This is a genomic window from Chryseobacterium pennipullorum, assembly GCF_003384725.1.
Lineage (GTDB): Bacteria > Bacteroidota > Bacteroidia > Flavobacteriales > Weeksellaceae > Chryseobacterium > Chryseobacterium pennipullorum.
In genome coordinates, this window is the sequence record NZ_QNVV01000002.1 from 1 (window position 1) to 230,686 (window position 230,686).

A 230,686-nucleotide genomic window follows, 5' to 3' on the forward strand; every position below is an offset into this window, starting at 1 on the left:
TCTTTAATATTTTTTTAATCAGTGGCCTTGAATGGACAGAAAAATGACATCCGAAATAAGCGTTTAGGAAGATATTATTTTATGGGTAGCATTTACCTTTCAGCGACTGATATTTTATCAGAAGACGAATGAATAATTTGAAAATCATTTAGGTTTTGGCTGAAGCCAATTGAATGTAATTTTATAATGAGAGCGGGCTGAAGCCCGCTCCTATTGAATTATTACTATATGTATGGATAGAAAATAAGGGTAAGATTAGAAATCAGAACGGATTGCCAGGTCATACGCATACACATCGGTTACCGTTCTGTCTTTAATATTTTTTTAATCAGTGGCCTTGAATGGACAGAAAAATGACATCCGAAATAAGCGTTTAGGAAGATATTATTTTATGGGTAGCATTTACCTTCCAGCAACTGATATTTTATCAGAAGACGAATGAATAATTTGAAAATCATTTAGGTTTTGGCTGAAGCCAATTGAATGTAATTTATAATGAGAGCGGGCTGAAGCCCGCTCCTATTGAATTTATTACTATATGTACGGATATATAACGGCCGGTTAATAGATATAAGTAAAGGGTGGCTACAAAACAAACAAGCCTCCGGAAACTCCGGAGGCTTGTCATTATCTCTTAGTGCATGGCTTCACTCAAATCAATTTTTTCTTTGCTTTTCCGCTCTTTTACGAATAAGATAAATGGTATGCAAATTAAGAAAGCTAATCCTAAATAAAGGAAAACATCCATATAAGATAATACCGTTGCCTGTTTTGTTACCGACAAATCAAGCATTTTATAGGCCGCATTCATAGCGGCATCAGGAGTCATTCCCTTGGCCATAAAACTGGCTTTAAGTGCACTCAGCCTCTGCTGTACCTCAAAACTGTTTTCATCCAGGTGAGAAATCAGGTTATTCCTGTATTTTTGTCCTGCATTGGCAATGAATGTGGTAATCGCAGCAATACCAAATGATCCTCCAAGCTGTCTCATCATCCCCGTAAAAGCGGCTCCCTGGCCAATCTCCTGACCTTTCAGCGTACTTAGTGATAAGGAGGTAATCGGAATAAACAGCAACCCGAGACCCGCTCCCCTCACAATCAGCATCCAGAAGAAGGCATCTTTACTGGTATCCGGAGTCAGAATTTTATACCCCCAGAAACTATAGATAAAGAAAATAAAGAGGCCCAGTGAAACCAGGATCTGCTGTTTTGCTCCTTTTGAAAGTAATCTACCAATAATAGGCATCATGAAAGCCGTCGTTAATGCAGCCGGAATCATTAAAGCCCCTGACTGTAAAGCGGTCCATCCTAAAATACTCTGTGTGTACAGGGGAACAATAAAAGTGGAACCATATAAACCAAATCCCAATACAAAGGACATGACTGTTCCGATTCTTAAATTACTGTTCTTCAAAACCCGCAATTCCACAATAGGATATTTACAGGTAAGTTCCCTCCAGAGAAATAATATAAATCCTAATACTGCTGATATTGTGAAGGTTACAATCATCCCACTGGCAAACCAGTCTTCTTCATGTCCTCTTTCCAAAATAAACTGTAACGATCCAACGGTAATGGCTAATAAAGCAATTCCGAGCCAGTCAACATCAGAAGCCTTTCTCTTTTCAGCATATCTCGGACTTTTTACAAATTGTAATGTCATCAATGTAGCTGCAATACCAATCGGAATATTAATATAGAAAATATATGGCCAGCTAAAATTATCAACAATATATCCTCCAAGTGGTGGACCTAATGTTGGACCAATAATCACCCCCAAGCCATAAATTGCCTGGGCCATACTTCTTTTTTCAATCGGATAAGATTCCGTAATGATCGTTTGTGAAGTTACCAATAAGGCTCCCCCACCAATTCCCTGCATCAATCTGAAAAATACCAGTTCCCAGATATTGGTTGCATTTCCACATAAAAATGAAAATATGGTAAATATGATGATGGATGCCGCAAAGTAATTTCTACGTCCAAACTGCTGGGAAAGCCAGCTCGTCATCGGAACAATGATAACGTTACCGATAGCATAAGCCGTGATGACCCATCCCACTTCTGAAAGCGTAGCTCCAAGATTCCCCTTCATTTCGTTCAAGGCAACATTTACAATCGTGGAGTCTACAATTTCAAGAAGGGCACAAAGGATAGCTGTGATCGTAATGATCACTCTCCGCGCTCCATATTCTACTAATGAATCTTGCATAAGTTTTTTACGATGTAAAAATCAATTGTTAATTTTGTTTCGCAAGTGAATCGTGAATCTGGAAACAGCCACTTTACATGGACTGCAAAGCTGATTCACTATTGACAACGAGGTTAATTGACTTTTAACAATTTTAAATATTATTTCAAAGAAACCTCTGCTTTCACATTCATTCCTGTTCTTAATCTTTTCGCAATATTTTTATCAAGATTTACGAAATCTATTTTTATAGGAAGTCTCTGAACTACTTTTACGAAGTTCCCGCTTGCGTTGTCCGGGGGAAGAATAGAGAAGGTAGCACCGGTAGCTGGAGAGAATGAGCTTACCACACCCTCGAATTCTTTATCAGGGAAAGCATCAATTTCAATTTTCACTTTTTGTCCCTCTACCATTTTGTCTACCTGAGTTTCCTTGAAGTTGGCAACCACCCACTTCTGGTCATTCTTCACTAAAGCAAAAAGCTGTGCTCCGGCTTGCAGGAACTGGCCCGCCTGAGTAGGCACTTTTCCTACATATCCATCTTCGGGGGCTACAATTACTGTATAGGATAAATTTAATCTAGCATTTTCCACATCTACCTCTCTTTGTTTCGCAACCGAATTCGCAACACTGATTTGTTGTGAGCTTGCTGCGGTCTGAGAAGAAGCGATAGTCGTCTGCTGTGCAATTTGATTTCTCTGATCTACCAATACCTGAAGCTGTTTATCTGCAGACTGCTTAGCAGCCAATGCCTGCTCATACTGCTGTTCTGTAATTGAGTGGTCTTTTACCAGATTGGCATATCTTTTTAAATCCTGGGAAGTTTTCCATACATTTACTTTAGCGGCTTCAATCTGTGCATTTGCTGTAGCAACAGCAGCCTGTGAACTGCTGATGTTTTTGGAGGTAGCTGTTGTTGTCGCTTCTGCCGTTGAAATATTGCTTTTCGCTGTTGTCAAAGCAGCCTGTGATTGTTCAAGAGCCATTTTCTGGTCTCTGTTGTCCAAAATCACCAGAGTATCGCCTTTTTTTACGAATTGATTATCTTTTACTTTTACTTCAGCAACATACCCGGAGATTTTGGAAATTACCGGTGACATATTGGAAGAAATCTGGGCATCATCAGTCTCTTCATGGTACTGCCCGTAAGAATAGGCTCTGTAACCATAGATTCCTCCTCCGATGATAACAGCTGCTAAAATGATAGGAAAAACTAAACTTTTTTTCTTTTTAGGTTCAGCTGACGGTGTATTATTATTTTCCATGTTGGGTTCGATCTGATTATTTAATTGTTAAAGTTCCTGTTGTCTGTAATAGTTTTCTATAGGCCAGTGCCGCATCTGCTTTTGCATTGATTACGCCCACGTTGGCACCGATCTGGGCAGCGTCTGCATCCAATAGTTCCGTCATGGTTGCAAGTCCGTTGTCATATTTATTTTTTGTAATTCTGTAATTTTCATTAGCCTGTTCAGCAGATTTTTCGAAAACCGCAATTCTCTTTTTGGAAAAATCCGTGTTTTGATATTCCCTGTTGACTTCAAGCTTAATGTTGTCATTCAATAGCTCATCCGTAGCGGCAAGCTGCTTTTCTCTGGCCTGGGACTGTTTCAGGGAAGAGTTTTCCTTCCAGATATTAGAGAGGTTGTACGATATTCCCACCCCTACGTTGACGGCATTATAAATGGTAAGAAATTTCGGAATGTCGGCCGCTACGTATCCTCCTGTAAATGCTATTGACGGAAGGTTTTCGGCTTTTGCTGCTTTCGTTCCCAGCTCTGCTGCTTTTCTCTGTTGGGCAAGAGCCTGAAGGTCCTTACGGTTTTCGTGCGCTTCGTTTACATAGAAACCAACAGGTTTTACCTCTGAACCTTCTTCTATATAATTGGGATCTACTTCCAGCTCAGTCGTTTCAGGAAGCCCTAATAATAAGTCCATATTGATGTTGGCAATATTGTAATTATTTTTAGCTTCCAGCAGCTGCAGTTCAATATTGGAAGTCTGGAGGTTGGCCTTCAACCTGTCATTTCTTGCTATTACCCCATTGTTTTCCATTTTAAGAAAAGTTTCATCTCTCTTTTGGGAAGCGGTAAGATTTTCTTCAAAGACTTTAATAGACTGATTGGCTTTAAACAGGTTATTATACGCCTGTGCAACATTGTAAGCAATCGCGATTTTATCATTTTCCGTGCTTAGTTTGGATGCTTCCACCAGATATTTTGCAGATTGGATACCATACTTGATTCTGCCTCCGCTGTAAATCGGAACACTCAGGTTGGCTGAACCGTACAGAACCTGATGTACCTCAGGTCCTCCCGCTCCTCCTGAAACACCCGGAAGTTTCAGATCAATGGTAGGCTTTATCGGAAGATACATATAGCTTCCCGAAACTTTTAGTTCCGGAAGCTGTCTGTTCTTAGCTTCTAAAAGATCTGCTGTAGCCTCTTCAATTTTGGCCGCGTCGATCTTCAGATTCTTGCTGTTCTGGATTCCCAGCTGCACAGCTTCGTCAAGAGAAAGTGTTTTTTTCTCCTGAGCATTTGCATTTGCCATTCCTACGAAGAGTGACAATGCAATCACTGAGTTATTTATTCTCTTCATAACCTAAAAGGTCTTTTAGTAAATATTTTATATGTTTATTAAGTTCTGTGTAGTATTTTTCATCAAAAACATTCTCATCTTCTGTATCGTTAAGGAACTCTTTGTACATTTCTTTAGCATTGAATGCATAAAACAATGTTCCGCTTACCGTGGAATGAAGCAGGTAAATAGGCGGATTTTTGGTAAAAACTCCATTTTTAAGACCACTTTCCAGGATCTGGGAATATGTGGAAATAAAACCCATTTTAGTTTGCTTCAGAAACTCTACAATCTGTGGATTCTTCGTGTGAAGCTGTTCCCGCTGCATAATCCTGTAAAAACATTTCTGAGTCCGGATTCTGTTGGAAAACTGATCTATTATTTTCTCAATCTTCTGCCAGTCGTTGATATCGGTTCTCCCCAAAAGATCTTTTGAAAAAAACTGCCCTTCATTCATCCTGTATTCTACCAATTTCTCATAAAGCTTCTCTTTGGAGCCAAAATAATATGAGATCATCGATATGTTTACCTGGGCAGCCTTAGCAATTTCCCGAGTGGAAGTTCCTTCAAAACCCTTTTCAGCAAAGAGCTTTTCAGCTGCGAATAATATATTTTCTTCTTTTGAAATCATGTGATGTGTCCTTTTTCAGGGCGCAAATTTACATAAGTTTTTGAACAAATCAAACGATTGATTGATTTTTTTAATAAAGATTTAATTTATATTTACAAAAACTAAATGTATGGGCTTATTTGACTTTCTTTTTAAGAAGAAGAAAAAAAATCAAACAAATGAAGTAATTTTTACGAATGATTTTCAGGAGGAAACGACAGCTGCTGCACTAACGGAAGAATTGCCTGTTGCTCCTATTATACCTGAAGAAAAACCGGTGATCTCCAGTGAAGAAGGAGATCGCTTTGACAGGGAAATTCTTGAGGCGTTCAAAAGATTTCATTCTGATCCAGGTCTAGACATCGATATTCATATGGAAGATGAAAAAGGTAATAGGCTTTCTCCTCACCATGCATATGAAAATCTTTTTAAAGAGTGGCTGAACATCCAGTCGAAATGGGACCGTATGTCATTACTCTATCAGTTCTGGGATTCATCTCAATTTGAAAAACTTGAGCCATGGCAAGTGATTGAACGGTTTGTAAAAGATCGTTATCCTAAAAAAGCACTTCTTTATTTTGAGAAAAACATGTCGGACAGACGAAACTTCACCAAAGAAGAACTAGTTTCGCTTTCAAAACTTCACCGGGTGTTGCTGGATAATACCACGGCAAGGGAATACATTGAAACAGCCTATCGAAACCACCCTGATGATGATTCTGTAAAAGTGGAATATGCCACGGTTCTTCATATTGTAGGAAATCATTCTGAAAAGGAACTTTCTCATCAATTGTTTCATGAAGTATCAGACAAAAAGATCCAACAGAATCATACGGAATCTGCTTTCGATTGCTTCAGATTTTCTGAAGGGTATATGGATTCCTCCATTTTTGCGATGCTTTATCTGATGAATGCAGAGGCTGACAATGAGGCATGGGACTCTATTGCAGATGAATACTACTATTGCCCGGTATTCAGGTATGAGCACGCTGTGCAGTTGTCACAAACCGAAAACCCATTGAGAGCATTAGCCAAGCTTACCTCTTTAAGCCAGGAATTTCCATGGTTCAGAACGGCGTTGGAAAGTACCATCGGTACGATTAAATCCTTGCGCAAACAGCTTAACAATCCCGATTTTATGGAAAAGGAACTCCAGGAATTTCAAACTTCATTAAAAAATTCGTAGGAGGTAAAAATAGTGCACATAGCAAGTCCCCATACTCCAACTCCCGCCAGAAATTAATTCAGTTTCAGCGAGATGTGCAAAAAACTCCGGAAGATTCCGGAGTTTTATACTATATACTTTTATGGATATATCTTGATAACTTGATCCCAAGGTCCGTCCATACGATTTTAGGATTTCCGTTCCGGGTAAGATGAAGATCTGCAGTATTGATTTCTTCCAGAATACTTTCAATGTTAGCCCCGCTGATGAATTTTGAAAACCCTGCCCAATTGAATCCGTTGACATTGATCTTTTTGTAGACCAGATTTTCAGACTGATAGTTCTGAAGCAGAGCCAGTCTGAAAATTTCTGAACAGTAGTTGAGGAAGTTCTTTTGTTTTTCCCTGTTCCATCCTGCAATTTCTCTTGCCCAGAAAATAATGCTTCTAAGGTACTCTGGCTTCTTTTTAACCATAAATGCATCCCGTACCCACTGCACAAAAAGCTTTTCAAATTCGTTACTTTTATCTCCGGCATTCAGCAGCTTCATGGCATCATTGAGATTTCCCTGCGCCTCGTGAACAATTTCCCGCATTTTTTCGTCCGAAACAGTAAAGTTCTTTTTAAAATAGGTCTCGAGATCCTCATCATGAATTCTCGGGACTTCTACCACCTGTGTCCTTGAAAGAATAGTAGGAAGAATATCATTGGTACTTTCTGCAGTGAGGAGAATCACCGTTTTGGCCGGTGGCTCTTCCAGAAATTTCAAAAATTTGTTGGCAGCAGCCACATTCATTTTATCCGCTCTCCAGACCACAAGAATTTTGGTACCGCCCTCGAAACTTTTTAATGAGAATTTCTGATTCTGATCATCAATCTCGTCAGCAGAAATAAAAAGCTGCTTGTTTTCGGATTCAAGAAAGGCGGTCCAGTCATCATAACTGGCATAAGGAGAACCAAGGATCATTTCCCTGAATCCATCAAACTTATTCTTACTGAGTGAGTTTTTATTATCCGTAAAGACCGGAAAGCTGAAATGCAGATCGAGGTGATTGAGGTGCTCTACCTTCGCAGCCGCATGCTCATTTTCCCTGCTTAAAATTTCTTTTGCATAGGCCAGTACCATAGGCAATGTCCCGTATCCTTCTTTTCCTACAAAAAGCTGGGCATGACTTACTCTGTTTTCGGCAATGCTTTCTCTGAGAAGTTTTTTCAGATTTTCCTGTCCGGCGATATTCTCCCAATTCATGTTTCAAAGATAAAAAATCTTATTTCAATATATAAAATTCAGTCTGCTTAAAATAGATAAAAACAGCAGATCATTTCCTGATAAAGAAGGTATACTCCTTTTAATGATAGGAATTATCAATAATCTTATTAGAATAAATTTTAAAAATAAATTGTTCGCAATATAATTTTACAAAATATATTTGCAGAATAAAAATTAATAATTTCAATTCACCAAATTTTCAATACATACACATCAACCAATGGATAAAGAACTGGAACAAAAAATAAAAAGAATATTTAATCAGCAGAAGGCCTTCTTTAAAACTCATCAAACTAAGGATATTGAATTCAGAAAAGCGCAATTGCGGAAATTCCGTGACGTCTTTTTACAGCATACGGATGCTCTTTGTGAAGCCTTATCTGTTGATCTGGGAAAAAGCCGCAAAGAGGCGGAATATGTAGAGATTCAGATCGTCATCAGTGAGCTTGATTATTTTCTGGAGCATATCGATGAATGGGCAAAGCCTGTATTTGTACCGTCAAAACCGCATCCATCAGGAGCGGAAGTGGTAAGTAAGGTTATTCATGAACCCTATGGCGTCACGTATATCATCGGACCTTTCAACTATCCTGTTCAGCTGACATTCAGCCCGCTTATCGGTGCTTTGATCGCCGGGAATACCGCGATCATAAAACCGTCAGAAAACACGCCGAATGTCGCTAGAGTTCTTGAAGATATTGTAAAGGAATCTTTTGATGAATCTTATGTATCAGTAATTCAGGGAGCTATTGAGGAAAACACGCTTCTCTTAAGCCTGCCTTTCGATTATATCTTCTTTACCGGAAGCCCGAACGTTGGAAAAATTGTCATGAAAGCCGCTGCTGAGCAACTTATTCCGCTGGCTTTGGAGCTTGGAGGTAAATCTCCTACAATTGTCCATCAGGATGCAGATCTCGATAAGGCCGTTTCAAGAATATCTTATGGTAAATGGATCAACTGCGGACAAACGTGTGTAGCTCCTGATTATATCTACATACATGAATCTGTAAAGGATGCTTTTATTGAAAAATTTAAAGCTCATCTAGATACTGTTTACAGCGGTGAATCTTTGGGTAAAATAGGAAAAATTATCAGTCAGAATCAGATCAGGAATCTTGCAGGCTACCTGGAAGCAGCTCCGGACAAAGTGATCTATGGCGGACGGTATGATCTTGACACCCGTCATTTCGAAGCTACTTTGATGGATAATGTCACCTGGGAAGACCAGATCATGCAGCAGGAAATTTTCGGTCCTATCCTTCCTGTAATGACCTACCGCGATATTGATGAGGCCTTGGAGGAGATTAACAGCCGGCCGAAACCGCTTGCACTGTATGTTTTCACAGAAAATCAGGATTTTGCAGACCGGGTTTTAGACCATACAACCAGTGGAGACGCAGAGATCAACAGTACGATTATTCATGTAGGCTCTCATTATCTTCCATTTGGCGGGGTAGGAACTTCGGGAATGGGAAAATATCACGGAAAGTTCAGCTTTGAAAGTTTCAGCCACAGCCGTTCCGTACTTCAGGTAAAATAATAAACCTGTTTCCTATATATTACAGGCTGCTCCATCACCAGAGCAGTCTTTTTTGTGTTTAACAGAATTCATATTCTTTTCATGAAAATTGCATTTTTTGTTTAAAGAAGGGCCCTTAACAAACTTTAACCACATATAATTTTTACAATTCATTAATATTTAAGATATTTGCGCATTGTTTTAAAAATAAAGAATGAAAAAAATCTTTGTAGTATCATTCATATCAGTTGGATATTTTCTAAATGCACAGAGTCTAAGTAACTCACCTTATGCAACATATGGAATTGGAGATGTAAAATATGATAATACGATCGAAACTGTTTCTATGGGGGGGATATCCACTGCTTTTATCAGTGATTTTACCAGCAATTTTAATTTTGCGAACCCTGCAAACAACGCCAATTTCGAACTTACAAGTATAAGGCTGGAAGCTACCAACGAAAACAATTATTTCAAATCGAATTTTAACGATATGAAATCTACAAAGCATTCAACGTACCTTTCTAATATTGCTTTGGCATTTCCCCTGTCTCCAAAAATGAAAATGGGGATCTCTTATCAGCCATACAGTTCTAAAAGTTATGATATTGTAACAACAGAGACCATGGGTAATGGAAGTATTACTCAGAATTCTTTTAAAGGAAGCGGTACATTAAATACAGCACAGGTGGCTCTATCCTATAAGATCAATCAGGAATTCTCCGTAGGAGCCAGAGCGAACCTTTATTTCGGAGATCTTTCAGACCTTAATGAGCTGCGTGTATCAGCGGCAGAATTCGTTAACGGGTATGAAATGAAAAACCGAATCAGAAACTTTAACTTTACCCTTGGTACCAGCTATCAGACGCTAAATACGCGTACGGATAAAAAATTAACCATCGGAGCTACGGCAACTTTTGGTAATGTAGGTAAAACCACGACCGAATACGTCAACAGTACATACAGATACGCTGATGCTGCAGGTACAAAAATGAACGAAAGCATCATAGACCAGCAAATCACAAAATCTAAAAACCTTATCCCTGTACAGGCTTCCGTCGGAGTAGGATATGGTAGTGATAATCACTGGTTCCTATCTGGGCAGGTTGATTATAAAAAGGGAGAAGATATTTCTTATTTTGGGAAGACTTTCGATTTCCAGGATACATACAGAATTTCTGCCGGGGGTTGGTACCTGCCTAATTATAACAACTTCAGAAATTATTTCTCAAGGGTAGTTTACCGATATGGAGCTTTCTATGAAAGAGGAAATCTTAAACTGGAAGGGAACAGCATCAACAAATACGGTATTTCAGCCGGTGTAATGCTTCCGTTCAAAAACAGCAGTATTACGAGAATGAGTGGTCTTGAGATAGGAGTAGAACTTGGAAAGAGAGGAACTCTTAATAACAACCTCATCAACCAGAATTTCATCAACCTGAAAGTCGGCTTCAATTTTGCTGACAAGTGGTTCAGAAAGACTCTTTATAACTAAGAATGAATTTCTCAGAAAAAATAATATTTAAAAATATAGCATGCCTTTTTAGTTGTGCTATATTTTTTATATTGACATCCTGTGAGGAGGACCTTACCAAAAGGAATGGCAGTCAAAGTAAAAATTTCCCTTCACAGATTATTAATAATGCCAATATCATACAGCGCGACTCCGGCTTTGTTACTTTAAAGGCCAAAGCCCCTATCATTGAAAAATATGAGCTTATCGACAGTCCTTATGTAGTGGCAAGGAAAGGGATCAATATCGAGTTTTTTGATAAAAAGAAACCGAAGATTCCCGGAAAAATCACGGCCAAATATGCCCGTATCTTTGAATACAAAAAATTCTATGAAGCGAAGGGAGATGTGAGGATCACCACCAATGAAGGACAAAAATTTGCCATGCAGACGATTTACTGGGATCAGAAAAAAAACAGGATATACACAAAGGATACGGTCTATGTGACCATGGAGGACGGTTCCACGCTGGTGGGCGCCAATGGGATGACCGCGAAGGATGATTTTTCTGAATATACTTTTTATAACAATTCCGGAGATTTCAGTTCAAAAAGAATTTCCGAAAATAAAAAATAAATGGTACGATGAAAGCTCTAGCTATAGGACTTATGTCCGGCACAAGTCTGGACGGTCTGGATATCTGCCTTGCTGAATTCGAAAAGACAGACCAATGGACTTTTAAGATCCTCAAAGCAGAGACCCTACCCTATTCCGGAGATTGGGAAAACAAGCTCAGACATTCTATTCACCTCTCTGCAGAAGATCTTTTGGAGCTGCACACCAATTACGGTTTTTATCTGGGAAGCCAGGTAAAGGATTTTGTGGAAAAACATCATCTTGAAAATATCAGTCTTGTGGCGTCACATGGACATACGGTTTTTCATCAGCCCAAGAAAAGATTTACCCTTCAAATTGGAGATGGCAGAGCGATCAGGCTTGAGACAGGTTTACCGGTAGTTTATGATTTCAGAAGCCAGGATGTACTGATGAACGGGAATGGAGCACCACTTGTTCCTATAGGAGATGAACTGCTTTTCTCAGAATACTCAGCTTGTCTTAATCTGGGTGGTTTTTCGAATATTTCCTTGCAGTCCAATGGAAGAAGAATTGCGTTTGATATTGTTCCAGTGAATATTGTACTGAACACATTGGCCCAGAAGCTGCATAAAGGTTTTGATGAGAATGGAGACCTCGCAAGGATAGGCAATATCGATGAAACCCTGCTGCAATGCCTCAATTCCCTTGACTTTTATAAAAAAAAGCACCCGAAATCACTCGGTATTGAATGGTGCAATGAGCATATATTTCCACTGCTTCAGGATACAGATCCTTTAGACGCGCTGGCTACCTTTACAGAACATATTGCCACGCAAATTTCAAACGTCATGAACGAAAATGAAATCAAAGATATACTCTTTACCGGCGGAGGTGCTTACAATACATTTTTAACTGAAAAAATAAGGACAAAAACATCGTCTGAACTTATAATCCCTGAAAAGGAAATCATTGATTTTAAAGAAGCTCTGATCTTCGCTTTTATGGGAGTCTTAAAAATGAATAATGAAGTGAATGTTTTGGCTTCTGCAACAGGAAGCAAAACCGATCATTGCTCCGGAGTTATTGCGTAAAAAATATTAAAAAAAACCTTCAGTTCTGAAGGTTTTTTTCTATTTGTAAGCTTCGATCTTATCAGTAAGCGTATTGATAAAGTTCTGCAATGGTTTTTCTACCATCATTTTGATAAAAGGATTGAACTTCCCTTCAAAAAGCATCTGAACTTCAGTCTGGTTCTCGCTTATAGGATTTATGGTCGCCGTTAATGAGAAATCCAAACTTGAGCTTGCCGATTTCAAAACAGCTTTCTGATCGTTCACTTCATCTATTTTTAAGGCAATTTCAGGCATTCCCTGAAGGCCAAACTTAAAACCGTTATCTTTTGTTTCAAACTTCTGAAGGCCATCCGGCATAAAATCCTTGTAATTTTCAGGAGTCTTCAGTAATTCTGTAAGCTCTTTAGATGATTTATTGACAATAATCTTTCGTCCTTCTAAATTCATTTTTTATTTTTGTATTTAAATTCTTAATTCTTACAAATGTATAAAGTTTTTGTGAACGAAAAAAAATTATTGATATCTAAGCATCCTGAGGAACTTGAAAAAAACCTTGGGTATGAAAGTTTCACGACTTTTGAGATTGCATTGGATCTTTTGGAGAATACTTCTGTGAAAGAACTGAATGTGTATGGTGAGAATATAGAAGAGATCTGGCAGGAATTCCAGAAGCTTTTCAGAATCATTGAAGCGGCGGGAGGACTTGTCATTAATCCGGAGGGCGAAATTCTATTCATCAAAAGGCTGGGAAAATGGGATCTTCCGAAAGGTAAAATGGAAAAAGGTGAATCCAGAGAAGAATCGGCGGTAAGGGAAATTGAAGAAGAAACCGGATTAAGAGATGTAGAGCTTGCAGAATTTATCAATACCACCTATCACATTTATGTGGAAAGAAACGGTGAGAAGATATTGAAGTGTACGCATTGGTTTGAAATGCACTTCAGTGGGGAAGATACTTCAACCCCACAGATTGAGGAAGGAATAACCGAAGTTGCATGGAAAAACACCCTGCAGATCAAAGAAGAAGTATTCCCTGGCACATTTAAAAATATTAAACTTATTGTCAAAGAATTCTGGAGCTTAAAGAACTAGCTGCAATACAGGGTATGGCAGCAGTGGTATCAATTTTCAGTAGATATGACTGGAAAAGTAAGCTCAGAAAGACGGGTAATGGTCTGCACTACCCTCTTCCTATTACTTACTAGATAAAATCGATAATCTTTTCAAGAGCCACTCCCCTTGATCCTTTTAGGAGGATATTTTCGGAGTGAATGCTGTGCTGTTGCAGGTATTCTGTCAACGCAGCTGTATTTTCAAAGGCAAGTCCTGAAGGATGTACAGATCTGAAATGGTTTCCTACCGTGATAATTTCATCAAAATGAAGCTCCTGAGCCAAGCTCAGGATATTCTTATGTTCAATCTCACTTTCTTCACCCAGCTCAAGCATGTCACCGATAATGATGGTTTTGCTTCCCTCAAAAGTGATGAAGTTTTTCAGGGATGCAGCCATTGAACTGGGGTTGGCATTGTAGGTATCCAGCACCAGGGTTCTGTTTCCTTTCTTTACTACCTGTGAACGCATATTGGTTGGGGTATACTGTTCCACAGCATGCTTTATTCTTTCGATGTCGATTCCAAAGTGAAGCCCCAGACTTGCTGCTGCACAAAGGTTGGTAAAATTGTATTCACCTGTCAGCTTTGAAACTGCTTTTACCCCTTGATAAGTTAATCCAACAAAATGTTCTTCTGAAAAAGATTCAAAGCTATAGTCGGACTGCAATTTTCCGAATGTAATTTTGGGAGAATAACCTTCTGTTTTTTCAACCTGAACAGGATCATTCTCATTAACGATGATGGTCTTATGATTACTTTTTAGGTAATCATACAATTCAGATTTCCCTTTGATAACACCTTCAAAACCTCCAAAACCTTCAAGGTGAGCCTTTCCGAAATTGGTAATATAGCCAAAATCGGGTTTTGAAAGAGCACACAGGAATTCAATTTCTTTCTGATGATTGGCCCCCATCTCAATGACGGCCATTTCATGATCTTTGGTAATAGAAAGAATCGTGAGGGGAACTCCGATATGATTGTTCAGATTTCCTGAAGTATACTGAACACTGAATTTTTCGGAAAGTACAGCGTGGATCAGCTCTTTTGTCGTCGTCTTTCCATTACTCCCGGTAAGGCCGATGAAAGGAATACTGAGCCTGCTTCTGTGATGAATCGCCAGCTGTTGTAAAAACTCAAGGGTAGACGGCACATAGAATATATTTTTATCTCTGTTTTCAAATTCTTGCTGCTCTACAATAACTGCCAAAGCACCATCATCTATTGCTTTTTCAGCTAACGTTGCCGCATTGAAATTATCACCGGAGAAGGCAAAGAAAATATCACCGGCTGCAATCTTTCTGTTGTCTATGGTTACTTTACCTGCCTGCAGAAATAATGGATAAAATTGTTCTATATTCATGTGGAAATGTATATTTTTAAAGAAATCACTCCTATGCAATTGCCAAATTCACTCAGGTATTTTAGAGTTTTTAGCCCACTCGATTTCATGGTTCAAAAATAAAAAAACCTTCCGGAAATCCGGAAGGTTTTTTATAAGTATTTTTTGATAAATATTATCTTCTAGTTCTACTCTTATCGTTGGTTCTGGCATCCTGTGCAACACGGAAACCAATCCATCCATAAGCTTTACCTTGATTTTTGTATCTTCTTTGTCCCGGATCAAGCCAATATGCTGTATCCTGCCAAGAACCTCCTTTTACCACTCTTACATCATTGGAAATCCCTGATGTTCTGTCTCTGGTATCTTTCTGCATTTTCACTCTTCCTTGTGCATCTACTACGAAGCTTTTACGTGGAGAATTATACATATCAAATCCTGAAGCAGAATCCGAAGCTCTGTAATATTCTAAAGAAGATTGTCTGTCTCCATCCCTGTAGTTTCTGTAATCAGCAACAGTCTCTCTTTCGAACTGACCAGGAAGTCCTTTGTACACTAATCTTCCGTCTGCCAGCGTATCGTACTTGATTGTCCCTTCATCAATCATTTTGTAGGTACCATCACCGTTTCTTACAATCGCCTGAGGCATATTTCCTCTATAGTAATTGAAATCGTTGAAATCTTCATCGATAATAGGTCTGTAAACATCGGCCGTCCATTCAGAAACGTTTCCATACATTCCATAGATTCCTAAATCGTTGGATGGATACTGTCTTACATCCGCAGTCTGTGCAGCCCCGTCATTTTTCCATCCTGCAATACCAGAGTAATCTCCTCTACCCATTTTGAAGTTTTCAAGGAACATTCCTCTATCTCTTCCTTTGGTTCCTCTCAATCTTTCGATTTCTGGTTTTTTACCTAAGTATTGGTTATATTCTCTGTTTTTAGCCAACCCTAATGCAGCATATTCCCATTCAACTTCAGTAGGAAGTCTGAACTTCTGAACCATTGCAGCATTTGGAGCTCTGTTGGCAGCTAATAATCTCTGGTTGGTTGTTTTCATCCCGGATTTTTGCTGCATTCTTTTTTCGTTGATGTACCCTTGCATTTCAGGATCATTCGCTTTGAATTTATCCATATTGAATGCGGTACCTCCCTGGTTATTGGATTCGTTGATATATAAATCTTTAGCAATAACCCCTGCCTGCATCAAAGCCTTTTCGTTTGCTCTGTCTGTAAGCCATTCACAGTATCTGTTTGCCTGAGTCCACGAAACTCCTACTACCGGGTAGTAATCGAATTCCGGAGAACGCAGATAAGTTTCTTGATAATCGTTTCTTGCTAATTTGTTGTCCCATAATAAGGTATCCGGTAAAGCACCGTTGTAGATTTCCTTAAAGCTAGGATCACTTGGAGGGAATACATACTTCAACCATGTCAGGTATTCGCGGTATTCATAGTTAGTAATTTCTGTTTCTCCGATAAAGAATGAACTTACCTGCATTCTGCGCGGCGTGTTATTCCAATCGTGCATAACATCATCTTTCACTAATCCCATTGTAAAAGTTCCACCTTCTACATATACCATTCCCGGCCAACCTTTTTGCTTCTGTTGCTTTCCTGCAAAAAACCAACCCTGTTTTTCGTTTGGTTTCCAACCTGTTTTACTGACAAATTTTTTGGTACCGCCACCTTTGCTGGTCCCTGATCCGCCACAGCTGGTTAATGCAAGTGTAGAACTTAATGCTATTAATGAAAATAACTTTAGTTTTTTCATAGTCGATATAAATATTTTCAAGAGTACAAAGAAAAAATAAATTATTCAATAAATCAAATAAAGATTTGATTTTTTTGAAAAACGTTAACAAATTAATTTTATTGTATCACAATTTAATTCTAAATTTTTCATTTATTTTGTAATTTAGCAATTTCAATAATAAACATGAGACGAAAAATCACACTTTTATCCTTAATCGCCTTTGCATCAACACTTTACGCCCAAAGAAACACCATAGAATGGAATGGCTCTAAAATTCAGGACTTTGGTGATACAAAATTAAATCTTCCCAATTTTAAAAATGAGGGTTTTTCTTTCAGCCAAAATAATGTTTTTATTGTAACGAAGCAAAAAGTAGGAGAAAGACAGCTAAAGATTTCAGACCTTGCCTGGGAAAATGTTTCCAATCAGGATTTATTCGAACTGGATAAAGGAGCGCTTCCCGATCATGATATTGCAGATGTTACCTATTATAATATAGAAGGAGAAAGCTACGCCAGTGTAAGCATTGCTTTATTCAAAAATATAAAAGGTCGGGTTCAGAGATTATCGTCATTCAATGTTTCGGAAAGTGGTGCTTCTCTCAACAGGATAGGCGGTGTGAACAAAATAGGTACAACAGGAAATCCGCTGTCCAGTGGTAATTTCTACAAAATAAAAGTAGACAAATCAGGAATCTTTAAAATTACCAGTCAGTTCTTAAGAGACAACGGGATCAATCCTGCTTCTGTAAATCCCAAAAATTTCAGAATCTACGGAAACGGGGGAATTATGCTTCCTGAATTCAATCAGGATCCAAGGTATGATGCCTTACAGGAAAATTCGATCCAGGTAGTCGGTGAAGAGGACGGCGTATGGAATGATAACGATTATGCTCTTTTCTATGCCCAGGGTCCAAACGGATACAACCTCTATGATACCAGCAACGGAAATGGTTTTAAAAGAAGAGATACAAGATCCGACACCAGTAATAATGTCAAAAATGTATATGAAGACTTCGCCTATTATTATATCAACTTTGACAAAGGAGCAGGAAAAAGAGTACCTACTGTTGACGAAACGCTGCCCAATCAGCTGATTACCCGATACGACAGCTATCAGGTGATCAATAATGATCAGAAAAACCTTCTGAAAGTAGGAAGGACCTGGGTAGAAGACTCTCCTTTCAATGCCGAAAAAACAATAACCCTTACCACCAATTCTCCTATACAGGCCAATGATATCATAAGATACAGAACGCAGGTGATTGGGTACAGAGCGCAGCAGAATGCTCTTGATATCAAAATCAACAACTCAAATCCGCATCTGCCACAAAGTGTTCCAACCGATACCTCATCGTATCAGTATAATTTCTACCCTTTAAGGTTTTCAGGAACGCTCACCAACCAGACCGGAAACCAGGTGACTTTCGTGTACAACCCGGACATTGCTAAAAATCCTAACGGAACCTTCTATTTTGACTATGTAGAGGTACAATATAAAGAAAATCTTGCGTTCAACGGTTCGCAGATGAATTTCAGGGACTATTCTATTGCAAGCGGAAGCAATACGACCTATGGGTTCAGCATTTCCAATTCTTCAGCGATAGAACAGGTATGGGATGTCACTGATATTACGAATGCCAACAGAAGGGTTAATAAGGCCGGAGCAGGTGCTTTTAACTTTGCTTATACGGCTGCCGATCAGAATTTCAACAATGAGTTTGTAGCTTTCCGTGCTGATGCAGCTTTCAACCCGCAGTTTGTGGGAAGAATCTCCAATCAGAACCTTTCTGCGCTTCAGAACATAGACTACCTGATCCTTACGGTACCTGAACTGATGGGGCAGGCACAACGGCTGGCCAATTATCATCAAACCAAGAACAATTATAAGGTAGAGATCGTAGATGTCAATAAGGTCTATGAAGAATTCGGAAGCGGAAGCAAGGACCTTACCGCGGTAAGAGACTTTGTGACCAGATTAAATACCCAGGCAGGAAGACTGAAATATGTATTCATCCTAGGAGATACTTCTTATGATTTCAAAAACAGGGTTCCTAATAATACCAATGTTGTTGCCAGTTACCAAAGTGAGCACTCTTCAGATTATGTCGCTTCTTTTGTGACGGATGACTATATTGTAATGACGCAGCCTCAGACGGCTTCTTTCATTGAAAATAATTTACCGAATATTCCTGTGGGGAGAATTCCGGCGGCCAACATGACGGAAGCAGCCAATATGATCGATAAAACCCTGGCTTATTATAACTCCCTTCCGGGACAATCCAGTCCGTTTGGAGAATGGCGGATGAGACTTGATTTTGTGGTGGATGATAATGCTGAAAACGGAGGTCCTTTTCATAATGTAATGAACAATACTCTGGCAAGCCTGTTCGAACAGCCGGGAGTGCAGACCCTGAAAGAATACAACGTCAAAAAATCATATCTTGATGCTTTCACTGTTCAGAGTACATCAGGAGGCCCAAGGTACCCGCAGGTAAACCAGGCCATCTCCAACAGTATAGGAAACAGCTTATATCTTTTCTATTTCGGACATGGAGGGATCAATGGCTGGGCACAGGAAAGAGTGCTCACGAGCACCGAGATTCAAAACTCAAACAATTTCTCTAATGTATACAGCAGGTTTCCATTCGTATCGACTATTACCTGTGAGTTTACATTATGGGATGAACCGTCTACCAATTCTGCCGGAGAACAGTTTATCAAACTAAAACAGGGAGGAGCTGCTGCAATGATTACCTCCAGCCGTGCGATTGGAGTGGACTATGGACGCGACTTTACGGATATCTTTACGAAGAATATTTTCAAATTAACCAGCGACGATTTTGAATCTCTCGGATATGCTCATTTAAATGCAAAAAAACAAAAAGGCCCCAACAGCAATCACTTAAAAGTAAATGTTCTGGCTGACCCTGCTATGAAATTAAGCAGACCACAGAGACTTTTGGTGATCGATAATATTGAAACGCCTGTTCCAGGACTGATCAGAGGGTTGGATTTCGTTAAAATCAAAGGACACATCAATAATCCAAACGGTACACTGAACAATACATTTAACGGAAAAGTTTCCATCAATATCTTTGATAAAAGGTTAAACAAAAAAACACTGAATAACAACGGTGCACTGGCACCCGTACTGGAATATACCGAAGAAGGAAGTCCTATTGTAAAAGCGGCAGGAACTGCTGTAAACGGGGTATTCACTTCAGAGTTTTACGTTCCCAAAGATATCAATTATGCGGTGGGAGAAGGAAGGATCCTTGGCTATGCCGACAATAAGGTCAATGATGTTTTCAATAATCAGAGTGTTCAGGTAGGTGATATCAACCCCAACGGAATCAATGATAACCAACCTCCTAAGGTAAAACTGTATATGAACAATACCAACTTTGCAGACGGAGGTATTACCAATCAGAACCCGATGCTTTTAGCATGTCTTACGGATGACACGGGAATCAACTCTACAGGATCTGGAGTAGGCCATGATATAACAGTATATTTGGACGGCCAGGTAGTGAACACAGTTGTTTTGAATGATTTTTACGTTGCCGGAGAAGGAAATGGATGTTTAAACCCAAGCCTTGCCGACTATCAAAAGGGGAATGTGACCTACCCTTTCAGGAATTTAGCGATCGGGCAGCATCAATTGTCATTTAAAGTTTGGGATATAAACAATAATTCGACAACTGCTACGTTAAATTTTGAAGTTAAGGATGAATCTGACCAGCATCTGACCATCAACCGCCCGTTGAACTGGCCAAACCCTTTCACCAATAAGACGTACATCCAGTTTGAACACAACTGCGATGATATTCTGGATGTGAATGTACAGATTTATACCATTACCGGAAGATTGGTAAAAACTTTATCGCAGCCAGTGGTTGCAGAACCGTTCCTGCAGGGCTTCAGAACACCTCGCCAGGCAATAGAATGGGATGGTAGAGATGATTTTGGGGCTACCGTAGCAAAAGGTACATATATTTTTAAGATATTTGCAAAAAGTCAAAATCAAGAAAAATGCAAAGGAAGTGCTACAGCTGTAGAAAAAATGGTACTTTTGAAATAATTTTGATAATACATAGACAATAATATTAATAAAAAACTGATAATATATAAAAGACAACATATGAATTTAACTACTAAACTGCTTTTAGGATTTGGGTTAAGTGCTGGTTTTCTAGGCTATTCGCAAGATTTGGGTAAAATAAACCCAGTACTTACCGGAGCTCCTTTCCTACGAATTGCACCGGATGCAAGATCAGGAGGTATGGGAGATCAGGGGGTGGTGACCTCCCCGGATGCATTTTCACAATTCTGGAATGCGGCAAAATATCCTTTCAGCAGAACAAGTTCTTCCATTGGTCTGAACTACACACCTTATATGGGAAAACTTACCAATGATGTATTCTTATTATATGGGGCATTCCACAAGTTCCTGGGCCAGGATGAAAGATCTACGATTTCTGCAAGTATCTACTATTTCAACATGGGACAGGTAGACCTTACTCAGTTGGTAGGTACGGAAATTGCTTCCATGGGTACATCAAAACCGAACGAATTCTCTATTGACGTTGCCTATGGTCTGAAGCTTTCTGATTCTTATTCAATGGCTGTAACCGGGAGATTTATACGTTCAGACTTAGCCGGAGGATTCAACACAGATACTACTCTTAAAGCAGCTAATTCTTTCGCTGTAGATATTTCAGGATACTATACTTCACCGAGATTCTCAAGTTTCGGAGGATATGACGGTAAGCTAAATGCCGGTTTCGCGGTTCAGAACCTGGGTCCCAAACTGGATTATACCGGAAACGAAGAGTCCAGATCTTATCTGCCTACGATGGCCAGATTGGGGGTTGGATATGATATGTATCTGGATGATATGAACAGAGTCGGACTGAGTGTAGAAGGTTCCAAGCTTCTGGTACCTGGATCTGAGTACGCAGGAATTGATCCGAATACAAGACAGCCAAGATATGAGATCCCAAATGTAGGACCCATGGCTGGTATCGGAAAATCCTTTAAAAACAAAAACAGCATCATGTACAGTGGTGCCCTTGAATATTCATATGACAATGCTTTTTCTGTAAGAGGAGGTTACTTCCATGAAAGCGAAGAGCAGGGAGCAAGACAGTTTGCGACAGCAGGTATTGGACTAAAGTACCGTTCATTCGGACTGGATCTTTCTTACCTGATCAATATGTCTAAAGTAAACAGTGCCTTAGATAACACCCTTCGTTTCGGTCTTACCTGGAACATCGGTGATGAAACATCTAACTACGACCGCTAATAGAGCATCGCCCATTATACAAAGCCTCATCAATATGTATGAGGCTTTTTTATGACAGGCCATATCCTTAGAAAAAATTCTGTTTACTTCTCATTTTTGAACCAGTAATTAACCGGAGAATCAGGAAGAACAGAAATCCACTACTTTTTAAAGAGATTGATCGTATAATCCAGCAATTTTCTATCTCCGTACTCCCCATGCCCAGGAACCACGATTTTAACATCTGGGTATTTTTTTTTAACTTTCTCAACAGTATCCGGCCAGGAAGAAACATTGGCATCTCCAAGATATCCTTTACCCGCCTCCAGCTCTTTTAGCAGACACCCGCCAAACAAGATCTGATCTTTAGGAAAATAACCTACCGTATTATCCTTCGTATGACCTTCTCCAAAAAACCCGACAAGCGCCTTTTCGTCACCAACTTTTAAGACCAGAGAATCCACAAAACTGTTTACAGGAACGGCAAAGTTGTCTTGCTTCCCGAGTTCCAGTGTTCTGATGTAGCCATATGAAGGAATCTTGTGACCGTTAAAAGCCTGTATTCCTCCCATACTGTCATCATGAAAATGAGTCGCTACCACCGCATTGATTTTTGAGTGCAGGTTTCCATTGATCCATCGTATGAGCTCTTCTGAACTCTCATCAGTAACAGGAGTATCGAAAACAATGGTTTCATTATGATCTTTTACAACGAGTCCGTTACAGGGAACATTTCCAAAATCATTGGTTTGCTTGTAAGACGTATGGATAAAAGAATGCTCTGAGATCTGAGTAATGATCAAATGATCAGATTTATAAATTTCTTTTGCTTTAAAAGTATCTTTCTTTTGAGAGCTGCAACTTACAACAGTAAGAGAAAAAAGAATAAAGAATAGGTATCTCATTTTGATTGTGGTCTATGTGATTGTTTTCGTGTTGAGCTAAATTAGGAATTTAGACTATAAGATGATCAATCATATTAAAAAAATAACGGTTTACTCAGTCTTTGTTTCATATGCTACGTCTCTCGGGCTTCTCTCTCACTTCCTTATAAAATTTACCTGAAAATTCAAAAATCCGGGGATTAAAAAAATATAATATTTAAGTTTATAAAAGTCTCTTTTTTATGGGGCATTTTTTGTTTTCAATAGCTATTTTTGTAGTATGAACTATTCAGCAGAACTCAAAAAATTTGTAACCAGTCAGTATGTCTATTCTGCCATCAGAATAACATTGGCTACTGTTCTGCCCTGTTTAGTTCTCGCGCATTTTGGGATTCTGAAAGAATACTTCCTTTTTCCCCTGGGAACCAGCTTCGTAGCTCTTACCGACCAGCCCGGACCTTTCATCCGGAGAAGGAATGCCCTTACCTTTGCCATTTTCTGCTTTGTTTTTGTAGCCCTGATCGCAAGTCTGGTGATGAATATTAAGGCACTGGTACTTCTGGAAATTATTGTATTCGGTATGTTCTTCTCACTGATCGGCGTATACGGACAGAGGTTAGCTGCTGTAGGCTCGCTTTCCCTGGTGGTGCTGGCGATCTTTATCGACGGACACCTGACGGGGAGCGATATACTGAAAAGCTTACTGATTTTCGCCAGTGGCTGCATATGGTTTTTGCTGATATTCCTTGTAGTAACTACTATTCGCCCTTATAAGCTGGCGGGTCAGATGATCGGAGAAAACTATCTTCAGCTGGCAGAATTTCTCAAGATCAAAGCCAATTACTATCAGAAAAATCCGGATTTTAACAGACTGACCACTCAGGTTATTGCCAAGCAGATCGAGATAAAAAATCTTCAGGAAGAAACCCGGGAAACGGTTTTCAAAACGAGAACCATCGTTAATGAATCCACAACAACCAGCCGCTTACTGATGCTGATGTTCCTGAATTCCATGGACCTTCATGAGAAGCTGATGACCTCTGAAAGTGATTATCAGAAGCTACAGCAAAGCTTTGAAGAAAGCATGATTCTGGTCAATATCCACGATTATCTCAATCTTCTGGCCGAAGAGATTACCAACATTGGAATCGCCCTTCAGAGTGGAACCCGCGCCAGACCTATGTCTGATATGGAACTTGAGCTTAAAAACCTCAACTATAATTATTTTGAGCTCAGAAATAAACAACTGTCTTCTGAGAATCTGGAAAATTTTATGATCCTTCGTCAGATCCTGATGCGCATCAATGAAATTACCAAAGAGATCAATGAGATTTACAAAGTGTTCTCCCAGAATGTAAAACTGGCCAAGAGCTTATCCACCGGATTGGATCTTAAAAAATTCATGCCAAATGAGCCCAAGCTTAATGCCCGGGTGTTAAGGAATAATATTTCACTATCATCTTCCCACTTCCGTCATGCCATCAGAATTACCACAGCATTGCTGGTAGGATATATTTTTTCCATGTTTGATTTTCTGGGCCTGGGACACACGTACTGGATATTAATTACCATTACGGCTATTTTGAAGCCGGCCTACTCCATCACCAAGAAAAGAAACCTTCTCCGTTTGTATGGAACCGTGACAGGCGCCACAATTGCGTATATTATTCTTCATTTCATCCATATCAACGGCCTTTTATTTGCCATTCTGCTGATCAGTATGATCATGTGTTTCAGCTTCTTAAAAGGACGGTATTTCTGGGCGGTATTATTCATGACGATTTACGTCTTTTTAAGTTTCAATTTCCTGAATCCAGGGAAAGTCAATATTATTTTTAAAGACAGGGTTGTGGATACAGCCATTGCCGGAATTATTGCTTTTGCGGTATCTTATATTGTCCTGCCGGTTTGGGAACATACCCAAAATCTGGATCTGATGAAAAAATCTGCAGCAGACAACCTCATCTATTTCCAAAGTGTGATATCCAAATTTCTGAATGGTGATTTTGACATTGAAGATTATAAGGTAAAAAGAAAGAATGCCATCATATCCCTGGCCAACCTTTCGGATAATTTCCAGAGAATGATTTCTGATCCTAAAAATCAACAGAAAAAACTGGAAGTTGTCCATCAGTTTGTCGCCACCTCCCACCTGATCACAGCCTACACCGCTTCACTATCCCAATACTCCAAAAGTAAAGAACAGTATCCCGAAATAGATGCAGAAAGCTGGAGCAGGAAAATAGAAGCAGAAATGCAGCAAACCTCTACCCTGCTGAATGGCGAAGACATCAGCGAAACCCTTAAAATGGAAAGCCGTCTGGAGCCAGAGGATTCTTCCATTGAGGACCTGCTGATGAAAAGAAAAACAGAGATCGAGGAAAATGATATTATTGACAGAAGAGATCCTGATAAAATCTCCCATCTTACAGAGCTTAAAAATATCCAGGATATCCTGGAGTTGATCTATGACGTCGCCAAGGAACAGCGAAAGGTCATAGAAAAATACCGGAACGAAAAGCACGCGGCTACGCCTCAACAATCGTAAAGCAATAGTCGTCAAAAAATTCTACCCGGGCCTTAAATTCATCCGAAAACTGCTCGTCGTATACCCGGCAGCTGATCTTATGAAGGTGCTTCAGCTCGAATGGTTTCACTTCATAATTTTTTTTCAGAGACCAATATTTGGAATGATGAATTTTATACATGCTTTCCTTCACGCTCCAGATAATGGTGTAAAAGGTATCGGCCCTATCTTCAGGGATAAAGCCCCGTTCATTTTCATAAGTAAACTTATCAATAACCCTTAGAATTTTTGGATTAAACTTTTCTACATCAATACCAATCTTATTTTTAGAAATAGCAATGGCTGCAAAGGGAAAAGAATGGGTAATGGAAATTTCTGCGTCCTTCGGAGAAAGAAAGGGCTCCCTTTCTCTGTACAGAATTTTGGCATGAGGCTTCAGTCCTTTAAGCAGTTTACGGACCATCAGTACCTCCAATAACTTTTTAGGATGATAATCTTTTACCTTTTCTGCATTTTCGGGCTCCAGAAGTTCATTGATGTCAAGCTCTTCACTTTCATCATATTTCCAAACAAGGATCGTGGCATTATCATCAGAAAAATCTCGGTAAAGGGGCATCGTTTTTTTATTCGATAAAAGTAGTAAAAAGAAGTGGAAAGATAAAATGAGAGATATCGTGAAAGAAACCTTAAATATCCCGAATCATCCATTGTGGGTAGTCCAGAAAAAATGAATGGTAACAAAATAGATTCCCACCACTAAAAAGCAGTAAATTTGTTGTGATTGTAAAACTATAACATTGGAAAAAATCGCTGTTATCGGAGGACTCGGCACATTGGCTGGAGGGGACCTGTTTTTTAAACTGCTAAAGCATCAAGAGGTACTAAAAAACCAATTGAAGTATCATTTTCTATTTGAGCAGCAGCCTTATAGCCAGATGAATCTGCCTTTATACCAGGAGGAAGATATTAAATCACGTAAATTTTACACCTATACGATCTGTAAAAACTTTGAAGACAAATCTGTAACAAAGGTAATGCTCCCCTGCTTTGCCAGCCATTCATTTTTAGAAGAGCTTCAAAAAGAAATATCCATTCCGGTCGTTAATATTTTTAAGGCACTGGCGCATTATATCCATTTACGTTTTAAACCAGGAATAAAGATCGGTGTCCTCACGTCAGATTATGTAAAAGAAGGGCATATGCTGAATGCCTATCTGCGAGATTACGATCTGGTATTCCCATCTGATCAGCGGAAATTGATGGATGCTATATATGGAGATCAGGGAATTAAAAACGGTTATTTTGACGGGCTTTCTCTGGAATATATCTACGAAGCCTGTACCGAACTTTACGGCAAAGGCTGCGATATCATCCTGCCCGGAATCACAGAGCTGTCTCTGGTGGTGGAGCCATTATGGAAACGAGGGGTTCATATTCTCGATGTGAACCAGATCTATGCTGATTATGCCCTGGAACAAGATAACGACCGCACAGCGAAACAATTCAAACTTGGAATTTTGGGCGGTGTAGGACCTTCAGCTACCGTAGACTTCATGAATAAGATCATCAGAAATACACCTGCTCAGAAAGACCAGGACCACATCAAAATGGTAGTGGAACAGAATCCTCAGATCCCCGACAGAACCGCCCACCTTATTCATCAGGAAACAGACCCGAGTATTGCCCTGTTTTCTACCTGCAAGCGGTTGCAGGCTGAAGGCGCAGATGCGATTGCGATCCCTTGCAATACCGCCCATGCCTTTGTAGAGGAAATTCAGAAACATCTGAATATTCCCATTATCAATATGCTGACCACCACTGCGGAATACATCAGTAAAAACTTTGGACAATCTGTAAAAGCCGGGTTATTGGCGACCAGCGGAACCATTGAAAGCAAAGTATATCATGACATTCTTGAAAAATATGGTCTTGAGGTCATTATTCCCGATGAGAAGCACCAGGGATATGTTATGGAAAGCATTTATGGGGAATATGGAGCAAAAGCAGGGTTTACCGATGGGGCTTGTAAAGAATACCTTCTGATGGCAGCAGAGTTCGTTATCAGCAATGGAGCGGATGTTATTATATTAGGCTGTACAGAACTTCCTCTCCTATTTCCGGAGGAAACTGAAATTACTAAAAATGAAAAAAATACTCCATTGATTGATCCCACCTTACTTCTTGCCAGAAAAATAGTAACCGTTGCAAAAAGCTGATAATTTATTAAGGATGACATAAAAAAAACAGCTGCAATGATCGTAGCAGCTGTTGTATAAATCTTGTATGCTTTTCTATTTAGACTGATGATTAGCATCGTTTCTATGCTCTACGATCTCTAAATTCTGATCTACAAAATACGCACTTCCAAATCCGTTTACATAAGATCCTTTTACCGGCTTCAAAGCAATTAAAATAAAATCTCCCATCCCGGAAATTACATCCACCACTTTTCCGTGAGTTTCCTTAAGCCTGGCCACTACAGTATTCCATACCTCAGAATCTCTTTCAATCTGTGTAGGTACCGCTTCAATGGTCAGACGTTCGCGGGCATAGATCTGTTTGGTAGCAGATTCATCTTCAATGAACATAAGGGATGCCTTTCTTCCGTCAGCAAGGTTCTTTGTGTGTCTGGCCATGAAAGATACCAGAATGTAAAATGTCTGGTCCATCTGTACAAAAGGGGCATAGCTGGAATTGGGAACTCCTTCGGCATCTGTTGTCGCCAGGATTACACTTTGGGAAGCATTGATCAGCTCTTTTACTTTGGGGGCAACAGGTTTAGCTTTTTTCTCTGTATGGGTTTGATTCATAGTATATTTTTTATCGGTTAAAAATAGCTATTTAGATTAAGACTAAATAATTTTAAATCATGCATAATATCATAAAACTGAAAATGAGCTGCCGTTTTTTTATCTTAATTATAAATTGTAATTTTGCCTTTCGTTATCACTTGAATTTAAAATTATTCATTACATATGAGTACTACAACACAATACGTTCCTTATAAAGTTAAGGACATTTCCCTTGCAGAATGGGGAAGAAAAGAAATCACTCTTGCAGAGGCAGAAATGCCAGGTTTGATGGCTATCCGTGAAGAATACGGACCGTCTCAGCCGCTAAAGGGTGCCAGAATCGCCGGATGTCTTCACATGACCATCCAAACTGCTGTGCTTATCGAGACATTGGTGGCTTTGGGAGCTGAAGTGACCTGGTCTTCTTGTAATATCTTCTCTACTCAGGATCACGCTGCTGCGGCTATCGCTGCTGCCGGAATTCCGGTATATGCATGGAAAGGTCTGAATGAGGAAGAGTTTGACTGGTGTATTGAGCAGACTTTATTCTTCGGGGAAGACAGAAAACCACTGAACATGATCCTGGATGATGGAGGTGATTTAACCAACATGGTATTTGATAAATATCCTGAATTCACAAAAGATATTAAGGGACTTTCTGAAGAAACGACTACAGGAGTACACCGATTATACGAAAGAATGAAGAACGGAACTTTGGTAATGCCGGCTATCAACGTAAACGATTCTGTAACCAAGTCTAAATTCGACAACAAATACGGATGTAAAGAATCTGCAGTGGATGCTGTAAGAAGAGCTACTGACGTTATGCTTGCAGGAAAAAGAGTGGTAGTTTGCGGATACGGAGATGTAGGTAAAGGAACGGCCGCTTCTTTCAGAGGAGCAGGTTCTATTGTTACCGTTACGGAAATCGATCCGATCTGTGCCCTTCAGGCTGCCATGGACGGATATGAAGTAAAAAGACTGGATACGGTAGTAGACAATGCAGATATCATCATTACAACCACCGGTAACTTCAATATTGTAAGAGGAGAACACTTCCTTAAAATGAAAGACAAAGCGATCGTTTGTAACATCGGTCACTTTGATAATGAAATCGATATGGCATGGTTAAACAAAAACTATGGTCAAACGAAATCTGAAGTGAAACCTCAGGTAGATATCTATACCATCGAAGGAAAAGAGGTCATCATCCTTGCAGAAGGTAGATTGGTAAACCTGGGATGTGCAACAGGACACCCAAGTTTTGTAATGTCCAATTCTTTCTCCAACCAGACTTTGGCTCAGATCGAACTTTGGAACAATTCTGCTGCTTACAAAAACGAAGTATACATGCTTCCTAAGCATTTGGATGAAAAAGTAGCTGCTTTGCACCTTAAGAAATTAAGCGTAGAGCTGGAAACTCTTTCTCCTGAGCAGGCAGAATATATCGGGGTAGAAGTACAGGGACCATTTAAGCCTGAATACTACAGATACTAAGATTACAAATATCTGATATACTCCCACTATTTTAAAATAGTGGGATTTTTTGTGTAAACCTGCCAGACATTTTATATTTTTGCCCAAAAAAAAACAAATCAGATGAAAAAACACTTAGTTCTGGGACTGATGACTTCAGCCATTTTGTTCAGTAGCTGCAGTACCGATAACAATGAGCCGGAAAAAAAATTATTACTAAGCAAAGTCACTACTATTTATTATGATAACCCATCTGCACCTGAAACGGTGGTAGAAACATTGGAATATGACAGTCAGGGACAGCTCGTGAAAATGCAGTCTAAAGGCAGATCCAGCATTTTTGAGTATAACAATGGAAAGCCTGTGAAGACCACCTATTACAATGATAAGCAGGTAATGGAGTATTATCTTAATTTTTATTACCAGGGAGATCGATTGACGGCCAATAAAGCGGTCTACACAAATTCGGGCTTTTCCAGAACCTATTCGTATGCCTATAATGCAAGCGGGCAGCTTACCTCTTCTACCCTTTGTCAGTCGGAAGACTGCTCAGATCCGCGTGTTTCTTCCTTTACCTATAGCGGAGGCAATGTTTCAGTGGAAACCGATGTTACATCAGGAACATACGGCTTAGCTTTTAAAAGCGAATTTTCTTATGATAATAAACAAAGTCCCTATTCTAATGTCAACAAATATCTTAGGATCATGATGGGAAGGGCTGCTACCTTAAGTACAAACAATTACTTAATCGATAAAAGCAGTTCCAGAGTTCAAAACGGAAGCTGGAGTCCAGGTGAAACCACCACCTACACGATACAATATAATAACACAGGACTTCCTGTCCAGGCAATAGGGAAAGGATCTGACGGTAATCTTTCTGTTCAGTACATTTACGAATACATCTCTCAATAATAGTCAGCCCTCAACCTGGAGACCTTTCATGACTTAATATTTTCGCCATCACCTAGGCTTAATTTTATAATGAATATAGTAGTTCTCCTTTAAAATAAAAACATTAGTGTATGAAAACACAATTATGTATCGGGTTGATGAGTTCATTTTTATTATTCAACTGTAGTACCAATACTGAAGAAAATAATGACCCCAATACTTCCGAACCTCAAATATTATTAAGTAAGACTACGACTGTTTATCATGCAAATTCTACAAATCCCTCAACAGATGTTGTAAAACTCGATTATAATAGCCAAAAGCAGCTCGTCAAAATGTCGTCAGAAAATAGGATTGCCGTTTTGGAATATGATCTTACTGGTAAACCTTTAAAAGTAAATTATGAGAAACCAGATGGTACAGGAGTATATTATAAAACCTGTCACTACAACGGCGATCAGCTTACTATGGTCAAAACAATATATCCCACCAGTACCTTTAATACAACAATAACATATAGCAACGCTAAGGTGAGCAGCATATCTATTTGTAAATCTTCGAATTGCACAAATCCATTTACCAAGTCATTTTTATATATCGGGGATAATGTTTCGGAAGAAAATTCACAAGGTGACGGCATTGGCAGTCCTTACCATTTAAAAAGAGAATTTTCCTATGATAGCAATGTCAATCCTTATTCTTTGATTAATAAATATGTAAGAGTTTTTATAGGGGGCCCGGAGTTTTTAAGCCAAAATCTCTCTACTACAGAAAAAATAAGCACGAAATATACTTCGGGGAACTGGACTCAAATTCAAAATATCACTTACCAAGTAGAATACAATAATTCTCAGTTACCCACTCTGGTCGTAGGAAAAGATGACAATGGCAATGAGTTTGTAAGGCGTACTTACGAATATATTATTCAATAATACTAAGCTCTCCAATTCGGAGAGCTTTTATTTTATGAGCTGATTTCCACAATCCGTATTTTTCCCATATTTCGCTTTTATATAGAGCCTTGTTTCTAAAAAATGAATATATTTAACGCCTTAAATAAAACATTAATACATGAAAAAACAAAGAGTATCGAATGCATTTGTCGCTGCATCATGGGTTGCATTAGGGGCTGGAATGATTGGTTATATTGTAGGGCTTGCAAGGGCTGAAATGCAGCTTAACGAAAAAGGCTATTACTTTACCATTCTTCTATATGGCTTATTTGCTGTTGTTTCACTTCAGAAAGCTGTTCGGGACCGATTAGAAAACATCCAGGTAACCGATATTTATTACGGAATATGCTGGTTCGCGACCTTATCTTCTATCGTACTGCTAGCCATAGGACTTTGGAATGCCACCATCCTTCCAAGTGAGAAAGGATTCTATGCATTTGCATTTCTTCTGGCACTTTTTGGAGCTATTGCTGTTCAGAAAAATACAAGAGATAATATGATCGAATAATAAAAAACTCTCCGGAAAACCGGAGAGTTTTTGTATGTTTTACTTACAACTATATATCGAAATGATTAGGGTGCTGATTTTTAATATCATCCACCGTCCCCAATACTTTGTCTTTTAAAGAATCCTGATATTTCTGAAGGTTTTCGGCCACTTTTTCATCAGCACTACCCAAAATTTTAGCTGCCAGGATCCCTGCATTTAAAGCTCCGTTCAAAGCAACAGTTGCTACAGGTATTCCACCGGGCATCTGAAGAATAGATAATACAGAATCCCATCCGTCGATAGAATTACTGGATAAAATCGGAACCCCAATTACCGGAAGTGTCGTGCAACTTGCCACCATTCCCGGAAGATGCGCAGCCCCTCCGGCTCCAGCAACAATTACTTTCAAGCCTCTCTCTTTTGCCGTTTTTGCGTAGTCGAACATTCTTTCAGGTGTTCTGTGAGCTGATACTACGGTTAATTCATACGGGATATCCAGGCTTTTCAGAAAATTTGCTGCCTGTTCCATGATCGGCAGATCACTCTGACTGCCCATAATAATTCCTACCATCTTCAATTTGATTAGATTGTCAAAGATAAAAAATTAAATTGAAGACCGGAAGATGAAGTGCAGCGGCCTCCTGCTTTATCTTCCATCATCATTTGCGGCCAATTCATTTTTAATCTTTAAAATAATCAATTTGGCTTAAATTTTTCATCTGTATTCGTATAAATAGCAGCATCTGTACCCATCTGACGTTTTGCCAAATGGATATATTTGTACTAATACCCTATTGAAATTTTGAAAGATTATAAGCTTACCCTGGCCATACTTACAGTGGCAGTTGTCTGGGGAACCACATTTTTATCCATCCGCATCGCCGTGGAAACGATTCCTGCGTGGTTTGTGGCAGGGATACGCCAATCTCTGGCCTCTGTGATTATGCTTTTCATTCTTCTATATCGCAAAGAGTTCAGATGGATTGGCTGGAACAGTCTAAAATATCAGATTATTTTCTCCGTGTTGATGCTTGTCATTGCCAACGGAATGACGACTGTAGCAGAAGAAGAGGTGACGAGCAGCCTTACCTCGCTCATCAGTGCCTGCTCCCCTATCCTCGTATTTTTTGGAAGCATGGCGCTGGGGCTTCAGAAATTCAGCTGGCGGGCCTTCGCCGGAGTTCTGCTGTGCTTCAGTGGCATTCTGTTTATTTTCTGGGACGGTATTAACGATCTTAAAAACCCCGATTATGCCCTTGGAATTCTGTTTTTATTTATTGCCATTGCGGGCTGGGCTTCAGGGACTATTTTCACAAAAAAATTAAATATACAGAGCGGCAATATTTCATTAAATCTTTTTTATCAGTTTGCTTTTGCAGGGATTATTCAGGTTATTTTTGCTTTCCTGTTTTCAGAAAATTATAATTTTGGAAACTGGACGATGCGGAGTATTTCTGCCATGCTCTATTTATCAATTTTTGGTTCTGTAGCTGCATTCTTTGCTTTCCATTATGCTTTAACCAAAGTTTCACCCGTCCAGGTATCCATACTCGCTTATATCAATACGGTCATCTCCATCTTTTTGAGCTGGCTGATCCTGGATGAGAAAATCACAGCGAAGTTTATCATTGCTGCTGTCCTTATTATCTGTGGTGTGTTTATCATTAATTATAATCCGGCCATGTTCAAAAAACAGAGGTTGGAGCAGTAAGTACTGTTTTATTTTCAGTGAGCCAGGGTAAGATCAAGAATGATGGGCTTTTTATCATTACCGGCCTTTCGGTGTTTGTAACAATTCAGCTTTTTTAAACCAACCCATTCCACTGTATTGCAGATTATTACAAACAATTCAATTGAAATAGGTTTGAGGTAAGGTTTTATATTTCCATCATTTTTCCTATATTGTATACTCAACCCTACAACATGCTGAAAAATACATTTATTTTATTAGTGGCAGCTTCTTTTCTTCTGGTAAGCTGCAATTACAAAGAGAAAGAGAAAAACCTTACCGACCGGGAAAAGCAATTGCTGGAAAAAGAAAAAATATTCGCTAAGAAAGAATCCGAATATCAGGCTCTGCTTATGATGAGAGACAGCATATTTGCCAAAAAAGATTCGGTGGTAATAGCAGCTACCTGGCCGGATGAAATTTCAGGTCCATGGAATGGCAAAGTAATCTGTATAGAATCTAATTGCAGCGACTATGCCATCGGAGATCAGCGTACAGATATCTGGGAATTCGATAATGATCCTACACAACCTGTTACCAAAATTATCAACAACAATAATCTGGTAAGGCTGTATACCGGAAAGTTTGAAAACAATGAGATTAAACTTTCTTATAAAACAGATTCTACTGCTAAAAAAAATGTAGAAATGAACGTCCTTCTTAACGACATTTCTGATAACAAGATCAAGGGAACAAGAACCATTGTATCTGATGGCTGTACCGCCAAATTCTCTGTTGAATTAGTCCGTTCCACAAAATAAAACACCTATGATTTTACTGAGTATACACAATCTGAGTCTTCCTATAGAAGATCCGGTACTGAAGTTCCTGTTGGTACTGGTCATCATCCTTGCAGCGCCATTGCTGCTTAATAAAATAAAAGTTCCCCACCTGCTGGGACTCATTATTGCCGGAGCTATTATTGGTCCCAACGGCTTCAATGTGCTTTCCCGCGACAGCAGTATTGTAGTCACCGGAACGACAGGCCTTCTCTACATTATGTTTCTGGCCGGGCTGGAAATTGATATGGGTGATTTTAAAAAGAACAAATGGAAAAGCTTAGGATATGGAGGATATGCATTTATCTTTCCTTTTATTTTAGGATACCTTGGAGCTTACTACCTGCTGGGATTTTCAGTGCTGACTTCTGTTTTGTTTGCCAGCCTGTTTTCTTCTCAGACTCTTATTACTTATCCATTGATCAGCAAACTTGGAATTGCTAAAAATCAGGCAGTGAATATCACTGTGGGCGGAACGATGATCACAGATATTGCGACATTATTGGTATTGGCAGTAGTTGTTGGGATGGTACAAGGAGATGTAGGCACCTCATTCTGGGTCAAATTATCGGTATCTTTTATCCTTTTTGCACTTATTGTCCTGATTGTTTTTCCTATTATAGGCCGGTGGTTCTTTAAAAAGGTCGATGATAAAATTTCACAATACATTTTTGTACTGGTCATGATTTATCTGGCCGCTATGCTTGCCGAGCTTGCCGGCGTAGAAGCCATTATCGGGGCATTCTTTGCCGGATTGGCATTAAACAGATTGATCCCACATACATCTCCATTGATGAACAGGGTGGAGTTTGTTGGAAACGCGATATTCATCCCCTTCTTTCTGATCAGTGTAGGAATGCTGATTGATTTTACCGTATTCTTCAAAAGTTTTGAGACGCTGAAAGTAGCAGCGATTATGCTGGTGGCCTCCATTGGTGGTAAATATATATCAGCCATCATTACCGAAAAAACATTTAAATTTACGAAAGAAGAGGGAAAACTTATTTTCGGACTCAGTTCTGCCTCAGCTGCAGCCACTTTAGCTACGGTAATGGTAGGTTATAATATTATCATTTCCGAAACCGAAACCGGAGAACCGATCAGGTTACTGAATGAGCACGTCCTGAACGGTAGTATTTTACTGATCTTGATTTCGTGTACGATTTCATCATTCGTATCAATGTCCAGTGCTCAAAAAATTGCACAAACAGACAATGAAGATACTGTTTCCGGAAATAGCCATGAAGAAGAAAATATTCTGCTGGCCATCAATCACGAGGAAACCGTGGAAAGAATGGTCAATCTGGGAATTCTTATAAAAGCCCATTCCAATACGGAGGATCTGTTTGCTTTAAATGTCATCAATGAAGATAAAAATGAGTCTTCCGTAAAAAATGCGGAAAAACTTCTTCACCAGGCAGCCGATGCAGCAGCAGCGGCTGATGTCAAGCTACAGTCTCTCAAAAGGTATGATAATGATGTGATCAATGGTGTCAATAACGTGATCAAAGAGCAGAAAATAACCGATCTTATTATAGGCTTAGAGGATGAAAAGGGATTCTCTCCATCTTTTGTGTATAATCTTTACAATGGATATCTTCAGAATGATGATGTGAATGTCTTGGTATATCATGCGGCGCAACCCCTTTCCACCATCAAAAGGTATGCAGTGATGGTTCCTGAAAACGCCCACAAAGAAGCCGGATTCTTCCACGCCCTGCTAAGAGTATGGAATATTGCGAGAAACTCAGGGGCTACAGTTGTTTTTTACGCTCCTGAAAACATCCTTAATATTCTTCAAAAAATCATTAAGAAAGCCAATATAGAAGCTGAATTTATTATTATGAGCACATGGCAGGATGGTGAAAAAACAGCAGCACAGCTAAAAGATGACGAAGCCTTGATTATCTTTATGGCAAAACGCGGTATGAAATCTTACATTCCGAGAATGAGACTTATCCCTGAAATGCTGAACAAATACCTGAATGATAATAATTACCTTCTGATCTTCCCGTTTTCAGAGTATGACAGAACCAGCCCTGAAATACGTTCTGTTGGAAATCATGGTGACTTTGTGGAAATCGGAAATGCAATTCAGAAGATATTTAAATAATAAAAAACTGTAACAGGTGAAAATTAAAGTTCTCATCATCCCGCTCATGGCCTGTCTTTTATTTTCGTGTAAAGAAGAAAAAAAAGAAAAGGTCCTCCATCATGTTACCTCAACTTCTGTGAGGGATACTGCGGCCGCAGAACCTGCCGTCGAACTGAAAACACATACAGCCGGTGTACAGGCGCCTGAAAGTGCAATTTCCGAACAGCCGGAAAAAGACCAGGATACTGCGGATTTTGCTTTTGATCAATTTTCTTCCCCTGGTTATACGTTTACAAAAAAAGCAAAACTGGATTTTGCCAGTGATGAAGGTGCCTTTCTGTTCAGGACAAGAATCAGAGAAGCTTATGCATCCGGAACTCCTAATTTTGCGAGCTATTATATCACGGTTATTTTCGGATGCGGAACAAGCTGCATCATGGGAATGATGATGGACGTACGTGACGGAAAGATTTATGGTCTTCCGCTGGGAGAAGAAACGTCCTGCCTTTTTGCGGATGAACGGGCGATTTTCAACCCTAAGAGCAGACTGTTTATTGCCAGCATCTGCAGAGAGTCGGCTGAAGCCGAAAGTGTATATTACCACGCTTTTGTATGGAATGAGCAGAAAAAAATCTTTGAAAAAGCTGATGAAAAAGACATTAGGTCTTTATAATTTAAAAAAAATATAGACGGCCATACGTTTTAATTTATACTTGGGAGCGGGCTGAAGCCCGCTCCTATTCATGTATTGCGACATGAACTATAATAAACTGTTAAATCTATTGGAAATAAATCATGCTGGTACATACTGATTAATTCCTTATTTTCACAAAAAAACATGAAACACATTTTTACGCTTCTTTTGCTCTTTATCACAATGATTATCTCCGCACAGGAAATTAAATATTCCGATCAGGAACTTCAACAGAAACTAGACTCCATCAAAGCGGAAGGAAATCTTTTGTTCTCTTATGAAAATTCGTCATGGATATCAGGTGACCTGATCCGTAAATATAAAAAAATACATGAAGGTGTTGGCAGCTATTTGACATACAAAACATCTGATACCGTAAAAACAGTTTTTTTTAATAAAAATCAGAATCTTGTTTTGGCAGAATATTCTTTTCTGGGTACTCAGAGCAAGCCGGTAAAGAAAGCTTTTGAACAAAGGCTGCTTACTGAAACTGAAAACGCTCTAAAAAACCTCCGCACTGCAATTATTCAGCAGTTGTCAGATCCAAAATATGAGGTAAGTGCCCCTGAAGGCTACAGCCTGAATATGGCGATCATTCCATTTAATGAAAATTATAAAATTTATCTAATTCCAGGTACGTCTCAGAGCAGAGTAATCCCATTTGGAAATGATTACCTTTTTATTTCAGATAAGCAAGGTAAGATTACTTCCAGTCAAAGGTTTCATTCCAGATTAATTCCGGCTTTTGATTTGGGAGAGCAAGGTAGTATTACTTCTTCCACCCATAGTCATTTAAAGACAAGCCCGTTCATATCTGCAACAGATATCTGTACTTTTAAATTGTATGCCCCTATGACAAAGCTGGAGGAATTCTCCATCTATTCAACTGCCCTGAAAACATATATGAAATACAACTATAAAAAAGATAGTATAGCAATTACTAAAAAACCATAAAAAATAGCTGTAGGTAAAACTGCAGCTATTTTTTTTACTTAGTGTTTATGAGTCAGCAATGACTCTCACCATTCCCTTCACCATCACAAGCTTTTCCATCAGCTCTTCTCTGGAATCGGCCAGCACATTGATATGCCCCATTTTTCTACCGGGCTTGGTTTCCGTTTTTCCATAGAGATGGATATAGGTTTCAGGGAGTCTCAGCACCTCTTCCATGCCTTCGTAGATCACCTTTCCTGCGTAGCCTTCAGCTCCCACAAGGTTCAGCATTCCGCTGTAGGTAATCGCGTCCGTATCTGCCAAAGGAAGGTTTTTCACAACACGGTACATCTGCTCAAACTGTGAATTGGTATTGCCCTCCTGACTCTGATGTCCGGAATTATGAAGCCTTGGAGCCGTCTCATTAACCCATACTTTTCCTTCTTTATCCAGGAATAATTCTATCGCAAACAATCCTGGGGAATTGACAGCTGCCAGAAACTTTTCTGTGATCAAATAGATCTGGCGCTGAACATCTTCTGTCAGAAGGACCGGACATACATTGAAATCCAACAGATTCAGCTTTGGATCTGCTACCATTTCAGTGACCGGAAATGTATTGGTTTCGCCATTTTCATTCCTGGCTACGATAACGGAAAGTTCCTTATCGATGTCTACAAGATGTTCAATCACTGAAGCCTCCTTCCACAGATGTTGATAATCATCTTCATTTTTAATGACCTGCACCCCTTTTCCATCGTAACCTCCCGTATTCATTTTCTGAACAAACGGTAAGGACATGATAATCCTGTCATCACTGTTCCATATCACCTGAAATTCAGGGCTTGGAATGTCATGAGCCTTATAAAATTCTTTTTGAAGAATCTTCTGCTGAATCGTTCTGATGATACTGGCATTGGGAACCACTTTTATACCCTGTTTTTCAAGCTCAGCCAATGCATCGGCATTCACATGTTCTATTTCAATGGTTACGACATCTTTATCTTTTCCAAAATTTAAAACGGTTTCGTAATCATTGAAATTTCCCTGCGTAAAATATGATATATTGTGGCATGGTGCATCTGAAGCGGGATCCAGAGTATAAAACTCGTCATCATACTTCAGCGCGCTCTGTATCAACATTCTTCCCAGCTGTCCGCCTCCCAGAATTCCTATTTTCATTTTTTATTTTTATTAGATTTACTTTTACTGAATCTTATCAATTTTTAAATACCCGAGTCCCATCGGGTTTTCCTGATTTTCTGCATCCGATTCTTTAAGAATGATGGAATATTTTTCTTTCATAGTCTCAGGAAGAATATCATTCACATTAAAGATATCGTCAATATCCACCCCATGTTTATCATCAATATGGCTTACTGCGCCTTCAAATCCCATCGTTTGGTAAAATTCAGTCCCTTTTGCTCTTTTCACGATCTCTCCCATAGACTCTCCCACCATTAAATGCTGCTCATGAAATTCTTCAAAGAAGCCCGGTTTATACCCTCCCAGATTAAGGAAGTACAACTGTTTCTCTGATGATTTTTCCCCCTTCTCTACAATAGCCACTTCATATCCGTCAGCAAATTTCACTTCCTGGTAACAATCTAGATGAATCTTTCCTTCTGCTTCCTTCCAAAAGTCCTTCATATCCGGAACAAGGTCCTTCAGGCTCTCTGCAATTCCGAAAAACACATCGTGCTGTTCGATGTTTCTTCCCTTGGGTGTTGCACCTAGGATTACATAAAATAATTTCATATCCATTTTTATGCATACAAAAATACGTTAAATTTATCTTTTTCAAATGTTTGGCAGACTACCGCAATAATTTTATATTTGTAACATTATTTGTAGTATGTCAGAAATTATCATACTCTTCCTGGGTGCTATTTCCGCCGGTCTTTTAGGTTCACTTACGGGTTTAGGAGGAGGAGTCATTATTATTCCTTTATTAACATTAGGTTTTGGGGTTCCGATGCATTATGCTATCGGCGCTTCGCTTATCTCTGTAATCGGTACCTCTTCCGGTGCCGCTGTGGCTTTTGTTAAAGAAGGCTTTACCAATATGAGAATAGGAATGTTCCTTGAGATTGCCACTACTGCGGGAGCTATTATGGGGGCCCTTGTTTCGGGAATGCTAAATCCGAATACCATAGGAATTATCTTTGCCAGCATCCTTCTTCTTACTGTTATATTAAACCTTAAAGGAAAACCTGATCATCAGGAACCCTTAGTAAAAGGAAGTCTTGAAGAAAAGTTAAAACTTTACGGAACATTTCCTGACAAAGGAATTTTGAAAAGCTATTCGGCAAGAAATACGGTTCCGGGATTTCTAATGATGATGTTTGCAGGTACCATGTCCGGATTGCTGGGTATAGGTTCTGGCGCTCTGAAGGTTTTAGCCATGGACAATATGATGAAGCTGCCTTTCAAAGTATCTACCACGACAAGTAATTTTATGATCGGAGTAACAGCAGTGGCCAGCGCCCTGATCTATTTTCAACGGGGTGAGATCATCCCGGTAATTGTCGCTCCGGTACTGATTGGAGTTGTCGTTGGAAGCTTTATCGGCTCCAAAACGCTGATGGTTTCTAAAACCAAAAAATTAAAAGTGTTTTTTGCCATCGTGATCACCATTCTGTCGGTCTATATGATGTATAACGGTATCAACAAAAGCTTCAGATAATGAAAAAGAATTTTACAGATGTAGATCTGAACCGTTCGGTAGGAAATCTTCTGAGGCTAGGGGTTATTTTGTCTGTAGCGACTTCGCTGATCGGATTTATCAAACTGTTTACTGAAGGCTTTGAAATGCCTAAAAAATATTCCAGCTTAGTTGTGGGAACTTCTTCTGAAAAAGTATGGAGCCACTTTTGGACCTCCCTCTGCAAAGGAGAAGGAATGGCCATTATTCAGCTGGGAATTCTCCTGCTCATCTTTACACCTCTGATGAGAATTATCTTTGCCTTAATAGGTTACTTAAAAGAAAAAGACTACGTATATGTAGTCATTTCTTCGATTGTTTTAGCGATTATGGCGGTGAGCTTCTTTGCGGGCTACGCGCACTAGCTTTATATTTCATAGAACTCCAGCGGCAGCTGATCGGGATCCTGGGTAAAGAAAAATTCTTTTCCGGTGAACTCGTCGATGCGGATCTCTTCACAAATCAGTCCTTTCGATATCAACTCGTTCCGTTTTATGGTGACATTTTCAACCGAAAAGGCAAGATGTCTCAGGCCACAGGCTTCGGGTCTTGATGGGCGCTGAGGCGGATCCGGAAAGGAGAACAGTTCAATCACATAGTGATCCCCGATAGCGAGATCCAGTTTATAAGACTTTCTTTCTTCGCGGTAAGCCTCCCGAATGATATTCAGACCAATAATTTCTGTATAAAATCTTTTTGAAGCCACATAATCTGAACAGATGATGGCAATATGATGAATTTTCATTTTTATATTTTCTTAGGATTGTTGACCCCAATAAACACCTGATTAAAATATCAGATTTTTATTTCCTATTGTATTTCCTTACAATTATCTTTTCTCCGGGTATCAATAATATACTGGATCTTCCATTCGTTATTTTGTTTTACCAGCTGAAAGCTGTTAGCGCCACAGTGGGAAAACTTACCTTTTAAATAAAAAGAATAAGGCGTAAAAACACTTGCCAGATTACCATCGGTATGGATTGCTTCTATCCTGATCTTTTCTTCGAGATCTCCTTTTGAGAACTTTGAAACCGATGTTATAAAATCTTCAATATTTTCATTTTTTACCGTTCCGTCTTTGGTAATAGTCTGAAGAACTGCATTTTCAGCAAAAGCAGATTTCATCAGCACCGGATCTGTATTTTTCATCGCCAGAAACAAGTTGTGGATCAGTTTTTCTATGTCCTGGTTCTGTTGGCCGAAACAGGAAACACTGATCAGAAGCAGAACGCCAGCTATTTTATTCATAGGATAGATTTAGAAAATAAAAGTAGGAAAAATAAAATGTAACTGATTAACAAATTTTAAAATTCATTATACCTGAATTGTTACAAAAAAAAATTATTTTAGCCAAAGATTTGTCATATGTGGATTATTTATCTGATTCTTGCCCTACTTTTACTGGTCTTAACTGTACTTCCTAAAATACAGAACCCGCACTGGATATTTAGAGTTCCTGAATTTGCCAAAATACAGGTTACTTACCTTATAGCAATCACTTTCATGCTGGGTTTTTTCGTAGATGCTACAGATCACCTGTGGTATTATCAGGGTCTGTTGATTGTCCTGTTTATTCATCACAGCCATATCCTCATCCGGTATACTCCGATTTACCCCGTAAAAAAGCATACACAACGCTATAAGTCTTCGGAAAAACTGCATTTTGTCTCTGCAAACGTCTATCAGTTCAATAAAGAATACAGCAGGTTTTCAGCCCTTATTGACAAATACAATCCTGATTTTTTTATGACGATGGAAAGCAATGGTGACTGGGAACAGGCATTGAGGGTTATGGAGAAAGAATATCCCTACCAGCATAAGGTAACACTTGAAAATACGTACGGAATGCATTTCTACTCCAGAATAAAGATCATAGAGGCCAGAACGCATTATTTTGTAGCGGATGACATCCCCAGTATTGAAGTACATATGAAAACCGAAGATGGTTTTCCCTTTGTCTTCTTCGGCGTGCACCCCCCGCCACCAAGTCCTACGGAGGAAGAGACTTCAAAAGAAAGAGATGGTGATCTGCTAAGTACGGCCAAAAGAGTAAAGGATATCAAAAAACCTGTCATTGTCGTTGGAGATTTCAATAATGTTGCATGGTCAAAATCGTCCATTCTTTTCAGAAAAACCAGCCATCTGATCGATCCGAGAATCGGACATTCTTTTGTGTCTACCTTTCATGCCCGATACCGTCTTTTAAGATTTCCTATCGACCTGATGTTTCACAGTGAGGATATTTTTATTAAACAGCTGAAAACATTGGAAAATTTTGGATCAGACCACCTTCCGGTATACTGTGAGTTTTTCATAGACCACCATAATGATGAGCAGGAGGATCTGGTAGAAACCGCCACATCTGAAGAAAAAGCCGAAGCCGAAAAAATTATCGAGGAAGGAAAAGAGGAAGATGGCGGCCGCGATGCCGTAGTCACTGAAGATTAAAAAAAGTGGGCCACAGCCCACTTGTATACTATTTTTTGTTACGTATCGAATTTCGGAATCAGTTGCCGGTTTAAAACTCCATCACATCCTTCACTACTCCATTCTTCTGAGTGTGCTGTAATAATTCCGTTTCTATAAAGTCTTTAATCTGTTCTTCAGACCCATTGCTTGGGAAAAGAAGGTGTACATTAGCTCCCGCGTCCAGAGTAAAGAACAAAGGCAATCCGGTTTTCTGTCTGAAGTCCCAGATTGTATTGATCACCGCCAGTGTTCCGGTTTTCATAAGAATAAACGCAGGATCGCTCATCATCATCATCGCATGAAGAGTGAGCGCTTCGTGTTCTACCAGTTTGATAAAGCCTTCCATATCTCCACTTCTCAGGATCTCCTTCATCGGGATAAAGTTTTCTCTAGCCTCCTGGAACCTTCTCTCCGCATACGGGTTCGTATTCATCAGACCATGCCCTACCGTGGAAGAAACACTCTTCTGCCCCTCATGGATCAACAAAACCCAATCGTTAAAACGCTTGAAAACTTCATGAATTTCAGCATCGGGATAGGGTACGGCAAACAGATCAGAACTTCCCTGAACTTCTTCTGTTTGTCCCCAGACAATCAATCCGTTGTATAAGCTTCTGCAGGCACTTCCGCTTCCCAGTCTGGCTAAAAAAGAAGCTTTTCTTAAAGATTTTTCTTCCGAAATCTTACCTGCAAACATTTCATCAAGTTTCATCAGACATTTGGCAATGGCACCAAATCCCGATGCGGAACTCGCAATTCCCGAACTATGCGGGAAGGTATTTTCTGTTCTGATGATGTATCTTCCTTTTAAGATCCATGGAAGATACTGCTCTATATTTCTGAAATATTTTTCTATTTTTTCGGCAAATTTCACTTCTTCACTGCCTGCCAGGAATGTCTGTACAGAAAAAGATTCGTCCGCAACGAATTCCATTGAAGTATTGGTCTTACAATGATTTAATGTATAGCTGATACTCGGATTGGCAGGAATCTGATCTTTGTATTTTCCCCAGTATTTAATCAGGGCAATATTAGACGGACAGCTTTCTGAAACCGTTTGCGTATGAATGTTAAAATTTTCTTTTCCTATAAATTCTTGTGTCGTCATTGTTTTATTTAAGTGATTGATACTTTTTTAACCAGCCATCATAGATTCTTTGTATTTCGCTCCTTCCCGAAGTATCCTTGAGAAGCAAAGATTTTATGAAATTAGGTTTTAAAAAACTTTTTTTGACTTGAGTGGTGATCGTCAATTAATACATCTTTTCTATAATATCCGCATATTTTTTCATGACCACATTTCTTTTGACTTTCAGGGTCGGAGTGATTTCTCCGGTATTGATATCAAATTCTGCCGGCATCAGAGTGAATTTCTTCACTTTCTCATAATCAGCAAGGTGGTTTTGCAGTTCTTTAATTTTTTCTTTGTAAAGACTGATCACGGTTTCATTTTTTACAGCCTCTTCCCAGGTAGTGAAAGGAATATTATTTTTCTTCAAATAATCCTGCAAAAACTCAAAGTTGGGAACGATCAGCGCAGAAACAAACTGCCGCCCTTCCGCAATCAACATGATCTGCTGAATAAAATTATTATTGGTCAGAAGGTTTTCGATCTGCTGGGGAGCAATGTATTTTCCGTTGGAGGTTTTCATCAGGTCTTTGATACGGTCTGTGATGATCAGGTTTCCTTTGTCATCAAACTTTCCGGCATCTCCTGTTTTGAACCAGCCGTCTTCTGTAAATACCTTCTCTGTTTCTTCCGGTCGGTTGTAATACCCCTTCATGATCCCGTTGCCTCTTGCCTGGATCTCGTCCCCGTCTCCGATGCGCATCTCTACTCCCGGCAATGGCTTGCCGCTTGTACCATGCTCAAAATGGGTTAATGGGAAGAGGGTAAGTGTTGCAGTAGTTTCCGTTAGTCCATAACCAACGGTCACATGAATTCCAACGGATTCAAAAAATTTAGTGACTTCAGGTGATAAAGAAGCGCCTCCACAAGGTAAAAACCAAAGTCTTCCTCCCATTTTGTTCTTAATCTTACTAAAAACCAGCATATCTGCAACCGATTCCCTTAGTTTCAGTCCGAAAGGAATAGCTTTTTCATTTCTTCTCAGTTCCGCAGTTTCCCATCCGGTTTTAAGTGCCCAGTCAAAGATTTTTTTCTTCAATGAGGAACCTTCTTCCGCTTTTTCAAGCACTCCGGCATAAACTTTCTGGAAAAATCTGGGCACGGCACACATGGTGGTAGGCTTTACCTCTTCCAATGCCTTTGCCACATTCTTCGGATCTTCAAGAAAATAAACCCTTGCTCCACCGTACAGACAAAGCAGGCTCCAGCTTCTTTCAAAGACATGGCTTAGGGGTAAAAAGGCTAGTGACAGCTCTTCTTCAAAGTTTTTGAACTTAAAGAATTCGAAATGGGAATCAAAAGCCCTGATAAAGTTTCCATGCGTAAGCATCACTCCCTTTGGTGTTCCGGTGGTTCCGGAAGTATAGATCAGCGTTGCTGTATCATCATCTTCTTTTTTACAGATGTCCAGTTTGGAAGATGCTTTGGCAATAAAATCTTCCAGATAAAAGCTGCTGAATTCTTTTTTGATCCAAACGGCCTTCTTTGATACGACAATGGTCTGAAGACTGTTTTCCTCCTTCTGCAACAATTCAAGACAGGCGTTGTACTGAACCTGATTACCTGCCAGGACAACTTTCGCTCCGGAATCGTTGATGATATATTCTGCCTGTTCGGCATTATTTGTAGAATAAATAGGAACCGTAACGGCACCGATAGACATGGAAGCCAGGTCAAAAATCATCCATTCTGATGAGTTGTCCGAATAAATGGCAACTCTGTCATTTTCCTGAACACCCGCTTCCTTCAAAGCATTGGCTGTTTTAAAAACAATTTCACTGAATTTTTTCCAGCTCAGCTCTTTCCATCCGGCCTCTTTCTTTTTAAAGCCAATGGCCGCTTTGATGGGATGTTTTTCTACATTTTTAAGGATAATTGCCTCTGCAAGATTCATTTCTTCAGCTTTTTGTCGTTAATATAATTGTTCAGGTGAAAGTCTATACTTTCTTTTACGGGAATAAACTGATAATTCAATTTTTCTTTGACTTTTTGATTGGAAATAGTATGGAATGAAGAAATTGCTTCAATATTTGATTTGGTCACCATTCTCAGCTTAGGAATCAGCCATCCAAAAAGGATATTGGCCCATCTTCCTGCATTGAGCTGAAATGGGGTCAGAATTCTGGCTTCTTTAAGACCGAGGCGGGTTCTGATCTGTTGAGCCAGGTCAGCATATCTGTTATTTTCAGCAACAATAATAAAACGTTCTCCAAAATGGTTATGTTCCATCAGTTCGATGGCTGTAGCGGCTACATCTCTCACGTCTACGTAGGCAGAACCACCGGCAAACGTAAAGCTGTTGTCTTCAAAAGTAGAAAAAAGTTCACCGCTGCTTTGATTCCAGTTGCCGCTTCCCACAATCATTCCCGGATTAATGATGATCGTATTCAACCCTTCTGCTGATGCTCTCCATACCTCCATTTCGGATAAATGTTTGGAAATAGCATAGGCAGAATGTTCAATTTTCGGATTAAATTCAGAGTCCTCATCCAGTTCTCCTTTTTCATTGAAATTGTCCAAAACGGCCACAGAACTTACATGAAGAAATTTTTTAACTCCGGATCCTTCACAGGCAAACAGCAAATTTTCTGTCCCTTTTATATTGGTATGGTACATTTCTTTTTCATCGCTGGGATGAAAACTTACTTTTGCGGCACAGTGATAGACCTCATCCACTCCTTTCAGTGTATCCTGAAGAGACTCCAGATCATCGAAATCCACGTCTACCCATTCTATTTTACTGAAAAATTCATCAGGATTTTCGGTATAAAAGCTATATGAATGCCTTACTTCGTTTAAATTGCTGCCCGGTCTTTTGGAAGCCCGTACGTGCTTACCTCTTTTAAGAAGTTCCAGCACGATGAGTCTTCCCAGGATTCCGGTTGCACCCGTTACAAAAACCATTAATTATTTTACTTGATTGCTGACTAAAATATGACAATATTTTCTATCCGGCAATTCTTCAGGTTCCTGCAAAAGTTCCACCGAAAAACTGCTTTTGCAAATTTGCGATTTTTAAAGCATAATTCAAGTTAATTTAACCAATATTATCATTCTGAAAACTTCAAATGACAAAAATTCCAATGGCAGAGGCCCTATGATATTTTAATGATGAAGATGTGAAAACGTACAGATCTGCCCGAGATGAAAAAAGGTCCTGAAAAGATTAAAAAATAAAAAATTCTCAGGACCTCTGTGTTGTAATATCACTTACTGCTAAGCCATCACCATATTATTTCTTCTTGGAGCTTTATCGCATAGAACATCTGCAATACTTTTGGAAATAAGATTCCCCTCTGTAAGGTTATCCAGCCAGAAGAACTCTCCAGCTGCGTTGATCTCTATAAAATAGTAATCGTCTTCAGGAGAAACGATCATGTCTATCGCACCATAATCGACATTGTATACATCCAGAAGCTCAAGCAGCTTGGCCTCCACATCTGACGGAAGTTCTGTTCTGCTCCATTTATCAATCAGATTGATCCCGTCTTTTCTCCAGTCTACTTTTGCATCCTCGAACTGCTGGGAATCGATTTCAAATGCATAAACATCCCTGCCTACAATCGTAATGCGCAGTTCTTTTTTCTTTTGAATCATTTTCTGAAACTGCATAGGGCAGTATAAAAGTGAATCCAGCTCCTCAAGCTTATCTTCACTCACAACGTTGGTAAAAACCACATTTTCCACCCCATCTTCATAAATTGCAAAACCGGTCTGCATTTTAGCAATCACATTCTGATGTTTTACAATAAATTTTCTTGCTTCTTCAGGATTGTTGGTAAGGCAGGTTGCCGGGATGGTTAATCCCAGTTTATCTGCTATTTTCAATTGCTCTTCCTTACTGTCAAGTCTTCTGTAAACTCCCGGTTTTCCAAGCGAATAGGCATCCACCGATTCAAAAAATCCGAACAGCGTATTGCGGATCTCCCCCATTGCGGCTCCGTAGAACTTCGTATCAATTTCTTCTTTCAGACCTTTTCCGATGTTGTAGGCTCTCCGGTACCAAATTGCTGAAATATCATCCAACCGGTGTTTCGCCTCAGGAGTTTCAAGGATACTTATCCATTCTCCATCTTGGAAAACCGTAGATAGCTTATTTTGCAGGGGATATGAATCTACATCAAAGCGAATGACCTCACAGTCATTTTTTTCAATGTATTCAGTTACTTTTTCAATAGAGAAATTATCTGCAGTATGTGTTATAATTAAAATTTTATTCATGGATGTTAATTCTTTTGATAAGATTGTCGGCAATTCTTTCTGCGATGGGAAACCCCAATTCTTTCTGCAGCATTCCCCATTCTCCCTGGGGATTTACTTCCAGAAAATAGTATTTCCCGTCGGTTCCCCTGATCATATCGATCGCTCCTGTATACAGTCCCATTTCTTTCATCATGGCAGTCAGGTTGAGTCTGATATCTTCAGGCAGATCATAAGCAGACCAGAAATAATCAGCATTTGCTACCCTCCAGTCAGCATTCTCACTGTTGTTAATCTTCCCTGTAAAAAATTCGCCGTCTATATAGACAATCCGCAATTCGTACGCCTTGTCTATATAAGGCTGAAAGATCATTGGACAATAGGCAATGTCCGAAAGATGTTCCAAAGAATCTTCCTCAATGATCATGGTGGAAATCATATGGTCACCGCTCATTGTTTTTGCTGCTACCCCGTGCAGTTTGGCAATTGCCTTTCCATGGCAGTATTGGTAAAAGAAAGTGACGACTTCTTCATTGTCATTAGAGAAAATAGTTTTGGGAGTTATTAAATTATTTCTCCCCGCTATTTTAAGCTGGAACATTTTATTTCCATCTACTTTTTTTTCATTCTCGTAGGGATTGATCCAGGGAACATTTTCTAAAACAGTCAACAGGTTATATCTGAGACTTCCATATTCATTCTGGAATATTTTTTCATAGTCTTCGTCCAGCTCTTCGGGTACGCTTATCTTCCAGGCCTTTCTGTGCCATACCCCTTTGATCTGTTCAGAGCGAATGGCGTGACCGTTTTCATCAGTTAATGCAAATGAGCTATCCGTCACACTGATCTTCTGAAAGTGGTTCAGGCGGTCCGAATTCAGTCTGAAATACGGAATATTTTTGGAGGAAAGGTATGCAAAAAACAGGTCGATATTATAAAAATCCTGTGAATGGGTGATACAGAGAATCATTTGCCGGTTTTATTAAAAAGGGAAACTTAAATTTTAAGTTTCCCATATTATATGACTAATATACGATCTGATTTTACAACGGTACAGTCTGTGTATCATCATCACCATCAGAAGGATATTTCAGCGTGTGCATCATATCATCTTTAGGAGATGTCACAACGTCGATGGCCGGTTTTGTAATCACATCTCTCTCCGGAATTGACATGTCTGTTCCTCCTTTTACAGTTTCCGGATCTTTAATTTGCTTTTCTAAAAATGAGGCAAAAAAAGGCTTCTTTTTTGAATTCTTGTTTTCCATAATGTTAAAGTTTTTGATTTGATATAAATAGTTAGGGTTAATTTTGCTGAATGCCTTAAACATCTAAAACATCTTCATCACCATCGGATGGATATTTCATCGTTACATTGTCATTGGCATGAGTAGTAACACTGTCTTCCAGTGCAGTAGTGGTGATGTGATCTTTGATAACAGAAGTTGCAGTGTCACGAACCAGTGACGTTACAGTCCCTCCTTTCACAGCTTCAGGTTCTTTAACCTGTTTTTCTAAGAATGTCGCAAAAAACGGCTTCTTTTTTGAATTTTTGTTTTCCATAAGTTAATAATTTTATTTTTTTTGATTAACCAAAGTACAAATTTTTCAACTCATGGAGAAATAAATTCTATTTTTAATAAAACTTTAACATTAAACTCATAATACGTGTATAAAATTAACCTAAATCAAGAAATTGCTTAACTACAATAGCGAAATCCACAGGATTTTCAGCTTGAACCCAATGCCCTGCATTTTTTATGGTAACCACTTTAGCGTTGGGAAACTGCTGCCTGATTCCAAACTCATCCTGAGGCAGAATATAATTCGATTTTTCTCCTGCAATAAACAGAGTATCGCCTTCAAAAACACCGAATTTTACAGCATTGGATACAAACTCGTTATATTTTTCTGATAAGGTCTTAAGATTGAACCTCCAGTTCAGCTTTTTATTTTCATCCCAATACAGGTTCTTTGTCAAAAACTGAATGGTCGATTTTTCGGGAATATACTGACTTAACACCGCTTCCACCTCATTTCTGGACCCAACCGTATTGAAATCCACGCTTTCCAGTGCTTTGATAATTCCCTGGTGATGGGGAGGATACGCTTTGGGCGTAATATCTACCACAATTAATTTGTCAACTTTTTCAGAATATTTAATGGCAAACTGCATGACTGCTTTGCCTCCCAGCGAATGCCCTAAAACATGGGCTTTTTGAATTCCGTAATGGTCCATATAACGGAAAATATCATCGGCAAGGTCATCGTGAGACATGCCTTCTGAATGAAAGCTTCTTCCATGGTTTCTGAGATCGATCAGATGTACGGGAAGATATTCTCCAAGATCTTTTCCAAAGCTTCCCCAGTTATCAAGCATTCCAAACAGTCCGTGAAATACCAGAAGCGGTGTGGCTTCCAGGCCTTCACCGAATATTTTTGAATTTAAAATTTCCATTTTTATAGAAGTTAGAGGTGAGAAATTAGAAGTTAGATCATATGAATGAACAGAGACAAAGTTTTACTAACTTGGAGCATCTGGCTTCTAACTTCTCTCTATTTATTACCATTTTGCCAATCTTTTCAAATACGCCTGAACTGTATTTTCCAATCCCATATACAATGCTTCAGAAACCAAAGCATGCCCGATAGAAACTTCCAGCAGATTGGGGATGGTGTCTGCAAAATATTTCAGATTATCCAGACTCAGGTCATGGCCGGCATTGATTCCCAGTCCTACATCACCAGCTGCTACCGCTGTATCGTAATAAGGCTGTATCGCTTTTTCTTTATTGCTCAGATAATTTTTTGCATAGGCTTCTGTGTACAGCTCGATACGATCTGCACCTGTTTTTGCAGCATATTCCACCAACTCAGGCAGCGGATCTAAAAAGATGGAAGTACGGATTCCTGCATTTTTGAATTCTGTAATAATTTCCGTAAGGTATTCCAGATGCTTTTTGGTGTCCCAGCCGGCATTTGAAGTAATCGCATCATCAGCGTCCGGAACCAGCGTCACCTGCTCAGGCTTTACTTCCAGAACCATATCAATAAAGGACGGATGTGGATTTCCTTCAATATTAAATTCAGTGGTTACCAGTGGCTTCAGCTCATAGACATCCTTTCTGGTAATATGTCTTTCGTCAGGTCTTGGGTGTATGGTAATTCCCTGTCCCCCAAATTCCAGAATCTTTACAGCAGCTTCTGTAACACTGGGTGTTTCCCCTCCTCTTGCATTTCTTAACGTCGCAATTTTATTGATGTTTACGCTTAGTTTTGTCATTTTTATTTAGATGTTAGATATAAGATGTCAGAAGCTGGAAGCATGGGCTGGAATTACATCCAGACTTTGTATTCCTAGTGGTCTTCCACATTTATGATCATTTAAAAGTTTAATTTAAAATTTGTTTAAAAGGTGCTGAAACTTCCAACTTCCCTATTCTGCCTTCCAGCTTTTCTACACTTTGACGCTGACCTGCATGACCTGCAGTTCAAATTCTTTTGAAGCAACCAGCAAATGGTCAAAAATATCTGCCTGAATCTGCTCAAATCGCTCCCATTTGGAATCATTGGCAAAGCAGTAAATTTCCAGAGGTAATCCCTGAGGGGTAATTTCCAGCTGTCGAACCATCCGGACTCCGTTTTTATCAATATCAGGGTCATTCTCTATATATTTCTGGGCATAATACCTGAAAACCCCGATATTGGTAAGCTGCCTGCCATTTACAATTTTATCACCGTGCTGAAGATTTTCTTTTTCTTTTTTGAGCTCCTGCCCTTTTTCATCCAAGTAATCTGCAATAAGGTTAATTTCCTTAAGCCTTTCAATATCCTCATCAGTAAGGTATTTGAAGGAATTGATATTAAAATAGATGGATTTTTTTATTCTTCTTGTATTGGACTCTGACATGACCTGGAGGTTTTTGATCTCTGTCGTCAGCAGATCATAGGTAGGAATAGTAGAAACGGTTTTATCAAAATTGGTGATTTTTGTAGTCAGAAGATTGATCTCTGTAATATTTCCTTCAATACTGTATTTGGGAATGCTGATCCAATCGCCCACTTTCATATTCTTGGAAGTCGCTACGTGAAGCCCTGTCACAAATCCTAAAATGGTATCTCTGAAAACAAGGACCAAAACGGCGGTAATAGCTCCCAAACTTCCTAAAATGGTTCCACCTTTGATTCCGAAAACAATGCAGATTCCAATGACGGAAAGTACGAAGATCCCAAAAATCTTTACGGTTTCGGAAATGGCATTCAGGGTCATAATTTTGTAATAATCCTGTTTGATGACAAAATAATTCCTGAAAGCAGTCATTGCCCTGAAAAGCATGCCGGCAATAACAAAGATAATGGCTACACTGATAATAAGCTCCAGCAGTGCAAAACTTTTCGGATGTCTGTAGAATACGGAAAGCAAGGCATACCCTCCAAAATTCAACGCCCCCAAGTGTACTACCGAATTGGTAATTCTTGAATCATAAATTGATTTTAAAACCGGATATTTTTCTTTATCAAAAAAGAATTTGAAGATCGTATTGACAATAAATTTAAAAACAAAATCCAGAATATAGATGAAACCTGCCAGAAAAATAAATTTCAGGAGGATCTGAATAGGCAGCGCCAGATCAGGATGTACATGATCTCTCACAAAATAATGAATCTGATCACTGACATTCTGCAGAAAATCCCGGGTATCTTGTATTTCGTTTTTCATTACAGCAAATTTATAAAATTAAGAATGACGATTTTACATATTCACAATCAATTTTCATCCCAATTCTTAAAAACGCCTGATCAATTTTCAGTTTCCATGGTTCCCGCGTATTTGTTTCTGTCCTGTAATTTTCATTGTTATGACTCATTGCCGAATCAGGAAGGTTTTATATCTTCGTTTTTATATTAAAATTAAAATGGATAATACAATCATTAATATTCTCTGCCTAATTTTACTTTTTGTAGGGATATTGGGAACATTCCTTCCTGTTTTGCCAGGTCTCCTGCTCAGTATCTGTGGTCTTCTGATCTATAAATTCGGAACAGATGCTGATCTTCCAATGATCTATATATGGGCTTTCGGGATTCTTACGGCAGCCTCTGTGGTCTTAAGCTATGTCATACCGGCAAAGACCAACAGGAAATACGGTGGCACCCGCTGGGGAAGTATCGGCTCTGTTGTGGGGACTATTGTCGGCATCTTCATCCCTATTCCTTTGGGTTTTCTGATCGGAATGTTTGCAGGTGTATTTATTGGAGAGCTGCTTCATGACAGTAAGGATATGAATAAGGCGCTGCAATCTACGAAAGGGGCGCTGATCGGATTTATATACGGAACCGGATTCAGCTTTGTGGTAGGAGTGGCAATGTTTTTGGTAGTACTTCTTAATATGTTCGATATTATTTAACCAACACAAAATAAAAAAACTATGTTCCACAAAGCCGTCCTATTGAGTCTGGGAATATTCGCATTAACAGGATGTGATGCCCAAAAGAAAGCCAAAAGTGATACAAAAACTTCTGAAATGAGTTCTACCAATACAAAAGCTTCAGACCAGAATGGACATATCATCTACTTTAGTGAAGGAGAAAACAGATTCCTAAAAGATTACAAACTGAATGTGACCTTTAAGGGGGTTTCTGAAGACAGCCGCTGTCCGGAAGGGGTAAACTGCATCTGGGCCGGTGTGGCAGTAGCTCAGGTTGAAGTCATGGGAACCTACAGCAGACCGGTAGTCTTAGATCTTGCCAGCATGAACCATGAGGCCAGGAATTATCACCAGTCTGCCGAAGTAAACGGATATACCATTACCCTGGAGAACATCGCCCCACATCCAAAAGCAGACAGTGGAGCAAAGGCATTAGCCGGAAAATATAAAATAGGGATCAGCATCAAAAAAAAGGACAGCCGATCGGAAGAATCTACCAGGAAATAGGTTTTTTCCCTTTAGAAATGAGATATTCATTAATTTTTGAAAAAGGTTTGCTTCCGAAAAACCCTCTGTAAACAGAAAATGGTGAAGGATGGGCCGATTTCAGGATAAAATGCTTAGCCGGATCAATGAGTTCGGCTTTTTTCTGCGCAAAAGCACCCCATAATACAAAAACGACATTTTCTTTTTTATCCGAGATCTCTTTAATAATAAAATTGGTGAATTTTTCCCATCCGAGGTCTTTATGGGAATTGGGAGAATGGGCCCGAACCGTAAGGGTAGCATTAAGAAGCAGCACTCCCTGCCTTCCCCAATCGTCCAGTTCTTTGGAAGTTCTTACCACTCCAAGGTCGTCTTTCAGTTCTATAAAAATATTTTTAAGTGAGGGCGGTGCTGTCACCTGTTCTGAAACAGAAAAGCAAAGTCCGTTCGCCTGGTAATCGTTATGGTAAGGATCCTGGCCGATAATCACCACTTCCACCTCTTCAAAGGGTGTAAGTTCCAGCGCTCTGAATATCTGATTTTTCGGGGGGAAAACTTTTGTTGAAGCATATTCATTCTTTACTTTTTCCCAAAGGGTCTTAAAGTATTCCGTACTCTTAATCGGGGCTAAAATTTCTGTCCAGGTCATAATCTAATTTGAAAGTTTAAAGATGGGTAACATTTAAAAATGAAGTAGTTTTCATACATAAACTCATCTTTTTTTTAAGCTAAAAATTTCAATTTTAAGGTTTTCTTCGTCTTTTCTTCCTTCTTCCAACACAAAACCTTGTTTTAGAAGTAATGCCCGAGAAGACTCATTAAGCCTATGCGTAAATGCCAAAATTTTGTGTAAATGTAAGTGATTAAATCCATAATCTAAAACGGCTTCCAAAGCTTCAGACATAATTCCCTGTCTGTGATAATCAGGCAGCAGTTCATACCCTACTTCCGCAGTTTTCCGGTCCTCAGAAAAATTCCATAAGCAAATTGTTCCGATAAGATTCGTCTGATCTTTTAAAGAAATCCCCAGATAAAGAGTCTGATTATTACGGGTATTTTCTTTAATGGTGAGGATAAACTGAAGGGCATCATAATTACTCTTCGGAGATTTCCTTTGTACAAACCGGTTGATGAATTCATTACTACGGATCCGAAGAATGTCTTCCACGTGGTTTTCATTGATTTCTTTTAATAATAACCGTCCTGTTTCGATCATAAATTTTGTAAATATCTCAAATATACGTAATAATCACATTTTCTCACTAAATTTGCATTGTGTATATAGATAAAGAAGATTTAGACGAATTAGAATTTCCGCAATTGCTCGCGGAAATTTCCCCATTTGCGTATTCTCCGAAAACGAGAGAAAAAATTCTTCAACTTCGTCCCATGGAAATAGACGAGGCGGAACTTTCGTTGAAAAAAACGTCAGAATATCTGTCGAGTTTTGAAAGTTCAAATGCGATTCCGTTTGATGAGTATGAAGATATTGAAAGTGAACTGAAACTGATGCTGATTGAGAATTACCGTCTGGAAAACAATGCTTTCATCAAAATAAAAACCATCACGGAACAGATCGGAAGACTCCAGAAGTTTTTCCCTACTATGCCTGAGACCTTCCCTACCCTGATGGATGAAGCTTCCGTACTGGAATTCAGGAAAGAAATTATTGATAAGGTAGATAAAGTTTTCAACCGTTTTGGTGAAGTAAAAAGTGAAGCTTCTCCTGCCTTGAAAGGGTTGAGAACAGAAATCCAGCATGCCAAAAAAGCGATTCAGGAAAATTTCAATCGGGCGCTGACCACGTATGGCCAGAGCGACTTTCTGGATGACATTCGGGAAACAATTATTGATGATCAAAGGGTTTTAGCGGTAAAATCAGGATTTAAAAAAAGAGTTCCGGGAAGAACCCTTGGAATTTCGAAGACAGGATCCATTACTTACATTCAGCCGGACAGTGTTGTAAAGCATTACTTCAAGCTCCGTGAAAGTGAAGAAGAAGAGAAAAAAGAGATCGATAAGGTTCTCAGAAAGCTGACCGCAGAACTCGCAGAATTCCAGCCTCAGCTGTGGAGATATCAGATTTATATTTTTGACCTTGATCTTACCAGAGCTAAAGCAAAGTTTGCCGACCTGATCAATGGGGTACTTCCCAAGATTAACCGTCATAAAACGCTGAGATTAAGAGAAGCTTATCATCCCCTGCTGTGGCTGAGGAATAAGATAGAAAATAAAACAATCCACTCACAAACTCTGAGCCTTACGGAACATAACAGGATTATCTGTATTTCCGGACCGAACGCCGGAGGGAAGTCGATTACGCTGAAAACCGTTGGATTGTTACAATTAATGATCCAGAGTGGTATTCTCGTACCCGTTCATCCCAAATCCGAAATGTTTTTCTTTGAAAAGATCATGACCGACATTGGTGATAATCAATCAATTGAAAATCATCTTTCTACTTATTCATCGAGACTGAAGAAAATGTCAGGAATCATTCGCGAGGCGGATGCGAATACACTTTTACTGATTGATGAGTTTGGGACCGGTTCTGATCCGGAGCTTGGAGGAGCCCTGGCAGAAAGCTTTATGGAATACTTCTACGACAAAAAAAGCTTTGCGATCATTACGACTCACTATACCAATATAAAACTAGTAGTGGAACAGCTTCCCAATGCTCAGAATGCTGCTATGCTGTTCAATGAAGAGACCCTGGAACCGATGTATAAACTGGAAGTAGGCCAGGCTGGTAGTTCATTTACTTTTGAAGTGGCAGAAAAGAACAGGATTCCAAGATTTATCATTCATTCTGCAAAGAAAAAAGTGGAACATGACATTGTCAATCTTGACAAAACCATTGTCAAGCTTCAGCAGGAAAAATTTGAAGTTGAAAAACTGAAATCCGATCTTGCTGAAAGAAAAGAATCTGTAGAAGACAAGCGGGACAATCTTCAGAAACTGAATGACCAGCTTCAGCAGAAACTGTTCAATTTTCAGAAACTGTATGAAGAAGAGCACCGTAAACTTCAGTTCGGAAACAAGATTGAAGCTTTCATCGACAGCTATACCAAAGGGAAATCAAGGAAGGATGTAGTCAAGGATTTTGTGAAGCTGCTGGAGCAGGAAAAATTCAGAAAGCTTGGCAGTGACAAAGATGAAACAAAACGCCTTCAGGTGGTGAAAAGAAAGATCACTCAACAGCTTAAAAAAGACGATGTGATTGAAAAGATCGCTGAAACGAATGAGAAGCTGGAGGAAAAGCGTAAAAGTGACCGGGCGCTATGGATGAAGGAAGGACAGCGCGTACGTATTACGGGAAGTACGAGTGTGGGAACAATCGAAAAGATCTCACGAAATAAGGTAATTGTCAATTATGGCACCTTCAAAACCACAATTGATGCAGATGAACTGGAGAGAATTTAATGTGAAAATGCGTTAATTTGAGAATTTGAAAATTAGCGTTACACTGATTATAATGAGAGGGTACTGTGGTGCTCTCTCTTTTTTGATACGTTATGCGATATTTTTTCTATTTTCAGCAAAAAAGTAATAATTATGAAGTGGTTAAAGACAGTCTCCGATTTTATTCCAATACCTGGCTATACGGTTATTATTTTATGTTTTTTCTTTCCTTTTTTTCTTGTAAAATGTGGTGACACCACCCTGATGTCTATCAAAGGTACGGATCTTATAACGGGAGTTTCCAGACAGACAATGAATGAGAGGATGAAAGAACATGTAAAAAAAAGTTCGCCTTTTGCTGCTGCATTCGGAAATGATATAGACCGTTTATATTCGGACACAGACAATAATCGTTCACCGCTGAGTGATTCCCGGGATAAAAAAGACAATGAAAATATTCCACCAAACCCACCCGTCATTGTTGCATTTTTAGCTGCCATTGCCGGAATCATCATTTCATTGATAAAAAGTATAAAGAAGAAACACACTTACCAGGTCCTCTGCTCGCTCGTCGGATTTGTATCTCTTCTTGTTTTTTACCTGATATTTCAAAACAAAATGGAAGGATTCGGAGATAACAAAATGGGATTGGGATTAGGTGGAGGCGTAAGCATCACGTATGGTTTTGGAACTGCATTTTATCTTTGTGGTGGTCTATTCCTGATAATCATGATCTGCTCTCTTGTATTCCCTTACTTCCTTAGAATGCGGCTGGCTCTTCGATCATAGACCAGAATCTTAAAGGATAAGGGTACGGGTTAAGATTGTTTTTGTCATGTTGATGTATCAAATTAAAAGATGGTGCATATACTTATGAAAAGTATTTAATTTATATATTTGGGGATCAAAAATGTATTAAGATGATTTCCATAAGCAAAGCATTCTATCTATCCGCTTTCAGTGTTTTTTCTGCAGCATTCGTCAAAGGTCAGAACAAAGTTCCGTTTGGCGTGGTAAAAGCCGAAGAGGGATATGCCAACGTACGGGTACATAAGGACAACTACAGAAAAATTGTAGATAAGATCCGTATGCGTAAAGGGGATGTATTTGTTTATGTAAAACCTGCTCCTGGAGAAACCGAATGGATATGGATCAAATATCCTGAGAAACAGGATGATGATAAGCCGTTTGTTCGGTATGAAACACTCGACAAAGAAGGAATGGTAAATAAAGAACGTATTGCCTATATCGATCAGCTGCCTGCCTATACCCCTTCGAAATCCAAGAACGGAAGATCTCTTATTTTTACCGATAATTCTGATCCTAAAGTTCCCACTGCCCAAAGGAGCAAAGTAGTAATTGACATCTACCCTTCCAACGCCGGCTACCGTAAAAAAGAAAAAGATGCCGATGGAAAACTTTTAACGATAGACAAAGTAAAACCATGGGGAATCGGGAACGAACTTCCGGAGGGAATGACGGAAATCAAGTCTATCAGAGTACAGCAGCCGGGAAGAGGCTCTGTTTTTGTACGAGAAGCGATCAAGAATATGTTCCAGCCTACGATGGATTTTGAAAACATAGGAGTTACCTCGCTGGACAATGACAATATTTTTCTTTATATGATAAATGGTTCCGGAGAATACAGATATACAACGTTGTGGACCATCAAGAAAGGGAGAGTGATCAGCCAGATTATTTACCATAATCCGGAATAATTTCATTATTTTTGCACCTGAAAAGTTTAACGCTTATTCATCACAGAAACTGGTTCTGCATAACCGCAGATTAAAAGGGAACCGTGTGAAAATCACGGACTGTCGCGCAACTGTAAGTAACTGAAATCTTTATCAAAGATCCACTGTGCGAGGCATGGGAAGGAGATACAAGATGTTACAAGTCAGGAGACCTGCCTTTTTCTTAAACAAGAAACTTTCGCGATCTGAAGTTTTATTGATCTGATGGACTGTTTCAGGGATTTCCGGAATTCCTGTCATTATTCTGTTGTTTTGATACGATTTCATTTCGCTTTAATTAATAATGAAATATGACTACAGAAGAAAGAATTGAAGCATCCGAAACCAGAATTTTCAAAGCGGTTTTTCCAAACACCACCAATCATTACGACACACTTTTCGGAGGTACGGCGATGCAACTGATGGATGAAGTGGCCTTTATTACCGCTACGCGTTTTGCAAGAAAAAGAGTGGTAACGGTAAGCAGTGATAAAATAGATTTTAAAAAGCCTATTCCTGCAGGAACCATTGTAGAACTGATCGGAAAAGTTTCTCATGTGGGAAAAACAAGTATGAAAGTAAGTGTTGAGATCTACACAGAGCAAATGTATTCCTACGAAAGAGAAAAAGCCATTGTAGGTGATTTTACTTTTGTAGCGATCGACGAGTTCAAAAAACCCATTCAAATCCTATAAAAAAAGTTTCGGGCGGCCAAAGGCCGCCCGAAACTTTTTTTTATTCTTTATGTATCTACTTGAATTTTGGATAACTACTGGTGTTGTATCCGACCGGAAACCTATGATGAAAAAACTTCCAACTTCAAGCTTCTAATTTCCTAACCCGATTCAGGTTACTTCACCACCTTTTCCGTTTCCAGGCTTCTGATCAACAGCAGCTCAAAAGCTTCCCCCATTTCGTCTGAAGCTCTGCTGATGGCATTTTCCAGCATATTTCTGATCTGTCTTTCCGTAACACCAGCTTCAGTCCAGCTTTTTCCAGAGGTATGGGAATTCAAAATGAACGGCATAATTCTATCGATGGCACAGGCAAAAATAGCATCCGGCGTTTTTTCCTCTTCGAATTCCAGCCATAAATTAAAAAACTCTGTGCGTAAAGGCTCATCCAGGATTCCGAATATTTTTTGAGCAGAGGCCTTTTCTCTTTCAAACTTTCCTACCATAGCCACTTCATCAAACAGAAAAGTATCACCGGCCTCAATTTCCACAAGATCATGAATGGAAAGCATTCTTATGACTCTCAGCAAATCAATATCTGCACGGTTTTTAGCGTACGGATAAAGGATCTGTGCCAGGATAATGATTTGCCATGAATGTTCTGCGGTATTCTCTCTTCTGGAATCATCAGCATTATAATTTCTTCTCTGTACGTTTTTCAAAGCATCAACTGCCAGGATAAAATCGATCTCTTTCTGGATTTTCATTGTATTCTTATCTGTTATATTGTTCTGAAGGATACACCTTTGTTTTGGTTCTCCATTTATCATTTATTTTCTCTCTCGTAGTCACTTTTACACGACCTTCTTCGCTGCTGTCTTCTTCTTTTTCTAAGACTTTATCCAGACCCTTATTCGGAATGACGGCATATTCGGTTGTAAACATATTGCAGCATCCGGATTTACCATAAGAGATAAGGCGTTTACGTTTGGCATCAACATCAAAAATATCAAGTGAATTGGAGGCAAGATCTGTAAGCTCCTTACTCTTCACAAACCCCATTCTGGTACTATTGAATACGTATACATCGTATGATGCAGCCATGTAGTTTCCCATATTGCCGTTTCTTATGGCTATATCTTCCGTACCGTCAAAGTTAAAATCATCAATGATAACAGGGCTTTGCTGCTGCGTCAGCTGGATCATCTTTCCCAATCCCGGTTTTTGATTCTGATTCAATTCCAGTACCAGACCTTCGGAAGTAAATGTCTGTACCTTGGCATTTTTCCGGTCAAACAGCTCTACGGTTCCCTTACCATCACACCGGTCATTATTGCAATGATCTACGTGAATGATAGCGTCATAACTCCTGGATGCATTTTTTACCTCAAACTGATATTGTCCAAAACATAAAGGACCCAGTAAAACAATCGCGGACAAGCTCTTGCATGTATTTAAAATTTTCATAGTAATAGTAGAAATGAGTTGATGTGTTTAATTAGTATTAGACAAAAATACAAATCATACTACCGACCACAAAATACTTTTCTTATTATGTATCAGAATCGGAGATCATTTCCCCTGTGAACGGACGCTTTGTTCTTTTCAATCAGAAGAATCAGATTGATCAGGAAAATCTTATTCCGGGTTTGATATAAAGTCCAAAAATTGATCATAGGACATGTATTTTAACTTAATTTTTGTCAGGTAAAAAAATCAATTAAAATTTATATAACTGATTATTAACGTTTTAAACATTTTATTTTAAAAATTTCACTACTTTGTATTGCATAATACCATTTTAATTACATATCTTTGTAATGTAAAATTAGAATAGGCTCAGCTAGCTAGGAGCATTTTTCTAAGAATATAACTAATTAACAAAACTTATCAAAGATGAATACCGAAAATACCAAAGCGCAAATGCGAAAAGGAATTCTGGAATTCTGTATTCTAAGTCTCATCAATAATCGCGAAATGTATGTTTCTGATCTTATTGACGAACTGAAAAAAGGAAAACTGGATGTAGTGGAAGGGACCCTCTACCCTCTTCTTACAAGACTTAAAAACGGAGAGTTTCTCTCTTACAGATGGGAAGAATCTACCGGAGGGCCGCCCAGAAAATATTATCAGATCACAGAAAAAGGAAAACTTTTCCTGGATGAACTTCAAAATACATGGAATGAGCTGACAGCCTCAGTCAATCAAATCACCCAACAACATTAAAAACAAAGCTATGAACAAGACACTCTCAATAGGACTCGCAGGTTTTTCTTTTACCATAGAAGAACACGCATATATAAAGCTCAGCGACTACCTGAACGCACTGAGAAGCTCACTGGATGCTTCTGAAGCGGATGAGGTAATGCATGACATAGAAATAAGAATGGTAGAGATCTTCAGAGATTCTCTGGGAAAACGTGAAGTGATCAACGATACGGATGTAGAAAAAGTAATCGCACAGATCGGAACTCCGGAAAAAATTGAAGAACAGGAAGAGGCTTATTTTTCTGAAAAAAATACAACTAAAAATACAAATACAGGGACGAACTTCACGGACAAAAAACAACTGTTCCGTGATCCGGAAAAACAAAAAGTGGCCGGGGTATGTGCTGGTTTAGCCCAATATGTTGGGATGGACATCACGACCATGAGAGCGATCTGGCTGGGAATTTTTGTCTTAGGAATTTTCACCGCTGCTATCTCCTCTTCATTGATTGGTCTATTATATGTAATCCTTTGGATCGTACTTCCAAAAGCCGAAACAGCGGCAGATTTCCTGAAAATGCAGGGAAAGCCTATGAACTTCGACAATCTTAAGAATGAGTCTAACAAATTGGTACAGTTTGCCAATGAATCTACTCAGAGGGTCGGAGAAATCTACACCGAAAACAAGCCTTACATCAACAATGCCGGAAGCGGGGTATGGAATGTGTTCAAGTATATTATAGGCGGAATTTTTGTACTGATGGCAGTAGGAAGCATCGTGGGAGTATTTGTACTATTCGGACTATTCGGAATGGATACGGATTTTCCAGGAGCCAACCAGATCAGATTTTACATGGATGACAATGGCCTAGACAAAGTACTTGCAGCTATCATGATAATCGGAAGTTTAATTCCTGCCATTGTCTTCAGTTTACTAAGTATCAAAATATTCTCTCCGAAAACAAAACTTAGAAATATCGGATGGGTAATAGGAGGACTGTTCCTTCTTCTGATCGGCCTCGGAACCTACTTTGGAATCAGTATGGCTAAGAAAAACCTGATTTACAGAGGAAGTAAGGAAGATACTGAAAATGTAGCGATCAATACTACTTCAGATACTGTGTATGTGGATATAAAGCAGATAAGCATCCCGCAAAACTTTATCGCCTATGATGATGATATCTATTCCGATAAGAGATCAGTTTACGAAGAGGATTATATTTCTGTGGAAGTAACCAGAAAATCTGACATCAAGACTCCTTATCTGGTGATCAAAAAAGAAGGAAACGGATACAACTATCCGATTCAGCTGAACGTACCAGTAGAGGTAGTGGATAACAAGGTAATGCTTCCTAATTACGTTAAATATCCGTACGATCAAAGGTTCAGAGATTACAGAGTAGAATATGAACTTGTTGTTCCTCAAAAAGCAGTCGTTATTCCATTGAAAAAAGACCGTATCCATTTTGATGGAGATCTGGACGGAGACGGAATGAATGATGATGATCAGTATAAAGATGAGAATCACAACGGGATCAGAATAGAAAAAAATAAGATCACGGTAAACGGTTCGAGCATTGAATACAACTCTGATGACAAAGACAGCATCATCATCAATGGTAAAAAAGTACCCAACAACCAGGCTAAGAAAGTAATTGATTCTGTAGCGTCCGATATCAAAAAAATAAACAAAGATGTGGACATCAAAATCAAAGACGGAAAAAACGAAATTTCCATACAAACTAAATAATTAACTTCAGAGAGTGGTAGAAGGTGTGAATGGATAGCAACCGTTTGAAATTCACATCCTTCTTATCTCATAAAAGAGAAAAAAAGACAGTATTTAGTTCGCTATGTAAAAAAAATGTTTTAATTTCGTACTGTTAAAAATTTAATAACCAACTTAACACAAACACATTATTGTTATGATCCAATTTGCACTAGAATTCGTAATGAAAATCGTAGATTTAATTAACGGTTTATTTTAAGAGCGATAATATTTCAATATATTTGTAAAGTATAACCAACATTTGGTTATACTTTTTTGTTTTTAATTCAAAATTTATGAAAAAGCTGATAGGCAAACTGATGTTAAAATTATTAGGGTGGAAAGTTGTTCTGCAGGGCGATGTCAACAACCTGAACAGGTGCATCCTCGTGGTGGCGCCACATACCCATAATATGGAATACATTTTGGGAAATTTCTCCTATTGGTCTCTTGGAAAACCTTTAAAAATAATTATTAAAGATGCGCATACCAAAGCCTGGTACGGAGGTATTGTAAAAGGACTGGGAGGCATCGGTATCGACAGAAGCCAGAAAAATGACCTGGTGAATTTTGTAGCCCAACAGTTTTCCAAAGAAGACTTCAGCCTTGTCATCACCCCGGAAGGAACCAGAAGCTGGGTTCCTAAATGGAGAAAAGGATTCTACCATATGGCTTTGGCTGCAAAAGTTCCTATCGTACTTGCTGCAGGTGATTTTAAACGGAATATTGTGTATCTGGGGTATACGATTCCCTACGAAAGAATCGCTTCGGTACCTTTTGCAGAGATCATGCAGGAGATTCAGGACTATTACGTAAAAAATGACATCGTGCCTAAAGTCCCTACCAACTGGAATCCCGATATTATGGGAGCAGGAGAATAATCTTATATCAGCCGGCAGCAATATCTATTAGTAATCATCATTTATCCATTATACAAATGAAAGATCAGACCAAAGAAGAAATCCTTATGTTTTTAAACAACTGGGGAGAAGGAGTAACATTAGCCAAAACACTTGAAATACAATTCACCGATATAGACCTGGAAAACGAGACGCTGACTGCCACCATGCCGGTACAGCCAAAAGTTCACCAGCCATTCGGAATTCTGCACGGAGGTGCCAGCTGCGTACTCGCAGAAACCCTGGGATCAAGCCTGTCTAATTTCTTTATCGACGGTGAGAAATATTATGGTGTAGGAACAAACATCAACTCCAATCACCTGAGAAGTAAAAAAGACGGAATCGTAACGGCTACCGCCCGTTTTATCAGAAAAGGAAAAAGCATGCACGTATCCGAAATGGAAATCCGTGATGAGAAAGGAGTTCTCATTAATCATACGACGATGACCAATACAATTATCCGTAAATAACCCTTACGCTTTTCTATCAATTATAAGCTCAAATTTTTTGAGCTTTTTTTATGGGCTGTTCTTAAAAAAGTAGCATTTAATTTTGACATTTTTCAGACTAATAATACCTTTGCAGAAAGAAACCAACCGGGAAATATTCTTTGGGTTTCGTGCCGGTCATTTTTTCCAAAACCTATTCATCGCTCATGATCTATTTCAAACTTCCTTTCGACGAAAAACTCTATTCCACAGATCAAAACAGCAATAAGAATGCTGTACGCTTTTATTCCTATGACGGGCTTGATGTGATCAATTTTGCAGGCAATATTGCTGAAGTGGATCCTGATGAATTTGACAATACCCCGATCATCAGCACATCATTACTGAATGATACAACAGGCTTTACAGTAGAGGGCCAGGAAGAATATTGTGATACTCTGGAGCAGGTTATCGAAGTCATCAGAACGCATAAGCTTCCTAAGCTTGTCTATTCAAGAAGAAAAATTTTCACAGACTTTACAGCAATAGATTACAGGGAAAGTTTCAAAAATCTGTGCAGTTCTTATCCCAATGCATTCAGATATCTCTTTAATGACGGGCAAAATGCCTGGATGGGGGCTTTTTCTGAAGTTCTTGGCAAATACAATAAAAATACCCATGAGTTCGAAACCATGGCCCTGGCAGGGACGCTACCTGTCTCTGAAGGCTGGTCGGAAAAAGAAATTGAGGAACAGAAACCTGTAACGTCTTATATTGAGCATATTCTTGAAAACTATTCGGATCAGGTTCAGAAATCCGCAACCTATGATCATATTTCAGGAAATATAAAGCATCTCCGCACTGATTTTAAAACCATCATCCAGCCGGATGACCTGGACAAACTGATCCAGGATCTGCACCCTACGCCGGCGGTATGCGGAATTCCAAAAGATTTCTGTAATGAGAATATCAGGAAATTTGAAAAGTATCCCCGTGAATTCTACGCCGGCTACAGTAAGATAGAAACGGAAGACTCTGTTCAGTACTTTGTAAATCTTAGATGTGCAAGGCTTTATAAAGATTCTGTACATATTTTTGCCGGAGGAGGGATCACTGCCCAAAGCAATCCTAGCAAAGAATGGATTGAAACGGAACTAAAGTCTGAGGCTATTCTGAAAAACCTGGTCATTTCCTAAGATTGGGAAACCTTCCGCATAGCCCACAACGCCTATTTCCAGATCACGCCAATACTATAAAAATAACCTGCTGATTGTGCAGAAAAAAAACCTCTTTCATACAAAAGAGGTTTGATATTTATATACTAAAATATTTAATTATTTCTTTGCTCCGATCCTGCTCCAGGTATCCATTACAAAAAGCAAAAGAAGACCGATTGCAGCTGCTGCTGCTGAGAATACAAACTTAAGGTTGTCTTCATCACCCAGGATATCCGTCTGCCAGTTGATAGCATAAAGGTTGATGGCAATAAAAACAATAAATACGACTAGAAATACTTTATAAAACTTCTGCATGATATTTAAAAATTAATATAATTCTGCACCAATTGAGCAAAATTTGCGGTGAATAATTTAATTGAAATCGCTAAAAGGATAATTCCGAAAACTTTCTGAAGGATCATCAAAGTAGCATCCCCTATTTTTCTTTCCAGCCATTTCGCTGATTTCAGCACCAAATATACGAAAATTGTATTTAAGATGATTCCGCAAATGATATTAATATCGTGAAATTCAGCACGCAGAGATAGTGCGGTAGTCAGGGTTCCCGCCCCGGCAACCAATGGAAATGCGATGGGTACGATGGATGCAGCTTTTGCTTCGGTGGTTTTATTGATCTCAATTCCTAATATCATTTCCAGCGCTATGACAAAAATCACAAAAGCCCCGGCAATGGCGAAGGAGTTGACATCTACTCCGATCAGTTTAAGAATCTTATTTCCTACAAAAAGGAAAACAATCATAATTGCCCCGGCAGTTACTGCCGCTTTTCCGGCTTCAATCTGTCCGAACTTCTGCTGAAGGCTTACGATCACGGGAACTGAGCCAATGATATCGATAACGGCGAAAAGAACCATAAAGCTGGTCACAATCTCTTTAATAGAGAAACCATCAAAAATTTCCATCTCTTTGTAATTAAAAATTTCGCAAAAATATGAAAATAAACTGACTATTTGCTAATTTGTGAATATAAATTAACAATTGTTTTCAAAAGTTCTTCAAGACCTTCCTGTGATTTCACAGGAGAATATTTCTCTATCTGAACTTTCTGCTGCAACATACCATACTCTTCAGCAAGTGCTGAACCTTTGTGTTTTTCAAGAAAAGTCTTAAACTCTGCAACAGAGCCTTTGAAATACTGATTTCTCACTTCCTGATCCAAGTCTTCCAATGTGGCAAAGAACTTTTCATATTCGCTGTGATCTTTGAGATTCTCAAGATAACCGAAATAATCATTGATATCCGTCTTCATCAGCTCACGAATCTCTTTTTCCGTTTCTGCCACTGAACCTAAAGGTTTTGACGGTACGGTTTCCCTAACTAATGCACGTTTTTTTTGCCAAGTCCTAAATAACAGATAAACAACGAATAACCCTAAAAGAATAGCAATATTCACCAATAGGATGTTCCAGTGAAATTTGCTTTTCTCCTTTACTTTTAACGACGTCGTTTTTAAAACCGGTGTATTTACGGTTTCAAGAAGATTATTGGTGTATTCATTTACTTTTTCAACCGTAGTGCGCGCTTCCAGCACCTGATCATGAGAAAGAGCATCCAGGGCCAGAACTTTCTGCCCAAGGTCTACATACTCCCTGCTTTCGGGATCAAAGAAAGCAAACTGTTCTGTTTTGATGGAGATGGTCCCTGATTTTTTAGGGATCACCACATAGTTGGCCAGAATTTCACCCTTCATTCCTGAAGTTCCGGGAGAAACTTTAGTAGTAATCTTTGGAGCAAAAACCTCATAATCCGGGGAGGCCGCAATTTTTGGGAGCTCCATATCCGGCAGGTTCCCTTCTCCGGAAACTTTTACCACTACATTCAGCGGCTTTTTGGCTTCAGCTTTTTCCTTGGCTGCATGATAAACACTTACGGTAAAATTTCCAACTGCATTTTTAAAACAGTCGGGAGCTCCTTCCGGAAGTCTTTTAACGTTGAGTTTTATTTTATTGGAACTGATCTTATTTTTATTCGAGTACGAGTTGACAGACGCCGAAACTGCCGGAACTTCTACATAGCCTGCCTCATTCGGAAATATCATAAACATCGCCAATATTTGTGACGGCATATTGCCATACCCTGAAGGATCAATCTCTGATTTGTTGAAATTGATAGGGTGAACATTGATATTATTCTGCTGGGGAAGACGGATATTCTTTACTTTCCGAAGATTATCCATATTTCTGGAATAGACTTTCAGGATAGCGATTGTAGGCTGGTCCTGATAGATCTCCCGGTCTTCAATCTCCATATTCAGATAGACCTCATTGGAATTATTAGCTGCCAATGATCTTTTTTCGATAATCTCCCTGATGTTGACATCAAAAGGTTCTGTTTTGTAAATTTTGTTGTTGACCGTAACCAGTACGGAACCAATTTTTATTTTACCTTTTTTCTTCGGTTCCAGGGCTATTCTGGATACTTTCTGCGTAATCAGAGTATTGGTAGCCGGGTCAATGACAGTATTGGTCACAGATCCGCTGCCAATGATGTTGAATTTTGAAAGGTCAGGAAGCTGAAAGCCTGTCTGTTGAACAAGATCACTACCGTTAAGTTCGAGAACAATGGTAAGATTGACAATATCTTTTCCTGCGTATTCTGTTTTATCGGCATCCAGAGAAAGATTTACCTGTCCGTAAGCAATTACGGATGCGAATGTAAGCAATATGTAAATCAGTCTATCTTTCATCACCAATCTTTCTCGTTGCTTTGAGGCATCGAATAAGAATTTTTGTTTAAAATTCTTCTGGCGGTTTCTTTTTCTTTTTCGTTTATTTTATCTAAGATCGCATTTTCGAGGTTCTTAGGCATTCTGCCTTCATTATTCTGATCCTGCTGAGGATTGTTCCCCTGATCACTTTTACCTTCATTTTGCTGGCCATTTCCCTGATCCTGTTTTTGGTCTTTGTCGCCTTTCTGATCTTCTCCTTTGTTCTGATCATTACCGCCGCCGCCTTTTCCGGAGTTATTCTTCTCGTTTTTCTGTTGTTCTTTTTCTTTTTCTTTCAGCTTGGCAATTTCATAGTTCTTTCTGGTTGCTTCACTGTAGGGATCCTGCTTCAGCGATTTTTTATAATAATCTGCAGCTTTTTCCGGCTGGTTCATCTGCATATAGGTATTCCCTAAATTATGAAGGGCTGCCGCCTTATCCGGAAGAGTCTGGGAAAGCTGCTGTGCTTTTTCAAACTCCGCCTTTGCCTCTTCATACTTTTTACTTTTGTACAAAGCATTCCCCATATTGTAATGGGCCATAAAATCTTTATCATTTGATTTCACCGCTTCCATATATTTTGAAGACGCTCCGTCATAGTCTTTACCATCAAATTTCTGGTTGCCTTCATGAACTAAAGTTCTGTAGTTTTCCTGCCCAAACATAATGCCTGAGAACGAGAAAGCAACTATTAACGATAAAAATATGATTTTAGTATTCATTACCTGCAAAATTATTCCTTTATATGTTAAGAAACAGGGGTTTATTTGTTAAAATTGGGTTAAAGTAGCGCTGCCAGCAAGAAACTTATAGATTAAAATCATTTTTAGGATTAAAAATATAAATTAAGGCGAAAAACAATAAGGACACCCCCAGAAAATACTGATAATAGTGATTGGCATTCTGTGACTTCACCATTGTTGCAGCACCCGAAGATTTTTTGTTGACTGCATCTATGATTCTGTCCGGAGCTTCATTGATATTATTTCCGTCGATATAAGCTCCACCCGTTGATTCAGCGATCTTCTTCAATGCTTCGGTTTGCCTTTTCGAAATGACGGTTCCCCCGTTTACATCTGTTTTGTATCCCATCAGCTGGCCAAAAACATATTCCGGAACCGGTGCACCTTCATCAGAACCGATGCCTACTGAGGTGACGCTGATCCCCTCTTTATTGGCTAGTCTTATTGCGGCATTATCATTTCCTTCATTATCCTCACCATCACTTAGTAATATTATTTTTCTGGAGCCTTTGCTTACATTTTTAAATTTTTCCGCAGCGGCCTGCATTCCTTTTAAAAAATCAGTTCCCTGAACCTGCATAGAGTTTGTTTCAATACCGCTGATATACGTTTCTGCAGAGTTGTAGTCTGTTGTCAAAGGCATGATAGACATTGCCTGACCCGCAAAAATCACAATTCCTACTTTGTCATTTTTCATCTTCTGCATGGTGCCGATCATCAGATTTTTTGCTTCTGTCAAACGGCTCGGGTCAATATCTTCAGCATTCATAGAATTCGAAACATCCAGCATAAAGACAACATTATTCAGTTTCTGATTGCTTTTCACCTCTTCAGAGCCATTCAGAAGGTCTATGATAGAGAATATCAGAAACAGCGTTCCCAACAGATATAGTGCAGGGAAAAACTTTGTAAATCCCGATCTCTTTTCAAATAAATCTTCGTGAAACTGACCCGCAGCAAAAATTTCCCTTTTTGTATTCCTCCATCGTAAAAAACGGACCAGGAAAGAAGCCAACAGGGGCAGAAGCAACAGTAAGAGTAAATACCAATAATTTCCTAAAGACCAACTCATCAGCTTAAAATTTTATAAAACACCCATCTCAAAAGTCCATCCAGAACCAGCATTCCTAAAGCGATCCACAGGAAGATCTTAAAATACTCTTCATAATTGTACAGCTTGGAAACTTTTACATCTGATTTCTCCAGCTGATTGATTTCATCATACACTTCCTCAAGACTGCTATTGGATGTTGCCCTGAAATACTTTCCGCCTGTAGTCTGTGCTACTTTTCTCAATGTATTTTCATCAATCGTAACCTCCGTTTCTGTAAAGATAAGATCTCCAAAGATGTCCTGGGAAGTGGGCATTAATGCATATCCATTGGTCCCGATTCCGATTGCATACACTTTGATTTTATTGTTCTGCGCCAGTTCAGCAGCAACCTGAGGGGGGATGGCATTCTGGATATTACTCACCCCATCAGTCATCAGGATGACCACTTTACTTTTGGCTTTACTTTTAATTAAATGATTAACGGCTACAGAGAGCCCTTCTCCAATAGCTGTTCCCGGTTCAAGACCTGCAGAATTAAGATTTTTGATCTCGTCCACCACTACCTGATGATCGGAAGTCACAGGAACTTTTGTAAAAGCTTCTGCAGCATAGGCCACCACCCCTATCCTGTCATTCGGACGTTTCTGGACAAACTTTACGGCAATATCTTTCAATGCGGTAATACGGTCCGGATTCAGGTCCTTTGCCAGCATACTGAGAGAAACGTCAATGGCCAGCATAATATCAACTCCCTTGGTATCGTCCCGGTCCTGTGACACTGTAAACGTTCTCGGCCTGGCCATTGCAATGATCAGTGCGGTAAGGATAATGTACTTTGATATTTTCAATATAAAAAGCACTCCCTGGATTTTACCGCTTCCTTCCATATTTTTTACGGTAGGCACTTTTATACCTTTCTTTTTCTGTCTACCGGCATCTTTTATAAAAAGCGGGATAAACAGCAGAAAAAGCAATAGGAACCACGGGCTGTAAAATTCAAAATTAAACATCCTTTCTTAAGTTTTCGAATTCTAAATCTTTGGATGATCTCTTCACAAATTCCCGGATGTCTGCAAAATCTTTCTCCATTGTTTTCTCGTCAGGAAATGTTTTGGCAAACTTCACCAGGTCTCCGCGCAGAAAAACGTCCTCTATTATTTTTTCGTTATCCAGCGAAATCGTATTGTTCTTTTTCATAGTGTCAATAAGATCATCAGTAAGAAGGACGTCTGCCGGAAGATGATACTGTCTGGTAATAAACTTCCTTGAAATATCAATCAGTTCTACATAGAAAGAACGGAAATTACCGCCTTCGATATATTTTTTCTTTTTAAGAGAGTCTAATTCCTTTAAAGTCTGATTGGTAGCTACCACTGGGGAGTTTTTTGCTTTTCTGCCCCATCTCACAATCATGATGATGGCTATAATCAAAGCGATCGCTGCCAGCGCTGCCAGAATGTAGAACTTATAAAGCTCCCAGTAGTCTTTTGCAGCAAGTTGTACTTCTTTATTCTTCATAATGTCGTTAATCTGGTCCGCTTTCTGAGCAGTATTAATGACATCTATTTCGTAAGGAATTGTTTTAAGTACTTTATCTCCCACTTTAAATTCGAGTTCGGGAATGGTAAACTTACCTTCCTCGAATACAGCGAATTCTATTTTCCTTTCATAGGAGCCGGCATTCTGTCCGATACTGTCTTTTGTTTCCTCAAAATGGAAAGGAAGCAGCTCGTTTTTTGGTGCGGAGATCACCTGCTGGTCACTGAGGTTATCAATTTTTATAACCAAATGATTCAACTCACCAAGGGCAATGGTCTTCTTCTCCACATTGGAGGACAATATCTGTGAAAAAGCATTTACACAGACTGATAAGGATAATATTAATAGTAGTTTCTTCAATGTAAACAATAAAGGCCTGAGCCTGATATTTTAATTATATTATAGTAAGGACATAAGCCCAATTTATTTCTTGCTAAAATAGTTATACAGCATCTTCGAGTAGTCTGCACCGGTGCCTATATTCATAAAACTGGCAGAGCTGCTGGCAAAATCCTCCTCCAATGCTCTTAATTTCTGTTTTTGCGCTTCAGCAAAAGTATACCTCCATCTCGCACTGGAAGTGTTGGCCCAGATCTGCTTTCCGGTTTCTGAGTCATGCAGAAGCGCATAGCCTACATCAGGAATTTCATTATCTTTTTCATCATAAATCCTCATCCCAAGCAGCTGATGCTTTTTGGAAGCTACCCGCAGCATTTTTGAATCATACTCATCTTCAAAATCCGAAAAGAGGAATACGAGTGATTTTCTTTTAAAAATGCCCATCATATATTCCATCGCTTTGTCTATTCTGGATTCTCCAGGAATATAATCTGCAGTAAGGATAGTGCTGATAATAGAGAGAATATGCTTTCTCCCCTTCTGAGGCGGTATCACCTTGTAGACTTTATCAGCAAACAGAATGAGTCCGACTTTATCATTATTTCCTGCGGCTGAAAATCCCAGGCTTGCTGCAATCTCCGCAACATATTCCCTTTTAAGCTGAACTTTTGTTCCGTAATCCATTGAAGCGGAAATGTCTACCAGAAGCATCATCGTCAGTTCCCTTTCTTCTTCCATCACTTTCACAAACGGCTCCCGGAAACGGGCGGTCTTGTTCCAGTCGATTCTTCTGATCTCATCCCCGAACTGGTAGGGACGGACTTCTGAAAAAGTCATCCCCTGCCCTTTAAAGGCGCTGTGATATTGCCCCATCAAAGCAGCTTCCGTCTTTTTTCTTGTACGGATTTCTATCTGCTTTACTTTTTTTACAATATCTTTTATTTCCATCGATTGCTGTAAGGTTTTAGGTTCAATGTTTAAAGTCCCGGAGTGTGGCTATATTTAAAAATCTGTCTCCAGCTTCTATGTGTCACAATATTCAGCTTTAGCCTTTAAATTCTATGGATACATTCAACCATTCGTTATCAAATTTCGGACTGTATTTTTTGTAGAAATTGATAGCCGGCTCATTCCAGTGCAATACCTGGAAGACCATGCCACTGTAATTTTTTGATTTTCCATATTCCAGTGTTGCATCAAAAAGTTGTTTTCCGATCTGCTTTCCTCTCATTCTTTCAGTCACTACCAGATCTTCAAGATACAATCTTCTTCCTTTCCAGGTAGAATATCGGTCATAGTACAGCGAAATCCCTACAATCTCACCGTTATATTCTGCAACAAACGCTCCCCATACCGGTGACGGACCAAATCCGTCATTGGTAAAATCTTCCAGAGTAACGGTCACCTCATGCAAAGCTTTTTCGTACTCAGCAAGCTCTCTGATAAGCTCCAGCATGGGAGCACAGTCTTCAAGAACAGCTTTTCTGATGATTGTTTCACTCATTACGGGGCCTGGATTTTTGCTAAAATTCTGTTGATAATTTCTTCTGTTGAGATCTCTTCTGCCTCTGCTTCAAAAGTCAGCCCCATTCTATGTCTCAGAACATCCTTTGCCAGTGCTTTCACATCTTCAGGGATAACAAATGCCCTTCCTTTCAGAAATGCATAGGCTCTGGACGCAATAGCAAGATTGATGGATGCCCTTGGAGAAGCACCGAAGCTTATATAATTTTTCAGTTCAGAAAGTCCATAATTTTCAGGATAGCGGGTAGCGAATACCATATCCAGAATGTATTTTTCAATTTTCTCGTCCAGATAAATCTGGTTGATCAGTTCTTTTGCATCCACAATATCCTGAAGGGAAATTACCGGATTTACCGTTGGCTGATGGGAAGTGGATACCATTCTCATCACCTGTCTTTCATCTTCAAAAGCCGGATAATCAATGGTGCACTTCAGCATAAAACGGTCGCTTTGTGCTTCCGGAAGCAGATACGTTCCTTCCTGATCAATTGGGTTTTGGGTAGCCAGCACCAGAAACGGTTTGGGAAGTTTCATGGTTTCATCCCCGATCGTCACCTGCTTTTCCTGCATCACCTCAAGGAGGGCCGACTGTACTTTTGCAGGAGCACGGTTGATCTCATCTGCGAGCACAAAATTGGCAAACACAGGTCCTTTTTTTATAGAAAAATCATTGTCCTTGATATTGAAAATCATTGTTCCCACTACGTCTGCAGGTAGCAGATCCGGTGTAAACTGAATTCTTGAGAACGCACCATGAACAGCATCAGCCAAAGTTTTTATCGCTAAGGTTTTAGCCAGACCCGGCACCCCTTCCAGAAGAACGTGACCGTTTCCTAAAAGTCCTACCAAAAGTCGGTCTATCATGTATTCCTGCCCAATAATAACTTTATTGATTTCCTGTCTCAGAAGAGAAAATAAGTAGTTTTTTTCTTTTACTTTTTCCGTCAATTGGCGGATATCTTCAGCTTGATATATATCTGACATAGCTTGATTTAAAATAAGTGGTAAATTTCTGATAAATACTTGCATTAATCAACACAATCAATGCCATCTTTAAGTTAAAGTTTGTTAAAAATTCTGGTATCAATAAAGCATTTCGATGGAAAAAGCCTGATTATCTTATACATAAAATCGATCCACCCGCTATTATAGCTACCTATTTTTATTTTTTTCAGACGCGTGAAATCATCCCTGGAGTAGACCGCCCATAAGCTTTATCACATCCCATAAATCACCATAAAAAATGCTGTGATAAAAAGTAGCACAGCATTTTGTATTATTTCAGCTTGGTTAAATCGGGTTGATTGTTATTGTAAATGCATCTTCCGGCATATCCACATTATCTTCATACGAGCCTACATTTATAAAATATTCGGTTCCTGCGGTAGTGGTGAGAGTCATTGTTTCTGAAGAGCCACCACCTCCGTTATCCCGTGTACCTACGCAGGTAAGACTGCCACACGTTCCGGTGAATACCCCAATTTTAGGATCAAAGGAAATAGCTGAAGGAGATACTTTAATGGAATACTTGCTGCCATCTCCGATCAGTTTAAACCAAAGACCATCATTCATCCCATCATTGGCACACGCCAAAACGAATCCCCCATTATTGGTGGAAGACATTCCATCACTCTGTACATAGGTATACGGAATACTTACTGATAATGCCCCGGCACACGTATCATTGGCCGGTATAGGAGGAATTGTTTTAAAAGTATTTTCGGCACAACCTGCCGATTCTCCATTGGCCGAAACCGCAGTGACTTTTAAATGATATACGGTATCACGGTTGAGAATAACGGAAGGAGAAAGATTAAAAGTGGTACCGTTTACCACCTGTTGATTAATAACATCGGTAGCTCCAGCGCTTGTCCCCAGAGAAACCTTGTAGGAGCTGGCTCCTAAAACCGCCTGCCAGCTTAAAGCAGGAGATAAAGGAATATATTGGGCATTATTTGAAGGATAGAGTACGAAAGGGCATCCGGGAGTTACATGAGCTGTTAACCCCGCAATCGTGATTGCTGATTTATAGCCAACCCTTAATCCGCCCGGAGGAGAAGCCGGATCAATCAATTCACGGTCACCTTTATAGTAAAGTGTTGAATTTGGAATGTATGGATAGACACGGAACACTTCATCAAAGTTATTAATATCGATACTAGGAGCATTTTCCTTTGCTGCGATTACCAGATTATCCGTGTTATTATAGGCAAAAGGTGTGGCAAGAACAACTTCAACTTTACCATTACTTTTAGTGACATTTCCTGCAAATACCTGGGTAAGCTGTGAAACAGGGATCCAATCTGTACCTGAAGTAAAAGCCGCTTTGGGAGTATGCCCCAGATACAGTGTCCAGGCAGAGGAATCAGCAATCGTTGCCGATGGATCCACATAAAATGTAAGCCCGGTAATGTTTCCGGCAGCATTTGAATTTATTTCATGTTTGAGATAGATCTGCTGAACATACGAATAGGAAAAAAAGCTGCTTACAGGAGCGCTTCCTACGTTTGTACTTCCTATATTGAGATTGATCTGCGCGTCAAATGCACAAGACATCAGTACGAGAAGCAACAGTAAAATTCTTTTCATAATAGATTAATATTAATATCTGATTTTATGCTAAAATAGCAATAAAATTCAAAAATTATATAAAAACCATAAAATTATTCAACAAATAGTGAAAATCAATGCATAATTTGATATATTTACAACAAATACCAAGTAATATGCACAAAAAAATATTTTTTTTAAGTCTGTTCTTTGCAGGTCTTATGCAATCACAGGTCACCACGATGACCAATATTATTTCACAGGCAGTTTATTATGATGGGTATGCCCCAACGGTATCTCAACCTGTTCCTACCGGATTGACCAGGTTAAATAATGCAAGATATACCAGAAAGCTTACAGATATTGAACTCAATTCTTTTAAAACAACCATTGCGATGAGAGTCACTATAGGTGCTTTATGTGATAATTATGACCGTCTGGGAGAAGTTTTCCTAGCCTTAGTACCTAAAAACCAAGCCACATATACACTCACCGACCCGAATGTCAAAAGAATTGAAGTAGGCAGGTATATTACTCCCTTTATGAATAAAAATAAAACACCTGTGGAGGTTCCTTATACTTATAATGTGAGTAATTTATACAGCGTATTTCATGACACGGAATTACGCAGCACTTATGATATGTATATGGAACTTGACGTTTTTGGAGTTCCCTATGCTGCGAATACTGAGGTTCCAGGATGTGCCGGCAGAAACGATGTATTTACCGGAACACTGACGTTTTTTTCAAACGATTCTGGAAGTGCTACTGATTATAATACTCTGGTTCCTTTACTTACCTACAATGAACTTAATAAGTACAACAGCACGGATGTTCCCGGCGAAACAGTACGAATTGTAAGTTTCAATTTGCCAAAAGCCGTTACAAATGCCAACTTTGTTGTCATCTCTACTCCACATGGCGCGAATGCCGGTGGTGAAGAATACGTGAGAAGACAAAACTATACTTATATTGATGATGTACAGATGCTGACTTATACTCCGGGAGGTATTTCATGTGAGCCGTTTCGGGTATACAATACACAAGGGAACGGAATCTATGGGGCGGTTCCTAAATCCGAAGCCGACTGGACTTCCTGGAATAACTGGTGTCCCGGTAATTCTGTTCCGATCCGTGGATTTACCATCCCCAACATGACCGCCGGAAATCACACCCTGAAACATACGATCCCGACAGCAGTATTTAATCAGAACCAGGGCAATGTATACCTTTCAGTATATATGCAGGGAAAAAGTGATGTCACGTTGAACGTAAAAGATATAAGAACTGTGGACGTCAATATATATCCTAATCCCACTGCCGATTTTGTCAACATACAATCAAAAGTAGAGGTAGCTTCCATAAGTGTTTTCAATACGGAAGGTAGAAAACTGGCTGAAACATACCGGGAAAATAAGATTGACCTCTCAGCTTATAGTACAGGCGTCTACTTTTTGAATATTGTATTAAAAGATGGAACTTCTTTCAAACATAAAATCATCAGAAAGTAAAAACGGGCAACAAGACCAGATCGAATATATTCTTAAGCACTACAATACAGCCTTCCTGAAAAATTCAGGGAGGTTTTTTTTTAAGATGATGACTGACCCTATCCTATTATGCATAGAATATAGATCAACAAATCAGAACATCAGGCTTTAAAATTGGAGGTGTAAAACACAGGTAAAGATAGGTGTAGCCCTGCCTTTTAATAAAGCGTTAAAAAACTTTAACTTTAATCCTTTACCCAAAAAAATTGTCATTTCCAGTTTATTAAACTATTTTTGGAGATTAAAAATCCTGCAAAATGAATTATCATTTTCAAGCGCACAGACAAGTAAGAAGGAACCTTTTGGATATTTTACAGAACACTTCCCATGAAGATCTTCTGTTTATTCCTGATGGGTTTAACAACAATATTTACTGGAATATTGCCCATACGGTAGCTACCCAGCAGCTTCTGCATTATTACCTGAGCGGAAATCCTTTCCGTATCGATAAATACTGGATTGAAACCTATAAAAAAGGAACATTACCTAACCTGAATGTGCAAAAATCTGAAGTGGAAGACCTGGAGTTTTTACTTACAGAAACTTCAAAAATTCTCATGAAAGATTATGACAGTGATTTCTTTTCAGATTATACTCCATACACCACAAGTTTCGGAATGGATCTGAAAAGTATACAGGACGCTATTATCTTCAACAATATGCATGAAAGCCTGCATTACGGGTATGTAATGGCACAGAAAAGGGCTATTCTAGGGGAAAAATATTAGGAGGAAGCCGGAGGAAGGGGAGCTGGAATTTAGAAGTGGGACAATCTCCACGGATCACCAACCCCGAATCCCAATAACCTTAAACATAAAATTTTATACAAATCAATGAAAGACGATTTTATTTTCGGGCTGCGTCCCGTAATTGAAGCAATTGAAGCCGGAAAAACGATTGACAAGGTCTTTGTGCAGAACGCACTTCAGGGACCTATTTATGCTGAGCTAAAAGCAATTTTAGCAAAAAATAAAATCCGTCCCAATTATGTTCCGATTGAAAAGCTGAACCGTTTTACGAGAAAAAACCACCAGGGAGTGGTGGCTTTTATTTCAGATGTTCCGTTTCATAAAGTCGAGGATATTGTTCCACAATTATTTGAAGAAGGGAAAATACCTTTCTTACTGATTTTGGACAGGCTTACTGATGTAAGAAACTTCGGTGCCATCTGCAGAACAGCAGAATGTGTGGGAGTAGATGCTGTTATTATCCCTGAAAAAGGTGCTGCTCCAATTAATTCTGACGCCATAAAAACTTCCGCAGGAGGAATTTACAATATTAAAATCTGCAAAGAGAATAATCTTGCCCATACCGTAGATTTTCTTCAGCAAAGCGGAATTTCTGTATATGCAGCCAGCGAAAAGGCTGAGAAACTGATTTATGATGTAGACCTTACAGAGCCATGCGCCATTGTCATGGGAAATGAAGAAACCGGAATTTCTAAAGAAGTCCTGCATCATGCGGACGAAAAAATAAAACTTCCTATTGAAGGAAAAACACAGTCTCTGAATGTTTCAGTAGCCTGTGGCGCAATTTTGTATGAAGCGGTAAGACAAAAAATGTCTGCGACACCTACCACGAACTAATACCTGTATATCTGGTAAACCAACAGAGTGGTGGAAGCCTCAGTAATGATTTTCTGACCTATGCAATACACTATTGCACACCAAATAAAGAAAGAAATAGTAGTAAGAATTAAAATTTAAAAAAATCAAATGAAGAACATTGCAGCGCTTGCGCTTATATCATCAATAGCTCTTGTTTCTTGTAAAAAAGAAACGGCAAAAATAACGAAAGTAGATCCTAAAACCGGAAAAACAGTTACTGTAGAGGTGCCTGCTGATTCTGTAGCAAAAGTGGCAGAAAATCCTGCCATCAGAGATTCTGCCGGAATCGTTACACAATCTTTCAAGCTTGAAAAAGGAAAAACGTATCCTCTTACCACCTACCAGAGAGATGTAAAGACCATGACTGATCCTCAGGGAAAATCTATGACCGGCACCAGTGAATCTACCGATGAGATGAACTTCACCGTAAACGAGATCAAAGGAAATATCTATGAAATGACCCTTAACCTTGTTGCCAAAAGAAATTCTCAGTCTGCTCAGGGAAAGACCGTAATAGTGGACACAAAGCTTCCTCTTCCTAAAGAAGATGATCTTAAAATGATCTGGAATATCAACAAAGCACTTACCGGAAACAAACTTGATGTGCAAATGGATACGAAAGGAAACGTTCTTTCTATCAAAGGTTTTGATGCTGTTTACACTAAAGTTTCCAATGCGGTGGGAACCCTTATTAAGGATGCCAATGAAAAGGCAAGCGTGGTCGCAAGTCTTAAAGAGTCTTTCAATGAAAAAGTATTAAAAGACCAGTTAAATAAGAACCTGACAATTATCCCTAAGAAAGGAGTAAAGGTAGGTGAAAAATGGAGCACTTCCGAAAGTGCGGACCCAAGCGGAAAGGTTAAAGTGACGTCCAACTATGTATTAAAAAGCTTAGGAAACGGAACTGCCGAAATTGCTGTAACAGGAGGAATTCCGAAGAAAACCGAAAAGAAATCCCAGGGACCTATCACGCACAGCCTAAGCAGTGAACTCGTTCAGAACGGAGCGATCAAATTTGATGAGAATACGGGATGGATCAACAACCAGAATATCACAGTTAAAACAACACAGATTGAAACCATTTCAGATGGAAAACAATCTCAGTCTATGAAAAGTGTTTCCAATTCTTCCGTGATGGTGAATCCTTCTGCTAAATAACTGAAGTAAATCGTTTAAGGAGCAGGATCCGGAATATGAAAACGGAAAGAAAACCAAAATCTCAGGCTTCGGATCCTGAACCCTGAACTTTAAAATAAAGAATTATGAAGTACATTCTTGAGCTGATACTTTCTGCCATTATTATTTTCTTCGTATGGAATATTCTGAAAAGAATTTTCTTCAAGACATTTTACGGGTACCGTTTCAACAATAATAATCAGAATAACAGGCAGCAGGACCTGCACAGCTCCGACAAGAATAGCAAACAAAACCTTAAATGGGATGCGGAAACCGTAGATTATGAAGAGGTAAAAGAGACTAAAGACAAAAGGTAAAAATTCCAAGAAATAAAGATAATAACCAGCATGGCAAAAAATAAAAACTTAATTTATATTGCAGTTTCATTAGTAATATTTATAGTTTTAGCATTTTTATATTCCACTCCTGTATTTACAGGAAAACAGCTTTTTCAGCATGACATTGTACAGTACAGAGGGGGCGCCAAAGAGTTGCTTGACTATAGAGCTAATACCGGAAACGAAACCTACTGGAGCGATTCCATGTTTGGGGGAATGCCGACTTATCAGATGGGAAGCCAGTTCAAGGGTGACATCATCAAAAAGATCGACAGCAATCTGAATTTCCTGCCAAGACCGGTGAATTATCTGTTCCTGCTTTTTGCAGGTTTTTTCCTTTTGGGAATGGTCGTCGTGAGAAACTGGAAGTATGCCCTACTGGGCGCTACTTTTTTTGGGCTTTCAACCTATTTCTACATTATTATCGCCGCAGGGCACAACGGTAAAGTAAATACCATTGAGTATTTTGCACCGCTATTAGCCGGTATTTTATTGGTATATATCAGAAAGCAATATATCTGGGGATTCATTGTCACCACCCTTTTTATGGGGCTTCAGATTGCCGCGAATCACCCACAGATGACCTACTATCTGTTTTTAGCGCTGGGATTCCTGTTTGTCTCTGAGCTCATCAGGGCGATCACGAAAAAGACCCCGATGAAGCATTTTCTTATTTCTTCAGGAATCATTGCTGCATCTTGTATTATAGGTGTTGGAATGAATTCGCAGAGAATTATGGCCAATTCGGAATATGTAAAAGAAACAGTTCGTGGAAAACAGATTTTAAACAATGACAGTCATACTTCCGGAAAATCAGGAATGGATAAGGAAAGTATGCTGATGTGGAGCTACGGACAGCTGGAAACATTAAACCTGTTTATTCCAAGACTTATGGGGGGTGGAAGCCAGGAACCTGAAGGAAAGGAAATGATGAACAGGGTTCAGGAGCTGGTACAGGAAAATGTAGGTTCGCAGGCCGAGATGGACAGAATTTCAAAAGGTTTCAGCGGGATGACTTACTGGGGAGATCAGCCAGGAACTTCAGGACCTGCCTACCAGGGAGCGATTGTATGTTTCCTTGCAGTATTAGGATTCTTCTTCGCTGGAAAAAAATACCGATACTGGATTCTTGGAGCTTCTATACTGACTGTTTTACTGGCATGGGGAAGCAACTTTATGCCTTTATCAGACTTCTTTATCGACTATGTTCCGTTTTATAATAAATTCAGAGCTCCTTCTTCTATTCTCGTGGTCGTGGAACTTCTATTCCCTTTAATTGCCATTTTGGGACTGTATAATTTCTTTACAGATGAAAGACTTACCCAGGAATACAAACAGAAAATTCTTCTTTACGTAAGTGGGGGAACATTAGGGCTATTGCTAATTCTTTTGGTATTCGGAAAATCATTATTAGGTTTCTCCACCGAAAGCGAAAAAACGTATTTCCCACCCTTCTTACTGGACTTTCTGGTAGATGAACGGTATAAATTATTCAGAATAGATGCGATAAAGGCATTTATCTATGTAGCGATTGCCGCTGCGGTCTTATTTTTAAGCTTAAAGAAAAAACTTAACACGAATATTGCTTTGGCAGTAATTGGGATCGTAAGCTTATTTGATCTCTGGACCGTAAACAAACGCTACCTGAATGATGATAACTATGTAGACAAGATTTTTGCTGAAAATCCTTTCCAGACGGAAAGCTCAGACCTTCTGGCTGAAAAAGTTCAGGCTAATCCAAGCCTTTCCTCTATTCTTGAAAACGTAAACATCAATAAAACACTGGAAACCATTGCTGAAAAAGACAAAGCACACTACAGGATTTACAATCAGACCCTGGGTGTGACCAGCGAAACTAATACCTCCTACTTTAAATCCTCTATTGGGGGGTATCATGCGGTGAAACTAAGAAGATATGATGATGTACTCAACGAGTATATCTCTTCTATTGACAGTGTAAAAACACCTAACATCCTAAATTTACTGAATGCTAAATATATGGTTTTCGGAGGTCCGGATCAGCCACAGGTAGTTCCCAATCCAAAGGCCAACGGAAATGCGTGGTTTGTAAGTGACCTTAAATTTGTGAATACACCTAATGAAGAGATTAAGGCCATCGGAGTCATTGACAATAAGAAAACAGCAGTCATTGCTGCATCAGACAAATCCTATTTCGAGAACAAACCGGTTCAGGCAGATTCCACAGCATTCATTAGCCTGGCAAAATACCAGCCTAACGAGTTGGAGTTTAAATCTCAGTCGAAAACACCTCAGTTGGCTGTATTTTCTGAAATCTATTATCCACATGGCTGGAAAGTACTGGTGGACGAAAAAGAAGTTCCTTATATCAAGGCAGACTATCTGCTTCGTGCCGTACACGTTCCGGCAGGAAACCATCATATCAGAATGGTTTTTGAACCTGAAGTGATAGAAAAAGGAAAATGGATCTCTCTTCTAAGCTTTGGATTATTTATTGTACTGGCAGGATTTGGGGTTTTCTGGATGAATAAAAATAAGAAAAAACAAATGTTAGCTGAACAAAATGCTTAATCCTATATCATATTGCATGATGTCATTCTGAAGCATAGCCAATTAAAAAATGGAACAGAAGAAAATACTTATCATCACCTATTACTGGCCTCCTGCGGGAGGTCCTGGTGTTCAAAGATGGCTGAAGTTTGCTAAATATCTACCGGAATTTGGCTGGAAACCGGTGATCTATACTCCCGAAAATCCAAGCTATCCTTTGCTGGATGACACTTTGATGAAGGAGATTCCAGAGGATATCGATATTGTCAGAACGAAAATATGGGAGCCTTATCAACTGGCTGAAAAACTGAACAAAAGCAATAAAAAATTTAAAGCCGGACAGTTTGATGTAGGTAAAAATCAGAGCTGGAAATCCAGGCTTTCCATATGGGTACGAGGAAATTTCTTTATTCCGGATGCGCGGGTTTTCTGGGTAAAACCTTCTATTGGGTTTCTCGAAAAATTCCTGAAAGAAAACGGAATAGACACGATTGTCACCTCGGGTCCTCCCCACTCTCTTCATTTGATTGGATTGGGCCTTAAGGAAAAACTTCCGGGACTCAGATGGATTGCTGACTTCCGGGATCCATGGACGGAAATCTCGTATTACAAGCATTTGAAATTAACCAAGGGTTCCGATAAAAAACACCGCCAACTTGAACAGGCTGTTTTTAAAAATGCAGACATTACCCTGGCTACAAGCTACACGGATGCAGAAAATTTCAGAAAAGCAGGAGCGAATGCGGTGTGCATTACCAATGGTTTTGATGAAACTGATGCTGGCGGGAAAACCGAGAAAAAAAACCACGAAGTCAACAGGACCACCGGTTCTGAAGAAAGCTTTGTGCTCAGTTATATCGGCGTTCTGGAGCAGCTTAGAAATCCGGAAAACCTATGGAAGGTTCTCGATGAACTGGTACAAGAAAATCCTGAATTTGCGGCACATTTTAAAGTGAAATTTGCAGGAAGGATAGATGATAAAATTCTTCAGTCCATCGAAAATTCAGGTGTAAGGAACCACATTCAGAATCTCGGTTATCTTTCGCATGGTAGAGCGGTTGAAGAAATGCAGACCTCGGATGTCCTTCTCATTACCAATTTTCCCAATGAATCATCAAAAGGAATCATTCCGGGCAAAATATTTGAATACCTGGCCTCAGGAAAGCAGATCCTTTCGTTTGGGCCGGACAAAGCGGATGTGGCTAAAATTTTAGAAGAAACGGCTGCCGGAAAGCACTTCAGCTATAATGATTCTGAAGCGGTAAAGAAATTTATCCTTCAAAAATTCGAACTCTGGAAACAGGGAAATCTTCTGGAAAATGCTCATAGTATTGAAAAATTTTCAAGAAAAAGCCTGACGAAACAGCTCGCAGAGATTTTAAAATAAGTGAAGAAGCAAGCGGCTGTAAAAAAGTTGTATCATCAAATACTGTGATATGAGTACTTAAAATCATCCTGATCCAATACAGCTGCCCGCTCCCCACTTTAAATTTTTAATTTTTAGTTCTTAATTTTTAATTCCTATATCGTCCACTGGTCATTCACCACGGCGATCAGATAATATTTCCCCTGGAATTCCTCAAATACAAATCGCAGGGTTTTCCAGTCCATCTCACCGTTTTTTTCTGTTCCTTTCAGATAGTTTTCTGTAAAATCATGTTTGGGGTAGATTTCCACTAAATTGTTCAGGGAATTTCCTTTACCGGTAAATTTATTTAAGGTGTATTGTGACGTGGTAAAATCTCTGGAAAAAACCCATTTGCCCAGATAATCATTAATTGTCGCTTTATACGGATCTCCGGAACCATCCATCGCTCCCCATGTGAAGAGTGTTTTCGTAGGCTGGTATTTTTCAAAATCAGCTTTGGAAAAATGTTTGTCTTCTTTGAGTGAGACAAAGGCATACATTGAAAAGCGGATTCCTTTTTCAGGATGAATCATGGAAGCAAAGGCTTTATAGTCTTTATTTTTCAAAGCCTGTAAAACCTCATCATTGGCTTTCTTCAGTGCTTCTTCTTGTACAGCATTATTTTTAATGACAGCCGTACTGTCCGTTATTGCCGTTGTCAAAGTATCAATCTCATTAGGAACCGGTTTTCCTACTTCCTTTTTACAGGCAACAGCCACTCCTAATATTAATGCTGAAATCAGTATTTTTTTCATATTCAATTTTTTACAATAGGTAAAAAGCACCAAAACTGATGCCACGCCGATATCCGGATTATTGATACGCTGGAAGTTGGCATTTCAGCATCGGAACATCACAATACATTGTGAAAACAAAACTATATCAACCTTTACTCTCTAAATCTGTTATCCCTCTGTGCATGTCTCACTTTCTATTTCCCAAATTACATCGTACCTTTGTTATATGGAAATTTTGGATATTCTTATTATCGGAGCCGGACCTATCGGGTTGAACTGTGCACTTGAAGCCCGGGAAAACAATCTCAGCTACTTAATTATCGAAAAAGGAACTATTGTCAATTCACTGTATAACTATCCGTTGTATATGCGTTTCTTTTCAACAGCCGAGAAACTGGAAATTGCCGGAGTTCCTTTTATTTCCACTGCTCCTAAGCCGGGCAGACAGGAAGCTCTGGAATATTATCAGGGCATCGCCAGACAAAAGGATCTGAATATCCATCTGTATGAAAAGGTACAAAGTGTTTCGAAAGCCCATGATATATTTGAAGTTGAAACCTCTAAAAAGAAGTACCGGGCCAAAAATGTAGTTATTGCCACAGGATTCTATGATATTCCGAATACCATGAATATTCCCGGCGAAGATCTTCCGAAAGTAAAACACTATTATACGGAACCCTACCCTTATGCAAGACAGAAGATTGTAGTAGTAGGCTCCAGCAATTCCGCAGTGGATGCTGCTCTTGAAACCTACAGAAAAGGGGCGGAAGTCACCATGATCATTCGTCATTCTGAGATCTCAAAAAGTGTAAAATATTGGGTAAAACCGGATATTGAAAACAGAATTGCAGAGGGAAGCATTACCGCTCACTTTAACAGTGCATTGACTGAGATTAAAGAAAACACAGTTATTTTTAAGGATCAAAACAATCAGGTTCATGAAATTGAAAATGATTTTGTTCTCGCGATGACCGGCTATCTGCCCGATTTCGACTTCCTAAGAAATTCAGGCATCGACCTGACCGGTGACTGTCTTAATCCTTTTTATGATCCTGAAACGATGGAAACCAATGTTAAAAATCTTTATCTTGCCGGAGTGGTCTGTGGTGGAATGGATACGCATCTCTGGTTCATCGAGAATTCAAGGATTCATGCGAATATGATTATAAAAAATATTCTCGCCAAGGAAAGGAAGTAATACTCAAAAAAGGAATCACAAGTATGTGTATAAACGATTGAGGCAATGCTTTACCAACTCAATAAGATGTAGTACAACCTGCCTATTATCTGTAACTGTCAGCGCTCAACAATGCATACACAGGCTAGCTATACAAAAGAATTTAAAAATTAACCTTAACTCCTGCGATAAAGCTGCGCTTGGCTGCCGGATTATAAAACCTGTTTCCAAAAGCATTCGTATCAAAACCTAAAACATATTCACTGTTGTATAGGTTTTGAATTTGAAGATATACGTCCATATCTGTTTTTTCAATCTTAACAGGAAATCCAAATCGGATATTTCCGATTAGGGTAGATTCAGCCCAAACGGAATTGGCATCATTCAAAGGAATTTTCGAAGTATAGAAATGCGAATAATCTACTGAAAGCTTATTGAAAAATACAAAATTCAGTAAACTGTTCACTGTTGTTGAAGGAACACCTGTCACATCATTCCCGGAAAAGTCCGTATTCCCCTGTTTGTAGTTTTCAAATTCAAATTGGTAAAAGCTTCCTGACAGTCTCAATTTAAAGTGACTGAAAAAAGTATTCTGTAAGTTGATTTTTTTTGATTCCAGCAGTACTTCTACTCCTTTCTGAATGGTACCTCCCTGGTTCATAAAAAACTCCTGCCCCTTTTCATTCTGTCTTCTCACAATTGCATTTTTCATTCTGAAGTCGAAATAACCGGCCTCTACAAAAAATAAATTCCCAAACTGCTTACGTACAGCAATTTCTTTGTTCCATCCATATTCCGGTACCAGGCTGAAATTAAATTCCTGATTCGAAGACCGGATTTCTTCATTGGTGGGTGAAGAATTCCCCTTCCCTATTTTCGCCCTTACTGAAAAGCCTTTTCCTATCAGGTAGGTAAGTCCTATATTGGGGAGCCATTGGTTTTTAAAATGAACATTCCCGCTTTCAACAACTGGAAACAGCTTTTCCCATTGATACCTATTATAATTAAGACTTAAAGACAGATCGGTAAATAGCTTTTCGCCAAAATTCACCTTCTGAGAGATAAAATAAAACCCTGAACTGTTTTGCAGCCTGTCAAAATTCTGAGCATTTCCCTCCGATCCTCTTTTATTGTCATAGTTTTTAATGAAAATAGTATTCACTCCCCCTTCAAATCCCAATCTCCACGCCAAAGCAAGGTTGTTCCATTTTTTTTCATAAGTAAGATGTGTTCTCCATGCAAAATTCCTTTCGAACCTGTTTTCAAAATTGGTAATAAAAGGGTTTTCAAAATCCACATAAGAGCCTTGCAGCAAAACAAAGTGAGACCATTCAGGAGTCAGATTGTACTGGTGTGAGAGTCCTGCTAAAATCATTTTATTGCGAATTCCGGCATTTTGTTCTTTTGCTCCGGGAAGTGTCGTCGTCGCAGGTCTTGACTGCCGTCTGTCACTATACATCTGATCTAAAGTAAGACCTCCAGGTGTTTCATAATCCAGGTCAGACCACAGGACCATAGCATTCAGCGTACCTTTTGTAGAATATTGAAAACGGTCCTTAAGGAAGATTTGCTTTCTCTCAACAGCAGATTGTGCTCTATAAGAGTCTGTTCTGTAGTAATTTTGAAAAATTTCAAAAAAATGATTTCCAGCCTGCTTCGAAACATCAAAACTCTGATTAAAGGTGCCGTAGCTCCCTGCAGAAAGATGCGCCGATCTATTTTCTGAAGACCTTGTCTGCAGAAGAAGAGTTCCTCCTGTAGCCGCACCAAAGTCTCCACCCTCGGGACCTTTATAAATCTCCATCCTGTTGATCAGTTCAGGAGAGATCAGATTAAAGTATGTATTTCCTGACGCATCGGATAGAATAAAATCATCAAGATAGACTTTGATATTGCGAACCCCAAAAGGAGACCTTAAAGTACTTCCACGTACAGAAATTCTATAGCTGCCCGGTGAACGTTCTTCCATTCTTGCCCCGGCAACCTGATTAATGGACTCCAACATTCGCTCCGGAATATTCTGATTCAAAAGCTCTTTTGAAACTACGGAAACCGATTTTGTGGAGGTGATATAAGAAGCAGGTTTCCGATACGCATCAATAGTAACTTCCGAAATCAGTTCAGCAGAATCTCTCTTTTGGGAAGAGAAAAAGGAAGAGCAGATGATAAAGAATAAAAAACAGAGCCTCACCATTCTGCAAAACTAGTCAATGATTTTTAAACTATTTCTTCTTTTGAAACTTTTTCAGACAACATCCATGGAATAATAAAATAAAAAGCAATAGCAATAATGACCGCCAGAACTCCGGTACCGATCCATAAAACCGTAAACCCGAATCGTTCAGCAATTAGTGTTCCTACATAAGGGGTAACAATAAAAGCGACGGAAAAGGATATTCCATTTAGCCCCATATAGGCACCTTTATTACGGTCACCAGAACGAAGGGCTGTAATGGTGGACATAAAAGGCAGCGTCCATATCTCTCCAACGCAAAGCAACGTCATAGAAACGATCAATGCTACCATACTGTAATCAAATGCCAGCATCGCATAGGAAACTCCACACAGGAAAGTCCCTATCAGCATGGTGAATGCCAAGGTGAAATATTTCTCTGCTACCTGCACGAGCCCCATTTCCAGCAACACGATCAGAAAACCACTGTATCCCAAGATATATCCTATGTTTTGCTGGCTCATATGCACTGTATCCTTGTAGAAAATCGTCAGGGTACTGAACAGCTGGAAAAAGCATATGGCAAACAGCATACAGAATATGCAGTATACAATAAATTTACTATCCCGGTATGGTGAGCTTTCCTTTTTAACAGCTATTGCCTCTTTTACTTTTTTTGCCTTTGCTTTAGCCAGTCTGGCGCGTTTTCTGAAAAACCATATATACATCAGCCCTGCCAATAGTGCAGCCAATGCATTACTGAAAAAGAGAAACTCATAGGAAATAGCAGACAGGATACCTCCAAGTGCAGGACCAATAGAGAATCCCAGATTAACCGCCATACGGTTCAGAGAGAAGGCTCTGGTAATGTTTTCAGGTCTGGCATATTTTGTAATGGCTACCGAGTTGGCGGGACGAAACGTCTCACTTACAATACTCTGTGCTAAAATAATTCCTGCGAGCCCTGCTTCTGTTGTAAACAACGGTATTAAACAGAATAAAGGAACGCTGAGCAGCAAGCTCAGGCTCTGTACTCTGTATTCGCCTATTTTATCCGTAATCATTCCTCCCAGCCATGAACCGATTACTGAACCTATTCCGAAGAAGCTCAGCACAATTCCTGAATTTTCTATACTGAAATGCAAATGATTGGTCATATATACTCCCAGAAATGGAAGTACCATAGACCCCGCCCTGTTGATGAGCATTACCAACGCCAGCATCCAACTCTCCTGCGAGAGTCCTTTAAAAGAACCTGTATATAAGTTAATAAGTTTCACAATACTATTTTGGAGGGAATTTGAGATTACTAAATTAGATAAAAACAGTTCAAACCCCTTTATTTAAAACATTTTTTTATAAATAACAACCATAAGAAGAGACTATCATCTGTATCCTGAAATCAACAGTTTTTTTGATAGGCCAAAAAAAAAGCAGGACTTATGGTAAGTCCTGCTTTCATATATTTATATAGGCTGAACTATTCAGGTTTATAAGAATCTTTTAAAGTTACAGTACGGTTAAATACCAATGTTTCCTCCGTAGAGTCCTGATCTTTTGTAAAATATCCTATTCTCTGAAACTGTAAAGGTTCTCCGGCCGCCACTTCTTTCAGACTTGGCTCTGCGAAACCTTTTACAGTAGTTACAGATTCAGGATTGATAAAGTTCAAGAAGTCCACATCTTTTTCTGCATCTGGCTGTTCCACTGTAAACAACTGATTATAAATTCTTACTTCCACAGGAATTGCATGCTTTGCAGAAACCCAGTGTAAAGTTCCTTTTACTTTTCTCAAACTCTCTTCTGTGCCGCTTCCTGACTTACTCTTCTCGTCATACGTAGCATAGATCGTCGTGATTTCTCCGTTTTCGTCTTTCTCTACTCTTTCAGCTTTAATGATGTAAGCCGATTTTAATCGAACTTCACCCCCTAATTTCAGTCTGAAGAATTTATTATTTGCTTCTTCCTTGAAGTCTTCACGTTCAATATACAGTTCTCTTGAAAAAGGAATCTCTCTGGTTCCTGCGTTTTCCTGCTCAGGATTGTTTTCAGTTTCCAGCCATTCTTCCTTGTCTTCAGGATAATTTTCGATCACCAATTTTACAGGATCTACAACCGCCATTACACGCTTAGCCACTTTGTTCAGGTCTTCCCGTACACAGAAATCAAGCAACTGGATTTCGATAAGATTTTCTCTTTTGGCAACCCCCACTTTTTCAATAAAGTTTCTGATGGCAGTAGGAGTGAATCCTTTTCTCCTCATTCCCGAAATGGTAGGCATTCTAGGATCATCCCATCCGGTTACTACCCCTTCAGCAACCAGTCTCTGCAATTTTCTTTTGGACGTAATCATATAGGAAACATTCATCCTTGCAAATTCTCTCTGCTTAGGTGCTACCTTGTTTTCGTCATATACCTGCTCCAGGTACCAGTTATAAAGTGGTCTGTGGTTTTCAAATTCTAATGAACATAATGAGTGGGAAACCTGCTCCAGATAATCGGATTCACCGTGCGCCCAGTCATACATCGGATAGATCTTCCACGCCGTTCCGGTTCTGTGGTGAGGTCTTTTCAGGATTCTGTACATCACAGGATCACGCATGTTCATATTCGGTGAAACCATATCAATTTTTGCGCGAAGTGACATTGTTCCTTCCTCGAATTCTCCGTTTTTCATTCTTTCAAACAGATCCAGAGACTCTTCCACCGGACGGTTTCTGTATGGGGATTCCACTCCAGGTTCTGTAGGATTTTTTCTCTGCTCGGTAATCACTTCAGAGGGCTGCTCATCTACATAAGCTTTTCCGTCTTTGATCAATTGTACTGCCCATTCGTAAAGCTGCTGGAAGTAGTCGGATGCATACAATTCTTTATCCCATTTGAAACCCAGCCATTCCACATCTTTCTTGATGGAATCTACGAATTCCTGTTCTTCTTTTTCAGGGTTCGTATCGTCGAAACGAAGGTTTACGGGAGCATTGTATTTTTCGCCCAGGCCGAAATTGATGCAGATAGCTTTGGTATGCCCTACATGCAGATAACCATTCGGTTCAGGCGGAAAACGGAAACGGATCTGATCTCTTTTCAGACCGTTTGCCAGATCATCTTCAATAATTTGCTCAATAAAATTGAGTGATTTTTTTTCTTCTTCCATTAAATTAGCTTTTGTTTTTAGCAAAAAAAGTTGCACAAAGTTACGGAAAAATAAGCGTTTCTGAAAGTGATAATTTAAAAGTGGAATTTATACTAATTCAGTATTTTTCACTAATTTAGGAAAAGCTAGAAACCATTTACCAAATTACCGATCATGGCCGTTTACATCTTAAGCAACCGTAAAATCGTCCGTCATAAAGGTGAAAGAGTAGACTCTTTTTCCAATGATGAATACTCGATTCCTAATTTCAGAATTGCAAAATGTGATTTTGATGAGTATAAGGAGCCTACCGCCCAGGCCAGAAAAAAGAAAGACTATACGAACAGAAACATTCTGAACTACAAGCTGTTTTCCGAACCTGAAAAACAAGGATATGAAGAAGTTCTGGAGGTTTTACTGAATGAAAAAGGGATCAGAAAATCGTCTCTTACAGCGAATAATCTGGGGGGCACCCAAAGGATGTTTTATGAACTTTATACCCATATGTCTTCCACAAAGGACCGAAGTGACGTCCTGATCTTCATCCACGGGTATGCATATGATTTTGATGATGAACTAAAGGCTATTATTGATCTTAAGAAACTGTTTATAGACAATCCTGCATCTCCGGTTGAACACATCCTTTTTGTGAGCTGGCCCGCTTCCAGCAGCATTGTTCCCCTTACCTATTTTGATGATAAAGCTTCCAGCATCAATTCGGGAACCTCACTGATGCGGCTGTTTTACTTTTATACCCAGTTTTTAAAAGATATTTTCTCCAACCGTGATCTTATTCCCTGCAACCAAAGGATTCATATTATGGCGCATTCTATGGGAAACAGGGTACTCCAGAGCATGCTGTACAGTCTTAAGAGAGAAAATATTTTAAGAGTCATTGACCAGGTGCTGCTTCTGAATGCGGATGTTACCTATAAAGTATTTGAGGACAGTGAAGATTCGTTCAACAAACTTCCGTTACTGGCCAACAGGATTTCTGTTTATCTGAACAGACAGGACGTCATTTTAGGAATCTCTCAATTCACTAAAAACATTCTCACTCCAAGACTGGGTAAAAACGGTCCGGGGGATCTTGAACAGTTTAAAGATATAGTTTCAGTCATTGATTGCACCTTTGTAAAAGATGATCTTCTCAACAGTTTCAAATTTGAGATTGGTAACCATTGGGGTTATCTTTCCAGCTCACAGGTTCAGAATGATATTTTCCAAAATTTATATGGAATAGATCGGAACCTGATCAGTAACAGGGTGAAGAGTAGCGAAAATATTTTCACAATTATTTCTTAATTTTTAGTCTAAAAAAACCATATACTTTGAATTTAACGTTAAAAATTCTGCAAAATTGAACCATGGCATAAAAATTGCTAATTCCCAATTCAGAGATTTACAATTTTTTATCATGAAAAAGATTAAAAGGCAGTTTTCCAATATTGTAATGTATATAAAGAAAACAATTTTCGTAAAAGATGTGGTTTGACCGAAAAATAAACTTCTAAAAACTATCATTTATCCGACATTACTGTTACTCTATCATTTGAACAAATCAGAATACGATTATAATTCCTTCAGATTTATTGGAGGGATTTTTTTTGACCTTTAGATTGTGAGGGCATAAGGATAAAACTGGGGACTAGAATATGTAGACCGGTGAATGAATTTTATGCAAAGATTCAATTCTGATGTTGTATTTGAGGATACAAAACGCCGAATCAACTTTACTGACCTTTACCAGATAAGCCATCTATTAACCATTAATAAAATTCACCACTTAGTTAAATATTTATAAAACATATTGTAAAATATTGCACAATTGAGAAAAGTTTTCGATATTTACTTCTAAATCAAAATATTAGCTATGAAAAATCTGAAAAAATTAAACAACAGAGAATTGAAAACAATTAAAGGAGGAATCATTCCTATCGGATGCAACAATTGGGATCCAAGAAAAAGATGCTGCAGAGAATGGGATGCTGACCACTGGAACAATCCAACCTGTGAGGATGCACCCCCTCCGTTTCAATCTTAATTTTCGATTATTTTTTGAACCACAACAGCTCATTTCTGAGATCTAAGCTGGATTCAAAATTATTGACAAATAAAGCTCCAGTGCCCAAACCTTGTGGCATTGGATTTTTTTTTGTGAAAGTATACTGGGCAATGGCATTTAATCCTATATTGCTTTCCAGTGCTGAAGTGATCCACCATCCTATTTCCTGTTCTTCCGCAAGGGAAATCCACTCATCGGAACCGGCAAAGCCCCCTACTAAGGCTGGCTTCAGAATGATATACTGAGGCTGTATAGTTTGTAAAAGCTTTTTCTTTTCCAGAGGATCGGTTATCCCAATCAGTTCTTCATCCAGGGCAATCGGGGTAGGTGTTTCTTTGCACAACGCTGCCATATCGTTCCAATTTCCAGCTTTAATGGGCTGTTCAATAGAGTGAATATGTAAATCTGCAAGTTGCTGCAAAACAACCTTTGCTTCTTCTGTACTGAAACCTCCATTAGCATCTACTCTAAGCTCCAGCTGATCTTCGGAAAATTTCCTTCTTAATTTCTGAAGAATAGTATGTTCTGATTTCCAGTCGACTCCAATTTTTAATTTAATACAGTGAAATCCTTTGTCAAGTTTTTCTCTGATCTGTTCTTCCATATAGTCAGCATCTCCCATCCAGATCAGTCCATTGATGGTAATCGCAGCTTTTCCCGCGGTAAACTCACTTGGAAAATAGATTGCATCCCCATACTTCAGATTGAGAACAGCCTGTTCATACCCAAACCATATGGAGGGAAATTCTTTCAGCTCTTCTTTTAAAAATTCCGGGGCTCTGCTTATATTTTCACAAAGCCATTCCAGTTTTTCTTCATAATCTGACCGGTCATCAAAACTGAGTCCTCTGAAAACGGCACACTCCCCTGTTCCTTTCCGTCCATTTTCTGAAATTTCAAGAATGAAGGTTTCTTTATCAAGCAAAACGCCGCGAGATGTTCCACTCGGGCGTTTAAACTGTAAAAGATATTTTAAATACTTTGCTTCCATTTATTTCACGCTGTCAATACGCATAAATTCTTCTGCTTTCTCTACCATCGCGATGCTTCCGCAGAAAAATGGTATTCTCTGGTGAAGTTCTGTTGGTTCAACTTCAAGTATTCTTCTGAAGCCGTCGGTAGCTTTCCCTCCTGCCTGTTCTGCCAGAAATGCCATTGGATTGCATTCGTATAATAATCTTAATTTTCCGTTTGGAGCCTGTGAGTAAGAAGGATAAATATAGATTCCCCCTTTCAGCATATTTCTGTGGAAATCTGCCACCAAAGAACCGATATACCTCGACGTATAGGGACGATCGCCTTCTTCCATCTGGCAATATTTAAGGTAATTTTTCACTCCCTGAGGGAATTTGATGTAATTTCCTTCATTGATAGAATAGATTTTACCCGTTTTCGGGAAAGTCATATTCGGGTGAGAAAGGTAATAAGTTCCTAAGGACGGATCCAGCGTGAAGCCATTTACTCCGTTTCCTGTTGTATACACAATCATCGTAGAAGATCCGTAGATGACATACCCTGCAGCAATCTGATTAACCCCTTTTTGTAAGAAGTCCTCCAGCTGTACGGGTGTTCCCGGTTCTGTAACTCTCCTGTAAATAGAGAAAATAGTACCTACAGAAACATTGACATCAATATTTGAAGATCCGTCCAACGGATCAATCAGCACTACATATTTACTTAAATGACCGTTTTCTCCACATTTGATATCGATAAAGTCATCGTTTTCCTCCGAAGCAATACCACAAACAACCTCTCTCTGAGACAAAGCCGTAATAAAAATTTCGTTCGCAATCACATCAAGCTTCTGCTGTTCCTCTCCCTGAATATTCTGGTTTCCGGCAGCTCCTGTTATATCTACAATTCCGGCTTTATTTACTTCTCTGTTTACCACTTTCGAAGCCAATCTTATTGCACTCAGAAGACGAGAAAATTCCCCTGTGGAATACTGAAAATCGTCCTGTTTATCGATAAGAAATTCTCCTAAAGTCTGTAATGGTTGATTTGACATATTTTTCTTTTTACGTTTTTCCCAAATTTCGGAAAATTTATCACATTAAGAAAATTTAATTATAAAAGAGATTACAACCTGTTTATCAACACGATACATACAAAACATAAGCTTATTTGAAATAATAGCAGATGGAAACAGTTCCGGATTAGGCCTTCAAGAATGACCATAAATTCAAAATAGCTTTTATGATTCTCTTGAAATGAAGCAGATAACACGAGATAATACAAAAATATAACAAATTACCTTTCAACCCATTAAACCTATTAATACGTTTTCACCAAAGTGATACTGAAATACTGATCAGGCACGGCCCAAAGACCCTTCTCAATCCTATCGTTACGACACTTTTATTATTTTAAGGAAATCTTAATTCCATCCTATCATCGGGCTATTTCATATCTCGTTGTAAATTTATAATTTTGACGTCCGTAAAAAACTCATGTCTTTTTTTATCTAACAATTTTATTTTTAACAATTTAATGAAAATTTTCAAGTTTGGTGGAGCGTCTGTAAAAGACGCCGAGAGTGTGAAAAATGTATCCATGGTTCTACAAAGCCAGGGATTTGCCAAGTGTTTGCTGGTGATATCAGCAATGGGCAAGACGACCAATGAGCTGGAAAAAGTGGTAGAACTTTATTTCAAAAAAGATAACTATCAAACTGAGATTGAAAAGATAAAACGAAAACACATTGAGATTGCGGAAGGTCTGTTTCCTGAAAACCATGCTGTTTTTGCTGAAATCAATCTCTTTTTCGATGACCTTGACTCTTTTTTAAGAAGAAACAAGTCTCCCAACTACGATTTCGTCTATGACCAGGTTGTAAGCTGCGGCGAAATGATTTCTACTAAAATCGTAAGTGAGTATCTGAATGAGATCCAGTTTACCAATCAGTGGCTGGATGCAAGAGATTATGTAAAGACCGATAATTCGTATAGAGAAGGAACGGTAGACTGGGTAAAAACGGAAGAGTTTATTACGAGTCTGAATCCTGAGATCTGCTATGTCACCCAAGGTTTTATCGGATCTGATGACAATAATTTTACGGTAACCTTAGGAAGAGAGGGCTCAGACTACTCTGCTGCTATTTTTGCGTATTGTCTCAACGCTGAAGCGATGACGATCTGGAAAGATGTACCGGGAGTAATGACCGGTGACCCGAGAAAATTCAATGATGTATCACTGCTTTCCAATATCTCTTATGAGGAAGCTATTGAAATGGCGTATTACGGAGCAAGTGTTATTCACCCGAAAACATTACAGCCGCTACAACAGAAAAACATTCCTTTTTATGTAAAGTCTTTCGTAGATCCTACTAAAGAAGGAACAAAAGTGGGGGCTTCTGATAAAAATCAACAGGAAGAATCTTATATTTTAAAAGAAGATCAGGCGCTGTTGAAAATCTCCACAAGGGATTTCTCCTTTATAGCGGAAGATCACATGAGTTTGATTTTCGGATACTTATCCAAGTACAAAATTAAAGTTTCCCTGATGCAGAATTCTGCGATATCACTGGCTTTATGCCTTGAAGATAAATTTAATCAACTGGAAGAACTCAACGAAGAGCTTCAAAAAATTTTTAAAACTGAAGCAATTAAAAATGTATCTTTATTCACAGTAAGAAATGCGAAGATGGATCACATTGATAAATTTTACCAGGAAAAAAATGTATTATTGGAACAAATTTCCAAGAATACACTTCAAATGGTAACACAATAATATTAATTGCGACTAAACACACATGAGTTTAATTTCGAAAAACGATCTGATCAAAGCTTCCGGCTTAAGTAAAATTGGATTCCTCAAGAATCCGGTAGCATCTGCTGTGATGAGCATTGCTAAAATAAACGAAGTAAATAAATTATACGACAAACTAAAAGATAAGGAAGGCAAAGACTTTTTCGACTCATTTGTAAGAGAAAGAAACCTAAGCTATGTAGCTTTTGAAGAAGATCTCGCAAAAATCCCGAAAACAGGACCGTTTATTCTGGTTTCGAACCACCCGCTGGGTGCTATTGACGGCATTTTAATGTGTAAGATCTTATCAGAGGTTCGTCCGGATTTCAAGGTGATGGGTAATTTCCTTTTGGAAAAAATCAAGCCGATGGAGCCGTATGTGATCTCTGTAAACCCTTTTGAAAACAAAAAAGAAGCATACAGCAGTTCTTCAGGCATGCGTGAGACGCTCAAGCATTTACAGAATGGAGGCTGTGTAGGTATTTTTCCGGCTGGAGAAGTTTCCAATAAAAACAATCCTTACGGAGAGATCCTTGATAAAGAATGGGAAAAAACGGCACTTAAGCTAATCAGAATGGCTAAGGTGCCGGTGGTTCCTATGTATTTCCATGCCAAGAACAGCCGTTTGTTTTATCAGGTCGCCAAACTGCATCCGAATTTGCAGACCCTGATGCTGCCTGCAGAAATGATGAACGACAGGGAAAAGCCAATCAGGATCAGAATCGGGCGTCCTATCACGGTAAAGGCCATGGATGAAATGGAAACCATTGAAGAATTGGGTGAGTTTCTTAAACGTAAGGTGTACATGATGAAGTCTTACTACGAAAAAAGGAAATCTCTTGCCCAAAGCATCAATCTTCAGAATTTATACGTTAAATTTCCTTTACTGAAGGAAGAAAATATTGTTCAGAACATTATCGACGAAACGCCTTTAGAAGACATTATCAGTGACGTCAATAAGCTGAGAGGAACTGATAGGATGCTGTTCAGTAACGGAAATTATGAAATCTACTTTACCACCTATGAGGAAATTCCTTCTATTATGAGGGAAATCGGCCGACAGAGGGAACTTACCTTCCGTGCAGTAGGGGAAGGCAGTAACCTTCCGTTTGACCTGGATGAATATGATAAGCACTACCATCATTTGTTCTTATGGGACAACGCTGAGAAAAAACTTGCAGGCGCTTACCGGATGGCATTAGGTAGAGAAGTAATGAAGAAATATGGCATCAAAGGCTTTTACACAAGCTCTCTGTTTGAATTTGAACAGGACATTCATCCTTTCTTTAAAAAGGTAATAGAAATGGGGCGTGCCTATATCTGCCAGGAGTATCAGCAAAAGCCGCTGCCACTCTTCCTGCTTTGGAGAGGAATTGTACATGTGTGTCTGAGAAATTCTGATCACAAATTCCTGATGGGTGGGGTGAGCATCTCCAATAAGTTCTCCGAATTCTCAAAATCACTGATGATTGAGTTTATGCGTTCCAACTATTTCGATTCTGCTGTTGCCCAGTATATCACACCTAGGAATGAATATAAAGTAAAGCTTCGTGACCGCGATAAAAGTCTTTTCTTTGACGAAATGGAGTCCGATCTAAACAAACTTGATAAAATCATTGACGATCTGGAGCCTGAATTGAGATTACCTGTTCTGATCAAGAAATACATCAAGCAAAATGCTAAAGTGATTGCTTTCAATGTTGACCCGAACTTTAATGACGCCATCGACGGATTGATGTATATCCGGATCAGTGACCTTCCTGAAAGTACGATAAAACCCGTATTAGAAGAAATGAGTGATCAAATAAGAAAAGAGCAGGAAAATAATCCGACTGATAATCAATAAGTTTTTAGTTTCACTCAAAAAAAGTACGATGAATACTTGCTTTGTATACCAAAACTTACTACTTTTGCATCACTTTAAAACAACGAAGTAAGTCAAACAAAAATATAATGGTTTCTTAGCTCAGTTGGTAGAGCAATGGATTGAAAATCCATGTGTCCCTGGTTCGATTCCTGGAGAAACCACTTGAAAACCTCTGATTAGTCAGAGGTTTTTTTGTATATATTATTCTTAAAGGCGGCAGCCTGCAAATTTGCATTGACTCCGTTCTAAATCTTGAATTTTAGAATTTATCAAAAGTTGTGGCTAATTTATGGATCGGGTGTAATTATGAACTATTTAATTATAATGGTACTCCAGCTACCAAATGTGAAATCGGATCAAGTATAAAAATTGTGGAGAAACGATTTTTTTTCCTATTATACTTTTGCCTTAAAGCAAAAATATACAAAAATTCAAGACTGGAATCATCCGCTAAAAATTGACCTTGCCTCCTAAAATTTCCAAACTCGCATGGATTCAACATTGGTTCTTCGACTCAATTGTGTGGCCATGCTCAAACACTTGAAATTTCTTAACGGATTCAAGATCAATTTTGCCTCTGATTTTTTATTTTAATTTGAATCGGCGAACCTTAAAGGTTTATTAACGCTCCTGATTCCTAGGTCGATTAAAGAATACTAACAACTATTTTTAATAGTTCTTATTGGGTTGAGCCAATTGGAAAAAACCTCTGAAAAATATACTTAAACATCTGTGGGAATTTGTGCAATCTGTGGTTAATTTTTTACTTATATATTAAAATCGAAGATCATCATCTCATCATCTATCATAAACGCCTTTAAAGCCTTTCAAAAGATAAAAATTGAAAAAGAATATCATGGACACTGTCTCCTGTCCTGTTATCCTTGTTGCTCATTTGTATTGAATACCGAACAATTGCTAACCCTGGAATAACAAAGAATAAAAAAAGCTTATAATTAAAATATTGACCAGCAATTAATTGCCTTTAAAAAGAAGTAAGACCTCCCCTTTTTTTAAAAAAAATAGCAAAAAAACTTGCATAGTATTATAAATTCCTATACTTTTGCATCACTTTAAAACAACGAAGTAAGTCAAACAAAAATATAATGGTTTCTTAGCTCAGTTGGTAGAGCAATGGATTGAAAATCCATGTGTCCCTGGTTCGATTCCTGGAGAAACCACTTGAAAACCTCTGATTAGTCAGAGGTTTTTTTGTTGTTATATATTCTTAGCTCTTCAACCACTGCAGACAATCCGTTATCTGTCTTTTGCTGACAAAGACTTCAGTATTGACCTCAGGTTCTGGGGAGAGCTTTAATTCTACTTTCTGGCTGGAATGCTTAATAATTTCTGTAATCGCTTCTTTATTGATGATAAACTTACGGTTTACCCTAAAGAAAACCTGCGGGTTTAGTTTGTGAATAATATCTTTGATCGTATCATCGTAGATATAGGTATGATTATCCATTGTGGTCAGGAAAAGGTATTTTCCGGAAGCAAAGAAATAAGCGGTGTGATGCTCATCTATTGACTTCAGTTTGTTTCCTTCCCTTACCATAAAACGCTTCATTATACCGGAATCTTCTCCCTGCCGCAGGGTAGAAATTGATTTGAGGACCGGCTCGGGATCAAAATTGTTTCTAATGGAAACAAATTTATTTAAGGCTTTGTATAAATCCTCTTCTTCAAAAGGTTTCAGAAGATAATCTATAGTAAAGTGCCGGAATACCCTCATGGCATATTCATCGAAGGCAGTTATGAAAATAATTGGCGTAAAAAGCTCCACAGATTCGAAAATCTCCAGGCTCATCCCGTCGCCCAAATGAATATCCATAAAGATAAGATCAGTAGAACTGCTCCCGAAGAAGTCAATTGCCTGTTTTTTGGACCGAAGAACAACTGTTTCAGTAACAGGAACTATGCTCTGATTATCCAAAAGATTTCTGAGATAATTAACAGCCAGCAGTTCGTCTTCAATAATGGCAATTTTCATAACGGTACAAAAGTACGAAAAAACCGCTAAAACAATAAAGTTCAAGCGGTTTCAGGGGTTGTTAATATGAAATGTTATAAATTAGGATTATTCCTCTTCGCACTCATCGGATATTCAATGGTATATCGGGGATCATTCTGCTGAAGAATATATTCCTTACCATTGATGGTATGTACTATTTTTTTCTGGTTAGCTCTTCTCAGATCGAACCATCTATGTCCTTCTGCTGCAAACTCTCTGAACCTTTCATCAAGAATAAAATTCATGAATTCTGAGTCACTCATTGGAGTAATTACATTCTGAACTGAAGTATACCCTTCCGGCGTATATCTGTTTTTCAACACTTTCAACAGTGTTTCTTTTGCCTCACCAATTTTACCAAGCTTCAATAATGCTTCAGATTTTATAAAATACATTTCAGCCGTTCTGAAAGAAACTTTAAACTCAGAACTTCCTTTTTTAATGATTTTATATTGGCTGCCATTTTTTTCAAAATAAATCTTAAATCTTTTATCGGTAGTATCATTGTATTTTGAGATCAATTCAGAAGAGGCAAAGGACAGGTTTTGTGCACCACTATCAAATACATCATCCAAAGCCATAATAGACTCTACAGACATATAATGGTGAGGGGCTGTCGTACCAGTATTTAAATTACTCAGTTCTCCTTTTACGGCAAGTACCTGCTCTGCATAGGCTAATGCTTTATTCCAATTCCCCTCATAAAGAGCTGTTCTGGCCTGTAAAGCGGTTAATGCCACCTTTGAGAATCTGTAGTTGACCCCTGCATTCTGCTGCTGCTCTACCATAAGCCCTTCCGCCTTGCTCATGTCTGCATGAACCTGGTTATACACTTCCTGTACAGTGGATGGCTTCAACACAGCTTCCAGATCCATTTCAAGATTGATGGGAACTCCTCTGTCTGTAGAAGCTGTAGCACTGTTGTAAGGCTTTCCATAGAGATTAACCATATCAAAGTATACATAGGCACGCAATGCATAAGCTTCAGCGAGGATCTGTTGTTTTTCAGGAGAATCCTGCATCGTTTTGCTTCCCTCATTGATGATCTGATTCAGATAAAAAACCACTGAATAAAACTTTACCCATGGAAATTCTGCGGTCGCCGAATCATTATTGGTATCCTTCCACATTGCAATTTCACGATACACATTAAATTCATTTAACTCTTCATTGATCGTTACCTCATCTGTACGAAGTACTGACAGCGATTTGTGGGACGGATATTTTGCATAAGCTGATGTAAGAACCTTACGATAATCTTCAACAGTGACCGGGATCACTTTTCCCTCAGGCTGTATATCTAAAAACCGATCACATCCTATACTGCTAAAGCTGATTACTGCTAATGCTACGATTGTAGTTATTTTTTTCATTGTTTTCAAGTTTTAAAAAGAAACATTAAATCCTATTGTCACCGACTTGGTAATAGGCTGTGCATAAATATTACCATAAGTTTCCGGATCAAAATATCCATCGTACCCATTACTGAAGACAAAAAGGTTACGACCTTCTACACTCAGTCTAAGGCTTGTAATTCCCATAGGCGCAGTAAATTCTTTAGGAAGTGTATACCCCAGACGGATACTGCTGATTCTTACATAACTTACTTCTTTAGCCCATATATCAAGCAAACCATAGGTGTTGGAACGGTTACCCGCAAACCATTTGTTAGCCATCCAGCCATCAGGATTTGCATCCATATCACCACTTGTAATTCCTGGTAATGAACTTCCTGCCTCATATATTTCTCTCGTATAGTTTCTACCTCTGTCGAATTCCATTCCTCTGTAAGACGGAGTACGCATTACGGTCTGCTTGAAATTGAAAGTTGCAGCAACAGTAAGGTCAAAATTGCGAACCTTGAAGGTGTTGATTAACCCTCCGGTAAACTTGGGATCTCTGTCTCCTACATAAGTGAACAGGTTTCTCAGCTCCTCGTTTGAAAGCTTCGTATCAACAAGCTGACCCGGAAGAAAATCTGCATATACATCATAAAGTTTGAAGAAATCTGCAGCAGAAACCTTTTCATTTCCTTTCCAGAACATTGGGTTTCCGTTTTCATCCATTCCAGCAGTCTTTAGCGCAAAAACAGCATTTACGGGAAGCCCTTCTCTGGATGGGAGCATCGCATTGTCACGAGGCTGTTCGCTAATAACATTACTCTTGTTGTGAGCAAAGTTAATAGTGGTAGACCATTTGAAGTTCTCCTTGTTGATGTTTCTGGTAGATAATGCCAATTCAAAACCTTTGTTGGTAAGACTTCCCCAGTTCATCATTGTATATTCAAAACCTGTTTCAAGGGGCGTCTCTTTCATACTGATCATATCCGTTCCTTTTCTGCTGTACACATCAGCAGTAAGATTTATACGGTTATTGAATAATCCCAGATCAAGTCCAACATTCACATTGGTTGTTTTTTCCCAACGAAGTTTATCATTAGGCGGGCTGATCACGTTGATCACATCTTCTCTCATTCCCGGAAGAATATTTGCATAACTGTATTCACCAATAAAGAATGGTGAAGTATTACGGTCAATATTCCCCTGCAAACCATAGGAAGCTCTTAGTCTAAGATTGGAAACGGGAGTAAGATTCTTCATGAAATTCTCTTTCGTTACCAACCATGAACCTGAAACAGCCCATATAGGAAGATATTTATACTTTTTGTTTACCCCAAATAAGTTGGTTCCATCGTATCTCACACTTCCAAAGAAAGTATATTTCTGATCATAGGTATAAGAAGCTGTAGCAAACATAGATGCATAGGCATTTTCTACAGGTGGCATTTCACGGTAGGTTTCATACTTCTTCTCTGCCGCAAAATTGGCACTAGGGAAAGCAATCGGCGTTGCCGTTCTCGTATTTTTATTATAACCAAAAGCTCTGGTAAGTGTTGTATTATCTTCTGTTTTACGAAGTTCTGTCCCCGCCATCAAATCAATTTCGTGTACAGAATTAATTCTTGTATTGTAGGTTCCCTGTAACTTCCAGTTGTATTGAAAGAAGTCATTATCCCAGTTCTGCTTGATGTCTCCCGCAGGTAAGAAATATCGGTAAGCTCCATCTTTATAGTAACGGGTGGCCTCTTTCATTTTTCTTGTAAAGTAGGTTTCCTGTCCTGCATATTTCTCCGTCTTGTTGGTATCATACTGAATTCCCAACTGTGAGGTAAACTTGAGGTTTTTGGATACTTTGTACTCTAAATCCAATATCGCCTTTAACGAGTGATTCTTTAGCGTATAGCTCGTATTTTCTCTTTCTTCCAGGAAGTTGAAAGGAACATAGGTATCTGCAAAACCATCTATATCTTTATCATATCTGTAACTTCCATCCGGATTGAAGGGGTTCAGATAAGGGTTGGCATTTCTTGAATAATTAACCGGGCTTGCTGCTGCGTCAGCATCCGTCATGAATGACTGACGCTCACTTTGAGTACCGAAAATAGAGATCCCCGCATTGAGCTTATCGCTTAATTTATAGTTGTTTTTTAATGTAAGATTATAACGTTTGAAGCCTGTACCAATGGTTGTTCCTTCTTCGTCAAAATACCCTAGTGAGAAATAGTAATCTGAAGTATCACTTCCTCCGGAAATACTTACACCATACTGTTTGTTGATGGCATTTCTGTACAACAGTTTACCCCAGTCTGTGGTATTATTTCTTAAAGAATTAAGTTGCTGACGTGTCAATGGATTCAAAGCTTCCAATCCTCCTGCTCTATAATCTTCCAGCTGGTGGTTTTGCGTTAAAATTCTCATGACTTCACCCTTGTCTGCGCGGTAAGTAAGATCTGCACGTTTTGCAAGCATCAGTTCAAGATCTACCTTTTCGCTGGCATTCAAAAGATTAAGTCGGTCAAAATCAGGACGGGCAGTGATAAAGGTATCTGCTGAAAAGTTTAATTTCATGCTTCCTTTTTTTCCTTTCTTTGTTGTAATGGAAATTACCCCATTTGCCGCTCTTGCCCCATAAATAGCTGTTGCTGCCGCATCTTTCAGAATTGTAATATCCTCAATATCGTTAGGGTTTAATCCTGCAATGGAAAAGTTCTGGAGCTGATCAATATTGTCTTTATCCGTAAAGTTCGGCACATCATTCCCCTCCAATGGAAGTCCATCAATTACCCATAGTGGATCCTGCGGACCGGATAGTGAAGCCGTACCACGAATTCTAATTTTCGTAGGAGCGCCCGGAGCTCCGGTTTGAGGAGCCACAGCAACTCCTGCAATCTGCCCTGCCAACATCTGGTCTACACTCGCTACCCCAGCCTGGCTGATATTATCCATTTTTACCGTAGCAACTGCTGAAGTCTGCTTACGTTTTTCAATTTTCTGATATCCGGTAATGATCACTTCCTGGATCTTATTTTTATCTGAAACCTCAGATGTCAGTCTTACCGTATAATTGGTTTTATCTTCATTAATGAGAATAATCCTGGATTCATATCCCGGATAACTTACCAATATCGATTTGGTACCTGCCGGGATCTCCAGTATAAACTTTCCGTCCTTATCGGATACTGTACCTACGGATACACTTTCAATAATTCCGTCCAAATCCGTTTTTGTAGAAACAGACTGGGCTTCTATTTTTATGGATGCCCCGGCAATTGCACCGGAAGTACTACCATCTTCTATCTTTCCTGTAATCGTTTTCTTTTCCTGAGCAAACGCAACCTGAGCAGCTAAAAGAGGTAAAAGTATTAGAGTTTTTTTCATAGCTGTTTATTTGTTTAAAGCCTCTTCAATACGAATGATTAAATCTGTGTAATGAGCCCTTGAGGAATCATCACCTTTGTATCTGGTTCTATTCAGCAAGTCCAGAACTTTCTGAAGTTCCGCTCTCTTATAGGTGGTCACCTCAGACACCCTTTTCATCGATGAGTAATTGATATTCCTCAGACCGAGATCTTCTTCATGGAAATTACAGATCGTTGGAATATTCAGGGTGTTGTCCGCCTTTAATGCTTTTACTGCTGTTTTTTCAAATAATTTATTGACAGAAACAATCAGAGCATCTACGTAGTTTTTCTGGGCCATTTTTTCAAGAATACTCAGACTTTCTTTTTTACTGAAAACTGCCGTTCTTACCTGATCAAATAAATTCTCAACGGTATAGATCTCATCTTTGGAACCTGAAACTTCATGTTTTAATTCGTTTTCTAGAAGTCTCAGAAGTCTGTCATCCATAAACAGGGAGTAGATATTGGCATACTGCATTCCTCTTGCCAAGGTATACGGAGTCTGCTCAAACGGCCCCATCGGTGAGTTTTTAACAGGATACGTTTTTTCCGTGATAGGATTGAAAAATAACCATTCCGGTAAATGGATCGCATTTTTCACAAGATAATACACTGCTCTTCTCTGAATGTCTGCCGGAACTGCTTCATAGGCTTTTTTCTTATTTCCGAAAACAGTATTGTTCAGATAGATTCCTCCCACATTTGCCATCACATGACCTGTATATAGATCCCACTGTCCGATCACACCCAGATAAAGCTTTCCGGCATCCGTATACTCTTTTCCGTCTTCATAGGTCCATTGTAACAGATTGTTCAACACTACCTTCAGGTTTTTCATTCCGTACTCACTGGCCTTCATGGCATCATCACCCAGATCTTCAGACTGTGAACGCGGATCGATGGTCTCCAGGTAGCTTTGCTGCTCACCATAGAAGTACATGGGATCATCCTCATGTTTCTCAATAAGATTTCTGAGTGCTTTTTTCTCAGCAAATTCATCCGGATACCAACGGTACCCCCATTCTATAGCATACTTATCATACAATCCTATTTTCGGAGTTATTGCCGTTACGCCATCCTCCGGCTGAGCTACATAATTGTAACGGGCATAGTCCATAATAGAAGGGGCAGTACCTCCCATCTTATCCGTAAACTCTTTTGAACGTAGAGACTCTACCGGAAAAGCAAAGGAAGCTCCCATATTATGCTTCAATCCGAAAGTATGCCCTACTTCGTGAGACGAAACGAAACGGATAGCTTCTCCCATGTGCTCATCACTGAATTTATTACCACGGGATTTCGCATCTATAGGTCCTGTTTGAATTCTCATCCAGTCGTGAAGAGAGGTCATTACATTATGCCACCAGATAATATCGGCTTCTATAATTTCACCACTTCTCGGGTCTACAACGGACGGGCCCATCGCATTAGATTTTGGCGAAGCGGCATAAGTAATCACTGAATACCTCACATCATCAATATCAAAGTCCTCGTCTTTCTCATCCGGCATCTTTGCAATGACCGCATTCTTGAATCCGGCCTGCTCAAAGGCAGCCTGCCAGTCATGAACTCCGGCAATAATTTTTTCCCGCCACTGCTTTGGAGTGGAAGGATCAATATAATAGATAATCGGCTTTTTAGGTTCTACCAGCTCCCCTTTCAAATACCTTTCTTTATCTTCATCTTTCGGCTCAAGATTCCATTTGGTGATGAAATACTTTTCGTCCATTTTCTGCTGACGATCGCTGAATGACCAGTGTTTTTCAGAGAAGAAACCCACCCTTGAATCTGCTGTTCTAGGCTTCATCGGGGTCTGGGAAAGCAAAACAAGATTCGTGGTCACACCAAGGGTTACCGGAAGATCTACCCCACCTTCATTCACAGAGGTAGACAGCTGGGATTTCACAACAAGGTTCTGAGGAAATGTCTTCACTCCCTCTATATAAGAAAGGCTGGATTTCACCGATCCTCCCAATCCTACATTGGCCAGTACATCATTAAAACTCTTCTGATTTCCATCAAAAATTTTGTTTACTTTGATGGCTACAGCAGTAGAATCACTGTTTTGTGCCTCAATATCAAACACCTCAATCACAGATTCTGAAAAGTTGTCTTTTACAGATTTTGTGATGGCATCGTTTTTAGGAGATGATACCCTTGGGACCATCGTTTTAACCCATACTTTTTTAGCAACACGGTCACGGTAGAAAGAGATGACCTTATTTTCATAATTCATTCCTTTGTTCAGGCCAGCCTCATTTACCTGCATGGGTACCTGAGACAATTTGTTGACTACCAGAAACTGGCGTCCCATAAGACTGTCAGGGATTTCAAAATAAACATCTGTCTTTACCTGGATGGTATTAAAAAGTCCTTTTTTGTAAGTCCCTTTTTTGACCAGATCTTCGATTTTCTTTGTTTTTTTTGATGCCGAAACATCTGCTTTCTCTGTTTTTTCTTTATTGACCTTTACCGTATCTTTTTTTTGTGCCATGGCCATTGGTGAGGCTACAGCAAGTCCTAAGTACAGTGCCAGTCTGTAATTCTTCATTAAAATAGTCCGATTCATTCCAAATAGTAAATATCTTAGTTTCAGCCGCAAAGCTATAGGTATAGAAAGTCATATGATAGTATTAGGGAGTGAAAGGTGTTTTTTCGGGAGTGAATGGATTAAATTTTTACTTCAATAAAGGTAAAAAACATACGAAATATTCACCTTCTAAAGAAATATGAAGAGAATTATTCCTAAAATATTCATAAACCTGATTCAAATAATTAATCCCGAACTTTTCTCCCTGGACAGTTTCTGTTCTGGGCTGCCACGTATTCTTTACAGTAATTCCATCTTTTTCTACCATTATACTAATCTCCAACGGCTGATCTATCGTTGCTATATTATGTTTTATTGCATTCTCGGTAACAATCTGCAAAGAGAGATAGGGTATTTTTTTTTCAAGGCTGCTCTCCTCATTAATTACCAAACTAAACCTCAGTTCCTCATCAAACCTGCTTTTCAAAAGGTCCATATATTTCTGGATAAAGCTGATTTCCTGAGCAACGGAAACTATGTTTTCTTTGGGAGGCACTATAAGATACCGGTAAATCTTGGAAAGATTCATGGTAAATTTCTGAGCATTGTCTTTATTGATCCCAATCAACATATAAAGAGAATTCAGGGAATTGAATAGAAAATGCGGATTGATATTATTTTTAAGCTGCTGAAGCTGGTTGATCACTTCTGCCTTATGCATTTTCTCGTTCTCTACCAGCAGCAGATTTTTTTCAGACTGTATTTTTTCTTTTTCCCGGTATGCGATATGGGCGGATCTCTGAAACAGGATAAAAACTGTAACGATTAGAAACAGTGCGGCCAGAAATATATAAACCGTATAGGCCTTTATTTTATTAATATTTTCATCAATAATAAAATTGACATGATTCACCACGGTGTATCCTTCAAAATTATCGGTCTTTAATGGTTTTATGAACCGTGTTACCTCTACCCCCAGGTATTCCGAAAGGGCTGTACCTTTGGTATATCCTGCTGTAGTGGTACTGCATAGGGTATCTTTGGCTTTAATATCAGTAAAATCAAAAATACTTTTACCGATGTACTTCTTTTCCGGATGGGTAATGCAAATTCCTTCGCGGGTAAAAACATAGGCATAGGTATTGGAACTTTTATCCACATTGATAAAATACTGGTGAAGATCATCAAGACTTACCGTTGAGCCATAAAACAACCTGCTTTTATCCTTCAGCATCAAAGAATCATAGCTTACCCAATACATACTGTCTTTGCGGGTCACCAGAAGATCACGGAAATGTCCGGGGCCGTTATTTTGGATGACGATTGATTTATTCCCATTTTCTTTATTTTTGAAAACCTCAGCCAAAGGATTGTTGGTATCAGATGTTCCGGTAGTACTATTCTCATAATAATACCAGCTATAGGGAAGCAGATTTCTTTTTTTGTTTAGATCGTTTAATACAGATGAATAGTCTTTGTAATTTTTCAGGCCGTCTTTTTGGATCAGTGCACGAAGAAGATACTGATAGTCCTCGATATTTCTAAATTCGTGTTCCACCGATTCATATTTCCGGAAGAATGTTTTTTTTGCAAAATCATCCGTATTTTTCCTGCTGTCTTCAGTAATCAGAAGACTTAAAACAGCAAATGCTGCCACAGCAATCAGTGAGGCAGTTAGGGCAGCGATAAAAAAATATTTTTGGGATAAGGTGTGCCTAAAGTTGATCTTCAATTTCTTCAGCATTCTTCTTTTCTTCAAAGAAATATTCAGACAGAATTTGCTTTTGCCTTATTTCCTTTACAGATAAATTATTCGTTTGCAAAGATATAACAAAGATTTCAGGACCATAAAGTGAATTATTTATAAATATGAAACCAGCCATCAACAGGTTGTTTTCCCGACAAAACTTTTACTTTTTAGGTACAAAATAAAAAACTGCTGTAAACACAACAGTTTTGATGAGCCATGATTCCATTTCCTATAGAATTTTTAATAATTTTTCAGCATCCAGAATGGTAGCAAATTCGTTATTCAAATTGGCCAATGCCATAAGATGAACCAATTCTGCCTGATATTTTTCTCCATGGATTCCAACACTGTCAAAAGCTGCCGTAGCATCAGAAACCACATAGGTCTCATATCCAAAATTTCCAGCCATTCTTACTGTCGTAGAGACACAATGATTAGTGGTAATCCCCAGAACTACAAGTGTATCTATATTCTGAAGATCTAATTTTTCTTTCAGATCAGTTCCTATAAAAGCACTGTTTACCTTTTTTGTAAAAATACACTCATTATTTTGAGGTAAAACATGCTCATTGAATTCAAATCCAGGGTTAGATTCATGCAATCTGGAAGTAAGATCTGCTGAACTGTGGCGGATATGAAATACCGGCAAATCCAGTTCTCGCCATCTTTGAAGTATTTTTCCGCTTATTGCTTCTGCTTCCTTATTATTTCTGTGGCCTCCCCAATAGTCTTCATCAAGAAAGCCTTTTTGAATATCAATAAGGAGTAATGCCGGATTTTTGTCTCGTAATTTCATGTGATATTGTAAAAAAATTATTTGAAAAGTCTGTCCATGAGAAAGTTTTTATAGTCATCCCGGAGAGGTGATTCAAACAGGTCAAATACATGCAAAGCCCCGGGAATCACCCACAGTTCTGTTTTTACACCAGCCTTGTATAAATATTGCGCGTATTCTATATCTTCATCCCGCAAAGGATCAAGTTCACACGCAACAATGGTAGTCTTAGGCAATTTTGAAAAGTTATCATAACAGGTCAGATCTGAATACCTTATACTTTTTCCATTATTGTCTTCGCCCAGAAAATGGAGCCAGGCGGTCCGGGCATAGTTTTTATTCCATAGCGGGATGTCTGTAAACTCGTCCATTGAAGAAGTATTCAGCTTATGATGAACAACGGGATACAGTAAAAACTGATGCTGTATATTCTGAATATCATGATCAGCTGCCATTTGGGCTACTGCAGCAGCTAAATGGCCTCCCGCACTTGCCCCATATACAGTGATACGGTCTGGATTGACACCCAATTGAGTATCTCCATTATCGATCAGCCACTTTAAAGCATCAAAACCATCCAGAATCGGAACCGGAAACCGATATTGGGGAGCTAACCTGTAGTCTACCGATATGATGGTTGCATTCATTTTATCCGCAATTTCAAACATCTGGTCATCCACCTGCTCTGGCAGTCCGAAAACATATCCGCCTCCATGAAAATAAAGAAGAACCTTATCCCGTTCGAAATTTTCGGATTGATAAATGTGAAGCCTTATATCGAAATTATCTTGTGAACTTGGTACAAAAATATCTTTTACAATAATACGGTCGTGCTTTTTAAAAGGATTTTCCTTTACAAATGCTCTTCTTTCCTGCTGAACAATCTCCGGAGCATCAGAAAAAAGTGTTTCATCAATTTCTAGTGAGTAAGAAATACTTTCAATGCTTTGTTTTAAATCTTTGTCAATTCTATTAAAATCCATGAGGGTAAATATTTTATTCTACATCAACAATAAAAGCTTCTTTCTAACAGAATACTTCATGTTTTTATTTGTAAATTTAAATGATCAATCCAGTGCTTTCCAAGTACACAAAAGATTGTATGGAACGAACAAAAATGTAAGTATGAGTATTAAAGAATCATCCACTAATAACGAAAATAAAAAGACCCTGGAGTACAGCTGCTCCGAAATATATGCCGTCAATCTGATCAGTGGCCGCTGGATTCTTTCTATCTGCTATCATCTCAAACACGGAAAACTCCGTTTTTTTGAACTGAAAGATAAGATCAACAATATTTCTGAAAGGATGCTTACTCTTCAACTAAAAAAAATGGAACAGGAAGAACTGATCATCAAAAGAGTGTATGCAGAAGTACCTGTAAAGGTAGAGTACGAACTGACAGAGATCGGTAAGCAATTGATGCCGGTGCTTCAACAGCTGGAAATTTGGGGTAAGGAACATAAAAAGATCAAGAAAAAATAACAGGCTCTCTTTTTATCAAGACAGCCTGTTGATGATATCTATAACTTATAATTGTAACCAATCTGAACCATAAAAGGCAGGTGTGGTTTGGTTTTAAAGTCCTGTGAAATTACCTTTCCTAATTTCAAATAGATTTCCTGACGGGGAAAGGAGTAGCCGGTTTGAATTCCATAGTAAAAATTACCTCCCGTTGAGGGTTCATACCAACCATTTTTTACATCAGGAAATATGTCCTGATAATGCTCTGTATGCTGAAAATGACTAACGATGGCTTTGTCAAAACCTACCTCAGCTGCTCCATACCATCTGGGTTTGTAATATCCTATAACTCCGGCCATATCTAATCCGAAACTGCCAATCGCAACATTATCATTTTCAAATCTCCGGAACAGACCCTGAACTCTTGTGGAAAACTGAATATCCCGAATCCTGAACCACCTGACATTAGCGCCTGCCTTCACCTTAAAATCATCCAGAAGAGTTTCTCCCAATGGAGTAGAAAGATCTGCACCTACAATAACAGGAAACCATCCGGTATTGAATTGGTATCCGTAACCTATTCCGAAAACTGCTCCGTATTCTGCTCCAATATTGGCATTCAGGATATGTCTTTCTTTAGCCTGCAGAGCTGCCCAATTAACAGTTTGAGATTTCACAGCATGATCTGTCAGTATAAACAGTAAGACTGATAGTATATTTTTGTTCATGATATTTTTTTTAAAGGCCGTTGATAAGTGTTATGATTCCCGGTTTGGTCTGATTGTTCCACGCATTATTGTTGGTAATGATACCATCATGGCCAACACCGGAAATTTTTACTCTGGTTACATTTTTATAGCTTGATGTAATTTTCTGGGCCCAGGAGTCCGGATAGGCTTTATTTCTTTCGCTGTACAGAAACAGAACGGGAGCATTATAATTCTGAAGTCCTTCAGAGAAATTCAGCTTATACTTTTCGCCGCTGTCAAACAAGGCATCCATAATAACAGCCCCGCTTCGCCAGGTTATGCCAGGATCAAAATCACCTTCTCCGGTTATGCTGTTTCTTGAAGCCAGCATAGTCATTTTATAATCCAGGATCTCGTGCTGATCTTCCTTCCCGGAAATAAACTGGTCCAGATAGGTAACGTCATTCATAATTTCGCTCCACAGTTTAAAAGAGCGGGATTCTTTAACGTACTCCTTGACATCATCCCAGATCAGCCCTCCAGGTTCACACAGCACAAGCCCCTGGATATCTTCCGGATATTTCCCGGCATATCCTGAAGCGAGCATAGCTCCCCACGAATGTCCCAAAAGGACAACCTTTTGTCCCGGATTCTTGCGATAATGTGCAATTACAGAATGAAGCTCATCATACATCAGATCCATCACTCCGGATCCCAAAGAAAGATAAGACTGTTTTGAAAAACGCTGGGAAAGTCCGGATCCCCGTTGATCGTAAAATACCACCCGATAACCTTCATTCGCAAGCTCTTTACAGTTAAGAAGATAACGATAATCTCCGCCAGGTCCTCCATGCAGGGCAACAACAATGGTCCCGTTTTCAGGTCCAAAGGCTTCGGAGTGCAGCTTGGCACCATTTATAACAACAGATGGCAAAGAAGAATCCTGATCCACTGTTTTCGGAACAAGATTTCCGGGCTCTTCAATCGTTCGCCCATCTGTGCAGGAAAACATCAGCGCACACATTGTGAAAACAGCAACTGCTGCATTTCTTTTTTTGAAAGCAATCATACTTTTGAGTTTAAAAAGTTATGATGCAAAGATTCATTATCCCAGGAAGCCAGCCGCCCCATCAGGAAGGTTGAACCCTCAAAAAAACCAACAATAACAATCTGATTATATTACACTTATGAAGATTGACACCTTTTCCCTGAAAGATGAAACTCCCAATCAGTTTTTTTGATACTCACTTGGGGTAACACCAGTGTATTTTTTAAAGTTTCTGTTGAAAGATGTTTTAGAATTGAATCCACAATCGAAGGCAATCGAAAGCAAAGTGAACTGCCTGCTTTCAGGTTGCGAAATGATCTGTAAGTATTCCTCAATTCTTTTTTCATTGATAAGTTCGTAAAAGTTTTTATTTTCTTTGGAATTGATTACCTGTGAAAGGTAGTTAGGGTGCACATCCAGCATAGCCGCCAGCTCATTGAGGGTGAGATTGGGATTTACAAATGGCTTTTCATTTAACAAGAGACTGGTGAGCCGATCGTGGATATCGTCAATATTTTTCTGTGTAAGGCTCGATTTCTGATATTTCCTATCAGAAGACACGATATCTTCTTTTTTCTCTTCTTCCTCAGAAACAGGGCTCAATACAGGTTGGCCAGCAAAAGATACGGCAGGCTGATTGAAGACCTGAACCTGCTTTATTCCAAAGTATCCCAGCCAAATGATAAAGACTGCTACGGCACCATATATAATGTCGGTATTGACAAAAAGAACCAATGCCCAGATTATGGCAATCCATATAATAAGATACAGCAACCAGTTGAAATTAATTTTTTCTGTATTTGAAAACTGCTGAACAATGTTTTTCCTGTACCGGTATAAGATCCTGAAAGAGAGTACCACATACACAATTCCTGAGATGTAGATCGCGTAGAGCCGGATAAGCAATTCATTTTCAAACCCGCTTCCATGGTGTTTGAATATATCTACTCTCTCTTCAAAAGGGGCGATGTAAAATTTCACAAACAAGAGATTGGACAGCAGAAACGGAATAAAATGCAGCAGATACTTCCACGAAAAAGATTCCGGAGAAGTTTGTTTTTTAACATAGATAAACAGAAAAGGGCCATACACAATCGGCAGGGTAAATCCCAGAAAAACAAATGAAGGGTATATTGTATACTGTCCTGTCTGAAGCATATAATGACTGGCCAGATTGAGTCCGATTGCTGAAAGCCAGATTGCAAGAATAAGGTCAGCACTGCTTTTATCTTTTTTTGTTATCAAAAGAAAAGCAAGGAAAAAAGCCAAAAAAACACTGAACAGGTAAAACATAGTGCTTCAATATTTTGTGAACAGAAATTATAAAATACCGTTTATGGCAAAAGTAAATATAATTTTGATGTGAAATTTCAGCATGAAATATTTTTCTGCAAGAGTGCAGCATCGTCTTTTGGAATATAGGGTGAACAAGTCTTAAAATTAGTTAATATAAACGTTCATATACCAGGTTTGGGTTTTTATATTTTGAAAATTAGCTATCTTCGCCTACAAATCTTATTTGAAAATGAAGAAGATCATCTACGGGATATCTATTTTTTGCTCAATCGTCATTTCAGCTCAGGAGTCTATCCAATTTCAGGACCTGCCTTTCAAAGATATTATAGCAAAAGCTAAAAAAGAAAAGAAGCTTGTTTTTGTTGATGCTTATGCTTCATGGTGCGGCCCCTGCAAAATGATGGAAAAAAATGTTTTCACGCAGAAAGAAGTCGGAGAATACTTCAATACCTCCTTTATCAACGCTAGATTTGATATGGAAAAGGGTGAAGGTAGAGAGATTGCTTCCAAATTTGGAGTTCGCTCCTACCCTACTTACCTTTTTCTGAATGGCGAAGGTGAACTTGTTTCAAGGAACACCGGCTATATGGATGCTGGCCTCTTTGTGGCCATGGCACAGAATATCAGTGCTCCTGGAAATAAAAAAGGATCCCTGAAAGAGCGCTTTGCCAATGGAGAAAAAGATCCCGACTTTCTTATTAACGTCATGAAACTAAATTCTGATACCGATTACGAGTTTGCAAAGAAAGCTTCGGAAAGATATTTTGAAAATAAGAAGAAAACTGAAGAAATTTCAAAAGAAGAAATAGGACTGTTGTTGTACTTTTTAAAGTCAACTGAAGATAACAATTATACAACTTTTGTATCCAGAAAGGCTGAAATCACTAAATATCTGCCTGAGGAGACTTATAATGAGTTTGATGCCCAGCTCAGATTATCCAAAATAGTGGAAAAAGCTATTGATGATAAAAATAAAAAAATCGATGACGATTATTTTATGAAAACGGCAGAGCCTTTAGTTGGAAAAGAAGCAGCCACGATAAAGCTGAACCAAACCAAACTCAATTATTATGAGCTTCATGCCAATTTTCCTGAATACGAAAAGGCAGCTTTAGCTTATTACAAAGATGCTGATAAATTTGAACCCAACGAGCTTTTAAGGGCTGCCTGGGTATTTGCAGATCATGTAAAAACACCTTCTTCACTGAAAAAGGCTACGGAATGGGCAGAAAAATCTGTTATGAGAACAGAAAATGCTGAGAACACTTATATTCTTGCTAAGCTCTATTTTCTCACCGGTAACAAGGACATGGCAAAAAACTACGCCGAAATGTCTAAAAATATAGCAGTTCAGTCCAATAAAGACTCAAAATTAGCAGATGAACTATTACAACAAATAAAGTAACACCTTAGATGAAATACAAATTATTAGCGGGCAGTATCTTAGCATTTCTGGCGATAGGCAATGCAGCAGCTCAGGAACAGGAACAAGGACAGGAAAAAAGCTTATATGTAAAAGGAAATGCTCTGTTTTTGCCGATAGGAATAATCAATGTAGCGGCAGAAAAACAACTGAGCCCTAAATATACCATTCAGGCAGATGCATTTGTTTCCCCATGGAAATCTTTTGCCGGACACGAATTGCAGTACTATTCTGTTTCTGCAGAGGCAAGATACTATTTTACAGAAGCCTTCCGGCATTGGTATATAGGAGCTAATATCTCTGTGGCTGCTTATAATATTCAAAAATGGAACTATTGGAATGACAACATCTTTGTAAAAGATGATGGTGAAGTTCTGGTCAATTCCAATCTTTATCAAAAAGGTCATTCTATCATGGTGGGGATTACAGCTGGTTATCAGTTTCAGTTGTCAGAGCGCCTGAATCTCGATATCTATGCAACCGTGGGAAATTCCCAGGGATTTTATAAGGGATATGACCGTACAACGGGAAAACGATATGATTCTGCAGAGAAATTTAATAAAAGTGGTGAGATCATACCTTATCGTGGAGGGGTTATGATTTCTTACAAATTAAAATAAGACGATGAAACCATTCGGGAAAAACCATATTATCATTTCAGCGATCACCTTTGTGATTCTTTTTTTAATGAATTATCTGGGAAATGATCTGCCGGATAAGCTTCAGAGAGCACTACTTACTGCTTTTGCAGGAGTAGTCGGGCTAACCCTGGGGCTCTTTATATTAAACAGGGGCAAGAATGATAAAAATCCGCCCCAGAATTTTGATTAATTAATTGTCGTATACCACGTATTTAACTCTTATCTTTTCAAAATTATCAAGATCCTTTTTCCATGAAGCTTTAATCTCCTGAATTGATTTTCCGGCGATGATTTGTTTTCTGAACTCATCGGTTCCTGACAAAGTATCAAACCATAAATTTTTCAGGAAAAAGCCCTGCTGTGGATTCTTATAGTTCTTATATGCTTTCACGACCCATTCAAGGTTGAGTTCGCGCAGGTCTTTAGGATAATCTGAGAGATTTTCGCCATAGCATAATTTCCCGTTCAGGAAGGGATCTTTAGCCCCATAACTTGGTTTAGGAGTAAACTGATAAGGAAGATTCGGTGTCCAGGGAGAACCATAGATCTGGAAAGGCAATTCTGTTCCCCTTCCTGCTGAAACCTGAGTTCCTTCAAAAAAGCACAGACTTGGATACAAATTGATGGCTTTATCGTTGGGAAGATTGGGTGAGGGTTTATCTAATATCGGATATCGTTTTGTTTTATGGTAGTTTTTCATGGGGATCAGTGTGTATTTAGCCTGTACACCATTTTTCAGCCATTTTTCTCCATTGACCATCTTACCATATTCCCCAATGGTCAATCCATACACTACCGGAACTTCATGCATGCCTACAAAACTGGCCCATTTTTTTCTGAGAACCGGGCCGTCTGTATATCCATCATGTGGATTAGGACGGTCCATCACTATAACTTCTACATTATTTTCGGCACCGGCTTCCATCAGATAGGTAAGTGTTGAAATATAGGTATAAAATCTCACGCCTACATCCTGAATATCAAAAACAACAAGGTCAATTCCTGATAACTGTTCAGGCTTTGGTTTCTTATTGCTGGCGTACAGGGAAACAATAGGGATCCCGGTTTTAACGTCAACCCCGTTCTTCACCTTTGCTCCCGCATCGGCGTCCCCTCTGAAACCATGTTCAGGAGCAAAAATTGCTTTAATCTTAATTCCGTTTTTTACCAGGAAATCTACCAAGTGGGTTCTGTCGCTCATCAATCCGGTCTGGTTGGTGACCACTCCGATTGTTTTATTTTTTAACAGCGGCAGATAAAGCTCAGGCTGATCGGCTCCGGTTTTAAAATCCGGTTGGTCTTGAATCTGAGAATAATATTGATTGAATACTCCTAAAAAAATTAGGCAAATCAGAAGTAAATTTTTAATTTTGAAATCTAAATTCATAAGCTTGAAATTTCCTTTATATTTCTCTAGAAAAATAGCATTTTCCAAAGATAACAAAAATAACCTTTCAAGAGTGATCATCTTCATTGGCAGGCTTTCAGTTGCTTTGGGGATCATTGTCTCCTTAATTACCGTAGCCACAGGCTTTGGTTCCAAGAAAGCTATCAAAGAGAGACTGGCCGATTTCAGTGGACACATTACCGTACGATCAACACGATCCAATTCATCCTATAACACCTCCGTACTCGACAAGCAGGGCCTCAATATTAAAAAAATAAAAGAACTTCCCGATGTGGAAAGTACTCAAACGTATACTACCGTAACAGGTATTATGCGTAACGAGCATAACTTCGCAGGAATAATATTCAAAGGCATTGGAAAAGACTTCGACAGCTTACGGTTTAAAAAATTCCTTATTGCAGGAACCACTCCAAAAGTCACAGAAGTAGGCTTCAATAATGATGTTACTGTTTCACAAAAAGTAGCCAAAGACCTACACCTTAAGTTGAATGACAGTATTGTCACCGTATTTTTAAAAACCGATCAAAAACCGCTTTACCGTAAATTCCGTGTTATTGGAATCTATAAAACCGATATTAAACTGATCGACGAGCAGTTTGTTCTTGGCGGAATTAACCACGCACGGAAGATTCAGGATATGAAAGCCGACGAAATTGGAGGTATTGATATTTTTCTTAAAGATGTAAATGATATCGATAAAGACTTTCCGGATATTGAAAAACTGATCGGCTATAAAAATTATGCAGAAAAGGCCACAGAAAAGTTTCCTCAGATCAATGACTGGATCAGTATTTTTGATACCAACATCGCCCTTATCATCATTATCATGCTGATTGTAGTGGTTATTAACATCATCATGGTTCTTTTGATCCTGATTATTGAAAGGACCAATTCCATCGGCCTTCTTAAAACACTGGGCGCAAGCAATTCCCAAATCAGGGCAACATTCATCAATTATACCCTTATCATTATGATCCCCGGCCTTTTGTATGGAAATGCTATTGGATTGGGGCTTCTATTGATTCAAAAATCATTCAGCATTATCAAGCTTAATCCTGAAAATTACTATGTGAGTACGGTTCCGGTAGATCTGAATCCTGTTGCGATTGTTTCCATTTCGCTGGGGATCCTTGCCATTTCTGCACTGGCCCTTATTATACCTAGTTATCTGATCAGTAAGATTTCTCCTGTAAAGGCGATTAAGTATAATTAACTTCAGCAGACCGAATCAGTATTCCAGGAGTCAATACATCTATATCCAATTGCGATTTCCCAAAGAGATAATTTTAAAAGCCTTATCTTTGCACCGCTTATAAAACATTTATGAAATACGCAAAAAATATTCTTGAAACTATAGGTAATACACCATTGGTAAAACTCAATAAGGTTTTAGGTGAAGATTTTCCTGCATTGGTTTTGGCAAAAGTAGAGACCTTCAATCCCGGAAACTCTGTGAAGGACAGAATGGCTCTTAAAATGATAGAAGATGCTGAGAAAGACGGCAGATTGAAGCCGGGAGGAACCATCATCGAAGGGACTTCCGGAAATACAGGAATGGGGCTTGCATTGGCAGCCATCATCAAAGGGTACAAATGTATTTTTGTAACCAACTCCAAGCAGTCAAAAGAGAAGTGTGATATCCTTCGTGCCGTAGGCGCAGAGGTCATTGTATGCCCTACGGATGTAAAGCCTACCGACCCGCGTTCTTATTATTCGGTATCCAAAAGGCTGGCTAAAGAAACAGAAAACGGATGGTATGTCAACCAGTATGATAACCTGTCAAACCGTGCTGCTCACTATGAATCTACGGCTCCTGAAATCTGGGAACAGACCGAAGGTCAGCTGACGCACTTTGTAGTAGGAGCCGGAACAGGAGGTACCATTACAGGTTGTGGAACCTTCTTTAAAGAAAAAAATCCGGATGTTAAAGTAATTGGTGTTGATACGTATGGTTCTATTCTGAAAGAATTCCACGAGACGGGAGAGCTTCACTATGATCACGCTTATACTTATATTACTGAAGGAATCGGGGAAGATATTATCCCTGAAAACTATGATATGTCAGTGATTGACCATTTCGAGAAAGTAACGGATAAAGACGGTGCGATCTATGCAAGAAAACTGGCTAAAGAAGAAGGAATTTTCTGTGGATATTCTGCGGGAAGTGCCATCGCTTCGCTGGTTCAGATGAAAGATCAGTTTACAAAGGATGACGTCATCGTAGTTCTGCTTCACGATCACGGCTCAAGATATGTAGGAAAGATCTACAACGATGAGTGGATGAAAGAAATGGGATGGCTGGATTAAGAACGTAAAGGCTGTATTGCCCTTAACATAAATAGAAAAACGGAGCAAATTTCTGCTCCGTTTTTTATTGCTTAATATTTTCTTTTATTATTTTTCTGAGGTAATTATAATCTTTTTCACTCATTGCTTTTTTGGGGAACATATAGTTGTATTTTCCCTCCAGCGTAATAAACTCAGCATTGGTATCGAAATATTCGAAATCTTTCCATTCGCTGGTTTCTTTTTCCCCGTCAATATTCACTGTGAAAAAATTCTGATCGAACCGGAGTTCGTAGCGCTTACACTTTTCCAGTACACTCAAATAATGATTGACCTGTTTTTTCCATCTTGAGACCTTATTAACACTTACGGAAAGAAAAACCGTACAAAGTAGAAAAATAAAGCTTAAAAAATATAAGATTCCTACACTTTCTTTGCTCAGGCTATCTCTCAAAAGGAACACGATAAATAGGACCACTGCAGAAAATATTGTTATGATCGTTTTGCTTTTAGTTGTGGGTGAAAACAGCAGGCTGGCCTGGTTACCACTAAAATAAATATCTTCAAAATGCTTTCTTTCAGGCTGTACTATAATCACCTTTTCCTCATTCATAATATATGATTGCTTTAAAAAGCTACAAAACTAAACTAAATATCCTCAAATTGATTATTTATTGAAGAAAGTTTATTCATGAGCTCTCTGTTTCTGCGGTTTAAAGCGTCAAGTTTTTTTAGCATATTATAAATAACCTCCAAGCCGGGAAGGTTGATTTCAAGATCATAATGCCAGTTGGCAAATTTTTCCAGGTCCGGTAAATCCTCGTACATAAGATAATGGATATTGTTCTCTATCTGTATGTTGAGTAGGCCATAATCTACAAGCTCATCAAAAAATGTAATTTCGATATTGTAAATTTTTACGAGTTCTTCCCGTGATATTCTTTCACTCATCGCTTAGGAATTTTTTAGTTGTTCAAAAATTTCTTTTTGCTTTTCTGTAAGGTTCGAAGGCAGTTTCACTTCATAAGTTACAAAAAGGTCTCCCGATTGTCCTTCCTGCTTATAGACAGGAAAGCCTTTTCCTTTCAGCCTTACGGTTGTACCGTTTTGGGTTTCCGGTTTTACTTTCAGATTGACACTTCCATCCAGAGTATTTACTTTTACGTCGCCTCCTAAAACGGCAGTGTATAAATCAATGGTAACTTTAATTTTAAGATCATTACCTGTTCTTTCAAATTCCGGATCAACCGGGATGTTGAACGTGATATACAGATCTCCATTTGGACCACCATTTACTCCTGGGTTTCCATGTCCTCTCAGCTTGATCTGCTGACCGTCATACACCCCTGCTGGAATGGTAATTCTCACTTTTTTGCCATTGATCTCAAAAGTCTGTGGATGTGTTTTTGCAGCATCTCTCAGGTTCAGAGTAAGCTCAGCTTGTACATCTGACCCCTTGAATTTTCCTGAAGCTCTTCCTCTTGAGCTTTTTCCAAATCCTGTACCTCCGGCTCCTCCAAACATGTTTTGGAAAAAATCAGAGAAGTCTTCGCCTTCTCCAAAGTCGGCTCCAGAGAATCCACCTCCATAATTCTGCTGCTGATATTGTCTTTGCTGCTGCTGGGCCTTTTCATATTCTTCTCCATGTTTCCAGTTTTCACCGTATTTATCATATTTTGCCCGGTTTTCGATATTACTGAGGACTTCATTGGCTTCATTAAGTTCTTTGAACTTTCTTTCAGCTTCCTTATCATCAGGATTCAGGTCGGGGTGCAGTTTTCTTGCCAACTTGCGATATGCTTTTTTAATATCATCCTGGGTTGCGCTTTTATCTACACCTAAAATTTTATAGTAATCTATATAAGCCATAGAAACGATGTTTACTCAAATTTATGAAATTTAGGTTTGAAAATTGCATAACAGAATGTTAAAAATAAACCTATCTTTGATAAAAAGTGCGCATGAAAGAAGCCTTGAAAAACTACTCGGGAATCATATTTTTACTACTGGGAATTACTATTGGAAGCATCATAGGAGTTTGGGCTCCTGGTATTGTAGAATATATAAAGCCTTTGGGTGATATTTTCCTTAATCTTCTTTTTGTAAGTGTGGTTCCACTGGTATTTTTTGCAGTATCCAATTCTATTGCCTCTTTGGAACAACAATCCAAATTTGGAAAAATCATATTGGTAATGGCGCTTACCTTTCTGTTTTTTATTTTAACAGCAGCAGTTTTTACCATCTGTGCCGTGTATTTGTTTCCGGTTTCGGGAGTTTCCGGCAGTTCGGCAATGGTCGTTGAAGAAGCCAACGAAGATAGCTGGGGCAATAGAATCGTAAGTTTTTTCACAGTAGGAGAGTTCACAGAGCTTTTTTCAAGGAGAAATATGCTTGCGCTTCTTATATTTGCCTTTCTGACCGGATTTGCCGCGAGAAAAACAGGAGAAAGTGGAAAACCTTTCAGGACTTTTATTGCTTCTGGATATGAAGTCATGAAAGAGTTGCTTTTATTGGTTATGAAACTGGCGCCTGTAGGTTTGGGAGCATATTTTGCCTACCAGGTAGCAACTTTAGGTCCACAGCTGTTTGGCTTTTATGCGAAACCTCTGGGATTATACTATATTGCCGGAATTATCTATTTTCTGGTCTTCTTTTCATTGTATGCTTTTATGGCCAGCGGTCAGAAAGGAGTCAGAGACTTCTGGACCAATGCTATTTACCCCAGCCTTACTGCAATAAGTACCTGCAGCAGTTTTGCAACAATGCCAGCCAACTTACAGGCAGCAGCAAAAATAGGGATCCCGACTTCCATTGCCAATCTGGTGATTCCTATTGGTACGACACTGCATAAAAACGGATCTTCAATGTCTTCTATCATAAAGATTTATGTAGCTTTCTTAATTATCGGAAAAGATTTTTTTGATCCTGCCAACTTGCTGTTGGCACTGGGAATTACCGTTTTTGTGAGTATTGTAGCGGGTGGGATCCCAAATGGCGGATACATCGGTGAAATGCTGATGATTTCTGTGTATCAGCTTCCTCAGGAAGCCATTCCTGCTGTAATGATTATCGGAACTTTAGTAGATCCGCTGGCTACTGTTCTGAATTCTGTAGGAGATGTGGTGGCCGCCATGTTTGTCAGCCGGTTCGTTAAAGAATGACCGGAAACTATGCGTATGACTTATCATTAAAAAGAACCTACATTATTCACTTCGTTGTACAGGTTCCAGATTTTCATATTCTTCCGGACTGAAAAGTCTGTAATTGATCCTAAACGTTTTTTTCAAAGGAGTTTCCAGAGAAAACCCTCCTGGTCCGAAACCATCGGTCACATCCAGGGTAAAATGAGAATATTTCCAATATTCAAACAGGTCCCGGTCTATCCAGAATTCGTGGCCGTTAATGGTTCCTATCATCGCATCATTCATTCTGGGAAAAAAACCACCTTTCTCAAAGCATTGCGGCTGCGTTCCTTCGCAGCAGCCTCCTGCCTGATAAAACATGAGCGCTCCATATTGGTCTTCAAGTTTCCTGATGACGTCGAGAGCCTGTTCTGTGGCTGACAGCCGGGATATCTTTGGATTCATTCCTTCTTATTTTAATCAGTTTAGTAAAAAGCCCGGCAAGGTTTTGTCGGGCCTGGTCACTCATCATGGTTCAATTTGAGTTTGCAATATCGAATAGGACTCTTCTATTTATCTGCCCTACTTCATTGTATCAAAAGCATCATTAATAACTCTCCAGTTTGCCACCGGAGCCCACTTTTATGAGCTTATTGGTAAATTTCGATGCTTTCTTCAGATCTTTTGTTTCCTGCGTGAGGGATAATAAGGACGACACGGGATGAGCCGGTAAGAAATAAAATGAAGTATCAAAACAACGTAAAGACCCTCATAGCCCGACCGTATACCCTGGATAAAACCAGGGCAATCGGGCGCCGTCCTAAAATTAATAATTAAAAGAAGCCTAACTTATTTTTGTTGTAGGAAATCAGCATATTTTTGGTCTGACGATAGTGGTCGAGCATCATTTTATGATTTTCTCTTCCAATCCCGGACTGTTTGTAACCTCCAAATGGTGCCCCTGCCGGGTAGGAATGATATTGATTTACCCAAACTCTTCCTGCTTCAATCTGACGCGGAATGTTATACAGCTGATGAGCATCTCTTGTCCAGACTCCTGCGCCAAGTCCATATATGGTATCGTTGGCAATTTTTATAGCTTCTTCCTCATCTTTGAAAGTGGTAAATGCCAGTACAGGACCGAAAATTTCTTCCTGGAAAATTCTCATTCGGTTATTCCCTTTAAAGATCGTTGGCTGAATGTAGAAACCGTGTTCAAGGTCTTCACCCAGGTCGTTAACCTCTCCGCCCACCAAAACTTCTGCTCCTTCGTCTTTACCTAACTGGATATAGGAAAGTATTTTATCTTTTTGAATCTGTGAAGCCTGAGCCCCCATCATCACTGTTTTATCAAGAGGGTTTCCAACTTTGATTGCCTTTACTCTTTCAATTACCTTTTCAATAAAAGCATCTGCAATACCTTCCTGTACGAGCAATCTCGACGGACAGGTACAGATTTCTCCCTGGTTAAGAGCGAAAAGAACAGCTCCTTCCACAGCCTTATCTAAAAATTCATCATCCGCATCCATTACTGAGTTAAAGAAGACATTAGGTGATTTTCCTCCGAGCTCCAGGGTTACAGGAATAATGTTTTCTGTAGCATACTGCATCACGAGACGTCCTGTTGCAGTGGAACCTGTGAATGCCGCTTTTGCTACTTTTGGATTGGTGACTAAAGCTCTTCCCAACTCTGCGCCGAAACCGTTTACAATATTTATAACCCCTGACGGTAGTAAGTCACCGATGAGCTCCATTAAAACCATGATGGACACAGGAGTACTTTCCGCCGGCTTCAATACAACGCAGTTTCCGGCAGCCAGTGCTGGAGCAAGTTTCCAGACAGCCATCAGTATAGGGAAATTCCATGGGATAATCTGTGCGATGACTCCAAGAGGCTCATGTACAATCAGAGATACAGTATCTTTGTCCAATTCATTATGAGAACCTTCATCCGCACGGATCACAGACGCAAAATATCTGAAGTGATCAATAGCTAAAGGCATATCTGCCGCTAATGTTTCCCGTACAGCCTTTCCATTATCAATGGTTTCTACAATCGCCAGATATTCCAGGTTCTGCTCTATCCGGTCTGCAATTTTATTAAGGATGATGCTTCTTTCTGTGGATGAAGTCTTTTTCCAGGTTTGAAATGCTTTTTCAGCAGCATCTACTGCCAACTCAAGATCTTCTTTGGTAGAGTGCGCTACCTGTGTAAAATTCTTTCCGTCTACGGGAGAAACGACATCAAAATACTGCCCTTTAACGGGAGGAGTAAACTTTCCACCGATATAGTTGTCATATCTGCTTTTAAACTCAGGACGTTCTAAAAGAGTCTCTGATCTTGGTTCTGTAATTGTGCTCATATGCTTATTTTATTTTTTCGATAATGCCAAATTACATGGATACTCCAAAAATTGTATAGCACAATCGTATAAAAAAAGTGCAGAATAGTGCAGATGTTCAATTTTATTATTTTCTTAACAGCAACGTGGGGCCAAATTTTATATATTTGAGTTACAGGTTTCCTAAAAATATTTAGAAATGAATAACAATAGCAGGTTTTTATTAAACACTCCCGAATTAATCAAAGAAAACAAACTATTGAGTCTTGTAGAGAACCAGACCACATTCAACCTAAACAACTGTGAATTCAGCATTTATGAGACACACAAAGCCGCTTTTGGGGTAAAACTTCATTTTGAAAATATAGCTTTTACTGCAATGCTGAGAGGTAAAAAACATATGAAACTGGATAAGAAGACCAGTTATTTTGACTATTATCCGGGGGAGAGTATTTTAGTTGCCCCGGGAGAAACGATGGTCATTGATTTTCCAGAAGCCGACCAGGCTCCTGCCCAATGTATTTCGCTAAGCCTGAATCCCGAATTTATAGAAGATTCTCTGAATCACCTGAATTATCATCTTCCGAAAGTGGACGAAACATCTCAATGGAATATTCAGCTGGATGAATATTTTCTTTTTAACAACAAAGCATTAGCCTCAGCCACCAACAATATCATGAGAATTGCCATGGATGATAATTCTCACAAGGACATTATGGCGGATTTCGCCCTTAAGGAGTTACTGATAAGACTGATGCAGACCCAGGCACGAAGTATGGTGGAAAAAAACATTGTCAAAAACAAGTCAAGGATAGGCTTTGTAGTGGATTATATTAAAAGAAATCTTCACCAAAAACTTTCTATCGACAGTATTGCCAAACTGGCCTACGTAAGTAAGTCGAACTTCTTTAAAATGTTCAGAGATGAACTGGGAACTTCACCTAATGATTTTATTTTACAGGAGAGAATCAGTAAAGCAAAAGAACTATTGGCCAATCAAACCAGCATTAAGGAAACAGCATTCCATACCGGATTTTCGGATACCAATTATTTTACAAGGGTATTTAAACAGATCGAGGGCATAACACCAAAAACGTATCAGGACGGGATCCTCATGAGATGACCTTTGATTGCATGACATATCGTTCATCTTTCACAGCTTTCCCGTTATCCATAAACAGATCTTCAAGTCATTATTTTATTATGTTAAGGCACATCAGCTGCTGTGAGAAGTTCGATATAGCAATACCCAATAGATGAATCATTCTGATCGCTGCATTAATCTTTAAATACTGTAATGTACTAAGCTCTAATCATACAAGTGGCTGCCCCTTGGGGCAGCCACTTGCTATTTATCAATAAAAATTAATTTAATAACTAATATTCATCGTTTTGCAAAATATTCGGATTAGCCTGGATCGCAGTAATCGGAATCGGCCACTGCCATTTTGCACTTCCTACTTTCAACACCTGCGCAACAGCAGGCGTTCCTGTACCATCAAAAAGATCTCCTTTACCTGATCTCTGAACCGGAAGGGCTAATCTTTTTAGCGTATACCATCTGTCATTTTCAAAAGCAAGTTCCAGTCTTCTTTCTTTCAGGATGGCGTCAAGAAGATCCTGACCTGATTCTGTTCCCGGAGTAAATGAAGAATATCTTTCTGCTCTTAATTTATTCAATAAAGCCAGAGCCTGAGCAGGGTTAGTTCCTGATCTGTAATAAGCTTCCGCAACATTTAATAGTACTTCAGCTGCTCTAAGGTATTTAATCGGTACAACATTAGATGGGCCACCATTACCGGCATATTTTGTTACGTGGTTGTATTTTTCTTTACTGTATATACCCGTTGTAAAATAAGCAGATTTTCTAATATCATCAGCTCCGTATGCGGTATAAAGATCATAATCAACAACAAATTCTGATCTAAGACTAGGAACTGCCTGGTTGTATGCCGCTCCTACCGTATTATTCGATTCTGCCGGTGCATTTGACAGTTGGAACAGAACACCATCAGTGATTCTTGATAACCCTTCATTCTCTTTCCATATTCTGGTAAAGTTATCCATCACAGTAATACTTGGTGCGATTCCCAATGCCAATTCTCCATATTTGATGGTATTGGCATAATCCCCTTTATAAAGGTTCACTCTTGATAATAATCCATAGATAGAAGCTTTGCTTAATCTTCCTTTATCAGCATCATTCTGGGTAATATTATCAGCAGCAAACAGAAGATCTGCGATAATTTTATCATACACCTGATCAACTGTCAGGTTACGGGATGCTGTATTATTTAATGGAGCATAGGTTTCTGAGTAGTAAATCCCTATTGTATTTTTAGCATTTGGAGACTGTGTTGGAATTTGAGAATATGCTCTTACCAGATCAAAATGGGCAATTGCTCTCAGTCCTCTTGCCTCTGCTTCCATGTTTGTCTTTTCTGTGCCTGACAACACTCCGTTACCAAGATATTTTAAAACAAAATTTGTTCTGCTGATTGCCATATAAGCGGCACTATATAGTCCCGTAGTTTGTGAGTTGTCTGAAGAAAACTCGAAGTTGGATGCTGCAAAATTAGTATTTCTTCCCGAAGCCGTACGAATCAGATTGTCCGTAGTAAGGTCTCCCATGATAAGTTGACTACCACTATCTCCGTTATAGTACCCACTTCCTTTAAATGCAGTATAAGCACCATCCATCGCCTGTCTGAATGATTCAGCTCTGGTCATTGATTGATCCTGATCTTCGTTAATTGATGAAATCTGATCTAAATTTCTTTCGCAAGACGTCAACGTAACAAAGATCGTCAACGCAGCTAAACTTATTTTTATTATATTCTTTTTCATAAAGCTAGTCGATATTAAAATTCTAATTGCAATCCTACCAAGATTGTTCTTACAGCTGGATAAGTATAAAGGTTGAATGATCCCGGAACAAATAATGATGTAGAGTCAGCAGATCCTACTGAAACTTCTGGTTCGCCGTGGAATTTTGTTACAGTAAATAAGTTTTGTCCTTGTGCATATACTCTAAGTTTATTAACAGGTGATCCTTCTCCCAGGAACGCTTTATCAAACGTATATCCTAGTGTAAGGGATCTCAATCTTAAATAATCTGATTTTTCAATCCACTGATCGGAATCACGGAGACCATTGCTATCTACCTTCTGGAATACTCCTGTATCACCTGGTTTTTGCCAAACGTTAGCCGCGGCCTGTGCCATATTTCTACCTGCCACAGCAAGCGTTGGATTAACGGCAGCGTAGTACATGTTGTTATACGTATAACTTCCAGTTTTGAATGAGAAATCTGCACTGAAATCAAGTCCTTTGTACTGAAGTGTAGTTCCAAATCCACCAAAGTTTTTAGGGAATGGAGATCTATCAGTAATAGGAACTGCGTTGGAAGCACTGTAAACATCGGTGATGTTACCTGCTTTATCGTAATATAATGCTTTTCCGTTATCCGGGTTTACTCCTGCAAACCTTACATTATAGAATACGTATGGAGACTCACCAACTTTAAGATAAGTATCTCCTAAGTTTCTTTCAGTCTGTCCATCAGCTAATCGGTCAAGAATGGATTTCTGGAAAGAAATATTAGCATGTAAATTCCACTGGAAGTCTTTTCTTTTGATTACATCGACACTAAGCTCAACCTCAAGACCTTTCTGTGACATATCCCCGGCGTTGATATACTGGTAATATCCTCCTTCCTGTTTATCCAAAGGTACTAGCTGTACGAAATCTTTTCTCTTGTTCTGATATACTTCTACGGATCCTCGGATTCTTCTGTTCATCATCGTGAAGTCTACCCCTAAGTTGGTAATCGCATTAGATTCCCATTTAAGATTGGTGTTCCCGATAATATAAGCGGTTTTATCTAAAGTTCCTGGATATAGTGTGCCATTGGCTCCATATAAACCGTAGCTCACGTTTGATACATTATAATAATCAGGCAATGTACCGTCGTTACCCGTTGTACCATAGGACCCTCTAAGCTTTAAATCGTTGATAAAGCCTCCTTTCATAAACTCTTCTTTCGCGATATTCCATGCTGCACTTGCGGACCAGAATACACCGCTTTGGTTATTCACTCCAAATCTTGAAGAAGCATCTCTTCTCAATGACCCGGTTACCAAATATCTACCCTCATAGTCATAGTTTAACATTCCTGCCAAACTGAACAGCGTATTTCTTGTTTTGATCCCTGTAAATGTATTTCTGTCCGAAGGTGTGGTAATACTTGGAACACTGATCACTGGAGATTTTAATCCATAAGCTCCTCCATTCGTTGTTTCATTGAAATTATCATTGTATTCGATGAATCCCAAGAAATCGAAGTTGTGGCTTCCGTATGATTTTTTATAATTGATGGAGTTGTTCCATGTATAATTGAACCCGTAGAATGAATTTTTGTTTAATGCACCCGTAGGAACCCCATTCACTGTGAGGTCTAGATTTGATCCTTTCTTCAGCCATTGAGTCCCCATAAACCAGTCATAAAGACCGTTGAAATTGGTTTTAAATTTCAGTCCATCAATAATTTTATATTCAGCGAATAAAGTGACAGGAATTCTCAGTCTCTGATCCTCCAGTCTGTAATTACGGATCTGCTCCACAACATTTGAACCAGCTCTCATCGTTTGGTTATAACTTCCGTCAGCATTATAAATCGGCTCATAGGGAGCATACTTATACATGGCTCCGAATGGATTCTGCGTATTGTTTCTGTCTCTGAAATTTTGTGTTACTTGGTATTGAACTCCAAGGTTGATTCCTACGTTTAGCTTCTCACTCAGTTTATTGGTAAAACCGAAGTTACCGGTGTACCTTTTAAGGCCGTCTATATCTCTGATAATTCCATTGTCAGAGTCATATCCCAATGAGTAATAAAAAGTACTTTCTCTGGATCCCCCTTGTGCACTGAATAGGTAAGACTGGATGCTTGAAGGCTTCAGAAGGTCTTTTTGCCAGTTGTGGTCATAAGCAGCCAATCTGTTCATTTCCTCCTGAGATCTCGGTTTAAATCCAAGATACCCTAACTGATTCTGAAAGTCCATCAACTCCCTTGAATTCATCATGGTGTAGTTATTGTCCTTCAATCTTTCACTGAAACCGAATTTAGATTCGAATGAATAATGGGTTTTTCCGGCTTTTCCGGCTTTAGTCGTTACAACCACTACTCCGTTTGCCCCTCTCGCACCATACTGCGCTGTAGCGGCAGCATCCTTAAGAATTGAAATCGATTCTACGTCCGCAGGGTTGATCGCACTAAACTGTCTGGCAGTCATATACATCCCGTTTACTACATAGGTAGGTTCAGAAGAACCACCAACACCTGCTACTCCTCTTACCTGGATGGTAGCAGCAGCACCCGGCTGCCCTGTAGTACTCTGTACAAATACCCCTGAGGCTCTACCCTGTAGAGAGTTTCCGATCGACGTTGTGGGAGAGTTTCTTCTGATTTCATCACCACCCACCACTGCCTGGGCCTGAGTAATCTCATCTGCTTTTTTCTTCTGGTATCCAGTAACGATTACCTCCTCGATCTTATTCTCCTTCAGAATAGAATCATTCTTAGATTTTTGCGCAAAGGCAGCTTGTCCTAAAAAAAACAATGCTCCAGCACTTAATACATGCAACTTCACATTCATTATTAACAGATTTTAATATATTCAAGCGACAAATATGTTAATAAATATCAACAAGATCAATTTACCAAAACCTGAAAACAGCTTACCAGAAAAGAAATATTCTCATTGATCTATCTCAATCACTAAAGAATACTTTTAATTGCATTTAAAATTTTAACAAAAAGTAAAGCATTTTGAATATTAAGAGAATTTTAACAAATAATGAAATTAAAATTAAAATAAATGTATTTTAATTTATTATAGGAAAATATACATTAATATGAATAAAACAAAGAATAAAATTACAAGAAAAAAGATTAAATTGGCGCTAGAATATACGGAATTAAGCACCATTTCAGTGGTATTTATCGTAAAATAGATCGTAAAAAAGAATGAGACTGTCCTTTAAGAAACAGTCTCATTTTAAAATAATTATAATTTGTTAGTCTTTATAGGTTATTCCATGTGTTGATTTTTTTCTAGTAGCCAGGATTTTGATTGGTATTTGGATTATTAATTAATTGCCATGCAGGTATCGGCCATAAGTCCAGTCTTTTAGAGAAATAAGGACGTCCCTTACTTTCTATTACCTCCTGTGCTTTTCCAAATCGCTTCACTGAAAACCATCTGTCAGCTTCTCCATACAATTCTTTTCTACGTTCCATTAACACATCGTCTAATGTCACTGCTGCTAATGGAGCAATTCCTGCTCTCTCTCTCACTTGATTTACAGGAGTTAACGCATCACCAGATGTTTTCAATCTACATTCAGCAAGGGATAATAGTACATCAGCATATCTTATGATAGGTATATTATCCGCACCACTACCGGGGTTGCTGTATTTTCTAAAATAATTTCTTCCTTGTGCAAGAGCAAACATTTTTCTTTTATCGTCCGTATCGAAAATACTCATAAACTGTGTACGTAAAGAAACTTCTCCTCTTCCACCTACGAGGGCAGGATAAAAAAAGAAAGCCTGGTTTCCACCATCTGTCTCGGTGAAGTTAATTTTGAAGATATGTTCTGTTGATATAGAAGATGAAAATAGTGCTGTATAGCTTGCAGAAAGTGAATACCCTTTAATATTTTCCAGAATAGCTTTCGCATCATTATATTGGCCCGTCTCCATATAGGTTTTGGCTAATATCACTTGAGCAGCATCCAGGCTTAGGAAAGTTTCGGACTTTTCGTTGTTCTTTTTAAAAAATTCAATCGATTTTTTCAAATCGTTAACGATAGATTCATATACAAACTCTTTTGAATCTCTTTTTGGACGGACAACCTCATCTGCAATATAAATTGGAGTAGTAACATAAGCCACGCCTCCAAATAAGCGTACCAAATTTAAATACATTAATGCTCTTCCAGCATAGGCTTCTCCCAATACCTGATTTTTTACAGGATCAGTAATCGTATTCCCCAGGATTGGCTTTGTTTCTACCTGGTCAATGATCGCGTTACAGGTTCTTATTACGGTGTAATGTGCCCCAAAAATACGTCTTACAGACAGATTGGTATCTAAAAAGTTACTGGCACCAGCTTCTGCGAATTCAGAAAAAGTGCCGGTATGTGTGAAATCATCGGCAAAAAGTCCTTCAAAAAAATGCAATTCTCCTCCATATACATATCGGTTCTGCATATTATTATAGATTCCGTTTGCTGCAGTTCTGGCAATTGCATCAGTTTTTATAAACCCATCTCCTACCTGCCTGTCCGTATCCACAGTTTCACTTCCTACCATATCTCTTCCACATCCTACTATGGCAAGTAAAGAAGAAGAAACGATCAGATATTTAATTATATTTTTTTTCATTTTTAGTTTAGAAATTTAAGTTAATACCGAATTTAATTGTTCTGTTCATTCCCTGAGTAAAGAAATCTGTTCCAGTGGCTACATTTGCCTGTCCGAAAGCGTTTACTTCAGGCTCTGGTCCACTGTAATTTGTCCAGGTCCAAAGATTATCCGCAGCTATAAAAAATCTCAATGTCATATCACCGATCCCCAGTGTTCTTCTAGGTAAGGTATATCCAAGCTGAATTTCTCTTAATCTGATGTAAGAAGCATCCTCAACGAATCGAGATGATGGTCTGTTGTTCCATGACTGATTAAATCCTCTCACAGGACGTGGTAAACTGGCATTAGGGTTATCCGGTGTCCAGTAATCTGTCTGATCAGCTAATTTCCCAAAGAAAGGATTTCCTGAAATCCCTGCAAATGTTTTGGAAGAGTTATACATATCCTGGCCAAAAACAAATATGATATTTGCTGAAAGATCAAAGCTTTTATACCTGAATGTGTTTCTGAAATTTCCAAAGAAATCCGGTTGTGATTTCCCTAAGAAAACTCGGTCATTTGAGTCGATAACCCCATCTCCATTAACATCTTCATACTTTACATCACCAGCTCTGATCCCCTGATCAAATATAGCTTTAGGAATTTCATCGTTCGATCTGTAAATACCAATGGCATTAAAACCGAAGAATGCCCCTACCGGCTGCCCAACATCAATTCTCGTGGCAAAACCAAAATCTATAGGAACAGGCTGGTCTCCTAAAAGTTTGGTGACCTCATTCTTATTAAATGTAATATTAAATTGCGAGTTCCATCCTAAATTTTCTGACTTCAGAATAGCAGCATTAACTCCAATTTCATGACCTCTGTTGTACATTTCCGCAGCATTGGATCTATATGTCTCAACCCCGTTTTCCAATGGCAATGTACCATTTACCAAAAGCTTACGTGATTGTTTATAATAAAAATCGTACGTAAGATTGATCCTGTTTTTAAATAATCCGATTTCCAGTCCTGCATCGGTTTGACCGGTTCTTTCCCAAACTAAATTAGGATTAGCAAGAACGCCTACCCCATAAGTAGGATTTGGGTTATAGGTAGGTAACAGACCATAGGTGTAAATTTGGGCAGCAGGTGATACGTCAAAATTCCCTAAACCTGATTGATTTCCAAGCTCTCCCCATCCGGCCTTTACTTTTAACAAGCTCACTACATCTTTTTTAAACCATTCATTATCAGAGATCACATACGCTGCTGAAACTGACGGGAAGTACTCAGTTCTGTTATCATAAGCCAGTTTTGAAGAAGAATCTGCTCTGAAGGTAGCATCAATAAATAGATTGTTGAAGATCTCCAAACTTAATCTTGAGAAGTAAGAGAATGTTCTGTTCCCTAATGATGGATAGTAAGAAGCTATAGTTTTTTGCGAGCCAGCGTCCGGTGAAGTAGCTCCTAAAGGTATATTTTGCGTTTGAATATCGGTGAAGAATGTCCGACGGTTAAAATACTCCAATCCACCCATTAAGGTAAATCTGAATTTATCACTTATTTTTTCACTGTACGTGATGGTGTTAAACGCTGTAAAAGTATTATACAATCGTCCATTATAGTCTGCCTGCCCTTTAGCTCCCCTTCCCTGATAAGTATCTATTGGAAATAAACGTGATTCATCATAATTGATCCTTTCCAAATTGAATCTTGTTACCATATTGAGCTTGGAAGAAAATTTGGACTCAAGTCCTAGTGAAGTATTTACTCCGAAAATTTTTGACAAACCTTTTACATCTGTAGCATTCTGTACCGGGTTTGAAAAGGTCCATGTATCTGTATTATAACTGCCGTCAGGATTCCAGATATTTTGTCCTGGTGGTTCTAGAACAGCAGCACTCAAAGGTGCGTAAATATTATTATCACCATTTATTCTATTGATGTTTTCATTGGAAAGTCTCACAGAACTTACTACTTTGAAAATATCATTAAGTTTCTGATCCAGATTTAATGTAAAAGTCTGCCGGTTGTACTCCTGTCCTTTTATCACGCCTGACTGGTCAAAATTGGAGAAACCAAGGTAAAAAGTGGTTCTATCATTACCTCCCGATGCACTGGCACTTAACTCGTATAGCGGCTGATCTTTTCTGTAAATCTGACGGATATAATCATCTCCGAAATCTGATCGGTAAAAATCTTCAATGGACTGACCGGAACCAGGGCTCCACACACCATTGGTGGTAGACCAATAATTTCTTCCTCTGCTGGGAGTCGTATTAAATTCTGCCAGGTCAAGCATTCTGTAATAATCTCCAGCTTTCATTTTTTCAAATGTTTTAATAGGATTCTGGAAACCTACCGTTGAATTCAGACTAAAATTTATTTTCCCTCTTTTCCCTTTTTTGGTTGTGATCAAAACTACTCCATTGGCAGCACGGGATCCGTAAATCGCAGCAGCAGCAGCATCTTTTAATACTTCAATGTTTTCTACATCTGCCATATTCAATTGAGACAGTAGGTTTCCGGTTTGTCCTCCGTACGCCACATTCCCGCTTGGAGAATTGGATGATATAGGAATTCCATCCACTACATATAAAGGATCGTTACTGGAAGTTATACTGGAAACCCCTCTTAATCTAACATTAAAACCAGCTCCTGGTGCTCCTGATGTAGGCGAAACCTGCAGTCCGGTTGTGGCACCTTGCAGTAGTGCGTCTGCACTGGGTGCTGAAACTTTCGTCAAATCGTCTCCTTTTACTTTGGAGATCGATGTCGTTACTTTTTTGGCCGACTTGGTACCATATCCTACCACCACAATTTCATCTATGTCCTGTACCGACGTCGTGTCTTTTTTCACTTTTTGTGCCAGTACAGCCTGTCCCATAAAAAACAGTGCGCCGACACTTAATACTCGTAATTTCACATTCATGTTAACAATTTTTAATATATCCAGAGGCAAATATGTTAATAAAAACCAAAAACGTCAAATTATAAAACACTGATAAACAAGCGTTTAATATTAAATTATTTCATGAAAAATAGGATAAGGTAAAATATATAAGAGCTATTTTTAAAAAAGACTAAAAAAAATTTAACATATTATATCTTTAACAGAATTTTAACAAGTATTAAAAATTTTCCCAATTTTAATTTATTTTATTAAATCAGTAAAAAAAATCAACAATAAAGGAGATTATTAATAAAAAAAAACAGTATATTAATTTTAAAATCACACAAAAAACCAGCACAAAAACAGAAAAATAATCAATAATTAATCCGAAAAACAACAAATTACCTTTTAATTAAAACATATTTTTAATTTTTATACAAAATCAACACTAAGAGAAATAGTAATTCAATTCAAAATTCCATGTATCTTACCTGATCCTAAAAATCAGAGCGCCACCTTACTTATTATCAAAAAAAGCATCCCATTGGTATGGAATGCTTTTTATCATAATCTTATAAAAGTCGTTATTTCTGAAAGCCGTAGTATCTGGCTCCGTTCAAAACCGGGTTATTGGATTCTACAGAAACAAGGCCGAACCCTTTATAATCAGGATTAACTGATTGATTCAACTGTTTTCTATGTAACTTTTCGTAGGTTTCAAAACTAACAGGAAGTCTGTTGTTAAGATTTTCAAATACATTCCATTTATCCACAACGTTTTTCCAGTTCGCAGAAACTTTCCCGGCAAAAACTTTTGATTTGGAGCCGCTTCCGTAACCTAGGAATCCTATCTCATTTCCGGACAATTCTTCGTTTTCATTGAACGAAGTCTGCAAACCGGAAAGAAATGCCATAAAAATGGAAGCTGTATACATATTCCCTATTTCTGAAGAAGCGCGCTGCGTCTTTTCGATCTGATCAGTGATCAGCTTCAGATAGTTCTCAGATTTTGCCACCGCTTTCTGTTCTTCCGGTGTTTCATAGGAAAGTCCGTTTTCAAGGCTGTAAATCTCTGTAAATACTCTCTTGCCGTGGAAGGCATATGGAAGGTGGAAAATAATATATTTCCAGTTTTCGTAAGGCTTATGTTTACCCGTACCTTCTTTATAATGCTGATAAGCTTCTCTTATTCTGTCCTGATAGCACTGGTTGGAATACTGGCCGTCAAAAACAGGTTCATCGCTAAAGACTTCAATTGTTTCCGGATAGGTATCCGGTGCTCCTGTCAGATCTTCTTTGTTATATAATCTTCTTGGTTTGAAAAAGTCGAAAACACTTTCTGTGGCAACTCCCCAATGATTTTCTATTTCCAGCAGATCAGGTTTTGAAGAAATCAGCAATGCGACTGCTCCACCTCCCTGTGTATATTCTCCTGAAGAAGCCAATTCGTATTTTGCATAATCGCTGGCGATCACCACTGCTTTTTTATCAGGATTCACCCTGACAAAGTCTAGGGCATTGTGCAAAGCATCTACTCCACCAACACAGGCAAAAGTCATATCGAGAACATCACAGTTCCTGAAACATCTTTTTCCGAATTCTTGTTCCAGCACCCCTTCTACCATCTGTATCGCGTAGGAAGCAGTAGGTTTGGCAGCATCTACTGCACTTTCCGTTCCCAGGTAGATCCTTGCTATTTCTTTTGGGTTTACAGTATAATCTGTTATCAGTTTGAGCAATGCTTCCGCTGCAAATGTTGCTGCATCTTCATGGACATCCGCAAGCCCCATCTTATGAAGTCCTAATCCTTTCTCCAATTTTGCAGGTTCTATGCCTCTTTTTTCCGCTAAATCCTTAATTTCCAAATATAAAGAAGGCACATAATAGCTTGCCGCTTCAATTCCAAAACTCATAATTTCTTAAATTTTAAACGAATTTATGAAAGATAATGTAAAAAACAACAGTAAAAACTATTGATTTTTGTTACATTACTAAAATCTATCACAAGTACAACGTATCAAATCACAAGAATGAAAAGCAGGGCATTTGAAATTAATTATGTAACAGGCAATTTAAGAGATGCAGCCATATAATTAGGCCGGCAAAAAAATTGCCGGCCTCTGTTTATTTCTATTTGAAATTTTCAATAGCTTTATTTAATACATCAATCTGTTTATTGATGCTTGCTGCTTTTTGAGGGTTCTGTTTGAGAAGTTCCATTTTTTTGCTTAAGCCATCTTTCAGCATCTGAACCACCATCATTTTTGCCTGAGGATTATCCCCCATCTGATTTTTTGCATATCCTACGATTTTGGTTATACTTTCTGTCGCTTTCAGGTTATCGGAAGACATAATCCAATTGAAGCCTTCTTCAGCAGATTTCCCCAATTCCGGATTTTGGAATTTAATGAATGGGTAAAATGCAGCCAAGGGCGCAATATTTGACATCTGGGAAGTCACCTTATTCTTTACAATTACCGGAAGGAGCTGTGCTTGAAGCTCATCAGAAGCGCCTTCCAGGTCAATCTTATCTGCGAGAGAATTTGCTTTTGAAGGATCGATGGCCAAAACAGCACTTAAGGAATTTCCTTTAACAGCATTGGATACAGCGTTCACTCCTTTTTCAAAAAGTGGAAGATATTTTTTATCCTTTGTTTTTGCTAAAGCAGCAATGGCAGCAGCCTGAGTTAAGGTTTTGGGATCATTGGCAGCAATCTTTTCAACTTCAGAGCTTAAGGCTTTCATCTGCTCTGCATGAGTCAGATCAATCAGCTCCAGTGCTTTTATTCTTACTCTAAAGAAAGGATCTTTCAGGGCCGCAGCCAGTAATTTTACCACTGCAGGGCTTTTTCCGGTCTGATCTTTTATTCCTTCCAGGGCACGGTATCTGCTTTTGAATTCTTTAGAACCGGTAAACTGCATTAGGTTCTGTTCCGGAGTTTTTGTATCAGCGATTTCAGCAAGCAAGACTCCATCTGCATTGATATTTACCAAGTCAGGTGTTTTGGAAACATCAAAACTGAATGTATTTTTGGCCTGGGCATTTACCCACACGTTATATCTTTTAGGCTTTCCATTATCATATACATCAATGGCCAATGGGAACTCAAACGGCTGATCCTGAGTCTGGCTGATCGTGACTGAAACCTGCTTTTTTACAGGCTCAAAGGTAAAGGAAGAATTGATTTTCGGATTTCCATTTCCAAAGTACCATTGATTGAAGAACCAGTTCAGGTCTTTTCCAGATACTTTTTCAAAGGAAAGTCTCAGCTGGTGGGCTTCGGCATTCTGGTATTCATTCGTTTTGAGATAATCATTCATTCCGGCAAAGAAGGCATCATCTCCAAGATAATTTCTGAGCATATTCAAAATGCCGCCTCCTTTCTGATAGGTCACCAGGTCAAAAACATCTTCACGGGATTCATAATTAAAACGTACCAGGTTTTTCTTGAAGTCTGAAGGATTGTGGATATACATATTCACATCTGTCATCAGATGATAGTCTGCCTGATCTTTTCCGTATTTATGTTCATTCCAAAGGTATTCGGAATAGTTGGCGAAGGATTCATTAACGGTAAGATTACTCCAGCTTTCTGCCGTAACCAAATCTCCAAACCAGTGATGGAATAATTCATGAGCGATGGTGTCTTCCCATTTATTTTCATCAATAAGCTGTCCTGGTTTCTGAAGAATGTCGCTGCCGTGAAGAGTAGCTGTTGTATTTTCCATGGCACCGCTTACATAATTTCTGCCGGAAATCTGTGCATATTTTGCCCATGGATAGTCGTAATTCATTTTTTTTGAGAAAAAATCAATCATTTCCGGAGTATTTCCATAGATCTGTTTGGCATACGGCTCAAATTCCTTTTCAATATAATAGTCTACCGGAATATTCTTCCATTTATCCTTTACGATAGCATACTCTCCCACTCCCATAAAGAAAAGGTAAGTGGAATGTCTTTTGTCCATTACCCAATGATCCGTTCTAAGCCCGTTGGATTCTTTCTGAGAATTTTTCAACACTCCGTTCGAAAGCGTTACATATCTGTCAGGAACGGTCATGTAGATTTCCTGAGTTGTTTTCTGGTTGGGTTTATCAATGGTAGGAAACCATGCAGATGATGATTCTGTTTCCCCTTGCGTCCAGATCTGGGTTGGCATATCAGGTTCTGTTCCCTGTGCATTGATGAAATAGAGTCCTTTAGCATCATTTATAGCCATGCTTCCCTGTTGTTTCACCTCATTCGGGCGCGAGGTGTACTTGATATAAACAGTATAATCCTGGTTTTTCTGATAGGTTTTATCCAGTGCAATTTTCAGGATATCATTATTATATTCATATTTCAGAGGAGATTTTTTGCCATTGTTATCAAGCGCTACCTCATGAATCAGCATTGCTTTTGCATCCAGTATCAATTCATTGGCAGGATAAAAATAAGGTGAGGCCGTTAGCCATTCTTCCCCATTCATCTGCTCCTTCTGGTAATCAAAATTTACTTTCAGCTTGGTGTGTTTCAGCTCCGTTACTTTGGTATGAGTTGCTCTGTATACTTTCTCTCTCCCTGAAGTGTCGGTCTGTGCTGATAGCTGGGCAGAAAATAATACTCCCAGTATTGCAATGGATAAAATGGCCTTTCTCATCGGTCTTCTTTATTTTTTTAGAATTATTTTTTTATGATGATTTCAAAAATATCATTCACTAAGGTTTCGTAGTCGCCTGTTTTCAGCTGCTCTTTTGTTTTCGCAAAAGCTTTTTTAAGCTCACTTTCCGGGTTTTCATCATCGATGATCTCTGCGGAAGCAACCCCTTTTAGCTGAAGCACTGTATTTTTAAGAACTTCCAGGTCTGTCTTTTCTTCAATATTTATTTTTAGATACTTCATGATTTACTTTTATACCTACTGTTCATCACCGGTTTTGATACCGATGTGAATTCGAAAATGTTATTCTTCCAAATTTAAAACTTATTTTAGAAACAATCTTCGTTGAATCCGGGTAAAAACAAGATTTTTAATTAAAAAAACTGAAAAAACAATATAAAGATTCACAGTGGGTGCAAGATGGTATCGCCTATGAAGTATTGAGAACTAGAAGGGAAATAATAAGTATCAAAAGTTTTTGCAAAGACCAGTGCTGGTGAAGCAGATCCTGGAACGATGTTATATTTCCACAGCTTATGGAATCAAAATACCATAAGTAGAGACTGAGAAGAAAAACACTCAGTCTGGATCATCAGGATAGAAAACAGTAATTACAAAAGATATGAGAAAAGCTTTTCTGATATCAGATCGCTACGGGAGCCTTTATGCCCGGATGCGGATCATAGTTTTCCAATGTAAAATCTTCAAAATTGAAATCAAAAATATCTTTTACATCCGGATTGAGCTTCATCGTTGGAAGCGGTCTTGTATCTCTTGAAAGCTGTCTGTTGACCTGCTCAAAATGATTATTGTAGATATGTACATCTCCAAAACTGTGCACATAATCTCCTACTTCAAGATCACACACCTGCGCGACCATCATCAGCAACAACGCATAACTTGCAATATTGAACGGAACACCAAGGAACACATCTGCACTTCTCTGATAGAGTTGCAGCGATAATTTTCCATCCGCAACATAAAACTGGAATAACGCATGACATGGTGCCAATGCCATATTGGGAATTTCAGCAACATTCCAGGCAGAGACGATCAGCCTTCTGGAATCGGGATTTTTTTTAATCTGGTCTATAACCTCTGTAATCTGGTCTACCACTTTTCCGTCTGCTCCATGCCAGCTTCTCCACTGAGCTCCATATACAGGTCCCAGATCGCCATTTTCATCAGCCCATTCATCCCAGATGCTTACTCCGTTATCATTGAGGTAACTGATGTTGGTATCTCCTTTCAAAAACCAAAGCAATTCGTAAATGATGGATTTGAGATGCACCTTCTTTGTAGTCACCAGAGGAAAACCTTTTGACAAATCATATCTCAGCTGATAACCGAACACACTCCTTGTTCCGGTGCCTGTTCTATCGGTTTTATCTGTTCCGTTGTCTAAAATATGCTGTAAAAGTTCCAGGTAATTTTGCATTTTGAAGGGAGTTTTGTGGTTCAAATTTACTAAAAACCAGTAAAAAAAACACTCATTTTTATGAATGCTTTTCATTGTTTTTTGTTAAATATTTGTAAATCTGACATCTACAGAATATGATATTGCAAATTTACATCGGATTGCTACAAGACAATAACACTAATGTTTTTACTGTTTCCGTTGATCGATTTTAGCTGGCCAAATTTATTTTTCTCAATAAACTTATCATCCCAGTAATCCAGGCTCACCGGACCAAATTTAATCAGCTTTTTGTAATGGCTGTCATCGATGATGTCTTTGGTACCATAGTCTATAGAAATATCGCCAATCGATTTAAGCTTTCCCATTCTGCTGTTATCGATAATATCATTGGGAAAGTAATCAACAGACTGATTTCCTATTTTTTTTACTTTGCCGAATTTCTCTTTATTAAAGATGGAATCATCCCAATAATCAACAGCAATATCTCCAATACTTTTCAGTTTCCCGTATTTTGCACTGTCTTTGTTCAGGTCATCCCAGTAATCTACTTTGACCCCGCCAATGCTTTTAAGCTTTCCATATCTGTATTGATCAAAATACTTATCATCATAATATTCTACCTGACCATTGAGATCCGGAGAATGAAAATCGGTAATCAATCCCTCAGCATCTAAAGTAATGACAAAGCCATCCATACTAAGATTGACAGATTTCAGATCATAAGTTCTTCCGGAAACATTGGCACGCGTCTGCGCCTGAATAAGTACACTGCCCAATAAAAAAGCAGAAAGAAGTAATTTTTTTATTTTCATCGTTACGTTATTGTTGATTTACCATATATTTTCAATATTCTGGGTCATATTGTTGATGGTAAATGTCTCTGCTACTTTCTTGCCAAACATGGCTTTTACCAATGGCGATTCTGCGGACACAGTCATTATCTTCTGCTGGTCAAGAATAATTTCCCCGATGGAAGCAGAAACATAGAACAAGCCTTTACTGGTCTTCACCAACGCTCCGTTCTGCACCTTTTCAGATGGGTCAGCAGTAATTTTTTGCAAAACAGTCTGCTGATTTAAGGTTTCGTTCAATTGTCTCTGTAGATTATTGATCTCCTGCTGAAGCATTTCGCGGCCGGTTTCATATTTGTCTCCCATCGAGCTTTTTGTATCATTATTGGAAGCCCGGGTTTCTTCAATAAGGTTTTCAAAATGCTGAATTTTATCCGCGATCTTTGTTTTAATATGATTTAATATTTCCTGTTTGTCCATTGTAATGTTGAATTTTATTGAGACTGGAAACGTCACCCGCCGAATCTATAATTTTGCCCCCATATCAGAGGGCAATAAGATATCATTTAAAGTGAGTGTTTACGCTCCTGTTCGAGCCTGACTGTAGCCGGTATCACTTTTCAAATACCGCGTAATCTGAAACTTTGAAATTGAAGTCTTTTCCTGTATTGAAATCTCTTTTCGTTTTATCAAAAACATTTCTGAAGGTTCCTGACAAGTGTTCATCTTCAATGCTAAAGTTAATAGGTTCTTTTGACATATTCAGGACAACAAGCACTTCGTTTGCTCCGTTTTTTCTTACATAAGAAAGAATTTTATCATTAGCAGTGGTATTCAGCAGATACGTTGTGACATTAGAATCTCCCCCTCTTAAAGCAGGGTTTGAGGCTTTCAGATTCAATAATGTTTTATAAAAATCTGCAACCTGATAAGTACGGGTCCATTTAATCGCATCTTTCTCGAAAAATTCAAGTCTTTTCATATTGGGAAGCTCCTGACCTGAATACAACAGGGGAACTCCATTCCATGTCGCTGAAAATACGGCCATTGGCTTTGCAATCACCGCATATTTTTCATATTCTGTGCCATTCCAGGAGTTTTCATCATGATTGGAGGTGAACCATGCTCTCATAGAACCGTCACCTATATTAGAATACTTTAGCAGCAGGTCCCTGAGCTCCTGTAGGGGTTCGTTTTTCTTATAATAATCGGCTGATTTGTGCATCCACTTCCATGAGTAGCTCGCATCAAATACTTTTCCATATTCTGGGCTTTCCAGCTCATCAAACTCACCCAGCCAGAAAAGAGGCTTTACTTTCTCTACCTCGGGACGAGCCTGTTCCCAGAAATCAACTTCTACCCATGAGGCAAGATCACATCTGAATCCATCAATATTGGTTTCCTGCACCCAGAATTTCATGGCTTCAATCATCGCCTGTCGCATCTCCTGGTTTTTATAGTCCAGTTCGATGATATCATCCATTCCCGATGCGATATGGAATTTACCATCTGCATCTTTCAGGTAAAATTCAGGATGGGTTTTTGTCCACACATGATCCCAGCCGGTGTGATTGGCCACCCAATCGATAATGACATGGAAGCCCAGTCTGTGTGCCTCATTCACCATATCTTTGAAATCCTGTAAAGTTCCGAATTCCGGGTTGATGGAGGTATAATCTGCTGCCGCGTAAGGGCTTCCCAGACTTCCTTTTTTATTCTGCTGGGCTATCGGAGTGATGGGCATAAACCAAAGGGTTCTGACTCCCATAGATTTCAGGCGGGGCATTTCTTTAGCGAATGCTTTGAAAGTTCCTTCCTGAGTATATTGTCTGATATTGACTTCGTAAATATTAGTCGTATGTTTCCATTCTTTTGGCAGTTCTGTCATCTTCCCTGTTTTTTTTTGAGTGGTACAGGAAACAATTCCCAGACCAATTACAGCTAATAAAATTAATTTTCTCATTAATCTATTTTTAACAAAAATAAGGATTGTTTTTGGGGCAGAAAGGATAATGGAGTGAAAAAGGGATATAAACCGGGAAAGTAAGGAAGTTTTATTGTTGTTTTTTGTATGGAGACTTACCCTGAAGCAAAAATTCACGACTGGAGTCATCTGCTCAATGACTATCCATTTCTGAAGTATTAATCATTCTCCGTTTTTGTCTATTTTTCTCCTTGAACAAAAAGCCCCGGATTAAAAATCTGGGGCTCTCTGTTTTATTTCTGCTGACTATCTTTCGTCATCATTATCGTCCTCATCGTCAAAGACATCGTCATTGTAATCTTCTTCTTCCTCATCGTCGAAACTGTCATCTTCATCTGAAAAGTTTCCTCCTGCACCGAAATCATCTTCAAAACCGAACTCATCATCTACCAATGGCATTGCTGATTTCTTTTTAGATCCTCCGTTTTTACTTGGTGCTTTCAATGGAACATTCCCAAAGCGGTACACCGTAATCGGGTAGTTCACTCCTTTGGTCTCTTCAATAACTTCTACAAGCTCACAAAAGAATTCCCAAAGATCAAGAAGCCCGTACTGAAACTGAGCTTTGTCGCCTACATTGGCAAAAGCTTCATCAATGTAGACATCTGACATAATCTCGCCATCACCATCATCACTCATATCTTCCAATGGGACACTTTTTATGATCGTTCCGTCATCTTCTAACAGATTAAAAGTAGACAGCTCATCTCCCTGAAGACTGAATGCACTTTTAATTCCTAAATGTAAGTTCCATAACGTTTGTTTTCCCTTAACTTCAATATCACGGAAAATATCCTCTTTCGCATCTAATATTACGCGGATTTTGTAAACCATATCAGTTTCTTAAATTACTTTTTTGCCTTTATAATTATGATAAATCTCTGGTGCAAATATATAATAAATGACATGTGACAAAAAAATATTTCAGGATTTTTTAAAATATTTTTTTTTCTTACATTTTGCCGGAATTATTTACTTTTTTCGAGCATAAAACTAAACTTCGTTCCTTCAAGATAAACACTTTCCACTGTAATGTTTTCATTATGTGCCTCAAGGATATGTTTCACGATAGCAAGCCCCAATCCTGAGCCGCCTTCTCTTCTGCTTCTGCTGGTCTCCACCCGATAAAAACGTTCAAAGATTCTCGGAAGAATTTCAGATTTGATGCCCATACCATTATCTATCACTTCTATCAGGACTTTATTTTTTAAGACACTGGTCTTTACACTCACTTTTGCTTCCTGTCTGTTTGCATAATGGATCGCATTAGAGATCAGATTGATAAAAACCTGGGAGATCTTCTGTTTGTCAGCCTCTACAAAAATCTGAGGATGAAGGGTCTGGATCTGTAATGTTGTATTGTGCTTCTCTGCTTCAAGATCGAGCAGATCAAAGATCTCTTTGATTAAAAGATTGACATCAAATTTTGAAACGGTAAGGTTGATTTCTCCGGCCTCCAGTCGGTTGATCATATCCAGGTCGGTCACAATCGCAATAAGCCGTTCTACAGATTTATCAATACGCTCCAGATATTTATCTCTGATGGTAAGATTGTCTACTCCGCCGTCTCTCAGCGTTTCTACATATCCCTGGATAGAAAATAGCGGAGTCTTCAGCTCGTGGGAAACGTTTCCGATGTATTCTTTACGGTAACTCTCCATTTCTTTCATCATATCGATTTCCGTCACTTTCTGCTGGTTGAGGTCTGAGAATCTTTCACCCAGCTCCTTGATGGTTATATTTTCATCATTCGCATGAACGATTCCCTGAGGAAGAATTCCTGAAAGGCCTTTTACCTGCTTTCTTCCGTAATAGTTGAAAAGCAGCTCCAGTACCACACAGTTGATGATGAAAATAAGAACAATACAGATGAAAAAACCTATTTTAAAGGAAGGTGTTTCATAATAAATATCTTTTAGTGAATCAAAAATGACTACTAAAAATAGCATAACCAGGGTCAGCAGACACGAGGCAAGGAGGGTGAGTCTGTAAAATTTCAATTTTACAAAGTTTTAAGGATTGAACGTAAAGTTAATATTTTTAACCGATTAAACGATCAGCTTATATCCGATCCCTTTTAAGGTCTGAATGGTATTGATTCCTAACTTTTCTCTTAATCTTCTGATGTGAACATCAATGGTTCTTTCTCCTACAATGACATCATTACCCCAGACTTTCTCAAGAATTTCCTCTCTCTTAAAAACTTTCTCTGTGTTGGAAGCCAGAAGGTAAAGCAAATCGAATTCTTTTTTAGGAAGCAGAAACTGCTGTCCGCTTTTGGAAACCCTGAAATTATCTTTGTCAATAACCAGATCTCCGATTTCGATGAGCTTGGCATTATCGGAAACCTGAGATGTCAGCTGCAGGAGTGCATTTACTTTTGAAATCAGGATTTTCGGTTTGATCAGTTTTACAATATAATCATTGGCACCTGCCTGGAAGCCGGCCAATTGTGAAAACTCCTCGCTTCTTGCGGAAAGAAAAACAATCAGTGTTTTCTGAAGTTCCTTTACCTTACGAAGTTCCTGACAGGTTTCGATACCGTCTTTTTCAGGCATCATGACATCCAGCAGGATCAGGTCCGGGATAATTTCCTTGGCTTTTTCTATCCCTTCGTTCCCGTTGGTTGCAGTATGGATATCATATCCTTCTTTTTCCAGGTTGTAAGACAGAATCTCTAAAATATCCAGTTCATCGTCTATTAAGAGTATTTTCTTTTGGCTCATTTTAAATTTTTACTGTTTCAAAGTTAATGATTTTTGAATGATAGATTAACAAACCAATCATCGTTCACATAAAGTTAACAATAATACGTATTTCTTAATGTTTAGTTAAAAAAAAATTAAATTTTACTAAACCATTTACCCCGCCAATCTTTTATTCCTTTGCACCGAAAGAATCTAGTAAACAAAGTAAGTAAACGAATGAAAATTAATAAACTTAGCATTGCAGTCTTATTTTTATCTGGATCAGTGTTTTATGCTCAGGAAACCAAGCAGGACACGATCACTAAGGAGAAAAAAATTGAAGGCGTAGTAATCCAAGGAAGCAGTAACAAGAAAACTGAAACTGCAGTATTAGGAGAGCAGAAGAAAGCGATTATTCAAAAACAGGCTGTAAGTGCAGAAGAGATTTCCAGAAAAGGAATTTCCAACGTAGAGCAAGGTCTTACCAAAGTAACGGGGATCACTACGGTAGAAGGAAGAGGTCTTTTCGTAAGAGGTCTTGAAGAACGATACAACTATTTATTAATTAATGGTCTTGGATCTCCTTCCAACAACCCTTTCCAAAAGATCATTGCGTTAAAGCAATTCCCAACGGATGTTGTAGGTAAATTGAATATTTACAAGACTTTCAACTCCAATCTTTACGGAGATTTTGCAGGAGCAACTTTTGATATTGAAACTTTAACGATTGACAAGTCATTTTCAAAAGTAGAATTCAGTGTTGGCGTAAACACACTGAGCACATTCAGAGATAACTTTAAAGTAGCTGAGGGTGCAGATGGAATGAATGGGTATCTGGGATTGAATTCCAGAGACAGAAGGCTTCCAAGTGAAATCAGAAACGCAAGACCTAATAACTACAGATTTACAACTGACGAATCTTTGAATTCATTTAAAGACTCATGGAATGTTGATAATGTGAAAACAATGCCTAATACGAGTATTGGATTTACCACGGTACAGAAAGTAAAAGCTGGAGAAACCGGAAATTTAGGGATCTTATTCTCATTAAACCAAGGTACGAAGTTCGAATATAAGGAGGGTGATAATAATCAATTCAGAGCGCAGGGTTCTACGCTTATTGACAATATGAATTATCTTACCCGAAAGCAATATAATTTCCAAACAGAATCTTCTATTTTGTTAGGTTTAGGTTATAAAAACCGTGGAACTAATGTTAATTTAAATGCTATCTATCTACAAAATACCAATAATATTATTGAAGATAATTTTGGATACAAGGATCAGCAGATTCAGAATAAAGACACAGGCTTTTTTAGAACCAATCAATTAGATATCTCAAGATTTTTAGATTTACAACTTACTGCGTCTCAGAAAATTTCTGATAGACACCAACTAAAAGGAGGAATCAGCTACGTAATCAATAACTACAGCCAGCCGGATCGTAAAATTTTAGATGGAAACAGAGCTGATAGTACAGGAAAAATGCTTCCTGACGGACAAGTGCTTATGAGTTATGGTGGGAACAACCTTATCCGTCAGTATCTTGATGTTAATTCAAGGTTTTACGGTTCTGCCTATGCTGAATATCAGTTATCATTAGGTGAAAAGGGTGACAGAAAGGACTATCCAATACAAATCACTGCAGGATATAATGGATTTACAGATTTTAGAAAAACATCCTACCGATTTATTTTTGGCCGACGTGCAAGTGATTTAAATCCAAGTTTTATAACCAATATAGATACTCCTCAAAACACCTTTGATGCTTCCATAAGAAAAGGGGATTTATTCTATCAGGAAGGATCGGATATTTCACAATTCTTCAGCAGTTTCTATCAAATTATTAATGCAGGCTATGCCAATGTTAATATTAAACCTAATGATTCATGGGATATATTATTGGGAGCACGATATGAGCATGATATGACTCTTATCCGTTATTCTGAGCAAAGTGCTAAATATAAAACGAATGTAGAAAAAATCAAAGATTTTATTCTACCCTCGCTTTCCATCAAAAAAGCTATTGACACTAAAAATAACTTAAGGTTCTCATTTAGTAAAACAGTTACCAGACCTATTCTTATCGAAACGATGCCCATCAAGTATATCAGCCCGGATAACGTAAATATTGTCGGTAATGAAAATATTCAAAATAGTGAAAATTACAATTTTGACCTAAAATGGGAATATTTTCCAACAAACAAGGAGATGTTTGCTGTAAACCTATTTGCCAAGCATATTAAAAATGCAATTGAGCGTTCATTAGTGGCTTCAGGGGATGCTACAGGAGCAACCATAACCTATTTCAATGCCAAAAAAGCAGATATATATGGGGTGGAGCTTGAAGGGATCTTGAACCTGGGCAGAATTTCTGAAGCATTAGATAAATTCACTTTAGGAGCTAACGCTACTATTATGTATTCCAATGTAGAGCGAAGCCAAGATCAGCTTGATATGGAAGAACCTACATGGTTTAAAACCACAGGAGAAAAACTTCGTAAAAGAGGTTTGCAGGGAGCCGCTCCATATACCATCAATGCTGACTTAAAATATGAGTTCAAAAATCGCAATAACTTATCACAAACATTCTCATTAGTGTATAATGTATCGGGAAGTAAGATTTATGCAACAGGAGGCGCCGGTACAGATAATTATTATGAAAAGCCTTTCCACCAGTTAGATTTCGTTTATCAGAATCAGCTAACAAAAAACTGGAATTTGAAAATGGGAGTTCAAAATATTCTTAATAACAAGTATAGAATATTACTGGGCGACAAAAACTATTTGCCACTTAATCTGGAAGAAGGAAATAATACTCTGACTAATTATTACAGAGGAGTTACTTTCAACTTAACCGTAGGCTATACATTTTAAAAATCAATTTAATAAAGTAAAATAAGTATAAAATGAAAAGAAGAGTATTATCATTATTATCATTAACAGCAGTATTAACGTTAGCCCTAAATTCATGTACTATAGAAGTAAATGATGGTCTTGGTGAAACAGTTGTTACCCCTGGTGTGACAGATTTAGAAGGAATCATCAGTAAGGATACCGTATTTAAAAAAGGAAATTATAAACTAAGAGGTGTTGTAAAAGTTATGAACGGAGCAACGCTTACTATTGAAGCCGGAGCAACATTCACCGTAGACACTTCTGTTACCAGTGGGTTAGTTGTTCTTCAGGATGGTAAGATCAATGCTGTAGGTACTGCTGCAGAGCCAATTGTATTTACAACATCAACGAAAATGCCTGGTGACTGGGGTGGTATTACTTTATACGGAAGTGCTCCAATCAAAGCTGTCAACGGAAACACTTCTGCTCTGTCTGAAGATGGTAACAACGTGAAATACGGAGGTAGTGACGCAGCATCCAATTCGGGAGTAATGAAGTTTGTACGTGTAGAATACGCTGGTAAGAAAATTGGAGATGGTACATCTGAAACCAACTCTATGACCTTCTATGCAGTAGGAACAGGCACTGTGCTGGAAAACCTTGTTACATACAAAGGAACAGATGACGGTTATGAATTCTTTGGAGGAACTGTAAGTGCAAAAAACCTTGTTTCTTATGGAAACTATGATGATTCTTTTGACTGGCAGGATGCATGGAGTGGACAGGAAAACACAAACTGGTATGCTTTCCAGACAGGTACAGGTAACTTCGGAATGGAAATTGAAGCTTCAGGAAATGCAGACAATATTGCTCCTAAGATTTCAAATATTACTTTGATCAGAAATGCTAACACTAATCCTGAAACAGCAAACTCTCCAGAAATTTCTGCAATCCAGTTTAAAAAACATGGAACAGGGATCTTCTCTAATGTATATATCAGTGGATACAAAAATATCGGATCACAGAAAGCATATGCTGTCTTGATTCAGGATGATGCTACAAATACAAGCCAGGTGAATGCAGGAAAAGTAAAAGTAGAACCTCTTACTTATCTGAATTCAGATAATCCAGGCGTTTGGGGATATGCTCAAACTAACGCAGGTAAAACATTCACGAATGCTACAGGTGTTACAAAAGTATCTCTGGTAGCAGGAGCATGGGCTACGGTAGATGGAGTAAACCTTTTAGCAGCCCTACAATAAGACTAGTTTCTTCATTTCAAATAAATAAGCCATCAGAAAATTTACTTTCTGATGGCTTTTAGTTTATATTCGTATCACTTAATACTCGTATTTATGGGTGAGGATCACTTTTTTTATTTTATGCCTGACAGACTGAGTAAAAACTTTATTATTTTTAGTTTTTAATAAAGCCTTAATCATATCCTGATTTAAAACATTTATTTCAACAATAAAATCTACATATAGATTTAACCAATAGTTTTGTTGATGCTCGATTAATTCTTCCAGGATTAACTGTACGGGAAAAATATCAGAAAGTGAAACATCATATGTATGAATGAGTGTTGTTAGCTGTTTACTTACATCTTCAATATATTCAAAAATAATATAAAACGGCACACCATAAATGGAATCCGCATAGATTTTGTTGGTTTTACCTTTGTGGATGATTTTCCATCTATCATCAAGATAATAACACTCATATTCTTCCTCTGGAATATAAATTATCCTTTTCTCCATATTTATATCAAAAAATATCGTTCATTTCACCAATCTATTTCTAAAAGAAATTGCAATTTTTTCATCTTTATTCGGATAACATTTTTCACTTGTTCGAAATAACCGCTTAAACTAATAACGAAATCAATATTTATAAGGGACAGTTACTAAAATTTTATCATGTTCTAAATTCATATGCTCATTAAAAATACGATCATCTAATCCCCACTTATTAGTTCCTATCAATAGACTATAGGCCACTATATATGTTTTTTCCTTGTTGGTTTCGATTTCAAAAATTTTACCTTCATACAACTCAAACTTTTCTTTTAAATCAGATCTGAGAGTTTCTTTTTCTACAATAGAAACTGATATAGAATCCCATAGAGTCTTTATATCCATGTACTCTACAAATGAAAACTCAAGATCAATATTATAGGATGTTTCTTCTGAATAGCCTTCCTCATCGCCATATTGCATAACACTTCGTAGAAGCAGAGAGCTATGACTTACAGTATATGCCCAGATTTTGAACTTTCTTTTTGAATAAAATATCATAGTACTATTTCTTTTGAACAATTAAATAAGCATCATGAATCTCGTAGAACATCATCATAAATAAAAAAACAATGTAAGCTAGTCTTTAGCCTATATCCACACTCTGTTAATTTACAAAATAATTTAAAGACTGACCAGTAATGATATGTAACATTTGATCAATGTCATTTTATGGAGCTTCTTTTTTCGACGTTCATAACGATCGAAGAATTATTACTTTAGTTTTACCGAAAGCTGTTTTAAAATCATCAGAATTATTCACTCGATTTGTATCTCTTCAGAAAAAAGCCACCGAAAACATCGGCGGCAGTTACAAAAAACAAGTATATAAAAAAATATATATTCAAATTACTTTCTCCAGAACAGATTCCCGTTATGCATGAGGGCTTCTATTTTTGACATTCTGGAAACGGCTTCAGCTGAGCATGAGGCATCCGTCAGAATAACAGCGGCACTGTCTCCTGCTTTAGGCCATTGCTGTTTCCCTTTTTCATCCAAAGGAAGGATATTCTGGGTGGCAAACTGCAAGGATCTTGACAAGTCAAATTCGGTAGCATATCCGTAAAGCTCAGCGATGAGATTGGCTTTCTGAAGCATATTTCCCGAGCCAAAAGTACTCCAGTAATCCTGTACATTATCGTTACCGATCAGTACATTTACCCCATGTTTTTTTAAACTTGGGATCGGCATAGGCTTTCCTTTGAATGGTACAGAAGAAGCAATACCTACCTTTCCCTCTGCCAGTCTTGCAGCGATATGTTCCGTTTCCTGTGGGGACAGATGTGCCAGAGCAAATGCGTGGCTTATAAATGTTTTTCCCTGAAGCTGTGGGTTTTCAATCGCCTTATCAATAAGGTAATTGATTGTTTTCATACCGGATTCTCCTACTTCGTGCAGGTGAATATCAATTCCTTTATGATGGTCCAAAGCCAATTGCACAGTAAAATCCACTACTTTTTCAATATTTCCATCAATACTGAATGGGTCAAGTCCACCCATGAAATGTACGCTTTTAAGCTGGGCCACTTCTTTCATCAGTGAAGCCGATTCCGTATAATACACCCCATGCTGAGGAAAGGCGACCAGTTCAGCAGTGAAAGAGTCTTTTTTATTTTCAAGAGCCTGTTCCAGATGTTCCAGCGACTGTAATCCCGAGGTAGGATCAATATTAAAATGCGTCCTGACAGAATGTGTTCCGTAATGCTGAAGCAGATGGATCAATTGTTCTGCTCTATTTACAGATGTTTTCAGCAATTCGGGAATGATCTCCTGTTCATAGGCAATCATATCCTTTACGGTTTTCCTTTTTGAAGAAAGGGCCTGCCAGGGAAGTCCATAAAGCGTTTTATCCAGATGGATATGCATATCGCTGAAAGCCGGAAGCATCAGATAGCCATGAGCATCTATGACATCAGCATCAGGTTCGTTGGTTTTTACCGTTTCAATTTTTCCATCCTCAATGTCGATGCTGAAAAGACTTGTTATCGTTCCGGTGATTTCTTCATCATCATATTCAAAACCAGTTTCCAGGCGTACATTTTTCAGGGAATATTTTCCTTTTGCAGTCAGTTGATAGGGAAATTGCATGATTTATATTTTAACAATACAAAATTACACCGGCTTCATGGGAATAGCGGTGTACCAATTATGTCTTGTTTTGTATGATTTATTCTTTGAACTGAGAAGGGGTCATTCCGGTCTGGGCTTTAAAAAATTTTGAGAAACTGGCGTGATCATAGAAACCGAGATCATACACAATGTCTTTCACAGACATATCAGAAACTTTTAACAGACGTTTGGCCTCGAGTAAAATACGGTCCTGGATCAGAGATGAGGCCGAGGCATTGAGATTTTTCTTGCAGACGATATTCAGATAATTGGCAGAAATATTCAGCTTATCTGCATAGAAAGAAACTGATCTTTCGGTTTTAAAATGGACATCAATGAAATGCAAAAATTTTGAAATCATAGGGTTTGAGTGGTACATTTCGAAATCTTTGAAAGCCCCTTCCACCGATTGGCTCACCAATAAACCGATCAGCTCACTTCTTTTCTGAATGAGTTCCCAGAAAACCGGCTCTCCGCGTAATGCTTTCTGAATAGACTGAAATTCATACAGGAAAGTTTCAAAAACCTCTCTGGAAAGGTTGATAACAGGGTGATTCTGATAGTACGAAGCGGAAAACCTAAGTGAAGGCAGAAAACTTTCAAACCAATCCCTGCTGATCATTAGCTGATAACCTACTGTTTCTTTTTCGATCACCCACTGATGAACCTGATCCGGAAAAACAAGATGGATCTGCAGGTCTTTCACTGCATATTCGGTAAAATCTATTGTGTGAGACCCTACCCCATGTTCAAAAAGATTGATGATAAAAAAGTCATGTTTATGAGGTTCATCGATAGAACGTGCCCCGGAGAGTTCATTAAACAGCAAATTACAGCCCTTAAGCTGATTTTCACTGAACTCCTGAATGCCCAAAATGGGAAAATGATCTGTATGATAGCTCACGCAATCTGTATTTCTCCTAAAATTAATAAAATTTTTCGCAGGAAAAACGAAAACAGCCACAAAAGGAACATGAAAGAACCTTTTGTGGCTAAACATCAACTAAATTTTATATAAATTTATTTCTAACCGGTAACCACACCAAGACCATCCTATGATCTCAGTATTTGAGCTATTTCTCTGAAGCCAAGTGACTCAGCATGCTGTAAAGGAGTTTTCCCCGAATGATCCGGTATCGTGAGATCTGCTCCGCTATCCTTTAATATCTGTACAATTTCCTGGTATTTCTGGGTTCCATTTCCTAGAATTACCGCTTCCATCAGCGCAGTCCATCCCAGGCGGTTTACATGGTTAACCGGAAATCCTTTTGCTTTGACGAGAATCTTTACGGTTTCCACATGTCCACGTTCACACGCAGGGATCAAAGCAGTTCCGTTATATCTGTTAAAAAGATCGAAACGGGCACCGTTTTCAAGAAATAACCGAACCAGATCCGTTTGCCCGCTTGCTCCGGCATACAGAAACGGACTGTCCAGCTGGTTGTCCTGAAGATTGACGTCCGCTTTATAGGAAACCAATAGCCTGGCCATTTCCAGATGCTTTTCTATAGTCGCTATCAGTAACAAAGATCTACCCTTTTTATCACGTGTATTGACTTCCAAACCTTTCTCCAAAGCAGATTTTACGGCAACAATATTATTTCCTCTTACGTCGTCAATGATATTTTTCTGTTGCATAACATATTCTTCTGATGGTTTTTCAGTCTTATTTTCGCAGGCATTCAGACTTCCGAATGCCAAAAGAAATACCAGAGCTTTCATCCTATTTCAGTGTTGGTTAAAAAACAATATTTCCCTGATGAACCAATGATTCTACATTGGAAATTCGGGACACCGCCTCAGCGGAACAGCTTGCATTCAACAGGACAAAGTCTGCCTGGTCTCCTGCCTTAGGCCATTGCTGATTTCCTTTATCATCCAAAGGAAGGACATTCGCCGTTGCCAGTTTTAAGCTTCTTGATAACAAAAATTCTGTGGAATATCCATACAGCTGTGCCATTAAATTGGCCTTCTGGAGAACACTTCCCGTCCCGAAGGTATTCCAGTGATCTACAATACTGTCATTCCCTGTCAATACGGTGACATTGTGTTTGTATAAAGTTGGAATAGGCATCACAAGCCCTCCGAAAGGAATGGTAGAAACAATCCCGATCTGTGCTTCTGATAATTTTTCTGCCATCTCTTCCTGCTTTGTTTTATCTAATTTGGCAAGTATAAAGCAGTGGCTCAAATACGTCTTCCCTTTTAGGGATGGGTTTTCATTCACTTTTTTAATAAGGTATTCTACAGTCTTCAATCCTGAATCTCCTGTTTCATGCAGATGGATGTCAATTCCTTTTTGATGATCCAGAGCGAGCTGAACGGTAAAATCAACAACCTTTTCTATATTTCCGTCCACATTGAAAGGATCTACTCCACCAATAAAGTCAATATCCATCTGGGCAGCCTCTTTCAGATAGGACGCTGAATCTGTATAAAATACTCCATGCTGCGGGAAAGCCACAAGTTCCGCTCCAAATCCTTTTTTCTTATGATCTAAAGCTTTCTGAAGGTTTTTTAATGACTGAAGCTTTGAAGTGGGTTCTATGTTCACATGACTTCTTGCAAACGCTGTTCCTTTTGACTGAAGGAGCTCTATCATTTTTTCAGCTTTGAATGTTGAGTTTTTCAGCATTTCTGGAAGCATCTTCTGCTCCAGCTCAATCATTCCTTTAATCCCGCCGGTTCTTTTTCTTACCGCTTGCCATTGATCTCCATAAAAAGTCTTGTCCAGGTGGATGTGCATGTCTTTAAATGCAGGAAGCATCAGAAACCCTTTTGCATCTACAGCATTAGCATGTGGCTCATTCGGTGAAACTTTCGTAATTTTTCCGTTTTCAACTTCAATATAAAACAGATTGGTTTTGGTAGAGGAAACTTCCCCATCCTGATAATCAAATCCGGTTTCAAGCCGGATATTTTTAAAGCTTATTTTTCCTTTTGAAAAAACACTTTTCTCATCAGAAAACGGAGATGCTGCCATAATATTAGGGATTAGAGTTACACCCGCTACAGCCAAAGCTGAATTTCTGATAAAGTCTTTACGGGATATGTTATTGTCTGAAGTCTTCATGTCCAATCTATTTGTTACAAATTTAGAAAGAACAGACAGGAAGAAAGTGTATCGTTTATTACAAAATCTGTATGATTTATATTTTGTTTTAGTTCTGAGATCAATACCGTGTTTGATGTTCGATGAATCCCTCCTTAATAATTGGTTTCATGAGCTTTTGCAAACCCAATAAAAAAGACCGGATTGTTGAAGTCCGGTCTCTCTTATTATTGATTAGAATATTCAAATTTTCTTACTGCTTCCAGTGTCATTTCAATTTCCTTCGCCCTGATAGCATCACTGATAAAATAAGTTTCATATCCACTTGGCGGAAGATAAACCCCATTGGTCAGCATGTGGTGGAAGAAATTATTGAACAGAGAATGATTGGCTTCCTGTGCCTCATCGAAATTAGAGACAGCATGAGTATGGAAAAACACAGACATCATCGATCCTTTTCTGTTGATTTTATGAGCAATCCCTTTTTCATTTAAAATCTTTCCGATCTCAATATCCAGGGTTTCTGTCGTTTTGCTCAGTCTGTTGAAAAATTCCGGATCCTTTTTGATCAGTTGAAGGGTTTTTAATCCCGCTCTCATCGCCAAAGGATTTCCACTCAATGTTCCAGCCTGGTATACTCCTCCTTTTGGAGCCAGGTGATCCATGATTTCATTTCTTCCCGCAAACGCCCCTACCGGTAATCCACCTCCGATCACTTTTCCATAGGTAACAAGATCAGCTTTTACATTGAACAGCTCCTGAGCTCCCCCGAAAGCAAGTCTGAAACCTGTCATTACCTCATCAAAGATCAATAAGGCTCCATTTTCGTCACAAATTCTTCTCAGATTCTGAAGAAAATTGTTCTCAGGCAGTACGCAGCCCATATTTCCTGCAACAGGCTCTATAATAACGGCTGCAATTTCTCCCGGATTATGTCGGAAAAGATCTTTAACCTGTTCAAAGTCATTATAACGGGCCAGCAGCGTATCTTTGGCAGTTCCCTCTGTCACTCCCGGAGAATTCGGATTTCCGAAAGTCGCAGCACCGCTCCCAGCTTTAATCAGAAATGAATCTGAATGGCCATGATAACAACCTTCAAATTTTACAATTTTATCTCTTTTTGTATATCCTCTTGCCAGTCTGATGGCACTCATACATGCTTCTGTTCCGGAAGAAACCATTCTGATCTGGTCTATATTCGGAACATTTTCGATGATAAATTTTGCAATTTCTGTTTCCAATTCTGTAGGCGCTCCAAAAGAGAATCCTTTTTCAGCCTGCAGCTTCAGATCTTCCAATACTTCGGGATGAGTATGGCCTAAAATCGCAGGCCCCCATGAATTGATATAATCGATATAGGTATTGTCATCCGCATCAGTAAGATAAGCACCTTTTGCTGATTTCATGAATACAGGAACACCTCCCACTGATTTGAATGCTCTCACCGGAGAGTTTACGCCTCCCGGAATGTATTTGTAGGCTTCATCGAATAAAGCCGAACTTCTTTGATATCTCATTTTTTATCTTTTATTGTTTAACCCTCAAAGTAGAGAGTTCCATCTTCTCCTGCATAATTTTTCTGTCCATTGATCATGGTAGAGTACAGCTGAAAGGGACTGCCGTTTTTCCAAAGCTGTACATCCCGTTCAAATTTTCCGTCTAATACCTGATTGTTAGGAAGAACTGTTCTAAAAATTAAATTATTCTGATCACTGGGATCCGGCTCTGAAAGATATATCAACCCGCCGACATCCACTAAAGTAATTTCATGATATTTATTAGGATATATCTCATGGGAATATTCATCTACAAGCCCTATTAAATTCGAAGTATTCTTTGTATAAATATAGGGAAGACCTCTATAATGCTGCCATCCTATATGCGCCAGCTCCGGGGTGTTTAAGAATATTTTCTTGAGTTCAGGAATGTAAATTCCGATCGATCTATCACGATCTCTTATTTCTATAAAATCTCTTTTAAAATTTAGCTCATAATGATCATTATTGAAGGGCTTCAACATTACATTATCTTCATCACTAAGATCATCCCAGCTTAATACAATCTCCTTTACATCTCCTTTATAGAATGGTTCTGCTTCCCTTACCCATCCTCTATCCTTTACCGGAGGTCCTGGTTTTTGGATTTGCTTTTCAAGACGCATTTTTGTTTTTATGGAATAATAGTAGTAATCCCATCCATCAAAAACAAGAAATTTACCACCATCTACAGCTATTGGTTTATCAGAAATAAATGGCATAATCAGCGTTGAATGGGAACCAATAATTCCAAATCTGCCGTTTAGTACGGCATGAAAACCTTGCACAGAATTATCATACCAGCTTATATAGCTGTACTGCGGCTGTACTGTAATCAATTTACCAGTATCACACAATCCCCATACCTTCCCTTTTCTGTAAGGAATATAATTTTGTTCCTGAGAAAATAGTGCGCATGACATCAACATTAAAAATATCAAAAGATATTTAGATGTCATATTTAATATTTTCATGGGAGTAAAGGATATTAATTTCTAGGTTTTTTATCAATCAAGTAAATCAGCTGTCCTGCAGATGGCTGCTGTCCTTCATTCATTCTGTTTTTAGCGTACAATTTATGTAGTTTGATTCCGAATTTCTGAGCGATAGTATGCATATCTTCTCCTGACTCTACCTTATAGGTAGCCGTATTTCCTGTAGAATTTTTTGACTCCAGGAATACAATATCATTTTTCCTTAATGTCTGATTTTCCAGTTCGTTCCACTTCATCAGTCTGTTTTCGCTGACCTTGAATTTGTTGGCAATGAACTTAACGTTGGTATCTTCAGGAATGATAATATACTTCAGACCATCATTCGGATGGCTTTTGATAAGAATGGAATTAAGAATCTCCGCTTTAGTCTTGATTCTTTCCACTCTCTTCTGCTGCTGAGCATAAGAAGTTTGTTTGTAAGGAACCTCCACCGTCACCGGATCTTTAGCTTTTTTACCATATTTAGAGGGCTCAAGCTGTGCCATGAAAGCTCTATCGTCTTTCAGGTCCGGATACATTTTAAGAAGAGCATACAATACTTCAGTAGAACTGGTATTGTCGTATTCATACAATCTGTACTTTTCTATTTTCGTAATAAGAATGGAAGCATAACGCGGGTTGGTAGCGTAGCCTGCTTTCTTTAAACCATGTGCCCATGCCCGGTAATCTTTCATATCCAGCCTGAAAAGATTGGCGTAATATTTTCTCGTAGACAGGAATATGGAATGATCTTCATAAGACTGTCTTGGATCGTCATACACACGGAAGCACTCATTGGGAGCGTCATCCGTATGCTTCATGGTTTTACCGTTCCAGTCTTCTTTGCATTTTATACCGAAGTGGTTTTTACCTTCCTGAGCCAATCTGCTTTGTCCGCCACCTGTTTCCAGGAGTCCCTGTGCAAGGGTAATAGAGGCCGGAATTTTATATTTTTCCATCTCCTCCACTGCGTATTTGGCAAATTTCTGGATGTACTGATCTTCAGTTGCCCAGGTTTGGGCTGAAAATTTTGATAAAACTAAAAGGCTTATGGTTAGGAAAAGTCTTTTCATGTTTTTCAATTTACTTATATAATTAAATTTCTATTCTGTTTTTCTAAAAGCAGATTAGCTCCCTCAATGCCCTGTAATCCTCCGGTATGAAAGCATAAAATCCTGCTGTTTTCAGGAAAAAAATCTTTTTCAATCAGTTCAAAAAGCTTCTGCATCATTTTTCCTGTATAAATCGGTTCTAAAGGAATACTGTATTTCTCTTTGAAATCATTGATAAAACGGATATTGTCATCACTTATTTTACCATAACCTCCAAAACATGAATCTATTAGATGATAATTCCGTTTCAAAGTTAATTCAAATATTTTATTTTCCAGCGAAGCATCCTCCACGACCCTGAATCCTATAACTTTCTGATTATCTTCACAAAATTTTGAAATTCCGGCAATCGTTCCTCCGGTTCCGACGGCGGTGCAAAGATAGTCAAAATCTTTGGTTTGCTCATTGAGCATCATTTTCACCCCTTCAACAGCCGCTGCATTGGTTCCTCCTTCCGGAATGACCAGGGCTTCAGGAAACTCCTGCTCCAGGAATTCCGTCAGTTTTTCTTTATGCCTGTATTCTTCACGGGTGACAAATTTCAGGTTCATGCCATTTCTTTTTGCAAAAAGTAAGGTGGGATTGTCACGCCATTTGGTCTGGAGCTCTTCACCCCTGATGATACCCAGAGTAGGAATCACCGCAATACTTCCTGCTGCTGCAACCGCTGCAATATGATTAGAAAACGCGCCGCCAAAAGTGATCAGGTAGGGCTGTTCCGGTTTTTGCTGGAGGTAATCGTTGACATTATGAAAGAGTTTCCAGTATTTATTTCCTGAAACCTGAGGATGGATCTGATCTTCTCTTTTGATGAAAAGTCTAACCTTCTTATCAACGGGTATTTCCTGGATCGGAATAGTTTCTGTCGGGAGTTGTAATAGCATTATAATCTTGGGCTGCTCATATTATTACTGCAAAATTAACAAAAGATTTATGGATTGGAGATTTTCTAAACAATGAGATCTTATTTTTACCCTGTTTTATCATTTTTTATGTTCCAATACCATAATCTGGCCGAATATCTATTTTTGATGAACCTATGTATTAATCCTGGTATTCAGACGTATTTCGTGAAACTCCAGAACTTTCTATTTCTAAGATAGTCCGGATCATTTTCCCTTGCATAGGCTTCCCGTTCGAATGAAATTCTTCTGTAGGCCAGGTAACCGTCTTTCAGTTTGAACAACCAGTAATAATATTCAATAACGTAGAAAATGTAAAAGAAGATGACCAACATCTCCAGTTGTTGCCGCAAATGGATTTTTTCATGGTTGATAAGTACTTTATTTTCCTTATCTTCGGGTTTCCTAACGAAGATAAAAGGAAAGAGAGCAATGCCGTTAATTTTTAGTTTTTTTAGTGGCTTTTGGCATACAATTATCATACTAACAAATATATAAAGTTTTTTGACTAGCATTTAACTTATGGCCCATTTTGACATCAAAGAAGGTGAAGACTTTTACTATAATGAACAGGGATACAAGGTTTTTACAGAAAAATTTCATCTGAAAAGAGGACATTGCTGTAAAAGCGGCTGCAGACACTGTCCTTACGGGTACGATAAAAAGACGGATACATTCATTAAAATTGATAAAAAAAAATAAATAAAATGAAAAAATATATTTTTATCCTGTTGGCTTTCGCTACATTAGCTCTTACTTCATGTAGCCCTTTTCAGGTGCGATCAGATTACGCAGAAACGGCCAATTTTAATTCTTATAAGACCTATAAAATAAGAATTGACGATTTAAAACTGAATGATATTGATAAAGACAGAGTGCTGAATGAGCTATCAAGACAGCTTCAGACCAAAGGACTTCAGTCCGGAGAGAGCCCTGACCTCATTATCAACGTAAAGGCCAATCATAAAAAGATCACAGACATCAGCACCACTTCACCTTATGGAATGTGGGGATGGGGCGGACCTTTCGGATGGGGTATCGGTATGAACAGAACCTGGACCAGCAACTATAATGAAGGGGCCATTATCGTAGACCTCATCGATACCAAAACCAACAAACTGGTTTGGCAGGGTATCGGAAGCGGAATTTCTGTAGATTCTCCAAGATCTAAACAAAGACAGATTCCAGAAATTATGGCTGAGATTATGAAAAATTATCCGCCACAAAGAAAGTAAATCAGATCGCTATTATGATATACAGCCGGTACATTTTTGTACCGGCTTTTTTATTGACATCATCTCAATTGACATTGCTGTTGGGGTACATGCAGTCCTGCAACAATCAACCAGTACTACCATGCATCCCCGGTGAACAGGGTTGTAACATGTATTACATTCAAAATTAATAATAATGTAATTTTTTATTCATAAAAATGTAGTAATCTTGCTTGAAAGTTTAATTAATATGAAAAAAATCATTTTATTCTCTGTATTTGCGGGATTGGCCAATGCCCAAGCTCCTGCAGGATACTACAATGCAGCCAACGGACTGAGCGGTGCTGCCCTGAAAACAGCATTAAGCGACATCATCACCAATGGACATCAGGACAAAGGATATAGCGGGCTGTGGACAGCTTACAAAACCACTGATATTGATAAGGATTACGAAAATGACGGATCTATTCTCGATATTTATTCAGAAAAACTTGTAGGTGCTGATCCCTATAATTATACACCAGGATCCAATCAATGTGGAACATACAGCACAGAAGGAAATTGCTACAACCGTGAGCATATCGTTCCACAAAGCCTTTTTAACCAGTCATCACCAATGGTCTCGGATGTCCACTTTATCAGAGCTACAGATGGAAAGGTCAACGGAATGAGAAGTAATTATCCTTTTGGAAAAGTGGGAAGTGCTACTTTTACTTCTAAAAACGGATCAAAACTCGGCAGCTCATCTTCTTCAGGCTACGGAGGAACCGTTTTTGAGCCCATTGATGAGTTTAAAGGAGATGTGGCCCGTATGATATTCTATTTTGTGACCAGATATCAAAGCAAGCTTTCTTCTTTTTCTTCAGGAAATATGTTAGGCAGTTCTGCATTTCCAGGTTTACAGACATGGGAACTTAATGTTCTTCTCGCCTGGCATAATCAGGACCCCGTTTCCCAGGCTGAAATTAAAAGAAATAATGCATCCTACACGTTCCAGGGTAACAGAAATCCTTTCATTGACAATCCAAGCTATGTAAACCAGATCTGGGGATCTCAACAGCCTGGCGGTGATACACAGGCTCCAAGTACGGCAACAGGACTAAATGTTTCCGGAAAAACATCCAACAGCATCTCTCTTTCGTGGACAGCTTCTACAGATAACGTTGGGGTAACTGCGTATCAGGTGTATATGAACGGAAGTCTGAAAGCCACGGTAAGCTCTACCTCAACAACAATTTCAGGGCTGACTCCTTCTACGAATTATAGTTTTTATGTTGTGGCTCAGGACGCAGCCGGAAATTCTTCTTCGAACAGCTCAACGGTTTCTGCAACCACCAATGCAGGGTCTACGACTCCATCCACAGAATGTACCCAGGAAAATTTTGAAACAATTCCGGCTGCCAATAGTTCTTATTCTACACGAACATGGAGTAACAACGGAATTTCCTGGACGGCTACGGATTCCAGAACGGATCAAACCATCAACAATAAAGCCATTACAGTAAGAAACGGTTCTCTGACTTCAGGCAGCTCAGGCAATGGCATCGGATCTTTAACCGTAACTACGCAACTGAAGTTTTCAGGCAGCAACGGGACTTTTGACGTAAAAGTAAACGGAACAACGGTAGGAAGCATTCCTTATGGAACCACTGCGGCAACAACAACAATCAATAATATCAATATCTCCGGAAATGTGACGGTAAGCCTGGTTAATAATTCTTCCAGCAACAGGGTCGCTATTGATGATCTTTCCTGGACCTGTTACTCAGGATCTTCTGCAAAACAAGCTCAGAGTCTTGCTCCTGAGGCAAAAAGTTTTAAGATCTCTCCCAATCCGGTGACGAATCAGGAAATTGTTGTAAAAGGAGACCTCCAACAGGTAAAAAAAGCTGAAATTTATACGCTTCAGGGAAAAGTACTTCAGACGATAGATCAGCCGTTCAGAAACGGTAACTCTATTAAAACCGGGAATCTTGGCCAGGGAATTTATATTTTAAAACTGGATCAGACGACCATACAGTTTTTGGTAAAATAATTAAAACAGAGTATTGTAAAGAATAAGACCGGCCTCAATTTGGCCGGTCTTTTATAATCACTAATCTAAAAGAAGGTGCTGATTAATCTCATACATCAAAAAAGACCGTTCCAAAGAACAGTCTTTTCATATCTTACCTAATCAGAAATTAGCTCATTGGCCAAAGTCCTTCATAAAATGAGTTTCCATAACTAATGCTTTCTGCACTTACCACAAAACTGATCAGCATATTATTGCTGTCCAAAGCATCAAAGTCTACTTCGTGCTGGATCACATATCCGTTTTCCCATTTTAAAGAGATCAGCGTCCCTTCTTCATGAGACTTATTGAAATTGATCTCCCCACTGGTAGGTTTATATTTGCTGTTGAGTAAGCTCTCCAGAACATCAGACTTTTCCGTTGCCTCGATGGTTACTTTAATAAGTGCATTGGATGGATCAGATGCTACACGTCCTGAAACATCTGTCGCTCTTGAAACACTGTAATTAAGCTTCAAAAGTTTTTGACCTTCACCTCCATTGAATTTTAAGATTCCTCTTGAATTTCCTGCCATATTCTTAAATTATAATATCATTAACGATCGTTCCTTATAGGATCAATAGGACAAAGATAAAGCTCATGGTCTGAATTAAAAAGTTTTCAGCATACAGTTTTATAAATTGTAGTATTTCTACGACTCTTTTGTTCCTGGCTCAGTACGTAAGGCTACAACCCTCATCGTACTCTCATAAAGAAAAAAAGTGATCGTGCTTGTAGAGGTAAGAGACGATCATGATGGCTAGGTTAACGCCTGCCAAAATCATTAGAAAAGCAGTATACTTTCTCTTTTTATCAATACAACTCAGGACGAGAATAAAAAAAAAGAGCAATACGGTGTACACTGCCGGATACCTATGAAAAGCTTCCGAAAATTTCCCTTCAAAAACTAAAACAACAGCCCGCTGAGCGCCGCATCCCAGGCATTCCACTCCCAAGAATTTCTTACTTGGACAGGTGAGCATAAAGTCTTCGGTATCCATAACAAAAAATTAAGATTTATTTCAGGAAGAGATCTTTGCTCTTGTATACTGGTGCGGAAAAAAACAGTCTTCATCTGTTTCAAAGGATCCCTGCACTGCCATATACGGATTTCTCAGAATTTCCCTTGCAATAAAGATCAGGTCTGCCTCTCCATTTTGTAGAATTTCTTCAGCCTGCCTGACTTCAGTAATCAGACCTACAGCACCTGTGCGCACAGAGGCCTCATTTTTTACCTGTGAAGAGAAAGGCACCTGATAGCCATTAAAAACCGGAATTTTTGCCCCATGAATATTTCCTCCGCTTGATACATCAACAAGGTCTACAGCATGGTCTTTCAAGATTCTGGCCAGCGCTACACTGCTCTCAATATCCCAGCCGTTTTCAGCATATTCTGTTCCGGAAATCCTTACAAAAAGTGCTGTATTTTCATTTAATTCTTCATTCACTGCATCTACAATTTCAATGAGAAAACGGATTCTGTTCTCAAAGCTGCCTCCATATTCATCGGTTCTGATATTGGAAAGGGGAGAAAGAAACTGATGAATCAGATATCCATGTGCACCATGGATTTCAATAACGTCAAACCCTGCTTTTACGGCTCGTATGGCTGCTTTTTTGAAGTCCTGAACGAGTTCTTTTATCTCACCGATGCTCAATGCATGAGGAATTCTTTCTGAAGGATGATATGGAATAGAGCTTGGAGCAATGGTTTCCCATCCTTCTTCTATGGAAATCTGAAGGTTATTCCAGGTAGAGCCTTTTCTGCCTGCATGAGCCAGCTGAATCCCTATCTTACTTTCTGAGTTCTGATGAACAAATTCTACAATCTTCTGCAGTTTTTCTGCCTGCTCATCATTCCAGATACCCATGCAGTGATTGGTAATTCTTCCTCTTGGCTCTACGCCTGTAGCTTCAACAACAATGAGACCGGTACCGCCCTGCGCTCTGCTGCCATAGTGTACGAAATGGAAATCATTAGCCATTCCGTTATCACAGGAATACATACACATAGGCGACATGACCCATCTGTTTTTCAACTCTACATTTCTGAATTTTATCGGGGTGTATAACATGTTTGGTTTATAAAAAAATTGAACTTTATTCGGGGAGAATAAAATGTTGCCCACTTCATTAAAAAGAACTACTTTTACCCCCCTTTTTTAGTCTACAATATATGAAAAAAGACGTACAGATCAGTTACGAGTATTTTAAAAATAGCAATGAGCTGAGCGACATTGAAAATACATTATTCGAGAGGGCCAAAGAGGCCCGTGAAAATGCGTATGCACCATATTCCCAGTTTCTGGTGGGGTGCTCGGTATTACTGGAAAACGGAGAAATCTACTCCGGAAACAATCAGGAAAATGCAGCTTTTCCGTCGGGACTTTGTGCGGAACGAACAACTCTTTTCTGGGTAGCCGCCAATTTTCCGGATGTGAAAATAAAAAAGATCTTTGTGGTTGGAGGCCCTAAAGAGTTTCATGAAAAAAATCCACCGATCCCACCTTGTGGAGCTTGCCGTCAAAGTCTGATAGAATATGAAACCAAGCAGAATGAAAATATTGACCTTTACTTTTCAAGCATGAATGAGGAGGTCATCAAGGTACATGCAGTGAAAGACCTGCTGCCTTTTTATTTTGATTCAACGTTTTTGTAAATGCTGTACTGCCAAAGCATATTATGTCTCATGGCCGTACAATGTATATTCAGCTTACGGATTTGTAAATAGCTATTGTTAAAAAACCTGTAGAAAATCTACAGGTTTTTATATTGGATTCGCCTTGGCTTTACCTTTTTGTGGGTATCAATCACACATGGTCTGTGAGAAAATTCAGGTTTGTAAACTCTTACTGCTCCGGCTCAATCTCTTCTTCATCATCTTCATACTGCTCCAGATAGTATGTGAAACTGAAGTCTTCGACCTCTTCTTCTGCATCTTCCAAAGTGGTCAGAAGATCTTCAAAAATTTCAAGCTGGTCAACGGTCATATTGACGAACTCAATGTGAAGAGGCATCTCCAGATCTCCTGTAATGGTATCGTAAAGAGCATCAAGATTGTCCCCGAAATGGTCAGGAAGCTGAATCTTTTCTTTTAACTGACCGTAAAAGTCTTCATAGTCACCTATGTCTGTAAAATCTATATATATTGTCTTCATATCGAACTAAATTTCCAATTTTTGTTAATTAAAAAAGTTTTGCATTTTGTGCAGAAGTCAGTCTCTTCGTTGGTAGGGTTTTTACCTTCTGCGTTTCTCATAAAGCACATTTTTTCCGGGCAATGTGGCAGCCCCTGTGTATGTCCGAGCTCATGAATGGCTATTTTAAAGAACTGCTCACCCGTATTCTCTTTACTGAGCCTGAATTGTGATGCTACACAAGCTTTTCCGGGCCTGTATCCCAATCCCATGATCCCATAATCTTTGACTTTCCCTTTGGCTGCACTGATATCTTTCGAAGTTAATCCAATCGTAACATATTCTTCTTTTGTTCTTTCGCTCAAAAACTTTATAATGGAGTCTGCCCGATATCGGTTCCTTGGCTTATAGTAAGCGTTTTCGGGAAAATCTACAGCATCAAGGATTTTTACCTTTGGATACACTTTTTTAATTCCTTCAGCCACTTTTTCTACTTGTTCAGGATGTATATCTCTGAATGGCTGGATCAGTATGGTTATTGCAGGCTTCACTCCCTTCTTTACGGGTTGACTTTTTTCTGAACACGATAACACCAGAAAGAAAACTGATGAAAGATAAAAAATATTTCTAATTTTTAAAGTGCTTGTCATATTAGACTGTGCTGTCTTTACATTTTTAAAGATTGCTACTTCGCCGGCGGCTCCCCTCAGTGATATTACTGCTTTTGGAAGCTTTTATAATGGTTTTTCGTCAGATAAACATCTCCATTATTCGTGTAGATAATGCGGTCTGCATTTCTGCTGCCACAACGGTAATTTACATCGGCTTCAAAATACTTTTCTCCATCCGGCAGTCTTTTCTCCCTGTTTCCAAACTTGTCACCACCAATTGCTTTTCCCGGAAGCACATCGCAAAGATTTCCTTTTGCAGGATTCCATCCCTGTTTTCTGGCTTCATTTTTTGTAATGTAGTAATCCGGGAGCCTGCGGTTTTGCTTCACATAGCTGATCACTGTTCTTTCTTCTGTCAGTTGATCTATGGCAGTCTGTGAGGGTTCTTTTCCTGCATTATACTGATCTTCGGCAGAAGGACTCCCATATTGTACGGCTTCTGTTTTCGTATGGGCCGGCTCTTTTTTATCCTCGATAAAATTCTTGTAGAGGTACATCACAGACATTCCGAAGAGAAGTCCCAGGCACATAAAGAGTACAGCTCTTATTTTAGTGTTCATAACAATGATTTAATAATGTAATAATGCATCCGTGTAACAATTTTTGGTAAACTTCTGTTACTTTACGGATGGTACATTCGTCTTAGTTTCTCCATTCTTCAGGAATATCACAGATAGGGATAGGCTCCATTTTATGCTTTGCAGCTTTATGCATTCTGTCAAAGATCAGGAATACTTCTTTGTCTCGTCCTTCGTAATCTTCGGCAGTTTTGGTTCCGTATTCTTTCTGGATTTTTTCAAGTTCAGGATAGGTAGCACCAATCTGCTGTTCATCTGTTCTGTCTACATCCCAAAGTCCGTCGGTAGGGATCGCTTCCTGAATACTTTTGACCAGATTAAGCCCTTTGGCAAGGGTATAAACTTCGGTTTTATAAAGGTCTGCAATGGGAGAAACATCTACTCCGCCATCTCCATATTTTGTATAAAATCCGATTCCGAAATCTTCAACTTTATTTCCGGTTCCGCATACCAAAAGCCCGTTCAGTTGTCCGTAATAATAGAGAGTAAGCATTCTCAAACGGGATCTCGTGTTGGCAAAAGCCAGTTTTTCGTTAGGATAAAGGTCATCCTTCACATCAAAGGTTTTGTACAGTTCTTCAAAAGCAGGTGTCAGATCCACTGACATACTTTCTACATTCGGGAATCTTGATTTCAGATCTTCCATATGATCCTTTGCACGGTCTACCTGGTCAGCTTTCTGGCGGATAGGCATTTCGATCAGTAAGGTTTTGAGCTCGGTCATTGCAGCGAGGGTAGACACCACTCCGGAATCTACACCACCGGAAACTCCGATTACATATCCGTTTACTCTGGCTTTTGTTGCATAGTCTTTCAGCCAGTTTACTATATGATCTATCACTTTTTGTGTCTGCATTGTTTATATTTTTAGTCTATTCCAAATTCTTTAGGGTATCGTACGATCCCATGTACATTTTTTAATCCGTCTTTTACCAGCTCGATGGCCATTCCGTTTTCTTCGGGGATTTCGAACGGAAAAGAAATCCCAAAATTACTGGTTTTTTCGTAACCGAAGCGTGGATAATAATTTTCATGTCCCAGAAGTATCACAGATTCGTATCCCAATTCTTTTGCAATATGATGTCCCTGAAGAATAAGCCTGGCTCCAACGCCTTTATTTTGATATTCAGGCTTTACTGAAACCGGTGCGAGTGCAAGCGATGGAAAAGACTGACCTCCTCCTTCAACTGTTATTTTTGTAAATAAAATATGGCCGGCAATTTCGCCGTTGTCATCTTCGGCTACCAGTGACAATTCAGGAATAAAAGCTTCAGACTTCCTTAGTTTTTCTACAAGAAAATGCTCCTGATGATCACTATGTTCCATCTGTCTGAAAGCTTCCTCTATAAGATCGAAAACTTTTCCATGATCTTCTTCCTCTTCTTTTCTAATTTTCAGCATTATTATTTATGTATTTTTCCCGGTTCAGCTCATACCAAAAACAAGGTACACCGGAGTCATCAAACGCTCCTGTATTCTGAAAGCCTAGTTTTGTAAGAATATAATTGGATCCGGTATTTCCGGCATCAGCATAGGCATAAATCTTATCCGCCTTCAGATCGTTGAAGCCATAGTCAAGTGAAGCTTTCGCAGCTTCCATGCCGTAACCCTTCCCCCAGAATTCAGGTATAAAACGATACCCCAGATCTAAAGTATTAATGTGCCCGTTGATGGGCTGGGTTAACAATTTCAGTCCGCTCCACCCTATCATCAGACCGCTTTCTTTTTCAATCACGGCCAGCCTTCCCACTCCATTTTCCTTATACTGTTTCTGAATCATTCTGACTGCATCTTTTGATTCCTGTAGTGTAGCCACTGGAGTTCCCAGATATTTCATGACTTCAGGATCAGAATCCATCATAAACATCCGTTCAGAATCGGAATCTTCCAACGGTCTTAAAATTAATCTTTGTGTTTCTATTGTCATCGTATTGGGTTTAATTTTCCATTTAACAAACTATCACTCGGGCATTCATTCCCTTTTTTTGCTGCTTGTTTCATTTAATTTCTAAGTTACAATTCAATGTTTTCAACGTATTTAAAAATAACGTTAATTGGTCAATTCCTGAAGCTGCTCACGCGGATCACCATAAATATTTTTATTTGCATCATGAATTGTGCATTTAATCCTTATTTTTGTGAACTTAAATTTCACGTAAAAATAATGAAGATTTTCAGATATATAGCGCTTTCTTCTATTTTAGTTACCGGACTGGCTGCCTGTAAAAAAGAACCTGACAACCCATGGAAGATAGAAGTAAAAGACACCGCCGAAAAGGTTAATATCACAGATATTTCCAAAGATTTCTACAATCCTTCACTTCCGCTTGATCAGTTTAAAGCCAAGTTTCCGTGGTTCCAGGGAACGGTTTCGGATGAAGACTTTGGGAAAAGAAGAACGGATGCAGAAGAAATAAAGATCTATAAGGAGGCCATTGGAAAAATAAATCAGGCTACCCTGCAGAAGGAGCTTCAGAATCTGTTTTCACACCTTAAACATTATTTTCCCCAGTTTAAAACCCCTACAGTATATCTTTTTTCATCAGCTTTACAGATGATTCAGGATCCTATCTTTTATGATCAGAAGGGAAATCTCCTTTTTATCGATGTGACAGGTTTTATGGGTGATGGGAATCCTAACTATAAAGGACTGGAACTATACTTTCAAAAATCGATGAATCCTCAGAATATTGTTCCCAAGGTTTCACAACTTTTTGCTGAAGGTATTGTCACAGAGTCTCCGGATCACCAGAAATTCATTGACCAGATCATCCTTAACGGTAAGGTGATGATCCTTCAGGATGCCTTTCTTCCGGATTACCCGGATTACCTAAAAATAAACTACACCCAAAAACAGTATGACTGGGCAAAAGCCAATGAAGCCAATATCTGGAACTACTTTGTAGAAAGCAATCTGATATTCGGAGATGATCCACGATTAGGTGAGCGTTTTATCTCCCCGGGACCTTTCTCAAAATTTTATACCGAGATTGATAATGAGTCTTCTCCACAAATTGGAATTTTTACCGGATGGCAGATCTGTAAATCGTATCTGAAAGAAAAACCGGAAACAAAGCTTACAGAATTCCTGAAAATGGATGCTACAGCAATTTTTAATCAGTCAGGTTATAAACCCCGTACTGAGAAATAACTACTTCTTACTACCTATAACAGACCTTTTGTACCAACAGAAGGTCTTTTTATTTTTAGAGGACAACATCCTGCTTCCGTCACCTAATATTCCGGGCCAATATGCGGTATCCTGATGCCGAAAGAATTTTTTTTTATGATACTGCTTTTTTCAATGAAGATAATTTCGTAGAAATTTTAGATACGGTCAAGAAGTATTAACTTTGCTGAAAAATTTTAGATTGATATGAGAAAAACTCAGATTACGATAGATGTAGAGTTGGATGAAAACCACATTCCTGAATATATCACCTGGAATGCACAGGATGGAGGTATTGAAAAGGAAGAAACGAAGGCAACCATGATTTCTGTATGGGATGATAAGGCTATGGAAGCATTAAGAATAGACCTTTGGACCAAGGAGATGCCAGTGGATCAGATGAAGATGTTTATTCACCAAATCTTACTTTCTTTAGGAAATACTTACCATAGAGCTACAGGAGAAGAGGATGTGGCCCAGTGGATGGAAGAAATTGCAGAAGAGTTTGCAGTAAAATCGGCGATAAAATAAAAACATTTGAGAATAAAGGTCATTTGAGAATTTGAAAATAAAAGGACTACAATTTGTACCACAATAAAAATTAATTTTCAAATTACCCTATTCTAAAATTATCAAAATTATATAAATATGAATTTTAATACAAAAGTAATTCACGGAGGGCAGCACCATGAGTCTGCAACAGGTTCTGTAAATGTACCTGTATTTCTAACCTCTACATTTGCACAAAAAAGCCCGGGTGTACATTCCGGATACGAATATTCAAGAGCAGCAAATCCTACAAGACAGGCATTGGAGGATTCTCTTGCAAGTATTGAAAACGGAGCCCGAGGCCTGGCCTTCGGATCCGGCCTTGCAGCAATCGACTGTGTTTTGAAACTGTTGAATCCAGGAGATGAAGTTATTGCAGTAGACGACCTTTACGGAGGTACGTACAGAATGTTCACCAGACTTTTTGAAAAATATCAGCTGAAGTTTACATTCGTTAATTTTGATGACGTATCAAAAATAGCTGATGTCATTACTGATAAAACCAAACTGATCTGGGTAGAAACACCAACCAATCCCCTGATGAAGCTGGTAGATATCAAAGCGGTAGTAGATATTGCTAAAGGAAAAGATATCTTAGTAGCTGTAGACAATACTTTTGCTACGCCTTACATTCAACGACCGATTGATTTAGGTGCTGACATTGTGATGCATTCTGCGACGAAATATTTAGGAGGACATTCTGATGTTATTGCCGGAGCTCTTATTGCTAAAGATGCAGAATTGGGAGAAAAACTCCACTTTATACAATTTGCAAGCGGTGGTATATTAGGTCCTCACGATTCGTACCTAGTATTGAGAGGAGTCAAAACACTGGCATTAAGAATGCAAAGACATTCCGACAACGGATTAGCCGTAGCAAAATATCTCGAAACACATCCTGCAGTAGACAAAGTCATTTATCCTGGTCTGGAATCGCATCCACAGTATGAACTGGCAAAATCTCAAATGAAGGAATCGGGAGGAATGGTTTCATTTACCTTTAAATCCGGAAAGAAAGAAGATGCAGTGAAGTTTTTGGAGAAGGTGAGAGTATTCACCTTAGCAGAATCTTTAGGAGGTGTTGAATCACTGGCCAATCACCCTGCCTTGATGACGCATGCCTCTATTCCGGCAGAAAAACGAGCTGAGTTGGGAATCACTGATGACCTCGTTCGTTTGAGCGTTGGAATTGAAGATGCTGAAGATCTGATTGCAGATTTGGAGAAAGCTTTTTCTTAACCATACCATACACTAAAAATGAGGAGGATTAGTATCCTTCTCATTTTATTATAACCACCAAATAATTATGAAAAACTCAAGAAAAGCAGTTACTGCTGATCTCCCTCAGCTGGCAGAATTATTCGACCAGTACCGGATATTTTACCACAAATCATCTGATATTCCTGCGGCAAAAACTTTCCTTCAGGAAAGACTTGATAATAAAGATTCAGAGATTTTTGTTATTGATGAAAACGGTAAGCTAACAGGATTTGTACAGCTTTATCCTATATTCTCATCAACAAGAATGCAGCGATACTGGTTGCTGAATGATCTTTACGTCAATGAAAATCATAGGGGAAAAGGCTTTTCTAAAGAACTTATTGAAGAAGCTAAAGAACTTTGCCGGACATCAAAAGCCTGCGGCATCCTCCTGGAAACCGGGAAAGGAAATGATATAGGAAATCAACTTTATCCATCATGCGGCTTTGAACTTTATGATTCTGTGAACTTTTATGAGTGGACCAATTCATAATCCATCGCAAGTATCATCTTATCAATATTCCAATTTATAACACAACATTATACTATGACCGATTTTCAAAAATATATTCAACGGTATCTGGACCAGATTCCTTCAGGGGATTGGTTGGGTGAATTAAAAAAATCAGGTGAAAAAACAATAGGAATTTATTCTAATCTCACCGAAGAACAATCAAAATTTGCTTATGCCGAAGGAAAATGGACTTTGAAAGGCCTTCTATTACACCTTTCAGACACCGAAAGAGTTTTTCAATACAGAATATTAGCCTTTGCAAGAGGAGATCAAAATAATCTACCAGGATTTGATGAAAATGAATATGCTGACAGATCCTTTGCCAATGAAAGAGCTTTAGCCTCTCTACTGGAAGAATATAGAACTGTACGAAAGTCCTCAGAGATACTCCTGGAAAATCTCGCCCCATCGGTACTACAAAATACAGGTATAGCCAGCGGCAATGAGCTTTCTGTAGAAACCATCGGAAAACTGATTGTCGGCCACAACTACCATCATCTGGCTATTATTGAGGAAAGATATTTATCTAAGTTGGGATGGATGTAGGAAAAAGCAAAACATCATTAAATGGGCTGAAGCCCATTTAATTGAAAATACGATCAGGTGTATATAAATATTAATAGGAACGGGCTTCAGCCTGCTCTTTCATGTACATCCAGCCTAATTTCTAATGAGATCACTAAAAAGATTAAAGATTACTGAAAGCATTGAGTCTAAAAAACTGGTTTTTGAAGAAGAGACATTTGATAAATTTGATACGATTACCATCTATTTTGGCTTTTCGGTAATGGCTGGCATTACCCTACTTGTATTAAAAGATATAGAACGCTCTCTTAATAATGCTTTGGAATTTTCAATTCTTATATGCTTGTTTATCTTTAGTGGATATGTTTTGTACTGTAAATTCACAGAGAAGTATTTAAAAGAAATCCCGTTTACTATTTCTAAAGAAGAAGCAAAAAAGAGGATCATTGAGTACGGGAAAAGGCATCATTATAAAATTTCAAAGGTTTCCGCCAATCTGATTTTCCTTAATGAGCCAAGTGACATTTATAGTCTTGGGAAAGAATGTGAACAGACTACCATAGTATTTTTTAAAAACAATGCTATTCTTTATACCCTAATTAAAGAAGGGCAAAGGTCAAATTTTACCGTATTAGTTTCTCAACATTTAACAAGAAGGGATTTCAAAAAATTATTGCACCCTCAATATACTGAACCAATAAAACGGGAAACTTACTTTAATTCTTTTTTTCATGGATTATAGTTTGTATAGGTTTTGGGCTAAAGCTAAATGCGAATGGCTTTTATTAAATGGGCTGAAGCCTATTTCTATTGAAAATACGATCAGGTGTATATAAATATCAATAGGAACGGGCTTCAGCCCGTTCTTGCATATGCAACCAGCCACGGCTTTAGCCAAAACATGAAGATCAAGAAAGATGATTTAAAAGGATATATAAAAAAGACAATATCCAGTTCAAAAATTATGTTGTAAATTTTTTATTTTATAAGGTTTATATTCCTTGTAAGTTTTGGCTAAAGCCATCCAATGGTTGTTATTCCCGTAATGGGCTAAAGCCCATTTCTATCGAATAAAATCTTATATTCAGATGCTTAATGTGCTTAGCTAAATTTAACAAAAAAACATTATTTTTGATAAAAACACACAAATGTCCTTTATCAAAATTTACATTCACCTTGTATTCTCCACAAAAAACAGGAACCCTTTTCTTAATACACTGGATCTAAGAATAAAAGTATGGAAACATATGAAAGAATATGCTACCGAAAAAGAAATTTTCTTAGAGATGGTTAATGGATATTCTGACCACTGTCATTGTTTAATTTCATTAGGATCTAATCAGGACATAGAAAAAATCGCGCAGTTACTAAAAGGAGAATCATCTTACTGGATCAATAAGAATAAACTTACTAAAGAAAAATTTTCCTGGCAGGATAAATATTTTGCGGTTTCAGTTTCTGAGTCGATGGTAGATCAGGTGAGAAATTATATTAAAAATCAGGAAAAACACCATCAGAAGAAAAGCTTTACTGAAGAATATGCGGAATTCATTGAAAAATTTAATTTTAAGAATAGGTACTGGTTAAAGCCCAATGAATGAAATTTGTCCATTAATTTGGATAATGCCCATTTCTATTGAAAATACAATCAGGTGTACAAAAATATCAATAGGAACGGGCTTCAGCCCATTCTTGCATATGCATCCAGCCACGGCTTTAGCCAAAACATGAAGATCAAGAAAGATGATTAAAAAGGATATATAAAAAAGACAATATCCAGTTCAAAAATTATATTGTAAATTTTTCATTATATAAGATTTATATTTCTTGTAAGTTTTGGCTAAAGCCATCCGATGGTTTTTATTCCCGTAATGGGCTGAAGCCCATTTCTATTGAATAAAATCAAAACTTTTCTATAAGAAGCTTATTTGGTTTGTTTTTTTGTAAGTTTGGCTATGCCGGTCAGGGGTTCATACTTCTGTAAATAAAGTGAAGCTAATTTCTATTGGATACAATAATAAATGATCTATAACATCAATAGGAACGGGCTTCAGCCCGTTTTCTCATAAAAAGATTCCATTGGCTTTAGCCGAAACCTAAAAAACAAACCTTTATATGATTTATTGCTCCATTTTTTGTCTGAAATTCATATAATCTTTACCTTTATAAACTGTTTTGAATTCAATACATTTATGGAACACATTATCGAAGTATTAAAATCCGGCGGAACAATCCTTTACCCTACTGATACCATTTGGGGGATTGGTTGTGATGCGACCAACATAGAAGCTGTCAACAAAATTTTTGACATCAAAAAGCGCGAAAAAAACAAATCCATGATTATCCTTGTGGAATCTGAGAAAAGACTTCAGGATCTGGTGGATGTCCCGGAAATGGCTTGGGAAATTATTGACCTTAGTGAAAAACCGGTCACTATTGTTTATGAAAATCCAAGAGGCCTTCCTAAAGAGCTCCTTGCTGAAGATGGAAGTATAGGAATCCGGCTTGTAAAAACCGATTTCTGTAAAAAACTGATTACAAAACTGAACAAGCCTTTGGTATCTACCTCTGCCAACTTCAGTGGTGAGAAAAGTCCGCTGAAATTCTCCAATATCTCTGAGGAGATGATCAGCCTTGTAGATTATGCAGTGGAAGAAGACCGAGATAAAGTTTCAAAATATTCAGGATCTTCAGTGATTAAAATATGGAATGATAACAGAATTAAAGTTCTCCGGGAATAAGACAAGCAGTGACCATCACTGCTTTTTTATTCGTAAACAGGATGGGCAAAGCTACACAATCAGGTCTGACCATTAAAAAATGTCAGGGGAAGGCTGCCTGTAAAGTTATAAGGAAATACATCTATAGCATTCCGTTATTTTGGGTATGATGTATCCATCAGCGGGATTTCTTTTTTTTAATTTCTATCTTTGCAAAACTTCAGCTCATAAAAATACATGCAATGAATCATCAAAACTTTGCTCAAATGTGGGTAGACGTCTGGAATTCTCATGATTTGGAAGATATACTCGCTCATTATTCGGACGACATTGAGATTACCACTCCCATGATCGCTCTGGCTACAGGAGGAAAGAAAACCTCATTACAAGGAAAAGGGGCGGTACGTGAATATTGGAAAAAGGCACTGGATATTTATCCGGATTTGCATTTTGATCTGATCCATTCAACGGCGGGTGTAGATTCTGTAGCAGTATTTTATAAGTCGATTATGGATAAACATGCTGTTGAGGTCATGTTTTTTGATGAAGAAGGGAAAATCAGTAGAATGTATGCTCATTATGATTGACGAGAACATGGTAGAAATTGACACTATTATTAACGATGAAAATTAATCTTAACCAAAATAAAAATTTAAAACTCTTTAAAATAATTTCTGAAGCGGCAGAAAGAAATAACCAGTCTGTATATATTGTAGGCGGTTATGTACGGGATTTGCTGATGAAAAGAAAGGCTTCCACGGATATTGACTTCGTCACCGAACAAAGTGGTATTGAGCTGGCCCAGAGTGTCGCCCAGGATTTAGATCCTAAATTAAAAGTTTCTGTTTTTAAAACGTATGGAACCGCCATGATCAAGTATAAAGATCTTGAGCTGGAATTTGTAGGTGCCAGAAAAGAAAGCTATACCGAAAACAGCAGAAAACCTGAAGTAGAGGGTGGAACCCTGGAAGATGATCAGAAGAGAAGAGATTTTACCATCAATGCGATGGCGATCTCTCTGAACAAAGATAACTTCGGAGAACTGATTGATCCATTCAATGGAGTTGAAGATCTGAATCACGAAGTTTTAAGAACTCCATTGGAACCGGCACAGACCTATTCTGATGATCCGTTGAGAATGATGAGGGCGGTACGTTTTGCTTCAACATTGCATTTCACGATAGAAGAGAATTCTCTGAATGCCATTCAACAGGAGGCGGAAAGAATCAAAATTGTCTCTATGGAGAGGATTATGGTAGAGTTCAATAAAATTATGCTATCAGAAAAGCCTTCCGTGGGATTAAAACTGATGGAACAAACCGGACTTTTAAAACTTATTATCCCTGAGCTCATTGAATTGAAGGGAGTGGAAGAAGTAGAAGGTCAGACTCACAAGGATAACTTTTATCACACTTTGGAAGTGGTGGACAATATATGCTTAAATACAGATAATCTTTGGCTGCGCTGGTCGGCATTGCTGCATGATATTGGAAAAGCACCAACTAAAAAATTCGTTGAAGGAACCGGATGGACATTTCATGGCCATGAATTTTTAGGCTCAAAAATGGTAAAGTCCCTTTTTCAAAGACTGAAGCTGCCATTAGGAACCGATATGAAGTATGTTCAGAAAATGGTTAAACTGTCTTCCCGACCGATTGCCTTAATTACGGATGATGCTTCAGATTCTGCACTGAGAAGACTTTTATTTGACGCCGGTGAAGATCTTGAAGATCTTTTTACGCTTTGCAAGGCAGATATTACCACCAAAAATTCTAAAAAACAGGAGAAGTTCAAAAAGAATTTTGAATATGTGGCGGTAAAGATCAGGGAAGTGGAAGATAAAGATCAGGTGAGAAATTTTCAGCCTCCCATTACCGGTGAGGAAATTATGAAAATGTTTAATCTTACACCCGGTCGTGAGATTGGGATTTTAAAGGAAAAGGTAAAAGAGGCGATCCTTGAGGGAGAAATTCCTAACGAAAAGGAGGAAGCCACAAAATTTGTCATTGCGGAAGCTGAAAAGCTGGGATTAACGATATGATGACAAGCGATAAAGCAAACCCGGCGGGATTTCATCCCGCCGGGTTTTTTATGCGTTTTAAGGTATAAAACAAAGCCGGCCGGTTTCTTCGAAACCGGCCGGAAAAAAACACAAATGATGAAAAAAAATAAAATTTATGTTGTACCCTTTGGGGGCATCAATTTTTAGTTTTTATAGAAACCGTTGGTTCCGATTCCTGCAGTAAATGTTTTCAGCAGATTACCGCCCGCAGTGTCATATACATATACTTTGCTGTCTGTTGTGAAGCTGGTCTCGGAAACAAAGATTCGTCCATCGATCACATTGAACCCATATGGATCACCAAATGCTGTAAGAAGGGCATCCGCCGGAACAGTGGTAGATCCCATACTCATTTTATAAATCCCTTTAGCAGCTGTCAGGAAATAGAAGGTATCATTATCAGCTCTCAATTTCTGGGCTTTGGAAATTCCTGTAAGCGTAGTAGTGGTATAAGTTCCTGCTGCAGAATTAATCTTATAGATATAGGAATTCGTATCATCAGATGCCAGAACATAAGCAAATCCTTTATAAGAAATCAGATCTCTGATAATCCCGACAGCTGGAAGGACGATAGGCTGTTGCGGTGTATTGGTGGACGGCTTTATCACAGTGATCGTGTATCCTGTTGCTGCTTCAGCATAAGTAGGTGCAACATAGGTTATCCCATCTGTCTGTACAATAATATTCCCTTCAGCTTCTACGATTTTTTCAGCATAGCGCGGAAAGTTGACACTGGTTACAAAAGAATTGTTGGCAATACTGTACACATTCACCTTTCTTACGTTGGGAACAGTGGTAAAGTTATTGTTTGTTACATAATATTTATCTCCTGAAAACGCAATATATCTTGCATTATCAAGATTGGCCGTTACCGTTGTTTCTTTTTTGAAAGTAGTACGGTTGACGATATCGATCTTATTAGGAACATTGGAAACCAGATAAGCACGGTCTCCGTTCAGACCTATACTCTGAAGCACCTTTCCTAATTCTTCCTTATTGGTGTTGGTATAAATGTTATTATACCCAAAGGCAAGGGTATTGCTTAAAAAGGATACTTCTGCTGTAGGCGTGGAGAAACCTCCTTCGTTAGAGATAAGAATTCCTTTTTCATAGCTCGTCGGCAAAACCGTCTCCGTACCTAGATCTATATCATTGCTACAAGAAACATTGAAAAGAAACATCGATACTAATGCAATTGGTAAAATTTTTCTGATATTCATATGCAATTAATTTTATTTTAAAAGTTGATATTTAAATTGATACTATAATTTCTCCCAGGTAACGGATAATAACGCATCGTATAATAAACTTGGTTAAAAATATTATTTATTTTTAAACCAACGGTATAATTCTTTAGAAAGGTTAGCCCTGCTCCTGCATTCATTACGAAATACGGATCCAAAGCACTGTTTTGGGTTTCTTCCGAGTCAGTATAGGTAAGACCGTTGAATATACCCTGTACATACACCCGTAGAAATTCGTACCCGTAATCAATGCCGCCCACAAATTTATGAAAAGGTACATACATCAGCTGTTTCCGAGTATCAAGATCTGTAGATTTCGTGTAAGAATATCCCAGATTTGTTTTGAGAAGGTGATTTCCCAATCTTTTTTGATAATCAAGCTGAGCCTCTACACCATAGGATTGTACTTTATTGGTATTGAACGCTCCATAATACCCTGAAGATGTGGGAAGCCATCTGATCATATCCCTTATATTCATATAATAAGGAGTCACTGAAAGTTTTACACCTTTGATGTTAAATTGATTTCTCAGCTCTGCCTGGTATGAGGTTTCCGGTTTCAACTCTTTATTTCCTCCGGGCTTCCAGTACAGGTCATTAAATGATGGTGCCCTGAAATTTTTGGAGATGCTCAATCCCGCCGTATACCAGTCAGCAGCATTCCATTTTCCTGAAAAAGAAAATAAAAAAGGTGAGCTTATGTCTTCCACAAAGTCTTTTTTAACGCCCGCCTCAAAACGCAGATCCTTCGTTGCAAAGTACCGCAGCAATCCGGCAACAGAACCGGCATTCCTCCGGATATCCCCTATTCCTGAAGTTCCCGCTCCATCTCCTTTGTTCAACTGATATTCAGCAATGATATTAACATTCCATGAGGGAGTAAAGAAATAATTGAAATCATTTTTTACAATATAATTTTTTCCCCTTCCACCACTGGTCTCCGGGCCGTTAACCTGAGCATAGTACTGAAAATTCTCTTCTGTATAAGCCGCTTTGAATGAATTGCTGAAATGGCTTTTATTCCAATCCCATGAGATCAGGCTTCTTATATTCTGGGTTTCATATTGAGTTCCCTGTTCTGAAGTAAAAAATACAGGATAATGTTGTTTTCCATTAAAAAACTCAGAGGTCCATGAAATCTGGTGATGGGGAGCTACCTTATACGCTGCAGCAATACTAACATTGGTGTTGCTATATCTACCGTTCTGATTACTATATTTTCTTCCTTCCTTCGTTTCTACCTCATAATCGTTCTCACTGGTAGAATGACTACCGGAAGCTTTAAAGCTGAATATATCATTACTATAGGAACCTTTAAGCAGGTTGTTGTATGTATTGAAAGAAGCGGCTTCGGAAAATAAGGAACCGTGAAAACCCTTATTAAAATCAAGATTGTTATTCAGGTGTATGCTTCCGCCTATTGCTCCGCTTCCATAGACCACACTTCCACCGCCCGCTTTAATACCAATCTGATCATATCCTGATAAAGCAATATTATTAATATCTCCCTGTCCCAAAAAAGCGGAGTTGATGTTAATTCCGTTCCAGACAAAGGCCGTCTGTTGGGCCGTAGTTCCGCGAAAAGAAGGTGAAGAAACAGCTCCGCGACCATTCTCTTTAATATAAACAGGGGACTGAAACCTCAGAAGTTCTGAAAGGTTGGTAGAATTTTTCACAGCATCTTCTGCTGAGATCGTTTTCACAGGATGAAAAAGCTTCACCTTGTTCATCTGGCTATCGAAGATGTAAACGGTATCAACCGCTTTCTCCTGTCCCGAAAGAAAGCAGCCATAAGACGATAAAAGCAGTACTAAAGATCTTTTTATATTCATACCTTTTTACTTTTCCACCGAAAGCAATATGTTTGTTTTTAGATTATAATTCCGGCAGGTCTCCTGACTTTCGCTTTCTGCACCTTCCCGTGGATACAGTGGTTTATTACAGAAACTTGTGTGCGATTTACAGTTGCGGGGACAGTCCGGGATTTACACCCGGTTCCCTTTTCATTCCAGCAGGCTGGAAACCAAAATTTTTGCAAAGATAGCTTTTTAAACGGACAAAAGATGAATGCCCTACCACATATATGCTCTTTCTATACCGGGACACAAGCCGCAGGAGGATACAGCATAAAAAAGCTGCCTTCTTTTTTGGAGGCAGCTCTATATAAATTATTTTTTTCACAAAATTATTTTCCTATTACTTCTGTAATCGGATTCCCAACACTTCCGCTAGGGAACTGAATTTTCAGTAAAGAAGAAACAGTGGGGGCTATATCAGTCATATGATAGGCCTTATTGCTTTCTCCGTGCTGAATTCCCCAACCCATAAAGATTAAAGGAATATGCGAATCATAGGAATTCCACACACTATGCGTAGTTCCGGTTTTAGAATATGGAGGAAGCATAGAGTCGTGGGAAATCAGCTGAATATCGCCACTTCTCTGTCTGTTGATCCCGTTGATAATTCTCTGCTTAATCGGCTCCGGAATAGAGGATTCCTGAACTTTATCTACAGACACGGCATACAGCACTGTTGGATCTTTTTCAAGCTCTTTTACGGTGAAGTTTCTCACATCATCCAGCTCAAGCTTACTGTCTGCCAGTACCTTTCTGTCAAAATAGATCTGATAGTTATCCACTGCATTGATCAGCTTTTCAGCTCCGAATTTCTCCTTCAGCTTTTCATTGATATTCTTTTGAGTTCCTTCGCCGAAGAATCCTGTTGTGATTTTATGTTCTTTCAAGAATCCTACAGAATGGGCACCACCATGGTCAGCAGAAAGGAAAACAGTATACTGCCCCTTCCCTACTTTGGAATCAAGATAGTTGAAAAATGTAGCTAAATCCTGGTCCAGTCTGATATAAACATCTTCTACTTCGATAGAATTCGGCCCGAATTTATGCCCTGCATAATCGGTAGAAGCCAGGTTAATCGCCAAGAAGTCTGTAATTTGGTCTCCACCCAGTTTTTCACCTTCTACAGAAGCTTCTGCCATTTTCAAGGTCAGTGTATTTCCGAAAGGTGTATAACGGATATTGTCTTTTTTAGTTTGATAATCCTGCGCTAAATTGCTGTAAGGAAAAGTGGGTGTTTTGGCACTTCCCAGTAATCCTTCCCACGAAGAATTATCCGGCGAGCTTTCCGTATACTGGTTGATAGGAAGCAGAGTATTCCACCCATTGGCAACCAGTTTTTCCGGTAAATTCTGAGCGTTGAATGATTTTACCCATTGCGGAAGATCATTCATATACCAGGTACTGGTGATAAAGTTCCCGGTACTGTCATCAAACCAGAAAGCTCCGTTTGGCGTATGACCTGCAGGAAGAATAGAAGCACGGTCTTTCAGGGACACCCCGATTACTTTCCCTTGGAAATTGGTTGCCAGTCTCAATTCATCAGTGACTGTCGTAGACCAAAGATTTTTTGGCGAATGGCTTCCCGTTCTGGTATTGGTGGTCCCTACCGGCTTAACGCTGTCGTCAGCGGTACAGTAAACATCCTTACCTGTCTCTTTATCCGTCCAGTCGTTTCCGGCAATTCCGTGGATCGCGGGTACGGATCCTGTGTAAATACAGGTATGTCCCAGGGCCGTAATGGTGGGAACATAAGGAATGTGAACATTGTTTAAAGAATATCCAGTATTCAAAAGTCTTTTGAAACCGTCATTTCCATATTTATTATAAAAACGATAAAGGTAATCCCAACGCATCTGATCTACGACCAGACCTACAACTAATTTTGGTCTTTCAAGCTGGGTGTTTTTGTTCTTCTGTGCATTGATTGTAACTACGGACAAGAAAGTAGCTGCCGCAATTGAAATATTCCTAAGCATCCAAGTAAAATTTTATTGACCACAAATTTAAGGGTTTTGAAAGTTTTGGAGTATGAAATTTCATTTAATTTTGATTATTATGCAATTCATCAAGAATCCGGACTCATGCTGATCTTTAAAATTTCCAGAAAATATATATTCTTGCCTGACGCTTTTTTCTACGAGTGCGGTTCTGATGACAGATAAATATTATTTTATTTTAAATCCATACATTTAATTCCAAATTATCAATTATTATGATCTCGTGGAAGCCTCTACCAAAATCCAATGACCTAACACCTCCCTATGGAAATAAGAAAACTGCATAAACTGACCACTGACCCGGGTTTAAAATGGGGACATAACGGCTATACAACAGACAAGATCTATTCAATATCCTCCATTGAATCGGCAGAAATCTTTGAGTTTATTTTAAAAGAAAAAACATACCCTTATACCAAAACCTGGGAAACAACCCCTGATGAGTTTGACGATCTCAATGCTGTCATTGAACAAGGAAATTCATTTGGTGCCTATGTGAATGGAGAATTGACCGGATGGATTATTTGCGAACATAGAACATGGAATAACAGTTTTTATATTGAAAACATCCTGATCGACGAAAAACACAGGAGAGAGGGCATCGGGATCTTGCTGATAAAAAGTGCCGTTAAGGAAGCAAGGCAATTAAACTGCCGCGTTATTGAACTGGAAACCCAGAATACCAATTATCCGGCTATTCAGTTTTACAGGAGAATGGGATTTAATCTCACAGGATTCAATACCAGATTATATGAAAATCCTGAAGAAACGGCCCTTTTCATGACTTTAGATCTTGATTGAGGTCAACCCACCCTAAAGATCAAAAGCTAAAGCCCACAACTGAAGAAAAAACTTCCAGCTGTTATTTTTCATTTTTTACCTTTGGAGTTACAGCCAGGCTTTCATTTCCGGAATTGCTTACCGCCTGTATGGCAAAGAAATAATTATCTTTGGAGTAAGGCAGCTTTATCCTATTTTTTGTGGTAAAAAACTTCTTTTGCCACGTGGAAACATCTGTATCACGCATCAGAACGTAATAACCAGTTATATTTTCCCTAAATTTCGGTTTTTCCCAGGTAAGGGTTGTAAAATTGGTAAGCTGGTCCACCTCAATGCGCACCTCTTCCGGTTTCGCAGGTGCTTTGGCCAGATTCGCCAGTACAGCAATATTCACCCCCACATTTTTTTTGAAATACTCAAAATCCATAAACTCTGGTAAGTCACCATACTGTACTCCTTTTTCTTTACGTATATCCTGATGCTGGTGGTCATAATTTTCATTAAACTCTGTAAGTCTTACTGCCGGAAATCCTGCTTCAACAAATGGGGTATGGTCTCCTCCTCTTAAAAACCGGTCATTCCTGTAGATCATTTTCACCTGAAAATTATCAATATACCGTTCTCCGGTTTCTTTAATGTACCGCGCCAGCTGTCTGGCATCACCATCATTTTCCAGCCCCATTGCACGAATACTGCGGGCATTCTTATCCAATTGATAATAGGGTAAACCTTCAGAGAAAACTCTCAGCTGATGGGTATTGGTCAGATTTGTTTCACTGGTGAGATGATTTCCGATCATGTCATTGTTCAGGAGCGCTTCAATTTGCCAGCCTTCATTTTTCGCTTTTTCTGCCAGCATTTTCGAACCCAAAAGTCCCTGTTCTTCGCCTGAAAATGCCACCAAAACTATAGTCCCTGGAAATTTTGACCGGCTTAAAATCCTTGCACTTTCAATGAGACCGGCAATTCCGCTTCCGTCATCGTTTGCTCCGGGAGCATTATCGTTAAAATTCATCACATTACTTACCCTTGAATCCAGATGACCACTCATCATAAACATCCTTTTATCTTGGGCATTGGTACCGTGGATAATGGCAATAACATTTCCCAAATCGGTAGGTCTGTCAATTCTCTTTCCATCCGGCTGAATAACATGTTTTTGTATAAAAGCCTCCATTCTCCCGTTCGCATTTTTTGCATAATCGCTGAATTTCTTAAGGACCCAGTTTCTTGCTGCTCCAATGCCTCTTTCAGGATCCGTCGTGGAACTCATCGTATGCCTCGTCCCAAAACTTACCAGCTTATGGATATGAGATTTCAGGGAGTCTGCATGCACCTGAGAAATATAATTTACAATTTCGGTATCCTGGTTAACGGTTTGCTGTGCGTGCCATGCGGCTGGAATGAAGAATAGAGTGAGGATTAATTTTTTCATAACGTAATTAAGGTCATGTATGCAATTTACTGATAATAATAACATCATAAACAAACCTTTTTTGCAAAAAAATGCCCATCTTTGAAATACTTTTTCCTGGTCTGGAAAAGCTTGTCTAACCATCAACATTCAGAATGGAACAACTGTTACAATATATCAATTCCCTTACCTCCGTTTCCGATACAAGCTGGGCTTTGCTTCAGCCTGCACTTACCCAAAAAACATACAGAAAAAACGAACTGATGCTGCAGGAAGGTAAAATTTGCAACTCTTTATTTTATATCGATAAAGGATTCTGCAAAAGCTATTATGAAATAGAGGGAGTGATAAAAAATACCGGTTTTTTCTTTGAAAATGAAATTACGACCAATCTCAGCAGTTTTGGGACCGGAGAACCCTCAGCGTTCAACATCGTGGCCTGTGAGGAAGTACATGCCGTTCTTTTTGATAAAGAAAGGTTATTTGATATTGCCCGAAAAGTTCATGAAATAGAAGCATTAGGGCGTCACTGCATCAGAAAGTTTGCCCTAAAGCAGGAAGAGTTTTCCAATCTTTTCAAACTATATTCCGCCCGGGAGAGACTGGAATACCTGGAAACTCAATATCCTGAAATGATACAACGGGTCCCGTTAACCCAGCTTGCCTCATTCCTTGGAGTAGCAAGGGAAACATTAAGCAGAATAAGAAAACGCAGAGTGACCCCATCATCACAGACCTCTTTACACCCAAATAAAAATAGATGAAAACATTAATCTGGAAGGGAATATATGATGAGTCCCTTGAATATTTCAATATTAAAAAGGATGATCAAAGGTATATTGCAGAATCCGAGATCACAGGCCGCTCTAAAGATAAGATCTATAGGGTACGCTATAATATCGTCATTGATGAAAACTGGACGGTTGCGGAATTTTCAATTGAATCTGAAATCAATGGAGTGAAAGAGCAGCTGGCAGGGAAAAAACAGGACGAAGAATGGATAATAAACGGTACCCTCCATCAGGAATTTAACGGTTTTCAATATATTGACATTTCCGTGACACCTTTTACGAATACGTTGCCCATAAATCATCTAAAACTGACTGAAAACCGTCCACAGAAAATTAACGTTATTTATATTGATGTTCTGCACCATCATTTTAAACCCGCTGTGCAACGCTATACCTGTTTAGCAACCGGCACCTATCTTTATGAAAATGTGGAAACCGATTTTAAATCCGAAATTTTAGTGGATGACATCGGACTCGTGATCAGTTACCCAGGATTGTTTGAAAGGATTGCAGAATTATAAAAGAAATCCACTTCTTAAATACAGCTCAGAATAAAATGAATATTAATGAGATCAAAGAGTCAGCTCTTGCCTTCAAAGCTGGAAATAAACACGAACTAAGCCTCAAAATCAAGGAACTCAAGGATCTTGATATTCCTTTTTCAGGATGCGTTGCTTTCTTACAGTATAATCAGAAGATTTCCCTTTCGGAAGCGAGAAAACAGGCTCTTGACCTTAATATCTGGACACAGGAAGAAAGAGATTCTATTCATGGATCCTATCTTATGATGCTAAGTGAATTCCAGGAAGATGAAGATCAAAGTTAACTTTAACCCCTTTAAAAATGGACCCGAGAATACAAAAAATTAAAGAAAGAATAGAACGGCCTGCCACCGAGTTTTTTACCGGAGGGTTCAGGCCGCAAAATATATTGGAAGAATCATGGATAGGGCGTGTGTTTGCCTATACAAAGGATGAAGAAATTCCATTAGATCAGCAAGGCAATCCAATGATGCCCCTTCTGCAGCTTTATCTTCCAAATCAGCCATTTGTACCTGAACAGATCAAAGATAAAAAGCTGATGACCGTTTTCATCTCGTACGACTTTCCGCAAACCTTCGAAAAAATGGGATCCAACTGGCTCATCAGGGAATATGATGACCTGGAGGATATTGTCGTGAAGGATCTGAGAAGTTCAGCTTCCTATTTAAAACCTTTTCCAATGACTTCCAAACTGGTTCCTACAGATGCTCCATTATGGGATGGCGGCGGTATTGAGGATATCGATTATAGTCTGATTTCTGAAATCGTAAAACTGGAAAGGGAAGGCCTTTTTGACAGTTATTTCAAATTCACTGAACACAGCTACCGTACCAAATTGGGAGGATATCCCTCGTTTTGCCAGCCCGGCATCGGTTTCAAAGATGGATTCGGAAAAGGATTTGAATTTGTTTTCCAGGTTTCATCAGATGAAAAAGCTTGCTTGAATGTCATAGACAGCGGAAGCTTCATGTTTGCCAAAAATACTGAAACTGGGGAATGGAGTTTGTACTATGATTTTTTTTAAAACTAATGTGTATCGTAAGTAATAAACCGCATTCTTCAATTGTTATTAGTATATGAAAACAATGTTCCTTCTTCTCGTTTTATTTGTGTCTCTGACTTTTGTTCCGGCTCAGACAAGGGGGTCAGAAGGCTTCTTCGAAACTTCAGACCATATCCAATTAAAATATAAGGTTTCCGGAACAGGCGAAACCTGTATCTATGTTCCGGGAGGTCCCGGCCAGGGATACCCTTCTTTTGAGCTGATGGGTGGCAACAAGCTGGAAAAAAATATGCAGATGGTGTATATGGATCAGCGAGGTTCCGGAGAATCCGGAAAGTCTGATGATTATCACCTGGATAAAATGGTTCAAGACGTTGAAGAGCTCAGACAGCATCTGAAACTTGATAAAGTCTTTCTCCTTGCTCACTCTTTTGGTGGAATTATCGCGGTCAATTATGCAAAAAAATATCCACAGCATACCCGGGGACTGATTCTTGCCAATGTTACTTTACATTTTTTGAATGATGAGTCCGTAAAGGAACAGATTGACTATGGAAACAGTCTTCTGCAAACGAAAAGCAAAACCGTTTCCGGAGATAGCCTGGCTTCGGAACTTTCAAAAATCAGCAGTGCTTTAAGAAAGAAAAGAATCGGGTATAAGTTTCTTACCGAAGATATTGAAACAATAAAAAAGATGGATACCATTGATGCCCTGCATCCAAGGATCATCGATTTTGGTATGGCAGTCATTTCAAAACCTAAAGAATACCCTGAATATTATGCTGACTATGCTCCAATGACAAAAAACATTGATGTTCCAGTACTGATCATTACCGGTAAAAAAGATAAAGCAGTCGGAACCCAGCATTATAAAACGTTTCAGTTCCCTAAGCAGAGGGTGGTTGCTATCAATGGCGGACATCTGCTGTATTACGAAAAAAATAAGGAATTTGTGGATACCGTTTCCGGTTTTGTGAAGAATTTAAAGTGACATCCTTATCCTTAAGGCTCTGTTTATCATCATGGTATCTTTCTTGCCTATACTATTTGCCTTGAAGAAGAATACGTCAGTCCTGTCCGTTCAGGATACCCATATTCAAAAGGAACAGACTTCAGTCCGTTCACATGTAATGAAAGACGATCCACTGGCTTTAACCAAAACTTATGCATTCAAAGGAGTAATGAGTTTAAGGGACAGAAATATGAAGTTCATCAACATGATATAGGTTAGATCAACATAAAATCACCGGATAGAATATTTTCACGCTATACTTTTTGTCTCAATATCCACTTACGTATATCACCTCTCACGGGTATTGCATCATAAAAACAAACGTGGCTGTTTCAAATGAAACAGCCACGTTTTATGTATGGTAATGCCAGCTTAAGACTGGACACAAATTAGAATTTAAGATCTCCGTTCACCTCTCTCACTGCATTGGCAGCTTCAGAGAATTTCAATTGCTCTTCAGCAGTAAGCGTTACGTTTACAATTTGCTCTACTCCGTTCGCTCCGATGATCGCAGGAACCCCTAAGCAGATATCGTTTTGTCCGTACTCTCCTTCAAGCATTAAAGAACAAGGGATCATTTTCTTTTGGTCACATGCAATAGCCTGAACCATTACAGAAACAGCAGCACCCGGTGCATACCATGCAGAAGTTCCCAATAGTTTAGTAAGGGTAGCTCCACCGACTTTAGTTTCTTCGATTACATATTTTTGTTGATCTTCACTTAAGAATTCAGTTACAGGAACCCCGTTTCTTGTTGCTTTGCTCAATAGCGGAAGCATACCTGTATCACTGTGAGCAGCGATTACCATTCCGTCCACATCAGAGATCGGAGCTTCTAAAGCTTCTGCCAATCTGTATTTGAATCTTGCAGAGTCTAATGCCCCTCCCATTCCGATGATCTTATGCTTCGGAAGACCTGAAGTTTTGTGAACAAGATATGCCATAGTATCCATTGGGTTAGATACCACAATAATGATTACTTCCGGAGAATGTTTTACTAAGTTTTCAGTAACTTCTTTCACGATACCTGCATTGATACCGATTAACTCTTCTCTCGTCATTCCAGGTTTTCTTGGGATACCTGAAGTGATTACGGCTACATGAGAACCTGCAGTTTTGCTGTAATCTCCTGTTGTTCCGGTAATTTTTGTATCAAATCCGTTAAGAGATGCCGTCTGCATCAAATCCATTGCTTTACCTTCAGCAAACCCTTCTTTAATGTCTACCAAAACTACTTCTGAACAGAAGTTCTTCATTGCGATGTATTCCGCACAGCTTGCTCCTACAGCGCCTGCACCTACTACAGTTACTTTCATATTGTTACTTTTTAAATTATTTTTTTTGTTAGTTAAGTTTAAATTTGAAACTCCCCAAATTTAATAATTCCTGAAAAATTGCGCAATTTTTCAGGAATTTAATTAGAATTAAAATAAATTAGTTGACGTTCAGTAAAAACGTGTATAGCTTTTTGGCTCCGGAAAGCACTTTATTGTAGTTTTCTTCTGCCACTTCGGTATCCAGAACTTCTTTAAAATTCTTCCACATCGGCCCTGTATTCTCTTGATAACATCCGAAAAAGTTGAAAGTAACCTCATCAAAGCCTTCTGTTTTAGAAAGCTGTTTGGCAATCACATTCCCCCCTAAAGTAGAACCTTCTATCACATACATTGCACCAAGTGCTTCATGCTCATTATCAAATTCAAGGGGATGAGAAGCTTGCTGATTTTTAAGGGAGAGACTTTTTAAATCTTTTTCAATAAGGGAAAGTTTCTTCCTTTCATCCAGCTGAAGTTTCTCTGCATATTTATCAGAAAGGCTGCTGAATATTTTGTCTTCACTGTGAAGAAGCATCAGATAATTGGTGTGGATGATCTTTTTGTAATCTTCCAGAGTAAAAGTTTTATTAAATATCTTTTCAGAATTGAAGAGTTTTTCTGCCGCATCGTGATAGTCTGCTGTATTTTGCTTTAGATATTCTGATACCATAATAACGTTTTAAAAGTTTCTCAAATGTAAGGTTTTTTGAACGTTAAAATGAAAGATGTGCCTTCTTTATTGCTCTCATAATCTACATTGCCTCCGATCCTTTTCATAATGCGGTGGACGATGGACAGCCCTACTCCGTTTCCTTTAAACTTCTTCGCATTATCCATCCTGTTGAAAATTTTGAACATCTTATGTTTTTCCCCCTCGGGGATTCCAATTCCATTATCAGAAATTCTGTATACAACGGTGTGTTCTTCTTCGGTTCCTTCGATTTCCACTTTGGGAAGATCATGATGTGATGAGTATTTTACAGCATTATTGATGATATTTAAAAACACCTGATGCAGCAGAGTTTTGTCTGCCATTACATCCGGACATTCTCCGATGATGACTTCACTGTTTGCGCTGCCATAGGTCATTTTAGCATTTTCAGAAATTTTCTGAATGGTAAGATGGGTAGTAAGGCTCTCCAGCTGTATTTCGCTATACTTGGCACGGCTTAGCTGCAGTACATCCTGCATCATCTCAGCCATACTGTCAATCTCGTCGATAATGGTATTGATCTTGGTTTTGCTTTTTTCAGAATTATCAGTCAGGTTTCCCAGAAGCATCTGAGCATTCAGCTTCATTACAGTCAAAGGCGTTCCCAAGTCATGAGAAATAGTATAGGAGAAACTGTCAAGTTCCTCGTTTACTTTTTTAAGCTCATCATTAAGCCTTTTGATGGCATTATAGTTTTTATGGGAGGTTTCCAGGATCAGATCTCTCACGGCCTGTACAGCGCTCACATTTCGGGAATTCCATCGTTTGGAATGTCCTTTTATATTTTCTGTAAAAATACGGAAAGAGGTCCTTGGTGATATCATCTGTTTGTCCTCTCCGTTCTGCGAAAAGACCTCTATCTTTTTTGTAGGATTACCGGCCCAGTCGATATGTTCGTCAAACTCTTTCCTGAACCAGATCAGCATCTCATTTTTGTCTCTTTCAACAAAGTAAATGATCACTCCGGCTGCATTTTCAGACAACTCCAGTTCTTCGCCATGATCTTTAAGAAAATTCCGGCTGGTATAGATTGGAGCTTCTGTATATTCGAGAGCCCATTGTGCAATTCTGGCAATGGTGTTAGGAGTAGGTGTGTTTCCGTCTGTTATAATGCTTTCATCTGAAACGATGGCAAGGCCGTCAGCATCGGGTAATGATCGGATCTCAGATTTACATTCGATAAGAGAGTCCAACAGATTATGGTGCTTTAAAAATTCGGTCTTCATCTGTAACAGCTTTTCATTCAGCTCCAAGCGATAACTCAGCTCACCTTTAGATCTGAATGATGAATAGGCATTGGCTGCGAGTGCGGTAAAGATCCCTGCCTGTACTCTGTCTTCAAGGTCAATATGCTTAGGCTTTATATTCTGGCAGGTTACCAGTCCCCAAAGTTGGTCATCAATAATAATTGAAACGCTGAAGCTTGAAGAAACACCGAAGTTCTTAAGATATTGTCCATGCACCGGAGACATTCCCCGGGAGGCGGAAAAGGTGAGATCAATAGGCTCTTCCGTTTTGCTTAAAACCGGCACTGTCTCGGCATACACATTACTGAAAATTCTCTTCCTTTTTTTAAGATACAGCTCACGGGCCTGCTTCGGAATATCAGACTCCGGATAATGAAGTCCCATAAAGCTTTCCATCTCTTCATTTTTCCGTTCAGCAATAACCTTTCCGGAACCGTCCATCATAAATTTGTAGACCATAATCCTGTCATAGTTGACAACCTTTGAAAGGGTTTCCAGTAAATGATTCCAGAGATCCTGCTGGTTATCAATAACATAAAAGTTGTCATATTTGTTGGAAATTCTTTTATCAGGATTTACCAGAACTTCTTCAAATTCCAGGAAAATATGATTTCCGCTTCTAAACACAGAAAAATGGAATTCTTTTTTCTCTATAAAAACTTTATCAAAATAGGTTTCATTTTTCCGTCTTGTAAACTTATCCAAAGAGGTATAGATCTCAGAATCAATAATACTCTGAAAACTTTCTGGAAAGTCTGTAAGCTCTCTTCCGAACAGTTTATCTAAACTTTCGATCTTAAAAATATCCGAAATATTCCTGCTGAGAAAAGTAATGGTTCGGGATTCTGCATCAATGCCAATCAGATAACCAAAACTTTGTATGGAGCCCGGAATATGGATGGGTTCCTCATGGCATTCTATAAAATTCATAAATCTTTTCAGTCTGTCAATCAAAGATACCATTTTTTTATTCACCTTTTTACTTTGTGGTACTTTAATTGAAGACGGCCCCACCATCCACACATACAGGACGTTATCAACACCTGGCAAGCAGAAAAACACATTAAAAAATTCTCTTTTTTAAACTCTTTTTTCTGCGACATTACTAAAATATACGAAAATTTTTCGAATAAAAATATTTTTAACTAATATCCATGATTCATAACATGAATTACAGATTACCACCCTTTATAATTATGTTATTAAAACAAATTTTGCTAAATTTATATCACCAAATAATGAATTCAATGAAAATATATTGAATTATTCACAATAGATCCAATATAAATTTAAAACCCAAATAATACTATCATGAAAAAGTTCCCATTAATTTTATTTTCTATGGTCCTCTCTATAGGATTATGGAATCCATCTGAAGCATGTACACGTGTGGTTTACAAAGGTCCGGAGAATACTGTAATAACGGCACGTTCCATGGATTGGCGAGATGAGATTCCTGCCAACCTCTGGATTTTCCCCCAAGGCATAGACCGTACCGGGCAAACCGGTCCGAAATCTGTAAAATGGAACTCCAAATACGGAAGCATCATCAGTTCTTCATGGGATATTGCTTCTGCAGACGGAATGAATGAAAAGGGACTGGTGGCAAATCTGCTTTGGTTAGGAGAATCCCAATATCCAAAATTCGATGGAAAAGGAAATAAAAAGGGGCTTGCTATTTCATTATGGGCACAGTATTATTTGGATAATTTTGCAACGGTAAAAGAGGCAGTGGAATTTTCAAGAAAAGAGCCCTTCGTTGTGGTGAGTGACTATATTCCTGGGACAGAAAGGTTTACCACAGTTCATCTTTCCATTTCCGATGCCACAGGCGATAGTGCCGTCTTCGAATATATTAACGGGAAGCTGATCATCCACCATGATCCTTCTTACACCGTGATGACCAATTCCCCGGTTTTTGAGGAGCAGCTGGCACTCAACAATTATTGGAAAGGTATTCCCGGAACGGTAATGCTTCCGGGGACTAACCGTGCCGCTGACCGTTTTGTGAGAGCATCATACTATATCAATGCAATCCCAAAAACAGCCGATTCCCGTACTGCTGTAGCCAGTGTGTTCAGCGTGATCAGAAACTGTTCGGTACCCTACGGAATTACTTCGGCCACAGAACCCAATATTTCTTCTACCCGCTGGCGCGCTGTTTCGGATCAGAAAAATCTGGTGTATTATTTTGAAACCGTTTTCACACCCAATACTTTTTGGGTAGATCTTAAAGATTTTGATCTCAGCCCTAAAGGAAAAGTAATGAAACTGGACCTGAGTAACTACAAAACTTATAATGGGAAATCCAATACGGATTTTAAAGAATCTGTTCCATTTAATTTTTTAGGATTATAATAATCATCAACAGCAAAGTGTTAGAGCTCCGACCATTTAAATCATTTTAAGTGCCAGGCTGAGCGTGTAAAGAATACAACTCACCTGTCGGAACCGATAGGTATCCAGCAATCTTAATTCAGTATTTGAGATTCCCTGTTTCTTCGGAAAAAGCATATGAAATATCCGGCAAGGATTTCACAGAGCTTTTTACCATACAGCCTTTGCAATACGATAAAGTTCAAAAAACAAAAAAACAAAAAGATATGGCCTTTTTTTCAATCAAAAAGAAAAGCCTGTTCCTGTGTATGCTGGTTTGCGGATTATCTGCCAGTGCACAGATTCAGGACTCTTTGAAACCCCAGCCTCCACCACAGGAAGCAGACAATATAAAATATCCGCAACTGCAGATCAAAGGCCTCTTCCAGGCCCGTTATCTGGTAGGAATGAGTAAGGATGTTGATGTCAATGGACTTCACCATACCGATGGCTCCGGAACAGATAACACTTTCATGCTCAAATACATGAGGGTTCAGGTACGGGCACAGATCAGCAAACGTACAGAAGTTGTTGTACTAGCCAATCTTGCCGATTTTAAAAATGATCCTAAAGGCAGAGTGCTAGAAAATGCTTACCTGAAATATACTTTCAATCCTAAATTAGCGATTACTGTCGGCCAGTTCAGGCCCTGGTTCGGTATTGAGGAAACCTATCCTATCGATATCATTAAGTCTCTGGACTGGTCCAATCAATATACCGAATTCGGAAAACTGGGATGGACGAGCTTCCAGATCGGAATGTCTGCTACAGGACAGCTTCAACTAGGGGAAATTCCTTTTCAGTATGCTGTTTCGGTAGTCAACGGGAATGGAAAAAACCAGATCAACGATAATGACAACGGGAAACAATATTCTACCCGTCTGGTTTTTGGGCTATCCCGGAAATACAATTTCAACGTAGGCCTGAATGGGGGTACGGGTGAAGTTTTCAGTAAAAAAGTATACGCGTTGGGAATTGACCTCAGCTCACTGATCAAGTTTGATCCGAAATGGAGTCTTGATATGCAGCTGGAAGCCAAGCAGGCAACCAATCATATACTGTACAACTCGATTGCTCCTGAAGTACGTCCCGATAATCCCGATGCATATCTGATCCGTGGAGCTTATTTTCTTCCCAATTTAAGATACGAGATCAATCATAAAAACCTCAGCGCCTTTGAGCTGTCATGCCGGTACGAATATCTGGACACGAATTTTCGAATGGCATCCAATCCAAGACAGACGATCACGCCGATGTTCGGGTTGGAATTCCTGAAAAATTACGGCGCAAGGATTCAGCTGGGTGTGCAGTTCGACCGTTACAAGCATCAGGTGGAAAACACCTCACAATACAATAACAATCTATTCATTGTACAGGTACAGAGTAGGTTTTAATTCTTAAATAGTTATTATCATGAAAGAAATAAATATCAAAAATGTAGCGATCACCTTTGTTGTTGCATTGATCATATGGTTCATTCCTGCTCCGGAGGGTGTTGCCGAAAATGCCTGGCATCTGTTTGCGATCTTTGCAGCAACCATCTTGGGAATTATCCTTAAAGCAGCTCCTATGGGTACGATGTGTATGATGGCCATTGGTTTTACAGCTCTTACCCAGGTTGTGGCCCCCGGTGATGCCGGAAAATCGATCACGAAGGCTCTTTCCGGATTTGGAGATAAAGTAATCTGGCTGATCGGTATATCATTCTTTATTGCCAGAGGATTTATAAAAACCGGCCTCGGAAACCGGATTGCTTTTTTATTCATCAGAGTGTTTGGTAAAAGCTCATTAGGGTTGGCTTATGGACTGGGACTCGCTGACGTTTGTCTTGCTCCGGCCATACCCAGTAATACGGCAAGAGGCGGCGGAATCATCTACCCCATTATGAAATCTATGGCCATCAGCTTTGATTCTGTTCCTGAAAAACCGGAAACCCACAGAAAGCTGGGATCTTTTCTGACCCTGAACAGCTATTATATGAACCTGATTGCTTCCTCCATGTTTCTTACCGGAACTGCAAGTAACCCGATGTGTCAGAAATTTGCAGCTAACCTTGGAATTGATATCACCTGGATGTCATGGGCTGCGGCAGGATTTTTACCCGGTGCCGTCGCTTTCTTTGTTGTTCCTTTGGTTCTGTACAAACTATATCCACCGGAATTGAAAAAGACCGGTGATGCCCCGAAAATGGCAGCTCAGAAATTAAAAGAAATGGGACCTATTTCCAGAAACGAATGGCTGATGCTTCTGGCATTCTTTATCCTCTTAGCCCTTTGGATATTTGGAGGAGCTCTTTCTATTGATGCTACCACCACTGCATTTATCGGATTAACGCTATTATTACTGACCTCCGTATTAACCTGGGAGGATGTAAAAGGAGAAAAAGGAGCCTGGGACACGATCGTTTGGTTCGCTGTATTGGTGATGATGGCAAGCTCTTTAAATGAATTAGGATTCATTGGCTGGTTCAGTAACCTTATCAAAGTACAAATTGGAGGTCTGAGCTGGCAGGTAGCCTTCCCGGTTATTATCATCGTCTATTTCTTCAGTCATTATATTTTCGCCAGTGCTACCGCTCACGTAGCTGCCATGTATGCGGCATTGCTTGGTGTAGGCGTTTCTTTAGGAATTCCGCCTATGCTATTGGCTATGATGCTCGGTTTTATGGGGTCCATTTATGGTGTGCTTACCCATTACGGACATGGTCCGGCTCCGGTATTTTTCGGAAGCGGGTATGTGGATCTGAAAGCATGGTGGCTCAGGGGTCTTGAAATAGGAATTGTATTGCTGATCATCTACATGGCTGTCGGTGGATTGTGGATGAAAGTTTTAGGATATTATTAATTATTAAATCAACTTTATGTTATCAACATTGTCAAGAAAAATGCTGATGTGCCTTACGGGACTCTTTCTGGGATTCTTCCTGTTGATCCATTTCCTTGGAAATCTACAGCTTTTTCTGCCACAGGAGCAGGCTCACCTGCAATTCAATGCGTATTCGCATTTTTTATCAGGAAATATCATTATCAAAATAGTTTCTTATGTTTTGTATGCCAGTATCATTCTGCATGCTGCAGATGGGCTGGTCATTACCCTTAAAAATACAAAATCAGGAGGCAGCTATTCATCTGACAGACGTGGGAGAGCAAGTAAATGGGCTTCCAGAAATATGGGAATCCTGGGAACTTTGATTCTGATCTTTCTGGTCATCCATTTCCAGAACTTCTGGTATATCTACAAATTCGGAAATCCTCCTTTGGATGAAAACGGAAATAAGGACCTCTACATTTTGGTAGTGAATGTCTTTAAAGAATGGTGGTATGTTCTTATTTATGTACTATCGATGATCGCCTTATGCTATCATCTTATCCATGGCATACACAGTGCTGCAAGAACACTGGGATTATACCATCCGAAGTTCGTCAAATGGTTCAAAGCGGCAGGCATTGTCTATTCGGTGATCATCTGCCTGGGCTTTGCACTGATGCCTGTGTATGTCTACTTTACTTATCATTAAACAGACTTTATCATGATTTTAGATTCAAAAATACCACAAGGTCCACTGGAGCACAAATGGGACAACTATAAAAAGAAGGCAAAGCTGGTTAATCCTGCCAACCGCAAAAAGCTGGATGTGATTGTTGTAGGAACAGGTCTGGCAGGAAGTTCTATAGCAGCCTCTCTGGGCGAAATGGGATACAATGTGAAAGCATTTTGTTTCCAGGACAGTCCGCGAAGGGCACATTCTGTAGCGGCGCAGGGCGGTGTAAATGCTGCAAAAAATTATAAAAATGATGGTGACAGCGTCTACCGGATGTTTGTTGATACCCTGAAAGGAGGTGACTTCAGAGCCCGTGAGGCGAATGTATACCGAATGGCAGAATGTTCTCTGAACCTGATCGACCAGGCGGTAGCACAAGGTGTTCCATTCGGGCGCGAATATGGAGGATATCTCAACAACCGTTCTTTTGGCGGGGTTCAGGTAAGCCGCACATTTTACGCGAGAGGACAGACCGGCCAGCAACTGCTGCTTGGTGCATATCAGGCTTTAATGAGGCAGGTGGGAAAAGGTTCTGTACAGTTGTTTTCAAGACACGAAATGCTGGATCTGGTTATTGTTGATGGCAAAGCCAGAGGAATTATCGTCAGGAATCTGGACACGGGAGAAATCGAAAGACATGCTGCTCATGCGGTAGTGCTTGCAACAGGGGGCTACGGAAAGATCTATTATCTTTCTACTTTAGCCATGGGATGCAATGGATCTGCAATCTGGAGAGCTCACAAAAAAGGAGCATTGATGGCTTCCCCAAGCTGGATCCAGGTACATCCTACTTCTCTTCCACAATCCGGAGACTATCAGTCGAAACTGACCCTGATGTCCGAATCGCTGCGTAATGACGGAAGAATCTGGGTACCCCTGAAAAAAGATGAGAACAGACTTCCCAATGATATTCCTGAAAATGAGCGGGACTACTATCTTGAACGAAGATATCCTGCATTCGGAAACCTGGCACCCCGGGATATTTCTTCTCGCGCCGCCAAAGAGAGAATCGATGCAGGCTTTGGGATCGGACCACTGAAAAATGCTGTTTATCTCGATTTTTCCAAAGCTATTAAAGAACAGGGAAAGGACAAAATCAGCGAAAAATATGGAAATTTATTTGACATGTATCTTAAGATTACCGGGTATGATGCCTATAAAGAACCGATGATGATCTCGCCTTCTGCACACTTTTCGATGGGTGGACTATGGGTGGACTATGAGCTCATGACAACTGTTCCCGGGCTGTTTGCTTTAGGTGAAGCTAATTTTGCGGATCATGGAGCCAACAGACTGGGTGCCAACTCTCTTTTACAGGCTTCAGTAGACGGATATTTTATCGCTCCTTATACCATTGCCAATTATCTTGCGGATGAAATACACACCGGAAAAATTTCCACGGATTCACCTGAGTTTGAATCGGCTGAAAATGCAGTGAAAAATCAGATCCAAAGCTTCATTACGATTAAAGGAACCAAAACAGTCGATTATTTCCATAAAACTTTGGGAAAACTTTTGTACGATTACTGCGGACTGGCAAGAAACAAAGAAGGATTGGAGTATGCCATTCAGGAAATTCGAAAACTGAAACAGGAATTCTACAAAGACGTAAGAGTTTCCGGCCAGGGAGATCAGATGAATTCCGAGCTGGAAAAAGCGGGACGTGTCGCAGATTATTTTGAAATCGGGGAACTAATGTGTTATGATGCCCTGACCCGTAACGAATCCTGCGGGGCTCATTTTAGGGAAGAATTCCAAACTCCCGATGGAGAGGCCATGAGAAATGATGCAGAGTATCAGTTCATTTCAGCATGGGCTTGGACCGGAGAAAACACTGAGCCTGAACTCAACAGGGAACCGTTGGTCTTTGAAGAAATTCAACCCACCGTAAGAAGTTATAAATAAAAAGAACAAAAATTATGGAGTTACATCTTAAGATATGGAGACAGAAAGACAGAAAAAGTGAAGGCAAACTGGTCAGTTATGATCTTAAAGCACTGAATCCTCACATGTCTTTTTTAGAAATGCTGGATACTTTAAACGAAAAGCTGATTACGGAAGGGGATGAACCTGTGGAATTTGATCACGACTGCCGTGAAGGAATCTGTGGGCAGTGCGGAATGATGATCAATGGCATTGCCCATGGCCCGCTAAAAAATACAACCACCTGCCAGCTTCATCTGAGGTCTTTTAAAGATGGAGAGACCATTCTGATCGAACCATTCCGGGCTGATGCCTTTCCCGTGAAAAAGGATTTAAAGGTAGACCGCTCCGCATTTGACAGAATTATATCTTCCGGAGGTTTTGTATCTGTTAATACTGGGCAGGCGCCTGAAGCCACTGCTATCGCGGTGACGCATCAAACAGCAGAAGAAGCTTTTGATTCAGCGGCCTGTATCGGGTGTGGCGCATGTGTAGCCACTTGCAAAAATGGAAGTGCTGCCTTATTTACCTCCGCTAAGATCACCCATATGGTGCTTCTTCCCCAAGGAAAAGAAGAAAGGAGTAAGCGGGTTTTGGATATGGTTACCCAAATGGATCATGAACTGTTTGGACACTGCTCTAACACCGAAGCCTGTGAAGTAGAATGCCCGCAGGGAATCTCCGTGCTGAATATCGCCCGGATGAACTTTGAGTACAACAGATCATTGTTTTTCCGGAAAAAATAAAAGGCAAAAAGTTAAACTTGAAGGGCAAATCCACTAACTGTAGATTTGCCCTTTAGTTTTATACGAAAAGTAAAATACGAGAGAACTAAAAATAAGTCTGTCTTTACAATATGATTATTCTCATCATACTTGATCTCATCGCTCTCTGCTTAGAGATAGAAGACAAATTCGAAAGACTGACCATATTCTTGTAAACCGCAATATGTTCGCTTACCCTGATTAGACTTCTTTTTCAAAGTACAGTCTGTAATATTTTCCTTTGTCGTCCTCACCCATTTCTATTTTCTGGCGGTCACCATGGATGTAAATATGGAAGTTTTTGTCCAGCTTAATAATGCTCTTGAAATGTCTCTGGGTCTTTTTTACGGCAGCTTCACTGATCGGAAATTCTTCAGCAATATTGACCTGCATATCCTGTTCATAATCGGTTTTAAAATTTACAAAACTTTCAATCACATGCTCATCCCCTAATACTTCAGTCGCAAATTCATCCAGTTTGAATTCTTCTTTTTCCTTGAAGAAATTGATGGATTTATTAAGGAAATCTGCCTGGTCTGCTTTGGAAACTTCAAATTCCTGTGGAAGCTGTTTGGTGATATAGTCTTTGTATACCATCAGAGCTTCCTGCGTATGGAAATACTCGTCATCACGCTGCTTTACCTTTAAGAAATCTTCGAACCAGTAGTACATATCCCCGTTTTTGTTGTTGTCAACCACCGAAAGTATATATCCTGTATCCTTATTATTGTTGTAGATTAAGGCCGCTTTATCAATTTTAGATAAACCGATCCCCTGGTCTTTTTCAATATCAAATGTTTCTTCTGCAGGATTAATTTTAAGGAAAGATTCTCTCTTTTCCGTTTTAAAGATTCCGATCTTATCTACTTTATCAGGACGGTCGCTTTCGTCTTCAAAAAAAACAATGAATAACTCTCCGCTCTGCACTCTGGGGTTTTCGGCCGCTTCGAAAAGGTGTTTAGCAATATTTTCAGATTCCCACATAAATTTGGACTTATCTTCAAAAATTTCAGAAACAGCACTGTAAACCGGGTTGTTCACCAGATATGTATCGCTGTAAAAATGAAAAGTTTCTTCTGACTTGAATGATCCTAAAAAGTAATCTTCAAGTAATTCTGCCATTCCTTCTTCTAGCTTCAGCTCTTCCTGAGAAAGCGTCAGGGAATCCCCGTTGATCTTATTACCTACTCTGTGTACTATTATTTTTGAAAACATTTTTCTGAATATTTGGACTGCAAAGATATTCATTCTATCCATTACACGAAACTGAAAAATCAGATTGCTTTTGTTCCTGGGGCACAGAAATTAATCCACAAAAGGTATAACTATTACTAACACTTGAATATCGTAAGCGCCCGGCTATACGTATCAGCAAGTACATTTAAGTTTTTAAAATCTATTTCATTTCTAATGAATTTTCTACCGTCTTTTCAACTTTCCCCAAGACTCAAATAGTTCATATCAAAAGATTTTATTACTTATAGGGTTACCTGAAACCAGCCATATGTTTCTGCATCCGTATTCCAAATTGATAAAACCCCTATCATTTTGAAATGTTTTTCCATTTAAAAACACAACAATAAAAACAATATCTACCTGATTATAAACACATTAAACAAAATCCATCGTCAAAGGTATACTATTGGCCTCATGATTTGAAAACATAGAAAATGGACTTAAAAACATTAAACAGAATTGATAAGCTCAGAAGGTTAAAAAGCAAAGGACCTAAGACTCCAAAATGGCTAAAGCCCTATCATATGCTCTTCTTTGCTTTCTTAACCATTTTCATTTTTGGTGCCTTCATCAAAATACTGGAGCAGAATAACCATTAAATTAAAGATATGAATTATTTAGAGGCCGCACAGGAAATCACAAAACTTGTTCCGGATATTCAGAACGAATGGAACGACAGTCCCCATCACAACTCTCTCACCGTTGTTAGAGCTTTCACGGAATGCATCAAAACTATGATCCGCCAGAATGACCGTAAACTACTGTTCAGCTGCTTACAGGAAATGGACAAAATGTACATGCATGGTGACACGATGTTAAAAAATGCGATTGACAATACATTTATCTATTCACTGGACAATTGTACTGCTTTCTGCAGCGCAGAATACAGGAAAGTGATTTTCAGTCACATTTCTGCGGAGCTTCAGCAAAGTTATTCAAAACAAATTTACAGTCACGGTATATAAAGGTTTCATTACATTTTTTATCCGTTTCATTACAAAGTGTTTAAATTAAACAAAATTTAAAATAACTCACAATCAATAGATTATGAAAAATAAAATCAGAAAAATTTCAGACTGGAAAACCTGGAAAAGCACCACCAGCAGACACAATTCAGAAATATTAGTCACTCACATCGCAGTGATTCTTGGGGTATTCATTTTTGCGGCCTGTCTTTAAATTTTGGTATACATTTAGCTGCACTAGTAAGTGTTTGAAAAATTCTTAATTATGATGAAAGTACAAATGCAAACTATTAATCAAAAAATAGCTGTTGAATACTTAAAATTTTTCTATCCGCCACTTCGCAATGAGATCACCCAGTTGTCTGTACAGGACAATTTCGCCGGGATCATGCAGGCTACCGTCAATTATCTGAAAAATCTGCTACAGGAATCGAAGATCAATATTATCGCCCATCACATCAAACTGATGGACTGGATCTACAGGAATGGAAATTCTTATGTAAGAACAATGATTGAAAATCTCTTTGTAAGATCCTTCGAAAGTTTTAAAAAACATGCAAAGATTCAGCATTGGAAACTTTTGTACCAATACATGCCCGTAAGTTTCCAGATTATTTATAATGAACAGCAGAAACAGGATCAGATGTTTTTCGGGAAGTAAGCGCAGAAAAGGTCATTGCCTTTCCACCCTCTCAACTGTATGAGTATTTATAGCTATAAAGGAACAGGAGCAAATCTGCTCACTGCCAATTTGCTCCTGTTTTATATTCAATGATCATTATACGCCTGTTATTTCAGTGCAGTTTTATCCGCTGGAAACGGCCGGAAAGAAATGAAAGGTTTCTTTTTTCTAATCAGATCTACGAGCATCTGGACCGCAAATGTCAGGAAGATATAAAATACAATCAGCAGCAATACATATCCGATGCTGTGCTGCCTGTAGCCGAAAATACCCTTCCCCCATGAAATTAGTATCCACTGAATCATGTACATCGATGTCAGGTTTCTGCTGCAATACTTTAACAGCCTCATCCATCCATTTTCTTTACTTCCGGATGTGAGTCTGAAAATAATCCATAGGAAAATCATGGTCCATCCTGCAAAATAAATAACGCCTCCAGGTCCCATGTGATAAAAACCGTTATAATTATAGTCGCTGTAGATAAAGACAAGAGGTGCTCCAAGTGCAACAAATACAAGGCCGGTATACAGCATATTTCTGAACAGCTTACTGCTGTTATAATTGAGCTCCATAAACCATTTTCCAAAAAACATCCCGATGATAATAAAAGACATCCACGGAAAGACAGGAAAATACACGTAGGCAGGATAATTAGTATTGAATAGAAGATCCAAAATATAATTGATCACGGGATAATCCACGGTAATCCCGCTCATTTCACGGGATACCAATGCTACGATCAACCCAATAGCCAGAATTCCATATTTATTGGTTACGTATTTCCTGATAAAGCCTACAAACAATAAAGACATCCCAGCCAACTGTAAAATATCTCCCAGGAGAACCAGATACACGTACTGCTGTTCAATCGGAGCATCCCAGCCATACTTCTGAATAAAATTATCCGGTGCAAACCCAAAAATAACAGGAATCATAAACTTCATAAAGTTCATAAACAGACCTGCAAATACGAGTAAAAAGCCTCGCTTCAATGAGCTTGTAAGACTCTGGTGGCTGGAAGTCATAAAGGTGATTCCCATACAGATTAAAAAAATAGAAGTTCCCCGGCCCAAAAAAACAATAAAACTGCCAATAGCCGTTTCTGATTGCGATTTTACATTGGCATAGATCAGTAAAGTATGGATGATGATCATCCCTATCACGCTCATTCCTTTTATTAAGTCCAAAGTCAGGATTCTTTTGCTTTGTTGTTCCATAGTTTTTTAATTTTTAAAAAGTGGTGTAAAAATGCCTGTTAGCTTGCAAGGCAGGAAGATTTTCTTATAATATTTTTATTTATTCTAAATAAAAACAAATATACACATTTAAACCATAACATCAATTTTCTAAGTATATTTCCGTAAAATATCAGATTTCGATAAAAACATAGCAATAGAACCGGAAGAATAAAGGAAAAACGTCAGACTCATTTAAAGTCATAGGAAAACATGATCAGCAATTAAAAAACCCCTTTCAATAGCTTGAAAGAGGTTTAAGATCAATTATTTACGAGACAGTTCTTACTGAATCACTTTAATTCCTGTTGCCAGTAATCTGATTTCAGTGGCAGGCTCTGTAATTTTGGCGATATCAGCAGGAGATTTTTTAGCATCTTCAGCATAATGACGGAGTTCTTCCACTGAAGTTTTCTTCAGTTCGGCCTTACCGTCCAATACAATTGTTTTTCCTTTGATTGCTGCGGGAAGGAAAAAGGCATAGTCCTTCATTTTAACAAAAACCTTTGTTTTTTCAGGATTTTCCAGTGTGATCCAACATCCTTTTTTAGGACATACATCGGTCACTTTTCCTTTAATGGTTACTTCCTCCACTACAGGTTTTGTATTCAGGATCTCTGTTAAATGCTGCATAGAAACGGCTTTTGCCTCCTTATCAGAAGATACACCGGCACCATACGCATCGCCTGCGTTGGCATTTCCTTCAGGCAATTGGGCAAAAATGACGATACTCAGTACAAAGAATCCTAGTGATAATAGTTTTTTCATTTTTCTTTTTGTTTAATGTGAATATTATGATTTTGGTAATTCCGGTGGACGCATTTTGTATTTGTAGCTGTTCAGGCTTTTTAAGAAAGCAACGATATCAAAAATTTCCTCATCGGTTAAATTTAGCTTTTCCACCATCCCTGATTTGTGAGGAAACTTAGGATCGTTTATCTGATTTCCCTTTGGGGTTTCGCGGCCCATTCCCGCATTATACATCATAACGATATTAGCCAGTTCGGGGAAAAGCCCGTTGTGCATATACGGTTTGTTTTCGGATACTTCTCGAAGTGTAGGGGTCTTGAATTTTCCCACATCTTCATTTTTCTGAGTGACTGCATAACGGCCCAAATCCTCATATTTTCTCCCGTAATATGTAAGCCCCAGATTATGGAATTTCTGATCCGAAAAATAGGGTGTATTATGGCAGTTGACGCAATTCGCTTTGGTACGGAACAGGTGAAGCCCGTTTACTTCAGCATCTGTCAGTGCATCCTTTTTACCCGAAACAAATTTATCAAATTTCGATGGTGGGCTTATCAGGGAACGCTCAAATGTTGCAATGGCTTTTGCAATCTTATCTTCCGTTACTTCTTCACTTCCGAAAGCCTTTACAAAGAACGGCCTGTAATTTTTAATTTTCCTGATATTTTTAGCAGCCAGTGACATATGGAGATTCATTTCTACCGGATTCTCTATCGGAGCTTTCACCTGCTCTTCCAGAGTTGATGAGCGGCCGTCCCAGAAAAATGTTTTGGCAAACCCTATATTCACTAAGGTAGGTGCATTTCTGGTTCCTGTCTGGCGGTCATGCCCAAAAGAAACCCGGCTTCCATCAGACCATCCGATCTCCGGATTGTGACAGTTCGCACATGAGATTTGTCCGCTTTTAGAGAGTCTTGGATCGAAGAATAACATTTTTCCAAGTTCCATTTTATCTTCTGAGTAAGGATTGTCTTTGGGAAATGTCATGTCGGGTAAAGGCCCGATATCCTTAAATCCCTCTTTAGCCTCATCAAATAAATGCGGTACAGGCCATTTGGACTGGTCTCCGCTGCTGTACAGTGTACGCAGTTCTTCGACGGTATATCCGGCAGGATCACTTGAAGTATAGCTTAGCAGGCATGCTACCCCAGCAATCGCCAGAATAGCGAGATATCTGTCTTTCATTTTTTTAATAATAAACATTCAGCCCTACAGATGCGATCTGATTGGCTTTTCCGTTGTAATTTACTGCATTTTTATAAGTTCCGTTCATCAGCCAGATCTGAGTGAAGCTGCCAAACAATTCATACCGGATTTTGGTTTTATCAAAACTATACCCTGCATTGAAGGTAAGGCCCATTTTGGACGTTGCATCGTAGGCAAAATCCGGCTGTGCAATTTTGGTTACAAAGATATTCTCTTTTGAGCTTTGGAAGGGCTCATAGTTAAATTCTTTTTTCAGTGGGAAATACAGACTCTGGGTAATTCCTACAGATAATTTGTGAGAAGGCATCAGGGCAAATTCTTTTTCTGCTCCGATCCGATAGTTAAAGAATGAAAGTTTTCTATCCATTACCACAGACAAATCCTTTACATGGTTTTTCCCATAATCCGCGTCCAAAATAACTTTAAATATTTCGTTTTTATAGTTAAACCATGTCACACTGTTCTGCCAGGAAACATTCTGCTGTTCCAAACGGTAGGTGCGATACTCCAGGGGATAGTTGTAATTTGTATCCAATTGGTCCCGGTACGTTACCGAAGAAGCCCATTTTTTCCCGTTGTAATCTCCTAAAAAATTAAGGTAGAAACTGTGCAGATCTGTTTTCAAACCAGAATATTTGGTATATTCTTTATGATAGTTGTAACTGGCATCCTGGTATTCAAATACCCTGTAAAAACGTTCTATCACATTTTTATAATCATACCCGGCAGAAAAATGGGTCGTTGCATTATTGAAGGCATATTCTCCACCCCAGATATAACCGTCCATTTTGTATTCTGATGTTTTAAACTGGGTATTTCCGATGTACTGATTACCATACCCTTCATTATAACGGATGTAGGTGCTGTCACTCGCCGGTACATTGCCTTTGAGATCCACAAACATGATATCGTTATTCTTATAATGGTTTACATAGCTTAGTTTTCCGAATAGAGTATGCTGTCTCCACTTTAATCCTAACTTCGCAAAGGCCTTATAATCATAATCATCCACCTTCGGCCGCGGATCAGCATTTTGGCGGTAAGATTTGGCATATCTTCCTTGTCCTCCTATCTGTACAATCACCGGCTTTATTGGATTGTATGCCAACTGCCCGTTGATAAAATAACTTTGCTTCTGCCATCTTGCTGCGCGGGGCACCCAATAGTAGGAAGGGTTATAAATAAATGAAGAATGGGTAGTTCTTTCGTCACTCAGGATATACGGAACATTTTCTTCGGTTGTTTTATCAGCCTGTAGCCTTCCGGAGAGGGCAATTTTATCATTAAGCTTGTAGGCCCCCTCGGATTGAAAAACAAAGCTTCCTATTTTTTCCGGAGTCTGAACCCTCTTAAAATTTTGATTTGTTGATGAAAACTGAAAGCTTGTCCGTGAGAAATCCAAATGCTGAAAAAAAGAAATATACGGATTTTCTATCCTGATATTTTTCTCTACAGCACTCATATTGATGCTGTCCAGATGGGTAGTCTGAGCATGAAGGAACTGGCTGCCCATAGCAACCAATCCCAGCATACTGAACTGAAAAAACTTTATCGTTTCCTTTTTTTTAATTTGCATATCCTCTAGGGTTTGCTTTAATCGTTACAAAATCATTGGCAGAATTATTGGTATCCTGCAATACGATGCGTCCGTTGATGATTTCCTTCGTTTTACGGATTACAGAAAGTCCTGAAAAAGTACCTTCCGCCAATCCAAGTTTATCGGTTATAAAAGTTCTTGACGCATCAATATCAGACGGAAAATCTTTCGGTGCTTTCTGTTCTTTATCAGTAATATCAATACCGTCTATGATATAGCTTTTAGGAATCTGCAAGAATAAAGTACCGTTAGGAGCCTTGGGAGCCGCTACTTTTTTCCAGCTGGCCACTTCGGCATCTGTAGCACTCAGAATCCCGAGTCCCAACATAGAATTAACGTTAAGAATCAAATCATTGGAAGCAATGCTCCAATAAGAAATCAGCATGTCCGGTACGGCAATATTCTGAATATCCCATGCAAACGGCTTTTTACCAATACTGATATTATAAGCTCCCATATACGTTTCAAAGTCTGCCTGACTAAGATCTACAGTGAGTTCGGGCTTCTGTATCCCTATCGCTTTGCCGTTGATATCATCATAAGGTGCCTTGTGATTAACTGCTGTCTGTGCTACAACAATACTTTTTCCAGGTAATATTGGATACTGTGTGCCGTTTCCGGGAATTCTGATAAATATATTGGAATACACATAATCTGTATTGGCAGCGGTACCTCCTCCAGCTGTAAGGCTCCAGTTATACTGCCCGCTAGGCAGGGTATAATTGGTCACATTGTTATTGATATTCCCTTCCAGGAAAACCAGGTATAAACCGTCAGCATAAATGGTCTGATCAGAATTGTTATGAATTTCAATGAACTGGTCTCTGAGATTGGCTCCCAGTTTTGTATCTGAACCGGCATAGTAATATTGTTTGATCACAAGGTCGCTGAGATTTCCGCTGGAAATTCTAACGATGGCCTCAGATATATTGGCATTAACGGTTACTTTTTCCTGAAATCCTCCGAAATAGACAATATCATAGGTCGTTTCCTGGCCGATCTCCTGCTCATAATCGTTTTTCTTCATCTGAAGCTCTGCTTTGATACTGTAATTCCCCGGCAGCACCGCTGTCAGTTTAAGATCTCCATTAGCATCCGTTTTTCCGGTAATTTTATCTCCTGTTGCTGAGTTTTCGAGCGTAAGTGTAACATTGGCCACTCCTTTGTCTGCAACATTGGGATATTTCGAAGCATCATATTTGACATTCACGGTAAAAGGTACTGGTTTGATCTCGTTGTTTCCTCCAAAGTCATCATCTCTGCTGCATCCTATAAGGGCAAGAACAGGGATAATCAGTAGTAGTATTAATCGCTTCATTGTTTTATATTTTTTTGTATTATGATTAAAATCTGTAAGAAATATTGGCTCCGAATGAGGTAGAAGCAAAGTTGGCATATACATATCCTCTTTCATCGTAGGCTTTAAGGTTGAAAACATTACTTACATACACCGACAGTCTGAAGCCACTTAGAAAATCCTTGGTTACACGAAGATGTATGTTGTGCAGGGTCTTATTATATAATCCGGAAAGCTTTTCTGAAGTAGGCTTCAGAAAAAGGTTCTGGTATGTCGGATTAGTCCGGTCACCTTCCGCAATCATATGTATTTCCCCATCATGTCTGAGGTAACCTATCGGGTAGATATCATTAGCTCCTGTCAGCTTTCTGTCTGAGAGAAAATGATCTGTTCGCAGACCTATAATCAACCCTGAAGAAGCAAGGTGATAGTCGAAACTGAAGCTTGCTCTGGCCATGGAGCTTTTGTTTTTACTATCGTTATAGATTCCGTATTGAAAATTCTTATCCATGATTTCAGGAGCCTCAAACCGGTAAAGGCCTTCATCTTTCTGGCCCGAAGTTTCTACATAACTTGCATTAAATCCTACAACCAGGTTCAAGGCCTCTATTTTGTTGAAACTGGCCATAAGTTCAAGACCTTTATCTACTGACTGGAATCCATTAACAATTCTGTTCTGGAGATAATTAAATTTTTCAGTTCCTACGATCTCAAAGGTGGGTACTTCTGTTCCTGTTATCGTCACATCTACTTTCGCTTTGTCCATCATTTTAGGAACGGTCATGGTTGTAAAACCATCAAAGAGTTTATTGTAATAGGCTGTCAGGTTAACGGTTGCAAAAGGAAACCTGTAATCTACACCAATTTCAGTTTTCCAGCTTCGTGAAGGCTTTAGATCTGCATTGTCTCCCGGCGTGACTACCGTCTGCATGATCGCTGCGGAATAATATCCAGGTAAACGATAATCTCCTAAAAGGAAGTCAAAATATCTGGGAGCTGTATACAGTTGATTGAGCGACGGAGCTTTGGAAGTAAGCCCTACGCCTCCCCTTACCAAAAATTTCCCCATCTGATAGGAAGTATTCACCCTGGGAGACACTGTGGAATAAGAATTCTGAAGATCATAACGGAGTCCGACATTAGCTTTGAAGATATGTCTGTTTTTAAACCCTTTGGTAATATTATCCTGAATATAGAATGCATACTGTTTGGTGGCATACACATTATCCCGGAAATTGAAGTCACGCATACCGTCTGAACTTTGGCCTACTGCTGTCATTGTAGTAAACTGTCCGGCAGTTCCGTATCTGCCTTTACCCAGATTGTTCCCGTACCGGAAGTTGACCCCCATGCTGTATAAATGCACCCATTTGGATGCGGTCATTTTATTTCCATTCACACTCACATTGGTATAAATGTTAAGAGGCTTTCCATCTGCAAAAGCCTGGTTTTCGTAGCTCGGCGGAGTATAGGGAGCATAGTACACATCATTTCCAGCAGCATTTCCGTAAGGCCGTGCTCCCTGGTTTAGCCAATATCTTCTTTCTGTAAACTGTGATGCATAGCTCATTCCTATATCTGCACTGATGGTCTTGAAAAAGGATTTTGTTCCGTACTTACTGAAATTATAACTGATGTTATTCCCCAATGAAAAACTTTTATTATCCACATTGATGATCATTCCATTAATATCATCAGGGTCCCTTTTCCCTTTACTGGTATTGGTGGTGTAAGACAGTGACAATTTGTTCCGCAAGCCGCTTTTGCTTTTGGATGACCACAGCAGGTTCACACTTGTTCGGTCATAACCTACAAGGTTGGTTCTGGGATCAGAAAGTGAATTCATGTAGTCTACAGAAACATTCAGTGCGTTCATAGGATTAATGCCGAAGCCTTTCGTAAGTCCTATCTGGTACGTCCCTTCTCTTAGGGAAGCGTCCAATCTGAGAGGCGAAGATTTAGCTATGGTATTGACCTTGATAAGACCGGAGGTCAAATCTCCGTATTTGGCATCCGGGATTCCCTGAATGACTTCTATACTTTCGATATTTTCTGTAGGTATTTCCCGTAAGTCCACTCCATAATTCGGTTGGCCGGGCGTCAGATTCCCTCCACGGGTTGATGTATTGAAGCTTAATCCGAACGGTCCACTGTTGGCAGAATCATAGCTCTGCATATTTTCGTTATTGGATAAAGCAATATCATTAACCATTAATTGTACTCCAAACGCCCTGTTTCCAAAATCATCCCCTGCTGGCACTCCTGCGGAACCTGTTATTGAAGGACCACTCGCTGTTCTGAAAACGATATTTTTAAACTGGGTATTGTCAAACTTCTGTACAAATTGTCCCGGTAGCTGCTGAAGAACATCTCCAATAGAAAAAGACTGTAAATTCTGAAGAGCTTCCTGTCTGATCGCAATTTCGGAAAAATTTTTCTTCTTTGCTGTCAACTCTACCCCTTCAATTCTGATTTCTGTTCGCTTGTAAGGAAATTCTTCCAAAGGCCGAAATCTCAGTTCCAGTTTTTCACCATCATTGATAACAAGGGTTTCTTTTTTATAATTGGTATTGTAAAAAGTAATCTGACATTTTCCCGTCAATATGGTTACATTCTTATTTACTTCCATTAATTTACAGTTTTTGATCCCGTCTCTCAGGAGCTCAGCTTTTCTGAGCTTGCCATTCTGAAGAAACTCCATTGTCTGGGCAGACGCCCATCCGCCGGTTGTCAAAAATGCAACAGCTGCTAATAACGATACTTTCACCCTTAGAATATTTAGAGCCGCAAAATTAATTATAATTATTCTAAATAAAGAATGTATTTTTAAAATTATCTTAGTTATTTTTTCTTAAAACAAATTATTACAAGCAAACAATTCCCTATATAAAGAATAAAAAAACAAAAATCATTCACAAAAACGTGGTATCTCACCGGTTGAAATACATAATAGCTTTGATTCATATCCAATGTGATCACTGAATTAAAAAAGTATATTAATCTTCCTGCAATACAAAAAAACCCGCAGTAAAAATTTACTGCGGGTTTGATTTATAATTGAATGTTAGTATTCCTTACATCTATTATTTTACTTCTTCGAAGTCTGCATCCTGTACATCATCTGCACCTCCTGCATTACCTCCAGGATTCTGAGCTCCGGCTCCTGCATCAGCACCAGGTTGCTGACCTGCTGCATACAATTCTTCAGAAGCAGCCATCCATGCTGCGTCTAAAGCTTCAGTTTTAGCTTTTACATCATCAGCATTTTTAGCTTCGAAAGCTGTTTTTAATTCTCCGTGAGCGGCTTCGATCGCTGCTTTTTTGTCAGCAGAAAGTTTTTCACCGAATTCTTTCAATTGTTTTTCCGTCTGGAAGATCAATCCGTCAGCTTTGTTGAAGATTTCAACTTCTTCTTTTTTCTTAGCATCTGCTGCAGAGTTCTCCTGAGCTTCTTTTTTCATTCTTTCGATTTCCTCGTCAGAAAGACCTGAAGAAGCCTGAATTTTAATAGTCTGCTCTTTTCCAGTTCCTTTATCTTTAGCAGATACGCTTAGGATACCGTTGGCATCAATATCGAAAGTTACTTCGATCTGAGGAACTCCTCTTGGTGCTGGCGGGATATCTGTAAGATCAAATCTACCGATTTCCTTGTTATCGTTGAACATAGATCTTTCTCCCTGTCCTACTCTGATACTTACAGCCGGCTGATTGTCAGAAGCTGTAGAGAATACTTCAGATTTTTTAGTTGGGATCGTAGTATTTGCTTCAATCAATTTTGTGAATACAGAACCCATTGTTTCAATACCTAAAGAAAGCGGGGTAACGTCAAGAAGCAATACATCTTTCACATCTCCTGTCAATACACCTCCCTGAATTGCAGCACCGATAGCTACCACCTCATCCGGGTTTACTCCTTTAGATGGTTTTTTACCGAAGAATTTTTCTACTTCTTCCTGGATGATCGGGATTCTTGTAGAACCACCTACCAAGATTACTTCATCGATATCAGAAGTGGATAAACCAGCATCTTTTAATGCTTTAGCAACCGGCTCCATAGATCTTCTTACAAGGTCAGCAGATAATTGCTCAAATTTAGCTTTGGTTAAAGTCTTCACCAAGTGCTTAGGACCTGTAGCAGTAGCAGTAATGTAAGGTAAGTTGATCTCAGTCTGTGGAGAAGAAGATAATTCAATTTTTGCTTTTTCAGCAGCTTCTTTCAATCTCTGTAATGCGATGGCATCAGATTTTAAATCTACTCCTTCTTCTGCTTTGAACTCATCAGCCATCCAGTTGATGATCACATCATCAAAGTCATCCCCTCCAAGGTGCGTGTCCCCATTAGTAGATAATACTTCGAATACACCGTCTCCAAGGTCAAGGATAGAGATATCGAAAGTACCACCTCCAAGGTCATATACTGCGATTTTTTGATCTTTATGGTTTTTATCAAGACCATACGCTAATGCTGCAGCTGTAGGTTCGTTGATGATTCTTTCTACTTTAAGACCGGCAATTTCACCGGCTTCTTTGGTAGCCTGTCTCTGTGCATCGTTGAAGTAGGCAGGAACAGTGATTACTGCTCTGGTTACTTCCTGTCCAAGATAATCTTCAGCAGTTTTCTTCATTTTCTGAAGCGTCATTGCAGAGATCTCCTGTGGAGTATACTCTCTATCGTCGATTTTTACTTTTACGGTATCGTTTGGTCCGGCAACCACTTTATAAGGTACTCTTGTGATTTCAGAAGCATCATCTTTAAAGTGTGTCCCGATAAATCTTTTGATAGAGTAAACAGTCTTTGTTGGATTCGTTACAGCCTGTCTTTTTGCAGGATCTCCTACTTTTCTTTCACCATCTTCTGTAAAGGCTACGATAGAAGGTGTTGTTCTTTTACCTTCTGCGTTAGGGATAACAACAGGGTCTTTCCCCTCCATCACAGCAACACAAGAGTTGGTTGTTCCTAAGTCAATTCCAATTATTTTACTCATAATATTTTATATTTTTTCTATTTTTTAATTTAATTTACACTCTCAATTTCTCAATATCTGTACCATTTAAAATTTTGTGACAAAATGACAGCATAAAAACAAAAACCCCGATTGAATCGGGGTTTACCTATTATAATTAGGAAAAAAAATCATTTTTTAAAGACTGAATGTGTCAGCATATAATGAACCACATGATGATGCTTACTATTTTTCAGCAGGTACATAAACAGAACAATTAGCTCCATTCTGGATAAGAACTTTATGGTGATCAAATTTAATTTCCTGTTTGTAAGTTCCATATCCACCACCCATCTTAAATGCTTGTATCGCCTCAATAAAAAGTTTATCTCCTTTAGAGTATATTATCCCATAAAGACCTGATGGATCCTGTCTTTCAAGCAATTGATGAGCTGCTTTCACATTTTCAGCATATAACTTCTCTACCGTACCATTGCTATTGAAAATAATATAGTCTTCATAATGTTTCTGATCCGAGCCTCTGCTTATTTCAAGTTTGGGCGGAACCAGGTTGAATTTTCCTTTGGTAAGGTAGGTTCCTTCCATGATATACAACTTGTCAAAATATAGAAGCGGAAAATTTGCAGTTTGAAAACCTTCTATTTTTTTTAAAAGTCTATTTTTAATACCCTCATATTCTCTGGATTGACAAGAAAATACAGAAAAAAAAGACAGAAAGAGAAGAAATCCAATTGCTATTTTTTGTTTTACCATGATGTAAACTGATTTACGGTTTGATACTGAAGGTAAGGACCCCACGAATTTGACATCATTTGAAATGCCGGCTGTGGAGAAATCCAGCGGTGGGCCAGTACATTTTGAATAGCATGCCGTACCCACTCAGAGTTTACCCCAACCCGGTAATTACCCCAGCCAACATAAGCTGCTCCTAAACGGTATTTGGGACCCGTCTCTTCAACCAGGCCATGGGTATATTTTTCCCCATATGCTCCTGCAAGGTAATCATCTTTTCCGTATTTTCTCATTTCTTTGTAATCAAATTGATATTTCCTTTTATTTTCAGGATCTTCTTCATAAGTAGAGCTATTTCTCTCTCCGGTAAATAAATTGAATCCTGCACGGAAGCTCCCTATTGACAAAGACATTGCAGCCGTCCTATGACTGTCATTATTATCTCCTAATCCAATCTTACCAAATGGAGCTCCATCATTTTCATACGACAAGGAAAAGTCTCCGCTTACCAGTTTTATAACTCCGATCTGCTGAGCGTGTAAACCACTCCAGATATTTGTCCCCAACATTATTCCCAGGTTTCCTTCTGTACCTAATGTTCCTGCCATTATTGATTTTCTGTACTCCCAGCCGCTAAGACCACTTCCTGTATGAGAAAACTGATAGCTTACCCCAAATCCGGCAGCAAATCCGAAATCTCCGTTTTTATAAGACAAACTAAAACTAGCTCCTACACTCACTCCGTTACCAAAAGCTATTGCGGGTGATATGGAAAAATTAAACCCTCCACCCATATCGATATTATAGCTAGGCATAAATGAGCTCATAAACCCAGCCAATGCAAAGCCCCCCAATGTACCGGCCGGAATGGCATAGGGCGCAATAGCTCCCATGACTGCTCCGGTAAAGGCTCCGCCTAAAATAGACATTCCAAATTTACCCCAGCTCCAGTCACCCGTCTGTATTGCCTGTCCTATGTAACTTGCGGCACCGGTAACCGCACCAATAATAGCCCCGGCTAAAACCGCCAGCCAGAATATCTCACCACTTGCATCCATATACATCAACGGATTGTTCAGCACATATCCATATCTGTTATAGTTTTGGGTGTTAAATGGATCCTGGATATTATTATCTACGGACAAGAAAGTATGCAGCTTGGGATCATACATTCTTCCATTCATATGGATCAGCCCAACCTGGAAGAAATGCTCATGTCCTGTGTAGCCGCGCTCTATAAATAAATCTGGCTTTTCTTTTTTCAGATCAATTTTTTTACCGAACTTTTCAAGATAAGACAGGTTTCCCCACGCATCAAACTGCCTCCTTTCTTCCACTTTTCCTTCTTTGTTTGTAATAGCAAGAATAGTCCCCTGGTAATCTCTATGAAGGTAATGAACTCCGTCATTCAGTACCTCATCATTGTAATTGAAATCTTTTACATAAATAACAGGAGCAGAATAAGGGTCACCAGCAATATAAGTAACAATTCTGGTTCTTACATAATCTGGATTTACCCTTCCCGGAAAAGGGCTATCAATAATTTCAACTGTCCTATCGTCAGAGTAAATCTTATATTTTCCATAGTATGACAAATTCTTATCATAATTATATTCTGAAGATGCTCTCGACTGATGAATATTGTAAGTAAATCTAGCCATTTCATTACCATCCTGCATAATACTTACCGGATTCTTAAAGGCATTATATGAAATGGTTTGTAATTGGTTGACGCTATAATAAGCATTCCCCACAGCATTAAGATTAACACCTTTCTTTCTATACCGGTTGCCATCCGAATATTTGTAGTCTCCTACGAGACTGTTGTTATCGATTCTTCCATAGGTATCGTAAGTCTGTGATTGATTTCCATTAGGATCTTTCCAGGAAACCAACCTCAACATATTATCGTAATCAAAGCTTTCCTCCCATCCTCCTGCCGGATTTGTTATAGCAGCATTGCTTCTTTTTCTCAATAATCCTGTAGAAGCCTCAAAGTCATACTCATTAATCAAAACTAAGCCATTAGCATTCTTATGTCTTACTGAAGTTAAATAGTCCCCATTATAAATATTCCGGATGTCTGTTCCATTCCCAAAGGCCGCATTCAACACCTGGCCTTTTTCATTAATAGAAGACAGTTTCCACAGCGGGTTTCCGCTACCATCATTGATACCAGCGAGTATTCCACAGGATGCATACACATGATCAATCACAAAAGTACTAGACATGGTTCCATAGGTTACGTCTCTGACTTCTCTCTTCGCCCTTCCAAAACTATCATAGGTGAATTTTTTTATAAAGACGGCCAGCCCATTATTTTCTGCACTAGCGACAACCCTGTAAAAATTATCATACTTGTATTCGTATGAGTTATTCACACCATTGGAGGTTCCTACTTCGGAGGCAATGAGCCCTTTGGATGTATAATTATAGGTAACCTTGATGTCGGTGTTATCCCCTATCACTTCTTTTTTGGTTGTTCTTCCATAAGCATCATACACATAGGTTGTCACTCCTTTAGGTCCTTCTTCTTTCAAAAGCTGCCCCATACCATCATAGAGATAGGTATAATCTCCACCTGCAGACGGATCGGACATTTTGGTCTTTCTACCCCAGCCGTCCTGCTCAACGTTTATGATGTGACCGGCATAGTTTGAGGTCTTCAATCCTCCATTGGCATAATAGGTATAGTTGATTATCCCTCCATTATCGGTCATCTTAATTTTATTGCCCCACTCGTCCTTTGTAATGGTTTGCGTTCTTTGTGCATCCGCTACCGTTACTGATAATCCGTTATAGGACGTCGTAATAATTTTTCCTGTTGGAAAGGTATTTTTTACAGTCCTTCCATATACATCGTATTCAGCAATTGTCCATTTGATTGGTGTAGCTGTGGAGAAATAAGGTTCACTCACTTTATAAGCCCTGTCCAGAACATCGTAATCTGTCCTTTTCTCTATCCACTTATTATTGAGCGACAGTTCTCTTTCAATACGTTTTCTGCCCCAGTTATCCGTATATGTTTCCCTGACTGCTCCTGTGGCATCCGCTATTCTGAGTTTTACTCCATTCATAAAATCTCCTGTCGTAATCCACTCATAAGAATATTGGGTACTATTGTTATAGATATCCTTTTCCTGCGCCTTTCGCTGCCAAGTATCATAAACATACGATACCATTTGATCCAGATGATTTGTTCTCGACAGTAATGTTCCAAAGTCAGAATCATAAGTGAATAAAGAAGTATTCCCTAAAATATCTGTAGTTTTAATGGCAAACCTGCCAGAAGGATCATATTGTACCTTCTCTACCCTTGGAGCGACCCCGGCTGCGGAAAGAGTTTTCTCAATATTATTGCCAAATACGTCATATTTAAAATCCTCGGTGAGATAGTCGGTCCCATTTCCTTTTTTTCTGGACTGTACAACAAGACCATTGGTATAGGTAAAAAGCATTTCTGTAGCGAAGGTATCAGTACCTAACACCTGTGTTTCGGTCTTTTTTACCGGACGTCCTATATAGTATTGATTACCGGTTCCTGCAGGATTGTTCTCATAATCGGCCAAAGTAGTCTTTTCGCCACCGTTGGCAACCATCCTTGTTTTTTTTGGATTATTATAAACATCGTACACATCATAGAACTGATTGACTGTTGTCCCCGTCAGCTTATCTATCTGCTGTACCTGGGATAGCAAATTCACAAAGACCTTATTGCCCAGTAAAGAAGTAGTATAGCTATTGACTGTTTTTGAAGCAAAGGTGCTTGGAGAATTAAAATCCGGAGTTGAATTCAGATAAGTTTCTTTCACCGCTCCTCTTTTCTGCGGGTCCTTTAAAGAAACCGTCCATAAAGGCTGCGTTATAGTTCCACCATATACTGCAGAAGTAGCAATTCCTTTAAAACCTACAAAACCAAGCCCTGCCATATTCATTACAGCACCTTTATAGCGATATTCCTGTATTTTTGTCTCTCCATTAAAGTTCTTTTCAACTTTTTTCACCAATTTTAACGAGGGAGAAATATTGAGATTAACATAAGGGTATTGTTCAGAATTGTCAGCTATATAAGCACCCGAACCGCTTCCTGTATCTACAGCCAGCTCATAAGTAATGTCTGTTACAAGGTCATTGCTCTTGACTTTTTTTAAAGTCATATCAATACGGTTATCCTTCTTGAATGAGACATATTTTATTTTATCTCCTCCAAAAAACGCATAATCAAGATTTTGGTTGGTAATGCTGGAATTACTCAGGAATATTGGCGTACCTTTATTAATAGCACCTCCATAAGTATAATTATTTTGCCAACCGTCCACATAGGCCGAGAAGGTGGGTATTCCATTCACATTCGTTCCCATGTTGTATTTAACCCCGCCTCTGTCTCTGATGCTGTAATTATCTCCGTAGGCTAAGTAAGCTCCATTTTGGGCAGACCCATAGTCTGGTACATTATGGGGAGTCAACACATCATGGTAGAATAAGTCCGCTTTTCCATCTCCATTAATATCTGTAAAGGTATAATAGAATGTCTGCATCATATGCCCGCAGATCTGCGAGTTGGGTGATGGTCCGGGATAGCAGGTATTGATGATCTGCGGTTTGAAATAATTGGTTCCTATATCCTTTACACTGCTCTCAAAGGACTCCCCGGAACTTACAATAAAGAACCAATTGGTATTGGCATTGTCTATAGGAAATACCAAATCCGTTTTTCCATCCCCATTGAAGTCTGAGAGGTAACAAGGAAAATCTTTTTTGATGAGATTATGAGAAAATGAAGCCTTTTGAATGAAAACACCATTCTTGGTTCCAAATGCATAGATTCTTCCGGGATTAACGACATATAGATCTGCTACCCCATCACCTTCCAGGTCTGCTACAAAGATTCTGGATTCAGCGGTAATCACACTATTGGCTCCCATTGTCACCGGTGACTGTACCGCTGTATTATGAGGATTTAGTTTCAGTAAGAAAACCTCAGATATATTAATCGTCACATCTTCGGAACAACAGTCCGGTGGCGGCCTGTTTTCCGGAGCTACCTTTGCAGGGCCACAGTAATAGGTCCTTTCCACAGTATAAGGCCGTGCCACCGCGACAATATCAGAAACGCCATCTCCGTCAAAATCTCCTGAAAAATACTCTTTTGGAATATTGGAGTAATACGTATTACTTCCATTAATGACAATACATCTATCATTAATAGCCGTTGGAAACTGGTACGAATTGGTAAATGACAAATCAAGAGCATTAGCCGCATTCGGAATATAGTTGTTGATTTTAATAATTTCCGTATTGGTAACCGGACTCGTAGTATTGCTGACAACAGTAGATATAGCATCCAGATTATAGAATTGATCATTGGGCAGGACTAATTTTGTAGAAAAAATATTCTTGAATTTTTCCAAATTGGTCATTGTCCCTGCAACGTTGGAACTTGAGTTGATCAATTGTCCGGAATTGAATCTGTAAAGCTGATCTCTGGAATTAGGATACGTCATGAAGTCGATGGAACTGTCGCCATCAAAGTATCCGGAAATATATTGCCAGTTGCTGCGGTCATATGCAGGAGAAACGGCTGTTATGGTCTTGGAATTATTGGTAATCCCATTCTCTGACTGATCATATTCAAAAGTAACGGGCTTCACCCCTTCATTACTGCCATTATACTGCTGGACACTGATCAGCTTTTCATAATTCAAGGAAGTAACCTCATACGTCAGCTGGTATTTTCTGAAGATCTGTCCATTTCCCGTTACGTCTATCCGATCCAGCTTTCGGTGAGAATAGATACTACGCGAACCATAAATATAAGCCTGATCTGTTCGCGCCGCATCTTTATAATAAAATTGAATCTTATTAGGACTGCTATCCGGATTTACAGAAGCATTGTTACCATACTCAATGGTTTTAATGTAGATATAACTATTGAAGCTGTCATAGACAAATTTGATTCTGTTCTGCTGGGCATCTTCAAGATAATTAACCTTCCATTCATAGGTATTGCTTCCCAAAAACCCACTTTCACCGCCATATTTTGCCGTTTTACCATCGGGGTAATATACCATGAAATAGAGTGGTCCGTTCGCAATATTTCCATGGGAAACAATTTTTATATTTGAATATTGCTCCGTCTGGTATTCGGCACCATCTGCTCCATAGGTCCCGGATTTCAGGAGTAGTCTCTGCCCGTCAAAAGCAAACCTGTCGGTATCATTATAATTAATACCATCGACCAATCCATCATGAAACTTGGATGAAGCAACCCGCGTAATTGATGATATTCCGGCAATACTCCAACCCCATCCGGCAACTCCGTTTCCCGATTGGCTGGAATAAAATAAAGAAATACTGGGTGCAATATTCTTGATCCCCGGAAGATTGGCAATAGGTATGGTATAACTCATTCCTCCGCTCGGAGATACCGATAGATCCCCTGATGTCTGCCCTACAGACTGTCCGTTAAATAGCCCTACTGCTGAGAGCAGAGCTATTAAAAAGTAGAATTTGATTCTCATGTTACGTCGTCTTGGTTATTGTTTTAGTATTTTGTAGGTCAGTTTTTCTCCGGTATTCAAATGGAAAACGACCACGTACATGCCAATTGGCTGATTCGTAAGGTCCAGAACAACCTTATTCTCTCTCTTATCAAATGTAAGCTCCCGGTATTGGGTAAAGTTGTAGGCGATATACTCCACCTTCTCAATCATAGCCCCAAACCCTGCAGACCAGACCAGTGTAGCCTTATCTTTGGTTGGGTTCGGATAAATCTTAACCTGATACTCCGGAGGTGGAAACTCCTTTTTAGCGGCCGGCTGATCCACTGATGCCTGTTTATCTGCAATCAGACACATGGCACAGTACTTTCTTACAATCTGATGTCCCCCGTTATCATATTCAAATGATAGAGTTTGTGATCTAATTCCTTCTATTGAAACCAATAAGAAAAGAATTAAGAGTAAATTTTTTCTCATGAGCAATATTTTAATCTACACAAAAGTCCAGAAAACAAATCAGCTACGAAAGGACAATGCATCCTATGGGATGCAATAAATAAGATTAATTATCTAAAAATCATCAGATATTTATTTTTTTTAGATATTTTTGATACTAAACACTATTGGCCATGAAAAATTATCAAAAAAATCTTTTTGATTTACTCTTAAAGGAATCCGGAGGTAAGAAAAACCTGGTGGACATCATGATTGACAAACTTGCACTTTCCAACGACACAGCCTACAGAAGAATCAGCGGAAAAAGCCACATCACTTTAAACGAAGGAATCTCTCTGGCATCCCATTTTGGAGTCTCTCTGGATCTTATTCATAATTCAAATCTGAACAACGCCGTTTTAAACAAGATTCATGACATCTACAATATTGATGATTTGGAAATGTATTTTGAATCCTCTATCCGAAACCTGCAAAGGGTCATCAACACTCCGGATGTAGAATTCATTTACGCCGCCAAAGATATTCCCCTTTTCTATTTCATGAGATTCGATCATCTGAGAAAATTCAAGATTTATGCCTGGCTCAAACTGATGGATGTTGTCTTTTTTTCACAACGAATAAGCTTCGAAAGCTTTGAAATTCCTGAAAAAATCAATCAAAAAGCTGTTCACTTATCGAATGTCTATAAGGACGTAAATTCCACCGAGATATGGAGCAATATTACCATCTATACCCTTCTGGAGCAAATCCTTTATTTTCATCAACTGGAACTTATAGAAACTGATAATGCACTGAAAATATGCGAAGAAATTACAGAAATGCTTACTCAAATAGAAGAAGAAGTCATCAGTGAAAAAAAAGGTTCCCTTACCCTATACCAAAATGACCTGCTGATTATGAATAACAGCGTATTCATCAGATTCTCCGACCAGAAAATGCTCTTTCTACCCTACAATATTCTGAGCTATTACTACACATGGGATGAAAGAGTCTGTGGAAATTACGAAAAAAGCCTGGAACTTATTCTCAAGAATTCTGAACGGCTTTCTTCCAACAATAAAGCGAGATATATTTTCTTCAATAAAATGTATAAAAAAGTTGAAGAAATAAAAAAGATATTGAAAATACATCTTTAGCAAAAGCTATCCTCTGCCTGAAATGCTTTTCAGAATTGTTAAAATTAATCAAAGCTTAACTCAACATGGAAAGCATTTTTTGATATCGTATAAAATCGAAATATCATACAAAACACAAACATCTTGCAAAACATATCTAATATTCATTCTCATACAACTGTTAATATCCGGATTACTTATAACTTTCTTTATAACCCCCAGACCATTGGTAAATACGGATACTATCCGTTTCTAAAGGCTTACCGTTAAGTAAAATGTCAACAGAATCATTATCCGGAGAAATTTTCACCTGCATATCAATCTTATTTCCTGCTTGTTTAAAAGCTTCATTGGTTTTTTCCCAATTGAAAAAAGCACGGGCATTCAGTTGTTCCTGCTTTTCTTTTCCGGTTTCCCAGAAAAAGACCATTTCCTGAGGAATCGCTCTTTCTTTGTAAGGCATATTTAAAACCCATGGTCTCAATGCTCCTTCTTTTTCTCCGTTATAAGTGTAATTAAGCACCTCGAGCAATCTGAACTTAGGATTTGTAGAAGTTACCACCGGACGCCAATGATAGCGCTGTCTGTAATCATCCCATTCTTTGGGACTTGCATTAGGAATAAAAGCAAGCTTTATTTCTTCTTTATAGCGTTCCGGACTTATTCGATACATCGCCAGATATTTTTCTTTTGCCTTGGCTATTTCTACAGCATCTGTAACAGGCTGAGCCTGATATCTTCCCAATTCAATACGGGTATTTCCAAAATTAAGCCATACCACAACCAAACCTTTTGGAGCAAAACCGAAGACTAAAGTAGAAAAACTATCATAAGCATTAACTCCATTAGATGCACTATATCCTCTACCTAACCTCTTATATTCCTGAGTTTCTCCTTTTAGATCATCCCATCTGGAATAAGCCCGTTCCATATAATCCTTTATCGTATCCACTGGAAAGTCCACATTTAATCGATAAAACGTTTCTGTCCCTTCATATCTTGAATAATAGGTAATATCTGCTCCAATGGGAGTTCCATACTGTTCCGTCCATGATGATCCTGAATCGCCCCAGTTTCCGGAGCTACCACCATAAGGCAATCCTGCACGGTTTCCTTCCAATGTTTTTATTTTATCAAATACAGGCTCTATTCTATATTTTGTTCCAGGAGAACTTATTTCAACATGAAAAGCCATTTTTTTTTCATCCATCTTTTGACATTGTATTAAATGAATACATAGTATGAAACATAAAATACCCTGCAAGACATGTCTAATATTCATTCTCATACAACTGTCAATATCCAGATTACTTATAACTTTCTTTATAATCCCCCGACCATTGGTAAATACGAATACTGTCCGTTTCCAAAGGTTTACCGTTAAGTAAAATTTCAACAGAATCATTATCCGGAGAAATTTTCACCTGCATATCAACCTTATTTCCTGCTTCTTTAAAGGCTTCATTGGCTTTTTCCCAATTAAAAAAAGCACGGGCATTCAGCTGTTCCTGCTTTTCTTTTCCGGTTTCCCAGAAAAAAACCATTTCCTGAGGAATTGCTCTTTCCTTATAAGGTATATTTAATACCCATGGTCTCAATGCGCCTTCTTTTTCTCCGTTATAAGTGTAATTAAGCACCTCAAGCAATCTGAATTTAGGATTTGTAGAAGTTACCACCGGACGCCAATGATAGCGCTGTCTGTAATCATCCCATTCTTTGGGACTGGCATCAGGAATAAAATATTCTTTCTGAGACTCCGCATAACGTTCCGGACTTATTCGATACATCGCCAGATATTTTTCTTTTGCCTTGGCAATTTCTACAGGATCTGTAACAGGCTGAGCCTGATATCTTCCCAGTTCAATGCGGGTATTTCCAAAATTGAGCCATATCACAACCATACCTTTTGGAGCAAAACCAAACACCAATGTAGAAAAACTGTCATAAGCATTAACTCCATTAGATGCACTATATCCTCTACCTAATCTCTTATATTCCTGAGTTTCTCCTTTTAAATCATCCCATCTGGAATAAGCTCGCTCCATATAAGCCTTTACAGTATCTACGGGAAAATCGACATTCAATCGATAATACTTATTTTCATAATCAGCATAATAAGTAATATCTGCTCCAATAGGAGTTCCATATTGTTCCGTCCATGATGATCCTGAGTCCCCCCAATTCCCGGAAGAACTTCCATAAGGTAATCCTGCCCGGTTTCCTTCTAAAGTTTTTATTTTATCAAATACAGGGGTAACCTGATATCTATTATCAGGTTGTGATATTTCCACCTGAAATGCCATCTTTTTATCATCCATCTTTTGACATTGTATTAAATGAATACATAGTATAAAACATACAAAATATTGTATGAC

204 protein-coding genes, 2 tRNA genes and 2 riboswitches are annotated in these 230,686 nt (G+C 38.9%); of the genes, 89 read left to right on the forward strand and 117 right to left on the reverse strand.

Annotated features, from left to right (window positions below; all coding sequences use genetic code 11):
- Nucleotides 1–634: 634 nt before the first annotated feature.
- The 4 genes from DRF67_RS02435 to DRF67_RS02450 form a co-directional block, all read right to left on the reverse strand.
- Nucleotides 635–2,212 carry a DHA2 family efflux MFS transporter permease subunit gene (locus tag DRF67_RS02435; protein ID WP_115926315.1) on the reverse strand — a complete coding sequence of 526 codons (1,578 nt, stop codon included), beginning with the start codon at nucleotides 2,210–2,212 and terminating at the stop codon, nucleotides 635–637.
- Between the two features lie 140 nt (nucleotides 2,213–2,352).
- A complete protein-coding gene (locus DRF67_RS02440; protein ID WP_115926317.1) occupies nucleotides 2,353–3,456 on the reverse strand; it encodes an HlyD family secretion protein in 1,104 nt (367 codons plus the stop codon).
- 16 nt (nucleotides 3,457–3,472) lie between these two features.
- Nucleotides 3,473–4,789, reverse strand: a complete 1,317-nt coding sequence (locus DRF67_RS02445; RefSeq protein WP_115926319.1) for a TolC family protein — start codon at nucleotides 4,787–4,789, stop codon at nucleotides 3,473–3,475.
- Entirely contained in the window at nucleotides 4,773–5,399 is a 627-nt protein-coding gene (locus DRF67_RS02450; RefSeq protein ID WP_115926321.1) for a TetR/AcrR family transcriptional regulator, read from the reverse strand. The genes DRF67_RS02445 and DRF67_RS02450 overlap by 17 nt, the downstream gene beginning before the upstream one ends.
- A 109-nt stretch (nucleotides 5,400–5,508) precedes the next feature.
- Between DRF67_RS02450 and DRF67_RS02455 the strand changes: the two genes are divergently transcribed.
- Nucleotides 5,509–6,564: a hypothetical protein gene (locus DRF67_RS02455; protein ID WP_115926323.1), complete on the forward strand. Its 1,056-nt coding sequence runs from the start codon at nucleotides 5,509–5,511 to the stop codon at nucleotides 6,562–6,564.
- A 109-nt stretch (nucleotides 6,565–6,673) separates the two neighbouring features.
- On the opposite strand, the gene DRF67_RS02460 is transcribed toward DRF67_RS02455, so the two are convergent.
- The gene (locus DRF67_RS02460; protein WP_115926325.1) at nucleotides 6,674–7,792 is read right to left on the reverse strand and encodes a DNA polymerase III subunit; all 1,119 of its coding nucleotides are present in this window, start codon (nucleotides 7,790–7,792) and stop codon (nucleotides 6,674–6,676) included.
- A gap of 241 nt (nucleotides 7,793–8,033) precedes the next feature.
- Between DRF67_RS02460 and mdlD the strand changes: the two genes are divergently transcribed.
- The 4 genes from mdlD (at nucleotide 8,034) to DRF67_RS02480 (ending at nucleotide 12,472) form a co-directional block, all read left to right on the forward strand.
- A complete protein-coding gene (gene mdlD / locus DRF67_RS02465) occupies nucleotides 8,034–9,353 on the forward strand; it encodes an NAD(P)-dependent benzaldehyde dehydrogenase MdlD (RefSeq protein WP_115926327.1) in 1,320 nt (439 codons plus the stop codon).
- A 193-nt stretch (nucleotides 9,354–9,546) separates the two neighbouring features.
- On the forward strand, nucleotides 9,547–10,827 hold the full coding sequence (locus tag DRF67_RS02470) for a hypothetical protein (RefSeq protein WP_115926329.1): 1,281 nt from the start codon (nucleotides 9,547–9,549) through the stop codon (nucleotides 10,825–10,827).
- A 2-nt stretch (nucleotides 10,828–10,829) separates the two neighbouring features.
- Entirely contained in the window at nucleotides 10,830–11,420 is a 591-nt protein-coding gene (gene lptC / locus DRF67_RS02475) for an LPS export ABC transporter periplasmic protein LptC (RefSeq protein ID WP_115926331.1), read from the forward strand.
- A gap of 8 nt (nucleotides 11,421–11,428) precedes the next feature.
- A complete protein-coding gene (locus DRF67_RS02480) occupies nucleotides 11,429–12,472 on the forward strand; it encodes an anhydro-N-acetylmuramic acid kinase (RefSeq protein ID WP_115926333.1) in 1,044 nt (347 codons plus the stop codon).
- Between the two features lie 39 nt (nucleotides 12,473–12,511).
- Here the strand turns inward: DRF67_RS02480 and DRF67_RS02485 are convergent, their stop codons facing one another.
- Nucleotides 12,512–12,901 carry an SRPBCC family protein gene (locus DRF67_RS02485; protein WP_115926335.1) on the reverse strand — a complete coding sequence of 130 codons (390 nt, stop codon included), beginning with the start codon at nucleotides 12,899–12,901 and terminating at the stop codon, nucleotides 12,512–12,514.
- Between the two features lie 36 nt (nucleotides 12,902–12,937).
- On the opposite strand from DRF67_RS02485, the gene DRF67_RS02490 reads away from it, so the two are divergent.
- Nucleotides 12,938–13,546 carry an NUDIX hydrolase gene (locus tag DRF67_RS02490; protein WP_115926337.1) on the forward strand — a complete coding sequence of 203 codons (609 nt, stop codon included), beginning with the start codon at nucleotides 12,938–12,940 and terminating at the stop codon, nucleotides 13,544–13,546.
- 109 nt (nucleotides 13,547–13,655) lie between these two features.
- Here the strand turns inward: DRF67_RS02490 and DRF67_RS02495 are convergent, their stop codons facing one another.
- On the reverse strand, nucleotides 13,656–14,927 hold the full coding sequence (locus DRF67_RS02495; RefSeq protein WP_115926339.1) for a UDP-N-acetylmuramoyl-tripeptide--D-alanyl-D-alanine ligase: 1,272 nt from the start codon (nucleotides 14,925–14,927) through the stop codon (nucleotides 13,656–13,658).
- A gap of 154 nt (nucleotides 14,928–15,081) precedes the next feature.
- A complete protein-coding gene (gene gldJ, locus DRF67_RS02500) occupies nucleotides 15,082–16,683 on the reverse strand; it encodes a gliding motility lipoprotein GldJ (RefSeq protein WP_115926341.1) in 1,602 nt (533 codons plus the stop codon).
- A 165-nt stretch (nucleotides 16,684–16,848) separates the two neighbouring features.
- On the opposite strand from gldJ, the gene porU reads away from it, so the two are divergent.
- Together porU and porV are read left to right on the forward strand one after the other, a co-directional pair.
- On the forward strand, nucleotides 16,849–20,748 hold the full coding sequence (gene porU, locus DRF67_RS02505) for a type IX secretion system sortase PorU (RefSeq protein ID WP_115926343.1): 3,900 nt from the start codon (nucleotides 16,849–16,851) through the stop codon (nucleotides 20,746–20,748).
- 60 nt (nucleotides 20,749–20,808) lie between these two features.
- Complete coding sequence (porV, locus tag DRF67_RS02510; RefSeq protein ID WP_115926345.1) at nucleotides 20,809–21,972, forward strand: type IX secretion system outer membrane channel protein PorV; 1,164 nt, start codon at nucleotides 20,809–20,811, stop codon at nucleotides 21,970–21,972.
- Nucleotides 21,973–22,112: 140 nt separating this feature from the next.
- Here porV and bla read toward each other — a convergent pair whose 3' ends face one another.
- Nucleotides 22,113–22,856 (reverse strand): subclass B1 metallo-beta-lactamase, encoded by a 744-nt coding sequence (gene bla / locus DRF67_RS02515; RefSeq protein WP_115926347.1) that lies wholly within the window; start codon nucleotides 22,854–22,856, stop codon nucleotides 22,113–22,115.
- A 259-nt stretch (nucleotides 22,857–23,115) separates the two neighbouring features.
- Between bla and DRF67_RS02520 the strand changes: the two genes are divergently transcribed.
- Nucleotides 23,116–25,383: an FUSC family protein gene (locus tag DRF67_RS02520; RefSeq protein WP_115926349.1), complete on the forward strand. Its 2,268-nt coding sequence runs from the start codon at nucleotides 23,116–23,118 to the stop codon at nucleotides 25,381–25,383.
- Here the strand turns inward: DRF67_RS02520 and DRF67_RS02525 are convergent.
- Nucleotides 25,364–25,978, reverse strand: coding sequence for a 4'-phosphopantetheinyl transferase family protein (locus DRF67_RS02525; RefSeq protein ID WP_115926351.1), 615 nt, complete (start codon nucleotides 25,976–25,978; stop codon nucleotides 25,364–25,366). The two genes, DRF67_RS02520 and DRF67_RS02525, sit on opposite strands and share 20 nt — an antisense overlap.
- A gap of 181 nt (nucleotides 25,979–26,159) precedes the next feature.
- Between DRF67_RS02525 and DRF67_RS02530 the strand changes: the two genes are divergently transcribed.
- Nucleotides 26,160–27,578: a cysteate racemase gene (locus DRF67_RS02530; RefSeq protein WP_228435718.1), complete on the forward strand. Its 1,419-nt coding sequence runs from the start codon at nucleotides 26,160–26,162 to the stop codon at nucleotides 27,576–27,578.
- 75 nt (nucleotides 27,579–27,653) lie between these two features.
- Here the strand turns inward: DRF67_RS02530 and DRF67_RS02535 are convergent, their stop codons facing one another.
- Nucleotides 27,654–28,172, reverse strand: coding sequence for a HugZ family pyridoxamine 5'-phosphate oxidase (locus tag DRF67_RS02535; protein ID WP_115926355.1), 519 nt, complete (start codon nucleotides 28,170–28,172; stop codon nucleotides 27,654–27,656).
- A gap of 165 nt (nucleotides 28,173–28,337) precedes the next feature.
- On the opposite strand from DRF67_RS02535, the gene ahcY reads away from it, so the two are divergent.
- The 4 genes from ahcY (at nucleotide 28,338) to yiaA (ending at nucleotide 31,982) form a co-directional block, all read left to right on the forward strand.
- Nucleotides 28,338–29,651, forward strand: coding sequence for an adenosylhomocysteinase (gene ahcY, locus DRF67_RS02540; RefSeq protein WP_047094722.1), 1,314 nt, complete (start codon nucleotides 28,338–28,340; stop codon nucleotides 29,649–29,651).
- Nucleotides 29,652–29,753: 102 nt separating this feature from the next.
- Nucleotides 29,754–30,542 carry a hypothetical protein gene (locus DRF67_RS02545; protein ID WP_115926357.1) on the forward strand — a complete coding sequence of 263 codons (789 nt, stop codon included), beginning with the start codon at nucleotides 29,754–29,756 and terminating at the stop codon, nucleotides 30,540–30,542.
- A 110-nt stretch (nucleotides 30,543–30,652) separates the two neighbouring features.
- Nucleotides 30,653–31,453 (forward strand): hypothetical protein, encoded by an 801-nt coding sequence (locus DRF67_RS02550; RefSeq protein ID WP_115926359.1) that lies wholly within the window; start codon nucleotides 30,653–30,655, stop codon nucleotides 31,451–31,453.
- A gap of 139 nt (nucleotides 31,454–31,592) precedes the next feature.
- Nucleotides 31,593–31,982: an inner membrane protein YiaA gene (gene yiaA, locus DRF67_RS02555; protein WP_115926361.1), complete on the forward strand. Its 390-nt coding sequence runs from the start codon at nucleotides 31,593–31,595 to the stop codon at nucleotides 31,980–31,982.
- Nucleotides 31,983–32,031: 49 nt separating this feature from the next.
- Here yiaA and purE read toward each other — a convergent pair whose 3' ends face one another.
- Nucleotides 32,032–32,535, reverse strand: a complete 504-nt coding sequence (gene purE, locus DRF67_RS02560) for a 5-(carboxyamino)imidazole ribonucleotide mutase (RefSeq protein WP_115926363.1) — start codon at nucleotides 32,533–32,535, stop codon at nucleotides 32,032–32,034.
- Between the two features lie 231 nt (nucleotides 32,536–32,766).
- Here purE and DRF67_RS02565 point away from each other — a divergent pair, with 231 nt between their 5' ends.
- From DRF67_RS02565 to DRF67_RS02590, 5 genes are all read left to right on the forward strand, one after another.
- Complete coding sequence (locus DRF67_RS02565) at nucleotides 32,767–33,675, forward strand: DMT family transporter (RefSeq protein ID WP_115926365.1); 909 nt, start codon at nucleotides 32,767–32,769, stop codon at nucleotides 33,673–33,675.
- Nucleotides 33,676–33,887: 212 nt separating this feature from the next.
- A complete protein-coding gene (locus DRF67_RS02575) occupies nucleotides 33,888–34,454 on the forward strand; it encodes a hypothetical protein (RefSeq protein WP_115926369.1) in 567 nt (188 codons plus the stop codon).
- 7 nt (nucleotides 34,455–34,461) lie between these two features.
- Complete coding sequence (locus DRF67_RS02580; RefSeq protein WP_115926371.1) at nucleotides 34,462–36,585, forward strand: cation:proton antiporter; 2,124 nt, start codon at nucleotides 34,462–34,464, stop codon at nucleotides 36,583–36,585.
- 16 nt (nucleotides 36,586–36,601) lie between these two features.
- On the forward strand, nucleotides 36,602–37,240 hold the full coding sequence (locus DRF67_RS02585) for a hypothetical protein (RefSeq protein WP_123912698.1): 639 nt from the start codon (nucleotides 36,602–36,604) through the stop codon (nucleotides 37,238–37,240).
- 165 nt (nucleotides 37,241–37,405) lie between these two features.
- Nucleotides 37,406–38,215: a hypothetical protein gene (locus tag DRF67_RS02590; RefSeq protein WP_115926375.1), complete on the forward strand. Its 810-nt coding sequence runs from the start codon at nucleotides 37,406–37,408 to the stop codon at nucleotides 38,213–38,215.
- Between the two features lie 45 nt (nucleotides 38,216–38,260).
- On the opposite strand, the gene DRF67_RS02595 is transcribed toward DRF67_RS02590, so the two are convergent.
- On the reverse strand, nucleotides 38,261–39,376 hold the full coding sequence (locus DRF67_RS02595) for a 5-(carboxyamino)imidazole ribonucleotide synthase (protein WP_115926377.1): 1,116 nt from the start codon (nucleotides 39,374–39,376) through the stop codon (nucleotides 38,261–38,263).
- A 24-nt stretch (nucleotides 39,377–39,400) separates the two neighbouring features.
- Nucleotides 39,401–39,952, reverse strand: a complete 552-nt coding sequence (locus tag DRF67_RS02600; protein ID WP_115927038.1) for a DUF1543 domain-containing protein — start codon at nucleotides 39,950–39,952, stop codon at nucleotides 39,401–39,403.
- A gap of 97 nt (nucleotides 39,953–40,049) precedes the next feature.
- Here DRF67_RS02600 and DRF67_RS02605 point away from each other — a divergent pair, with 97 nt between their 5' ends.
- Together DRF67_RS02605 and DRF67_RS02610 are read left to right on the forward strand one after the other, a co-directional pair.
- Complete coding sequence (locus DRF67_RS02605) at nucleotides 40,050–40,880, forward strand: sulfite exporter TauE/SafE family protein (RefSeq protein WP_115926379.1); 831 nt, start codon at nucleotides 40,050–40,052, stop codon at nucleotides 40,878–40,880.
- Nucleotides 40,880–41,263, forward strand: coding sequence for a DUF1634 domain-containing protein (locus tag DRF67_RS02610; protein ID WP_115926381.1), 384 nt, complete (start codon nucleotides 40,880–40,882; stop codon nucleotides 41,261–41,263). Before DRF67_RS02605 ends, DRF67_RS02610 begins: the two co-directional genes overlap by 1 nt.
- A 2-nt stretch (nucleotides 41,264–41,265) precedes the next feature.
- Here DRF67_RS02610 and gloA2 read toward each other — a convergent pair whose 3' ends face one another.
- The gene (gene gloA2 / locus DRF67_RS02615) at nucleotides 41,266–41,643 is read right to left on the reverse strand and encodes an SMU1112c/YaeR family gloxylase I-like metalloprotein (protein ID WP_115926383.1); all 378 of its coding nucleotides are present in this window, start codon (nucleotides 41,641–41,643) and stop codon (nucleotides 41,266–41,268) included.
- A gap of 65 nt (nucleotides 41,644–41,708) precedes the next feature.
- Nucleotides 41,709–42,149, reverse strand: coding sequence for a nuclear transport factor 2 family protein (locus DRF67_RS02620; RefSeq protein WP_115926385.1), 441 nt, complete (start codon nucleotides 42,147–42,149; stop codon nucleotides 41,709–41,711).
- A 117-nt stretch (nucleotides 42,150–42,266) separates the two neighbouring features.
- Here DRF67_RS02620 and DRF67_RS02625 point away from each other — a divergent pair, with 117 nt between their 5' ends.
- Nucleotides 42,267–43,349, forward strand: a complete 1,083-nt coding sequence (locus DRF67_RS02625; protein ID WP_115926387.1) for an endonuclease/exonuclease/phosphatase family protein — start codon at nucleotides 42,267–42,269, stop codon at nucleotides 43,347–43,349.
- Nucleotides 43,350–43,419: 70 nt separating this feature from the next.
- Here DRF67_RS02625 and DRF67_RS02630 read toward each other — a convergent pair whose 3' ends face one another.
- The 10 genes from DRF67_RS02630 to DRF67_RS02675 all read right to left on the reverse strand — a co-directional run bounded on the left by DRF67_RS02630 (nucleotide 43,420) and on the right by DRF67_RS02675 (nucleotide 53,419).
- The gene (locus DRF67_RS02630) at nucleotides 43,420–44,478 is read right to left on the reverse strand and encodes a diphosphomevalonate/mevalonate 3,5-bisphosphate decarboxylase family protein (protein WP_115926389.1); all 1,059 of its coding nucleotides are present in this window, start codon (nucleotides 44,476–44,478) and stop codon (nucleotides 43,420–43,422) included.
- A gap of 145 nt (nucleotides 44,479–44,623) precedes the next feature.
- The gene (locus DRF67_RS02635) at nucleotides 44,624–46,393 is read right to left on the reverse strand and encodes an AMP-dependent synthetase/ligase (protein ID WP_115926391.1); all 1,770 of its coding nucleotides are present in this window, start codon (nucleotides 46,391–46,393) and stop codon (nucleotides 44,624–44,626) included.
- Complete coding sequence (locus DRF67_RS02640) at nucleotides 46,390–47,403, reverse strand: NAD-dependent epimerase/dehydratase family protein (protein ID WP_115926393.1); 1,014 nt, start codon at nucleotides 47,401–47,403, stop codon at nucleotides 46,390–46,392. Before DRF67_RS02640 ends, DRF67_RS02635 begins: the two co-directional genes overlap by 4 nt.
- Before the next feature lie 312 nt (nucleotides 47,404–47,715).
- Nucleotides 47,716–48,720: an MvdD family ATP-grasp ribosomal peptide maturase gene (locus DRF67_RS02645; RefSeq protein WP_115926395.1), complete on the reverse strand. Its 1,005-nt coding sequence runs from the start codon at nucleotides 48,718–48,720 to the stop codon at nucleotides 47,716–47,718.
- Complete coding sequence (locus DRF67_RS02650; RefSeq protein ID WP_115926397.1) at nucleotides 48,713–49,669, reverse strand: MvdC/MvdD family ATP grasp protein; 957 nt, start codon at nucleotides 49,667–49,669, stop codon at nucleotides 48,713–48,715. Before DRF67_RS02650 ends, DRF67_RS02645 begins: the two co-directional genes overlap by 8 nt.
- A 73-nt stretch (nucleotides 49,670–49,742) precedes the next feature.
- Nucleotides 49,743–49,967, reverse strand: a complete 225-nt coding sequence (locus DRF67_RS02655; protein ID WP_115927040.1) for a microviridin/marinostatin family tricyclic proteinase inhibitor — start codon at nucleotides 49,965–49,967, stop codon at nucleotides 49,743–49,745.
- Between the two features lie 55 nt (nucleotides 49,968–50,022).
- Complete coding sequence (locus DRF67_RS02660) at nucleotides 50,023–50,262, reverse strand: microviridin/marinostatin family tricyclic proteinase inhibitor (RefSeq protein WP_115926399.1); 240 nt, start codon at nucleotides 50,260–50,262, stop codon at nucleotides 50,023–50,025.
- 115 nt (nucleotides 50,263–50,377) lie between these two features.
- Complete coding sequence (locus DRF67_RS02665) at nucleotides 50,378–51,157, reverse strand: alpha/beta fold hydrolase (protein WP_115926401.1); 780 nt, start codon at nucleotides 51,155–51,157, stop codon at nucleotides 50,378–50,380.
- A gap of 105 nt (nucleotides 51,158–51,262) precedes the next feature.
- Nucleotides 51,263–51,982, reverse strand: a complete 720-nt coding sequence (locus DRF67_RS02670; RefSeq protein ID WP_115926403.1) for a pyridoxine 5'-phosphate synthase — start codon at nucleotides 51,980–51,982, stop codon at nucleotides 51,263–51,265.
- A 174-nt stretch (nucleotides 51,983–52,156) separates the two neighbouring features.
- Nucleotides 52,157–53,419, reverse strand: a complete 1,263-nt coding sequence (locus DRF67_RS02675; protein ID WP_115926405.1) for a mechanosensitive ion channel family protein — start codon at nucleotides 53,417–53,419, stop codon at nucleotides 52,157–52,159.
- Nucleotides 53,420–53,615: 196 nt separating this feature from the next.
- Here DRF67_RS02675 and DRF67_RS02680 point away from each other — a divergent pair, with 196 nt between their 5' ends.
- Both DRF67_RS02680 and DRF67_RS02685 read left to right on the forward strand, forming a co-directional pair.
- Complete coding sequence (locus DRF67_RS02680) at nucleotides 53,616–54,107, forward strand: DUF456 domain-containing protein (protein ID WP_115926407.1); 492 nt, start codon at nucleotides 53,616–53,618, stop codon at nucleotides 54,105–54,107.
- Between the two features lie 21 nt (nucleotides 54,108–54,128).
- Entirely contained in the window at nucleotides 54,129–54,635 is a 507-nt protein-coding gene (locus DRF67_RS02685) for a hypothetical protein (RefSeq protein WP_115926409.1), read from the forward strand.
- Here the strand turns inward: DRF67_RS02685 and DRF67_RS02690 are convergent.
- Both DRF67_RS02690 and DRF67_RS02695 read right to left on the reverse strand, forming a co-directional pair.
- A complete protein-coding gene (locus DRF67_RS02690) occupies nucleotides 54,622–55,263 on the reverse strand; it encodes a uracil-DNA glycosylase (protein WP_115926411.1) in 642 nt (213 codons plus the stop codon). The two genes, DRF67_RS02685 and DRF67_RS02690, sit on opposite strands and share 14 nt — an antisense overlap.
- Nucleotides 55,264–55,326: 63 nt before the next feature.
- Entirely contained in the window at nucleotides 55,327–55,830 is a 504-nt protein-coding gene (locus DRF67_RS02695) for a GNAT family N-acetyltransferase (RefSeq protein ID WP_115926413.1), read from the reverse strand.
- 59 nt (nucleotides 55,831–55,889) lie between these two features.
- On the opposite strand from DRF67_RS02695, the gene DRF67_RS02700 reads away from it, so the two are divergent.
- The 4 genes from DRF67_RS02700 to DRF67_RS02715 all read left to right on the forward strand — a co-directional run bounded on the left by DRF67_RS02700 (nucleotide 55,890) and on the right by DRF67_RS02715 (nucleotide 60,447).
- Nucleotides 55,890–58,037: an endonuclease MutS2 gene (locus DRF67_RS02700; RefSeq protein ID WP_115926415.1), complete on the forward strand. Its 2,148-nt coding sequence runs from the start codon at nucleotides 55,890–55,892 to the stop codon at nucleotides 58,035–58,037.
- 132 nt (nucleotides 58,038–58,169) lie between these two features.
- Entirely contained in the window at nucleotides 58,170–58,805 is a 636-nt protein-coding gene (locus DRF67_RS02705; RefSeq protein WP_115926417.1) for a hypothetical protein, read from the forward strand.
- Nucleotides 58,806–58,936: 131 nt separating this feature from the next.
- Complete coding sequence (locus DRF67_RS02710) at nucleotides 58,937–59,734, forward strand: hypothetical protein (protein WP_115926419.1); 798 nt, start codon at nucleotides 58,937–58,939, stop codon at nucleotides 59,732–59,734.
- A gap of 33 nt (nucleotides 59,735–59,767) precedes the next feature.
- Nucleotides 59,768–59,947, forward strand: a riboswitch (cobalamin riboswitch).
- 116 nt (nucleotides 59,948–60,063) lie between these two features.
- Nucleotides 60,064–60,447 (forward strand): acyl-CoA thioesterase, encoded by a 384-nt coding sequence (locus DRF67_RS02715; protein ID WP_115926421.1) that lies wholly within the window; start codon nucleotides 60,064–60,066, stop codon nucleotides 60,445–60,447.
- A gap of 155 nt (nucleotides 60,448–60,602) precedes the next feature.
- Here the strand turns inward: DRF67_RS02715 and DRF67_RS02720 are convergent, their stop codons facing one another.
- Together DRF67_RS02720 and DRF67_RS02725 are read right to left on the reverse strand one after the other, a co-directional pair.
- Nucleotides 60,603–61,193: an HD domain-containing protein gene (locus DRF67_RS02720; protein ID WP_115926423.1), complete on the reverse strand. Its 591-nt coding sequence runs from the start codon at nucleotides 61,191–61,193 to the stop codon at nucleotides 60,603–60,605.
- A gap of 7 nt (nucleotides 61,194–61,200) precedes the next feature.
- Entirely contained in the window at nucleotides 61,201–61,893 is a 693-nt protein-coding gene (locus DRF67_RS02725) for an XAC2610-related protein (RefSeq protein WP_123912699.1), read from the reverse strand.
- 429 nt (nucleotides 61,894–62,322) lie between these two features.
- Between DRF67_RS02725 and DRF67_RS02730 the strand changes: the two genes are divergently transcribed.
- The 5 genes from DRF67_RS02730 (at nucleotide 62,323) to DRF67_RS02750 (ending at nucleotide 66,925) form a co-directional block, all read left to right on the forward strand.
- Nucleotides 62,323–62,652, forward strand: coding sequence for a PadR family transcriptional regulator (locus tag DRF67_RS02730; RefSeq protein WP_045499677.1), 330 nt, complete (start codon nucleotides 62,323–62,325; stop codon nucleotides 62,650–62,652).
- Between the two features lie 10 nt (nucleotides 62,653–62,662).
- The gene (locus tag DRF67_RS02735; protein WP_115926427.1) at nucleotides 62,663–64,384 is read left to right on the forward strand and encodes a PspC domain-containing protein; all 1,722 of its coding nucleotides are present in this window, start codon (nucleotides 62,663–62,665) and stop codon (nucleotides 64,382–64,384) included.
- A 314-nt stretch (nucleotides 64,385–64,698) separates the two neighbouring features.
- Complete coding sequence (locus DRF67_RS02740) at nucleotides 64,699–65,283, forward strand: 1-acyl-sn-glycerol-3-phosphate acyltransferase (RefSeq protein ID WP_115926429.1); 585 nt, start codon at nucleotides 64,699–64,701, stop codon at nucleotides 65,281–65,283.
- Nucleotides 65,284–65,339: 56 nt separating this feature from the next.
- Nucleotides 65,340–65,771 (forward strand): PaaI family thioesterase, encoded by a 432-nt coding sequence (locus DRF67_RS02745; protein WP_115926431.1) that lies wholly within the window; start codon nucleotides 65,340–65,342, stop codon nucleotides 65,769–65,771.
- Between the two features lie 185 nt (nucleotides 65,772–65,956).
- Nucleotides 65,957–66,925, forward strand: a complete 969-nt coding sequence (locus DRF67_RS02750; RefSeq protein WP_115927042.1) for a chorismate-binding protein — start codon at nucleotides 65,957–65,959, stop codon at nucleotides 66,923–66,925.
- 138 nt (nucleotides 66,926–67,063) lie between these two features.
- Here the strand turns inward: DRF67_RS02750 and DRF67_RS02755 are convergent, their stop codons facing one another.
- The 11 genes from DRF67_RS02755 to DRF67_RS02805 all read right to left on the reverse strand — a co-directional run bounded on the left by DRF67_RS02755 (nucleotide 67,064) and on the right by DRF67_RS02805 (nucleotide 77,462).
- Nucleotides 67,064–67,261: a hypothetical protein gene (locus tag DRF67_RS02755; RefSeq protein WP_115926433.1), complete on the reverse strand. Its 198-nt coding sequence runs from the start codon at nucleotides 67,259–67,261 to the stop codon at nucleotides 67,064–67,066.
- A gap of 5 nt (nucleotides 67,262–67,266) precedes the next feature.
- Nucleotides 67,267–67,869, reverse strand: coding sequence for a MarC family protein (locus DRF67_RS02760; RefSeq protein ID WP_115926435.1), 603 nt, complete (start codon nucleotides 67,867–67,869; stop codon nucleotides 67,267–67,269).
- A 44-nt stretch (nucleotides 67,870–67,913) separates the two neighbouring features.
- A complete protein-coding gene (locus DRF67_RS02765; RefSeq protein ID WP_115926437.1) occupies nucleotides 67,914–69,653 on the reverse strand; it encodes a BatD family protein in 1,740 nt (579 codons plus the stop codon).
- Complete coding sequence (locus DRF67_RS02770; RefSeq protein ID WP_115926439.1) at nucleotides 69,653–70,396, reverse strand: tetratricopeptide repeat protein; 744 nt, start codon at nucleotides 70,394–70,396, stop codon at nucleotides 69,653–69,655. Before DRF67_RS02770 ends, DRF67_RS02765 begins: the two co-directional genes overlap by 1 nt.
- 85 nt (nucleotides 70,397–70,481) lie before the next feature.
- Nucleotides 70,482–71,489: a vWA domain-containing protein gene (locus DRF67_RS02775; RefSeq protein ID WP_115926441.1), complete on the reverse strand. Its 1,008-nt coding sequence runs from the start codon at nucleotides 71,487–71,489 to the stop codon at nucleotides 70,482–70,484.
- Nucleotides 71,489–72,481, reverse strand: a complete 993-nt coding sequence (locus DRF67_RS02780) for a VWA domain-containing protein (RefSeq protein WP_115926444.1) — start codon at nucleotides 72,479–72,481, stop codon at nucleotides 71,489–71,491. Before DRF67_RS02780 ends, DRF67_RS02775 begins: the two co-directional genes overlap by 1 nt.
- Nucleotides 72,474–73,370: a BatD family protein gene (locus DRF67_RS02785; RefSeq protein ID WP_115926448.1), complete on the reverse strand. Its 897-nt coding sequence runs from the start codon at nucleotides 73,368–73,370 to the stop codon at nucleotides 72,474–72,476. The genes DRF67_RS02780 and DRF67_RS02785 overlap by 8 nt, the downstream gene beginning before the upstream one ends.
- A gap of 63 nt (nucleotides 73,371–73,433) precedes the next feature.
- Entirely contained in the window at nucleotides 73,434–74,297 is an 864-nt protein-coding gene (locus DRF67_RS02790) for a DUF58 domain-containing protein (protein ID WP_115926451.1), read from the reverse strand.
- Nucleotides 74,298–74,394: 97 nt separating this feature from the next.
- On the reverse strand, nucleotides 74,395–74,853 hold the full coding sequence (locus DRF67_RS02795; RefSeq protein WP_115926454.1) for a GNAT family N-acetyltransferase: 459 nt from the start codon (nucleotides 74,851–74,853) through the stop codon (nucleotides 74,395–74,397).
- Entirely contained in the window at nucleotides 74,853–75,857 is a 1,005-nt protein-coding gene (locus DRF67_RS02800; protein WP_115926456.1) for an AAA family ATPase, read from the reverse strand. The genes DRF67_RS02795 and DRF67_RS02800 overlap by 1 nt, the downstream gene beginning before the upstream one ends.
- 306 nt (nucleotides 75,858–76,163) lie before the next feature.
- Nucleotides 76,164–77,462 (reverse strand): hypothetical protein, encoded by a 1,299-nt coding sequence (locus tag DRF67_RS02805; RefSeq protein WP_115926458.1) that lies wholly within the window; start codon nucleotides 77,460–77,462, stop codon nucleotides 76,164–76,166.
- A gap of 137 nt (nucleotides 77,463–77,599) precedes the next feature.
- Between DRF67_RS02805 and DRF67_RS02810 the strand changes: the two genes are divergently transcribed.
- The 7 genes from DRF67_RS02810 to DRF67_RS02840 all read left to right on the forward strand — a co-directional run bounded on the left by DRF67_RS02810 (nucleotide 77,600) and on the right by DRF67_RS02840 (nucleotide 86,010).
- The gene (locus tag DRF67_RS02810) at nucleotides 77,600–78,934 is read left to right on the forward strand and encodes a peptide-N-glycosidase F-related protein (protein ID WP_165851730.1); all 1,335 of its coding nucleotides are present in this window, start codon (nucleotides 77,600–77,602) and stop codon (nucleotides 78,932–78,934) included.
- Nucleotides 78,935–79,230: 296 nt separating this feature from the next.
- Nucleotides 79,231–79,701, forward strand: a complete 471-nt coding sequence (locus tag DRF67_RS02815) for a DinB family protein (RefSeq protein WP_115926462.1) — start codon at nucleotides 79,231–79,233, stop codon at nucleotides 79,699–79,701.
- A gap of 105 nt (nucleotides 79,702–79,806) precedes the next feature.
- Entirely contained in the window at nucleotides 79,807–80,559 is a 753-nt protein-coding gene (gene rlmB / locus DRF67_RS02820; protein WP_115926464.1) for a 23S rRNA (guanosine(2251)-2'-O)-methyltransferase RlmB, read from the forward strand.
- A gap of 129 nt (nucleotides 80,560–80,688) precedes the next feature.
- A complete protein-coding gene (locus DRF67_RS02825) occupies nucleotides 80,689–81,738 on the forward strand; it encodes a DUF6263 family protein (RefSeq protein WP_115926466.1) in 1,050 nt (349 codons plus the stop codon).
- A 104-nt stretch (nucleotides 81,739–81,842) separates the two neighbouring features.
- Nucleotides 81,843–82,073: a hypothetical protein gene (locus DRF67_RS02830; protein WP_115926468.1), complete on the forward strand. Its 231-nt coding sequence runs from the start codon at nucleotides 81,843–81,845 to the stop codon at nucleotides 82,071–82,073.
- A 30-nt stretch (nucleotides 82,074–82,103) separates the two neighbouring features.
- Nucleotides 82,104–84,644 (forward strand): YfhO family protein, encoded by a 2,541-nt coding sequence (locus tag DRF67_RS02835; protein WP_115926470.1) that lies wholly within the window; start codon nucleotides 82,104–82,106, stop codon nucleotides 84,642–84,644.
- Between the two features lie 49 nt (nucleotides 84,645–84,693).
- Nucleotides 84,694–86,010 (forward strand): glycosyltransferase family protein, encoded by a 1,317-nt coding sequence (locus DRF67_RS02840; protein WP_115926472.1) that lies wholly within the window; start codon nucleotides 84,694–84,696, stop codon nucleotides 86,008–86,010.
- A gap of 134 nt (nucleotides 86,011–86,144) precedes the next feature.
- Here the strand turns inward: DRF67_RS02840 and DRF67_RS02845 are convergent, their stop codons facing one another.
- A complete protein-coding gene (locus tag DRF67_RS02845; RefSeq protein WP_115926474.1) occupies nucleotides 86,145–86,786 on the reverse strand; it encodes a hypothetical protein in 642 nt (213 codons plus the stop codon).
- Nucleotides 86,787–86,994: 208 nt separating this feature from the next.
- Here DRF67_RS02845 and DRF67_RS02850 point away from each other — a divergent pair, with 208 nt between their 5' ends.
- A complete protein-coding gene (locus tag DRF67_RS02850; protein WP_115926476.1) occupies nucleotides 86,995–87,966 on the forward strand; it encodes a YpdA family putative bacillithiol disulfide reductase in 972 nt (323 codons plus the stop codon).
- A gap of 142 nt (nucleotides 87,967–88,108) precedes the next feature.
- Here the strand turns inward: DRF67_RS02850 and DRF67_RS02855 are convergent, their stop codons facing one another.
- The 3 genes from DRF67_RS02855 to DRF67_RS02865 all read right to left on the reverse strand — a co-directional run bounded on the left by DRF67_RS02855 (nucleotide 88,109) and on the right by DRF67_RS02865 (nucleotide 93,272).
- A complete protein-coding gene (locus DRF67_RS02855) occupies nucleotides 88,109–90,139 on the reverse strand; it encodes a TonB-dependent receptor (RefSeq protein WP_115926478.1) in 2,031 nt (676 codons plus the stop codon).
- Between the two features lie 23 nt (nucleotides 90,140–90,162).
- Nucleotides 90,163–91,341, reverse strand: a complete 1,179-nt coding sequence (locus DRF67_RS02860; RefSeq protein WP_115926480.1) for an MFS transporter — start codon at nucleotides 91,339–91,341, stop codon at nucleotides 90,163–90,165.
- Between the two features lie 257 nt (nucleotides 91,342–91,598).
- Nucleotides 91,599–93,272, reverse strand: coding sequence for a glutamine--tRNA ligase/YqeY domain fusion protein (locus tag DRF67_RS02865; protein ID WP_115926482.1), 1,674 nt, complete (start codon nucleotides 93,270–93,272; stop codon nucleotides 91,599–91,601).
- A gap of 153 nt (nucleotides 93,273–93,425) precedes the next feature.
- Between DRF67_RS02865 and DRF67_RS02870 the strand changes: the two genes are divergently transcribed.
- On the forward strand, nucleotides 93,426–94,556 hold the full coding sequence (locus DRF67_RS02870; protein WP_115926484.1) for an alpha/beta hydrolase: 1,131 nt from the start codon (nucleotides 93,426–93,428) through the stop codon (nucleotides 94,554–94,556).
- A gap of 568 nt (nucleotides 94,557–95,124) precedes the next feature.
- Entirely contained in the window at nucleotides 95,125–95,295 is a 171-nt protein-coding gene (locus DRF67_RS21435) for a bacteriocin-like protein (RefSeq protein ID WP_165851729.1), read from the forward strand.
- Between the two features lie 7 nt (nucleotides 95,296–95,302).
- Here the strand turns inward: DRF67_RS21435 and menC are convergent, their stop codons facing one another.
- Nucleotides 95,303–96,307, reverse strand: coding sequence for an o-succinylbenzoate synthase (menC, locus tag DRF67_RS02875; protein ID WP_115926486.1), 1,005 nt, complete (start codon nucleotides 96,305–96,307; stop codon nucleotides 95,303–95,305).
- A complete protein-coding gene (gene fbp, locus DRF67_RS02880; protein WP_115926488.1) occupies nucleotides 96,308–97,324 on the reverse strand; it encodes a class 1 fructose-bisphosphatase in 1,017 nt (338 codons plus the stop codon).
- A gap of 482 nt (nucleotides 97,325–97,806) precedes the next feature.
- Between fbp and DRF67_RS02885 the strand changes: the two genes are divergently transcribed.
- The 4 genes from DRF67_RS02885 (at nucleotide 97,807) to DRF67_RS02900 (ending at nucleotide 102,111) form a co-directional block, all read left to right on the forward strand.
- Nucleotides 97,807–99,045 carry an aspartate kinase gene (locus DRF67_RS02885; protein ID WP_115926490.1) on the forward strand — a complete coding sequence of 413 codons (1,239 nt, stop codon included), beginning with the start codon at nucleotides 97,807–97,809 and terminating at the stop codon, nucleotides 99,043–99,045.
- A gap of 22 nt (nucleotides 99,046–99,067) precedes the next feature.
- Complete coding sequence (locus DRF67_RS02890; RefSeq protein WP_115926492.1) at nucleotides 99,068–100,909, forward strand: lysophospholipid acyltransferase family protein; 1,842 nt, start codon at nucleotides 99,068–99,070, stop codon at nucleotides 100,907–100,909.
- 109 nt (nucleotides 100,910–101,018) lie between these two features.
- Nucleotides 101,019–101,091, forward strand: a tRNA-Phe gene (locus tag DRF67_RS02895).
- A 947-nt stretch (nucleotides 101,092–102,038) separates the two neighbouring features.
- Nucleotides 102,039–102,111: transfer RNA gene (locus tag DRF67_RS02900), tRNA-Phe, on the forward strand.
- Between the two features lie 47 nt (nucleotides 102,112–102,158).
- Here the strand turns inward: DRF67_RS02900 and DRF67_RS02905 are convergent.
- The 7 genes from DRF67_RS02905 to DRF67_RS02935 all read right to left on the reverse strand — a co-directional run bounded on the left by DRF67_RS02905 (nucleotide 102,159) and on the right by DRF67_RS02935 (nucleotide 113,723).
- Nucleotides 102,159–102,923 carry a LytR/AlgR family response regulator transcription factor gene (locus tag DRF67_RS02905; protein WP_115926494.1) on the reverse strand — a complete coding sequence of 255 codons (765 nt, stop codon included), beginning with the start codon at nucleotides 102,921–102,923 and terminating at the stop codon, nucleotides 102,159–102,161.
- Nucleotides 102,924–102,997: 74 nt separating this feature from the next.
- Nucleotides 102,998–104,317, reverse strand: coding sequence for a RagB/SusD family nutrient uptake outer membrane protein (locus tag DRF67_RS02910; protein WP_115926496.1), 1,320 nt, complete (start codon nucleotides 104,315–104,317; stop codon nucleotides 102,998–103,000).
- Nucleotides 104,318–104,329: 12 nt separating this feature from the next.
- Nucleotides 104,330–107,662 (reverse strand): SusC/RagA family TonB-linked outer membrane protein, encoded by a 3,333-nt coding sequence (locus DRF67_RS02915; RefSeq protein WP_115926498.1) that lies wholly within the window; start codon nucleotides 107,660–107,662, stop codon nucleotides 104,330–104,332.
- Nucleotides 107,663–107,668: 6 nt separating this feature from the next.
- Complete coding sequence (locus DRF67_RS02920; protein WP_115926500.1) at nucleotides 107,669–110,254, reverse strand: zinc-dependent metalloprotease; 2,586 nt, start codon at nucleotides 110,252–110,254, stop codon at nucleotides 107,669–107,671.
- A gap of 109 nt (nucleotides 110,255–110,363) precedes the next feature.
- On the reverse strand, nucleotides 110,364–111,959 hold the full coding sequence (locus DRF67_RS02925; protein ID WP_228435720.1) for a histidine kinase: 1,596 nt from the start codon (nucleotides 111,957–111,959) through the stop codon (nucleotides 110,364–110,366).
- A 235-nt stretch (nucleotides 111,960–112,194) separates the two neighbouring features.
- The gene (locus DRF67_RS02930) at nucleotides 112,195–112,761 is read right to left on the reverse strand and encodes a cysteine hydrolase family protein (protein WP_115926502.1); all 567 of its coding nucleotides are present in this window, start codon (nucleotides 112,759–112,761) and stop codon (nucleotides 112,195–112,197) included.
- 17 nt (nucleotides 112,762–112,778) lie between these two features.
- Nucleotides 112,779–113,723: an alpha/beta hydrolase gene (locus DRF67_RS02935; protein ID WP_115926504.1), complete on the reverse strand. Its 945-nt coding sequence runs from the start codon at nucleotides 113,721–113,723 to the stop codon at nucleotides 112,779–112,781.
- 142 nt (nucleotides 113,724–113,865) lie between these two features.
- Between DRF67_RS02935 and DRF67_RS02940 the strand changes: the two genes are divergently transcribed.
- A complete protein-coding gene (locus DRF67_RS02940) occupies nucleotides 113,866–114,225 on the forward strand; it encodes a winged helix-turn-helix transcriptional regulator (RefSeq protein ID WP_115927046.1) in 360 nt (119 codons plus the stop codon).
- A gap of 38 nt (nucleotides 114,226–114,263) precedes the next feature.
- Here DRF67_RS02940 and DRF67_RS02945 read toward each other — a convergent pair whose 3' ends face one another.
- From DRF67_RS02945 to DRF67_RS02955, 3 genes are all read right to left on the reverse strand, one after another.
- Nucleotides 114,264–114,932, reverse strand: a complete 669-nt coding sequence (locus tag DRF67_RS02945; RefSeq protein ID WP_115926506.1) for a hypothetical protein — start codon at nucleotides 114,930–114,932, stop codon at nucleotides 114,264–114,266.
- Nucleotides 114,933–114,942: 10 nt separating this feature from the next.
- Complete coding sequence (locus tag DRF67_RS02950) at nucleotides 114,943–115,962, reverse strand: alpha/beta hydrolase (RefSeq protein WP_115926508.1); 1,020 nt, start codon at nucleotides 115,960–115,962, stop codon at nucleotides 114,943–114,945.
- 159 nt (nucleotides 115,963–116,121) lie between these two features.
- The gene (locus DRF67_RS02955; protein ID WP_115926510.1) at nucleotides 116,122–117,234 is read right to left on the reverse strand and encodes a helix-turn-helix domain-containing protein; all 1,113 of its coding nucleotides are present in this window, start codon (nucleotides 117,232–117,234) and stop codon (nucleotides 116,122–116,124) included.
- A gap of 232 nt (nucleotides 117,235–117,466) precedes the next feature.
- Between DRF67_RS02955 and DRF67_RS02960 the strand changes: the two genes are divergently transcribed.
- Genes DRF67_RS02960 through DRF67_RS02970 form a run of 3 tightly spaced genes read left to right on the forward strand, consistent with a single transcriptional unit; the run spans nucleotide 117,467 to nucleotide 119,491 of the window.
- The gene (locus DRF67_RS02960; protein ID WP_115926512.1) at nucleotides 117,467–118,642 is read left to right on the forward strand and encodes a thioredoxin fold domain-containing protein; all 1,176 of its coding nucleotides are present in this window, start codon (nucleotides 117,467–117,469) and stop codon (nucleotides 118,640–118,642) included.
- 8 nt (nucleotides 118,643–118,650) lie between these two features.
- A complete protein-coding gene (locus DRF67_RS02965; protein ID WP_115926514.1) occupies nucleotides 118,651–119,280 on the forward strand; it encodes a DUF3575 domain-containing protein in 630 nt (209 codons plus the stop codon).
- 4 nt (nucleotides 119,281–119,284) lie between these two features.
- Nucleotides 119,285–119,491: a hypothetical protein gene (locus DRF67_RS02970; RefSeq protein WP_115926516.1), complete on the forward strand. Its 207-nt coding sequence runs from the start codon at nucleotides 119,285–119,287 to the stop codon at nucleotides 119,489–119,491.
- On the opposite strand, the gene DRF67_RS02975 is transcribed toward DRF67_RS02970, so the two are convergent.
- Nucleotides 119,492–120,688: an exo-beta-N-acetylmuramidase NamZ family protein gene (locus tag DRF67_RS02975; RefSeq protein ID WP_115927048.1), complete on the reverse strand. Its 1,197-nt coding sequence runs from the start codon at nucleotides 120,686–120,688 to the stop codon at nucleotides 119,492–119,494.
- 4 nt (nucleotides 120,689–120,692) lie between these two features.
- On the opposite strand from DRF67_RS02975, the gene DRF67_RS02980 reads away from it, so the two are divergent.
- The gene (locus DRF67_RS02980; RefSeq protein ID WP_115926518.1) at nucleotides 120,693–121,922 is read left to right on the forward strand and encodes an ABC transporter permease; all 1,230 of its coding nucleotides are present in this window, start codon (nucleotides 120,693–120,695) and stop codon (nucleotides 121,920–121,922) included.
- 110 nt (nucleotides 121,923–122,032) lie between these two features.
- Complete coding sequence (locus DRF67_RS02985; protein WP_115926520.1) at nucleotides 122,033–123,016, forward strand: PLP-dependent cysteine synthase family protein; 984 nt, start codon at nucleotides 122,033–122,035, stop codon at nucleotides 123,014–123,016.
- Between the two features lie 64 nt (nucleotides 123,017–123,080).
- On the opposite strand, the gene DRF67_RS02990 is transcribed toward DRF67_RS02985, so the two are convergent.
- The 3 genes from DRF67_RS02990 to DRF67_RS03000 are packed head-to-tail and all read right to left on the reverse strand — an operon-like array spanning nucleotide 123,081 to nucleotide 124,864.
- Nucleotides 123,081–123,608, reverse strand: coding sequence for a YcxB family protein (locus DRF67_RS02990; protein WP_115926522.1), 528 nt, complete (start codon nucleotides 123,606–123,608; stop codon nucleotides 123,081–123,083).
- Between the two features lie 35 nt (nucleotides 123,609–123,643).
- Complete coding sequence (locus DRF67_RS02995) at nucleotides 123,644–123,946, reverse strand: chaperone modulator CbpM (protein ID WP_115926524.1); 303 nt, start codon at nucleotides 123,944–123,946, stop codon at nucleotides 123,644–123,646.
- Between the two features lie 3 nt (nucleotides 123,947–123,949).
- Complete coding sequence (locus tag DRF67_RS03000) at nucleotides 123,950–124,864, reverse strand: DnaJ C-terminal domain-containing protein (protein WP_115926526.1); 915 nt, start codon at nucleotides 124,862–124,864, stop codon at nucleotides 123,950–123,952.
- Between the two features lie 92 nt (nucleotides 124,865–124,956).
- Between DRF67_RS03000 and DRF67_RS03005 the strand changes: the two genes are divergently transcribed.
- Nucleotides 124,957–126,156 carry a dicarboxylate/amino acid:cation symporter gene (locus DRF67_RS03005; RefSeq protein WP_115926528.1) on the forward strand — a complete coding sequence of 400 codons (1,200 nt, stop codon included), beginning with the start codon at nucleotides 124,957–124,959 and terminating at the stop codon, nucleotides 126,154–126,156.
- Nucleotides 126,157–126,198: 42 nt separating this feature from the next.
- Here DRF67_RS03005 and DRF67_RS03010 read toward each other — a convergent pair whose 3' ends face one another.
- Nucleotides 126,199–126,582, reverse strand: a complete 384-nt coding sequence (locus tag DRF67_RS03010; protein WP_115926530.1) for a DUF779 domain-containing protein — start codon at nucleotides 126,580–126,582, stop codon at nucleotides 126,199–126,201.
- 368 nt (nucleotides 126,583–126,950) lie between these two features.
- On the reverse strand, nucleotides 126,951–128,480 hold the full coding sequence (locus DRF67_RS03015) for an aldehyde dehydrogenase family protein (protein ID WP_115926532.1): 1,530 nt from the start codon (nucleotides 128,478–128,480) through the stop codon (nucleotides 126,951–126,953).
- Between the two features lie 178 nt (nucleotides 128,481–128,658).
- Between DRF67_RS03015 and DRF67_RS03020 the strand changes: the two genes are divergently transcribed.
- The gene (locus tag DRF67_RS03020) at nucleotides 128,659–129,582 is read left to right on the forward strand and encodes an AraC family transcriptional regulator (RefSeq protein ID WP_115926534.1); all 924 of its coding nucleotides are present in this window, start codon (nucleotides 128,659–128,661) and stop codon (nucleotides 129,580–129,582) included.
- Nucleotides 129,583–129,836: 254 nt separating this feature from the next.
- On the opposite strand, the gene DRF67_RS03025 is transcribed toward DRF67_RS03020, so the two are convergent.
- From DRF67_RS03025 to DRF67_RS03090, 14 genes are all read right to left on the reverse strand, one after another.
- Nucleotides 129,837–131,306, reverse strand: coding sequence for a RagB/SusD family nutrient uptake outer membrane protein (locus DRF67_RS03025; protein ID WP_115926536.1), 1,470 nt, complete (start codon nucleotides 131,304–131,306; stop codon nucleotides 129,837–129,839).
- A 14-nt stretch (nucleotides 131,307–131,320) separates the two neighbouring features.
- Nucleotides 131,321–134,116: a SusC/RagA family TonB-linked outer membrane protein gene (locus tag DRF67_RS03030; protein ID WP_115926538.1), complete on the reverse strand. Its 2,796-nt coding sequence runs from the start codon at nucleotides 134,114–134,116 to the stop codon at nucleotides 131,321–131,323.
- Nucleotides 134,117–134,574: 458 nt separating this feature from the next.
- The gene (locus tag DRF67_RS03035; RefSeq protein WP_115926540.1) at nucleotides 134,575–135,909 is read right to left on the reverse strand and encodes a RagB/SusD family nutrient uptake outer membrane protein; all 1,335 of its coding nucleotides are present in this window, start codon (nucleotides 135,907–135,909) and stop codon (nucleotides 134,575–134,577) included.
- 7 nt (nucleotides 135,910–135,916) lie between these two features.
- Complete coding sequence (locus DRF67_RS03040) at nucleotides 135,917–138,805, reverse strand: SusC/RagA family TonB-linked outer membrane protein (RefSeq protein WP_115926542.1); 2,889 nt, start codon at nucleotides 138,803–138,805, stop codon at nucleotides 135,917–135,919.
- 545 nt (nucleotides 138,806–139,350) lie between these two features.
- Nucleotides 139,351–140,679, reverse strand: a complete 1,329-nt coding sequence (locus DRF67_RS03045; RefSeq protein ID WP_115926544.1) for a hydroxymethylglutaryl-CoA synthase family protein — start codon at nucleotides 140,677–140,679, stop codon at nucleotides 139,351–139,353.
- Between the two features lie 217 nt (nucleotides 140,680–140,896).
- Nucleotides 140,897–143,407, reverse strand: coding sequence for a M1 family metallopeptidase (locus tag DRF67_RS03050; protein WP_115926546.1), 2,511 nt, complete (start codon nucleotides 143,405–143,407; stop codon nucleotides 140,897–140,899).
- 23 nt (nucleotides 143,408–143,430) lie between these two features.
- The gene (locus DRF67_RS03055; protein WP_115926548.1) at nucleotides 143,431–143,649 is read right to left on the reverse strand and encodes a hypothetical protein; all 219 of its coding nucleotides are present in this window, start codon (nucleotides 143,647–143,649) and stop codon (nucleotides 143,431–143,433) included.
- Between the two features lie 400 nt (nucleotides 143,650–144,049).
- On the reverse strand, nucleotides 144,050–144,844 hold the full coding sequence (locus DRF67_RS03060) for a thymidylate synthase (RefSeq protein WP_115927050.1): 795 nt from the start codon (nucleotides 144,842–144,844) through the stop codon (nucleotides 144,050–144,052).
- Nucleotides 144,845–144,987: 143 nt separating this feature from the next.
- Nucleotides 144,988–145,638 (reverse strand): hypothetical protein, encoded by a 651-nt coding sequence (locus tag DRF67_RS03065; RefSeq protein ID WP_115926550.1) that lies wholly within the window; start codon nucleotides 145,636–145,638, stop codon nucleotides 144,988–144,990.
- Between the two features lie 18 nt (nucleotides 145,639–145,656).
- Nucleotides 145,657–146,097, reverse strand: a complete 441-nt coding sequence (locus DRF67_RS03070; RefSeq protein WP_115926552.1) for a hypothetical protein — start codon at nucleotides 146,095–146,097, stop codon at nucleotides 145,657–145,659.
- 133 nt (nucleotides 146,098–146,230) lie between these two features.
- A complete protein-coding gene (locus tag DRF67_RS03075; RefSeq protein WP_115926554.1) occupies nucleotides 146,231–147,580 on the reverse strand; it encodes an alpha-amylase family glycosyl hydrolase in 1,350 nt (449 codons plus the stop codon).
- Nucleotides 147,581–147,847: 267 nt separating this feature from the next.
- The gene (locus DRF67_RS03080) at nucleotides 147,848–148,435 is read right to left on the reverse strand and encodes an IS1096 element passenger TnpR family protein (protein WP_115926556.1); all 588 of its coding nucleotides are present in this window, start codon (nucleotides 148,433–148,435) and stop codon (nucleotides 147,848–147,850) included.
- Nucleotides 148,436–148,569: 134 nt separating this feature from the next.
- Nucleotides 148,570–149,601, reverse strand: coding sequence for a sensor histidine kinase (locus tag DRF67_RS03085; protein WP_115926558.1), 1,032 nt, complete (start codon nucleotides 149,599–149,601; stop codon nucleotides 148,570–148,572).
- A gap of 48 nt (nucleotides 149,602–149,649) precedes the next feature.
- A complete protein-coding gene (locus DRF67_RS03090) occupies nucleotides 149,650–150,327 on the reverse strand; it encodes a response regulator transcription factor (RefSeq protein WP_115926560.1) in 678 nt (225 codons plus the stop codon).
- 198 nt (nucleotides 150,328–150,525) lie between these two features.
- On the opposite strand from DRF67_RS03090, the gene DRF67_RS03095 reads away from it, so the two are divergent.
- Nucleotides 150,526–153,165: a TonB-dependent receptor domain-containing protein gene (locus DRF67_RS03095; protein ID WP_115926562.1), complete on the forward strand. Its 2,640-nt coding sequence runs from the start codon at nucleotides 150,526–150,528 to the stop codon at nucleotides 153,163–153,165.
- 32 nt (nucleotides 153,166–153,197) lie between these two features.
- Nucleotides 153,198–154,388 (forward strand): hypothetical protein, encoded by a 1,191-nt coding sequence (locus DRF67_RS03100; RefSeq protein ID WP_115926564.1) that lies wholly within the window; start codon nucleotides 153,198–153,200, stop codon nucleotides 154,386–154,388.
- A 78-nt stretch (nucleotides 154,389–154,466) separates the two neighbouring features.
- Here DRF67_RS03100 and DRF67_RS03105 read toward each other — a convergent pair whose 3' ends face one another.
- The 11 genes from DRF67_RS03105 to DRF67_RS03160 all read right to left on the reverse strand — a co-directional run bounded on the left by DRF67_RS03105 (nucleotide 154,467) and on the right by DRF67_RS03160 (nucleotide 165,088).
- Nucleotides 154,467–154,886, reverse strand: a complete 420-nt coding sequence (locus DRF67_RS03105; RefSeq protein ID WP_115926566.1) for a hypothetical protein — start codon at nucleotides 154,884–154,886, stop codon at nucleotides 154,467–154,469.
- Between the two features lie 123 nt (nucleotides 154,887–155,009).
- Entirely contained in the window at nucleotides 155,010–155,423 is a 414-nt protein-coding gene (locus DRF67_RS03110) for a hypothetical protein (RefSeq protein WP_115926568.1), read from the reverse strand.
- A gap of 348 nt (nucleotides 155,424–155,771) precedes the next feature.
- On the reverse strand, nucleotides 155,772–157,010 hold the full coding sequence (locus tag DRF67_RS03120) for an amidohydrolase (protein WP_115926572.1): 1,239 nt from the start codon (nucleotides 157,008–157,010) through the stop codon (nucleotides 155,772–155,774).
- A gap of 79 nt (nucleotides 157,011–157,089) precedes the next feature.
- Nucleotides 157,090–157,935 (reverse strand): AraC family transcriptional regulator, encoded by an 846-nt coding sequence (locus DRF67_RS03125; protein WP_115927052.1) that lies wholly within the window; start codon nucleotides 157,933–157,935, stop codon nucleotides 157,090–157,092.
- 149 nt (nucleotides 157,936–158,084) lie between these two features.
- Nucleotides 158,085–158,753 carry an ankyrin repeat domain-containing protein gene (locus DRF67_RS03130; RefSeq protein ID WP_115926574.1) on the reverse strand — a complete coding sequence of 223 codons (669 nt, stop codon included), beginning with the start codon at nucleotides 158,751–158,753 and terminating at the stop codon, nucleotides 158,085–158,087.
- Nucleotides 158,754–158,769: 16 nt separating this feature from the next.
- The gene (locus DRF67_RS03135) at nucleotides 158,770–160,104 is read right to left on the reverse strand and encodes an amidohydrolase (RefSeq protein ID WP_115926576.1); all 1,335 of its coding nucleotides are present in this window, start codon (nucleotides 160,102–160,104) and stop codon (nucleotides 158,770–158,772) included.
- Nucleotides 160,105–160,310: 206 nt separating this feature from the next.
- Complete coding sequence (hemL, locus tag DRF67_RS03140; protein ID WP_115926578.1) at nucleotides 160,311–161,600, reverse strand: glutamate-1-semialdehyde 2,1-aminomutase; 1,290 nt, start codon at nucleotides 161,598–161,600, stop codon at nucleotides 160,311–160,313.
- A gap of 17 nt (nucleotides 161,601–161,617) precedes the next feature.
- On the reverse strand, nucleotides 161,618–162,577 hold the full coding sequence (locus DRF67_RS03145) for a hypothetical protein (RefSeq protein ID WP_123912700.1): 960 nt from the start codon (nucleotides 162,575–162,577) through the stop codon (nucleotides 161,618–161,620).
- A gap of 29 nt (nucleotides 162,578–162,606) precedes the next feature.
- Entirely contained in the window at nucleotides 162,607–163,665 is a 1,059-nt protein-coding gene (locus DRF67_RS03150) for a glucosaminidase domain-containing protein (protein WP_115926582.1), read from the reverse strand.
- A gap of 14 nt (nucleotides 163,666–163,679) precedes the next feature.
- A complete protein-coding gene (locus DRF67_RS03155; protein ID WP_115926584.1) occupies nucleotides 163,680–164,588 on the reverse strand; it encodes a 1-aminocyclopropane-1-carboxylate deaminase/D-cysteine desulfhydrase in 909 nt (302 codons plus the stop codon).
- Between the two features lie 173 nt (nucleotides 164,589–164,761).
- Entirely contained in the window at nucleotides 164,762–165,088 is a 327-nt protein-coding gene (locus tag DRF67_RS03160) for a hypothetical protein (RefSeq protein WP_115927054.1), read from the reverse strand.
- A gap of 40 nt (nucleotides 165,089–165,128) precedes the next feature.
- On the opposite strand from DRF67_RS03160, the gene DRF67_RS03165 reads away from it, so the two are divergent.
- The 3 genes from DRF67_RS03165 (at nucleotide 165,129) to DRF67_RS03175 (ending at nucleotide 167,855) form a co-directional block, all read left to right on the forward strand.
- Nucleotides 165,129–165,308, forward strand: a complete 180-nt coding sequence (locus tag DRF67_RS03165; protein ID WP_115926586.1) for a DUF5522 domain-containing protein — start codon at nucleotides 165,129–165,131, stop codon at nucleotides 165,306–165,308.
- A 5-nt stretch (nucleotides 165,309–165,313) separates the two neighbouring features.
- Nucleotides 165,314–165,841 carry a DUF4136 domain-containing protein gene (locus DRF67_RS03170; RefSeq protein ID WP_115926588.1) on the forward strand — a complete coding sequence of 176 codons (528 nt, stop codon included), beginning with the start codon at nucleotides 165,314–165,316 and terminating at the stop codon, nucleotides 165,839–165,841.
- 229 nt (nucleotides 165,842–166,070) lie between these two features.
- The gene (locus tag DRF67_RS03175) at nucleotides 166,071–167,855 is read left to right on the forward strand and encodes an endonuclease (protein WP_115927056.1); all 1,785 of its coding nucleotides are present in this window, start codon (nucleotides 166,071–166,073) and stop codon (nucleotides 167,853–167,855) included.
- Between the two features lie 148 nt (nucleotides 167,856–168,003).
- On the opposite strand, the gene tssD is transcribed toward DRF67_RS03175, so the two are convergent.
- From tssD to namA, 3 genes are all read right to left on the reverse strand, one after another.
- The gene (tssD, locus tag DRF67_RS03180) at nucleotides 168,004–168,408 is read right to left on the reverse strand and encodes a type VI secretion system tube protein TssD (protein ID WP_115926590.1); all 405 of its coding nucleotides are present in this window, start codon (nucleotides 168,406–168,408) and stop codon (nucleotides 168,004–168,006) included.
- A 172-nt stretch (nucleotides 168,409–168,580) separates the two neighbouring features.
- Nucleotides 168,581–168,874, reverse strand: coding sequence for a DUF2752 domain-containing protein (locus DRF67_RS03185; protein ID WP_115926592.1), 294 nt, complete (start codon nucleotides 168,872–168,874; stop codon nucleotides 168,581–168,583).
- Nucleotides 168,875–168,895: 21 nt separating this feature from the next.
- The gene (namA, locus tag DRF67_RS03190; protein WP_115926594.1) at nucleotides 168,896–169,948 is read right to left on the reverse strand and encodes an NADPH dehydrogenase NamA; all 1,053 of its coding nucleotides are present in this window, start codon (nucleotides 169,946–169,948) and stop codon (nucleotides 168,896–168,898) included.
- Between the two features lie 101 nt (nucleotides 169,949–170,049).
- On the opposite strand from namA, the gene DRF67_RS03195 reads away from it, so the two are divergent.
- Entirely contained in the window at nucleotides 170,050–170,532 is a 483-nt protein-coding gene (locus DRF67_RS03195; protein ID WP_115926596.1) for a cytidine deaminase, read from the forward strand.
- Between the two features lie 190 nt (nucleotides 170,533–170,722).
- On the opposite strand, the gene DRF67_RS03200 is transcribed toward DRF67_RS03195, so the two are convergent.
- The 6 genes from DRF67_RS03200 to DRF67_RS03225 form a co-directional block, all read right to left on the reverse strand.
- On the reverse strand, nucleotides 170,723–171,031 hold the full coding sequence (locus tag DRF67_RS03200) for a barstar family protein (protein WP_115926598.1): 309 nt from the start codon (nucleotides 171,029–171,031) through the stop codon (nucleotides 170,723–170,725).
- Complete coding sequence (locus tag DRF67_RS03205) at nucleotides 171,028–171,561, reverse strand: matrixin family metalloprotease (protein WP_228435721.1); 534 nt, start codon at nucleotides 171,559–171,561, stop codon at nucleotides 171,028–171,030. Before DRF67_RS03205 ends, DRF67_RS03200 begins: the two co-directional genes overlap by 4 nt.
- A gap of 164 nt (nucleotides 171,562–171,725) precedes the next feature.
- Nucleotides 171,726–172,241, reverse strand: a complete 516-nt coding sequence (locus tag DRF67_RS03210; RefSeq protein ID WP_228435722.1) for a ribonuclease domain-containing protein — start codon at nucleotides 172,239–172,241, stop codon at nucleotides 171,726–171,728.
- Between the two features lie 82 nt (nucleotides 172,242–172,323).
- A complete protein-coding gene (nadE, locus tag DRF67_RS03215) occupies nucleotides 172,324–173,115 on the reverse strand; it encodes an NAD(+) synthase (protein WP_115926604.1) in 792 nt (263 codons plus the stop codon).
- A gap of 11 nt (nucleotides 173,116–173,126) precedes the next feature.
- Nucleotides 173,127–173,660 carry a GNAT family N-acetyltransferase gene (locus tag DRF67_RS03220; protein ID WP_115926606.1) on the reverse strand — a complete coding sequence of 178 codons (534 nt, stop codon included), beginning with the start codon at nucleotides 173,658–173,660 and terminating at the stop codon, nucleotides 173,127–173,129.
- Entirely contained in the window at nucleotides 173,647–174,186 is a 540-nt protein-coding gene (locus DRF67_RS03225) for a GNAT family N-acetyltransferase (protein WP_115926608.1), read from the reverse strand. Before DRF67_RS03225 ends, DRF67_RS03220 begins: the two co-directional genes overlap by 14 nt.
- A gap of 237 nt (nucleotides 174,187–174,423) precedes the next feature.
- Between DRF67_RS03225 and gldB the strand changes: the two genes are divergently transcribed.
- The 10 genes from gldB to DRF67_RS03275 all read left to right on the forward strand — a co-directional run bounded on the left by gldB (nucleotide 174,424) and on the right by DRF67_RS03275 (nucleotide 183,037).
- Nucleotides 174,424–175,410: a gliding motility lipoprotein GldB gene (gene gldB / locus DRF67_RS03230; RefSeq protein ID WP_115927058.1), complete on the forward strand. Its 987-nt coding sequence runs from the start codon at nucleotides 174,424–174,426 to the stop codon at nucleotides 175,408–175,410.
- A 225-nt stretch (nucleotides 175,411–175,635) separates the two neighbouring features.
- Nucleotides 175,636–175,959, forward strand: a complete 324-nt coding sequence (gene gldC / locus DRF67_RS03235; protein WP_115926610.1) for a gliding motility protein GldC — start codon at nucleotides 175,636–175,638, stop codon at nucleotides 175,957–175,959.
- A 117-nt stretch (nucleotides 175,960–176,076) separates the two neighbouring features.
- Nucleotides 176,077–177,216, forward strand: coding sequence for a cystathionine gamma-synthase (locus DRF67_RS03240; protein WP_115926612.1), 1,140 nt, complete (start codon nucleotides 176,077–176,079; stop codon nucleotides 177,214–177,216).
- Between the two features lie 67 nt (nucleotides 177,217–177,283).
- On the forward strand, nucleotides 177,284–177,730 hold the full coding sequence (locus DRF67_RS03245) for a GNAT family N-acetyltransferase (RefSeq protein WP_115926614.1): 447 nt from the start codon (nucleotides 177,284–177,286) through the stop codon (nucleotides 177,728–177,730).
- A gap of 54 nt (nucleotides 177,731–177,784) precedes the next feature.
- Nucleotides 177,785–178,297, forward strand: a complete 513-nt coding sequence (locus tag DRF67_RS03250) for a DinB family protein (protein WP_115926616.1) — start codon at nucleotides 177,785–177,787, stop codon at nucleotides 178,295–178,297.
- Between the two features lie 124 nt (nucleotides 178,298–178,421).
- The gene (locus DRF67_RS03255; protein ID WP_115926618.1) at nucleotides 178,422–179,018 is read left to right on the forward strand and encodes a hypothetical protein; all 597 of its coding nucleotides are present in this window, start codon (nucleotides 178,422–178,424) and stop codon (nucleotides 179,016–179,018) included.
- Nucleotides 179,019–179,424: 406 nt separating this feature from the next.
- Nucleotides 179,425–179,877 (forward strand): IS200/IS605 family transposase, encoded by a 453-nt coding sequence (gene tnpA / locus DRF67_RS03260; protein ID WP_115926620.1) that lies wholly within the window; start codon nucleotides 179,425–179,427, stop codon nucleotides 179,875–179,877.
- 591 nt (nucleotides 179,878–180,468) lie between these two features.
- On the forward strand, nucleotides 180,469–181,017 hold the full coding sequence (locus DRF67_RS03265) for an L-threonylcarbamoyladenylate synthase (protein WP_115926622.1): 549 nt from the start codon (nucleotides 180,469–180,471) through the stop codon (nucleotides 181,015–181,017).
- Between the two features lie 221 nt (nucleotides 181,018–181,238).
- Nucleotides 181,239–181,583, forward strand: a complete 345-nt coding sequence (locus DRF67_RS03270; protein WP_115926624.1) for a nuclear transport factor 2 family protein — start codon at nucleotides 181,239–181,241, stop codon at nucleotides 181,581–181,583.
- 35 nt (nucleotides 181,584–181,618) lie between these two features.
- Nucleotides 181,619–183,037 carry a CCA tRNA nucleotidyltransferase gene (locus DRF67_RS03275; protein WP_115926626.1) on the forward strand — a complete coding sequence of 473 codons (1,419 nt, stop codon included), beginning with the start codon at nucleotides 181,619–181,621 and terminating at the stop codon, nucleotides 183,035–183,037.
- A gap of 164 nt (nucleotides 183,038–183,201) precedes the next feature.
- Here DRF67_RS03275 and DRF67_RS03280 read toward each other — a convergent pair whose 3' ends face one another.
- From DRF67_RS03280 to pafA, 3 genes are all read right to left on the reverse strand, one after another.
- Entirely contained in the window at nucleotides 183,202–184,278 is a 1,077-nt protein-coding gene (locus tag DRF67_RS03280; protein WP_115926628.1) for a DUF5074 domain-containing protein, read from the reverse strand.
- Nucleotides 184,279–184,295: 17 nt separating this feature from the next.
- Nucleotides 184,296–186,134, reverse strand: coding sequence for a TonB-dependent receptor plug domain-containing protein (locus DRF67_RS03285; protein WP_115926630.1), 1,839 nt, complete (start codon nucleotides 186,132–186,134; stop codon nucleotides 184,296–184,298).
- Nucleotides 186,135–186,170: 36 nt separating this feature from the next.
- Nucleotides 186,171–186,345: riboswitch (cobalamin riboswitch) on the reverse strand.
- A gap of 142 nt (nucleotides 186,346–186,487) precedes the next feature.
- Nucleotides 186,488–188,134 (reverse strand): alkaline phosphatase PafA, encoded by a 1,647-nt coding sequence (gene pafA / locus DRF67_RS03290; protein ID WP_115926632.1) that lies wholly within the window; start codon nucleotides 188,132–188,134, stop codon nucleotides 186,488–186,490.
- A 285-nt stretch (nucleotides 188,135–188,419) separates the two neighbouring features.
- On the opposite strand from pafA, the gene DRF67_RS03295 reads away from it, so the two are divergent.
- Nucleotides 188,420–188,956 (forward strand): GNAT family N-acetyltransferase, encoded by a 537-nt coding sequence (locus DRF67_RS03295; protein ID WP_115926634.1) that lies wholly within the window; start codon nucleotides 188,420–188,422, stop codon nucleotides 188,954–188,956.
- 61 nt (nucleotides 188,957–189,017) lie between these two features.
- Here DRF67_RS03295 and DRF67_RS03300 read toward each other — a convergent pair whose 3' ends face one another.
- Complete coding sequence (locus tag DRF67_RS03300; RefSeq protein ID WP_115927060.1) at nucleotides 189,018–190,370, reverse strand: M28 family metallopeptidase; 1,353 nt, start codon at nucleotides 190,368–190,370, stop codon at nucleotides 189,018–189,020.
- 134 nt (nucleotides 190,371–190,504) lie between these two features.
- Between DRF67_RS03300 and DRF67_RS03305 the strand changes: the two genes are divergently transcribed.
- The 6 genes from DRF67_RS03305 to DRF67_RS21440 all read left to right on the forward strand — a co-directional run bounded on the left by DRF67_RS03305 (nucleotide 190,505) and on the right by DRF67_RS21440 (nucleotide 193,911).
- Nucleotides 190,505–191,113: a Crp/Fnr family transcriptional regulator gene (locus tag DRF67_RS03305; protein ID WP_115926636.1), complete on the forward strand. Its 609-nt coding sequence runs from the start codon at nucleotides 190,505–190,507 to the stop codon at nucleotides 191,111–191,113.
- Nucleotides 191,110–191,661, forward strand: coding sequence for a putative glycolipid-binding domain-containing protein (locus DRF67_RS03310; RefSeq protein WP_115926638.1), 552 nt, complete (start codon nucleotides 191,110–191,112; stop codon nucleotides 191,659–191,661). The genes DRF67_RS03305 and DRF67_RS03310 overlap by 4 nt, the downstream gene beginning before the upstream one ends.
- A 35-nt stretch (nucleotides 191,662–191,696) precedes the next feature.
- Nucleotides 191,697–191,966 carry a hypothetical protein gene (locus DRF67_RS03315; RefSeq protein WP_115926640.1) on the forward strand — a complete coding sequence of 90 codons (270 nt, stop codon included), beginning with the start codon at nucleotides 191,697–191,699 and terminating at the stop codon, nucleotides 191,964–191,966.
- A 17-nt stretch (nucleotides 191,967–191,983) separates the two neighbouring features.
- Nucleotides 191,984–192,706 (forward strand): YwqG family protein, encoded by a 723-nt coding sequence (locus DRF67_RS03320; RefSeq protein WP_115926642.1) that lies wholly within the window; start codon nucleotides 191,984–191,986, stop codon nucleotides 192,704–192,706.
- 52 nt (nucleotides 192,707–192,758) lie between these two features.
- Nucleotides 192,759–193,676 (forward strand): alpha/beta fold hydrolase, encoded by a 918-nt coding sequence (locus DRF67_RS03325; RefSeq protein ID WP_115926644.1) that lies wholly within the window; start codon nucleotides 192,759–192,761, stop codon nucleotides 193,674–193,676.
- 61 nt (nucleotides 193,677–193,737) lie between these two features.
- A complete protein-coding gene (locus DRF67_RS21440; RefSeq protein ID WP_165851731.1) occupies nucleotides 193,738–193,911 on the forward strand; it encodes a hypothetical protein in 174 nt (57 codons plus the stop codon).
- Between the two features lie 175 nt (nucleotides 193,912–194,086).
- Here the strand turns inward: DRF67_RS21440 and DRF67_RS03335 are convergent, their stop codons facing one another.
- The 3 genes from DRF67_RS03335 to DRF67_RS03345 form a co-directional block, all read right to left on the reverse strand.
- Nucleotides 194,087–195,013, reverse strand: coding sequence for a malate dehydrogenase (locus tag DRF67_RS03335; RefSeq protein WP_115926648.1), 927 nt, complete (start codon nucleotides 195,011–195,013; stop codon nucleotides 194,087–194,089).
- A 118-nt stretch (nucleotides 195,014–195,131) separates the two neighbouring features.
- Nucleotides 195,132–195,683, reverse strand: a complete 552-nt coding sequence (locus tag DRF67_RS03340) for a biliverdin-producing heme oxygenase (protein WP_115926650.1) — start codon at nucleotides 195,681–195,683, stop codon at nucleotides 195,132–195,134.
- 20 nt (nucleotides 195,684–195,703) lie between these two features.
- The gene (locus tag DRF67_RS03345) at nucleotides 195,704–197,935 is read right to left on the reverse strand and encodes an ATP-binding protein (protein WP_228435723.1); all 2,232 of its coding nucleotides are present in this window, start codon (nucleotides 197,933–197,935) and stop codon (nucleotides 195,704–195,706) included.
- Between the two features lie 348 nt (nucleotides 197,936–198,283).
- Between DRF67_RS03345 and DRF67_RS03350 the strand changes: the two genes are divergently transcribed.
- The 6 genes from DRF67_RS03350 to DRF67_RS03375 all read left to right on the forward strand — a co-directional run bounded on the left by DRF67_RS03350 (nucleotide 198,284) and on the right by DRF67_RS03375 (nucleotide 205,558).
- Entirely contained in the window at nucleotides 198,284–199,330 is a 1,047-nt protein-coding gene (locus tag DRF67_RS03350; RefSeq protein WP_115926653.1) for a linear amide C-N hydrolase, read from the forward strand.
- Nucleotides 199,331–199,575: 245 nt separating this feature from the next.
- Nucleotides 199,576–200,742, forward strand: a complete 1,167-nt coding sequence (locus DRF67_RS03355) for a porin (RefSeq protein WP_115927064.1) — start codon at nucleotides 199,576–199,578, stop codon at nucleotides 200,740–200,742.
- A gap of 19 nt (nucleotides 200,743–200,761) precedes the next feature.
- Nucleotides 200,762–202,192 carry an anion permease gene (locus tag DRF67_RS03360; RefSeq protein WP_115926655.1) on the forward strand — a complete coding sequence of 477 codons (1,431 nt, stop codon included), beginning with the start codon at nucleotides 200,762–200,764 and terminating at the stop codon, nucleotides 202,190–202,192.
- Nucleotides 202,193–202,208: 16 nt separating this feature from the next.
- Nucleotides 202,209–202,865 carry a succinate dehydrogenase cytochrome b subunit gene (locus DRF67_RS03365; protein ID WP_115926657.1) on the forward strand — a complete coding sequence of 219 codons (657 nt, stop codon included), beginning with the start codon at nucleotides 202,209–202,211 and terminating at the stop codon, nucleotides 202,863–202,865.
- A 12-nt stretch (nucleotides 202,866–202,877) separates the two neighbouring features.
- Complete coding sequence (locus DRF67_RS03370) at nucleotides 202,878–204,794, forward strand: fumarate reductase/succinate dehydrogenase flavoprotein subunit (protein ID WP_115926659.1); 1,917 nt, start codon at nucleotides 202,878–202,880, stop codon at nucleotides 204,792–204,794.
- Nucleotides 204,795–204,808: 14 nt separating this feature from the next.
- Nucleotides 204,809–205,558, forward strand: a complete 750-nt coding sequence (locus DRF67_RS03375; protein ID WP_115926661.1) for a succinate dehydrogenase/fumarate reductase iron-sulfur subunit — start codon at nucleotides 204,809–204,811, stop codon at nucleotides 205,556–205,558.
- A 219-nt stretch (nucleotides 205,559–205,777) separates the two neighbouring features.
- Here the strand turns inward: DRF67_RS03375 and DRF67_RS03380 are convergent, their stop codons facing one another.
- A complete protein-coding gene (locus DRF67_RS03380) occupies nucleotides 205,778–206,791 on the reverse strand; it encodes a nucleoid-associated protein (RefSeq protein WP_115927066.1) in 1,014 nt (337 codons plus the stop codon).
- 455 nt (nucleotides 206,792–207,246) lie between these two features.
- Between DRF67_RS03380 and DRF67_RS21445 the strand changes: the two genes are divergently transcribed.
- The 4 genes from DRF67_RS21445 (at nucleotide 207,247) to DRF67_RS03390 (ending at nucleotide 208,438) form a co-directional block, all read left to right on the forward strand.
- Nucleotides 207,247–207,411, forward strand: a complete 165-nt coding sequence (locus DRF67_RS21445) for a hypothetical protein (RefSeq protein ID WP_165851732.1) — start codon at nucleotides 207,247–207,249, stop codon at nucleotides 207,409–207,411.
- Between the two features lie 9 nt (nucleotides 207,412–207,420).
- Nucleotides 207,421–207,777 (forward strand): DUF7674 family protein, encoded by a 357-nt coding sequence (locus DRF67_RS03385; RefSeq protein WP_115926663.1) that lies wholly within the window; start codon nucleotides 207,421–207,423, stop codon nucleotides 207,775–207,777.
- A gap of 82 nt (nucleotides 207,778–207,859) precedes the next feature.
- Nucleotides 207,860–207,991, forward strand: coding sequence for a hypothetical protein (locus tag DRF67_RS21910; protein WP_262511397.1), 132 nt, complete (start codon nucleotides 207,860–207,862; stop codon nucleotides 207,989–207,991).
- Between the two features lie 51 nt (nucleotides 207,992–208,042).
- Nucleotides 208,043–208,438 (forward strand): DUF7674 family protein, encoded by a 396-nt coding sequence (locus DRF67_RS03390; RefSeq protein ID WP_115926665.1) that lies wholly within the window; start codon nucleotides 208,043–208,045, stop codon nucleotides 208,436–208,438.
- A 128-nt stretch (nucleotides 208,439–208,566) separates the two neighbouring features.
- Here the strand turns inward: DRF67_RS03390 and DRF67_RS03395 are convergent, their stop codons facing one another.
- The 10 genes from DRF67_RS03395 to DRF67_RS03440 all read right to left on the reverse strand — a co-directional run bounded on the left by DRF67_RS03395 (nucleotide 208,567) and on the right by DRF67_RS03440 (nucleotide 227,217).
- Nucleotides 208,567–209,676 (reverse strand): heparan-alpha-glucosaminide N-acetyltransferase domain-containing protein, encoded by a 1,110-nt coding sequence (locus DRF67_RS03395; protein ID WP_115926667.1) that lies wholly within the window; start codon nucleotides 209,674–209,676, stop codon nucleotides 208,567–208,569.
- A 303-nt stretch (nucleotides 209,677–209,979) separates the two neighbouring features.
- Nucleotides 209,980–210,462, reverse strand: a complete 483-nt coding sequence (locus DRF67_RS03400) for a DUF4920 domain-containing protein (RefSeq protein ID WP_115926669.1) — start codon at nucleotides 210,460–210,462, stop codon at nucleotides 209,980–209,982.
- A gap of 24 nt (nucleotides 210,463–210,486) precedes the next feature.
- On the reverse strand, nucleotides 210,487–211,629 hold the full coding sequence (locus DRF67_RS03405) for a cytochrome-c peroxidase (RefSeq protein ID WP_115927068.1): 1,143 nt from the start codon (nucleotides 211,627–211,629) through the stop codon (nucleotides 210,487–210,489).
- A 4-nt stretch (nucleotides 211,630–211,633) separates the two neighbouring features.
- Nucleotides 211,634–213,226, reverse strand: coding sequence for a DUF6850 family outer membrane beta-barrel protein (locus DRF67_RS03410; protein WP_115926671.1), 1,593 nt, complete (start codon nucleotides 213,224–213,226; stop codon nucleotides 211,634–211,636).
- Nucleotides 213,216–214,565, reverse strand: coding sequence for a DUF4876 domain-containing protein (locus tag DRF67_RS03415; protein WP_115927070.1), 1,350 nt, complete (start codon nucleotides 214,563–214,565; stop codon nucleotides 213,216–213,218). Before DRF67_RS03415 ends, DRF67_RS03410 begins: the two co-directional genes overlap by 11 nt.
- A 25-nt stretch (nucleotides 214,566–214,590) precedes the next feature.
- The gene (locus DRF67_RS03420) at nucleotides 214,591–217,311 is read right to left on the reverse strand and encodes a TonB-dependent receptor plug domain-containing protein (protein ID WP_228435724.1); all 2,721 of its coding nucleotides are present in this window, start codon (nucleotides 217,309–217,311) and stop codon (nucleotides 214,591–214,593) included.
- Between the two features lie 316 nt (nucleotides 217,312–217,627).
- A complete protein-coding gene (gene dnaK / locus DRF67_RS03425) occupies nucleotides 217,628–219,529 on the reverse strand; it encodes a molecular chaperone DnaK (RefSeq protein WP_115926673.1) in 1,902 nt (633 codons plus the stop codon).
- Nucleotides 219,530–219,733: 204 nt separating this feature from the next.
- Nucleotides 219,734–220,093 (reverse strand): hypothetical protein, encoded by a 360-nt coding sequence (locus DRF67_RS03430; protein WP_123912701.1) that lies wholly within the window; start codon nucleotides 220,091–220,093, stop codon nucleotides 219,734–219,736.
- Nucleotides 220,094–220,254: 161 nt separating this feature from the next.
- Entirely contained in the window at nucleotides 220,255–226,761 is a 6,507-nt protein-coding gene (locus DRF67_RS03435; protein ID WP_115926677.1) for a polymorphic toxin type 23 domain-containing protein, read from the reverse strand.
- A 15-nt stretch (nucleotides 226,762–226,776) separates the two neighbouring features.
- Nucleotides 226,777–227,217 carry a T9SS type A sorting domain-containing protein gene (locus DRF67_RS03440; RefSeq protein ID WP_115926679.1) on the reverse strand — a complete coding sequence of 147 codons (441 nt, stop codon included), beginning with the start codon at nucleotides 227,215–227,217 and terminating at the stop codon, nucleotides 226,777–226,779.
- 152 nt (nucleotides 227,218–227,369) lie between these two features.
- On the opposite strand from DRF67_RS03440, the gene DRF67_RS03445 reads away from it, so the two are divergent.
- Nucleotides 227,370–228,332, forward strand: coding sequence for a hypothetical protein (locus DRF67_RS03445; protein ID WP_115926681.1), 963 nt, complete (start codon nucleotides 227,370–227,372; stop codon nucleotides 228,330–228,332).
- A gap of 172 nt (nucleotides 228,333–228,504) precedes the next feature.
- Here DRF67_RS03445 and DRF67_RS03450 read toward each other — a convergent pair whose 3' ends face one another.
- Nucleotides 228,505–229,521 carry a DUF2931 family protein gene (locus DRF67_RS03450; RefSeq protein WP_228435725.1) on the reverse strand — a complete coding sequence of 339 codons (1,017 nt, stop codon included), beginning with the start codon at nucleotides 229,519–229,521 and terminating at the stop codon, nucleotides 228,505–228,507.
- A gap of 97 nt (nucleotides 229,522–229,618) precedes the next feature.
- The gene (locus DRF67_RS03455) at nucleotides 229,619–230,629 is read right to left on the reverse strand and encodes a DUF2931 family protein (RefSeq protein ID WP_228435726.1); all 1,011 of its coding nucleotides are present in this window, start codon (nucleotides 230,627–230,629) and stop codon (nucleotides 229,619–229,621) included.
- Nucleotides 230,630–230,686 lie beyond the last annotated feature (57 nt).

Coding starts and splice junctions, on each gene's coding strand:
- DRF67_RS02535 (WP_115926355.1), bottom strand. CDS start 28,172: ATGAATCAAACCCATACAGAGAAAAAAGCTAAACCTGTTGCCCCCAAA.
- DRF67_RS02865 (WP_115926482.1), bottom strand. CDS start 93,272: ATGGAAGAAGAAAAAAAATCACTCAATTTTATTGAGCAAATTATTGAA.
- DRF67_RS02730 (WP_045499677.1), top strand. CDS start 62,323: ATGAATACCGAAAATACCAAAGCGCAAATGCGAAAAGGAATTCTGGAA.
- DRF67_RS21435 (WP_165851729.1), top strand. CDS start 95,125: ATGAAAAATCTGAAAAAATTAAACAACAGAGAATTGAAAACAATTAAA.
- DRF67_RS03245 (WP_115926614.1), top strand. CDS start 177,284: ATGAAAAACTCAAGAAAAGCAGTTACTGCTGATCTCCCTCAGCTGGCA.
- DRF67_RS02965 (WP_115926514.1), top strand. CDS start 118,651: ATGAAATACAAATTATTAGCGGGCAGTATCTTAGCATTTCTGGCGATA.
- DRF67_RS02685 (WP_115926409.1), top strand. CDS start 54,129: ATGTTCCACAAAGCCGTCCTATTGAGTCTGGGAATATTCGCATTAACA.
- DRF67_RS02600 (WP_115927038.1), bottom strand. CDS start 39,952: ATGAAATTATTTTATGTAATCCTAGGTGCAACACCCAAGGGAAGAAAC.
- DRF67_RS03195 (WP_115926596.1), top strand. CDS start 170,050: ATGAAAAAAGACGTACAGATCAGTTACGAGTATTTTAAAAATAGCAAT.
- DRF67_RS02720 (WP_115926423.1), bottom strand. CDS start 61,193: ATGAAAATCCAGAAAGAGATCGATTTTATCCTGGCAGTTGATGCTTTG.
- DRF67_RS02445 (WP_115926319.1), bottom strand. CDS start 4,789: ATGAAGAGAATAAATAACTCAGTGATTGCATTGTCACTCTTCGTAGGA.
- DRF67_RS02605 (WP_115926379.1), top strand. CDS start 40,050: ATGTCAGAAATTATCATACTCTTCCTGGGTGCTATTTCCGCCGGTCTT.
- DRF67_RS02955 (WP_115926510.1), bottom strand. CDS start 117,234: ATGTTTTACCTGTTCAGTGTTTTTTTGGCTTTTTTCCTTGCTTTTCTT.
- DRF67_RS02770 (WP_115926439.1), bottom strand. CDS start 70,396: ATGAATACTAAAATCATATTTTTATCGTTAATAGTTGCTTTCTCGTTC.
- DRF67_RS02435 (WP_115926315.1), bottom strand. CDS start 2,212: ATGCAAGATTCATTAGTAGAATATGGAGCGCGGAGAGTGATCATTACG.
- bla (WP_115926347.1), bottom strand. CDS start 22,856: ATGAGATACCTATTCTTTATTCTTTTTTCTCTTACTGTTGTAAGTTGC.
- DRF67_RS03145 (WP_123912700.1), bottom strand. CDS start 162,577: ATGACATCTAAATATCTTTTGATATTTTTAATGTTGATGTCATGCGCA.
- DRF67_RS03090 (WP_115926560.1), bottom strand. CDS start 150,327: ATGAGCCAAAAGAAAATACTCTTAATAGACGATGAACTGGATATTTTA.
- DRF67_RS02755 (WP_115926433.1), bottom strand. CDS start 67,261: ATGCAGAAGTTTTATAAAGTATTTCTAGTCGTATTTATTGTTTTTATT.
- DRF67_RS02580 (WP_115926371.1), top strand. CDS start 34,462: ATGATTTTACTGAGTATACACAATCTGAGTCTTCCTATAGAAGATCCG.
- DRF67_RS03305 (WP_115926636.1), top strand. CDS start 190,505: ATGGAACAACTGTTACAATATATCAATTCCCTTACCTCCGTTTCCGAT.
- DRF67_RS03255 (WP_115926618.1), top strand. CDS start 178,422: ATGAGATCACTAAAAAGATTAAAGATTACTGAAAGCATTGAGTCTAAA.
- DRF67_RS02780 (WP_115926444.1), bottom strand. CDS start 72,481: ATGTTTAATTTTGAATTTTACAGCCCGTGGTTCCTATTGCTTTTTCTG.
- DRF67_RS03295 (WP_115926634.1), top strand. CDS start 188,420: ATGGAAATAAGAAAACTGCATAAACTGACCACTGACCCGGGTTTAAAA.
- DRF67_RS03070 (WP_115926552.1), bottom strand. CDS start 146,097: ATGGACAAACAGGAAATATTAAATCATATTAAAACAAAGATCGCGGAT.
- DRF67_RS02480 (WP_115926333.1), top strand. CDS start 11,429: ATGAAAGCTCTAGCTATAGGACTTATGTCCGGCACAAGTCTGGACGGT.
- DRF67_RS03010 (WP_115926530.1), bottom strand. CDS start 126,582: ATGAATCCAAAGATATCCCGGCTGTCAGCCACAGAACAGGCTCTCGAC.
- DRF67_RS03160 (WP_115927054.1), bottom strand. CDS start 165,088: ATGATAATTGTATGCCAAAAGCCACTAAAAAAACTAAAAATTAACGGC.
- DRF67_RS03285 (WP_115926630.1), bottom strand. CDS start 186,134: ATGAATATAAAAAGATCTTTAGTACTGCTTTTATCGTCTTATGGCTGC.
- DRF67_RS03240 (WP_115926612.1), top strand. CDS start 176,077: ATGAATTTTAATACAAAAGTAATTCACGGAGGGCAGCACCATGAGTCT.
- DRF67_RS03210 (WP_228435722.1), bottom strand. CDS start 172,241: ATGAACACTAAAATAAGAGCTGTACTCTTTATGTGCCTGGGACTTCTC.
- DRF67_RS03175 (WP_115927056.1), top strand. CDS start 166,071: ATGAAAAAAATCATTTTATTCTCTGTATTTGCGGGATTGGCCAATGCC.
- DRF67_RS03435 (WP_115926677.1), bottom strand. CDS start 226,761: ATGAGAATCAAATTCTACTTTTTAATAGCTCTGCTCTCAGCAGTAGGG.
- DRF67_RS03280 (WP_115926628.1), bottom strand. CDS start 184,278: ATGAATATCAGAAAAATTTTACCAATTGCATTAGTATCGATGTTTCTT.
- DRF67_RS02990 (WP_115926522.1), bottom strand. CDS start 123,608: ATGAATGAGGAAAAGGTGATTATAGTACAGCCTGAAAGAAAGCATTTT.
- DRF67_RS03035 (WP_115926540.1), bottom strand. CDS start 135,909: ATGAAAAAAAATATAATTAAATATCTGATCGTTTCTTCTTCTTTACTT.
- DRF67_RS02855 (WP_115926478.1), bottom strand. CDS start 90,139: ATGGTGAGGCTCTGTTTTTTATTCTTTATCATCTGCTCTTCCTTTTTC.
- DRF67_RS03455 (WP_228435726.1), bottom strand. CDS start 230,629: ATGGATGATAAAAAGATGGCATTTCAGGTGGAAATATCACAACCTGAT.
- DRF67_RS02795 (WP_115926454.1), bottom strand. CDS start 74,853: ATGAGTGAAACAATCATCAGAAAAGCTGTTCTTGAAGACTGTGCTCCC.
- DRF67_RS02840 (WP_115926472.1), top strand. CDS start 84,694: ATGGAACAGAAGAAAATACTTATCATCACCTATTACTGGCCTCCTGCG.
- DRF67_RS03450 (WP_228435725.1), bottom strand. CDS start 229,521: ATGGATGAAAAAAAAATGGCTTTTCATGTTGAAATAAGTTCTCCTGGA.
- yiaA (WP_115926361.1), top strand. CDS start 31,593: ATGAAAAAACAAAGAGTATCGAATGCATTTGTCGCTGCATCATGGGTT.
- DRF67_RS03270 (WP_115926624.1), top strand. CDS start 181,239: ATGAATCATCAAAACTTTGCTCAAATGTGGGTAGACGTCTGGAATTCT.
- DRF67_RS03355 (WP_115927064.1), top strand. CDS start 199,576: ATGGCCTTTTTTTCAATCAAAAAGAAAAGCCTGTTCCTGTGTATGCTG.
- DRF67_RS02725 (WP_123912699.1), bottom strand. CDS start 61,893: ATGAAAATTTTAAATACATGCAAGAGCTTGTCCGCGATTGTTTTACTG.
- DRF67_RS03265 (WP_115926622.1), top strand. CDS start 180,469: ATGGAACACATTATCGAAGTATTAAAATCCGGCGGAACAATCCTTTAC.
- DRF67_RS02920 (WP_115926500.1), bottom strand. CDS start 110,254: ATGAATCGGACTATTTTAATGAAGAATTACAGACTGGCACTGTACTTA.
- DRF67_RS03050 (WP_115926546.1), bottom strand. CDS start 143,407: ATGAGAAAGGCCATTTTATCCATTGCAATACTGGGAGTATTATTTTCT.
- DRF67_RS02830 (WP_115926468.1), top strand. CDS start 81,843: ATGAAGTACATTCTTGAGCTGATACTTTCTGCCATTATTATTTTCTTC.
- DRF67_RS02610 (WP_115926381.1), top strand. CDS start 40,880: ATGAAAAAGAATTTTACAGATGTAGATCTGAACCGTTCGGTAGGAAAT.
- DRF67_RS02945 (WP_115926506.1), bottom strand. CDS start 114,932: ATGAACAAAAATATACTATCAGTCTTACTGTTTATACTGACAGATCAT.
- DRF67_RS03395 (WP_115926667.1), bottom strand. CDS start 209,676: ATGGAACAACAAAGCAAAAGAATCCTGACTTTGGACTTAATAAAAGGA.
- DRF67_RS02695 (WP_115926413.1), bottom strand. CDS start 55,830: ATGATCGAAACAGGACGGTTATTATTAAAAGAAATCAATGAAAACCAC.
- DRF67_RS02470 (WP_115926329.1), top strand. CDS start 9,547: ATGAAAAAAATCTTTGTAGTATCATTCATATCAGTTGGATATTTTCTA.
- DRF67_RS02575 (WP_115926369.1), top strand. CDS start 33,888: ATGCTGAAAAATACATTTATTTTATTAGTGGCAGCTTCTTTTCTTCTG.
- DRF67_RS02835 (WP_115926470.1), top strand. CDS start 82,104: ATGGCAAAAAATAAAAACTTAATTTATATTGCAGTTTCATTAGTAATA.
- DRF67_RS03075 (WP_115926554.1), bottom strand. CDS start 147,580: ATGAGAAAATTAATTTTATTAGCTGTAATTGGTCTGGGAATTGTTTCC.
- DRF67_RS02940 (WP_115927046.1), top strand. CDS start 113,866: ATGAGTATTAAAGAATCATCCACTAATAACGAAAATAAAAAGACCCTG.
- DRF67_RS03220 (WP_115926606.1), bottom strand. CDS start 173,660: ATGCTGAAAATTAGAAAAGAAGAGGAAGAAGATCATGGAAAAGTTTTC.
- DRF67_RS03170 (WP_115926588.1), top strand. CDS start 165,314: ATGAAAAAATATATTTTTATCCTGTTGGCTTTCGCTACATTAGCTCTT.
- DRF67_RS03380 (WP_115927066.1), bottom strand. CDS start 206,791: ATGTTTTCAAAAATAATAGTACACAGAGTAGGTAATAAGATCAACGGG.
- DRF67_RS02645 (WP_115926395.1), bottom strand. CDS start 48,720: ATGAATAAAATTTTAATTATAACACATACTGCAGATAATTTCTCTATT.
- hemL (WP_115926578.1), bottom strand. CDS start 161,600: ATGAGATATCAAAGAAGTTCGGCTTTATTCGATGAAGCCTACAAATAC.
- DRF67_RS03020 (WP_115926534.1), top strand. CDS start 128,659: ATGAATAACAATAGCAGGTTTTTATTAAACACTCCCGAATTAATCAAA.
- DRF67_RS02660 (WP_115926399.1), bottom strand. CDS start 50,262: ATGGAAAACAAAAATTCAAAAAAGAAGCCGTTTTTTGCGACATTCTTA.
- DRF67_RS02705 (WP_115926417.1), top strand. CDS start 58,170: ATGAAGTGGTTAAAGACAGTCTCCGATTTTATTCCAATACCTGGCTAT.
- DRF67_RS03095 (WP_115926562.1), top strand. CDS start 150,526: ATGAAAATTAATAAACTTAGCATTGCAGTCTTATTTTTATCTGGATCA.
- DRF67_RS03445 (WP_115926681.1), top strand. CDS start 227,370: ATGAAAAATTATCAAAAAAATCTTTTTGATTTACTCTTAAAGGAATCC.
- DRF67_RS02790 (WP_115926451.1), bottom strand. CDS start 74,297: ATGGAAATAAAAGATATTGTAAAAAAAGTAAAGCAGATAGAAATCCGT.
- menC (WP_115926486.1), bottom strand. CDS start 96,307: ATGGAAGCAAAGTATTTAAAATATCTTTTACAGTTTAAACGCCCGAGT.
- DRF67_RS02815 (WP_115926462.1), top strand. CDS start 79,231: ATGAATTATCATTTTCAAGCGCACAGACAAGTAAGAAGGAACCTTTTG.
- DRF67_RS03105 (WP_115926566.1), bottom strand. CDS start 154,886: ATGGAGAAAAGGATAATTTATATTCCAGAGGAAGAATATGAGTGTTAT.
- DRF67_RS02650 (WP_115926397.1), bottom strand. CDS start 49,669: ATGATTCTCTGTATCACCCATTCACAGGATTTTTATAATATCGACCTG.
- DRF67_RS02930 (WP_115926502.1), bottom strand. CDS start 112,761: ATGAAATTACGAGACAAAAATCCGGCATTACTCCTTATTGATATTCAA.
- pafA (WP_115926632.1), bottom strand. CDS start 188,134: ATGCTTAGGAATATTTCAATTGCGGCAGCTACTTTCTTGTCCGTAGTT.
- DRF67_RS03385 (WP_115926663.1), top strand. CDS start 207,421: ATGAATTATTTAGAGGCCGCACAGGAAATCACAAAACTTGTTCCGGAT.
- DRF67_RS02495 (WP_115926339.1), bottom strand. CDS start 14,927: ATGAATATAGAACAATTTTATCCATTATTTCTGCAGGCAGGTAAAGTA.
- DRF67_RS03225 (WP_115926608.1), bottom strand. CDS start 174,186: ATGACAATAGAAACACAAAGATTAATTTTAAGACCGTTGGAAGATTCC.
- DRF67_RS03185 (WP_115926592.1), bottom strand. CDS start 168,874: ATGGATACCGAAGACTTTATGCTCACCTGTCCAAGTAAGAAATTCTTG.
- DRF67_RS03055 (WP_115926548.1), bottom strand. CDS start 143,649: ATGAAGTATCTAAAAATAAATATTGAAGAAAAGACAGACCTGGAAGTT.
- DRF67_RS03000 (WP_115926526.1), bottom strand. CDS start 124,864: ATGGCTTATATAGATTACTATAAAATTTTAGGTGTAGATAAAAGCGCA.
- DRF67_RS02655 (WP_115927040.1), bottom strand. CDS start 49,967: ATGGAAAACAAGAATTCAAAAAAGAAGCCTTTTTTTGCCTCATTTTTA.
- DRF67_RS02545 (WP_115926357.1), top strand. CDS start 29,754: ATGAAAAAACACTTAGTTCTGGGACTGATGACTTCAGCCATTTTGTTC.
- DRF67_RS03015 (WP_115926532.1), bottom strand. CDS start 128,480: ATGAGCACAATTACAGAACCAAGATCAGAGACTCTTTTAGAACGTCCT.
- DRF67_RS03045 (WP_115926544.1), bottom strand. CDS start 140,679: ATGAGTTTTGGAATTGAAGCGGCAAGCTATTATGTGCCTTCTTTATAT.
- DRF67_RS21445 (WP_165851732.1), top strand. CDS start 207,247: ATGGACTTAAAAACATTAAACAGAATTGATAAGCTCAGAAGGTTAAAA.
- DRF67_RS02630 (WP_115926389.1), bottom strand. CDS start 44,478: ATGACGACACAAGAATTTATAGGAAAAGAAAATTTTAACATTCATACG.
- DRF67_RS03340 (WP_115926650.1), bottom strand. CDS start 195,683: ATGGTATCAGAATATCTAAAGCAAAATACAGCAGACTATCACGATGCG.
- DRF67_RS02775 (WP_115926441.1), bottom strand. CDS start 71,489: ATGAGTTGGTCTTTAGGAAATTATTGGTATTTACTCTTACTGTTGCTT.
- DRF67_RS02750 (WP_115927042.1), top strand. CDS start 65,957: ATGATCTATTTCAAACTTCCTTTCGACGAAAAACTCTATTCCACAGAT.
- DRF67_RS03410 (WP_115926671.1), bottom strand. CDS start 213,226: ATGCAAATTAAAAAAAAGGAAACGATAAAGTTTTTTCAGTTCAGTATG.
- DRF67_RS03065 (WP_115926550.1), bottom strand. CDS start 145,638: ATGAAAATAAAAAAATTACTTCTTTCTGCTTTTTTATTGGGCAGTGTA.
- DRF67_RS03030 (WP_115926538.1), bottom strand. CDS start 134,116: ATGAATGTGAAGTTGCATGTATTAAGTGCTGGAGCATTGTTTTTTTTA.
- DRF67_RS02590 (WP_115926375.1), top strand. CDS start 37,406: ATGAAACACATTTTTACGCTTCTTTTGCTCTTTATCACAATGATTATC.
- DRF67_RS02745 (WP_115926431.1), top strand. CDS start 65,340: ATGAAAGATCAGACCAAAGAAGAAATCCTTATGTTTTTAAACAACTGG.
- purE (WP_115926363.1), bottom strand. CDS start 32,535: ATGGTAGGAATTATTATGGGCAGTCAGAGTGATCTGCCGATCATGGAA.
- DRF67_RS02805 (WP_115926458.1), bottom strand. CDS start 77,462: ATGAAAAGAATTTTACTGTTGCTTCTCGTACTGATGTCTTGTGCATTT.
- mdlD (WP_115926327.1), top strand. CDS start 8,034: ATGGATAAAGAACTGGAACAAAAAATAAAAAGAATATTTAATCAGCAG.
- DRF67_RS03250 (WP_115926616.1), top strand. CDS start 177,785: ATGACCGATTTTCAAAAATATATTCAACGGTATCTGGACCAGATTCCT.
- ahcY (WP_047094722.1), top strand. CDS start 28,338: ATGAGTACTACAACACAATACGTTCCTTATAAAGTTAAGGACATTTCC.
- DRF67_RS03370 (WP_115926659.1), top strand. CDS start 202,878: ATGATTTTAGATTCAAAAATACCACAAGGTCCACTGGAGCACAAATGG.
- DRF67_RS02665 (WP_115926401.1), bottom strand. CDS start 51,157: ATGGAAATTTTAAATTCAAAAATATTCGGTGAAGGCCTGGAAGCCACA.
- gldJ (WP_115926341.1), bottom strand. CDS start 16,683: ATGAAAAAACTAAAGTTATTTTCATTAATAGCATTAAGTTCTACACTT.
- DRF67_RS02740 (WP_115926429.1), top strand. CDS start 64,699: ATGAAAAAGCTGATAGGCAAACTGATGTTAAAATTATTAGGGTGGAAA.
- DRF67_RS02915 (WP_115926498.1), bottom strand. CDS start 107,662: ATGAAAAAAACTCTAATACTTTTACCTCTTTTAGCTGCTCAGGTTGCG.
- DRF67_RS03100 (WP_115926564.1), top strand. CDS start 153,198: ATGAAAAGAAGAGTATTATCATTATTATCATTAACAGCAGTATTAACG.
- DRF67_RS03360 (WP_115926655.1), top strand. CDS start 200,762: ATGAAAGAAATAAATATCAAAAATGTAGCGATCACCTTTGTTGTTGCA.
- DRF67_RS02550 (WP_115926359.1), top strand. CDS start 30,653: ATGAAAACACAATTATGTATCGGGTTGATGAGTTCATTTTTATTATTC.
- DRF67_RS02460 (WP_115926325.1), bottom strand. CDS start 7,792: ATGAATTGGGAGAATATCGCCGGACAGGAAAATCTGAAAAAACTTCTC.
- DRF67_RS02995 (WP_115926524.1), bottom strand. CDS start 123,946: ATGAGTGAAAGAATATCACGGGAAGAACTCGTAAAAATTTACAATATC.
- DRF67_RS03415 (WP_115927070.1), bottom strand. CDS start 214,565: ATGAAGCGATTAATACTACTACTGATTATCCCTGTTCTTGCCCTTATA.
- DRF67_RS03375 (WP_115926661.1), top strand. CDS start 204,809: ATGGAGTTACATCTTAAGATATGGAGACAGAAAGACAGAAAAAGTGAA.
- DRF67_RS03275 (WP_115926626.1), top strand. CDS start 181,619: ATGAAAATTAATCTTAACCAAAATAAAAATTTAAAACTCTTTAAAATA.
- DRF67_RS02860 (WP_115926480.1), bottom strand. CDS start 91,341: ATGCTGGCGTTGGTAATGCTCATCAACAGGGCGGGGTCTATGGTACTT.
- DRF67_RS03440 (WP_115926679.1), bottom strand. CDS start 227,217: ATGAGAAAAAATTTACTCTTAATTCTTTTCTTATTGGTTTCAATAGAA.
- gldB (WP_115927058.1), top strand. CDS start 174,424: ATGAAGATTTTCAGATATATAGCGCTTTCTTCTATTTTAGTTACCGGA.
- porV (WP_115926345.1), top strand. CDS start 20,809: ATGAATTTAACTACTAAACTGCTTTTAGGATTTGGGTTAAGTGCTGGT.
- DRF67_RS02935 (WP_115926504.1), bottom strand. CDS start 113,723: ATGGATTTTAATAGAATTGACAAAGATTTAAAACAAAGCATTGAAAGT.
- DRF67_RS02520 (WP_115926349.1), top strand. CDS start 23,116: ATGAACTATTCAGCAGAACTCAAAAAATTTGTAACCAGTCAGTATGTC.
- DRF67_RS02925 (WP_228435720.1), bottom strand. CDS start 111,959: ATGCTGAAGAAATTGAAGATCAACTTTAGGCACACCTTATCCCAAAAA.
- DRF67_RS02635 (WP_115926391.1), bottom strand. CDS start 46,393: ATGAATCTTGCAGAGGCAATTATCCTTAAAAATGTAGAAAAACATCCC.
- DRF67_RS02620 (WP_115926385.1), bottom strand. CDS start 42,149: ATGAATAAAATAGCTGGCGTTCTGCTTCTGATCAGTGTTTCCTGTTTC.
- DRF67_RS03150 (WP_115926582.1), bottom strand. CDS start 163,665: ATGAAAAGACTTTTCCTAACCATAAGCCTTTTAGTTTTATCAAAATTT.
- DRF67_RS03300 (WP_115927060.1), bottom strand. CDS start 190,370: ATGAAAAAATTAATCCTCACTCTATTCTTCATTCCAGCCGCATGGCAC.
- DRF67_RS02715 (WP_115926421.1), top strand. CDS start 60,064: ATGACTACAGAAGAAAGAATTGAAGCATCCGAAACCAGAATTTTCAAA.
- DRF67_RS02450 (WP_115926321.1), bottom strand. CDS start 5,399: ATGATTTCAAAAGAAGAAAATATATTATTCGCAGCTGAAAAGCTCTTT.
- dnaK (WP_115926673.1), bottom strand. CDS start 219,529: ATGAGTAAAATAATTGGAATTGACTTAGGAACAACCAACTCTTGTGTT.
- DRF67_RS02640 (WP_115926393.1), bottom strand. CDS start 47,403: ATGGTTTTTGTAACGGGTGCAACCGGAATCCTGGGAAGACTCATCGTG.
- DRF67_RS03155 (WP_115926584.1), bottom strand. CDS start 164,588: ATGCTATTACAACTCCCGACAGAAACTATTCCGATCCAGGAAATACCC.
- DRF67_RS21910 (WP_262511397.1), top strand. CDS start 207,860: ATGAAAAATAAAATCAGAAAAATTTCAGACTGGAAAACCTGGAAAAGC.
- DRF67_RS03365 (WP_115926657.1), top strand. CDS start 202,209: ATGTTATCAACATTGTCAAGAAAAATGCTGATGTGCCTTACGGGACTC.
- DRF67_RS02440 (WP_115926317.1), bottom strand. CDS start 3,456: ATGGAAAATAATAATACACCGTCAGCTGAACCTAAAAAGAAAAAAAGT.
- lptC (WP_115926331.1), top strand. CDS start 10,830: ATGAATTTCTCAGAAAAAATAATATTTAAAAATATAGCATGCCTTTTT.
- DRF67_RS03005 (WP_115926528.1), top strand. CDS start 124,957: ATGAAAGAAGCCTTGAAAAACTACTCGGGAATCATATTTTTACTACTG.
- DRF67_RS03110 (WP_115926568.1), bottom strand. CDS start 155,423: ATGATATTTTATTCAAAAAGAAAGTTCAAAATCTGGGCATATACTGTA.
- DRF67_RS02710 (WP_115926419.1), top strand. CDS start 58,937: ATGATTTCCATAAGCAAAGCATTCTATCTATCCGCTTTCAGTGTTTTT.
- DRF67_RS02625 (WP_115926387.1), top strand. CDS start 42,267: ATGTGGATTATTTATCTGATTCTTGCCCTACTTTTACTGGTCTTAACT.
- DRF67_RS02950 (WP_115926508.1), bottom strand. CDS start 115,962: ATGATTGCTTTCAAAAAAAGAAATGCAGCAGTTGCTGTTTTCACAATG.
- DRF67_RS03320 (WP_115926642.1), top strand. CDS start 191,984: ATGGACCCGAGAATACAAAAAATTAAAGAAAGAATAGAACGGCCTGCC.
- DRF67_RS02975 (WP_115927048.1), bottom strand. CDS start 120,688: ATGAATTTAGATTTCAAAATTAAAAATTTACTTCTGATTTGCCTAATT.
- DRF67_RS03025 (WP_115926536.1), bottom strand. CDS start 131,306: ATGAAAAAGAATATAATAAAAATAAGTTTAGCTGCGTTGACGATCTTT.
- DRF67_RS02455 (WP_115926323.1), top strand. CDS start 5,509: ATGGGCTTATTTGACTTTCTTTTTAAGAAGAAGAAAAAAAATCAAACA.
- DRF67_RS02960 (WP_115926512.1), top strand. CDS start 117,467: ATGAAGAAGATCATCTACGGGATATCTATTTTTTGCTCAATCGTCATT.
- porU (WP_115926343.1), top strand. CDS start 16,849: ATGAGACGAAAAATCACACTTTTATCCTTAATCGCCTTTGCATCAACA.
- DRF67_RS03335 (WP_115926648.1), bottom strand. CDS start 195,013: ATGAAAGTAACTGTAGTAGGTGCAGGCGCTGTAGGAGCAAGCTGTGCG.
- DRF67_RS03135 (WP_115926576.1), bottom strand. CDS start 160,104: ATGAAGACTTCAGACAATAACATATCCCGTAAAGACTTTATCAGAAAT.
- DRF67_RS03080 (WP_115926556.1), bottom strand. CDS start 148,435: ATGGTTTACAAAATCCGCGTAATATTAGATGCGAAAGAGGATATTTTC.
- DRF67_RS02490 (WP_115926337.1), top strand. CDS start 12,938: ATGTATAAAGTTTTTGTGAACGAAAAAAAATTATTGATATCTAAGCAT.
- tssD (WP_115926590.1), bottom strand. CDS start 168,408: ATGGCAGGAAATTCAAGAGGAATCTTAAAATTCAATGGAGGTGAAGGT.
- DRF67_RS02690 (WP_115926411.1), bottom strand. CDS start 55,263: ATGACCTGGACAGAAATTTTAGCCCCGATTAAGAGTACGGAATACTTT.
- rlmB (WP_115926464.1), top strand. CDS start 79,807: ATGAAAGACGATTTTATTTTCGGGCTGCGTCCCGTAATTGAAGCAATT.
- gloA2 (WP_115926383.1), bottom strand. CDS start 41,643: ATGAAAATTCATCATATTGCCATCATCTGTTCAGATTATGTGGCTTCA.
- DRF67_RS03120 (WP_115926572.1), bottom strand. CDS start 157,010: ATGCAATTTCCCTATCAACTGACTGCAAAAGGAAAATATTCCCTGAAA.
- DRF67_RS03130 (WP_115926574.1), bottom strand. CDS start 158,753: ATGAAAGCTCTGGTATTTCTTTTGGCATTCGGAAGTCTGAATGCCTGC.
- DRF67_RS03400 (WP_115926669.1), bottom strand. CDS start 210,462: ATGAAAAAACTATTATCACTAGGATTCTTTGTACTGAGTATCGTCATT.
- DRF67_RS02810 (WP_165851730.1), top strand. CDS start 77,600: ATGCACAAAAAAATATTTTTTTTAAGTCTGTTCTTTGCAGGTCTTATG.
- DRF67_RS03405 (WP_115927068.1), bottom strand. CDS start 211,629: ATGAAAGACAGATATCTCGCTATTCTGGCGATTGCTGGGGTAGCATGC.
- DRF67_RS03040 (WP_115926542.1), bottom strand. CDS start 138,805: ATGAATGTGAAATTACGAGTATTAAGTGTCGGCGCACTGTTTTTTATG.
- DRF67_RS02525 (WP_115926351.1), bottom strand. CDS start 25,978: ATGCCCCTTTACCGAGATTTTTCTGATGATAATGCCACGATCCTTGTT.
- DRF67_RS02885 (WP_115926490.1), top strand. CDS start 97,807: ATGAAAATTTTCAAGTTTGGTGGAGCGTCTGTAAAAGACGCCGAGAGT.
- DRF67_RS02735 (WP_115926427.1), top strand. CDS start 62,663: ATGAACAAGACACTCTCAATAGGACTCGCAGGTTTTTCTTTTACCATA.
- DRF67_RS02765 (WP_115926437.1), bottom strand. CDS start 69,653: ATGAAAGATAGACTGATTTACATATTGCTTACATTCGCATCCGTAATT.
- DRF67_RS02675 (WP_115926405.1), bottom strand. CDS start 53,419: ATGAAAAACGAAATACAAGATACCCGGGATTTTCTGCAGAATGTCAGT.
- DRF67_RS03390 (WP_115926665.1), top strand. CDS start 208,043: ATGATGAAAGTACAAATGCAAACTATTAATCAAAAAATAGCTGTTGAA.
- DRF67_RS03325 (WP_115926644.1), top strand. CDS start 192,759: ATGAAAACAATGTTCCTTCTTCTCGTTTTATTTGTGTCTCTGACTTTT.
- DRF67_RS02680 (WP_115926407.1), top strand. CDS start 53,616: ATGGATAATACAATCATTAATATTCTCTGCCTAATTTTACTTTTTGTA.
- DRF67_RS02595 (WP_115926377.1), bottom strand. CDS start 39,376: ATGAAAATAGGAATTCTGGGAGGCGGACAGCTGGGAAGAATGTTGATA.
- DRF67_RS02670 (WP_115926403.1), bottom strand. CDS start 51,982: ATGACAAAACTAAGCGTAAACATCAATAAAATTGCGACGTTAAGAAAT.
- DRF67_RS02905 (WP_115926494.1), bottom strand. CDS start 102,923: ATGAAAATTGCCATTATTGAAGACGAACTGCTGGCTGTTAATTATCTC.
- DRF67_RS03200 (WP_115926598.1), bottom strand. CDS start 171,031: ATGAAGACAATATATATAGATTTTACAGACATAGGTGACTATGAAGAC.
- fbp (WP_115926488.1), bottom strand. CDS start 97,324: ATGTCAAATCAACCATTACAGACTTTAGGAGAATTTCTTATCGATAAA.
- DRF67_RS03430 (WP_123912701.1), bottom strand. CDS start 220,093: ATGGAAGGAACCTACCTTACCAAAGGAAAATTCAACCTGGTTCCGCCC.
- DRF67_RS02870 (WP_115926484.1), top strand. CDS start 93,426: ATGGCCGTTTACATCTTAAGCAACCGTAAAATCGTCCGTCATAAAGGT.
- DRF67_RS03345 (WP_228435723.1), bottom strand. CDS start 197,935: ATGGTATCTTTGATTGACAGACTGAAAAGATTTATGAATTTTATAGAA.
- DRF67_RS02890 (WP_115926492.1), top strand. CDS start 99,068: ATGAGTTTAATTTCGAAAAACGATCTGATCAAAGCTTCCGGCTTAAGT.
- DRF67_RS02850 (WP_115926476.1), top strand. CDS start 86,995: ATGGAAATTTTGGATATTCTTATTATCGGAGCCGGACCTATCGGGTTG.
- DRF67_RS03310 (WP_115926638.1), top strand. CDS start 191,110: ATGAAAACATTAATCTGGAAGGGAATATATGATGAGTCCCTTGAATAT.
- DRF67_RS02825 (WP_115926466.1), top strand. CDS start 80,689: ATGAAGAACATTGCAGCGCTTGCGCTTATATCATCAATAGCTCTTGTT.
- DRF67_RS02910 (WP_115926496.1), bottom strand. CDS start 104,317: ATGAAAAAAATAACTACAATCGTAGCATTAGCAGTAATCAGCTTTAGC.
- DRF67_RS02800 (WP_115926456.1), bottom strand. CDS start 75,857: ATGTCAGATATATATCAAGCTGAAGATATCCGCCAATTGACGGAAAAA.
- DRF67_RS03060 (WP_115927050.1), bottom strand. CDS start 144,844: ATGCAAAATTACCTGGAACTTTTACAGCATATTTTAGACAACGGAACA.
- DRF67_RS02970 (WP_115926516.1), top strand. CDS start 119,285: ATGAAACCATTCGGGAAAAACCATATTATCATTTCAGCGATCACCTTT.
- DRF67_RS03165 (WP_115926586.1), top strand. CDS start 165,129: ATGGCCCATTTTGACATCAAAGAAGGTGAAGACTTTTACTATAATGAA.
- gldC (WP_115926610.1), top strand. CDS start 175,636: ATGAGAAAAACTCAGATTACGATAGATGTAGAGTTGGATGAAAACCAC.
- tnpA (WP_115926620.1), top strand. CDS start 179,425: ATGTCCTTTATCAAAATTTACATTCACCTTGTATTCTCCACAAAAAAC.
- DRF67_RS02845 (WP_115926474.1), bottom strand. CDS start 86,786: ATGAAAAAAATACTGATTTCAGCATTAATATTAGGAGTGGCTGTTGCC.
- DRF67_RS02760 (WP_115926435.1), bottom strand. CDS start 67,869: ATGGAAATTTTTGATGGTTTCTCTATTAAAGAGATTGTGACCAGCTTT.
- DRF67_RS03315 (WP_115926640.1), top strand. CDS start 191,697: ATGAATATTAATGAGATCAAAGAGTCAGCTCTTGCCTTCAAAGCTGGA.
- DRF67_RS03350 (WP_115926653.1), top strand. CDS start 198,284: ATGAAAAAGTTCCCATTAATTTTATTTTCTATGGTCCTCTCTATAGGA.
- DRF67_RS02485 (WP_115926335.1), bottom strand. CDS start 12,901: ATGAATTTAGAAGGACGAAAGATTATTGTCAATAAATCATCTAAAGAG.
- DRF67_RS02985 (WP_115926520.1), top strand. CDS start 122,033: ATGAAATACGCAAAAAATATTCTTGAAACTATAGGTAATACACCATTG.
- nadE (WP_115926604.1), bottom strand. CDS start 173,115: ATGCAGACACAAAAAGTGATAGATCATATAGTAAACTGGCTGAAAGAC.
- namA (WP_115926594.1), bottom strand. CDS start 169,948: ATGTTATACACCCCGATAAAATTCAGAAATGTAGAGTTGAAAAACAGA.